We start from the raw sequence: 225622 nt of genomic DNA, 5'->3' as shown, positions 1-225622 counted from the left end.
CCGTCGCTGCCGCAGGCGGCGAGCACGGCGGGGCCGATGCCCAGCAGCGCGGCACCGCCGAGCCCGGTCCGGAGGAACCTCCGTCGGCCCCAGTCGTTCGGATCGGTGATGTCGGTCATGCGGTGGTCCTCCCCGTGGCGTGAGCAGCGATGTCGCCTGCGACGACGCACGGTAGGGAGGCTGCGTTTCCGCGATGTGAACGGCGTGGGACGCTCCGGTTGTGTGTCCGTTTCAGGAGAGCTTCGGGCCGGGGTTCGCGCCTCCGGACCCGCTCCGAGCGGCCTCGTCGTCGGCCGTCGCCCGGACGAGCAGCCGTCGCCACGCCACCGACAGCCGGTCCGCGCGGGTGCTGATCTCGGTCCGGTTCGACACGTCGAGCGACGCGTCGTCGAAGCGCTCGAGGATGCGCAGGTCCTCTCCGAGCACGATGTCCTCGTCGGCGGCCACGCGCTCGATGCGCCCGGGCGAGTGGTGCAGGTCGTCGCGCGCGATCACCTTGTGGATCCGCGTCGTCCCGGCCCGCTCGGGGGTCACGGCGTAGAGGATCCGGAACGACCCGCCGGTGAGCTCGAACGAGAGCTCGAGCTCGCAGATCAGGTCGGCTCGACCCACCTTGCGCACCGTGTGCGGTTGCACGAGGGGGTGGGTTCCCTCCTCGACGGCGGGATCGTCGTGGTTGCGGTAGGGAGCGCGGAAGGTGGAGCTCACCGTCCAGCCGTCCTCGACGACCTCGCCGCTGTCGACGGCGGTCGCGTCCCGCACCCCGAACGAGGCGGCGTGGACGTAGGGGAAGTGGGCGCCGTCCATGAAGTTGTCGACGAGCTGGGCCGCGCCGACGTGGGTGCGCACCGAACGGCACCGGGCGACGGCGAAGGTCTCGTCGCCGAGGAGGTCGGCGCGGGGGAGCGCGCAGCGCGGCTCGTCGGGGGCCAGGAACACCAGGCCGAACCGCTCGGTCACGGCGTGGGGTCGCACCAGGCAGGCGCGCCCCGGGATGCGTGCGTCGTCGCCGAGCGCCGGGATCGCGGTGCAGGTTCCCGATGCGTCGTAGCGCCACCCGTGGTAGGCGCAGCGGAGCTCGCCGTCGACGACGCTGCCGATCGAGAGCGGCGCCGAGCGGTGCGGGCACCGGTCGACGAACGCGCGCACGGCCCCGTCGACGCGCAGGACCACCCAGGGCTCGTCGAGCAGCCACACCCGCGACGGCTCCTCGGTCACCTCCTCGCTCTCGGCGACGCAGTGCCAGGCGCGACGGAGCACGGCGCTGGTGTTGGTCAGCACGTGGCGTTCCACCCCCCGATCGAAGCACCACGCCGTTGCGTGGGTGTTTCCGGTCGTGGTCCGTCGCGTGCCGTTCGAGCGCCGACGGCGACGGGCTGCGAGCGGCCACGGAGTTCATCGGTGCGAAACCGCCCCGACACGCGGGGTTCCTACGTTCGCCCCGTGCCCACCGCCGAGCTCGTTGCCGCCGTGCCCGAGGTGGAGCCGCGCCCGACGTGACGGTCGACGAGGTCGCACGGCGGAGCTGGTGGGCGGTCGCCTTCGAGTCGGCGTTGGACGGCGGACCGCTGCACGCCCGGGTGCTCGGCGAGGATCTCGTCATCGCCCGCGTGGGCGGCGAGCTGCTCGCCGCCCCGGACCGCTGCCCGCACCGCGGAGCGTCGCTGTCGGGCGGTGACGTCGTCGACGCACCGGACGCGACGGCGTGCCTGGTGTGCCCGTACCACGCCGTCCACTTCGCGTCCGACGGCTCCGCCGTGCACCTGCCGGCCCGCCCCGGCGCGCGCCTCCCCGACCGGCTCTCGCTGCGGGCGCTCCCGGTCCGCGCCCGTCACGGGATCGTGTGGGCGAGCCTCGACCGAGACCCGGTCGGCACGATCCCGGACTGGTCCGAGTTCGACGTCGACGGACGGGCACGGTTCCAGCTCGGACCGCACCCGTGGGCGGTGCAGGCGTCGAGGATCACCGAGAACTTCAACGACCTCGCGCACTTCGCCACGGTGCACGCCGCCACCTTCGCGAGCGCCGACGACACGGTCGTGCCGCCGATCGATCTGCGCTCGGTCGACGGCCGCATCGAGCACGGCGTGCGGATGCACCAGCTCGACCGCGTCACCCTCGACTCCCCGGAGGTCAGCGCCGAGGTGGGGTACCGGTACACCCACGTGATGCCCTTCGCCTCCGAGCTGGTGATCACCTACGCCCCCGACCGAGTCGAGTGGATCCAGTTCGCGGTGACGCCGACGTCCACCCTCGACCCCACCTCGACGGACCCGCCGGCGTCGATGGTGTTCCAGCAGAACGCCCGCGACTTCGACCTCGACGGCGACGTGGGCGCGTGGAGCGACTTCCAGGCCGAGGTCAACGAGGAGGACCGCCGGGTGCTCGAGACCGTGCGCCCGGTGAGGATCGGCGTCGACGGGTCCGGGGTGGACGAGGTGGCGCTCGGGTTCGACACCTTCGCGACCGCCTACCGCCGACGGTGGAGGTCGATGCTCGGCGAGCAGCCGGGGCGCTGATCCGATCGGGTCCGCTCACCCGCCGGCGCGACGGGTCACGAGACGCTGGCGAGGTACATCTGCTCGAGGTGGTCCCCCGCGGTGATCGGGGGGTGGCGCGCGGGGTCGTCGGTGGTGGTGCAGGTCGGGAGGCACTCGATCAGGGCGTCGTGGTCGAGGTCGAAGAAGCACGCGACCGAGAAGCGCTCACGGTCGGGCACCCCGAGGACGCGGTGCATCGTCGACACGTAGCGGTCGTTCGTCCACCGCTGCATCAGGTCGCCGACGTTGATCACGAACGCACCGGGCACGGGCGGCACCTCGACCCAGCGCCCGGCCTTGTCGCGCACCTCGAGGCTGCCGACACCGTCCTGGGCGAGGACCGTCACGGCGCCCCAGTCGGTGTGCGCCCCGGCGCCGAAGTCGGACTCGCCGGCGTCGGCGGGGCGCGGCGGGTAGCGCAGCAGTCGCAGCGTGCAGGTGGGCGCGCGGTGGAACGGCGCGAAGTGGTCCTCGTCGAGGTCGAGCGAGAGCGCCATCGCCCCCATCAGCTGCTCGCACAACCCCATCGCGGCGACGTGGTAGCGCTCGACCGGCGCGCGGAACCCGTCGAGGTCGGGCCACCGGTTCTCCCCCGACATCGGCCCCGACCCGACGAGGTGCTCGGGGCTCAGGCTCCACGCCTCCTTGATGTCGGCCGAGGAGTCGGCGTCGAGCCGCTGGCGGCCCGGGGGGTCGTAGCCGCGGTTGACGTGGTCGTCGTCCATCGCCTGCGCCAGCTTGTCCTCCATCGGGAGCGCGAACGCGCGGCGCATCTGGGTGAAGACGCCGTCGACGACGTCGGTGGCGATCCCGTGACCGGTGACGCACAGGAACCCGATCGTCTCGCACGCCTCGCCGATCTCGCGCGCCACCGTGCGGCGTCGCTCGAGGTCGTCCGAGCGGAGACCGCCGACGTCGATGACGGGGACGGAGCTCACCGCGCTCACCGCCCGCCGCTCATCGCCGGGGCCGTCGCCCGGGTGGGCACGGGGTCGACGCGTCGCCGGTCGAGCGCGACCGCCGCCACCGCTGCGGCGTCGGCCGCGGGTCCGGTTCGCCTCGCCGCCTCCTCGCGCACGAGCTCGCGGACCCAGCGCCGGTACACGTTCGACACGAGATCGGTCGACACCGAGAGCTCCGTCGCGGGGTCGAGGGGGAACTCGCCGGGGACCTGGGCGCCGACCACCGGCGCGTCCTCGTCGAGCACCTGCTGCTGGAACTCGACGTGGCGCGCATCGACCTCGGCGCGGGCGCCGGGGTCGTCGTCGTGGAGCTCGTCGTCGCGCGACATCGACCAGAAGGTGCGACAGGTCGTGCGATCGATCGGGCTCGCGGTCATCCACAGGATGCGTCGGGCACCCGTCTCGAGGCGGAAGTCGATCTGCACCGTGCAGGGCATCGCGACCCGGTAGTGCGACGTCCCGTACATCGCCGCGCCGTCGGCGGCGAACTCGGGGGGTTCGTAGGTGAAGCGCAGCTCGGTGCCCACCCGTTCGATGGTCGGCAGCGGCGGCACCGGGGCGTCGCGCCGCCCGAGCGATCCGTCGTGGACGAAGGCGAAGTGGGCGAGGTCCATGAAGTTCTCGACCCGCCTGAGCGCGGAGACCGGCCACGTGTACGGCTCGCCGACGAGGGTGCGCATCGACGTCTCGTCGCTGGCCGTGCTCGGCGGGATCCCCCACCCCGTCGCCTCGTCGCCCGCTCCCGCGAGGCGGACCCAGACGAGGCCGTGGCGCTCCTCCACGTCGTGGGCGTCGACGACGGCCTTGGCCGGGATCGGGCCGTCGGGGAGCGACGGGATGTCGGTGCAGCGGCCGTCGGCGTCCCAGGCCCAGCCGTGGTACGCGCAGCGCAGGGCGCAGCCGTCGACGGACCCGGTCGACAGCTTCGTCGAGCGGTGCGGGCAGCGATCGGCGAGGGCGACCGCGGAGCCGTCCGCGAGACGGGCGACGACGAGGTCGCGCTCGAGCAGCCGCACCGCCCGGACGGCGCCGGGGGCGAGGTCGTCGGTGGCGCACACGGGGTGCCAGGCGCGGGCGAGGACGCCGAGCAGGACGTCCTGGGGGTCGGTGGGCGCGGCGGGGTCGGTCGTGCGACCCTGGGGGAGCGGGACGGCCATGGGCCGAGTCTCGGGCGCGCGCGTGACGAGCGTGTTTCGTGCGCGTGATCGGTCCGTTCGGACCCGCAGCGCCGCCCGCTCGCCTCCCACGGCGCGTACCGGGTCGGGAGCGGGGTCGCGCGTAGGGTCGGGCGGGGCGCGGTCGTCGGGTCGGCCGGTCCGAGAACGGGGGTCGACGTGAACGTGACGGTGCTGGGTGGGGGGTCGTGGGGGACGACGGTGGCGTCGATCGTGTCGGCGCGCAACGACGTGACGCTGTGGGCGCGCGACGAGGCGTGCGCCGAGCAGATCCGCACCGAGCACCGCAACGACAAGTACCTGCCCGGCTTCCAGCTGCCGCACGACCTCCACGCCACCGCCGACCTGGAGGAGGCCGTCGGTCGAGCCCAGGTGCTGATCGTCGGCGTCCCCTCCCACGCGTTCCGCAGCACCCTCGAGGCGGCGCGCTCGCACGTCCACCCGTGGATCCCGGTCGTGAGCCTCACCAAGGGCCTGGAGCAGGGCACCGCGATGCGGATGACCGAGGTCGTCAAGGACGTCCTGCCGGGCCACCCCGCCGCCGCGCTCAGCGGGCCGAACCTGGCCAAGGAGATCATGGCCGGGCAGGCGGCCGCCAGCGTGATCGCCACCGAGGACCTCGAGGTGGCGGCCGCCCTGCAGCGCGTCGTCCAGGGCGGTCTGTTCCGGGTGTACACGAACCACGACGTGATCGGCTGCGAGATGGGTGGCGCGCTCAAGAACGTGATCGCGATCGCAGCCGGGATGGCCGAGGGCCTGACGACCGGCGACAACACCCGCTCCGCCGTCATCACCCGCGGGCTCGCGGAGCTGAGCCGCCTGGGGGAGGCGATGGGAGGCGAGCCCGCGACGCTGTCGGGGCTCGCCGGGCTCGGCGACCTGGTCGCCACCTGCATGAGCCCCCAGAGCCGCAACCGCTACGTCGGCGAGCAGCTCGGGCTCGGCCGGACCCTGGGCGAGGTGCTCGACGAGATGGACATGGTCGCCGAGGGGGTGAAGACCGCCCGGACCACCCACGAGCTCGCCGAGCGACACGGCCTCGAGCTGCCGATCTGCGAATCCGTCCACGGGGTGGTCACCGAGGACACGACGGTCTTCGACGCGTACCGCGGGCTGCTCAGCCACCAGGCCGGGCACGAGGCCGAGCCCGGCTGACGGTCGCCGGTCCGCCGACGGGCCACGTCACCGACGAGCCGGCCCGGCGCGCCGAGCACCTCGCGACGTTCGCCCCGCGGCGGCGGGCGTCGGCCTCGCGGGAGCGAGACTGGCGCGATGAGGAACGACGCCGCGACCACCGCTCGACCGCTGCAGGTCGGGATCAGCACCCCGTGGGACCTGTTCGACCTCGACGCCCCCGCTCGCCGGGCCCGCCTCGGGGCGATCGCGGACGCCGGGATCGACGCGGTGTTCACCGCCGACCACGTCAGCTTTCACGGAGGGAGCGGGATCGACGGTCCGGTCCGACTGGCCGCCCTCGGCGGCATCGAGCCGCGCCTCGACCTGCACCTCGGCGTGTACCTCCTCGCGCTGCGCCACCCGATGGTCGCCGCACGCCAGATCGCCACGCTCGCCGAGGGAGCCCCGGGCCGCGTCACCATCGGGGTCGGCGTCGGTGGGGAGGACCGCCACGAGTTCGAGGTGTGCGGCGTCGACCCGTCGACCCGGGGTCGCCGCACCGACGAGTCGCTGCGCCTGGTGCGCGCCCTGCTCGCGGGCGAGACCGTGGACGGCGACGAGCACTTCGGCGAGCTGCGCGACGGGCGGATCCACCCCGTCCCCGACCCCGCGATCCCGTTCGTGGTCGGCGGTCGCTCGGACGCCGCGCTGGAGCGCGCCGGCCGACTCGGCGACGGGTGGCTCGCCACGTGGTGCTCGGCGCGTCGCTTCGCCCAGGGCTGCTCCACGGTGGGGGAGCTGGGGGCCGGCCGCACGCCGGCGGGCGGCTGGCGCCACGGGATGCAGCTGTGGGTCGGCGTCGGTCGTGACGCCGACGAGGCGCGCGCCCACGTCTCGGAGCGGATGCGGCGCTTCTACCGGCTCGACTTCGAGGTGTTCGAGCGGTACACCCCGGTCGGCGACGCCGCGGCGATCGCGGAGTTCCTCGCGCCCTACGTGGAGGCGGGGGCGTCGACGCTGGATCTGACGCCCTGCGGGCCCGACCCGGTCACCGAGTTCGAGACCATCGCCGAGGTCAGGGAGCTGCTGACCTGACCGACGACCGGGAGCCGGCGGCCGGGTCGCGGCCGCCGGCTCGCCACGTCAGCTGTCGGCCGCGTGCTTCGGGGCGTCGTCGTGGTACGCGCCCTCGCCCAGCTCGGGATCGATCGAGTCGCCCCGGCGGGACGCCTCGACGTCCTCGCCCTTCGAGCGCCGGTCGTACTCCGCCTCGGCCTCGGCGGGGTCGTCGTGCTTCTCGGCGACCTCCTCGGCCAGCTCGGTGTCGGATTCGACGCTCTGTCCGAACCACTCGGTCGTGGTGGAGTCCTCGCCCTGCTTCTCCTGGCTCATCGTGCGCTCGTTCCTCGTCTCGGGGGTGCGCCCGGCGGGTGCCGTGGCGCCCCCGAGCACTACCCAGCCCGTCGCCGTCCCATGCCGCCGATCCGCGCGCGTGCGCGCTCGGAGGTGTGACGTGCGCCGGGCGCGACCGTCCGCCTCCGGCCGCAGGCGCCGGGCGACCTACCGTGAGGCGCACCCCCTCGTGCGGCCGACGAACCGCCACGAACGGGACCGGCAGCCGACACCGTGGCCGCCGGCACCGACCTCACCACCGGAGGCACCCATGAGCCACGACCTCGTCATCCGCAACGGCACCGTCCACGACGGAACCGGAGCCGACCCCGTCACGACCGACATCGCGATCAGCGGTGGCACGATCACCGCGATCGGCGCGGTCGAGGAGACCGGAGAGCGCGAGATCGACGCCCGCGGGATGGTGGTGACGCCCGGGTTCGTCGACATCCACAGCCACCTCGACGCGCAGATCGGGTGGGACCCGCTGCTCACCCCGTCGAGCAACCACGGCGTGACCACCGCGCTGCTCGGCAACTGCGGGGTCACGTTCGCCCCGTGCAAGCCCGACGACCGCGAGATGCTCGCCCGCATGATGGAGAGCGTCGAGGACATCCCCGCCCAGGCGATCCTCGGAGGGTTGCCGTGGACGTGGGAGAGCTACGGCGAGTACCTCGACGCGCTCGACGACCTCGATCCGGCGATCAACGTCGCGGGACTCGTCGGCCACTGCGCCGTGCGCCCCTACGTGATGGGCGAGCGCGCCGTCGGCGGGGTGGCGACCCCCGACGAGCTCGCCCGCATCGCCGAGCTCGTCGCGCAGGCCGTCGACGAGGGCGCCGTCGGGTTCTCGACGTCGCGGATCCTGCTGCACCTCCTGCCCGACGGCCGCTACGTGCCCGGGACCGAGGCGCCCCACGAGGAGATGGTCGCGGTCGCGGAGGCGCTCGGCTCGGACGGGCTGACCCAGAACGTCCCGAACCTCGGCGGCGACTTCTCCGGCGAGATCGACCTGATCCGCAAGCAGGCCCAGGCCGCCGGCGGCCGCGTCCTGTTCAGCACCGGCGTCAGCGAGGACCCGGCCTCGGGTCGCAAGATGGCCGAGGTCGTCGACTCGCTCAACGACGAGGGCCTCGACGTGACCGCCCTGTGCATCCCGCGCCCGTCGGGACTGGTCATGGGCCTCGTGAACGAGTTCTACTTCCGCGGCGGGCCGTGGAAGACCCTGAGCACGATGGGCTTCGAGGAGCGCCTCGCCGCGATCCACGACCCGGCCTTCGTGGCCGAACTGGTCGACCACGCCGACAAGAAGGGCTGGAACACCCCGATGTCGCAGGTGTTCCCGCTCGGCGACGGCGTGCCGCGCTACGCGGACGGCCCCGACGAGAGCCTGCAGGCGATGGCCGACGCCGCGGGCGAGCACCCGATCGAGACGTTCCTGCGGATCGAGCGCGAGACCGACGGAACCGCTCTGTTCACGGTGCGCTACTTCAACCGCAGCCTCGAGGCGATCGAGGAGCTGATCACCTCCGATCACGTGCTGCCCGGGCTCGGCGACGCCGGCGCCCACGTGGGTCAGGTGATGGACGCGGGGTGGACGACCTTCACGCTGCGCCACTGGGCACGCGAGCGCGGGGCGATGTCGGTCGCCGAGGCGGTCCGCCGCATGACCTCGGCACCGGCGCGCATCGTCGGGCTCGACGACCGCGGCGTGCTCGCCCCCGGCAAGCGGGCCGACGTGAACGTGATCGATCTCGACCGGCTCGCCGAGTCGGTGCCGTCCTACGTCCACGACTTCCCCGACGGCGGCGGTCGGCTGGTCCAGACGGCGACCGGCTACGTCGCCACGGTGTGCAACGGCGAGGTCATCGTCGACCACGACGAGCACACCGGCGCCCGTCCGGGTGAGGTGCTGCGCTCCGGCGGGCGGTCCTGATGGGCGGGATCGTGGTCGGTGTCGACGAGAGCGCGACGGCACGCCGAGCCGCGGTGCGCGCGGTCGAGATCGCCCGGGCGCTCGACGAGCCGCTGCACCTGGTGATGTCGGTCAAGGACAGCTCGTCGCAGGTGGTGCGGCGCGGCGGCGACGAGTTCGTGATCGACCGGACCGAGCAGGCGGAGCGGACGATCGACTCGATCAAGTCCGACATCGGGGCGCCCGACGCCCGCTCGACGGTCGGCGGCACGGACCCGGCCGACTCGCTCTGCGAGGAGGCCGAGCGCGTGGGCGCGTCGATGATCGTCGTCGGCAACCGCCGGGTCCAGGGGGTGTCGCGCGTCCTCGGGGCGATCGCGTCCGACGTGCTGCGCCAGGCACCGTGCGACGTCCTGGTCGCGCACACCGTCGACGACGACTGACGCCGTGCCCCCGGGGGCCGTCGGCGCGACCGGCGCCGGTCGGGGTCGGGTGCGGCCCCGCCGTCGAGGGTCAGGTGAGCTCGACGGTCCACGTCGAGGCGTCGACGAGTCGACCGAGGTCCACGGCGAGGCGCAGCTCGGTCCCGGCCGTGACCTCGCGATCGAAGCGGACGACGCGGTTGCCCCAGCTCGTCAGCGGGGCGAGCGGCGAGGTCGACAGGGTCGTCTCGGCGTCGAAGTCGGCCTCGAACCAGATGCAGCACCCGTCGACGATCGCGTCCCGCGTCGCGACGCGCACGAGCTCGTGGCGGGTCTCGAGCTCGTCGATCGACCCGAGCGTGAGCAGATCGAGCTCGAGGATCGGCTCGGGCGTCCCGATCGTCGCGGCGACGGAGCCGGGGCGTGCCCAGAAGTGCTCGTTGCGCCCGGTCTCGAGCCGGGCGGCGTGGAGGGAACCCCGCGTGACGGCGAGGTCGATGCCCTCGGGGAGGTCGATGTTCCAGAAGCGTCGGACGCGCATCTCGGGGTGCATCGTCACCGGTTCGACGAACAGCCGGAACCGCCCCGGAAGGATCCGCCCACCCGGTCGCAGCACCCGGTCGCGCAGGTCGAGCACGTTGCGCACCAGGTTCTCGTTGAACAGCTCGTCGCCCATCTGCTCGTGGACGATGACGTCGACCGGTTCGCCCGGTGCGAGATCGCGGCTGCTGGCGCGCACGAACTCGACGTCACCGAACCCGTTGTGCTCGGCGATCTCGCGCGCCAGCTCGATCACCTCGGAGTGCTCGACGGCGATGACCCGCCGCGCACCCGCGCGGCTGGCGAGGAGCGCGAGCAGCCCGGTCCCGGTCCCGAGGTCGACCACGACGTCACCGGGGTGCACGTTGCGCCGGATCCCGCGGTGGTAGGCGTCGACGCGCACCGCGTCGGCGAGCATCTCCTCGTGCTCGGCGAGGCCGGTGAAGTTCGTCTCGTTCATCAGGTCGTCGACCACCCCCATCAGCGCCGCGCTCGACGCGATCCGCTCGGCGGCGAACCCGACCGCGGCCCGAACCGCACGACGAGCCCCGCGGCGCACCCGATCGACCATCCGGCGAGGCTACGGCGCGCCCCGGTCGCCCGGGTCCGGCTCCGGCGTCGCCGTCGGCCTACGTTGGACCGATGGATCTCGGACTGTCCGGTCGTCGGGTGCTGGTCACCGACGCCAGCAAGGGGATCGGGCGGGCGATCGCGCGCACGTTCCGCGACGAGGGCGCGGTCGTCGCGATCTGCGCTCGCGGCGCGCAGGACCTGGAGGCGGCGGCGTCCGACCTCGCCGAGCGCGGGGAGGTCCACCACCGAACCTGCGACATGGCGATCGAGGGCGAGCCGAGCGCGCTCGTCGAGTGGGCGGCCGACGCGATGGGCGGCCTCGACGTGCTGGTGTCGAACGTCTCCGCGATGGCCGGTCCCGACTGGGAGGCGTGCGCCAACGTCGACCTCGTCCGCACCGACGAGCTGATCCGGGCCGCGCTCGAGCGGATGGAGGACGACGTCGACGCGAACATCGTGTGCATCGGGTCGCGCGCCGCCAACACCGCCGCTCCGCGCATCGCCGCCTACGCGGCGGTCAAGGCCGCCACCGTGAGCATGGTCAAGTCGCTGTCGCGCGAGGTGGCCCGGCGCGGCATCCGCGCCAACGTCGTGTCGCCGGGTGACGTGATCTTCCCGGGTGGGACGTGGGACCGGGTGCGCGAGGAGGACGGGAAGCTGTGGCACGCGATCGTGCGCGACAACCCGTTCCGCCGCCTCGGGACGCCCGAGGAGATCGCCGCGACGGTTGCGTTCGTGGCGAGCCCGCGATCGAGCTTCACGACCGGAGCGAACGTGATGGTCGACGGCGGAGCCACCACCGGCCTCCAGATCTGATCGCACGGACCGCGCCTCGGGGCGGCGCCTCGACGTTCAGCCCATCGTCTCGACGATCAACCCGATGTGGCTGAAGTAGTTGATCGCTCCGAAGACCAGGAAGGTGACCCCGGTCGCCCAGAAGCACAGCCCGGCGATCCGGTACCAGGGACCGCGGCGGTGCAGGCCGACGGTCAGCGCGACCGCTCCGACGCCGACGACGAGGTAGAGCCCCGAGATGAACGTCGCCTCCACCCAGGGCCACCGTGAGAACCACCACCCCGCGATCGGCTCGACGGGGGGCGCGACGAAGAGCTGGTAGCGCATCCCGGCGGCGGCGATGCCGATCATCCCGAGGCCCATGCCGGCGACGAAGATCGAGGTGGGCCGGGCGATCCGCTCGAGCGCGCCGACCGGATCGGGGAGCGCCATCACCTCCGCCCCGCGACGCCACCCGAAGAACGACGCCCCGGCGAGCAGCACGCCGAAGCCGAGCGACGCCTCGCCGAACACGATGTTGTCGAAGGGGTAGGCCGGCGCCAGCGGCCAGGTGAGGGTCATGTGGAGGCCGGTGGTGATCAGGGTGAAGGCGAGGATCCCGAACGCGACCGAGTACCCGTCGACCGACACCTCCCGCGGGTCGGACAGCAGCTCGCGCCCGAGACGAGCCACGAGGTACAGCCCGGCGCCGGCGGCCACGGCCATGATCGTGTTGTAGGTCGGCAGGTTCTCCCAGTCGATCGTGAGCTGGGCGACGAGTGCGGTCATCGGTCCTCCTCCGGAGCCGTGCGCGGACATCCGCGCGCCGTCGCCGTTCCCGCGCGCGCGGCGCCCGAAACGCCGACGGGGCGCGGCACCTCACCGGGGGAGGGGGCCGAGGCGACGCGCGAGCAGGTCGCGGACCCGCGCCGCCGGCGACTCGGCCGGCTCGTTCGCGCGCGTGACGGCGTTCCACTCGAGCGGCAGCCCGCCCGGCCGGCACCTGATGGCGTGCAGGCGACCGGCGTCGATCAGCGGGGAGAGCGCCCACCGGCTGAGGATCCCGACGCCGGCACCCGCCGCGACCAGCTCGGCGATGGCGCTCGTCTGGGGCACCACCCGCACGACGCGCGGGTAGGTCTCGGCGGCGCGGAAGAGCCGGTCGTACTCGAAGCCGGGGGTGGGGCTCGTGTTGTAGGTGAAGTAGACCTCGTCCGCGAGGTCGTGGGCCTCGACCACCTCGAGCTCGGCGAGCGGGTGGTCGGGCGACGTGACCAGCACCAGCTCGTCGGTGAGCAGCGGACGCAGCTCGAGCGGACCCCGAGGCTCACCGGGGGCGATGACCACGTCGACGTCGCCGTCCGCGAGCGCGCCCCCCGGGGAGTCGCTGACGGGTGCGAGGTCGAGCTCGACGTCGGGGTGCAACCGGCGCGCGGTGTGGAAGAACTCGGGGTACCAGTGGAAGCAGTCGTAGCTCCCGACCCCGATCCGCACGACGGAGACGACCTCGGAGCGCTCGGAACGCAGCAGGCGCTCGGTGCGCTCGAGCTCGGCGATGGCGCGGCTGGCGGTCTGGTGCACCGCCAGACCGGCCCGCGTCGGCGTGAGGCGGCGCTTCCTGCCCCGGTCGAACAGCTGGGTGCCGAGGCGCCGCTCGCACTCGGCGAGGCGGTGGCTCAACGCCGACTGGGTGGTGTGCAGCTCGCGGGCCGCCGCGGTCATCGTGCCGAGCTCCACGATCGCCACGACGGTCTCGTAGTGCCGCAGCTCGAGTTCCAGCACGCTCTGACCGTACATGAGCGCAGCTCATGGAACACGAGCCCGATGATCCATTGGACGCAGGAAAGCCGATCTGGCTCGATGGTCACCGAGACCGACGACGAAGGAGGACGGACGAGTGCACGACCAGACAGCGATGGCGGACCCCGAGGACGGGTGCCTGGAGGGGATCGTCGACCTCGACCGGTTCCCGCTCCACCAGCGGGGATCGGCGGCGTGGATCGCCCTCGTCGACCAGATGCGCGCGCAGCTCGCCGCCGAGGGGTGCGCCACGCTGCGCGACTTCCTGCGCCCCGACGCGCTGGCCTCGACGGCGGCGGAGATCGCTGCGCTCGCGACCCACGTCCCGATCCGGGTGCAGCGGGCGAGCGTGTACCGGCGCACGTCGCTCGAGCGCGGCCTCCCCGCCGACGACCCCCGCCGGATCGAGCAGTCGTGGAACGCCGGTCACGTCACCCGCGACATGATCCCGCCCTTCGCCGCGTCCCACCGGCTCTACGTGTCGAGCGCGTTCAAGGCCTTCGTCGCGGCGTGCGTCGGCAGCGAGCGCGCCTACGAGTACGCGGATCCCCTGGCCGGGCTGGTGGCGACGATCCTGCCCCCCGGCGGGTGCTACCCGTGGCACTACGACACCAACGAGTTCGTGGTCACGATCATGACCCAGGCACCCGAGGCCGGGGGCGCGTTCGAGTACCACCAGGACCTGCGCACCCCGGGCGACGAGAACCTCGACGGGCTCGCCGCCGTCCTGGACGGGCGCCCGTCGCGGCGTGAGCGCACCGTAAGCACCTCTCCCGGCGACCTCCAGCTCTTCCTCGGTCGCTACTCGCTGCACCAGGTGACCGAGGTCGCCGGCAGCGTCGATCGCCACGTGCTCGTGCTGTCCTACGCCGAGCACCCCGGCGTGATCGGCCCGGTCGACCGCACGCGCTCGGTCTACGGTCGAGTGACCGAGGCGCACCTGGTCGCCGAGCGCAGCCGCCTCGCGTCGAGCGACGGGCTCATCCTGTGAGCACCCCCGGCTCAGCGGCGAGCGCCGCGCTGGACCGTTCCCGCCTCGAGCGGCTGCGCGCCGCGATCGGCGACGCCGGGTGCGACGCCGCCCTGCTGTACGACCCGATCAACGTGCGCTACGCGACCGGGACGTCGAACATGCAGGTGTACGCGTCGCGCAACCCGTGCCGCTACGCCCTGGTCCCCGCGGACGGCGACGTGGTGCTGTTCGAGTTCAAGGGCTGCGAGCACCTCTCGGACGGGCACCCGAACGTCGCCGAGGTCCGTCCGGCCGTCAGCTGGTACGACTTCGTGAGCGGTCACCGCACCCACGAGATGGCCCGGATCTGGGCGGTCGAGATCGTCGCCCTGCTCGGCGGCGGGACCGACCTCGCCGTCGACCGCCTCGATCCGATCGGCACGGCCGAGCTCGAGGGGCGCGGCATCCGCGTGCACGACGGCCAGGCCGTCGCCAACCGCGCCCGCAGGATCAAGACCGACGCCGAGCTCGCTGTGGTGCGGCGCGCGGTCGAGGCGTGCGAGTCCGGCATCGCGGCGATGCACGCCGCGATGCGGCCGGGGATGACCGAGCAGGAGCTGTGGGCGAACCTGCACCACGCGAACATCGCGTCCGGTGGCGAGTGGCTCGAGACGCGGCTGCTCACCTCGGGGCGGCGGACGAACCCGTGGTACCAGGAGTGCTCGTCGAAGGTGATCGGAGCCGGCGAGCTCGTCGCCTTCGACACCGACCTGATCGGGGTCGGCGGGTACTCGGTGGACGTCTCGCGCACCTGGATCTCCGATGGCGCGGCCCCCACCGACGACCAGCGCCGGCTGTGGGAGGAGGCGGCCGAGCAGCTCGTGCGCAACACCGAGCTGCTGCGCCCCGGTGCGTCGTTCCTGGAGATCTCCCGGCGCGCCCACGTCCCCCCCGAGGGCGTCCACTCGGTGACGAACGCAGCGGTGGCCCACGGCATCGGGCTGTGCAACGAGTACCCCCTGATCGTCAACCGCGACCACGTCGAGGCGGCGGGCTACGACGGGGAGATCGAGGTGGGGATGGTGCTGTGCGTCGAGGCTCTCGCCGCACCTCCCGGCGGATCCGAGGCGGTGAAGCTCGAGGAGCAGGTGCTGATCACCGCGGACGGTCCCGAGCCCCTCTCGACCTCGCCGCTCGCCCTCGTCCCCTGAGCGCGTCGCGACGGTCGGTACCGTCGCCCGTGCATGACCGTCGACGCCGCCGCCCCGCCCCGGCGCGCGCTGGAGCGGCGGGCCTGGACGGTCGTCGCGCTCGCGACGATGTGCAGCGCGCTGCCGGCGTTCCTCACCGGGGCGCTGGGCGTCCAGCTGCGCGACGAGGTCGGCCTCTCGGCGACCGACATCGGGTTGGCGATGGGCACCTCGTTCGCCGTGGCGGCCGTGCTGTCGGCACCGATGGGGCGCGTCGCGCAGCGGCTCGGCCCGCGCCGGGCGTTCCGGGGCGGCCTGGCGGTCTCGACGCTGTCGATGGCGCTCGTCGCCGCGTTCGCCCGCGACGCCTGGCAGCTCGCGGCGGCGCTCGGACTCGCCGGCGGCGCGAACGCGCTCAACCAGCCGTCCGCCAACCTGCTGCTGGCGACCCACGTCGGCGATGCCCGGATGGGGTTCGCGCTCGCCACGAAGCAGTCCGGGATGCCCGCAGCCGCGCTGCTCGGCGGTGTCGCCGTCCCGGCGATCGCGCTCACCCTCGGGTGGGAGTGGGCCTTCGTCGTCGGAGCGGTGCTCGCCGTCCTCGCCGGGGTGCTGCTCCCCGCCGACGTGGCGCCCCCGCGGCGGCGTGAGGCGCAGGCGGAGCTCGTCGGGGGAGGCCCGGAGCGCGCCGAGCCCGGTCGTGGCGCCGCCACCGCCGGGTCGACGGCCGCCGCGGGCCGAGCGGGACGATCGCGGCGCGCCGCCCGCCCCGATCTCGGGACCGGGTTGCTGGTGCTGTACGCCGTGGTCGGACTGCTCGGTTCCGCGAACGCCGGCGCGATGGTCGGGTTCATCACCAGCGCCGCCGAGGCATCGGGGCTCGGGCCGGGCGCAGCCGGGCTCGTGCTCAGCCTCGGGTCGCTGCTGGGGGTCGCCAGTCGGATGTTCCAGGGGTGGCAGGTCGACCACCACGGCATCCTCCCGATCCAGCGCCTCGTCTGGTTGTTCGGGCTCGGCGGGCTCGGGGTGCTGGTGATGGCGATCGACGCTCCGATCACCTACGTGCTCGCGCCGATCCCGGCCTTCGCGTTCGGCTGGGCGTGGCCCGGGCTGTTCAACCTCTCCGTCATCCGCAACAACCCGTCGGCGCCCGCGGCGGCCACCGGCATCAGCCAGGTCGGCGTGTTCGCCGGCGCCGCCCTGGGGCCGGCCGTCGGCGGTGTCGTGATCGACGACGGGGGCTACCGCCTGCTGTGGCTGCTCGGCGCCGCGACGCTGCTCGTCGGCTCGATGCTCGCGGTCCTCCTGCGCACGAGGATCCGTGCCAGCCGCGTCGCGACCGCCCCGGCGCTCCTCTGAGCCGACGCTCCGCCCGCCCCGACCCTCCGACGGGCGCGGCCCCGGCGCCCCGGTCCCGTCCGCCGGTCGCAGGCGCGGACGCGACGCCGGGTACCGTGGAGACGTCGAAGGAGGACCTCATGTCCGATCTGATCATCCGCAACGGCGTCGTCGTCGACGGGACCGGTGCGCCGCGCCGGACCGCCGACGTCGCGATCGAGGGGGACCGCATCGTCGCCGTCGGCGCCGTCTCCGCCCACGAACCCGCGGCGCGCGAGATCGACGCGACCGGGCTCGTCGTCACCCCCGGCTGGGTCGACATCCACACCCACTACGACGGCCAGGTCACCTGGGACCCCGACCTCGCTCCGTCGTCGGTCAACGGCGTCACCTCGATCGTGATGGGCAACTGCGGGGTGGGCTTCGCGCCGGCCCGCCCCGACCGCCACGACTGGCTGATCCGCCTGCTCGAGGGGGTCGAGGACATCCCCGGCTCCGCTCTGGCCGAGGGGATGACGTGGGGGTGGGAGAGCTTCGACGAGTACCTCGACGTCCTCGACTCCATGGAGTGGACGCTCGACGTCGGAACCCAGGTGCCCCACGCCGCGCTGCGCACCTACGTCATGGGCGAGCGGGGTGCGGATCACACCTCGACCGCCACCGACGACGAGATCGCGGCGATGCGCGACATGACCGAGTCCGCGATCCGCAACGGCGCGCTCGGGTTCACGACCTCGCGCACGTGGGCGCACCGGACCTCGTCGGGGGAGTCGATCGGCACCCTGCGGGCCACCGCCGACGAGGTGGTCGGCGTCGCCCAGGCGCTGGGCCGCGCCGGGACGGGTGTGATCCAGCTGATCTCCGACGTGTACCAGTCGGGAGACGACGAGCTCGTCGAGAACGAGCTCGACCTCCTCGGCCGGATCGTCACCGAGGTCGGTCGACCGATGAGCTTCACGGTCCAGCAGAACGACGAGACCCCGACGCGCTGGCGTGAGCTGGTCGAGCGCATCGAGGGCTGGTCGGCCGACGGGGCCGACGTGCGCGCCCAGGTCGCGGTCCGCCCGATCGGGGTGCTGCTCGGGTTGTCGGCGACCGCCAACCCGCTGCGTCGCTGCCCGACCTACGCCCGCCTCCACGACCTCCCGGTCGCCGAGCGGGTCGCCCACCTCGCGGATCCGCAGGTGCGCGCCGACATCGTCGCCGAGCACGCCGAGGCCCGGGTGAGCGACTTCCCGGCGCTCATCCACGCGGGCTTCGACCGCATGTACCCGCTCACCGACCCGCCGGACTACGAGCCGACCCCCGAGGACAGCGTCGCCGGGCTGGCGGCCGCCGAGGGCGTCGAGCCGGTGCAGAAGATGTACGACCTGATGCTCGCCGACGACGGAGCGCAGCTGCTGTACATGCCGCTGATGAACTACGCCCACGGCGACCTCGACGACGTGCGCGAGATGATCCTGTCCGACCACTCGATGTTCGGGTTGTCCGACGCGGGGGCGCACTGCAACGTGATCTCCGACGGGACGTTCCCGACCACCGCGATCACGCACTGGACCCGTGACCGCCGACGCGGCGAGCTGATCGACCTCGAGTTCGTCGTCCACCAGCAGACCCAGCGCACCGCCGCCCACGTCGGCTGGCTCGACCGCGGGGTCATCGCTCCCGGCTACCTCGCCGACCTCAACGTGATCGACCACGAGCGCCTGGCGCTGCACCCGCCCCACCTCGTCGCCGATCTGCCCGCCGGCGGGACGCGCCTCATGCAGACCGCCGACGGCTACGTCGCGACGATCAAGCGCGGACGGGTCACCGTGGAGGACGGCGAGCTCACCGGCGACCGCCCCGGTCGGCTCCAGCGCGGCACCCGCTCCGCCCCGGTGGCGGTCGAGGCCTGACCGACCCGGCTGCCACGGTGTCGACCCCGCCGCCGGCGGCCCCGGCCGCCCCGCGCAGCTCGACCTCGGCATCGGCCGGTCGCGGCGGGGCGCGGCGGCGGGCGATCCCGCTCAGGAGACGCGCGGCGCGTCGGGATCGACGAAGCGGTCGCGCAGCTCGCGCTTGAGCACCTTGCCCGTGGCGTTGCGTGGCAGCTCGTCGACGATCGCGATGTCGTTCGGGACCTTGAACTTCGCGAGCTGCCCGACGCAGTGCTGGACGACCGTCGATCGGTCGATCTCGGCGCCGGGCTTCAGCGCGAGCACGGCGAGGCCGGCCTCGCCCCACCTGTCGTTCGGGACCCCGATCACCGCGGCCTCGGCCACCTCGGGGAGCTGGTACAGCACGTTCTCGACCTCGGCCGGGTAGACGTTCTCCCCGCCCGAGATGTACATGTCCTTCCAGCGATCGACGATGTAGACGAAGCCCTCGTCGTCGACGCGCGCCGCGTCGCCGGTCTTGAGCCACCGCCCCTCGAACGCGTCGGCGGTCGCGTCGGGTCGGTTCCAGTACCCGGGGGTGATGTTCGGCCCGGCGACCCACAGCTCACCGACCTCGTCGGGCCCGCGGTCGGCGCCCTCGTCGTCCACGATGCGGAACTCGGTGTGCATCAGCGCCTTGCCGGTCGAGCCGATCTTGCGCAGCGCGTCGGCCGGATCGAGGAAGATCGACGCCGGGCTGGTCTCGGTCATCCCGAAGCCCTGCATCAGGGTGACGCCACGCTCCTGCCAGGCCTCCATGATCGTCAGCGCGCAGGGCGCCCCGCCGACCCCGGCGCTGCGCAGGCGCGACAGGTCGGTCGAGTCGAAGTCCTCGTGCTGCATCATGAACTGGTACGGGGCCGGGACCCCGAAGAGGTGGGTGATCCCCTGCGACTCGTCGCCCAGCAGGGCGAGGGCGCGGCCCGGCTCGAACTCCTTCACCAGCACGACGGTCCCGCCGGCGTGGAGCACCGGGTTGCTGTAGCAGTTGAGCCCGCCGGTGTGGAACAGCGGGAGGATGTTCAGGTGGACGGTGTCGATCCCGACCGCCGCCGGCACGCCGAGGTTGACGCAGTTCCAGAAGTTCATCCCGTGGGTGATCATCGCCCCCTTGGGCAGGCCGGTCGTGCCCGAGGTGTACATGATCGTCACGACGTCGTCGTGGGTGAGCTCCGGGGCGTCGTACCCCCCGCCCGCCGCCTCGGCGAGGGCGCGCTCGTAGGCGCTGTCGTCGGTGCCGCCGTCGATCTCGAGCAGCTCGGGGATCGCGCAGCGCCGCTGCAGCTCCTCGGCCGACCCGTCGAACGAGGCGTCGTGGATCATCAGGGTGGGGGAGCTGTCGCCGACGACGTACTCGAGCTCGGCCACCGTCAGGCGCCAGTTGAGCAGGACGCAGATCGCCCCGGTCCGCACGCACGCGAACTGCAGGTCGAAGTACTCCACGCCGTTGTGCGCGAGCATCGCCACCCGGTCGCCGCGCCCGACCCCGATCGAGGCGAGGTGGGAGGCGAGCGCGTCGACGCGTCGGTCGAGGTCGGCGTAGGTGAAGGTGCGGTCGGTGCCGAGGCAGCGGATCGCCTCCCTGCCGCCGCGGTTCCGGGCGTGGTGGGCGATCCAGTCGTAGGCGCGCACGGCGCCGTGCCCGGGCGGGCGAGGTGACGTGAGCGCCGCCGTCCGGTCGGGGTCGGTGGTGAGCTGCGCGGTGGACGTCGACACGATCCCTCCTTCGGTCGCCCGCCGACGCTAGCGAACCGGCGGCCGGTGGCTCGGCTCGGGCCCCGACGTGTCGTGTCAGCGGATCGGCGGGGCCGAGGCGGGGAGGTCGCGGTAGGTGTCCTGCAGCTCGCGCTTGAGGACCTTGCCCGACATGTTCCTCGGCAGGTCGTCGTCGCGCACGACGAGGTAGCGCGGCAGCTTGTAGTCGGCGAGGGTGCCGCGGCACGCCTCGAGGACCGCCGCCGGGGTCACCGAGTCGTCGCCGACGGCCACCACCGCCGGGGTCTCGCCCCATCGCTCGTCGGCCACCCCGATGACCGCCACCTCGCGCACCCCGGGCAGGTGCGCGAGGAGCCGCTCGATCTCGGCCGGGTACACGTTGAGGCCGCCGGAGATGAGCATGTCCTTCACCCGGTCGACGACGTGCAGGTGGCCCTCGTCGTCGAGGCGGCCGACGTCGCCGGTGTGCAGCCACCCGCCGTGCAGCGCCGCCGCGCTCTCCTCGGGGCGGTTCCAGTAGCCGATCATGTTCTGGGTGCCGGCGACGAGGATCTCGCCGACCTCGCCGGTCGCGACGGAGCGGTCGTCGGCGTCCGCGATCCGGATCCGACCGTGCATCACCGCGAGACCGGCCGATCCCAGCTTGCGCAGCGCGTCGGCCGGTGCGAGCACCGTGCCGGCGGCGGAGGCCTCGGTGAGGCTGTAGCCCTGGGCCATCGGGACGTCGCGGGCCTGCACGGCGCGGATCAGCGACTCGGGGACCGCCGCGCCCCCCGACGACGCGATCCGCCACGACGTCAGGTCGGTGTCGTCCCAGCGGGGGTGGTCGAGCATCGCCCGGTAGATCTGGGGCACGGCGAACAGCCCGGTGATGCGCTCGCCCTCGAGCAGCTCGAGGGCGCGCCCGGGGTCGAACGCCCGCTCCAGCACCACGCACCCGCCGCTCCAGTAGGTGAACAACCACACGGCGAGCCCACCGGTGAACGCCAGGGGGAACGGCAGCAGGACCCGGTCGTGGACGCCGAGCGACATCGCCTGGGCCCACCCGCGCGACCCGGCGTCCCACGAGTCGTGGGTGAGGACCGCCCCCTTCGGGTCCCCGGTCGTGCCGGACGTGTAGCAGATGAACGCCGGGGCCGGTCCGCCCGCGGTCGGATCGGGCGCGGGGATCCCGTCGGCGAGCCGCATCCCCTCGAGGTCGTCTGCGTCGACGACGCGTCGATCGCCGAGGCGGTCGAGGGCTCCGGCGAAGCTCGATTCGCTGACGACGATCCGGCAGTCGGCGTCGTCGGCGACGTAGGCGACCTCGGTGGCCGTCGAGCGGGTGTTCATCGGCACGACGATCGCGTCGAGCTTGAGCGTGGCCATCGTGACGTCGCACCACTCCGGTCGGTTGCCCATCAGGAGCCCGACGCGGTCACCGGCGCCGACGCCCGCGGCAGCGAACCCGGCGGCGAGCTCGTCGCTGCGCCGGTGGAGCTCGCGCCAGGTGGACGACCGGCCCTCGAAGCGCAGACCGACGTCGTCGGGGCGCATCCGCGCCCAGTAGCGACCGATCTCGGCCAAGTGGATCATCGTGGAGCCCCCTCACGTCGAGCGCGCCTCGGGATCGGCCGCTGCGTCGACGAGACAGTACGTTCCGGCCGATGGCGGCGTCGGCTCGGATCGGGATCACCCTCCTCTCGGGCGACGACGGGATCGCCCCGGCCGAGCTGGCCCGCGCCGTCGAGGATCGGGGCTTCGAGTCGCTGTGGCTGCCCGAGCACAGCCACATCCCGGTGAGCCGGGAGACGCCGTGGCCGGGTTCGCTCACCGGGGAGCCGCTGCCGGAGATCTACTCCCACCTGCTCGACTGCACGGTGTCGCTCGCGATGGCCGCGGCGGTGACGACGACGCTGCGACTCGGGACGAGCGTCGTGCTGCTCGGGGCGCGCGACCCGATCTGGACGGCGAAGGAGTACGCCACCCTCGACGCGCTCAGCGGTGGTCGCGTCGAGCTCGGCGTCGGGATGGGCTGGAACCGCGAGGAGCTGGGGAACCACGGGGTGTCCTTCCCCGACCGGTGGGAACGGACCCGCGAGTCGGCCGAGGCCGTCCGGGCGCTGTGGCGCGACGACGTCGCCTCCTACGCGGGGGACCACGTCCGCGTCGAGGCGTCCTGGGCGTGGCCGAAGCCCGCCCAGGCGGGGGGTCCGCGGATCCACCTCGGTGGGGGAGCGGGCCCGCGGTTGCTCGGTCACGTGGCCCGCTGGGCCGACGGGTGGATGCCGATCAGCGCCCGCCCCTCGCTCGCGTCGAGGCTGGGACGGCTCGCCGAAGCGTGCGAGCGCGAGGGTCGCGACCCCTCGGAGGTCCAGGTCAGCGTCTTCGGGGCGAACCGCGACCCCGCGGCGATCGCGAACCTGCTCGACGAGGGGGTGCACCGCGTGGTGCTCACCCTCGACTCCCACCGGCGCGACGACGCGCTGCGCCAGCTCGACGACTGGGCTCCGCTCGCGACCCCCTGACCCGCCCCGTCGCCGACCAGGGCCTTCGCCGCACGACGTCGGTGAGCGCTGCCGGCGACGAGGTCGCTCGCCGCCCGATCGTGGCGCGGGCGAGGCGCCGTGCCACCCTCGTGCGATGAGCCCCACCTCGACCGATGACCTCCCCGTCGACGGATCGGCGACGGTGCGCCTCGACGTCGCCCCGGACGTGGTGTTCGCCGCGCTCACCGACCTCGACGTCCTGCCGACCCTGAGCCCGGAGAACGAGCGTTGCGAGCTGCTGGAGGGATCGGACGCGGTCGAGGTGGGCGCGCGCTTCCGTGGGTGGAACCGCTCGGGCGACCACGAGTGGCACGCCGACTGCGTCGTCACCGAGCTGGAGCCCGGCCGCCGCTTCGCCTACGAGGTCCCGCCCGGCTTCGAGCACGCGACCACGTGGAGCTACGAGATCGAACCCGACGGTGACGGAAGCGTCGTCACCGAGTCGTTCCACGCCCCGATGCTCGCGCTCCCCGACGTCTACCCGGGCCGGATCGAGGGTCGCTGCGAGAACCTCCGGAGAGCGTGCGAGACCACCTTGGCCAACCTCAGGGCCCACCTCGAGTCCTGACCGTCGCGGCCGGGCTGAGGCCCCCGGGCGGTGGGGACTTCGTCGATCGTCGCGAATCGGCTCCGCGGCGGCGGGGTACCCACCGGGCATGGCGTCGAAGGGTGTACCCCAGTTCCGATCGACCGACCACGCCGGGACCCCGTGGTTGGACCAGGCGGTGTGTCGAGGGCGGACCGATCTGTTCTTCGGTCGCACCTCCGAGCGACCGGAGCGTCGGGCCCGTCGGGAGCGCATCGCCGCGATGCTGTGCGCCCAGTGCCCGGTGAGCGTCGAGTGCCGGGACTTCGCCCGCCGCAACCGCGAGTACGGGTTCTGGGGCGGGGAGGACGAGCAGGAGCGCCACGTCGCCGGGTACCACCTCACGGCGCCGATCGGTCTGAACCAGCCGCGCTCGGCCTGACTCCGCCCCGGCGTCCTGCGGCGTCAGCGTTGGTGGCGCGGGCAGAAGTAGGAGGTTCGGCCGCCGACCTTCACCCGCTCCATCGGGACGTCGCAGCGGGGGCACGACTCGCCCCTCTCCCGTGATCCGCTCTGGATCAGGACCCCGTGGTGGGATCCGTTGCGCTCGAGGACGCGCCGGCGCGTGCGGCGCAGACCCGTCCACAGGTCGTCGAGATCGTCGCCGACGATCTCCGATGCGGTGCGCCGGGGATCGGCCTTGCCCTGGTACAGGATCTCGTCGGCGATCAGGTTGCCGATCCCCGCGATGCGGCGCTGATCCATCAGCAGGCCCTTGATCGTGGCCCGCGACCCGGCGAGCACGTCGCGGAACGTGGACTTGTCGAGCTCGAGCACGTCGACGCCCAGGCGGCCCTCGTCGACGTCGATCTCGAGCGTCGCGAGCCGCAGCAGGTCCTCCAGCAGCAGCTCGTGCTCGTCGTCGATCTCGAGGGCGAGGCGCACGTGGTCCTCGCGCACCTCGCGGGTGCGGCGCGTCCCGTCGGCGCGGGCGATCTCGCCGTCGAGCTGCAACCAGCCCCGCAAGCCGAAGGTGAGCGCCATCGTGCGGTCGCCGGAGAGGTCGAGCAGCAGCAGCTTGCCGATCCGTCGGACGTCGCGGATCGTCGCCCCGCCGACGACGCCGTGGACGTGCGCGACCTCGGCGTCGTAGCCCTCCTCGGCGCGCCGCAGCAACCTCTCGTCGCGGACGTCGATGCCGGTGATCGTGCCGCCGATGACGGGGCGTGCGGTCCGCGCGTACGCCTCGACCTCGACGAACTCCGGCACCTCAGCCGACCCGCAGCGCGTCGATCGATGGTCGGTGGTCGTCGAGATCGTCGGGCACGCCGGGCCCGTACCCCGGCTCACGTCGGAGGAAACGCGCCCCGCCGCGGCCCGGTCACGTCAGGTGAGCTCGCGACGCACCGTCGGCACGACCTCGTCGAGGTAGGCGTCGAGGGCGTCGGCGTCGACCGGGAGGCGGAGCGCCACGTTCACGAGGTCGGCGCCCGCCTCGCGGTGTGCGGCGATCTGCTCGATCGCGGACTCGGGGGTGCCGGTCAGCGCCCCGGCCGTGACGCGCTCGGCATCGTCTCCCCACCGCTCCCGGATCCGCTCGAGCTCGGCGTCGGCCTCGGCGCGGGTGGCGCGCAGGTGGAACGCGAGGTTGACCGATCGTTGCAGGGTGGCCGGATCGCGATCGATGTCCTCGCAGGCGGCATCGAGTCGTCGGTTCAGACGCCGGTACTCGTCGGCGCCGACGTAGGGCACGTTCCACCCCGAGCAGTACCGGGCCGCGACCGCGGGGGTGCGCCGGGGCCCGCGACCGCCGGTCCACAACGGGATGGAGCCGTCGAGGGGGCCGGGCACGCAGCGCACGTCGTCGACGCGGTGGTGGGCGCCGTGGAACGTGGTGGCGTCGTCGTCGCCTCCGGGGCGCAGCATCGACGAGATGATCTCGAGACCCTCGGTGAGCTGATCGAAGCGCACCCCGATCTCGTCGAAGTCGTAGCCGTGGGCGCGGAACTCCGGTTCGTGCCACCCGGCCCCGAAGCCCGGTTCGAAGCGACCGCCCGAGATGTGGTCGATCGCGACGATCGACTTCGCGAGCAGCGCCGGGTTGCGGTACGGGACGCAGAAGACGAGGCAGCCGATCCGCGCCCGCGACGTCGTGGCGGCCAGCGCGCCGAGCGTCGCGACGGCCTCGAAGTGCGGGGTCGTCCCCCCGGCCGGCGGTGCCTCGTAGAGGTGGTCCCACACCGAGATCCAGTCGACGACCTCGTCGAGGCGCTCCCACAGCGCGACGAGCTCGGCCATCGTCGCGTTCTGCTGACCGACGTGGACGCCGAGGCCCACGGCGCGCCGCGCCGGGTGATCTCCCATCGCCGCATGCTCGCGCGACGCCGTCCTCGACCCGGTGCTCAGGTGATCGGGCGCAGGCCGTCGCCGCCGGCGTCGAGGCGCCACGTCGAGGTGGTCGACCCGGTGTCGTCGACGAAGGCGACGTCGAGGTGGTCGCGTCGCACGTCGAGCCACGCCGAGCCGCGCCCGGTGAGGTCGAGCGATTCGATGTGGGGGTTGAGGTGCCGCAGCCACCGACCGAGCGCGCCGGCGGGCACGGGGACCGGCAGCGCGTCGCCGACCGACTCGGCGAAGGGGACCGACGCGATGGAGGGGACCGTCACCTCCGGGATCGGGCGACCGCGCCCGACGTCGAGCGAGGTGACGAAGCCGGCGTGGAGGTCACCCGAGCAGATCAGGGCGCGCCCGGCCACGGGCTGGAGCAGCGATGCGAGGCGGCGCTGCTCGACCGGGTAGCCGTCCCACTGGCCCGGGTTGACGAGGGGTGTCGAGCGCAGGCGACGGCGGGGGCCGGGGAGGCGGGCGAGGTGCAGCGGCGAGGCCTGCACCGGGGTGCCGAGCACCAGCCAGGTGCCGTCGTGCGCGGCGTCCGCGACGCAGCCCTCCAACCAGTCCCACTGCTCGGGCGCGAGGATCCGCCGATCGTCGTCGGGATCGACGAGCGCCGGGCCCGCCGTGCGCACCGGTCGGCTGCGCCCGGCGTGGCGGGCGTCGACGAGGACGACGTCGACGAGCCCGCCGACGCGCAGGCGGCGGTCCATCTCCGTCGGGCCGTCTCCGGTCGGGTCCTGGGGGACCCAGTCGAAGAAGGCGCGCCGGGCGTTCTCGTGGCGCTGGGGCCAGTCGACCGGGACCTCGTCGAGGTCGGCGGGGCCGCCGTGGCGCCAGGCGTCGTCGGCCACCTCGTGGTCGTCCCACACGTTGATCCACGGCGCCGCGGCGTGGGCGGCCTGGAGCGACGGGTCGCCGCGGTACTGGCGGTACCGGGCGCGGTACTGCTCCTCGTGGAGGCAGCGCCCCGACGGGACGTGCCGGGGGTGGGGGTGCTCGTAGACGTAGTCGCCGAGGTGGACGACGAGGTCGAGGTCGCGCTCGGCGAGGTGGCGGTAGGGGGTGAACGGCGCGGTGACGAGGCGAGCGCAGCTCGCCAGCCCGATCGCGAACCTCTCCGCCTCGGCCGGCAGGGTCGCCGTCGTGCCGATGGCGGAGTGCTCGACCGTCCCGTCGCGACGGTCGACCGCGAAGCGGTAGCGCAGCCGGGTGCCCGGCTCGAGACCGTCGACGCGCACGTTCACCGTCGGGGGGACCGGGTCGGGATCGACCTCGCCCTCGCGCACGATCGTCTCGAAGCTCGCGTCGAGCGCGACCTGCCACCGCACGGCCCCGTCCGCGCCGTCGACCGCGGTCCACAGCGAGACGGCGTCGGTCGCCGGGTCGCCGCTCGCGACACCGAGGGCGAAGCGCGGGTGCTCGGGCGCGCTCACCTCGACGCCAGCTCGATGATCGCCTCGTGCTCGACGGCGGCCACGTCGACGCCGTCGGCCGAGATGCGCACGTCGAGCACGGCACGCTCACCGGCCCGGCTGTCGAAGCGGTCCGCGACGCGAGCCCGGGCCCTCAGCAGGGAGCCGACGGGGGCGGTCGCGAGGTGGACGACGTCGCTGCGCACGTGGATCCACGGCCCGCGCGCGAGTCGGTCGTGGCAGAAGCCGTTCGCGATCCGGGGCCAGGTCACCGGGTGCGCGATCGACCTCTCGGCGTAGATCGCGCAGTCGTCACCCGCACGAGCGCCGTAGTTGGACCACGAGGGGTCGACGACGAACTCGACCGGGTCGAGCTCGGGTCCGTCCGCCTCGGACGGGGCGATCGCCGACGACCGGAACGTCGCCTCGGCGCGCGCCTCGCCGTCGACGCGCGCCGCGACGTGCGCGACCTCCCCGTCGTCGCCGCCCCCGACGTCGCGATCGGGATCGGGATCGGGATCGTCGACCGTGCAGTCGACGCGCTCCCCGTCGAGGACCGGCTGGCGGAACCGCACGCCCGCACCGCCTCCGGCGAGCCACGCCTCCCCCCAGCCGACCGCCGGGAGGTGGGTGAGGTAGGCGTAGATCGTCACCCCCGCCACGAGGGCGCCCGCGAAGCCGGCGGCACGTGCGCCGGCGTCGGTGTGGATCGGGTTGTCCGCGTGCTCGGGCAGGTTGACCGCCGCGGTGGACCAGTCGTCGAGTCGCATCGGCGGAGTCTGCCAGGTCGCCCGAGTTTCACCGGCCGCGCACGCGGGAACCCGCCGCCCCATGAGCGACGCGCACCCCTCGGTCGGCGAGGCCGACTCCTCCGAGCACGACACCGTCGGGCGTGGCGAGCCGGGAGCGACCCCCGCCGTCACGTCGCGGGGCTCGATGTCGATGCCACGGCTCGGCTTCGGGACCTACGAGCTCGAGCCCGACGACGCCGAGCGGATGGTCACCGCCGCGCTCGACGTCGGCTTCCGCCACGTCGACACCGCCCAGATGTACGGCAACGAGGAGGCCGTCGGTCGCGCGATCGCGGCATCGGGGGTGAGCGCCGACGACGTCTTCGTCACGACGAAGGTCTCCAACGACCACCACGAGCCGCACGCCCTGCAGGAGTCCGTGGAGCGCAGCATCGAGCGCCTGGGCCTGGAGCACGTCGACCTGCTGCTGATCCACTGGCCCGTCGACTTCGACCGTGTGTCGGCGACGCTCGCCGCGCTGGAGAACGTCCACGCCGCCGGCCTCACGCGCCACATCGGCGTCTCGAACTTCACCGTCGAGCAGCTCGACGAGGTCGCGTCGATGGCCCCGCTCGAGGCCCTGCAGGTGGAGTGCCACCCGTTCTTCCGCCAGGACGAGCTGCGCCGCTGGTGCCGCGACCACGACTGGGCGTTCACCGCCTACTCGCCGATCGCCCGCGGCGAGGTGTTCGACGACGAGGTGATGGCCGAGATCGCCGAGCGTCACGACTGCACCCCGTCGGCGGCCGCGCTCGCGTGGCTGCTCACCCTCGACGGCGTGGCGGCGATCCCGCGCACCGGTGACGTCGATCACCTGCGCGACAACTGGAGCGCCCGTGAGATCGAGCTCGACGCCGACGCGCTCGACGCGATCGCCGGGCTCGACGAGCGACGCCTCGTCGACCCGGCGTTCTCGCCGTGGTGACCCGGCACCCGCCCCGCGGTTCGAACCGGTGCGCTGGTTGGCGACGCCGAGCAGGGGGTACCGGAACCCCATGAGCGTTGACGACACGATGACCATCGACGACCTGCGCGACCGGCTGCGGGGCGAGCGGACGGCGATGCTGACCACCGTCGACGAGCGCGGCACCCTGTCGGCGCGACCGCTGCGCATCCAGACCTACAACGACTACGGCGACGTGTTCTTCCTGGTCGCGCGCAGCGCTGACTGGGTCTCGCTCGGCACCACCGAGGCGGCCAACGCCGCGATCGTCGACGAGGGGAGCACCTGGGTCTCCATCGCCGGCCGCCTCCACTTCGTCGACGACCCGAAGCTGCTCGAGGAGATGTGGGACGAGGCCTCCGCCGCCTACTTCCCCGGCGGGTCGGCGGACGCCGTCGTCGGGCACCTGCAGTCCGACCGGTGGGAGTACTGGACGGCGCCGACCGCGGCCGTGCAGGTCGTCGAGTTCGTCAAGTCGAAGGTGTCCGACAACACCCCCGACGTGGGCCGCAGCGGGACGATCGAGACCTGACCCCCCTCGCCGGGCGGTCCCCGACGTGGGCCGTCACCACGGCTCAGTTGCGCGGGACCTCGTTCCACGGCACCGACTTGTCGACGCGCGGTTCGCCCGGGAGCCCCAGGATCTGCTCGCCGAGGATGTTGCGCATGATCTCCGACGTCCCGCCCTCGATCGAGTTGGCACGGACCCGCAGGAACGCGTAGCGCAGGCCGCGGGTGCTGCCGCTCGTGTCGAGGTCCTCGGGCCGACGGAACGTGTAGTCGTAGTCGATCAGGGCATCGGGCCCCAACAGGTCCACGCAGAACGAGTAGAGGCCCTTGTTGAGCTCGGAGTAGGCCAGCTTCGCGGTGGACATCTCCGGGCCCGGGTTGCCCGCCTTCGCGTTCTGCGCCGCACGCATGTTGGTGAGCCGACCGACCTCGGCGCGCACCCACCACCGCATCAGGCGGTCCTTGTCGGCGGGGTGGCGGCGCGCCTCGTCGAGCGAGCGCCACACGTCGACGGCGTCGTTGGCGGCCCCTCCGCGCGGCGGGGTGGAGCCCCCGCCGCCGCCGATCGCGCTCCGCTCGTTCATCAGCGTCGTGAGGCTGGCGCGCCAGCCCTCGCCGACGTCACCGATGCGGTGGGCGTCGGGGACCCGCACGTCGGTCATGTACACCTCGTTGAACTCGGCCTCACCGGTGATCTGGCGCAGCGGGCGCACCTCGACCCCGTCCGCGGCCATGTCGAGGGCGAAGTAGGTCATCCCCTTGTGCTTCGGCGCGTCGGGGTCCGTGCGGGTGACGAGCATCCCGAAGTCGGCGAGGTGGGCGAGGGTGTTCCACACCTTCTGGCCGTTGACGATCCACTCCTCGCCGTCGCGCACGGCGCGGGTGCCGAGCCCGGCGAAGTCCGAGCCGGCTCCCGGCTCGGAGAACAGCTGGCACCAGCGCTCCTCGCCGGTGAACATCGGCCGCAGGAAGCGCTCCTTCACCTCGTCGCTGCCGTGGGTCGCGATCGTCGGTCCGGCGAGGGCCATGAAGAACGTGCGCGGATCGGTGGGCTGGGCGCCGGCCTCGCGCAGGCGACGTTCGACGAGCTTGTTCAGCTCGGGTCGCACGCCGAGCCCGCCGTCGCCCTCGGCGAAGTGCACCCACGCCAGCCCGGCGTCGTAGCGAGCTCCGCGGAACGCGATGTCGTCCATCGACGTCGGATCGTGGGCGGCGAGGAAGTCGTCGAGGGCGCCTCGCACCCGCTCGGTGTCGGGATCGGTGGCGGTGGCGGTGGTCGCGGGGGCGTCGTCGAGCGCGGTCATCCTCCGAGTGTCGCGCGCCGCGCCACCGCGAGCGCACTCCGCTCGCTCGGTCGTGGCGACGGGCCGCGCCGTCCGCCGAGCGGCGTGCCACGCTGGGTGGATGTCACCGCGCTCGATCGGGCTCTCGCAGCCGCTGAACGACTACCTCACCGCTCGCACGTCACCTCCCGACGACGTGCAGCGCTCCCTGATCGAGCGGACGGCGGCGCTCGGCGACGTGGCGGGGATGCAGATCGCGCCCGAGCAGGGTGAGCTGCTCGCGTCGCTGACGGCGCTGCTCGCACCGTCGTTCGTCGTCGAGGTCGGGACCTTCACCGGGTACTCGGCGCTGGCGATCGCTCGCGAGCTCGTCGACCCGGCTCGGCTGCTGTGCTGCGACGTGAGCGCCGAGTGGACCGACATCGCCCGCGAGCACTGGCGAGCCGCCACGGTCGAGCACCGCATCGACCTGCGCCTCGCGCCGGCGATCGAGACCCTGCGGGCGCTCCCCGAGGACGGGCCGCTGATCGACCTCGCGTTCGTCGACGCCGACAAGGGCGGCTACGTCGACTACTACGAGGAGCTGATGCGGCGACTCGCCCCGGGCGGGGTGGTGCTCGTCGACAACACCCTGTGGTCCGGCGATGTCGTCGACACCGACGGCGGGGACGCGTCGGGCGTTCCGTCGGACGACACCGCCGCCATCCGGGCGTTCAACGACCACGTGGCCGCGGACCAGCGCACCCGTCAGGTGATCATCCCGATCGGTGACGGCCTGACGCTCATCCGCCGCGCCCCGGGCTGAACGGCCGGTCCGACGGATCGGAGGATCGCCGGCCGCCATCCGGCGGCCGGCGGCCCCGGCGGCCGGCGCTTCAGCGCTCGGAGAGCTCGATGCGATCGACGAACGCGGCGATGCGCTCGGCCACGTCGGAGGCGTGCGACTCCTCGTGCATCGAGTGGCCGCCCCCCTCGATCACCGCGACCGACGCGTCGGGCATCTTGCGCTGCATGTACTCGCCCGCTCCGGCGTACTCGGGGCGGTCGTCGCCGCCGGCGAGCACGAGCGTCGGGACCGCCATCTCGGCCAGCCGGTCCATGACGACGGAGTCCTCCTGCAGGTTGAGCGCGGCGACGTGCTCGGGGACCCCGAAGCGGTGGGCGTTGCGGCGGGAGCGCTCGTTCCAGCCCTCCCGCTTGTCGGGGTCGCGGTAGCCCGGGCCCGTGTTCAGCACCACGAGGCCGCGCGCCACGTCGGGACGGGTCGCGGCGTGGGCGAGCGCGAGGTAGCCGCCGAGCGAGTGCCCGACGAGGACCGGGCGCCCGTCGAGCTCCGCGATGACCGCGTCGAGGTCGGCGAGCGCGGCGTCTCGGGTGTAGGCCTGCGGATCACCGGGTCGCGGCGAGTCCCCGTGGCCGGGCAGGTCGACGGCGACGACGGTGAAGCGGTCGGCGAGGAGGTCGCCGCAGGCGTCCCACGTGGCGGCCGTCATCCCGAGGCCGTGGAGGAGGACGATGGGGGGCCCGGACCCCCGGCGGACGGTGTTGAGCTGCACGTCTCCCGACCGTACCGAGCGCGACCGGCGGCGGCGGTGTCCGATCGACCGCTCGGAGGGGGGGGTCCCGTGCCGGCGTGGGAGCTCGAGCCCGTCGGTGACGTGGGGCACCATGACGAACGACACCCCGGTCGCGCTGCTGCCGAGGCCGTCGCGCACCGATGCTGGGGTGTGAGACTCGACGCCCGCGCCCCTCGACCGGTCCCGTCCCCGGATCGGAGCCTGCGCTCCCGCCTGGCCGGTCGCGCCTGGTCGCGGGCAGGAGCGGTGGCGGCGGTCCTCGCGACCGGGCCGACACGTCGGGCCCTGTCGCTGTCGACCCGCTCGGCGCTGCTCGTCGTCGGATCGATCACGATCGCCGTCTCCGCGTCGGTCACGCTGTGGACCGGCCTCGGCGCCGGACCGCTCGACCTCTTCATCGGGTCGATCGCCCGCCGCAGCGGCCTGCCGCTCTCGCTCGCGGTGTGGGCGACCGTCGGCACCCTCATGGCCGCGGCGTGGGCGCTCGGCCGTCGTCCCGGTCCGGGGACCGTCCTCTCACCGCTGCTCGTCGGGCCCGTCCTGCAGGCGTCGCTGGCGTCGCTGGCGAGCCTCGATCTCCCGTCGTCGCTCGTCGTGCGCGTCGCGATCCACCTCGTCGCGATCGGCGGCATCGGCCTGGGCGCCGGCGCCCTCGTCGTCTCCGGTCTCGGCGCGGGGACGGGTGAGCTGTTCGCGAGCGCGACATCGGATCGCATCGGCCGTCCGGTTCTCCACGTGCGCCCGGTGATCGAGGCGACCTGGGTGGTCCTCGGCGTCGCGCTGGGCGGGCCCGCCGGGCTGGGGACCGTGCTGGTGGCGGTGCTCGTCGGACCGGCCGTCGCCCACGGTCACCGCTGCGTCGACGCGATCGCGGCGCGCTCGATCGCCCGGGTCTCGGCGACCCACGGGACGATCATCGCCCGCGAGCTCGCACGCACCGGCTGATCGGGCCGCACCTCCGCCGACGCCGGGTCAGGGCTCGACGAGCGCAGCGCTGACGTGGGTGTCGAACGACCCGAGCAGATCGGCCACCGCCGCCCGGTCGCCCGACGCGAGGGTGATCGTGCCGTCGTCGATCCGCTCGTCGAGTCGCTCCGGGTACGCGATGACCTCGACGAGCGCGTCACGGGTCAGCTCGACGACCGCGTCGGCCTCGGTGGCCCCCGGGTCGTGGTGGACGGTGTCGTTCTCGACGGTGATGCGGTGGGTGCGTGACCCGTCGACGGCGGGAGCGCCGTCCGCCGCGCCCGGGGCACCGGGGGCCGTGACCTCGACGGGATCGACGTCGGTGATCGTCCACGCCACGGACACGGTGTCGCGGTCGAGCTCGGCCGGGTCGAAGCGGGTCCCCATCATGTCGATCATCTGCTCGCCGGTCATCCCGCTCGCGAGCGCGGGCGGCCCGCCGCGCCCGAGCTGGATCGTGCCGTTCCGCAGCTCGTGGGCGCCCATCAGGTACGCGTTGCGCCACGTGCTCGACTCGGACTGGTAGCCCAGCTGCTCCATCGCGTCGGCCGACAGGGCGCGGGCCTCGCGGTGCTCGGGGTCGGTGAAGATCAGGTGCCCGAGCACCTCGACCGTCCAGCGGTAGTCGGCGCCGTCGAACGCCTCGCGCGCCCCGCGCACGACGGCGTCGGGCCCGCCCATCATCTCGACGTAGCGGCGCCCGGCCTCGACCGGGGGGTGGGGGTGGAGGTTGGCCGGGTTGCCGTCGTACCACCCGAGGTAGCGGTCGTAGACCGAACGGACGTTGTGCGACACGGTGCCGTAGTAGCCCTGCACGTGGGACTGCGACGCGAAGCAGTCGGGGAGCGACGACAGCTCCTCGGAGATCTCGTCGGGGGTGCGCCCGTGGTTGGCGAGACGCAGGGTCTGGTCGTGCATCCAGCGGTACACGTCGCGCTGCAGGCGGAGGAAGGCGTCGACGTCGTCGGTCCCGAAGCGCGGCCAGTGGTGGCTCGCGAACATCGTGTCCGTCGACGGGCCCCACATCCGCAGCGCCTCGTGGATGTACTTGCTCCACGCCAGCGCGTCACGCACCTGAGCCCCGCGGATCGGGTAGAGGTTGTGCAGCGTGTGGGTGCAGTTCTCCGCCATGCAGAGCAGCCGCTTGTCGGGGAAGAAGAAGTTCATCTCCGACGGGGCCTCCGCGTCGGGGGTGCTCTGGAACGCGATCCGCACCCCGTCCACGTCGAGCTCGGTGCCCGTCTCGTGGATGGTCTCGGTCGGTGCGACGAGCGCCGACGTCCCCAGCGGCACGGTCTTGCCGAGCCCGGCGTCGACCTGGCCGCGCGGCCCGAACGGCAGCAGCGGACCGAACTGGTACATCGACCGGCGCCCCATGATCGGCCCGGCGAGGACGTTCTCGCCGACCGCTTCGTGCATGAAGCCCTCGGGGGCGATGACGCGCACGTCGCCGCGCTCGACGGCCTCGCGCGTCGTGACGCCGAGCATCCCCCCGAAGTGGTCGAGGTGGCTGTGGGTGTAGATCACCGCGCTGACCGGTCGCTCGCCGAGGTGCTCGTTCGCGAGCGCGAGGCACGCCGCCGCGCACTCCTGCGCGGTCAGCGGGTCGATGATCAGCCACCCGCTGTCGGCGGCGATGAAGGTGATGTTGCTGAGGTCGTAGCCGCGCGCCTGCCACACCCCGTCGGCGACCTCGAACAGGCCGTGGATCGCGTTCAACCGGCCCTGTCGCCACAGCCCCGGATGGACGGTGTCGGGGGCGTCGGGCGAGTAGCGCAGGAAGTCGTGGTGGGCGATGTCCCACACCGGCCGGCCGTCGCGCTCGATGCGCCCGGTCGGGTGCTGGGCGACGAGACCGCGCTCGGCGCCGGCCAGGTCGACGTCGTCGTCGAAGTCGACCACGGCGGCCGAGTTGCGACGCCGGGTCGCCTCGGTCGCCGGGCGTGGTCCGTCGGAGGGTGCCTCGGCGTGGTCGTCGCTCATCGCGCCAGTCCAGCAGACGCGCCCGACGGGGGCCGAAGGAGGGATCGGCGACCGAGTGGCCCGCTTCGGCGTATCGTCGGCGCCGTGCTCGGACCCGCTCCCTCCCCGACGACGATCGGTTGGCGGGAGTGGATCGCCTTCCCCGACTGGGGGATCGACGCCCTGAAGGCGAAGGTCGACACCGGGGCGCGCACCTCGGCGCTCCACGCCGGGGACCTGGCGATCGTCGACGACACCGACGGCCGCGTGGCACGCTTCACCGTCCACCCGTGGCAGGTGGACGACGACGACGGCGTCGCCGTCGTCGTGCCGCTGCTCGACGAGCGCGAGGTGACCAGCTCGTCGGGGGACCGCTCCGTGCGCCCCGTCGTGCTCGCGACGATCGACCTCGGCGGCGGCCCGCACCGGATCGAGCTGACGCTCACCCGTCGCGACGACATGGGCTTCCGGATGCTGCTCGGCCGGGAGGCGATGGAGGGCCGGTACCTGGTCGATCCCGGGTCGTCGTACCTGTCGGGTCGGCCCGATCTCGTGACCCGTCGCCGCAACCGGGGGCGACGATGAGCGACGGACGGCCGGTCGACCCGGTGCGCACGACGTCGGCGAGCGACGGCGACGGGGCGAGCGGCGTCGGAGCCGGGCGCGTCGGCGACGGGGGCGCGGACCGTGCCGACGACGTCGGCGTCGTCGAGGCGACGAGCCCGGACCCGTCCGTGATCGACCCGGTGACCGCGACGCACCCCCCGGTCACGCGGCGCCGGCGGCACCGTCTGCTGCGCCGGCCGGCCTTCGCGATCGGTGACGTCGAGGTGGCGGCCGGCCGCTCCGACATCGGCCAGATCCCGATCGCCCGCCTCGTCACCGGCAACCAGATCTCGCTGCCGGTGAACGTGGTCCACGGCCGCCACGAGGGCCCGGTCGTCTGGCTCAGCGCAGCGGTGCACGGCGACGAGATCGGGGGCGTCGAGATCATCCGGCGCACCCTCGCGGACGTCGACGCGACCTCCCTGGCGGGGACGATCGTCGCCGTCCCGATCGTCAACGTCCACGGGTTCCTCAACGGCGACCGCTACCTCCCCGACCGGCGCGACCTGAACCGCTCGTTCCCCGGCTCGCCGACCGGCTCGCTCGCCGCTCGCCTCGCCCACCTGTTCATCACCGAGGTCGTGGATCGCTGCGACGTCGGGATCGACCTGCACACCGGCTCGGACCACCGCACCAACCTGCCCCAGATCCGCGCCGACCTCGACGACCCGCGCACCCGGGACCTCGCGATCGCGTTCGGTGCGCCGCTGATGATGCACGCCAAGCTGCGCGACGGCTCGATGCGCGCCGCCGCGACCTCGACCGGCTCGACGGTGCTGCTCTACGAGGGCGGCGAGGCGTGGCGCTTCGACAGGTTCGCGATCGAGGCGGGCGTCGCGGGCGTCGGGCGCGTCCTCGCCCGGCTGGGGATGACCTCGCCGACCGACACCCCTGTCGGCCTCGACGGCGCGCTCGCGACCCCGGTGCCGGCCGAGAGCCGCTCCAGCGGGTGGGTCCGGGTGCGACGCAGCGGCATCGCGCTGCTCGATGTCGAGCTCGGCCAGCACGTCGAGCGCGGCGACGTGATCGCGACGGTGCGCGACTCGGTCGGGCGGCGGCTGAGCCGGACGCGAGCGAGCCGCAGCGGGATGGTGATCGGCCACACCCAGCAGCCGCTGGTCAACCAGGGCGACGCGATCATCCACATCGCGGAGATCGTCGGCTCGCCGTCCGACGGTCCCGTCGAGTCGTCCGAGCGGCCGGTCGAACCCGAGCGCGCCGGGATCGCGACATCGGCCCGTTCCACCCGTCCGCCCGGGGCGCACCCGCCCGATCCGACAGAAACGGAGGCGCACCCGTGAAGCTCGCCATCCTCTCCCGCTCACCCGGCGCGTACAGCACCCACCGCCTGAAGACCGCCGCCCTCGAGCGCGGCCACGAGTGCAAGGTGCTCAACACGCTGCGCTTCGCGATCGACCTCTCGAGCGGCGACCCCGACCTCCAGTTCCGGGGTCGGCAGCTGTCGGACTACGACGCGGTGCTCCCGCGGATCGGGGCGTCGATCACCTACTTCGGCACCGCGGTCGTCCGCCAGTTCGAGCAGATGGACGTCTACACCCCGAACACGGCGAACGGGATCGCGAACTCGCGCGACAAGCTGCGCGCGACCCAGATCCTCAGCCGCCACGACATCGGCATGCCCGCGACCTCGTTCGTGCGCGACAAGGCCGACGTGCTCCCGGCGATCGAGCTCGTGGGAGGCGCCCCCGTGGTGATCAAGCTGCTCGAGGGCACCCAGGGGATCGGGGTGATCCTGGCCCCGGACAAGAAGGTCGCCGAAGCGATCATCGAGACGCTGCAGTCGACCAGGCAGAACGTGCTCATCCAGCAGTTCATCGCCGAGAGCAAGGGTCGCGACATCCGCGCGCTCGTCGTGGGCGACCGCGTCGTGGGGGCGATGCGACGCACGGCGCAGGGTGACGAGTTCCGCTCGAACGTCCACCGCGGCGGCTCGGTCGAGGCGGTCGAGCTGTCCGAGGAGTACGAGCGGACGGCCGTGCGCGCCGCGCAGATCATGGGCCTGCGGGTCGCCGGCGTCGACATGCTCGAGGGCAACGAGGGGCCGCTGGTGATGGAGGTCAACTCCTCGCCCGGCCTCGAGGGGATCGAGCGCGCGACCAACCTCGACATCGCCGGCGCGATCGTCGACCACATCGACAACCAGGTCGCGTTCCCCGAGCTCGACGTCCGCCAGCGGCTCTCGGTGTCGACCGGGTACGGCGTCGCCGAGCTGCTCGTGCGCGAGGGAGCCGACCTGGTGGGCACCACCATCGCGGACTCGGGTCTGCGCGAGCGCGACGTCACGGTGCTCACCCTGCACCGCGACAACGTCGTCATCCCGAACCCGAAGACGTCGCGCGAGCTCGTCGCGAACGACCGGCTGCTGTGCTTCGGCAAGCTCGACGAGATGCGCGACATGATCCCGGCGCGCCGCAAGCGTCGCGCGAAGGTGCGCCGCCTCCCCGACGACGCGCTGTCCGACTGATCTCGCCCCCGTCGCCGCTCGTGTCGGAGCGTGGGCCCGTCGCGCCCGACGGGCATCCACCAGGGCGAGCGACGGTTCTGTGAGGATCGTGGGCGCATGGGACCGACTCGTCTGCTGCGCCTCGGTGGGACGGCACCGCCGGCTCCCCCCGTGCGCGAGGCGGGCTCGTCGGGTCTCGACCGTCGCAGCTCGAGCTGGGATCCGCCCTCGATCGCCCCGTCGAGGCCGCTCGCGCCGCCGCGACCGGACCGCGGCGCAGCCCGGGGACCTCGATGGGGTCCGCCGACGCCCGAGCCCGCCCCGATCGTCGCGGCGCCCGACCCCGGCTGGGCGCCGCCCGGCGCCGCCCACCCGTGGGGTCCGCCCCTGGGGTTGCCGGTGTCGATGCGCGTGCTCTCGCCGTGGCCCGCGCCGACGGCCCGGTCGGCGGCCGCCGGGTCCGTGGAGCTCGCGGCTCCGTGGGATCCGGGACGTGCGGCGTCGATGTCGACCATCGAACCCGTGCACGAGCTGCGCGCTCCCGACCGCGCGTCGACGGAGCCGCTGTCGTGGGCGGTGCCGTCGATCGCGGCGGTCCCCGTCGCTCGACCGCCGGTGTCGCGCCCGGTGCGCGAGATCGCGACCCCCGCGTCGGCGGAGCCGCAGCTGCTGCCCCCGCCGTCGGCCGCCGACGTCGTGCTCGCGGACCGCGACCGGGTCGCACGGCTCCCGTCGCTCAGCTCGGGGAGCGGCGCGGTCGTTCGCACGGCGGTCGCGGCCGCCCTGGCGATCGCGGTGCTCGCGATCGCGCTGGTCGTCGGGCTGCGCTGATCCCCCGTCGGCCGGCCGCGCCGGGTCGGGCGTCCGCGGCCGCAGCGAGGGCGGTCAGTCGTCGAGGTGCGAGATCAGGGCGTCGAGCGCGAGGCGGTAGCTCGTGCGGCCGAACCCGACGACGACACCGAGGCACACGGCGCTGATCAACGACGTCTGCCGGAACGACTCTCGTGCGTGGACGTTCGACAGGTGGGTCTCGACGACCGCGAGGCCGGTGCCGCTGATTGCGTCGCGCAGCGCGATCGAGGTGTGCGTGTAGGCGCCGGGGTTGAGCACGACGCCGGCGGTCTCGCGCCGGGCCGCGTCGTGGAGCGCGTCGACGAGCTCGCCCTCGTGGTTGGATTGGACGGCCCGCACGTCGTAGCTGCTGTCGGCGGCGATCCGGCTCAGCTCGTCGACGATGTCGTCGAGGGTGTCGGCGCCGTAGACCTCCGGTTCGCGGGTGCCCAGCAGGTTGAGGTTCGCACCGTTGAGGACGAGGATCTCGCGCGCCATCCGCCGAGCGTACGCGGCGCCCGTGCGCCGCCCGGGGACGGCGGTGAGCCGATCGACGGCCGCCGTCAGGTCGTGACGTCGGAGTACGGAGGTGCGGGGTCGTACTGGATGTAGCGCTGGGTCGCACGGGCGTGCTCGGGCGAGTGGATCTGCCCGACCAGCCAGAGCGCCATGTCGATGCCGGCCGACACGCCCTGGCTGGTGACGACGTTCCCGTCGGCGACCCAGCGCCGGTCCCGGACGACCGTGCAGTCACCCCGGGCCTCGAGCGCGTCCTCGAAGCGCCGGTGGGTGCAGAGCTCCCGGCCGCGGCCGGGGCCCGCTTCGTGGAGCAGGAGCGAGCCGGTGCAGACGCCGGTGACCCAGTCGCACGACGAGGCGACGCCGCGCAGCCAGTCGATGAGGACCGGGTTGTCGACCTCGGTGCGGGTCCCGAAGCCGCCCGGGGCGAGCACGACGTCCAGGTCGGGGTGGTCGTCGAACGTGTGGTCGGCGAGCACCCGCAGGCCCTTGCCGCACGTCACCGGACGATCGTGCTCGGCGATGGTGACGATCGTGTCGGCGGGTCCGCCGTCGTCCACCCGCAGCATCGAGGACGCGGTGAACACCTCCCACGGCCCCACGAAGTCGAGCTCCTCGACACCGTCGAAGAGGAGCAGCCCGAATCCGGTGGGCACGCGCGGAGAGCTCAGCCGTGCCCGGCGAGGGGAGCGTCGACGCGGGTCGACACGATCGATCCCGTCGCGGTCCCGGACACGACGTCGGGGCTCGCGTCCTGGGCCAGGAGGGCGAACAAGGTGCGCCCGTCGTCGCCGCCGAGCGCGCAGGCGTAGGTGTTGTCCGGGGTCCCCATGCGGATCGTGGACAGGTCGTCGACGCGACCGGAACCGATCACGCGCACGACCTGGCGGCCGACGGCGTCGGAGAACCACACCCCGCCCTCGTCGTCGAGGGTGCACCCGTCGGGGGCGGTCCCCTCGACCTCGGCCCACACCCGCGGCTCGGTGAGCGACCCGTCCGGCGCGATGGTGAACGCCGTGAACTGACCGCCGAACGTCTCGGCGACCATCAGGGTGCTCTCGCTGGGGGTCAGCACCATCCCGTTCGGGAAGAGCAGCTCGTGGGCGTCGGCGACGACGCTCCCGTCGGGTCGCACGACCGCGAGCGTGGTCGTGGTGACGGACTCGCCGGCCTCGAAGTCGAAGCCGAAGTTGCCGACGTAGGCGACGCCCGACGAGCTGACCACCATGTCGTTGGCCGGACCGCCGGTGACCGAGCTCAGGTCGGCGTGCTCGACGACCGATCCGTCCGCCTCGACGCGCATCACCCGCCGATCGTCCATCGACACGAACAGCAGACGACCGTCCGGCAGCCACCCGAGCCCCGATGGCCGTCCGTCGTAGCGGAGCTCGACGTGGCGGGTGCCCGAGCCGTCGGGGTGGATCTCCACCGACGAGATCGTGCCCTGGAAGAAGTCGCTGAACCACAGCCGCCCGTCGTGCCAGCGAGGTGCCTCACCGAAGTCGATCCCCGCGATGACCGTCGTCCAGTCGGCGTGGTGCTGGGTCGCGTCGTCCATCGCCGTGACCGTAGCCGTCGTCGCGGCGGCCGTCGCGCTCGCCGGGCCGTGGACGTGGATGGGGCATCGCGGCGACGTGCGCCATAGCGTGCTGGACATGGACCGTCACTCGGCGCGCCCGGTCACGACGCGCTGCGGTCTACGATCGCACGTCGTGTCGAGAGGAGGTGGAGCTCGATGTCGACCGACGACCCGCTGCTGAGCCCTGATCCCGACGCGCCCCGCCGCGCCCACCACCGACCGATCCGCCTCCCCGGTGAGCCGGCCGAGGAGCCGAACTACGCGCTCCGGCGCATCGTGGCGGGTGCCGTCGCGATCGCCGTGCTCGCCGGTGCCGCCGTGCTGATCACCGGGGTGGCGTCGTCCGACGAGACCGCGACCATCGCGGGGGCCGAGCCCGGTGCGGGCGACGGGGGCGGCGCGATCCCCGGAGGCTCGGCCGCCGAGCCCAGCTCCGGGACCGTCGGCGTCGACGGGACGGTCGAGGGGGACGGCGGCGATCCGAGCGGCTCGGCGTCCGTCACCGACGTCGCGACCGGGAGCGACCCCGTCCGGGGGTCCGGTGGCTCGCTCGACGGCACCGCCGTCGGCTCCGCCACGGGCGGATCGGTCGCGGTCGGCTCGACACCGGATGCGTCGTCGCCGGACGCTTCGGCACCGGGTGCGTCGGCACCGGGTGCGTCCTCGCCGGATGCGTCCTCGCCGGAGGGGTCCGTCGAGGAGACGACCGAGCCGACGGGGCTGATCGGGCCGGCCCTCCCGGTGGTGCTCCCCGACCACCACGGCTTCCAGGACGACACGTTGTACGTGGCGCTCTACGGCACGCCCGGATCCTCGACCCTCGGCGTCCTCGGCGAGACCGAGGTCGACGGGTCGATCGATCGGGCCCGTGAGGTCGCAGCGGGGTACGAGTCCTACGCCGAGACGGTCGTCCCCTCGTTCGAGATCATCGCCTCGGTGGCCTCGTTCGAGGCCGGCGAGGACGGCGACTACTCCAACGAGTCGTCCGTCGGGCGGCTGCAGCCGTGGGTCGACGCGGCGGACGAGGCGGGGGTGGCGGTGGTGCTCGACCTCCAGGCCGGGCGCGCCCGCTTCGACCTGCAGGTCCAGGAGTTCGAGGAGCTGCTGCTCGAGCCCCACGTCGGGGTCGCCCTCGACCCCGAGTGGCGCGTCGGGCCGAACGAGATCCCCGAAGGCGGCAAGATCGGCTCGGTCACGGCGGCCGAGGTGAACGCCACGATCGACTACCTCGACGCGCTCGTCGCCGACAACGGCCTCCCGCGCAAGGTGCTGATCGTGCACCAGTTCGAGGACGGGATGATCATCGACAAGACCTCGATCGAGGGAACCGAGAACGTGCAGGTCGTGATCCACATGGACGGCTTCGGACCGCTGTTCCTGAAGAACGGCAGCTACGAGCGCGTCGTGCGCAACCTGCCCGCCGGATCGCTGCCCGGGTGGAAGAACTTCTACGACGAGGACGAGCCGACGCCGACCCCGGCCGAGACGATGGAGCGCGAACCGGCTCCCGTGTTCGTCAGCTTCCAGTAGTCGCCTCCGGCTCGCCGACGGTCAGAACGTCCGGAGCCACTCCGCGAGAGCCGTGCCGATCTCGTCGGGGCTGTCCTCCTGGACGAAGTGGATCCCCTCGACGCGCACCTCGGTCTGGTTGGGCCAGCCGCGGCAGAACTCCCGCTGCTGCCCGATCAGGATCGACCCGGGATCGGCGTCGACGAACAGCTTCGGCACCTCGCTGGCCGCCAGCCACTCGGAGTACTCGCGCACGATCTCGACCGTCTCGGCGGGCTCGCCCGCGATCGGGATCTCGCGTGGCCAGGTCAAGGTCGGGCGACGAGCCTCGCCGACCTGCGCGAACGGGGCGCGGTACACCTCGAGCTCGGCGGCGGTGAGACCGCTGATGATCGCGTTCGGCAGGATCGCCTCGACGAACAGGTTCTTCTCCAGGCACAGCTCCTCGCCGGCGTCGGAGCGGAAGCCCTGGAAGATCCCGCGGGCGTTCGGCGGCCACTCGTCCCACGACGCGATCGGCTGCACGATCGCCTCCATGTAGGCGATCCCGGCCACCCGCTCCGGGTGGTGGCGCGCCCAGTCGAAGCCGAGCGCCGAGCCCCAGTCGTGGACGACCAGCACGACCTCGTCGCCCAGGTCGAGCTCGTCGAGCAGGGCGTCGAGCCAGGCGCGGTGCTCGACGAAGCGGTAGCTGTCGGGCCCGGTGTCGTCGAGCTTGTCGGAGTCGCCCTGCCCGATCAGATCGGGCGCCACGACGCGCCCGACGTCCCACACGTGGCCGACGACGTTGCGCCACAGGTACGACGACGTGGGGTTGCCGTGGAGGAAGACGATCGTGCGGTCGCTGCCCTCGAGTCGACCCGTGTCGAAGGCGGCCATCGACTTGGTCGCCGCGCCGGCTCCGGCGTCGACGGTGAGCTCGACCCGGCGCTTCGGGAGGGGTGCGGTGGTGCCCATCGACCCAGCGTGGCAGAGCGCGGGCCGACGGACCGACACGGGACCACGGCGGCGCGCGACGCCCCCCGGCGTCGAGCTCGGCTCAGTTGTTGGCCCGCCGCACGCGGACCGACTTGTTGCGGATCTTGGCCCCGTCCATGCTGCGCAGCACGGTGCCGGCGTGTCGCTCCGGGACCTGGACGAACGCCGAGCGGTCGTTGATCTTGATCGCCCCGATGTCCTTGCCGTCGATGCTCGCCTCGTTGGCGATCGCGCCGACCAGGTCACCCGGTCGGACGCCGGCCGAGCGGCCGAGGTTGAACTGCAGGCTGACGAAGCCGGCCTCGACGTGGTGGGTGCCGTCGGGGTTGCGCAGCGGACGGTCCGGGCCGCGACGTGACGGCGTGCGGTCGTCGCGCCGCTCGCGCCCGCCCGAGGGGCGCTGCCGGTCCCGGGTGCGGTCGGGTCGCGAGCCGGTGTCGGGGATCTCCTGCTCGGCACGGGTGCGACCGGTCGCCTCGTGGACGAGGCGCACGGCCGCCACCGCCACGGCCACCGGGTCGTGGTCCTCGGCGAGGCCCTCGACCAGGGAGCGGTACCGGGCGTCGAGCTCGCTCGCGGGAGCGGCGGGGTCGAGCAGCGCCTCGACCTCGGACCGGGTCGTGGCGATCCGGCGCTCGACGAGATCGGCGACCGAGGGCACCGTCCCGATGTCGATCGCCTGGCGCGTCCGGCGTGCGATGTCCTCGATGCGCCGTCGGTCCTTGGGACCCCCGAGCGTGATCGCGATCCCCTCGCGCCCGGCACGCCCCACCCGTCCGATGCGATGGGTGTAGGCCTCCGCCGTCTGGGGGATGTCGAAGTTGATCACGTGGCTCAGGTGGTCGACGTCGATGCCGCGCGCCGCGACGTCGGTCGCGACGAGCAGAGTCGCGACCCCGCTCTTGAGCCGGCCCATCGCGCGGTCGCGCTGGTCCTGGCTCATCCCCCCGTGCAGCGCCTCGGCCCGGTAGCCACGCCCGTTCATCGTGTCGGTCAGCTCGTCGACGTCGCCACGCGTCCGGCAGAACACGATCGCCGCCTCCGGACCCTCCATGTCGAGGATCCGCCCGAGCGCCGAGGCGCGATGGGTGCGATGGGTGAGGTACGCGCTCTGGCGCACCTTCGGGGTCGTGCCCGCGGTGTCGGCGGCACGCTCGATGCTGATCCGCACCGGATCGCTGAGCTGACGGGTGGCGATCGAGTCGATCCGGTTCGGCATCGTGGCCGAGAACAGCACCGTCTGGCGCTCGGGCGGCGCGGCGTCGAGGATCGCCTCGAGATCCTCGGCGAAGCCCATGTCCAGCATCTCGTCGGCCTCGTCGAGGACGACCATCGCGCACGCACCCAGCTGCAGGGATCCGCGCGTGAGGTGGTCGAGGACGCGACCCGGGGTCCCGATCACGATGTCGACCCCGCGGGCGAGCGCGGTGAGCTGGGGTGCGATGTTGGTCCCGCCGAACAGCGCCACGATGCGCGCACCGCCCCCGGAGCCGTACTCCCGCATCGCCTCGGACACCTGGTTGCACAGCTCCCGGGTGGGAACCAGCACCAGTCCGAACGGGTCCTTCGTCCGGCTCTCCCCGGCGACCCGGTCGAGCATCGGCAGGGCGAAGGCGGCGGTCTTGCCGGTCCCCGTCGCGGCCTGGCCGAGGAGGTCGAACCCGTCGAGCAGGGGAGGGATCGACTCGGCCTGGATCGGGGTCGGGGTCGTGTAGCCGAGACCGGCGAGGGCGCCGAGCAGGCCGTCCGACAACCCGAGGTCGGCGAAGGTCGCGTCGGCGGGACCGGGCTCGATCCGGACCTCGTCGTCGGGACGGTCCTCGTCGGTGCGTCCCGCGTCGTGGCGGTCCTCGTCGAGTCGGTCGTGGTGGTTCTCTGGCATGGCGTCGGTCCCGGGGTCGTGCCCCGTCGTTCCGAAGCCCCGTCAGGCTAGGCCGCTCGGTCCGGACCCCGTCGGCCGGACCGGTGCCGGCCCGCCGCGCGCCGTCCGGCGTCGGAGCCTCAGCCGACCCCGCGGCGCGCCACGTCCAGGAACAGCTCGATGCGCCCCCGACCCATGTCGACGACGGTCCACCCGTGGCTCTCGGCGAGCGCCGCCACCGGTCGGCTGCGGTGGCTGGATCGCATCCTCAGCCTCCCGATCCCGGCGACCGTGGCGGCCTCGATCGCCCGCGTCATCATCGCCGTTCCGATGCCCTCGCCGCGCCGGTCGGCGTCGACGATCATCGCGAGGTCGCCGTCGGCGGCCATCGAGGCCATCGCGACGAGCCGACCGCCGTCGACCGTGCCGAACCTCGTCCGCGCCGGGTCGGCCACGTCGCGCACCAGCGACGGGAACGGCTTGATCGTGGCGCTGCGACCGAAGCTGCGGCGCTCCCGTCGGATCGAGTCCACGAACGGGTCGACGAGGTCGACGAGGCTGGGGTGGGCGATCGCGACGATGCGGAGCGACATCGCGCCATCTTCGGGCAGCGACGTGTCGGGGGTGTTTCGACCGTTCGACGAGCCGATGGACTCTCGGGGCTCCGCGCCCGCGACGCCGATCCCGACGGGACGGGACGGATCAGGCGTCGGCGAGCGACCCGACGAGCGGCGCGAGGTCGTCGAGCGTCGAGAGGACCTCGTCGCGCCCGCCCTGGGGGAGACCGAGCACCGCTCGCGACATCCCGTCTCCGGCCAGCTCGGCGAGGCGGCTCTCGTCGGGCTGCGCGAAGAACAGCCCGCGCTCGATCGTCTCGGGGTCGCGGCCGATGTCCTCGCACGCCCGCACGACGAGGTCCCACCTCTCGAGGGGGTGCCGACCGCCGATCGGCATCCACCCGTCGCAGAACTCGGCGATGTCGGCCGCGGTGCGCGGGCCGGCGTCGCTGCCCAGGATGACCGGCGGTCCACCCTCCTGGGTCGGCTTCGGCCACGCCCAGCTCGGCGGGAACGAGACGTGCTCGCCGTCGAAGGACGCCTCCTCCTCCGTCCACAGCTCGCGCATCGCGAGCACGTTCTCGCGCAGGATCGCCCGGCGGTCGCCGTAGGCCGTGCCGTGGTCGGCCATCTCCTCCTTGTTCCACCCGTAGCCGATGCCGAACAGGAAGCGGCCCCCCGAGATGCGGTCGAGGCTCGCGGCCTCCTTCGCGGTGTGGATCGGGTCGCGCTGCGCGACCAGGCAGATCCCGGTGGCGAGCTTGATCGTCGACGTGGCCCCGGCGCAGGCGCCGAGCGCGACGAAGGGGTCGTGCGTCCGCCAGTAGAACTCGGGGAGCGGGGGAGCCCCCTCGTTGCCTCCCCAGGGCGTGTCGCGGCTCGTCGGGATGTGGGAGTGCTCGGGGAACCACAGCGACTCGAAGCCGCGATCCTCGGCGGCGCGGGCGAGCTCGACGGGGTCGATCGTCTGGTCGGTCGGGAAGATGGCGACGCCGATGTGCATGGCCACGACCGTAGTGAGACCGCCCTCGGTGTCGCCCATCACACCAGCGTGCGCGACGGTGTCGGGTGATCCGACCGGGAGGTGCGCCGCGGCGTGGCCCCGGTGCCGCCGACCCCCCGGGAGCGCCATGCCCACCATCGTCACCGTCGTCGCCGCCCTCGTCGGCGCGTTCGCCCTCGACCGCCTCGACGTCCCCGCCGGTTCGCTGCTCGGTGCCGTCGCCGGCGTCGCCGCGGTCAACCTGCTCACGGGCATCGACGCCGTCGAGCTCCCGGCCGCCGGCCGCTTCGCCGCCTTCGCGGCCCTCGGCTGGGCGATCGGCGAGGGGGTCACCGGTGAGACCGTCCGCCAGCTCGGATCGTCGGTCGACGTCATCGCGATCACGGTCGTCGTGCTCGTCGTGGTCGGAGCGCTCACCGCGTGGGCGATGACCGCAGCGGGTCTCACCGACGCGAGCACCGCCTACCTCGCGACCTCCCCTGGGGCGCTGTCGCAGATGGCGGCGCTGTCGGCCGACACCGGGGCGGACTCCCTCCTGGTCACCACCACCCACACGGTGCGCGTGATCGTCGTCGTCCTGGTCTCTCCCCTCGTCGCCGCCTGGTTGACCGCCGGGACCGCGGGGACGGGGGCCGCGTGAGCCACGACGAGCGCCCCGACGACGTCGCGGGTCACGCGCCGACCGGCGACGCCGAGGAGATCGCCGCCGAGCTGCGCCGCGCGCTCACCACCGTGCCGCGCACCCTCCCGCCGCGCTGGCTCTACGACGACCGCGGCAGCGAGCTGTTCTCGCGCATCACCGAGCTCGACGAGTACTACCCGACCGAGGCCGAGCGTCGGATCCTCGCGGACCGCTCCGGGGAGATCGCCGAGGTCACGGGGGCCACGACCGTGGTCGAGCTGGGCTCGGGCACCAGCGACAAGACGCGCACCCTGCTCGACGCGTTCGCCGACCACGGTCGCCTCACGGCGTTCGCCCCCCTCGACGTGAGCGAGGCGACCCTGCTCGAGGCCGCCGAGATGCTCCGTGCCCGCCACCCGGAGATGACGGTGACGCCCATCGTGGGTGACTTCACCCGCCACCTCTCGCGGATCTCGGCGCTCGCGTCGAGCGGCCCGCTCCTGGTGCTGTTCCTCGGAGGGACGCTCGGGAACTTCTACGTCGGCGAGCGGGCCGCGTTCCTGCGCGACCTGCACGACGCGCTCTCCCCCGGCGACTGGGCGCTCGTCGGGATGGACCAGGTGAAGGACGCCGACCGGCTGGTCGCGGCCTACGACGACGGCGAGGGCGTGACCGAGCTCTTCATCCGCAACGCGCTGGTCAACGTCAACTCGACCTACGGCGGCGACATCGACGTGGGGCGGTTCGACTACGTCCCCCTCTGGGACCCGCGCGCGGAGCGCATCGACATGCGCCTGCGAGCGTCGGACCACGTGTCCGCGCGCATCGAGGGCCTCGGCGTCGACCTCGAGGTCGCCGCCGGGGAGGAGATCCGCGTCGAGATCTCGTCGAAGTTCCGACCGCCGCGCCTGCTCGACGAGCTCGCCGCGGCCGGGTTCGGGGCGAGCGGCCATCGGGTGTACACCGACCCCGACGACGACTTCGCGCTCCTGCTCGTCCGCCGCGACGCCCCGTCCGACGAGGCGCCCGACGTGGCGACGGACGACTCGACGGCACCTCACCAGTGACGCAGGTCGATCGGCCACCGGTCGACGACGTCGTCGCCGTCGACCAGCCACATCGCCTCGTGGCGCGCGACGGTCGGGTCGACGTGGGCGGGCCGCAGGTGGACGCGATCGCCGACGCGGTGGCGCGAGGCGTCACGGGGTGACAGCGTCGTGTGCTCGTCGGAGCAGAACATCACCTCGCCGCCGTCCCAGCCCGGGTTCCCGTGGTCCATCCCGAGCGACTTCAACCCGGCGTCGACCACGATCCAGCCCTTGGCGCTGACCGACACGACCGTGGCCGCGACCTCGAGCGCGAGGGCGAACGGCAGGTCGAGGGTGAGGTACTGGGTGTCCATCAGGGTGTAGCTCCCGGCCTGGATCTCGGTGCACCACTCGTTGACGTCGAAGGTGCCCGTCCCCCCGCCCGAGATCACGTCGCCGCCCACCTGCTCGGCCGCTCCGACGAGAGCCGCCATCGCCGCCCCCACGGCGTCGGTGCGCCGCCCGCGGTCGCGCACCATCATCAGGTGCCCCTCGTAGCCCATCACCCCGCGCACGTCGATCCCGGCGCCGCGGGCCCGCTCGGCCAGTCGAGGCGCGTCGGCCGGGTCGCACCCGCAGCGCGGGAGGCCGACCTCGACGTCGACGAGCACGGACCGCACGCCCGCGGCGATCGCCGCGTCCAGGGTGGCGTCGGAGTCGACGGCGATCGTGACCGCCACCGCGTCGTCGGCGAGCGCCACGAGACGTGCGAGGCGTTCGACGTCGAGCGTCTCGTTGGCCAGGAGGAGGTCGTCGCCGACGCCGGCGCGCACCAACCCCTCGAGCTCGCGCACGGTCGCCGCGCAGAACGCCGGGTGCCCGTCGTCCGCGAGTCGGCGCGCGAGCGCCGTCGACTTGAACGCCTTGACGTGGGGGCGCAGCTCGCGTCCCGGGCGCACCGCGTCCATCGCGCTCAGGTTCGCGTCGAGGACGGAGCGCTCGACGACGAGCGCCGGGGTGGGGATCGCGGCGGTGGAGGTGGGATCGGTCTCGGCGGAGGGCACGGCGCGGGGTTGCCGCCGTCAGTCGCGGAAGTTCTGGAACTGGAGGGGGATCCCGAGGTCCTCGGCCTTGAGCATCGCGATGACCTCCTGGAGCGTGTCGCGCTTCTTCGAGTTGACCCGGATGGAGTCTCCCTGGAGCTGGCTGGTGACCCCCTTGGGCCCCTTCTCCTTGATCGTCCGGTTGATCTCGCGCGACTTGTCCGACGAGATCCCGACCGCGATGGTCATCACCTGGCGGGCTCGGCCGCCGGATGCCTCCTGGACGTCGCCGTACTCGACGCCGCGCAGCGACACGCCGCGCTTGACGAGCTTCTCCTCGACGACGGTGCGCAGGGCGGTCATCCGCTCCTCGCTGGCCGTGTGCAGCGTGATCGCGAGGTCGTCGTGGTCGATCGACGAATCCGTCCCCTTGAAGTCGTAGCGGTTCGCGATCTCGCGACGGGCCTGGTCGATCGCGTTCTTGACCTCCTGGTGGTCGACTTCGGACACGACATCGAAACTGGCCATGGGCACGAACGTTAGCGACGGCGCCCCCGGTGGTCGCTCGTCCGGCTAGGGTCACCGGTGGTTGAGTTCACAGCCGACTCGATGGTCCCCCGACGCGTCTGGACTGAGATGGCCTACGGAAACTCACTGCTCGACCGTCTGGACGCCGACGCGTCCGCCTCCTTGTTCAGCGATCTGGAGCTCGTCGACTACGCCCTGCTCGATCGTCTCGACGACGACGGTGCGATCGAGCACGTCGTGTTCCCGGCGTCGGTGGTGGTGTCCCTCCTCACCCGCTCGGAGAACGGCGGACCGATCGAGCTGGTGACGGTCGGCAACGAGGGGTTCATCGGGGTCCCGGTGCTGCTGGGGGCCGATTCGTTCCTCCCCGGCGAGTTCGCGCAGTGCCAGGTGCCCGGCTCGGCGTGGCGGCTCGAGAGGGCGCGCTTCGAGGCGCTGCTGGAGGAGAACCGCGCGGTGTGGCAGCTCATGGCCAAGTACGTGCAGGCGTACCAGTCCCTGCTCGCGCGCCAGGTGCTGTGCAACCTGCTCCACGGCGTCGATCAGCGAGTGGCGCGCTGGCTGCTCGTGACCGGTGACCGCGCCCACTCCGCCGAGTTCCCGCTCACGCAGGACTTCCTGTCCGAGATGCTCGGGGTGCGGCGCGCCTCGGTCAACGTCGCCGAGCGGCGCCTGCAGGCCGACGGGCTGATCGAGTACGGGCGGGGCCGGATGCGCCTGCTCGACCGCCCCGGGCTCGAGCTCCTCGCGTGCCGGTGCTACTCGGTGATGAACGAGCGCTTCGACCAGCTGCTGAACTGAGCACCGACCGGGGCCACCCGGCGCGCTCGAGGTGGTGGGGAGGTCGCGACACCCGGCGTTCGACAGCGCACATCGTCCGAACGGTAGGGTCCGTCCCCGTGGTGCAGGCGGGGACGGATGCGAGGGTCGAGGCGGGACCGCCGCCCCCGACCCGGGAGTTCGATCCGGCGTCCGCCCTGCGCGCGGTGCGCGACGTGGCGAGCGCGATCGCCAAGTTCCACTCGGTGCCCGAGATCGTCGGGGCGATCGCCCAGAGCCTCCAGGGCCTCGACGGCGGGCCGTCGGTGACGGTGGGGGTGGCGGAGGCCGACGGGCCGCTGCGACTGATGGCGCTCGAGGGGTTCGACCCGTCCACCATCGACCGGTGGGGCACGATCGATCGCTCCGTCCCGGTCCCGCTCACCGACGTGCTGCGGACCGGGGAGATCATGTACTTCTCGTCGCGGACCGAGATGCTCCGGCCGTACCCCCACCTGGCTGACGAGATCGGGCGCAACGACCACCACTCCTGGGCCGCCGTGCCCCTCCTGTCGGAGACGGGCCCGTGCGGGACCGTCGGACTCGCGTGGGACGCCCCCCGCTCGTTCAGCGAGGTCGAGCGGCTGTTCATGCTGACGCTCGCGAAGTTGGGTGGCGAAGCGCTGCGGCGGGCGAGTCGAGACCTCGACCGCGAGGACCTCGTGGTGCTGCTCGCGGACGCCTCGGACAACGACCGCATCGAGATCGCCCGCGACCTGCACGACCAGTCCGTGCAGCGCCTCGCGGCGGCGTCGATCCGCCTCGGGGCGGTGCGGATGGATCACCTCGCCGGCCGGGACGGTCCCCTGGCCGATGCCCTGGAGGCGATCGAATCCGACGTGCAGGAGGTGATCCGCACCCTGCGCGACATCATCGTCGACCTGCACCCCCCCGACATGACGGGCCTCAGCCTGGCTCAGGCGATCGAGGACTTCGCCGACTGGTTGTTCGACGCCGGGGTCGACGTCGTGATCCACGACGACACGAACCTGCCGATGACCGATCCGGTCTCCGAGATGGCGTACCGGATCGCCACCGAGGCGCTGAGCAACGTGCTGCGGCACGCGAGCGCCAGCCGGGCCGTCGTCGAGTTGGCGCCGAGGGGTGACGACCTCCACCTGTCGATCAGCGACGACGGGGTCGGGATCTCCGACTCGTCGCTCACCTCGGGAACGGGCCACCTCGGGTTGCGGATGATCCGGGAGCGGATCGCCGCCGCCGGCGGGCACTTCGCGATCGACGGGAACGACGGCGTGACGATCGCGGTCGTGATCCCGATGTCGTCTTCTCTCGGCTGAGCGGTCGGCTCAGCGGTCGGGGATCAGTCCCTGCCGGCGAGCCACGTCGACCGCGGCGGCCCGGCTGTCGCTCTCGAGCTTGCGCAGGACGCTCGAGACGTGGTTCCGCGCCGTGTTCGGGCTGATCCCGAGCTCGATCCCGATCTCGTCGTTGCTCCTGCCGGCCGCCATCGACCCCAGCACGCGATCCTCCTGGTCGGTGAGATCGGAACCGGACTTCAGCAGGCGGGGGAGGATCCGCGAGAAGGCCGAGGCGGAGATCGGGTTCTCGTCGGCGAGGACCGATCGGCAGGCTCGGATCACGGCCTCGAACGACTCGTGCGTGCCGAGGAAGCCGCTCGCGCCGGCCTCGAACGCGCCGAGGATGGTCCGTGCGTCCGCGGCGACGCTCAGCACGAGCACGACGGGAGCCGGATCGAGCTCCGTCAGCCCCTCGACCAGCTCGTTCCCCTCGACGTCGGGCATCCGCATGTCGACGACGGCGAGAGCGGGGCGGTGCTCGCGCGCCACCTCGATGGCCTCGGCGGCCACGCACGACCAGCGCACGTCGTGGAAATCGGGAGCGGCGCCGAACGCCGACGAGAGGGCTTCGGCGAAGACGGCGTGGTCGTCGACCACGAGCACGCCGTCCACGTGAGCGGTCATCGTGGGCTCGTCACCGACGGCTCACGGCGCGGAGTCGACCGAGGCGCCGTCGATCACGACCGCGCCGGAGACCACCTGCTCCGCGAGATCGCGGAGCTTGACGTTGCGGTTCTGCGACTCGCGGCGCAGGACGTCGAACGCCTGGTCGGGTCCGAGCGAGAGGTTGGCCATCAAGATGCCCTTGCTCTGCCCGATCAGATCGCGCGAGGCGAGCGCCTCGTTCAGCTGGTCCACCAGGTTGAGCACCTCGTTGAAGGTGCGCGCGTTGTGCAGCGCGACGGCGGCCTGGGAGGCGAGGACGTCGCCGATCTGCTTGTCGCTGTCGGTGAACGCACCGTCGATGCTGTAGAAGTTCAGCGACCCCACGACGTTCTGCTCGACGCGCAGCGGGACCGAGTACGACGCTCGGATCCCCTCGTCGAGAGCGCTCTCGATGAACTGCGGCCAGCGCTCCTCCTGCGCGAACGACGTGACGTGGACCGTCTCGCCCGTCTCGATCGCTTGGAGGCACGGACCCTCGCCGTGGGAGTACTGGATATCGTCGATGCGGTCGGCCCGCTCGTCACTCGCGGCGCGGGTCGACACCGAGCCGTCGCGGATCAGCGACACGCCGCAGCTGTCGCACGCATCGATCAGCGACGTCGACAGGCGCGCGACCCGTCCGAGCGTGGCATCGAGCCCGTCGTCGGCGACAAGAACCTGGCTGAGCTCGATCAACTTGTCGGTGATCGCTTCGCTGGCCATGGAACCCCCCTTTGACTGGCATCCAACGTATCGGCCACCCAGTGTGGCGAGGAGATGTGGGAATCCGTACGTGATGAAGGCTTCGGCTCAACCGCCAGGGCCTGATCGCAGCCGTCGTACGGTTGCGTACAACGACGGTACTGCATGGTACACATGGATCAAGTTGACTAGTACTCAACTCATTGGTACCGTCGAGTCCGCCGGTTGAGAAGCAGCCCGCCTTCCCGCTCGATGAACACCCCTGGAGGCTTGCGATGCTGACGACCACGTTCGATTCCCCCCGACCCCTCGACACGATCCTGTCGTCCGAACGTTCGGAAGGCGCGGTCCGGATCATCGGTGAGGTCGACGCCTTCACCGCCCCGATCTTCGCGTCCCTCCTCGGCGACGTGGTCGACGATCCCCAGATCGAGGTCGTCGACCTCTCCGGGGTGACGTTCTTCGACAGCCGCGGCGCGAGCGTCCTCGAGCGCTTCGAGATGCAACGCCAGCGCACCGTCATCGGCTCTCCCGCCATCGCCAAGGTGCTGGGGATCCTGGGCAAGTCACGTCTGCTCACCGGTCTCGCCCAGGCGGCCTGACCACCGACGGACCGGTGCGCGCACCGGCCGCTCGGCCCCCGGTCGTCGTCGGCGATCCCTCGGGTCCCACCGACGGCGCTCGATCCCTCTCCGGCCCGTCCGCCCCCCGACGGGCCGGTCACGCCCGGCGTCGGGCGGCTGTTCCCCCTCGAACGCCGCTCGGCGGCCGGGCCTCGTCGCGCGCCGCATCCGGTGACGTGCGCGGACGACCGAGCGCGGCCGACACGCCCTCGCTCGGCCGCTCGACGTCGTCGTGGGCGACGGCGGTCACGAGCTCCGTCGGGCCCTCGTCACCGGCCTGCGTCGACGGCCCGGCTCGCGAGGAGCCGGGCCGTCCGGTCGAGCGTTCGGTGGGCCGGGTAGGATTTGAACCTACGAAGGCATACGCCGGCAGAGTTACAATCTGCTTCCTTTGGCCGCTCGGACACCGACCCTCACCACGCACTCGTGGTCCCCGCCCGTCGGATCCAGCGACACGAGGTCGACCGAGGATCCGTCGAACGAGGCAGCGTGATCGTAGCGCTGGTGGGCGGTCGCGCAAACCCCGTGCCGCCGACTCGGCTCGGTCGGGCGGCGTCGGCTCGCGGCCGGATCCGCTGCGTCCCATCGGTCCGCCGGGACGATACGCCGGGAGGGTACGCCGGGAGGGTCGTCACAGCAGCAGCTGCATGACGACGACGTCCAGCCACCGGCCGTGCTTGCGGCCGACCTCGCGCTCGACGCCGACCGTGCGGAACCCGCAGGCCCCGTGCAGCGCGAGCGATGCCGCCCCGGACGACTCGATCCGTGCGATCATCGAGTGGAAGCCGGAATCGCCGGCCCGCTCGATCAGGACCTCCATCAGCGCCCGCCCGATCCCGCGACCGGCGAGGTCGCGCGCGACGTACACCGAGCTCTCGACCGTCGTGCTGTAGGCCGGCCGGTCGCGGAACGGCGAGACCGACGCGAAGCCCACCACCGTGGGGCCGTCGGAGCCATCCACCTCGGCGACGATCGCCGAGAACGCACCGGTGCGCGCCGCGATCCACCGGCGCTGCTCGTCGAGGTCGCGCGGCACCATGTCCATCGTCGTGGTGAAGTTCTCCACCTCGTGGTTGTAGATCGACCGCATCGCCTCGGCGTCGTCGGATCCGGCGAGTCGGACGTGCGCCCCCGCGGATGCGCGCACCGCTGCCGTCGTCACCGTCGCCCCCGCTTCCACGGGGCCGCTCGTGCTCTCCACGGGCGCGACGCTACCGCGCCGCCCGGCGGGGTCGGGCGGCGGGCGCTCCACGACGACCCGGAGGAGGCCGGCGACCGGGTCGGTCCGCGCGACCGGCCCGATCGCGCAGGGTGGTTGTCGGAACGTGGCCGGTACACTCATCGCCCGGTCCGCACCGCTGATGCGGCCCCGAAGGGTGCCCCGGAACGTGTTCCGGGCGGCCTCGAGGACCCAGCGTCCACCCACATACTCAGCACGGTTCACGACACCTGTTCCGATCGGTGTCGTCCCGCCCTCTTAGCTCAGTCGGTAGAGCACAGCCATGGTAAGGCTGGTGTCGTGAGTTCGATTCTCACAGAGGGCTCGACCAGTGGTCGGGGCAACCCGGCGACGAGCCACAACACACAAGCCACACGGCGGCGTAGCTCAGTTGGTCAGAGCATCCGGCTCATAATCGGAAGGTCATCGGTTCAAGTCCGATCGCCGCTACCAAACCCATCCAGGAAGCACACCCCTCCAGAACGAGGTCACACGATGAGCAAGACGAAGTTCGAGCGCAACAAGCCCCATGTGAACATCGGGACGATGGGTCACATCGATCATGGGAAGACGACGTTGACGGCGGCGATCTCGAAGACCCTGTCGGATCGTGGGTTGGCGGAGTTCACCGATTTCGCGGGGATCGACAAGGCGCCGGAGGAGAAGGCGCGTGGGATCACGATCTCGATCTCGCACATCGAGTACGAGACGGAGAACCGTCACTACGCGCACATCGACATGCCGGGTCACGCGGATTACATCAAGAACATGATCACGGGTGCTGCCCAGGTCGATGGTGCGATCTTGGTGGTGGCGGCGACGGACGGTCCGATGCCCCAGACGCGTGAGCACGTGTTGTTGGCGCGTCAGGTGGGTGTGCCGTACATCGTGTGCGCGTTGAACAAGTCGGACATGGTGGACGACGAGGAGTTGTTGGAGTTGGTGGAGCTGGAGGTGCGTGAGCTGCTGACGGAGTACGAGTTCCCGGGTGATGATGCTCCGGTGGTGCACGTGTCGGCGTTGAAGGCGTTGGAGGGGGACGCTGATGCTCAGGAGAAGGTGATGGAGTTGATGGCGGCGTGCGATGAGAACATCCCGAACCCGGAGCGTGATCTGGACAAGCCGTTCTTGATGCCGATCGAGGATGTGTTCACGATCACGGGTCGTGGCACGGTGGTGACGGGCAAGGTGGAGCAGGGGATCGTGCACACCGGTGACGAGATCGAGATCGTGGGGTTGCGGGACACGCAGAAGACGACGTGCACCGGGGTGGAGATGTTCCGCAAGTTGCTCGATGAGGGTCAGGCGGGGGACAACATCGGTGCTCTGTTGCGTGGCATCGACAAGGAGCAGGTCGAGCGGGGTCAGGTGTTGTGCAAGCCGGGGAGCATCACGCCGCACACCGATTTCGAGGGTCAGGTGTACATCTTGAACAAGGATGAGGGTGGTCGTCACAAGCCGTTCTTCAACAACTACCGGCCGCAGTTCTTCTTCCGGACGACGGATGTGACGGGGACGATCCAGTTGCCGGAGGGGACGGAGATGGTGATGCCGGGTGACAACGTCGAGATGACGGTGGAGTTGGGCAAGCCGATCGCGATGGACGAGGGTCTGCGGTTCGCGATCCGCGAGGGTGGCCGCACCGTGGGCGCCGGCCGCGTCACCAAGATCAACAAGTAACCCGTCGACCAGGGGCGGGGTGCCAGCGCTCGCCGGCGCCCCGGATCCGACACGAAGAAAGCGAGGCCGTCGTGGCCAAGAGCGACAAGCGGGTCAAGGTGACCCTGGAGTGCACCGACTGCAAGCGGCGCAACTACATCACGATGAAGTCCAAGGTGAACGATCGTGAGCGCCTGGAGATGCAGAAGTACTGCAGCAACGAGCGCACGCACACCCTCCACAAGGAGACGCGCTGACGATCGGGCGCCGCGCGCCCGCCGATCGGGGACCCGCGGGTCCCCGTGAGGCGCTGGTAGCCTGGCGTCCACCCATCCGAGGGCAGTAGCTCAGTTGGCTAGAGCATCGGTCTCCAAAACCGACGGTCGTGGGTTCGAGTCCCTCCTGCCCTGCACGTTCCCTCCGGGAACGACTCCACCGGTCCCACCGGCCGCGTGGAACACCACCACCCACGATCAAGGATCGCGACCCACCACGTGTCACTGGACGATCTCAACCGAGAGCAGAAGCGACAGCTCAAGAAGATGGGCGCGCTCGACGACCAGGGCAAGGTGGCGCGCGCCCAGCGGCCGCAGCAGACGCGCCCGACAGAGCGCGTCGGGCCTCGTCAGTACCTCAAGGAGGTGCGCGACGAGATGCGCAAGGTGGCCTGGCCGAACCGGCCCGAGGTCACCCGCTACTCGATCGTGGTGATCGTGACCGTCGTCGTCTACACCGCCCTCGTCGGCGGGTTCGACTACCTGTTCGGTTCGATCGGCGAGTGGTTCTACTCATCGTGAGCGACATGACAGACGACAACACCACCACCGACCCCGCCCCGAGCGACGACGCCGCCTCGACGGAGGAGATCGACGCCGAGCGCGCCTCGGTCACCGAGGCCGCCGACGACGCGGTCGAGGCGATCGAGGACGAGGCCGAATCCGTGACCGGCGACGCGTCGGCCGACGCCGGCGACGTGGCCGCCGCGACCGATGAGCCGCTCGACGGCTACGAGACGGCCGACACCGCAGGTGCCGCCGAGGCGGTCGACCCGGGTGACGGGTCCGCGACGGCCGACTCCGACCCGACCGGCACCGACGAGTCGAGCACCGCCGAGTCGAGCACCGCCGAGTCGAGCACCGACGAGTCGAGCACCGCCGAGTCGAGCACCGCCGATGAGATCGACGCCGAGCGCGCCTCGGTCACCGAGGCCGCCGACGACGCGGTCGAGGCGATCGAGGACGAGGCCGAGTCCGTGACCGGCGACGCGTCGGCCGACGCCGGCGACGTGGCCGCCGCGACCGGTGAGCCGCTCGACGGCTACGAGACGGCCGACACCGCCGGCTCGGTCGCCTCCGGGCAGGACGCGACGATCGGACGGTCGGCCCCGACCGACGCCGGCGACGTCGACGTCGCGGGCGGCCCCGACACGGAGATCACCGACGCGGCGCCCGCCGACCTGCTCCCCACCGGCGACGCCGACCTGGTCGCCGACTCCGATGCGCAGGCGCTGCTCGCCGACGACGTCGAGATCTCCAGCGACGAGGCGTCGGACCTGCTCCCGACCGGGGACGCGCCCGCCCCGTCCTCCGACGAGGGATCCGGCCAGTCCGCCGAGGCCGCCGACGACGCGGCCGACGCGCCGGTGGTCGAGATCGAGGCCGAGGCCGCACCGGAGGCCGACGACCCGAACAAGCGGCCCGGCAAGTGGTTCGTCGTCCACACCCAGTCGGGCTACGAGAAGAAGGTGACCGCCAACCTCAACGCGCGGATCCAGTCGATGAACATGGAGGACAAGATCTACGAGATCGTCATCCCCATGGAGGAGGTCGACGAGTACAAGAACGGCAAGAAGCAGACCGTGATGAAGAAGGTCTTCCCCGGCTACCTCCTGGTGCGCTGCCAGATGGACGACGAGTCCTGGTACTGCGTGCGCAACACCCCGGGGATCACCGGCTTCGTCGGCCAGGCGGCCAAGGGGCAGAAGCCCACCCCGCTGTCGCGTCGCGAGGTCAAGACGTTCCTGTCGCCCAAGACCGAGGGCCTCGAGGCGGCGCCGCGACGCAAGGCCAAGCTGGACTACGAGGAAGGCGAGAGCGTCCGCGTCAAGGAGGGCCCGTTCGCCGACTTCACCGGGGAGATCGCCGAGATCAACGCCGATCACATGAAGCTCAAGGTCCTGGTCAACATCTTCGGCCGCGAGACGCTGGTGGAGATGGACTTCAGCCAGGTCGCGAAGCTGTGACGGCCGCCGCCTGACCACGGAACGAACGGCGTCTCGACGGTCCACCCCACACCGGGTCCGCGTCCGACGTCGTCCCCACCCCTGACGAGATCATCGAAGAGAGAAGCAGCACATGGCCAAGAAGAAGGTTCAAGCGGTCGTCAAGATCCAGATCGAGGCGGGCAAGGCGAGCCCGGCTCCCCCCGTCGGCACCGCGCTCGGTCCCCACGGCATCGCGATCATGGACTTCGTGAAGGCGTACAACGCCCAGACCGAGGACAAGGCCGGCACCGTCATCCCGACCGAGATCACGATCTTCGAGGATCGGACGTTCTCGTTCGTCCTCAAGACACCGCCGACGTCGACCCTGATCCGCGAGCGGGCGGGGCTGGAGAAGGCGGCGAACAACCCGGGCTCGGAGACCGCCGGCTCGATCACGGAGGCCCAGGTCGCCGAGATCGCCGAGATCAAGATGCCCGACCTCAACGCCAACGACGTCGACGCCGCCAAGCTCCAGGTGCGCGGGACCGCCCGCTCGATGGGGATCGACGTCGTCTGACCCGAGGCGTCCGGTCCGACGATCGACGCCGACCACGCCGCCGCGACCCACGCTGCGACGACCCGCACCACCAGTTCCGACCACCACACCGTCTCGACCGGGATCACCTCACCCGGCGGACGCACCACCCGAGGGAGACACACCATGTCCGGCAAGAAGTACACCGATGCGCTGAAGTCGTTCGACCGGGACTTCGCCTACGTCCCGCGCGAGGCCGTCACCCACGCGAAGGCCACCGCGAAGGCGTCGTTCGACGAGTCGATCGACGTCGTCATCCGCCTCGGGGTCGATCCCCGCAAGGCCGATCAGATGGTCCGTGGCACGGTCGCCCTGCCCGCCGGCACCGGCAAGGACGTGCGCGTCGCCGTGTTCGCCACGGGCGAGCAGGCCGAGGCGGCGCGCGAGGCCGGAGCCGACTTCGTCGGTGCCGACGACCTGTTCGAGCAGGTGGAGGGCGGGATGATGGACTTCGACATGGTCATCGCGTCCCCCGACATGATGCCCCTGGTCGGTCGCCTCGGGCGCTCGCTGGGCCCCCGCGGACTGATGCCCAACCCGAAGACCGGCACCGTCACCCCCGACGTCGCGAAGGCGGTGGAGGAGTTCAAGGGCGGCAAGGTCGAGTACCGCACCGATCGCTACGCGAACGTCCAGGTCCCGATCGGCAAGGCGAGCTTCAGCGAGGACGACCTGTCGCGCAACTTCTGGGCGGTCATCGAGGAGCTCAACCGGGCGAAGCCGGCCTCGGCGAAGGGCCGCTACATCCGCAAGGTCACCGCGTCGGCCACGATGGGCCCCGGGGTCCGCGTGGACATCGCCCGCCTCAAGCCCGACCCCGACTGAGCCCGGGGCGCACGCCGGCACCCGACGTCGTCGGTGTCCGGCAGCGGATCCGCGCGATCTCGCGTGATCCGGTGGGCCCCGGCGTGCGAACACCTCCCGACGGACCACGGTTCCGGTGGCGGTGACGGGCGCCACCCGGAGCGGTGGTCCGTTCGCGCCCGGGACAAGGGCAGCGCTCGGACCCCGGCTCGCGGCCCGGTCGCCGCGGCCCGCCCGAGCTGATCGACGCCGGGTGGAATCGTGGGCGTCGCGCCCTAGCGTGACGACCGAATCCACATCGGTTCTCGCCGAAGACCGTTGGTCCGCACCTGCGGAGAATGACCCCCGGGTCGCCAACCGAGGTGCACACCTCCGAGCTCCCCGCCGCCGACGTCGGTCGTGCGGCGTCGCCTCGTCGGTGCCCGCACGCGTTGCGAGCACCACGAGCGAAGCGAGAGGAGGTGAATGCACATGTCAGAGAACAACGAGAACGGATCCGCTCCCCGCCCCGACAAGGTGGCGGTGGTCGAGGAGGTGACCGCCAAGCTCGACGGGGCCGCCGCGGTCTTCGTCACCGAGTACCGCGGGCTCACCGTGAGCCAGTTCGCGGACCTGCGGGCGCCGCTGCGCGACGCCGGCGCCGAGCACAAGATCTACAAGAACACGCTCGTCCGGCTGGCGGCCACGGCCGCGGGCAAGGAGGCGCTCCACGAGCACCTCACGGGACCGACGTCGCTCACGTTCGTCACGGGCGACGTGGCCGCTGCGGCCAAGGCGCTCACCGAGCAGGCGAAGGCGACTCCCGCCCTCGTGCTCAGGGGCGGCATCATGGGTCAGACCGCGATGTCGGCCGACGAGCTGAGGACGTTGGCCGATCTGCCCCCGCGCGAGGTGCTGCTGGCGCAGTTCGCGGGTGCCCTCCAGGCACCGCTCGCGAAGACGGCCGGACTGCTCCAGGCGCTCCCGCGCGACTTCGCGTACGGCCTGAGCGCGCTGATCGACCGCGAGCAGGACGAAGCGGCCTGAGGGCGCGCCCGGTGCACGCCACCGGGCCCGACGCCTGCGATCCGACGCGCACCCGGTGCTCGTCGATGCCCCACGAACCATCGAGACCGAAAGAGAGAACACCATGTCACAGGACGAGATCCTCGACGCCATTTCCAACCTGACCGTGATCGAGCTGAAGGAGCTCCTCGACGCCTTCGAGGAGCGGTTCGACGTCACCGCGGCGGCCCCCGTGGCGGTCGCCGCCGCCGGCGCCCCCGCCGCAGGCGGCGACGCCGCCGGTGCCGCCGAGGAGCAGAGCGAGTTCGACGTCGTGCTCAACGGCGCCGGAGCCCAGAAGATCCAGGTCGTCAAGGTCGTCAAGGACCTGCTCGGCGTGGGCCTGAAGGACGCCAAGGACCTGGTCGACGGCGCCCCCAAGCCGCTGATGGAGAAGGTCAGCAAGGAAGACGCCGACGCCGCCAAGACCAAGCTCGAAGAGGTGGGTGCCGACGTCGAGGTGAAGTGACGGCGGACCGTCGTCTCGAACGGCCCCACGGGGCACGTCGAGGTGAAGTGACGGCGGACCGTCGTCTCGAACGGCCCCACGGGGCACGTCGAGGTGAGGTGACCGCGGACCCTCGTCTCGAACGGCCCCACGAGGCACGTCGAGGTGAGGTGATCCCACCCACGGGGCCCGGCGGATGCGTCCGCCGGGCCCCGTGCGCGCCCGGGCGGCGGCTCGACCCTTGACACCGGCGCCGGACTTCTCTACCTTGACCGGCAGCCACACCACCACGACGGCCGCGAGGACGGCGTGGACGACGTCCAGGAGACGTCACACCAGACTCGTTCGAGCGTGCTCCGAGTCCGGTTGACGATGCGTGCACGACGGCGATAGCATCGTTCGTTGCCGTGCGCTTCCCGTCCCCTCACCTCGTCCCCGGTGAGACTCGACGCGCCCGGTTGCTGGCCGCACCCACCCTGACGACCGCCGTTCCAGCCGCGGCGTCGTCGAACACCCCCTGGAGAGTGATCCGTGGCGACTCGTCCCGTGTCTCGTGAGCGTTATTCGTTCGGCAACCTGAAGGAGCCGCTCGAGCTCCCCGACCTGGTCGCCGTGCAGACCGAGTCGTTCCAGCACTTCCTCGACGTCGGTCTCGCGGAGACCTTCAAGAGCATCAGCCCGATCAAGGACTTCTCGGAGAACCTCCAGCTCGAGCTCGAGTTCGATCCGTTCGATCCCGACCTGCGCCCCCCGCCGAAGTTCTCGGTGGAGGAGTGCAAGGAGAAGGACATGACCTACTCCGCGCCGGTGTTCGTGCGGGCCAGGTTCATGAACCGCAACACCGGTGAGATCAAGGAGCAGGTCGTGTTCATGGGGGACTTCCCCATGCAGACCGAGAAGGGCACCTTCATCGTCAACGGCACCGAGCGCGTGGTCGTCAGCCAGCTCGTGCGGTCGCCCGGTGTGATCTTCGAGCCCGGCGAGCGGTTCCGCCTCCGCAACCTGACCAAGCACCAGCTCGTCAAGGGCACGATCCACCCGTACCGCGGGGAGTGGATGGAGTTCGACGTCGAGCACAAGCCCGGCAAGGACGTCACCGCCGGCACGCGCGTCGCCCGCAAGCGCCGCCTCGGCATCTTCACCATGCTGCGGGCGCTGGGCTACGACGAGGAGAACGCCCCCGGGTTCCTCGATCGCTTCGTCGCCCACTTCGACTTCCTCGAGGGGCAGTGGGAGAAGGAGCGCGAGACGGCGCCCACCCAGGAGGAGGCGCTGATCGAGATCTACAAGCGCGCCCGCCCGGGCGAGCCCCCGACCGCGGAGTCGGCGAAGGGCTACTTCCGCAACGCCTTCTTCGAGAGCCGTCGCTACGACCTGTCGCGGGTCGGGCGCTACAAGCTCAACCGCAAGCTGGGCGAGGAGGTCGCGCGCCTCGACGAGCTGTTCGGCCTCGCCGGGCTCACCAACGCCGAGGGCGAGCCGCTGCTCGACCTCCCCGAGGAGGACCAGAACGTCCTCAGCCGCTGCGAGGTGCTCGCGGCGATCAGCTACATGCTGCACCTCGTCAAGCAGGAGCCGGGCTACCGCCTCGACGACCAGGACCACTTCGCCAACCGACGCATCCGCTCGGTGGGCGAGCTGATCCAGAACCAGGTGCGCATCGGCCTCAGCCGCATGGAGCGCGTCGTGCGCGAGCGCATGACGACCCAGGACGTCGAGTCGATCACGCCCCAGACGCTGATCAACATCCGCCCGGTCGTCGCGGCGATCAAGGAGTTCTTCGGCACCTCCCAGCTGTCGCAGTTCATGGACCAGGTGAACCCGCTGTCGGGGCTCACCCACCGGCGTCGGCTCTCGGCGCTCGGCCCGGGTGGCCTGTCGCGTGAGCGCGCCGGGTTCGAGGTGCGCGACGTGCACTTCAGCCACTACGGCCGGATGTGCCCGATCGAGACGCCGGAGGGCCCGAACATCGGGTTGATCGGCGGTCTGTCGACGTACGCCCGGGTCAACGAGTTCGGCTTCATCGAGTCCCCGTACCGCAAGGTGGAGGACGGCAAGGTCACCGGCGAGATCGTCTACATGGCGGCCGACGAGGAGGAGAACTACGTCGTCGCGCAGGCGAACACCCCGCTGCTCGAGGACGGCTCGATCCGTGACGCGAAGGTGCTCGTGCGCCGCTCCCCGCAGGCCGCGAGCCTCGAGGACCTGCGCAAGATGCTCGAGGCCGAGAGCTTCTTCGGCGCGACCACCGACATCGGCTACGTCCCGCCGACCGAGGTCGACTTCATCGACGTCAGCCCGAAGCAGATCGTGTCGGTCGCGACCGCGCTGATCCCGTTCCTCGAGCACGACGACGCCAACCGCGCGCTGATGGGCGCGAACATGCAGCGCCAGGCCGTCCCGCTCCTCCGTGCCGAAGCGCCCTACATCGGCACCGGCATGGAGAACCGCGCCGCCCGCGACGCCGCCGACCTGATCCAGGCGATCGACGACGGCGAGGTCACCGAGGTGACCGGCGACGTGATCACGGTGCAGTACGTGAACGAGGGCAAGAAGGTCTACCGCCTGAACAAGTTCACCCGCTCGAACCAGGACACGTGCATCAACCAGAAGCCGCGGGTCAAGGAGGGCGACACGCTCACGGCCGGCGCGATCATCGCGGACGGTCCCTCGACCGACCACGGCGAGCTCGCCCTCGGCAAGAACCTGCTCGTGGCGTTCATGCCGTGGGAGGGCTACAACTTCGAGGACGCGATCATCCTCTCCGAGCGCCTGGTCAAGGACGACGTGCTCACCTCGATCCACATCAAGGAGCACGAGGTCGACGCCCGCGACACCAAGCTGGGCCCCGAGGAGATCTCCCGCGACATCCCGAACCTGAGCGACGACATCCTCGCCGACCTCGACGACCGCGGGATCATCCGCGTCGGCGCCGAGGTCGGGCCCGGTGACGTCCTGGTCGGCAAGGTCACCCCCAAGGGCGAGACCGAGCTCACCCCCGAGGAGCGGCTGCTGCGCGCGATCTTCGGCGAGAAGGCCCGAGAGGTCCGCGACACCAGCCTCAAGGTGCCCCACGGCGAGGTCGGCAAGGTCATCGACGTCAAGGTGTTCAACCGCGACGACGGCGACGAGCTGCCCCCGGGCGTGAACCAGCTCGTGCGGGTCTACGTCGCCCAGAAGCGCAAGATCTCGGTCGGCGACAAGCTCGCCGGTCGCCACGGCAACAAGGGCGTCATCTCCAAGATCCTCCCGATCGAGGACATGCCGTACAACGCCGACGGCCAGCCCGTCGACATCATCCTCAACCCGCTCGGCGTGCCGAGCCGCATGAACGTGGGCCAGGTGCTCGAGTCGCACCTCGGCTACTGCGCCCGTTGGGGGTGGACGAACCCCGACGGCTCGAAGATCGGTGACGATCCGATCCGGGGCACGGAGACCAAGACGCGCACGAACACCAAGCCCTCGACGTTCGTGGCGACCCCCGTGTTCGACGGGGCCAACTGGGACGAGAAGGAGAAGTCGCTCGACCACCCGACGATCCAGGAGATCCTCTCCGAGCTCAACGCCGAGTCGCAGAGCGGGGAGCGCCTGGTCGGCCTCGACGGCAAGATGCAGCTGTTCAACGGCCGCACCGGCGAGCCCTACGACAACCCGATCACGTGCGGGTACATGTACATCCTGAAGCTGGCGCACCTCGTCGACGACAAGATCCACGCCCGCTCGACCGGGCCGTACTCGATGATCACCCAGCAGCCCCTCGGCGGCAAGGCCCAGTTCGGCGGCCAGCGCTTCGGCGAGATGGAGGTGTGGGCGCTCGAGGCGTACGGCGCCGCGTACTGCCTCCAGGAGCTGCTGACGATCAAGTCCGACGACGTGCTCGGCCGGGTCCGGGTCTACGAGTCGATCGTCAAGGGCGACAACATCCCCGAGCCGGGGGTCCCCGAGTCGTTCAAGGTCCTGATGAAGGAGATGCAGGCGCTGTGCATCAACGTCGAGGTCCTGACCGAGGACGGCCAGGAGATCGAGATGCGCGACCTCGACGACGAGGTGTTCCGCGCCGCCGAGGAGCTCGGCATCGACATCTCCCGCCCCGAGCGCGGCACCGACGAGGACGACGCCCGCCGCGAGCGCGAGAAGGCCGAGCGGGCCGCCCGCTACTGAGCGACACCACCGCGTCGGTCCGGGAGGGACCCGGACCGAGACGCGACGAACGAACTGAAGCAACGCAAGCGCGACAACGAAGAGGGATCACCACATGCTCGACGTCAACATGTTCGACCAGCTCAAGATCGGCCTGGCCACCGCAGATCAGATCCGCACGTGGTCGCACGGTGAGGTGAAGAAGCCCGAGACCATCAACTACCGCACGCTGCGCCCCGAGAAGGAGGGGCTCTTCTGCGAGAAGATCTTCGGCCCGACCCGGGACTGGGAGTGCTACTGCGGCAAGTACAAGCGGGTCCGCTTCAAGGGCATCATCTGCGAGCGCTGCGGGGTCGAGGTCACGCGCTCGAAGGTCCGCCGCGACCGCATGGGCCACATCGAGCTCGCCGCTCCCGCGGTCCACATCTGGTACCTCCGCGGCACCCGCTCGTGGCTCGCGTACCTCCTCGCCGGCATCGAGCCGAAGGAGGAGCTGAAGGCCAAGCAGCTCGAGAAGGTGATCTACTTCGCCGCCCACCTCGTGAGCTGGGTCGACGAGGACGGCCGCCACGAGGCGCTGGAGAACCTCGAGGCGGAGTACCTCGAGGAGCGCGACGTGATCACCAAGGAGCTCGAGCTCGAGATCGACGAGCGCTTCAAGCAGCTCGAGGACGACGTCGCCGCCGCGGAGAAGGACGGGGCCAAGGCCGCCGACCTGAAGAAGCTGCAGCGCGAGTCCGACAAGGAGATCGAGGCGATCCGCGAGCGCTACGACATGGAGCTCGATCTCATCTCGCGCACGTGGGACGAGTTCAAGGGCCTGCACTCGCGCAAGATCATCGAGGACGAGCTGCTCTGGCGCGAGATGCGCGACAAGTACGGCGAGTACTTCGAGGGCGGCACGGGCGCCGAGGCGATCAAGTCGCTGATCGACCGGATCGACTTCGACGAGGAGGAGACCAAGCTGCGCGAGGCGATCGACCCGGGTGACTCGGGCCGCAAGCCGCTCAGCGCCCAGCGCAAGCAGAAGGCGATCAAGCGCCTCAAGATCGTCACCTCGTTCAACCGGCGCGACGACCACGGTCGCCGGGTCAACGACCCGAAGGCGATGATCCTCGACTCGGTCCCGGTGATCCCGCCGGAGCTGCGTCCGATGGTCCAGCTCGACGGCGGCCGCTTCGCCACCTCCGACCTGAACGACCTGTACCGCCGCGTGATCAACCGCAACAACCGGCTCGAGCGCCTGCTCAACCTCGGCGCGCCGGAGATCATCGTGAACAACGAGAAGCGCATGCTGCAGGAGGCCGTCGACGCGCTGTTCGACAACGGCCGCCGCGGCCGGCCGGTGACCGGGCCGGGCAACCGCCCGCTCAAGTCGCTGTCCGACATGCTGAAGGGCAAGCAGGGCCGGTTCCGCCAGAACCTGCTCGGCAAGCGCGTCGACTACTCGGGTCGCTCGGTCATCGTGGTCGGCCCGACGCTGCGCCTGCACCAGTGCGGCCTGCCGAAGCTGATGGCGCTCGAGCTGTTCAAGCCGTTCGTCATGAAGCGCCTCGTCGACCTCGAGCTCGCGCAGAACATCAAGACAGCGAAGCGCATGGTCGAGCGTCGCCGCCCCCAGGTGTGGGACGTCCTCGAGGACGTCATCAAGGAGCACCCGGTGATGCTCAACCGCGCGCCGACGCTGCACCGCCTCGGGATCCAGGCCTTCGAGCCCGTGCTCGTCGAGGGCAAGGCGCTCCAGATCCACCCGCTGGTGTGCACCGCCTTCAACGCCGACTTCGACGGCGACCAGATGGCGATCCACGTCCCGCTCAGCGCCGAGGCGCAGGCCGAGGCCCGCGTGCTGATGCTCAGCGCGAACAACATCCTGTCGCCCGCATCGGGCCGCCCGATCACCGTCCCCTCCCAGGACATGATCATCGGCGGCTACTACCTCACGGAGGGCATCGAGGACGCCAAGGGCTCCGGCCGCGTGTTCCGCCACCTGTGGGAGGTGCTGCGCGCCTACGACGAGGGGACCCTCGACCTGCACGCGACGATCGAGGTGCGCCCCGCACCGGGCGAGGGCTTCGCGACCACGCCGGGGCGCGCGCTGCTCGAGGAGGCGCTGCCGACCGCGTACACCGAGATGTTCGGTCACATCGACCACCTCGTCACCAAGCGCGAGATGGGGGTCATCGTCGAGCGCCTGTCGGACAACTTCGACAAGGCGACCGTCGCCACCGCCCTCGACGACATCAAGAACCTCTGCTACCGCTTCGCGACCCAGTCCGGCATCACGGTGTCGATCGACGACGTGCGGACCCCGGCCGCCAAGCGCGGCATGCTCGACGATTACGAGGCCCAGGCCGAGAAGGTCGAGAACCAGTTCAAGCGCGGCATCATCACCGACGGCGAGCGGCGCCAGCAGGAGGTCCGCATCTGGACCGACGCGACCGCGGACGTCCAGGCGGCGATGGAGCTCGAGTTCAAGCAGGTCCAGTTCAACCCGATCGACATGATGGTCGGCTCGGGCGCACGCGGGAACATGACCCAGATGCGCCAGATCGCCGGCATGCGCGGGCTGGTGGCCAACCCCCGTGGCGACATGATCCCTCGCCCGATCAAGTCGAACTTCCGCGAGGGCCTCGAGACGCTCGAGTACTTCATCGCCACCCCCGGTGCCCGCAAGGGCCTCGTCGACACCGCGCTGCGGACCGCCGACTCGGGCTACCTGACGCGCCGCCTCGTCGACGTCGCCCAGGAGCTGATCGTGCGCGAGGAGGACTGCGGCTCGACCCTCGGCGTGTGGATCGAGAACGTCTCCCCCGACACCGCGAACCGCCGGTCGTACCTCGAGACCAAGCTGTACGGCCGCGCGCTGCTCAACGACACCGAGCTCTCCACGCCGATGGAGAAGGAGGGCGAGTCGATCTCGACGCTGCCGCGCAACACGATCGTCGGCGACGAGGAGATGGACGCGCTGCGCGACGACGAGAGCATCGAGCGCCTCCGCGTGCGCTCCGTGCTCACCTGCGACGCCGAGCTCGGCGTCTGCGCGATGTGCTACGGCCGCTCGCTGGCGACCGGCAACATGATCGAGCTCGGCGAGGCGGTCGGCGTGATCGCCGCGCAGTCGATCGGCGAGCCCGGCACCCAGCTCACGATGCGGACGTTCCACACCGGTGGCGTCGCCGGCAAGGACATCGCCGGCGGTCTGCCCCGCGTGGTCGAGCTGTTCGAGGCCCGCACCCCGAAGGGCTCGGCGCGCCTCGCGAAGGCGACCGGCGTGCTGCACCTGCGCGAGGACGAGGGCAAGGGCATCCCGGTCGTCGTCACCGACGACGCCGGCGAGGAGCACGAGACGCTGCTCCCGCTCGGCGCCCGGCCGATCGTCACCGACGGCCAGGACGTGCGCGCCGGCGACCCCCTCGTCGACGGTCCCTTCGACCCGAAGGAGATCATGGACATCAAGGGGATCCGCGAGACGCAGCTGTACCTCGTCGAGGAGGTCCAGCGCGTGTACCGCGACCAGGGAGTGTCGATCCACGACAAGCACATCGAGCTGATCGTGCGCCAGATGACGCGCCGCATCGGCGTGCAGGAGCCGGGCGACTCGGGCTTCCTGCCCGGTGAGCGGGTCGACTCGAAGCGCTTCCGCGACACCAACCGTCGCATGGTCACCGAGTCGGGTCGTCCCGCCGAGGGCCGGCCGGAGCTGATGGGCATCACGAAGGCGTCGCTCGCGACGGACTCGTGGCTGTCGGCGGCGTCGTTCCAGGAGACCACCCGGGTGCTCACCGAGGCGGCGATCGACGGGCGTGCCGACGACCTGATCGGGCTGAAGGAGAACATCATCCTCGGCAAGCTGATCCCGGCCGGGACCGGCATGGCCAAGTACCGCGAGTTCGGCATCGAGGCGCCGGACTACGAGCCGATGACCTACTACAGCTCCGATGCGGGCGAGGAGGACCCCGCGGCGTTCCTGGCGGGCCTGCACGGCACGTACTCGAGCGACGCGGCCCAGGTGGCGGCGGGCGAGCCGATCGGCTGACCCGCGGCGCTCCGCTGCGGTGACGGCGCGGAGCACCATCGACACGCGAGCGACGACGACCCGGGCCGTGGTGCCCGGGTCGTCGCGTCCGGGTCCCGCGAGAGCGCGGGTGCGATCGGGGCCGGAGCGCCGTGTTGGACCGGGGTCGCCGCCGGCCTAGCATCTCAGGGTCCTCTCAGCGGGGAATCCGTACGTCGGCCGCTGTACGGCGGGAGCGCACCGTGCCTCCCAACCCACCCATGACGCTCGCTCGGTCGCCGAGCGGGGTCCGACCCCCACGAACGAGGTTCGTCCATGCCAACCATCCAGCAGCTCGTCCGCCAGGGACGCAGCTCGAAGGTCACCAAGTCCAAGACGCCGGCCCTCAAGGGGTCGCCGCAGCGTCGTGGCGTGTGCACCCGCGTGTACACGACGACGCCGAAGAAGCCGAACTCGGCGCTGCGCAAGGTGGCGCGCGTCCGGCTCAACTCGGGCATCGAGGTCACCGCCTACATCCCCGGCGAGGGCCACAACCTCCAGGAGCACTCGATCGTGCTCGTGCGCGGCGGGCGAGTCCGCGACCTGCCCGGTGTGCGCTACAAGATCATCCGTGGCACGCTCGACGCGGTCGGCGTGAAGAACCGCAAGCAGGCTCGCAGCCGCTACGGCGCGAAGAGGGAGAAGTGATCAGCGATGCCTCGTAAGGGACCCGCACCCCGCCGTGACCTCGTCTCGGACCCGATCTACAAGTCGGTCGTCGTCACCCAGCTGATCAACAAGGTGATGCTGCACGGCAAGCGCAGCATCGCCGAGAAGATCGTCTACGACGCGATGGACATCGTCCAGAGCAAGCTCGACGGCGACGACATGGCGATCGACGTCGTCAAGCGCGCGATCGACAACGTGAAGCCGCCCCTCGAGGTGCGCTCGCGCCGCGTCGGTGGCGCCACCTACCAGGTGCCCGTCGAGGTCCGCCCCCGACGTGCCACGACGCTGTCGATCCGCTGGATCGTCGACTTCGCCCGCAACCGGCGCGAGAAGTCGATGGCGCTGTGCCTCGCGAACGAGCTGCTCGACGCCTCCAACGGCCTCGGCGCCGCGATGAAGCGCCGCGACGACATGCAGAAGATGGCCGAGTCGAACAAGGCGTTCGCCCACTACCGCTGGTGATCGCCCGCCGGTGACGGCGACGACGCACGGAGCCCGGGCCCGACGGCCCGGGCTCCGTCGCGTCCCGGGGCGTCGCCCAGCGCGCGGGGCGGATCAGCCCCGCGCGTCGGGCGCGCGCTCGAGCTGCCCGTCGGGGCCGACGGGCAGCCCCCCGAGCAGCACCACCCCGGCCGACGCCGCCACGAAGCAGGCGGCGATCGTCCACCGGTAGCCGCCGGTCGCGTCGATCAACCAGCCACCGGCCGGGGCGCCGATCAGCGCCCCGATGCCGGGGGCGGTGTAGAGCAGACCGAGGATCGAGCCGAGCCCGGCGACCCCCATCCGATCGGAGATGACGATCGGGCTCAGCGCGACGAACCCCCCGTAGCCGACCCCCAGGACGAGCACGAACACGACGAGCACGGCGTAGGAGTCCCCGGCCGCGAACCACACCGCGAAGCTCGCCGCGTGGATCACGAGGCACGCCCGGTAGAGGCGGAACGAACCCAGGCGGGTGACGAGCGAGCCGAAGCCGATGCGCGAGACCACGCTCGACGCGCCGAGCACGCCGACCAGCACGGCCGCCTGGACGGCGCCGATCCCCCGGTCCTTGGCGTACTGGCCGACGAAGACGAACGGCACGAACAGAGCGAGAGCGAGCACCATCGCGGACAGCGCGATCCGCCGGAACACGGCGCTCGCGAGGGCGTCGGCGAAGCGCGGCGGCTGCGGGCCGCCGTCACCGGGCGGCGCCGCGACGAGGGGGATGCACGCGAGCAGCGCGATCGCACCCCCGACGCCGAACACCACGTAGGTGTCGCGCCACCCCCACCGGTCGATCAGCGCGGCGGCGAGCGGCGACATCACCGAGGTGCCGACACCGATCCCGGCGACCGCGAGCCCGACGGCGAGGGCCCGCCGGCGCACGAACCACCCGCCGACGACCGACACCATCGGCACGTAGCCGCACGCCGCCGCGATCCCGACGCCGGCGCCGTAGGTGACGTAGCCGACGCCGAGCGACGTGACCCGACTCGTGAGCACCAGGCCCGCGCACAACGACAGCGCGCCGAGCGCGAGCACCACCCGTGGTCCGAAGCGATCGGCGGCGCGCCCGGTGAGGATGCTGAGGGAGAAGAACAGGAACGTCGTCACCCCGAACACGACGGCGGTCGCTCCGCTCGCCGCGTCGAACTCCTCGCTCATCGACTCGAAGAACGCGCCGAAGCTGTACGCCGTCCCGAGGGTCACGCCGGACGAGACGAAGGCGGCGACGACGGTCAGCCAGGCCCTCGGGGAGTCCAGGCCGTGACGCATCGCCGCAGCGTAGGGATCGTCGTGGCACGGCCCGGCATCGGTGTCGCCGACCCCGTGGCGCCGCGTCGTCAGGTGCCCGAGGTGCGCACGCGGTTCCGGCCGGCGTGCTTGGCCGAGTACATGGCCTCGTCCGCCTCCGCGAGGAGGCGTTCCACGTCGAGCGGCGCGGTCTGGCCCGCGACGCCGAACGACGCGCTCACGGGCAAGCCCACGATCGGCCGCTCCTCGACGGCGCGTCGGATCCGCTCCGCGATCCGCTCACCCCGCACGGGGTCGATCTCGGTGACCAGCACGAGGAACTCCTCGCCACCGAGGCGGAACAGCGGCGTGCCCCGCTCGAGCGTGGCGGCGACGATCTCGGTCACGCCGACGAGCACCAGGTCGCCGACGTGGTGCCCGTGGTCGTCGTTGACGCGCTTGAAGTCGTCGAGATCGAACGTGATCGCGACCAGTCGTCCGATCCCCGGATCGCGCCGTGAGAGCAGCGCGTCGAGGTGGGTGTCGAGGGCGGCGCGGTTGAGGCACCCGGTCAGCGGATCGATCTTCGCCCGCCGGCGCTGGTCGACCTCGACGTTCGCGAACCGTGCGGCGAAGAGCGTCGTGATGCACGCCGCGAGGAGCAGCGACGCCGCGCCGAGGAGCGAGCCCGAGGCGCGCCCGACCCCGACGTCGATCAGCGTGACGGCGGCCGCCGACGTGGGGGCGATGGCCTTCGGGAGCCACTCGTGGGGGAAGGTCAGGGGGAACAGACCGAGCAGCGGGAGGAAGACGACGACGGGGCTGACGAGGCCGCCGGTGGCCGCGACCCCGATGATCGCCGAGAGCGCGTGCGAGCACATCCGAGCCCGGTGCCACCCGAGCGAGCTCACGAGGTCGGGCAGGAGCACCTGGCTCACCATCCAGTGCGCCAGCGGCATCGTCGCGGCGATCGCGAGGAGCCACCCGTGCCATGGCGCGAGCGCCCACCCCGAGGCCGAGACGACCGCCGCCGTGATCACGTGCGCGCCCGAGAACGCTCGATCCACGTCGTCCTGGCGTGCTCGGCCGGAGAGCTCGACGGGAGGGATCACCCCTGTTCATCGTCAGGTCGGGCGCCGTTCTGGAGGAGCCGGGCCGGCGCACCGCTCCACCTCGTCCGTCGACGGGACGGCGCGCGGAGCGGGTCCGCCGGACGGAGGTCGGCGTTCACGTGTGCACTACCATCGTCGAGGTCGAAGGGGAGTGACGATGAACGTGCAGACGATCCTGTCCGCGAAGGGGTCCGACGTGGCCACGATCGATCCGGCGGCGACGTTGGCCGACGCGGTGTCGACGCTTCGCGAGAGGGGGTTCGGCGCGCTCGTCGCGAGCGCGGACGGCACGTCGCTCGACGGGATCGTCTCCGAGCGCGACATCGTGCGCTCGCTCGCCGTCGACGGACCGGCAGCGCTCGACACCACGGTGAGCACGGTGATGTCGGTCGAGGTGATCACCTGTCGGTCGAGCGACCGGATCGAGTCGCTGATGTCGATGATGACCGAGCGTCGCATCCGCCACCTCCCCGTGGTCGACGACGGGGGAGCGATCTCGGGGATGATCTCGATCGGCGACGTGGTGAAGTTCCGCCTGCAGCAGCTCGAGCAGGAGAACAGCCAGCTGCACGACTACATCCAGGGCAACGTGGGGTGACCCACCGCCGCAGGGCGCGGCGATGACCGTCGGCGCTCGGCTCCGGCGGGTGGTGGACGTGCTCTCCGAGCGGGTGCCGCCCGCGTCGACCGCTCGCTCCGCCGGCCCGATCGCCGGCCGATGGATCGACGACCGCGCGCCGACGGTCGGCGTCCTCGCGTACCGCGGGGTGTCGAGCGGGGAGATCGACCTCCCGGTCGAGCGCCTCGCCGAGCGGCTGGGTGCCAACGTCGTGCTCGTGGGCGCGGTCGTCGGCCCGGTCCACGCCGTCGAGCCCTCGAGATCGGTCCTCGTCGGCCGCACCCCGGCCACGGCGCCACCCGTCGACGTGCTCGTCGTCCCGGGCGGGCTGGGGTGGAGGCAGGTGATCGATGACCCGGAGATCAGCCGGTGGTTGCGCACGGCCGCCGAGTCGGCGCGCGCCGTGCTCGCGATCTCGACCGGGTCGCTGCTGCTGGCCACGGTCGGTCACCTCGCCGGGCGCGACGCGACCGGGCACTGGCTGGCGTCGGCGGAGCTCGCGGCGCTCGGCGCTCGGGTCACCACCGCGCGCACCGCATCGGACGAGGGCGGGCGCATCGTCACGGCATCCGGGGCGCTGGCCGCGATCGTCGTGGTCGACGACCTCGCCGACCACGTCCGCTGGGCACCGTCCTGACCGGCGTGCGCCGCGGTGGCGAGGGACGCGCTCGAGCGGGTGCGCGTCAGGCGCGCTCGGCCGAGGAGCGCGCGAGGTCGCGCAGCTCGCGCTGGACGTCGCAGCGCTCGCCCGGCCCGCCGTCGCCCCCGCTCCCCCCGGACGGCTCGGAGCACGGCGTCCAGCGACCGTCGGCGCCCAACGTCCAGGCCAGCTCGGTGTCGGCGAGGCAGCGCTCGAGGACGTCGTCGAGGCGGGCGCGCAGGTCGGGGTCGTCGATCGGCGCCACCGCCTCCACGCGGTTCTCCAGGTTGCGGTCCATCAGGTCGGCCGAGCCGATGTAGTAGCGCTGGTCGTATCCGGGGGCGCCGAACCGGAGGATCCGCGAGTGCTCGAGCACGGGTCCGACGATCGAGCGGACGCGGATGCCCTCGGAGACGCCGGGGACCCCGGGCCGCAGCCGGCACGTGCTGCGCACGACGAGGTCGATCTCGCACCCCGCCTGCGACGCGGCGCACAGCGCCTCGATGACGCCGACGTGGGTCAGGTTGTTGACCTTGATGACGATGCGCCCGCCCGGGTGGGCCTGGGCCTCGATGAGCTCGAGCACGGTGCCGAGCAGGTTGACCGGCGCGACCAGCAGCCGCTGGAACGTGCCGTCGCGTGAGTGCGAGGTCAGCATGTTGAACAGCTCCGCGAGATCCGCGGTGAGGACCGGATCCGCGGTCAGCAACCCGAGGTCCTCGTAGTGGAGGGCGGTGTCGGGGTTGTAGTTGCCCGTACCGATGTGGCCGTACCGGCGGATCTCTCCGTCGGGGTCGGCGCGCACCACGAGCGCCGTCTTGGTGTGCGTCTTGATGTCGACGAAGCCGTACACGACGTGCACCCCGCGACTCTCCATCTGCTCCGCCCAGCGGATGTTGGCCTCCTCGTCGAAGCGCGCCTTGAGCTCGACCAGCACCGCGACCTGCTTGCCGAGCTCGACGGCGCGCATCAGCGACGCGGCGATCGGGCTGTCGCCCGACGTCCGGTAGAGGGTCTGCTTGATCGCCTGCACCGCGTCGTCCTCGGCGGCGTCGTGGAGGAAGCGCTGCGTCGAGGCGCCGAACGACTCGTACGGGTGCTGCACGAGCACGTCACCGGCGCGGATCACGTCGAACACCTCGGAGGATCCGCCCGCCCGCCGCAGCGTGCCGTCACCGCCGTTCGCCAGCGCACGTGGGACGGCCGGCGTCGGGACGGGGTCCTTCAGGTCGGGACGATCGAGGGCGTGCAGCTCCCACAGGTCCCCGAGCCCGATCGGGCGGTGGCGTCGGAAGCAGGCCTCGGTCGCGAGGCCGAGCTCGTCGACGAGCAGGGAGCGCATCTGGTCGGACACGTCGTGGTCGATCTCGAGGCGCACCGCGTCCTGGAAGCGGCGCACCGCGAGCTCGGACGCGATCGCGTCGAGCAGGTCCTCGACCTCGTCGTCGTCGACCTCGTAGTCGGCGTCGCGGGTGACCCGGAACGAGCCCCACTCGCGCACGCTGCGCCCCGGGAAGATCCCGTCGAGGTGGGCGCCGATCACCTCCTCGACCGGTACGACGACGATCTCGTCGTCGTCGGTCGTGACGACGCGGAACCGAGCGACGCTCGCCGGGACCTTCACCCGGCCGAAGCGCGACTCGTAGCCGTCGTCGAGGATCGCCCCGATGCTGACGCTCAGATCGGAGATGAACGGGAACGGGTGCGCGGGGCCCACCGCCAGCGGGGTGAGGATCGGCTCGATCTCGCGCACGAACTCGGCGCTCAGGTGGGCCCGATGATCGTCGTGGAGCTCGCTCCACGACCGCAGGTGGATCCCCGCCTCGGCGAGATCGGGCTCGACCTCGTCGGCGAAGATCTCGCGCTGGCGCGTCGCGAGCTCGCCGAAGCGAGCGAGCAGGGCGCGGACCCGCTCGCTCGGGGGCCTCGGGCTCGTAGCCCGCTCGCCCGGGGTCGCGGCGGCCGGCGCGCCCGCCGCCGGCTCGTCGTCGGCGGTGCGGCCGAGGGCGGCCACGCGGACCCGGAACATCTCGTCGCTCAGGGTGGTGAAGATCGCGAGGAACCGGATCCGCTCGAGCACCGGGAGCTCCCGCCGCCCGGCCCGCTCGAGGACCCGAGCCTGGTACTCGAGCTCGGATTCCTCGCGCCCGATCAGGTCCATCCCGCCACTCCACCACGTCGCGGCGCGACGCTCCAACCCACGTCCCCGGAACCGGGCAGCCGCGCGCGGTCCCCGCCGCCCGACGTCGCGAGCGGCACGGGGTCGGGTGCACGGCGTCGTCGGCACGGCGTCCGTCGGGGAGGTCAGCCCCTCCCGTCGGGCAGCCCGAACAGGTGGCGGGCGTTGTCGCCCAGGAACGCGCGCCGGTCGGGCTCGGGGAACGCCGCGACGAGCTCGTTCAGGTCGTGGACGTACTCGGGGGTGTGGTCCGCGTGCGGGAAGTCCGACGCCCACAGGAAGCGGTCGACGCCGAAGCGCTCGGCGAGCGCCGGGATGGTCCGCTCGTCGGGGTCGCAGCTGATCCAGATCCGCTCGCGGAAGTAGTCGCTCGGCTTGTGCTCGAGCGGCACGCGCTCGCCGATGAAGGTGTGGCCGTAGACGGCGTCGATGCGGTCCATCCAATACCCGATCCACCCGCCGCCCGACTCGAGCACCAGCACCTTCAGCGTCGGGAACTTGTCGAACACGCCGTAGTCGAAGAGGGTGGTGAACTGGTGCCGGACCCCGTCGGAGGCCTGGACCGACGCGAGCAGGCGGAGCTGCTTGACGTTCTGCCAGTCGCCCATCCGCGTCCCCTTCGTCCACTGCGGCTCGAAGGTCGGGTGGATCGCGAACGGCACGTCGAGGTCCTGGGCGGCCGCGAACACCGGGTCGTGGTCGGGGTGCCCGAGCGGGAGGCCCTCGTGGGTGAACGGGCAGACGTAGGCGCCCCTGGCCCCCTCGCCGACGGCGCGCTCGAGCTCGGCGGCCGCGGCGACGGGGTCGCTCAACGAGATGTGCGCGGTCGGCACGAGGCGCGGCGAGTCGGCGCAGAACTCGGTGATCCAGCGGTTGTAGGCGCGGGTGTAGGCCTGCGCGAGCGCCGGGTCGGCGACCTCGGCCTCCCACAGCAGCCCGACGGTCGTGTACAGGATGGCGATGTCGATGTTCTCGGCGTCGAGCATCTCCAGGCGCTCGCCCGCGTGCATCGTTCCGTACGGGGCGTTGGCGAGGTACGTCCGATCCGGGTCCTTCTGCATCCCGGCGAGGTCGGGATCACCCATCGCGCCGAGCGTCGAGGGCATCCCGTTGCGGGCCATCGTGGAGCGGCGCCCGTCGTACTCGAGCTCCTCGAGGCCGTTCTCGTCGCGCACGATCCGCAGCGCCCGGTCGCGGAACTCCGGATCGATGTAGTCCTCCCACAGGGTGGGGGGCTCGAGGATGTGGCCGTCGGCGTCGACCGCGCCGTCGACCTCGATGCGGTGGGTCTGGTGGAGCGGCTTGGTCGACTCGATGAACGTCGTCGTCATCGGTCCATGATCCCGTGCGGCGGGTCGCCGTCGAGAGTCGGACGGCGCGCGGCGGCGAGAGCGCGCACCGTCGGGACCGAGGCCACGATCCACGCATCGGTCGCCGACAACCCGATGCGCTGCGCGAGCCCGTCCGCGTCGACGACGAGGCTCGCGGCGAGTCCGACCGTCGAGGTGGCCGTCGCGACGATCGCCGCCGCGGCGAGCGTCCGGTGGCCGAGCCGGGCGAGGGGCCGGGCGCACCCGAGCGGGACCCCGACGAGGGTGACGTACCCGACGACGGCGGCGGCGGCGTGGAGCCGGTCCACGAGGTCGGATCGATCGAGCGGGAGCGCCGCCACGGCGATCGTCGCGCCGGCCGTCGCGAGCGCCGCCCACCACGCCCGGCCGGGGACCGCGCGCCGCAGCGCGATCGCGTACGGGCCGACCCCGGCCGAGAACGCGACGAAGCCGACGGTCATCGTGGACCGCACGTCCGAGCCGACCGCCGCGAGGCGGCTGATCGCGTCGTCGACCGACGAGTACGGCGCCGACGTCACGGCCGCCGCGACGGCCCACGCGGTGACGAAGGCGATCGGACCGACGACCCCGCCCCACGCCGCGCCTCGACGGGTGCGTCGCCGCATCGACGAGCGGTCGTGGCCCGTCGTGCTCAGGGGGTCAGCAGGACGACGGTCCACCCGGTCAGCCCGTCGGTGTCGCACGAACCCGGCGTCGTCACCAGGATCCGGTCGTCGGCCACCGACGCGTCGGCGTACGCGTCGAGCGCGTCGAAGTCGCAGGGCGCGAAGGGCTCGCCCGTCGGTCGGCCGAGCTCGGCGCGGTAGGGATGGATCGAGCGCTTCTCCGTCGCCAGGGCGAACTCGGTGTGGTCGCGAGCACCGATGCGGTCGAGCTCGGAGGGCACGCGCGCCCAGACGGGGACCATCGGGAACGAGCTGTCGACCACCACGAACACCTGCTCGGTGCGCCGGGTCACGACCGTCGTCACGGCGAGGGCGCCGAACGCGACGGCGATCACGGCGAACCAGATCGCGAACGGCTTCACCGCTCACCCACCCGCGTTGAACAGCGCCGCGATCTTGAACTCCACGTCGTCCTCGCTGGCGTCGATGCTCGCGGCCTCGACCAGCGACGACACGCGGCCGAGCTCGTCGAGGTCGGCCTCGAACCCCACGGTGTAGACGGGGATGCGGAGCCCGGCGATGACCTCGTCGACCTCGTCGAAGCCCAGGCCGTCGGTCGTCTCGCCGTCGGTCAGCACGACCAGGATCGTCTTCAGGTCGGGATCGACCGCCGACTCGGCACGCAGCATCGACAGCCCGAGGACGATCCCGTCGTACATCGCCGTCCCCCCGCCCGGGCTGAGGTCCTCCGCGATCGCGGCGTAGCGCGCCTGCTGGTTGAGGTCGAACTCGCCGATCGGGAGGCGCATCGCCGCCTGCGTGCTGAACTCGACCACACCGACGCGGGTGGCGGGCTTGACGAACTCGCGCGCCGACAGCATCGCCCGTCGCAGCGAGCTGATCCGGGTGCCCTCCATCGAGCCGCTGACGTCGACGACGAAGACCGTCGACACCGGTCGTCCGCCGTCCTTCTTGTCCTTCCAGACGGCCTGCGCGTCGATCAGCGTCGAGCCCGAGGGGACGTCGACGTCGGGGGTGTGCGCAGGCGGGTCGAACCCGTACTCGGTGGCGAGCTCGGCGTACTCCGAGCCCTCGGCGAAGGTGGCGAACGCCTCGAGCACCTCGGTCTGCTCCGCCGTCACGTCGCCGACCGCGACGAGGGGGTTGTCGTGGCGCACCCCGAACGGGATGAACTCGTAGCCCGAGCTCAGCGAGTCGGTCTGGACGTAGGTCTGGTACTCCATGACGAAGGTGTCGAGCGTCCCGGTGTCGTTCTCGACCGAGTCGCGCATCTGCAGCGTCGTCAGCGCGACGAACGGGACCTGGCGCTGGAACTGCTCGAACACGCTGGCCACGTCGGGGTCGGTGAGGCGCGACTCGTCGCCGTCGGCGATCGCGTCGAGGACCGTGACGAGGAAGTTGAGCCCCGTGCTGGATGCGAACGGGTCGGTGTAGCCCATCACGAGGTCGCCGGCGATCACCGCGTCGACGAGCGTCGCCGCGGTCAGCTCGCCCGACGCTGCGCGCAGCTCGTCGGCGGTCGCCGTCTTCATCACGATCCCCGCGACGTTGGGCACCGTCGACGGGCGGATCTCGGTGACGGGCTGGAACTCGGCCGCCATCTCGACCCAGAGCTGGTTCGACGGGCTGAAGCCGCCGGGGATCTCGGTCCCGCTCGCGATGAACTGGTACGCCGTACCGGACGCGATGCTGCGCAGGTCGATCGCGGCGGTGCTCCCGTCGGCGAGGGCCACCCCGGCGTCGTTGAACCCCTCGGCGGCCTCGACCATCCAGCCGTCGGTGCCGGTCCCCGACTTCTCGGTGGACGCGAAGACCTCGACGACCGCGTCGGCCGTCGGCGGGGCCTCGACGACGATCGGGAACTCGTCGATCGGGGGCAGGGTGTCGGCGAGGTCCGCTCCGGTCGGAGGAGGGATCGACGCGCTGCGGGTGATCGGGTCGTCGACCCACCCGATCTCGTCGACGAGCGAGTTCAGCCGGGTCGTCGCGTCCTGCGACGACAGGGGCTCGTCGCCGCCGCCGTCGGTGCCGCACGACGCGACGCCGACCCCGACGACCACGGCCGCGACGGCGACGCGCGCCCGTCGTGCGAGCGGGCCTCGGCGCGATCGGCTCACGAGGCGGCCCCGCCGCTGCTCGAGCCGTCGGTGCCGCCGGCGGTCAGCCGGTCGGTGGCGGTGCGCCCCCGCTCCAGCTGCGAGATCGACTCCTCGCTGCGCTCGGCGAGCTGGTCGAGCTCGAGGATCGAACCCGCCATCGTCGGCAGCGCCTCGCGGCGGTACCGCGAGATCTCGTCGAGCGCCGCCTCGATGTCGTCGAACGCGGAGCGCAGCGACTCCATGTCGAGCATCGTCGACGACGCCTGCCGGTGGATCTCGGTGCCCTGCGTGCGCAGCCGAGCCGCGGTGCCGGCGATCATCTCCGACGTCGTGGCGTTGATCGCCTCGATCTTGTCGAGCACGATCCGCTGGTGCGCCAGCGCGAGCGCGACGGTCACGGCGACCTGCAGGGCGCTGATCGTGACGTCGAGCGCTCGGTCCACGCCGCGGATCAGCTCGCGGTTGTTCCGGATCACCAGCTCGGTCGCGAGCACGCCCTGCTGGTTCACCGCGAGCTGCTGCTGGAGGTCGATGGTGCGCTGGCGGATCGCGAACAGGATGTCCTCCTCGACGAACGCCCGCCGGGGGTCGTCCGGGCCGATCTCCCCCGCCAGGCGCTCCGCGACGGCGGCGTCGAGCGCCTGCGCGAGGGCGACCTGCTCGGCGAGGGCGACGGTGAGCTCGCGCATCTGCTGCTGGTCGGCACCCAGGGTCACGTTGTCGCGCGCCAGGGTGTCGCGGCCCGCCTCGAGCGACGACACGATCGAGTCGATCTGGGTCTGGGAGCTCTCGTAGCGCATGAAGTAGCGCTTGAGCGGGGTGCCGACGCCCGGGATCCGCCCGACGGCCCGGGTGAACCAACCCGCATCGGTGTCGAGGCCCGACGGGTCGAGCTTCTCGACCTCGATGCGCAGGTCGGCGAGCGAGTTCGCCACCGGTCCGCCGTCCTGCGCGCTGCGCCCGAGGTCGCGCAGCGGGGCCTGGAGCATCCGGCTGCGGGTGGCGGCGCGCTGCTGCAGGTCGCGCCCCATCGAGTCGACGGCGTCGCGCGCGGCGTCGCGCGACGCCTGGTCGGCCGGGTCGACCGCCAGCAGCTGGTCGACCTGGTCGCGGGCGTGGGCACGCAGCTCGTCACCCGGGTCGGGCTCGGGGAGCTCGAGCTCGGCCTCCGTCGTGGGCACGTCGAGGGCGAGGCGGAGCGGGGGGCGCTGCGCGGTGCCCGTCGGGACGGCGTCGGTCATGGTGAGCCTTTCGTGGGGTCGTCGGCGTACATGCTCGCGCGGTCGGCGAGCTCCTCGAGCGCGTCCATCGCCGCGTCGGCGTCGGAGGGGTGCTTGCCGATCGGCACGTCGGCGAGCGCCGTCGTGGTCCGGTCGAGCGAGGTCAGCGCCGCTTCGTTCTGCGCCATGAAGCGGGCGATGCGCGCCTGCTGGGAGGTGCGCATCTCGGCGCGCCGCTCGAGGGTCGAGCGCTCGCGACCGGCGGCCTCGTGGTCGACGGACCCCGCGGAGAGCTCGGCGAGGCGGCGATCGATGTAGGTCTGGTCGATCGAGCGGACGCCCGCCGACGCGACCGCCACCTCGCGCAGGTTGTCGAGCGCGGCGTCGCAGACCTGCTGCGCCGTGGCCAGGTAGCGGGAGTAGGTCAGCTCCCCCGCGTCGAGGCGACGATCGAGAACGGCCACCAGGGCGGCGCGCTTGTGGCGCAGGGCAGCGAGCTGCTCGGCGGGCTGGGGGTCGTCGAGGGTGGCCAGCTCGGCGGCGAGCGCGTCGAGCTCGGCGGGGTCGATGTCGCGCACCCGCGGGATCGCGAACTGCAGGTCGGCCAGGGTGCCCGTCGCCGACATCGTGACCGGCCACGCCACGGCCGCCGCGACGGCGACCACGACCACGGCGGCGATCAGCGCGCCCGGAGGCCGCAGCAGCGCCACCAGCGCCCACACGGCGACCGCGAGGACGCCCGCGGCGATCCACGTCGGCGGGTACGCGAGCACCGCTCGCCACCACGGTCTCGGGCCGGGGGCGCTCATCGGCGTGGTGCGCGCTCGGGCGCCGGCGACGAGGAGCCCCGGCGGGGCGCTGCACATCCGGACACGATCACCCCACGATACCGCTCGTCGGCCCGGCGGTCGCCCGGCACCCGGCGGCCACGCCGACGCGAGCCGGAGTCGGCTCCCGCACCGCTCGCGAGCCGCGGAAACACCCGTCACCCCAGGTGGCGGCGGACCCGGCGGCGGTACACTGATCCGCCGTGTCGGCGTCCCGATCGGGAGCCCGGCACCGCCTCGCAGCGGCCGAGGTGACCGCCCCTTGAGAGTAGAAGAGCAGTTCGGAAGTAGGACCAAGCATGGCCAAGCGAGAGTTTCCCCTGGAGAGAACCCGCAACATCGGGATCATGGCGCACATCGACGCCGGCAAGACCACCACGACCGAGCGCATCCTCTACTACACGGGCAAGAGCTACAAGATCGGTGAGGTCCACGACGGCGCCGCGACCATGGACCACATGGCCCAGGAGCAGGAGCGCGGGATCACGATCACGTCGGCCGCGACGACCTGCGTGTGGACCGACCACCGCATCAACATCATCGACACCCCGGGCCACGTCGACTTCACGATCGAGGTCGAGCGCTCGCTGCGCGTCCTCGACGGCGCGGTGACCGTGTTCGACTCGGTCGCCGGCGTCGAGCCCCAGACCGAGACCGTCTGGCGACAGGCCAACAAGTACAACGTGCCGCGGATGTGCTTCGTCAACAAGATGGACCGCATCGGCGCCGACTTCTACCGCACGGTCGAGATGGTCAAGGACCGCCTCCAGGCCAACGCCCTCGTCGTCCAGCTCCCGGTGGGCGCCGGCGGCCCCGAGGCGGTCAAGGCGTACGAGGGCCTGGTCGACCTCGTCAAGATGAAGGCGCTGCTGTGGCGCGACACCGACGAGACCGACCTCGGCGCGAAGTACGAGACGGTCGACATCCCCGACGACATGATCGCCCAGGCGAACGAGTACCGCGAGGAGATGCTCGAGACCATCGCCACCCAGGACGAGGACCTGATGAACGCCTACCTCGAGGGCGAGGAGCTCTCCGAGGACGCGATCAAGGCGGCGATCCGCAAGGGCACGCTGGCCAACGACTTCGTCCCGATCCTGTGCGGTTCGGCGTTCAAGAACAAGGGCGTGCAGCCGATGCTCGACGCCGTCGTCGACTTCCTGCCGAGCCCCCTCGACGTCGAGGCCGCCCACGGCATCGAGATGCGCGGCGGCGAGGAGAACGACGTCACCCGCGGTCCGCGCGACGAGGACTTCGCGGCGCTCGCGTTCAAGATCGTCGCCGACCCGTTCGGCAAGCTCACCTACTTCCGCGTGTACTCCGGCGAGATCAGCAAGGGCGACGAGGTCTACAACTCCACCAAGGAGAACCGCGAGCGGCTCGGGCGCATCCTGCTGATGCACTCGAACCAGCGCGAGGACCTCGACGTCGCGATGGCCGGTGACATCGTCGCCGGCCTCGGCTTCAAGGAGGTCACCACCGGTGACACCCTGTGCACGCGCGACAACCCGGTGATCCTCGAGCGGATGGAGTTCCCCGAGCCGGTCATCCACGTGGCGATCGAGCCGAAGACGAAGTCGGACCAGGAGAAGCTCGGCAAGGCGCTGAAGTCGCTGTCCGACGAGGACCCGACGTTCCGCATCCGCACCGACCACGAGACCGGCCAGACGGTCATCTCGGGGATGGGCGAGCTGCACCTCGAGGTGCTCGTCGACCGCATGCAGCGCGAGTTCTCGGTCGAGGCCACCGTCGGCAAGCCGCAGGTGGCCTACCGCGAGACGGTCACCAAGGAGGTGACCAACGTCGAGTACCGCCACATCAAGCAGTCGGGCGGGTCGGGCCAGTTCGCCGTGGTGCGGATCAACATGCTCCCGAACCCCGGCGGCGGCTACGAGTTCGAGGACAAGATCACCGGCGGCAAGATCCCACGCGAGTACATCAACCCGACCAACCAGGGCCTCGAGGCCGCGATGGACAACGGGGTGCTCGCCGGCTACCCGACGGTCGACGTCAAGGTCGAGCTGGTCGACGGCCAGTACCACGACGTCGACTCCTCGGAGATGGCGTTCAAGCTCGCCGGCCAGCAGGCGTTCCGCAAGGCCGCCGAGATGGCCAAGCCCGTGCTGATGGAGCCGATCATGGCCGTCGAGGTCGTGACCCCCGAGGACTACATGGGCGACGTGATGGGCGACCTGTCCAGCCGCCGTGGCCGCGTCGGCGGCATGGAGGCCCGGGGCAACACCCAGGTCGTCAACGCCGAGGTCCCGCTGTCGGAGATGTTCGGGTACAGTACCGACCTCCGCTCGCGCACCCAGGGGCGTGCGACGTACACGATGCAGTTCGACAAGTACCAGGAGGTGCCGTCGAACATCGCGGAGGAGATCGTGAAGCGGGTCCGCGGCGAGTGAGCCGCCGAGCCGGCTCCGCACCCCGACCCTTGACAACCCACCTGCGTCCTCCATCCGGGGGCGTGAACGACGAAGAAGCAGAGAGAAGACAGCGATGAGCAAGACGAAGTTCGAGCGCAACAAGCCCCATGTGAACATCGGGACGATGGGTCACATCGATCATGGGAAGACGACGTTGACGGCGGCGATCTCGAAGACCCTGTCGGATCGTGGGTTGGCGGAGTTCACCGATTTCGCGGGGATCGACAAGGCGCCGGAGGAGAAGGCGCGTGGGATCACGATCTCGATCTCGCACATCGAGTACGAGACGGAGAACCGTCACTACGCGCACATCGACATGCCGGGTCACGCGGATTACATCAAGAACATGATCACGGGTGCTGCGCAGGTCGATGGTGCGATCTTGGTGGTGGCGGCGACGGACGGTCCGATGCCCCAGACGCGTGAGCACGTGTTGTTGGCGCGTCAGGTGGGTGTGCCGTACATCGTGTGCGCGTTGAACAAGTCGGACATGGTGGACGACGAGGAGTTGTTGGAGTTGGTGGAGCTGGAGGTGCGTGAGCTGCTGACGGAGTACGAGTTCCCGGGTGATGATGCTCCGGTGGTGCACGTGTCGGCGTTGAAGGCGTTGGAGGGGGACGCTGATGCTCAGGAGAAGGTGATGGAGTTGATGGCGGCGTGCGATGAGAACATCCCGAACCCGGAGCGTGATCTGGACAAGCCGTTCTTGATGCCGATCGAGGATGTGTTCACGATCACGGGTCGTGGCACGGTGGTGACGGGCAAGGTGGAGCAGGGGATCGTGCACACCGGTGACGAGATCGAGATCGTGGGGTTGCGGGACACGCAGAAGACGACGTGCACCGGGGTGGAGATGTTCCGCAAGTTGCTCGATGAGGGTCAGGCGGGGGACAACATCGGTGCTCTGTTGCGTGGCATCGACAAGGAGCAGGTCGAGCGGGGTCAGGTGTTGTGCAAGCCGGGGAGCATCACGCCGCACACCGATTTCGAGGGTCAGGTGTACATCTTGAACAAGGATGAGGGTGGTCGTCACAAGCCGTTCTTCAACAACTACCGGCCGCAGTTCTTCTTCCGGACGACGGATGTGACGGGGACGATCCAGTTGCCGGAGGGGACGGAGATGGTGATGCCGGGTGACAACGTCGAGATGACGGTGGAGTTGGGCAAGCCGATCGCGATGGACGAGGGTCTGCGGTTCGCGATCCGCGAGGGTGGCCGCACCGTGGGCGCCGGCCGCGTCACCAAGATCAACAAGTGACCGGGACGGACTGACGACATGGCACAGAACATCCGCATCCGCCTGAAGGCGTTCGACCACGAGATCATCGACCAGTCGACGAAGAAGATCGTCGAGACGGTGACGCGCACCGACGCGACGGTGCGCGGGCCGATCCCGCTGCCCACCGACAAGCACCGCTACACGGTCATCCGTGGCCCGCACGTCGACAAGGACAGCCGGGAGCACTTCGAGATGCGCATCCACAAGCGCCTCATCGACATCGTCAACCCGAACAACAAGACGATCGATTCCCTGCAGCGCATCGAGCTGCCCGCGGGCGTCGACATCGAGATCAAGATCCAGTCCTGAACCGAGCGGTGCGCGCTCGCCGCTCGGCGATGCGCGCACCGCCCGTCCGACGGGTGGATGTGAAGGAACGGGCAAGGATCCGACCCGCCGGGCGCGACCCCGCCCCGTGCGAGTAGACAGCACCGATGGCCGCTCTGCCGCCACCTCCACCCGGTCGACGCCCCGTCGGATCCCCCGAACCGCCCCGGCGGCGCCAGCGCACGCTCGCGCTCGTCGGCCTGGTCGGTCTCGTCGCCTGGCTCGGCGGGCTGGCCGGGGCGATCTTCGGAGGTCAGGTCGTCGATTGGATCGATCGGCCGCCGACCCGCCCGTCGGGTGAGGCGATCGACATCGCCTCACCCCGCCCGGGCTTCGAGAACCGCCTCGACGTCGCGGTCGTCGCCGCGCACGTGGGCCCGTCCACGGTCACCGTGTCCGCCGACATCGGCGGCGGGGTCTCGCTCGGCACCGGGGTCATCGTCACCGACGACGGGGAGATCCTCACCAACGCCCACGTCGTCGACGGGGCGCGCGTCGTGCGGGTGCGCCTCGCCGGCGAGTCCGAGCCCCGCGAGGCGACCGTGCTCGCGAGCGATCGCGGCAACGACCTCGCGCTGCTGCGCATCGGCGGCGACGGATACGAGGAGGCCACGTTCGCCGACCCCGGGAGCGTGCGCATCGGCGACGACGTGATGGCGATCGGCTTCGCCCTCGGCCTCGACGGCGACCCCTCGGTGACCCTCGGCATCGTGTCCGCGCTCGACCGCAGCGTCGGACAGGGCGACGTGTACCTCGACGGGCTCATCCAGACCGATGCGGCGATCTCGTCCGGGAACTCCGGCGGGCCGCTCGTCAACGCGGCCGGCGAGGTCGTCGGGATCAACACCGCGGTCGCACGCGACACGGCGGTGTTCACCGCGACCAACGTCGGCTTCGCGATCTCGGTCTCCGAGGCGCTGCCGATCGTCGACGCCCTCCGTGCCCAGTCCGACGGGGAGGTGCGCGAGGAGGCGTTCCTCGGCGTCAACCTCGAGGACCGCGTCGACGGCGGCCAGGGCGTGATCATCACCGGCGTCGAGGAGGGCACCCCGGCGGAGGCCGCCGGCGTCGAGGTCGGCGATCTCGTCGTGGGCATCGACGGCGCCGCCACCGACGGGTCGTCGTCGCTGATCGCCGCGATCCGTGACAAGCAGCCCGGCGACGAGGTCACCGTGACCATCGTGCGCGCCGACTCCGAGGTCGACCTCGACGTCACCCTCACCGCACGCCCCGAGGGCTGACGGAGCCGTCGAGTCGGCCCGGAGCGCGACCGGAGGCGTCGCGGGTCGATGTCGTACCGTCGCTCCCGATGGACGACGTGATGCTCGGAGCGACCCGACCCCTCGGATCCGGCTACTGGCCGCTGCCCGAGGACGACCCGGGCGTCGAGGTGCGGCGCGAGGCGGTGCGGATGGTGTCGCCCGACGGAGCGCTCGTGACGGGTGTGCTGTGGACCCCGCCGGTCGGCACCCCGTGGCGCACGGCCGTCATCCTGTCGCACCCGCGCGGTGACTTCAGCGTGCACTACGCCTGCCCGCTGCTCGCCGCGGCGGGCTACGCCGTGCTCGGCTTCGGCACGCGCTACATGAAGAACGACACCGACTGCCTCCACGAGAACTGCATCACCGACGTGCGCACCGCCCACGACGAGATGGTGCGCCGCGGCGCCGAGGCCGTCGTCCTGCTCGGCAACTCCGGGGGCGGCTCGCTGATGGCGATGGCCAACGCCGAGCTGGGGATCGGCGACGGGTGGGTCGGCGTGGCCGCGCACCCCGGCGAGGGGGTGTTCATGCTCCAGGTGATCGATCCGTCGGTGGCCGACGAGGAGGATCCGTCCGCCACCGTCGACGAGCTCGACATGTACCACCCCGACAACGGGTGGCGCCCGTGGCCCGAGCCCTGCACCTACGACCCCGACTGGCTCGAGCGCTACCGACGCGCCCAGCGCGACCGCGTGGCGCGCATCGACGCGATCGCCCGCCGCTCGATCGAGGACGCGGCCGACGCCGCCCCCGAGATGAGGCGCACGGACCCGACGACGGACCCGCTTCGCTGGCGCGAGCTGCGTCGACGCGCCGTGTCGACCCGGTACCTCACGATCTACCGCACCCTCGCGGACCCGGCGTACCTCGACCTGTCGATCGATCCCGACGACCGGGCGATGGGGTCGCTGTTCGCCTTCCCCGACCCGTTCGACGCGAACCACGGGCGCGGCGGCCTCGCCCGGACGATGACCGCGCGCGGGTGGCTGAGCACCTGGTCGGGTCTGTCCAGCCACGCCAAGCTCGCCGACACGATGCCGCGGGTGACGGTCCCGACCCTGCTCGTGCACCCGACCGCCGACACCGAGATCCGCCTCCACCAGGCGGCCGAGATCGTCGCCGCCGCGGGCGCCGAGGACGTGACCTACGTCGAGATGGAGGGCGCGCTGCACTACCTCGAGGGGGACCGCCCCGAGGCGATGGCGCACGTCGCCGACTGGCTCGCCTCCCGCTACCCCTGATCGCCCGGGCGCGCCTCGACCGCCCGCCCGCACCCGTAGCCTGCTGCGCGTGATCGAGCAGGACCGCGCCGACGGTCGGGGAGCGACGTCGGGCGCTGCGACGCCTCGGCCCCTCCCGGCCTGGCTCGCCATCGCCCTGGTCACGTCGACCTCGGCGGCGGTGCTGGTGCTCGAGATCCTCGCCGGACGCCTGCTCGCCCCGTACGTGGGCGTCAGCCTGGAGACCTTCACCGTGATCATCGGCACGATCCTCGCCGGCATCGCGTTCGGGGCCTGGGCCGGCGGGGTCGCGGCCGACCACGTCGACCCCCGTCGCCTGATCCCGATCCTGCTCGTGGTCGGCGGCGCGCTGGCGATCGCGACCATCCCGATCGTGCGCGTCCTCGGCTCGGGGAGCGGGACCGGTGCGGGTCCGCGCATCCTCGTGCTCACCGCGTTCGGGTTCCTGCCGTCGGCGACGGTGCTCAGCGCGGTGCCCCCCGCCGTGGTCAAGCTCCAGCTGCTCGATCTCGCGACCACCGGCTCGACCGTCGGCCGGCTCTCGGCGTGGGGGACCGCCGGGGCCCTGTTCGGGACGTTCTTCACCGGCTACGTGCTCGTCGCGGCGGCCGCGGTCACGACGCTGATCGTGACTGTCGGGATCCTCCTGGTCGCCTCCGGGCTGGTGCTGTGGGCGACGACGCGGGCGGGGGCTCGCGGGCGCGGGCGCGACGGGGTCGCCGACCCCGACGGGGGCGCGCCCGACGCGACGTCCGAGCCGCGCGAGCTGCTCGCCGCGACCGGGCTCGCCGTCGTCGCGCTGCTCGGTGCGGTCGGCATCGACTCGCCCTGCGAGGTCCAGACCGCCTACTACTGCGCCGCGGTGCTCCAGGACCCGGAGAACGAGTCGGGGCGCACCCTGCTGCTCGACGACCTCCGGCACAGCTACGTCGACCTCGACGACCCCGCTGTGCTCGAGTTCTGGTACATCCGCCGCCTGGTCGACGCGATCGACGTCGCCGTCGACGGGGCGGACACGCCCATCGACGCGCTGTACCTCGGGGGAGGGGCGTTCACGGTGCCCCGACAGGTGCGCGCCACCCGCCCGGGCAGCGACCAGACGATCCTCGAGATCGACGGCGACCTCGTCGACCTGGTCGAGGAGCGGATCGACTTCGAGCGCGGCGACGACGTCGAGATCGTGGTCGGCGACGGGCGCCTCGCGATGGACGACCGCTCCGACGACTCGGCCGACGTGGTGATCGGGGATGCGTTCGGCAGCCGGGCGGTGCCGTTCCACCTCGCCACGGAGGAGTTCCTCCGCGAGATCGACCGGGTCCTGCGCCCGGACGGGGTGTACGCCGCGAACGTGATCGACGGCTCCGCCGAGGCGTTCCTGCGTGCCGAGGCGGCGACGGCGGCGGCGGTGTTCGACCACGTGGTGGTCGTGCGCGGTCCGGGGATCGTGGCCGGGCGCAGCGGCAACTCGGTGATCGTCGCCAGCCCGTCGCCGATCGACGTGGGTGCGCTCGAGCGGCGCCTCGTCGCCGACGTCGACCCGAGCGACGACCCCGGCGAGGCCGACGGCCGCACGACGGCCGAGCGGGTCGGCGAGATCGTGGCCGGGCCCGACCTCGAGCCCTACCTCGGCGGTGCCGAGGTGATCACCGACGACCACGCTCCCGTCGACCAGCTGATCGCCCGCTCGCGCTGAGCCCACGGCCCCGAGCAGCACCGCGGCGCACGACTCCTCCGGCTCGCACCGGGCGTGACGTGGTGATCGTCAGCTGCGGTGGGCGTCGAGGGCGGCGAGGACCTCGCCGGGCTCGGCCTGGCGCCCGTGATCCGCCTTCGACCACACCAGGTCACCGTCGACGACGACGTCGAACACCCCCTTCGACCCGGTGACCAGGGTCAGCGAGGCGATGTCGTGCTGGCGGGCGGTGAGCAGCTCCTCGGTCACGCGCACGGCGTGGGCCGAGTAGTCTCAAGGGACGCAGTAGGTGATGGAGATGTCCACCACCTCACCCTACGAGGGCCTCGTGGCGGGGACGCCACGAGAATCGGCGCGACGGCAGCGTTGGAAGCACCGCCCCGCCTCCGTAGCATCGCGTACGCCGTGACCGGGAGGCATCCCGGCCACCAGAACACCCCGCAAACCGACGTCCGGCGAGGCCGTCCCGCACCGATCGGGACCGGAACCATCCGGCACAACCGAGTCTCCGGCTCCGCCTCGCGTCGTCTTGTCGTCGTGATGCGGAGCTTTTCCGTGGACGGCGCACCGCCCGTCGGACCCCGCCCACCTCGGACTACGAGAAGGACCACCGCCTCATGGCACAACAAGCGATCGTCGGCGAGAAGGTCGGGATGACGCAGACGTGGGTGGACGACCGTGTGGTCCCCGTCACCGTCGTGCGCGTCGACCCCATGCGCATCGTCCAGATCAAGACCTCCGAGCGTGACGGCTACACCGCCATCCAGGTCACCTACGGCGATAAGGACGCGAAGAAGCTGAACCAGCCCGAGGCCGGCCACTTCGCCGCCGCGGGCGTCGCCCCCGGCAAGCGCCTCGTCGAGCTCCGCCTCGACTCGGTCGACGGCCTCGAGGTCGGCCAGGAGCTGACCGTCGAGCAGATCACCGCCGGATCCCGGGTCGACGTCACCGGCACCAGCCGGGGCAAGGGGTTCGCGGGCGTCATGAAGCGCCACAACTTCCGTGGCGGTCCGGCCTCGCACGGCGCCCACAAGGTCCACCGCAAGCCGGGTGCCATCGGCCAGTGCGCCTTCCCGGCGCGCGTCTTCAAGGGGATGCGCATGGCGGGCCACATGGGCCACGAGACCGTGACCACGCAGAACCTCGAGGTGGTCTCCTCCGACCCCGAGCGCAACGTGCTGCTGATCAAGGGGGCCGTGCCCGGCCCCGCCGGCGGCGTGGTCACCGTCCGTAACGCCGTCAAGCTCGCCGGGAAGGGGGCCTGACCATGGCCGAACTCACGCTCACGACCAGGACCTCCTCCGGTGGCGACGCCGGCACCGTCGAGCTCGACGCCGACGTCTTCGGCCTGGAGCCGAACGTCTCGGTGATGCACCAGGTCGTCACCGCCCAGCTCGCGGCGCGTCGCGCCGGGACCCAGAGCACCAAGACGCGCTCCGAGGTCCGTGGCGGCGGCGCCAAGCCGTACCGCCAGAAGGGCACCGGCAACGCCCGCCAGGGTTCGATCCGCGCGCCGCAGTACGCCGGCGGCGGGGTGGCGCTCGGCCCCAAGCCGCGCGACTACGCGCAGAAGACGCCGAAGAAGATGGTCCGCCTCGCCACCCGCTCGGCGCTGTCGGACCGCGCCGCCGAGGGCCGCGTGGTCGTCGTCGACTCGTGGGGGTTCGACACCCCGAAGACCAAGTTCGCCCGTCAGGCGCTCGACGCGCTCTCGGTGGAGGGGCAGGTGCTCGTGGTCCTCGGTCGCGACGACGTCGACGCCCGGCTGAGCTTCCGCAACCTGCCGAACGTGCAGGTGATCGAGCCGAGCGAGCTCAACGCCTACGACGTCCTGTGCAGCGACTGGGTGGTCTTCACCGAGGCCTCGCTGCCCAGCGGCACCGCGGCCACCAGCGCCACGAACGACACCGCGACGAACGACACCGCGACAACGGACGCCGGCGCGCCGGCGGGCGCAGCTGCGATCGAAGGAGACGAGTCCCGATGAAGGATCCGCGCGACATCATCATCGCCCCCGTGGTCTCGGAGAAGAGCTACGGCCTGATCGAGGCGGGGGTGTACACGTTCCAGGTGCACACCTCGGCCTCGAAGCCCGAGATCCGCGACGCGGTCGAGTCGATCTGGGGCGTCGAGGTGCTCAAGGTGAACACCTTGAACCGCCCGGGCAAGAAGAAGCGCACGCGGGGCACGAACCGCGTCGGCAGCACCGCGGCGACCAAGCGCGCCATCGTCACCCTGGCGGCGGGCGAGATCCCGCTGTTCGAGAACTGAGCCAGGGAGGGAACGAACCATGGCCATCCGCACACGCAAGCCCACCAGCCCCGGACGTCGCTTCCAGACGAGCCACGACTTCGGCGACGTCACGAAGACGACGCCGGAGAGGTCGCTCCTCGCGAAGAAGACCCGCTCCGGCGGCCGCAACGCCCACGGGCGCAAGACCAGCCGCCACCGCGGCGGCGGTCACAAGCAGCAGTACCGGATCATCGACTTCCGCCGCACCAAGGACGAGGTCGTCGCCAAGGTCGCCGCGATCGAGTACGACCCGAACCGCACCTGCCGCATCGCGCTGCTCCACTACCTCGACGGCGAGAAGAGCTACATCCTCGCCCCGCGCGGCCTCAACGTCGGCGACCGGATCACCTCGGGGCAGGGCTCCGACATCAAGCCCGGTTGCGCGATGGAGCTGCGCTACATCCCGGTCGGCACCACCGTGCACAACGTCGAGCTGCGCCCCGGCGGCGGAGGCAAGATCGGTCGCTCGGCCGGGATGGCCGTGCGCCTCGTGGCCAAGGAGGGCGACTACGCGACCCTCCGCATGCCCTCCACCGAGATGCGCCGGGTGATGATCGACTGCCGTGCCACCGTCGGCGAGGTCGGCAACTCCGAGCACGAGCTGGTCAAGATCGGCAAGGCCGGCCGCAACCGCTGGAAGGGCAAGCGCCCCCAGACCCGCGGCGTCGCGATGAACCCCGTCGACCACCCCCTCGGCGGTGGCGAGGGTCGCACCTCCGGCGGTCGTCCCGCCGTGTCCCCGTGGGGCAAGCCCGAGAGCCGCACCCGCAACAAGAAGAAGAGCTCGCAGAAGCTGATCATCCGCCGTCGTCGCACCGGGAAGGGCGGCCGGCGCTGACGCGCCGGGCGAAGAAGGGAAGCACCCATGGCACGCAGTCTCAAGAAGGGCCCGTTCGTCGACGAGCACCTGCTCCGCAAGATCGACGAGCAGAACGCCGCCGGCGAGCGCAGGGTCATCAAGACCTGGTCGCGACGCAGCACGATCATCCCCGACATGGTCGGCCACACGCTCGCGGTCCACGACGGCCGCAAGCACGTCCCGGTGTACGTCACCGAGTCGATGGTCGGTCACAAGCTCGGTGAGTTCAGCCCGTCGCGCACCTTCAAGTTCCACGCCGGCATGGAGCGGAGCGTGAGGCGCTGATGACCGGTCCCAAGCTCAACGAGAGGTCGTTCGTCGCCGGCGAGCGCTCGGGCACCAAGGCCACCGCCAAGTACGTCCGCAGCTCGGCCTCCAAGGCGCGAGCGGTGCTCGACCTGGTCCGTGGCCTCGACGTGCTGTCGGCCGACGAGGTCCTGCAGTTCACCGACCGCCACATCGCCCACGACGTGCGCAAGGTGCTCGCCTCGGCGGTCGCCAACGCGATCGCCAACGACGCGCAGGACGCGGAGGAGCTGTTCGTCGTCGCGTGCTTCGCCGACGAGGGACCGACCCTGCGCCGGTTCCGGCCCCGGGCGCGCGGCCGTGCGACGCGGATCAACAAGCGGACCTGCCACATCACCGTGATCGTCGGCCGCATGAGCGACGATCGCCTGTCGGTGGTCCAGGCCCGCCGCGAGCGCCAGGGTGGCGCGGCGGCGAGCGGCCGTCCGCAGTCGGCGTCGTCGAGCCGTCGGGCGCGCGTCCAGCGCAGCCGCGAGCAGGCCGCCGCCGAGCAGCCGAGCGTCGACGAGGTCGCCGCCGCAGCGGGCGACGAGACCGCGGACGACCGACCGACCAGCGACCAGGTGACGAGCGACCGGACCGCCGGCACCGAGTCCGACGCGGCCCCCGCCGCCGGCGAGTGGCCCGGCTCGATCGAGGCGACCGACGACGGCGAGGCCCCCGCGGGCCACGAGATCAAGGGCAACTCGGGCTCGATGCTGTACCACACCCCCGACAGCCGCTACTACGACGCCACGAAGGCCGAGGTCTGGTTCGACACCGTCGAATCGGCCGAGGCGGCCGGCTTCTCGGCGCCCGGATCGAACACGGCCGACGACGCCGACGACGCAGCCGACGCGGCTGCCGACGAGACCGCCGACGAGGCGGAGGAGAACTGATGGGACAGAAGATCAACCCCTACGGGTTCCGACTCGGGATCACCACCGACTGGAAGTCCCGCTGGTTCTCCGAGCGCGACTACAAGGAGTACCTCACCGAGGACTGGAAGATCCGCGACCGGATCATGACGCTGCTGGAGTCGGCGGCGATCAGCCGGATCGAGATCGAGCGCACGCGCGACAAGCTGCGCGTCGACGTCCACACCGCCCGCCCGGGCATCGTGATCGGTCGTCGTGGCGCCCAGGCCGACGAGCTGCGCAAGATGATCACCGAGATCACCGGCAACCAGAAGATCCAGCTGAACATCGTCGAGATCAAGTCCCCCGAGCTCGACGCCGCGCTGATCGCCCAGGGCGTCGCCGACCAGCTGATCAACCGCATCGCCTTCCGGCGGGCGATGAAGCGCGCCGTGCAGAACGCCCAGCGGGCGGGAGCGCTCGGCATCAAGGTGCAGTGCTCGGGTCGCCTCGGCGGCGCCGAGATGAGCCGCACCGAGTGGTACCGCGAGGGCCGCGTCCCGCTGCACACCCTGCGCGCCGACATCGACTACGGCATGCGCGAGGCGAAGACCACCGCCGGCCGGGTCGGGGTGAAGGTGTGGCTCTACAAGGGCGACATCACCCCGTACAAGACCGTGAACGACGACAAGATCCAGCGCGAGGCGGCGATGGCCGTCGGCGAGACGTCCGGTCAGGGCGCCCCGGGCGGTCCCCGCAAGGTCGTGTCGTCGTCGAGCCGACCGGGAGCCCCCACCGAGGCTCCGGCCGCGGAGACCCAACCCCTCGTGCGCGAGGCGGATCCCGAGCTCGAGAAGCTGATCGCCGAGGAGTCGTCGATCGGCGGCGAGCAGGCGTCCGCCACCCCCACCACCACCGACGGACAGGAGGGCTGAGCGCCGTGTTGATGCCCCGCAAGGTCGCCCACCGCAAGCACCACCGAGGCCGCACCCGCGGGCTCACCAAGGGTGGTTCCGGGCTCAGCTTCGGCGAGTACGGGATCCAGGCCCTCGAGCCCGGTTGGCTCACCGCCCGCCAGATCGAGGCCGCCCGAATCGCCATGACCCGTGCGATCAAGCGCGGCGGCAAGGTGTGGATCAACGTGTTCCCGGACAAGCCGGTCACGAAGAAGCCGGCCGAGACGCGCATGGGCTCGGGCAAGGGCAACCCCGAGTTCTGGGTCGCCGTCATCAAGCCCGGCCGCACCCTGTTCGAGCTCTCGTTCCCCGACGAGGAGACGGCTCGGATCGCGCTGAACAAGGCGATCCAGAAGCTCCCGATCAAGGCACGCATCATCACGCGAGAGGAGATCGTCTGATGGCGGGCTCGAAGAGCGACCTGGCCGAGCTGTCGATGGGCGAGCTCGTCGACGAGCTGAAGGCCACCAAGCAGGAAGCGCTGAACCTGCGCTTCCGCAACGCCACCGGTCAGCTGGAGAACACCGCCGAGATCGGCAAGGTCCGCAAGCAGATCGCCCGGATCAACACCCTCATCCGCGCCAAGGAGATCGACGCGGCAGAAGCAGGACGAGCATGAGCGACACCGACACCCAGAACGCCGACACCCGCGACGCCGACGCCCCGAGCGCCGACGCCCCCGGCGGCGGCACCGAGCGCAAGGCGCGCAAGATCCGCGAGGGCACCGTGGTGTCCGACCGGATGGACAAGACCGCGGTCGTGGCCGTCGTCTCGCGCGTCCCGCACCCGAAGTACAACAAGATGGTGCTGCGCACGACGAAGCTGCACGCCCACGACGAGACCAACGACGTCAACGTCGGCGACAAGGTCCGCGTCATGGAGACCCGTCCGATCAGCAAGAACAAGCGCTGGCGCATCACCGATGTGCTCGAGCGCGCCAAGTGAGGGACGCGTCATGATCCAGCAGGAATCGCGACTGCGCGTCGCGGACAACAGCGGAGCCAAGGAAGTGCTGTGCATCAAGGTGCTCGGTGGCACGCGCCGCCGCTACGCCTCGATCGGCGACATCTTCGTGGCGACCGTCAAGGACGCCATGCCCGGCGCAGGCGTCAAGAAGGGCGAGGTCGTCAAGTGCGTCGTCGTCCGCACCAAGAAGGAGAAGCGCCGCCCCGACGGCAGCTACATCCGCTTCGACGAGAACGCGGCCGTCCTGATCAAGGACGACCTGACCCCGCGAGGCACGCGCATCTTCGGCCCGGTCGGGCGCGAGCTGCGCGACCGGCGCTTCATGCGCATCGTCTCGCTCGCACCGGAGGTGCTGTGACCATGAAGTTGCGCAAGGGCGACACCGTGGAGGTCATCACGGGCAAGGACAAGGGCCGCCAGGGCGAGATCGAGCACGTGTACCCGAAGACGGGCAAGATCGTCGTGCAGGGGATCAACACCGCCTCGAAGCACTCGAAGCCCAGCCGTGCCAACGAGCAGGGCGGCATCATCGACAAGGACATGCCGATGGACGCGAGCAACGTGATGCTCGTGCACAAGGGATCCAAGGTCCGCGTCGGCTACAAGGTCGCGGACGACGGCACGAAGGTGCGCGTCGCCCGCCCGTCCGGTGAGGAGATCTGATGGCAGACACCGCAACCCTCCCGCGCCTCAAGGCGCGCTACAACGACCAGATCGCGACGAAGCTCCGCGACGAGCTGACGATCGAGAACGTGATGCAGGTGCCGCGGCTCGAGAAGATCGTGATCAACATGGGGATGGGCCGCGCGGCGTCGCAGCCCTCGCTGATGGACGCGGCGATCGAGGACCTCACGGTCATCTCGGGTCAGAAGCCGATCGTGACCAAGGCGAACAAGTCGATCGCCAACTTCAAGCTGCGCGAGGGCCAGGCGATCGGCGCCAAGGTGACCCTGCGCGGCGACCGGATGTGGGAGTTCCTCGACCGCCTGATCTCGGTCGCGATCCCCCGGATCCGTGACTTCCGCGGCCTCCCCGCGCACTCGTGGGACGGGCAGGGCAACTACACCTTCGGTCTCAACGAGCAGACGATGTTCGCCGAGATCGACCCCGACAAGGTGGACCACCCCCGGGGGATGGACATCACCATCGTGACGACCGCGATCTCCGACGAGGGTGGCTACGCGCTCCTCGACGCGTTCGGCTTCCCCTTCAAGAAGGGCGACGACGCCGCGAACGCACCGCGCAAGAAGCGTCGCAAGCGCCCCCAGTACGGCAAGAAGAGCAAGTGACCCGGGCCCGGAACGAGCAAGTGAGCTGACATGGCGAAGAAAGCACTCATCAACAAGGCCAACAAGAAGCCGAAGTTCAAGGTGCGCGCGTACACGCGCTGCCGGCGCTGCGGCCGTCCCCGCTCCGTGTACCGCAAGTTCGGCCTGTGCCGTCTCTGCCTGCGCGAGCTCGCTCACGCCGGCGAGATCCCCGGACTGACCAAGAGCTCGTGGTGAGCGGAAAGGAATCGATCCACCATGCTGACTGATCCCATCGCCGACATGCTCACGCGCGTCCGCAACGCCAACACCGCGATGCACGACGAGGTGCGCATGCCGTCCTCCAAGCAGAAGGTCGCCCTCGCCGAGGTCCTCCAGGCCGAGGGGTACATCTCCGGCTTCGACACGGCCGACTCGACCACCGGCCCCGGCCAGGTGCTGACCATCCAGATGAAGTACTCCGACGAGCGCGACCGCACGATCAGCGGGCTGCGGCGCATCTCCACGCCGGGGCTGCGGGTGTACCGCAAGTCGAACGCGATCCCACGCGTCCTCGGCGGCCTCGGCGTCGCCGTCCTGTCCACCTCGAACGGTCTCATGACCGACCGCGAAGCGCGCAAGCGCAAGGTCGGCGGCGAGATCCTCTGCTACGTCTGGTGATCTGATGTCCCGTATCGGCAAGTCCCCCATCACCGTCCCCTCGGGCGTCGACGTGAAGGTCGACGGCCGGCGCGTGTCGGTCACCGGCCCGAAGGGCACCCTCGAGCGTGCGATCCCGGGCAACATCGGGATCTCCCAGGAGGGCGACACCCTGACGGTGACCCGTCCCGACGAGCAGAACGAGACCAAGGCGCTGCACGGGCTGACCCGGAGCCTGGTGAACAACATGGTCCTCGGCGTCACGCAGGGCTTCCGCAAGGAGCTCGAGATCCACGGCGTCGGCTACCGCGCCGAGCAGCAGGGCCCGAACAAGCTGCGGATGAACCTGGGTTTCAGCCACACCATCGACGTGCAGGCCCCCGAGGGCATCGTGTTCGAGGTGCCCCAGCAGACGTCGGTCATCGTGACCGGCATCGACAACGAGGTGGTCGGGCAGGTCGCCGCCAACATCCGCAGCCTCCGCAAGCCCGAGCCCTACAAGGGCAAGGGAGTCCGCTACGCCGGGGAGCGCATCGTGCGCAAGGCCGGCAAGGCAGGGAAGAAGTAACGATGACCAAGATCGCACGAGCACGACGCGAGGGCCGCATCCGACGCCACCGCCGCGTGCGCAAGAAGATCCACGGGACCGCGGCGCGCCCGCGCCTCGCGGTGTTCCGCTCGAACAAGCACCTCTCGGTGCAGGTGATCGACGACGACGCCGGGCAGACCCTGGCGGCCGCGTCGACCACCGAAGCCGACCTGCGCTCGTCGTCGGGCGCCAGCGTCGACGCCGCCTCGACGGTCGGACGACTCGTCGCCGAGCGGGCCAACGCCGCCGGCATCACCTCGGTCGTGTTCGACCGTGGTGGCTTCGCCTACCACGGACGCATCGCGGCCGTGGCGTCTGCTGCACGTGACGCAGGACTGGAGTTCTGATGGGTTTCGGAGGAAACAACCGTGGAGGCCGCGACGGAGGTCGCGAGCGCGCTCCCGATCCCGACGGCCTGCGCGAGTCGCGGGTCATCACGATCAACCGCGTCGCCAAGGTCGTCAAGGGCGGTCGCCGCTTCTCGTTCACGGCGCTCGTCGTGATCGGCGACGGCAACGGCCGTGTCGGCCTCGGCTACGGCAAGGCCAAGGAGGTGCCCCTGGCGATCCAGAAGGGGACCGAGGAGGCGCGCCGCAACCTGTTCACCGTGCCGATGGCCAGCGGCACCATCATCCACGAGGTGCTCGGCCGCACCGGCGGCGGGCGCGTGCTGATCAAGCCCGCGGCCTCCGGTACCGGCGTCATCGCGGGCGGAGCCGCCCGCGTCATCCTCGAGGAGGCCGGCGTCCACGACGTGCTCTGCAAGTCGCTGGGCTCGGCGAACCACATCAACGTGGCGCGTGCGACCATCCAGGGGCTCAAGCAGCTGCAGCGTCCCGACGACGTCGCGAAGCGACGCGGCCTGCACGCCGACGAGTTCGTGCCCAGGGGCCTGCTCGACGCGTACAACGAGTCCAACAAGGACCGCTCGGGCGTGACCACGTCACGCACCGCCGGCGAGTCCGACGGCGACACCTCCGACGTCCCCGAGGCCGTCGCCGGGACCGGGGTGAAGTGATGGCCGAGATCCACGTGACCCAGACGCGCTCCGCGATCGGCACCAAGCCCAAGCACCGCGGCACCCTGCGGGCGCTCGGGCTCGGGCGGATCGGGCAGACGAACACCCTGCCCGACCGCCCCGAGATCCGCGGGATGATCGCCCGCGTTCCGCACCTGATCGCGATCGGAGCGGACGGTCCCCAGGGCAGCGACAAGGCCAACGAGTCCGGTGAGGCCGTCGACGAGGCGGTCGAGGCCGTCGTCGACGAGGCCGCCACCGAGCAGGCCGACGAGGTCGTCGCCTTCGCGGGCGACGACGGCGTCGGCGACGACGAGGAGGAGTGACATGAAGGTCCACGATCTGAAGCCCGCGGAGGGCTCCACCCGATCCCGCAAGCGCGTCGGGCGCGGCATCGGCGGCAAGGGCGGCAAGACCGCCGGCCGCGGCACGAAGGGCCAGCGTGCCCGCAACACGGTGCGTCGGGGCTTCGAGGGCGGTCAGATGCCGCTCAAGCAGCGGGTGCCGAAGCTGAAGGGCTTCAACAACCCGTTCCGCGTCGAGTACCAGGCGATCAACCTGCACACCCTGGCCGATCTGGCCGAGCGCGTGGACGGGGCGATCACCCCCGAGGTGCTCGCCGAGCACGGGCTGGTCCGCAAGGGCTCGTTCGTCAAGATCCTGGCCCGTGGCGAGGTGTCGAGCGCGCTCGAGGTCAGCGCGCACGCCGCGTCGAGGTCGGCCGTGGAGGCGATCGAGGCCGCCGGCGGTTCGATCACGATGATCACCCTCCCGTTCAGGGAGGAGGGCCGCGCCGGCCGTCCTGCGGCGCAGGGCAACCAGTTCATGAACCGCTGACGTCCCGCGGGTCCGCCCGCTCGAGGTCGCCGCAGGACCCGCACGGCTCGTCCGTGCGGGTCCTGCGCGTCCGGGACGGCTCCGGGTGCCGCCCGCTCGGTGGTAGCATCTTGAACTCAGTCGTCCGGGCGCCGATGATCCCAGCATGGTCACCGAACATCCCACGGTCGCGCCGTCGACCATCGCCCGAGCCCGAGAGGGGGATCGCGACGCGCTGGCGGAGATCTGGCGGACGTACAACCCCCAGGTCCTGCGCTTCCTGCGAGGGCTGCGGTGCGGCGAGCCCGACGACGTCGCGAGCCAGGTGTGGGTGGACGTGGCTCGCTCGCTCGATCGGTTCTCGGGCGACGGCACGGGCCTGCAACGGTGGATCTTCGCGATCGCGCACCGCCGCAACATCGACGCCGGACGGGGTGCCGCACGTCGCGAGCGGGTCCGGGCCGCCGTCGAGGCACACGAGCGAGCCGACGACCAGGTCCCCCCGGACGAGCGGGCGCTGTCGTTGGACGCCGCGCTGACGATGCTCGCCGACCTCCCCACCGACATGGCCGAGGCGGTGATGCTCCGGGTGGTGTGGGACCTGTCGGTTCCCGAGGTGGCCGAGATCACGGGGAAGTCCGAGGGCAACGTGCGGGTGCTCGCGCATCGTGGCGTCGCGCGCCTGCGCGACGCGCTGGCCACGGCCGATCCGGCCCCCGGCCCCTCCTCGGGCCGTGCGTCGGAGGGTGCCCGGGGCACCACCGCGGACACGAACGGCGCCGTGTGAACCCGAGCCGGGGACGGCACCCCACCTCGGCGTGACGGGGGGCATCGACGAAGATCCGAGCGCGCTGTAACGCGGAGGGGCCCGGCGTCGTTGATGTGGTCGTGGCGGAGAGCGGGAACGAGATCGACCCGATCGTCGAGGCGCTGAGGCGTCCGGCGGTCCCGGAGGAGCTGGCGCACGAGGCGCGGGTCGTGCAGGCGATGGTCGACGGCTCGTCGGCGTCGAACGTGGTGCCGCTGCGGCGGCGGTTCGCGGGTCGGCCGGCGCGCGTGGCGACGCTCATCGCAGCCGGGGTCATCGGCTTCGGCGGCGTCGCGGCGGCCGGACCCGGTGGAGTCGACATCGCGGACCTCGTCTTCGGGTCCTCCGACGACACGGTCACGACCGACGTCCCCGGCACCGAGGTCCCCACCTCGGACGTCCCGACGAGCGATGTGACCACGAGCAGCGTCCCCGGCACCGAGGTCCCGACCTCGGACGTCGGCCCGACCGACGTGACCACCACCACCGTCTCGGAGACGACGACCAGCGGGCCCACGACGTCCACGACCGTCGACCGCGACGACGACGGCGTCGATCTCGTCGACGATCCCGACACCGCCTTCGACGAGCGTGGGTGCGCGGACGGGAACCACGGTCGGACGGTGAGCTCGGTCGCCCGGATGCCGGGGCGCACGGCGCAGGACGTGGAGGACGCGGCGAGGTCGTCGTGCGGCGCGAGCGCCGACGGCGAGCACGACGACGATGGCGCCGACGACGCCTCGGACAGCGAGGCGAAGGCCGCGGAGAAGCAGGCTCGTGACGAGGCGAAGGCCGCGGAGAAGCAGGCTCGTGACGAGGCGAAGGCCGCGGAGAAGCAGGCTCGTGACGAGGCGAAGGCCGCGGAGAAGCAGGCGAAGGCAGCGGGGAAGACGGCCGCGGCCGACGGATCTGGCGGGGCGACGAGCGGCGGCTCGTCGGACGGTGGCGGGAACCCGGGCGGCGGCAAGGGTGGCGGGAACCAGGGCGGCGGACAGGGTGGCGGGAACCCGGGCGGCGGACAGGGTGGCGGGAACCAGGGCGGCGGAAAGGGTGGCGGGAACGGCAAGGGCGGGGGGTGAGCGGGCAGCGCGCTGCTCGAGCCCCCTCCACCGGCCACGCGCCCGGTCCGCTGCGGCGGGCCGGGCGTTCGCCGTCCACGGGCTCCGTCCGGGCGGCGTCGACCCCCCGCTCGCTCCCCGGCGATCCGGGTGACCCGGTGGTAGCCTCCCCGCCTGACTCGCGCCCCCGTGCTCGCGACGACCGACCCCGCCCCGGCCACCGCCAAGGACACCGATGCTCTCCAACCTGCTGAACATCTTCAAGATCAGCGATCTGCGCAACAAGTTGCTGTTCGTGGTCGCGATGGTGGCGGTGTACCGACTCGGCGTCGCGATCCGGGTCCCCGGCGTCGACCCGATCGCGATCGAGCAGCTGCGGTCGTCGGCGAGCGAGCAGGGTGCGCTCGGGTTCCTCAACCTCTTCTCCGGCGGGGCGTTCGAGTCGTTCTCGATCTTCGCGCTCGGGATCATGCCGTACATCACGGCGAGCATCATCATGCAGGTGCTCGGTGTGGTCATCCCGAAGCTCGAGCAGCTGCAGCAGGAGGGCGCCGTCGGGCAGCGCAAGATCACCCAGTACACCCGCTACGTCACCATCGGTCTGGCGACGCTGCAGGCCACCGGCCTGGTGTTCATCTTCGGCACCGGCCAGGGCCAGGCGTTCTTCACCCAGGGCCCGCCGACCAACGTGCCCCTGCTGCGCGACGGCATCTGGCCGCGCGGCTACCTGATCATCCCGACCCTCGTCGCGGGCACCGCGGTGCTGATGTGGCTCGGCGAGATGATCTCCCAGCGCGGCATCGGCAACGGCATGTCGATGGTCATCTTCGCGTCGGTGGTGGCCTCGCTGCCGGGGGGGTTCCTCGGGATCCTCCAGCTCAAGGGGGTGTTCTGGTTCGCGGCGATGGTGATCCTGACCATCGGCATCGTGATCGCGGTGGTGTTCGTCGAACTCGGGCAGAGACGGATCCCCGTCCAGTTCGCGAAGCGCGTGGTCGGCCGGCGGATGATGGGCGGTCAGAACACCTACATCCCGCTCAAGGTCAACCAGTCCGGGGTCATCCCGATCATCTTCGCGAGCTCGATCCTGCTGCTCCCGGTGATCCTGTCGAACGTCCTCGGCGGCGCGAGCCCCGAGAGCTGGCGGGGGCAGATCCAGGACTTCGTGACGCGCTACATCGTCAACCCCCAGAACCTCGTCTACGTGACGATCTTCGCGCTGATGATCATCGCCTTCGCGTACTTCTACAACTCGATCGCGTTCGACCCCGTCCGCCAGGCGGACCAGCTCCGCAAGCAGGGCGGGTTCATCCCCGGTGTGCGCCCGGGTCCGCAGACCGAGCGCTACCTCGGCAAGGCGGTCAACCGGATCACCCTGCCCGGAGCCGTGTTCATCGCGGTGATCGCCGTCCTGCCGTACCTGCTGCTGATCGCCGCCGACGTCAACTCGTTCGGCTTCGCCGGGACGAGCGTGCTCATCTCGGTGGGCGTGGCGCTCGAGCTGATGCGTCAGATCGACAGCCAGCTGACGTTGCGGAACTACGAAGGCTTCCTGAAGTAGGTCGCGGGCATGATCCCGGGCGCTCGCCTCATCATCCTCGGCCGTCAGGGTGCCGGCAAGGGCACGCAGTGCGTGCGCCTCAGCCGGCACTTCGTCGTCCCCCACATCTCGACCGGTGACATGCTGCGCGCCGCGGTGCGCGAGGGCTCGGACCTCGGGGTGAAGGCCAAGGAGGTCATGGACGCCGGCGGCCTCGTGTCGGACGACATCATGATCGGGATCGTGCGCGACCGCCTCAAGGCCCCCGACGCCGACACCCGGGGCTACATCCTGGACGGCTTCCCGCGCACGATCGACCAGGCGAGCGCGCTCGACGACATCACCGACGAGATCGGCAAGTCGATCGACGTGGTCCTCGACCTGAACGTCCCGCGCGAGATCGTCCTCGAGCGGATCTCGTCGCGGCGCGTCTGCCGCGACTGCGGCACCAACTACACCTCGACGGGTGACGACCCGACGCCGTGGATCTGCGACGTGTGCGGTGGCGACGTGATGCAGCGCGACGACGACACCCCCGAGTCGGTGAACCGGCGCCTGGACCTCTACGAGGAGCAGACCTTCCCGCTGATCAAGCACTACGGCGACCAGGGGCGACTCGCCGTGGTCAACGGCGTGGGCCACCCCGACGCGGTGTTCGAGCGGCTGGTCAAGGCCGTCGAGCACAGCCGCCGCTGAGGCCCGTGCGGACCCGCCGACGCCGTAGGCTCGCACGCTGATGTACGGATCGCTGCCGTCGACGGTGCCCGCCACCGCGATCCTCGTCTTCGACGGCCATTGAGGCTTCTGCACGAGGTCGGCCAGGTGGCTCGACCGTCTCGATCGGCACCACCGGGTGGAGATCGTCGCCGCCCAGGTGCCCGGTGTCCACGACCGGACCGGTCTCACCGTGGAGCAGACGCAGCGCTCGGCGTGGACCGTCGGTGGTGGCGGCGGCGGCTCCACCGGACCGGGCGGCGTCGCCGCAGGAGGGCCGCGGGCGGTCGCGCTGATGCTCGCGGTGGCCTGGAACACGGGAGCGCCGCTGCTCGTGTGGCGGATCCCCGGCGCGGGGTGGCTGCTGGACCGGCTGTACGAGGTGATCGCGGCGAACCGGAGCCGCCTGCCGGGAGACACCCCGTGGTGCGCCGCTCACCCGGGCGGGTGCGAGCCGGTGGGGTGACGTGACGCATGCGCTCCGGTCCGCTGCGGGGGGCAGGTGTGCCCTCCGTCATACTTGGTCGGTGGTGAACCCGGACGCACCTGCGCCGCGTCGACGCGGTCGGCCGCCCCACACGAAGTCGTCCGAGACGCGCGAGGCGATCCTCGACGGCGCACGCCAGCTCTTCGGGGAGCGGGGCTACGCCGCCGTCACCAACAAGGACCTCGCGGCCGCCGCCGGGATCACCACCGGAGCGCTGTACCACTACGTCGAATCCAAGCTCGACCTCTACCTGCTCGTGCACTCCGACATGCAGCAGCGGATCTACCGCCGCTTCCAGGTCGCCGAGGCCTCGCAGAGCACGTTCCTCGCCAAGCTGCAGGCCGTCCTCGACGCGACCCACGAGATGAACGAGCGCGATCCCAGCCTGGCGCGCTTCGTCGGCGTCGTGCGCTCCGACCTGCGGCGGCACCCCGAGGTCCGCGAGCGCCTGGAGCGGGCGGATGCGGCCCGCGAGCAGTTCTTCGTCGACATCGTCGAGTGCGGGGTCGCGACCGGTGAGGTCGACCCCGACGACGTCGGTCTGCTCGAGGAGTTCATCCGCCTGGTGCTCGTCGGGCTGACCGAGGGGACCTCGGAGTCGGCGCAGCGCCAGCGACGTGCGATCGACAGCGTCATGGCGCTGATGCGCGGGACCCTCGTCGACCCCGATCCCTCGGGCGCGCGCCCGCCTCGCCACCACCGCGACGGAGCCGCCGACGACCCCGAGGAGCCCTCCCGCCCACGGTGACGGCCGGCGGGGCCGCCGCGCGTGGAGTCGCGGGGATCGAGCGTTAGCATTGCTCGCCGGTCTGTTCGCAGGCCGCGACGGCTGTCGTCGTCGGAACCGCCCGCCACCCGGTCGGCCGTGCACCCCGCGGACCGATCCGAACCAGTCACCACGTCCCATCGGTGAGGAGAGAGCCCTGCCAAAGCCAAAGGAAGATGCGATCGTCCTCGAGGGGAAGATCCTCGAGTCGTTGCCGAACGCGATGTTCAAGGTCGAGCTCGACAACGGTCACGAGGTGCTCGCGCACATCTCCGGGAAGATGCGCATGCACTACATCCGCATCCTGCCAGGCGACAAGGTCCAGGTGGAGCTCACCCCGTACGACCTCACCCGCGGTCGCATCACGTACCGCTACAAGTGAACGAGTAGAGACCACATGAAAGTCCGACCCAGCGTCAAGCCGATGTGCGACAACTGCAAGGTGATCCGTCGCCATCGCCGCATCATGGTCATCTGCACGAACCCCCGGCACAAGCAGCGCCAGGGCTGACGAGAGAGCCCACGAGGAGCACACGAAATGGCACGCATCGCCGGCGTCGACATCCCCCGCGAGAAGCGGTTGGAGATCTCGCTCACCTACATCTTCGGCGTCGGGCTCGCCACGTCGCAGAAGATCTGCGACGAGCTCGAGCTCGAGCGCGACACGAAGGTCTCGAACCTCACCGAGGACGAGGTCAACCGCATCCGGTCCTACGTGGACCAGAACCTGATCATCGAGGGCGACCTGCGCCGCAACGTGCAGGGCGACATCAAGCGCAAGATCGAGATCGGCTCGCTGCAGGGCGTCCGCCATCGCAAGGGCCTGCCGGTCCGCGGTCAGCGCACCCACACCAACGCCCGCACCCGCAAGGGCCCGAAGCGGACGGTGGCGAACAAGAAGAAGGCAGTCCGCAAGTGAACGAGGGAACCCGGTAATGGCCAAGCCCACAGCAGCACGTCGCCCGCGCAAGCGCGACCGCAAGAACGTCACGACCGGTGTGATCCACATCAAGTCGTCGTTCAACAACACGATCGTGTCGATCACCGATCCCCAGGGCAACGTGATCGCATGGGCGAGCTCCGGCGTCGCCGGGTACAAGGGAAGCCGCAAGAGCACGCCCTTCGCCGCCCAGCTCGCCGCCGAGAAGGCCGCGCGCGCCGCGCAGGAGCACGGCCTGCGCCGCGCCGAGGTCCAGGTCAAGGGCCCCGGCTCGGGCCGCGACGCCGCGGTGCGCAGCATCCAGAGCACCGGCATCGAGGTCGTCTCGATCAAGGACGTCACCCCCGTCCCGCACAACGGCTGCCGCCCGCCCAAGCGCCGGCGCGGATGAGAGAGGTCTGAACGATGGCTCGCTACACCGGACCCAAGCTGCGCGTCTCGCGCCGGCTCTCCACCAACATCTTCGAGAACGAGAAGGGGCGCAAGGTCCTCGAGCGCCGTCCGTTCCCGCCCGGCGCGCACGGCCGCACGCGCCGGCGCAACTCGGGCAGCGAGTACCTCGCGCAGCTGCAGGAGAAGCAGAAGGCGAAGTACATCTACGGCGTCCTCGAGCGCCAGTTCAAGAAGACCTACGACGAGGCCGTGCGCCTCGACGGCCCGTCGGGTGAGAACCTGCTGCGGCTGCTCGAGCAGCGCCTGGACAACGTCGTCTACCGCGCCGGCTGGGCCTCGACGCGCCCCCAGGCTCGCCAGCTCGTGAACCACGGCCTGATCCAGGTCAACGGCAAGCGGCTCGACATCCCGAGCTACACGTCGCGCAAGGGCGACGTCGTGTCGCTGTCGGCGAAGGCCGCCAAGATGATCGTCGTCCAGCACAACATCGACACCCTCGACCGCTCCCTCGTGGGCTGGCTCGAGCAGGGTGACGGCGGCAAGCAGGTCACGGTGCGCAGCCTCCCCGAGCGCGACCACATCGACATCCCGGTGCGCGAGTCGCTCATCGTCGAGCTGTACTCGAAGTAGGCGCTCGGACCCGGGGCGCGGCGCGCGCGCCCGACCCCGTCCCGCCGCAGAACACGACCACGAACACACGCACCACCTCGAAAGGCCCCGGAACCAATGCTCGTCATGCAGCGTCCCACCATCGAAGCCCTCGGCGAGGAGTCCGACAACCGCCAGCGGTTCGCGGTCGGACCGCTGGAGCCCGGCTTCGGCCACACCCTCGGCAACTCGCTCCGCCGCACCCTGCTGTCGTCGATCCCCGGTGCCGCGATCACGATCGTCCGCTTCGACGACTCGCTCCACGAGTTCGACACCATCGCCGGCGTCACCGAGGACGTCACCGACATCATCTTGAACCTCAAGGACGTCGTCGTGACCTCGGTCGCCGAGGAGGCGGTCACCGCTCGCCTCGACGTGCGCGGCCCCGCCGAGGTGACCGCCGCCGACATCGAGTGCCCGGCCGACGTCGAGGTGCTCGACGGAGGTCTGCACATCGCGACCCTCAACTCCAAGGCGCGCCTGGCGATCGACCTGACCATCGAGCAGGGCCGCGGCTACCTGTCGAGCAAGCGCGAGGACGACAGCCGCACGATCGGGATGATCCCGATCGACGCGATCTTCAGCCCCATCCGGCGCGTGTCGTTCGACGTGGAGCCCACCCGAGTCGAGCAGGCGACGAACTACGACCGGCTCGTGCTCGAGATCCAGACCGACGGCTCGATCAGCCCCTCCGACGCCCTCGCCTCGGCCGGCGCGACGCTGCAGGCGTTGACCGAGCTGGTCGCGACGATGTCGGACGAGCCGCAGGGCCTCGAGCTCGGCGAGGTCGTCGACGTCGCCGTCTCCTCGCCCGACCTCGACCTGCCGATCGAGGACCTCGACCTGTCCGAGCGCCCGAACAACTGCCTCAAGCGGGCCCAGGTCAACACGGTGGGCGAGCTGCTCACCAAGACCGAGGACGACCTGCTCAACATCACCAACTTCGGCCAGAAGAGCCTCGACGAAGTGAAGGCCAAGCTCGACGAGCGCGGCTTGACGCTGCGCGGCTGAGCCGTCGGATCGACGAAGAAGGAACACGATCATGCCCACTCCCCGCCGCTCCCGCCGCTTCGGTAGCTCAGCGTCGCACCAGAAGCTGATGATGGCGAACCTCGCCGCGTCGCTGTTCGCCGCCGAGGCGATCACCACGTCGGAAGCCAAGGCGAAGCACCTCCGCCCGATCGCGGAGAAGCTGATCACCAAGGCGAAGAAGGCCCAGGAGGAGGGTCCGATGCAGGTCCACCGGATCCGTCAGATCCAGGGCTTCCTCGGAGACCGCGAGATGACCTACAAGCTCGTGCACGACGTCGCCCCCCGCTACATGGAGCGCAACGGCGGCTACACCCGCATCCTCAAGCTCGGGACGCGCTCGGGAGACAACGCCGAGATGGCGCGCATCGAGCTGGTCTGAGCGGCACGACCGGCGCCGACGTCGTGGTGGGGCCCCCGGGTTCGGATCCGTCCGACCCGGGGGCCCCGTCGCGTCACGACCTCGACGCGCGTGGCGGTCCCGACGGGCGGCGCAACCTGCGGCTGCTGGTGTCGTACGACGGCACCGACTTCCACGGGCTCGCCGAGTCGGCCGGGGTGGTGACCGTGATGGGCGAGCTGCGTCGGACCCTCGAGCAGGTGGTGCGCGCCGAGCTCGACCTGACGGCCGCCGGGCGCACCGACGCCGGCGTCCACGCGTGGGGCCAGGTGGTCACCGGCCGGTTCCCGGCCGGGGTCGATCCCGAGCGCCTGGCCCGTTCGGTCAACGCCATGCGCCGACCCGCGATCGCGGTGCGCGAGGCGCGGTGGGTGGACGACGACTACGACGCGCGCTTCTCCGCGACGTCGCGCTCCTACCGGTACCACGTGTGGAGCGCCCGGCACCCGAACCCGCTCCTCGCCCGCTCGAGCTGGCACGTGCCCGATCGGCTCGACCTCGACGCGATGAACGCCGGTGCCGCCCTGCTGCTCGGCGAGCACGACTTCTCCAGCTTCTGTCGTCGGGTGAAGGTGCGCGACGAGCGCCCCGAGCCGTCGCTGGTGCGGATCCTGCGCCACGCCGAGTGGAGCCGCCAGGCCGGCGCCGGCGCGGTCGAGCCGGGCGGGCACGAGGCGGGGTCGGTGCTGCGCTTCGACGTCGCGGCCACGAGCTTCTGCCACCAGATGGTGCGCAGCATCGTCGGCACCCTCGTCGAGGTGGGCCGTGGACGCCGGTCGCCCGAGTCGGTCGCGACGGCGCTCGAGCGGCGAGACCGTGCCGCAGCCGGTCCGGTCGCGCCGCCGACGGGACTGGTCCTGTGGCACGTCGACGACCGGGGCACGCGCTGGGACGCGTGACCGCGCCGGCACGCCGAGGATCGATCGCTCAGCTCTCGACGGGGGCGGGGCGGCCCACGTCGATCCGGGGCAGCATCGCCACGAGGTCGTCCGCCGGGACGGCCGGGGAGTAGAGCCATCCCTGGAACGCCCGGCACCCGAGCGCGGCCAGGCGATCACGCTGGTAGGGCTGCTCGACGCCCTCCGCGACGCAGGCGAGCGAGAGGCTGTCGCTGAGCCCGAGGATGGCGGTGGTCAGGTTGGTGGCCGCCGGGTCGACGTCGATCCCGGCCACGAAGCGGCGGTCGATCTTGACCCCGTCGACCGGGAGCTCGAGCAGGTGCGAGAGGCTCGAGTACCCGGTGCCGAAGTCGTCGATCGCCACGTGGGTCCCGGCTCGACGCAGCTCGTGCATGTTGTCGAGCGAGCTCACCCCGGGGGCGAGCAGATCGGTCTCGGTCAGCTCGACGACGATCTGACCGGGGTCGGCGCCGGCACCGGCGCAGAGCCGCAGGAAGCTCGACGCGAAGTCGGGCTGGGCGATGACCTTCGGATCGACGTTCAGGTGGACCTCGACGTCGGGATGACCCTCGTCCGCGAGCCGACGGGCGAAGGCGACGGCCGCGGAGAACACGTGCTCGTCGACCTGCTCGGCGAGCCCGGCCATCTGGGCGAGAGGGAGGATCTGGTCGACTCCGAGGACCCCGCGCACCGGGTGCACCCAGCGCACGAGCGCCTCGACCGCGTCGATGCGCCCGGAAGCGGAGACGATCGGTTGGAAGAACGGACAGATCTGACCCGCGTGGAGGGCGGCCTTGAGCTCGTCGAGGTGCTGGCGGCGGCTGCGCAGCGACGGCGACGCACCCCCGGCCGTGCGCCCGGTGTTGCGCTTGACCCGCATCAGCTCGTTGCTCGCGTTGGCCAGGAGGTTGTCGAGCGCCTGGGGGAGGGGCTCGAAGGCGATGGCGGTGCGCAGGGCGATCTTGATCTCCTGCACGCCGATCGACACGGGCCGCTCGACGTCGCGTCGGATCCGCTCGACGAGCTTCTCGATCGAGCTCGGGTCCGCCGAGCGGACGGCGAGGACGAACTCGTCGCCACCGAAGCGCGCCACGATGAGATCCGGCCACCGGATCTCGTCGATGCGCTGCGCGATCGCGGAGAGCACCTCGTCGCCGCTGTCCTCGCCGTAGAGCTCGTTGATCGCCCGGAACGCGACGACGTCGACGATCATCAGGCCGAGACCGCCGCCCTGCTCGACGAGGTCGGCCGCGGCGCGCAGGAAGCCGTCGCGGTTGAGCAGGCCGGTCCGGCTGTCGTGCTCGGCGAGGAAGTCGACGCGGCGCTGCGCGTCGTGGAGAGCCGTCGCGACGTGCCCCGACACGACGAAGCCGCCGACGGTCGGTTCGGTGGTGAGGTTGGTGACGGTGAACTCGCAGGTGACGTGGTCGTCGTCGTCGGAGCGCCGGTCGTGGCGATCGTCGCGGAACCGGGCGCTCACCTCGATCGTGTCGCCGGTGGTCGTCGCCGCGACCGTCTCGCGCACCTGGGGGCGGTCGCTGTGGTGCACGAAGTCGATGAACGGCTCGCCGATGATCAGCTCGGGGTCGTAGCCGAGGACCCGGGTCACGGCCCCGTTGATCGATCGCAACCGCCCGTCCGGCTCGACGAGGGCGATCATCCCGTGCATCGTCGCCATCACGGTCCGCATGACCTCGGCGTCACCGCTCCCGACGTCGAAGCGATGGCGGCCGGCGATGTCGCGGACCACGATCACGATGCGCTCGTGGCCGCCGAGCGCGGCGAAGCGGCCGTGGACCTCGACCGTCCTCCACCGATCCTCGGACGTGCGAATCCTGACGGAGAGCAGCTCACCGACGTCCTTGCCGGCCACCGTGCCCATCGACGAGAGCACGAGCGCGAGGTCGTCGGGGTGGACCAGGTCGAGCACCGATCGACCCACCAGCTCGCTGCGCTCCCACCCGACGATCGTCGTCACCTCGGACGTCACGTCGCAGAGGATCCCGTCGGGTTGGATGACGAGCACCGGATCCGGGAGGGCGTCGAGGACGAGCTCGGGGCGCGGACCCGCCGACGGCGAGTCGAGCATCACGGCGAACCCCGGCGCATCGCTCCACCGATCGTCCCGCTGATCACTGTCAGTCATGGGAGAACCACCGATCATAGGCAAATCGGCAACGTTTCGTGGCCAGATGTGCATCGAGGGTGGCGGTTCTCGGGGCCCGCCCCTTCGGGAGCGGCTCACGGCGCGCCAGCACGCCGCCGCACGGCGGCGTTGGTGCCGCCCGACGGCGGCCGTAGCATTGCGTGGTTCCCTGGAGCGGGCCACCGGTCCCTCCACGGATGCTGGGACCGCGCGAAGCGCTCGGCCCAGTCCGGCACCACCACCGGCCGACCGGGCCGCACCGACACACGAGAGCGACGACACGACATGGCGACCTACAGTCCGAGAGCCAGCGAGATCCACCGCCAGTGGCACGTGGTGGACGCCGAGGGCATGGTCCTCGGTCGGATGTGCACCGAGGTGGCACGACTGCTGAAGGGCAAGCACAAGCCGATGTACACCCCGCACATCGACACCGGCGACCACGTCGTGGTGATCAACGCGGACAAGATCGTGATGACCTCCGGCAAGGCCGAGCGCACGATGAAGTACCGCCACTCGGGCTACCCGGGCGGCATCAAGTCCGAGTCCTACGCCAAGCTGCACGCGCGCAAGCCCGCCGAGGCGGTGCGCCAGTCGATCCGGGGGATGCTGCCGAAGGGGCCCCTCGGGCGCCAGCAGCTGACGAAGCTCAAGGTGTACGCCGGACCCGACCACCCCCACGGCTCACAGAAGCCGACGCCGCTGTCGATCGACCACGCGAAGGCCCGCTGAGCGGCGTCGACGTACGACGAGGAAGAGGACGAACATGACCGCACCGCTCACCCAGACCACCGGCCGCCGCAAGCGTGCCGTGGCCCGCGCCCAGCTCCGCCCCGGAACCGGGCAGTTCACCATCAACGGCAAGTCGCTCGAGGCGTACTTCCCGACCGACGCGTCGCAGAAGGTCGTCGCCGAGCCGCTCTCGGTGACCGAGACGCGCGAGTCGTACGACGTGACCGCCACGATCCACGGCGGCGGCTCGAGCGGGCAGGCCGGCGCGCTGCGGATGGCGATCGCCCGTTCGCTCGTCGAGATCGACCCCGAGTCGCGCAACGTGCTCAAGACCTCCGGCCTCCTCACGCGCGACCCGCGCAAGAAGGAGAGCAAGAAGTACGGCCTGAAGAAGGCCCGCAAGGCGCCCCAGTTCACCAAGCGCTGAGCCGCGCCGAGCTCGTCCGGTCGGCGGTATCGTGAGGTTCGGGACCGACGGGGTCCGCGGCGTCGCCCACACCGAGCTCACCACGGCGTTCGCCGAGCACCTCGCCCGCAGCGCCGCGACGGTCCTCGGTGGCGCCGCGTGCAGGGAGGTCGTCGTCGGTGGTGACACGCGCGAGTCCACCCCGGCGTTCGAGGACGCCGTCACCCGTGGGTTCCGTGCCGCCGGTCTCGACGTGGTGCGCCTCGGTGTCGCCCCCACCCCCCTCGTGGCCCACGAGGCGCGACGGCGCGGGGCGATGGGCGCCGTCGTGTCGGCGTCGCACAACGGGTACCGCGACAACGGGATCAAGCTGTTCGCACCCGGTGGGACCAAGCTCGCCGACGACGTGCAGGAGCTGATCGAATCCGAGCTGGCGCGATCCGCGCCGACGCCCCCCGACGCCGAGCGCGTCGGCGAGGTGTCCACGACGCACGACGTGCGGGCGTACGTCGACCACGTGCTGTCCGCGCTCGAGGGACGCAGCCTCGAGGGGATGCGCGTGGTGCTCGACGTCGCGAACGGCGCCGCCCACTCCGTCGCGCCGCAAGTGCTCCGCCGCGCCGGCGCCGAGGTGGTCGTCGTCGCCGATCGTCCCGACGGCAGGAACATCAACGACGGGTGCGGTGCCACCGTCCCGGGCTTCGCCGCCTCCCACGTCGAGCGCACCGGGGCGGACGCGGGGATCGCCCTCGACGGTGACGCCGACCGGCTGATCGCGCTCGACCACCTCGGCAGGGTCGTCGACGGGGATCACGTGCTCGCCATCTGCGCCGAGGACCTCCGCGACCGGGGTCGACTCCGCGACGACACCGTCGTGGTGACCGTCATGTCGAACCTCGGCTTCCGCCTCGCGATGGAGGACGCAGGGATCCGTGTCGTGGAGACGCGCGTCGGCGATCGCTACGTGCTCGAGGCGCTCGCGGCCGGCGGGTACTCGCTCGGCGGTGAGCAGAGCGGCCACGTCGTGTTCCCCGAGCTCGCGACGACGGGCGACGGGGTGCTGACCGCGCTCGTGCTCCTCGACGTCGTCGCCCGCTCGGGGCGTCCGCTCGCGGAGGTCGCGCGGTCCGCGATGACGTCGCTCCCGCAGGTCCTCGTCAACGTCGCCGTCGGCGAGCGGGTGCCCGACGTCGCCGAGCGCCTCGCCGCCGAGGTGGGTCGCGTCGAGTCCGAGCTCGCGGGGACCGGACGGGTGCTGCTGCGTGCGAGCGGGACCGAGCCGCTGATCCGGGTGATGGTCGAAGCCGCCGACGCCGACGGCGCACAGCGCGCCGCCGACGACCTCGCCGAGATCGTGCGCGCCCGCTTCGCCTGACCTCCCGCCTCGACACCCCGACCGACCGGCCCGCCCGTCACGGACGGGGTCGGACCACGGCGGCGATGCGCCGGCGGAGCGGAGGGGTCGTGGCGAGCGCCGTTCGGGGAGTGGGCGAGGTGAGTAGCGTGGTCGGCCATGTGCGGAATCATCGGCGTCGTCAGCCGACCCTCGCGACGCTCGACGCCCCGTTCGGAGAACCTGCTCGGAGGCCTCGACGACGCCGTCCAGGCGGTGCCCGACCTCGTGTCGGCGATCGAGGCGCTGCACCAGGTCGACGCCGCGCTGCGCGGGGTGCCCGGGGTCCTCGCGCTGCGGGGTCAACCCGATCTGGTGGGCGCGATCGTGCGGCGCCTCGACCGGTTGGACGAGGTCTCGCGCGAGCGCGAGGCCGAGCTCGACCGTGGAGCCGGCGACGTCTCGGCCGAGGCGCTCGAGGCGGCCAACGCCGAGCTGATCGCGCTGCGCGACGTGGTGTGGGCGATCCGCCACGATCGACTGCGCGCGGCGCGCGAGGTCGAGGCGCTCGCGGGGCGCGACGCGACCGTCGACGCCGTGCGCGCCTACCTCGTCGTCCAGCAGGCGTTCTCCTCGCTCGACCGCCTCGAGGTCCGCGGCCGCGACTCGGCGGGGATCCACCTGTTCGTGTGGGGCCACGACATCGACGCGGACTCGCTGGCGGCGCTCGTCGCCGAGCGGGGCCGCGACCCCCTGTTCGAGTCGCACGCGGTCGTGTCCACCCAGGACGCCGAGGGCCGCTCGGTGCTGTCGTTCGTGTACAAGCAGGCCGCCGAGATCGGCGAGCTCGGGGACAACACCGCCGCGCTGCGTGCGGCGCTCGTGTCCGACGGCCTCCTGCGGCGGGCGGTGTCGTCGCGCGGGTCGCGGGTCTCGCTCGTCGGCCACACCCGGTGGGCGAGCGTCGGCATCATCAGCGAACCGAACACCCACCCGCTCAACTCCGTCGAGGTCGAGCGCAGCGGGGCCGAGCAGCAGGGGTCCGCCAGCCCCTACGTCGTCGCGGCGCTCAACGGCGACGTCGACAACCACGGCGACCTGCGCGCCGAGCACGATCTGCGGATCCCCTCCCCGATCACCACCGACGCCAAGGTCATCCCGACGATCACCTCCCGGCGCCTCGCCGACGGCCTCGGTGCCGTCGACGCGTTCCGGCGAACGGTGTCGACGTTCGAGGGCTCCGTCGCCATCGCGGCGATGACGGCCGCGTCCCCCTCGACGCTGCTGCTCGCCCTGCGCGGGAGCGGCCAGGGCCTCTACGTCGGGCTCGCCGAGGACTGCTACGTCGTCGCGAGCGAGCCGTACGGCGTGGTCGAGGAGACGTCGCGGTACGTGCGCATGGACGGCGAGCGCGGCGGGGAGATCGTCACCGTCGACGCCGGCGACGCCGGCGAGCTGTCGGGCGTCCACCGGTGCTCCTACGACGGATCGGAGATCCCCGTCGGCGACGACGACGTGATCACCGCCGAGGTGACGACGCGCGACATCGACCGGGGCCTCGCCCCCCACTACCTGCTGAAGGAGATCGGGGAGGCTCCCGACAGCTTCGCCAAGACCCTGCGCGGCAAGATCGCGTCGATCGACGCCGCCGACCCCGCCGGCGCGCTGCGCGCCGTCGTCGGGGAGCGCGCGCTGCCCCCGTCGATCACGGACCGCCTGGCCGACGGGACGATCACCCGGATCCGCGTGATCGGCCAGGGCACGGCCGCGGTGGCGGGCCAGAGCACGGCCGCCATCCTCGCCGAGCTCCTCGGCGACGAGATCGACGTCGACGCGATCACCGCGACCGAGCTGTCGGGCTTCCACCTCCGCCTCGACATGGGCGACACCCTGGCGATCGCGGTCAGCCAGTCGGGGACGACGACCGACACGAACCGGACCGTCGACCTGCTGCGCTCGCGCGGCGGCCACGTGGTGGGGATCGTCAACCGTCGCGGGTCCGACCTGACGGACAAGGCGGACGGGGTGATGTACACCTCCGACGGTCGAGACGTGGAGATGAGCGTCGCCTCGACCAAGGCGTTCTACTCCCAGGTGGCCGCCGGCGCCCTGCTCGCGTGCGCGATCGCGGAGGCGTCGGGCCGTGGCGACGCCGGGCGCCGCACCCAGCTCCTCGCCGCGCTGCGCACGATGCCCGACGCGATGCGCGCCACCCTCGGTCGCCGCTCGTCGATCGCCGACGCGGCGCGGCGCTTCGCCCCGTCGAAGAGGTACTGGGCCGTGGTCGGCAACGGGCCGAACAAGGTGGCCGCCGAGGAGGTGCGGATCAAGCTCAGCGAGCTCTGCTACAAGTCGATGGCCTGTGACTCCACGGAGGACAAGAAGCACATCGACCTGTCGTCGGAGCCGTTGATCCTGGTGTGCGCCGCCGGCCTGGAGGGGTCGACCGCCGACGACGTCGCGAAGGAGGTGGCGATCTTCTCGGCGCACAAGGCCACGCCGATCGTGTTCGCGACGGAGGGCGAGACGCGGTACCGCGCCGACGCGGTGATCGAGGTCCCGCGCGTGGACCCGTCCCTCGGGTTCGTGCTCTCGGCGATGGTCGGCCACCTGTTCGGCTACGAGGCGGCGCTCGCGATCGACGCCTCCGCGAACCCGTTGCGCTCGGCGCGCGAGATGATCGAGGAGCTCGTCGGGCTCGGCCTGTCGGGTGACGAGGCGCTCGAGCGCCTCGGCAGCGAGCTCGTCGCGATCGCGGAGAGCTTCCACGACGGCCTGCGCGCAGGGCTCTACGACGGCCACCTCGAGGCGTCGACCGCGGTCGGGCTGTCGCGGCTGCTCGGGCACGTGCTCTCGGACGGACCCGTCCACGCGTACCAGCGCGCCACGGGCAAGGTCGCCACCCCCGCGACGCTGATCGACGACCTGGTGATCTCGCTGACCTCGGCGATCGACGAGCTGACTCGCCCGGTCGACACGATCAAGCACCAGGCGAAGACGGTGACGGTGGGCATCTCGCGCAGCGACGAGGGGATCATCGGCCGCCCCCTGGTCCAGGCGGTGCTGGCGGCCGGGGCGGGTCGCGACGTGCTCAGCTACCGCACGTTGAAGATCCTCGCCGACCTCGACCCCGCGGTGGTCGACGTGCGCGGGTTCACGCGCTACGGCATCGACATGGGCACCCAGACCATCTCGATCATCGATCGTGGCGGGGTGTCGCGCGACCTCACCAGCCGCGTCGACGACGTGAGCCGGCTGAGGGGGACCAAGCACCGGGTGGCGACCGAGCGCGACGTCCTCGTCGGCACCGGCCGGCGTGACGGGCGCACCCTCGTGTTCGTCCCCGAGGTGAAGGGCAACGAGACGACGGGGCTGACCCTGCTGCACGTGAGGTTCCACGACACGCTCCCGGCCGAGGTGATGCGCGGCGTGCTCCAGGGCTACGACCGCCGCTACGACCGCCTGGTCGACACCGTGACCGAGACCGAGGGCGACTTCGACGAGTCGCTGCTGGGCGAGATCGGGGTGGAGCGGTTGCTCGTCGGACCGATCGTCGACACCGCCGAGCTGTGGCGCGCGCCTCGGTGAGCATCGTCGGGATCGGGATCGACCTGGTCGACATCGAGCGGTTCCGCGCCTCGCTCGCGCGCACCCCGTCGATGCGCGCCCGGCTGTTCACCTCCGACGAGCTCTCCTACGTGGAGCCCAAGCTCGACCCGGTCCCCTCGCTCGCTGCCCGGTTCGCCGCCCGCGAGGCGGCGATGAAGGCGCTGGGGCTCGGTCTCGGAGCGTTCGGCTTCCACGACGTGTGGGTGTCGCGCGCCGAGTCCGGTGCGCCGTCGCTCGTCGTCGAGGGGACCGCGCGGCGCCTGGCCGACGACGCGGGGGTCACCCGGTGGCACCTGTCGCTGACCCACTCCGACTCGACGGCGGGCGCCTACGTCGTCGCGCAGTGAGCTCGAGCGAGCCGACGACCGCGCAGATTCTCCCCGTCGGGGCCGACGCTGCGAACATGGGCGGATGATCGACGAGTACACCGCCGCCTGGAACGAGCTGACCGCCCCCGGCGCTCCCTTCGAGATGGAGGAGATCGAGGTCCGCGGGGTCCCGATGCGCGTGTTCCCCACCGCTCCGCCGTCGATGCGGGCGCTGTGGGAGGCGGCCGCCGGGTACGGCGACCGCGACTACGTGGTCTACGAGGACGAGCGCCACACCTACGCCGAGGCCCACGCGATCGTCCGCTCGCTCGCCCGCGCGCTCGTCGACGACTACGGCGTCGAGCCCGGTGACCGCGTCGCGCTGGCGATGCGCAACTACCCGGAGTGGGTGTTCTCCTACTGGGCGATCGTGTCGGTCGGCGCCGCCTGCGTCGGGATGAACGCGTGGTGGACCAGCGACGAGATGGTGTACGGCCTCGCCGACTCGCGACCGAAGCTGCTGATCTGCGACGACGAGCGCCTGGAGCGGGTCGTTCCCGTCCTCGACGACCTCCGCGGCGACGACGACGCCCTGGAGCTGCCGATCGTCGTCACCCGCCACGACGGCGACCTGCCGAGCGGTGCGGCCCGGTGGGACGACGTGGTCGACGCCGCCGGCGCACCCGACTCGCTGCCGCCGGTCGACATCGACCCCGACGACGACGTGTGCATCTTCTACACCTCCGGCACCACCGGGTTCCCCAAGGGCGCCCAGCTCACCCACCGCGGCTCGGTGCACAACGTGATGCACCTCGCGTTCATGGCCGCGGTGGCCTCCCTCGCGGCGACGAAGGCGGGTCTGCCGAGCCCTCCCGGGCGGGCCACGATCGACGCCGACGGGCCCCAGATGGTCTACATGGCGCCCACGCCGCTGTTCCACGTCACGGCGAACAACTGCCTGCTGCAGCCGGCGACGCTCACCGGCGCGCGGATCGTGTTCACGTACAAGTGGGACGCCGGTCGCGCCCTCGAGCTGATCGAGCGCGAGGGCGTCACGACGTTCTCCGGCGTCCCGACGATGAGCCGCGAGATGCTGATGCACTCCGACTGGGAGCGCCGCGACACCTCGACCGTGATGGGCATGGGCGGCGGCGGTGCCCCCGTCCAGCCGGACCTCGTCGAGAAGATCGGGAAGTCGCTGAAGGGGGGAGCGCCGAGCACCGGCTACGGCCTGACCGAGACCCACGGGATCGTCACGGCGAACTCCGGCGCGCTCTACCTCGCGAAGCCGGCCTCGTGCGGGCGGGTCGTGCCGTGCCTCGACGCCCGCCTGGAGGACGAGGACGGCAACATCGTGTCCGGGCCGGGGGTCCGCGGTGAGCTGAGCGTGCGCGGGTCGGTGGTGATCAAGGGGTACCTGAACCGACCGGAGGCCACCGCCGACGCGATCCGCGACGGGTGGTTCCGCACCGGCGACATCGCCGAGATCGACGACGACGACTTCGTGTTCATCGTCGACCGGGCCAAGGACATGGTGCTGCGCGGCGGGGAGAACGTCTACTGCTCCGAGGTCGAGGCCGCCGTCTACGCGCACCCCGACGTCGCGGAGGCGGCGGCGTTCGGCGTGCCCGACGATCGCCTCGGCGAGATCGTCGGCATCGCGATCGTGAGGACGCCGGGAGGCACCCTCGACGAGGACGGACTGAGGTCGTTCCTGGACGGCACGCTCGCGAAGTTCAAGATCCCCGAGCGCGTGTGGTTCCTCGACAGCGAGCTCCCGCGCAACGCGAACGGCAAGTTCGTCAAGCGCGAGCTGCGCGACACGCTCCTCGCCTGACGCCGGTCGGTCGTCGCCCCGCCGCGGGGTCGCGGCGGGGCCGCGGCGGGGCCGCGGCGGGGGCGATGCGCCCGCCGCGGGCCCCGGGCGGCTCGCGCTCTGACAGACTCGCGCCATGATCCCCGTCGTCACCCCCGCGCAGATGCGTGCGGTCGACGCGGACGCTCCGGAGGGGGTCGCCGAGCTGATCTCGCGCGCCGGCGCAGCGGTCGCCCGCCACGCGCTCGAGGTGCTCGGCGGGGCGTACGGGCGCACGGTCCACGTGATCGCCGGGCCGGGCGACAACGGCGCCGACGGCCGCGACGCAGCCGAGCGGCTGCGTCGGCGCGGGGTGCGCGTCGTGGTGCACGACGTCGGCTCGGTCCCCGCAGAGCTGGTGGGGGCCGACCTGGTCGTCGACGCCGCCTTCGGCACCGGCTACCGGGCCGATCCCGACCGCCCGTGGATCGCTCCCGACGTCGGCGACGCACCGGTGCTCGCGGTCGACGTGCCGAGCGGGATCGACGCCCACGGCGTCGCCGCCGCCGAGCGCATCCTGCGCGCACGGCGCACGGTCACCTTCCAGGCGCTCAAGCCGGGCCTGGTGCTGGCCGACGGCGCCCGCCTCGCCGGCGAGGTGCACGTGGCCGACATCGGTCTCGACGTGTCGCGGGCCACGTGCCACCTCGTGGAGTCGTCCGACGTCGCGCGCTGGTGGCCCGAGCGCGCCCGCGACGCGCACAAGTGGGACGGGGCGCTCGCGGTGATCGCGGGCAGCGCCGACATGCCCGGAGCGGCCGAGCTGTGCACCGCGGCCGCCGCGCGCGCCGGGAGCGGCCTCGTCTCGTGCTCGTCGCCGGGGGCGCGCCCGCGGACGCGCAGCGAGATCGTGCAGACCGAGATCGGCGAGAGCGACTTCGCAGCCGCAGCGCTCGAGCGGATGGAGCGCTTCTCGGCCCTCGTGATCGGCCCGGGCCTGGGTCGGGCGGAGGGGGTGCTCGAGTCGGTGCGGCGCTGCGTGGCCGAGGCGCCGGTGCCGGTGCTCGTCGACGGTGACGCGATCACCGCGATCGCCGCTGCGGACGGCGGCGCGGCCGCGCTGATCGGTGCGCGCAGCGCACCGACGGTGCTGACCCCCCACGACGGTGAGTTCCGAACCCTCACCGGCGAGCTCCCCGGTGCGGACCGCGTCGCCGCGGCACGCGGCCTCGCGGCGGAGCTGGGCGCGACGGTCCTGCTGAAGGGCCCGACGACGATCGTGGCGTCGGGGAACGGCGACGCCCCCGTCCGGGCGCGCGACGAGGCGCGCGCCCTGCTGGTCGACCGCGGCGACGAGCGCCTCGCGACGGCGGGGTCGGGCGACGTGCTGTCGGGCATCGTCGGCGCGCTGCTCGCGAGCGGCGTCGATCCGGTCGAGGCCGCCGCGGCCGGCGCCTGGATCCACGGCGCCGCGTCCGATCTCGGTCCGGCGCGTGGTCTGCTCGCGGGTGACATCGTGGATCTGCTCCCCGCCGCCCTCGGTTCGCTGCGATGACGGCGGACCTGAGGTGGGCGTGGGCCGAGGTCGACGCCGACGCCATCGCGCACAACGTGCGCGTCCTGCGCGAGCGGGCCGCGCCCGCCGCGGTGTGGGCGGTGGTCAAGGCCGACGGCTACGGCCACGGCGCGCTCACCACGGCGAGAGCGGCGATCTCGGCCGGCGCCGAAGGCCTGTGCGTCGCCCTCGTCCAGGAGGGGATCGACCTGCGCCGAGCGGGGATCGACGCGCCGATCCTCGTCCTCAGCGAGCAGCCGCCGCAGACCGCGCCGTACGTCGTCGAGCACCGTCTCACCCCGACGGTGTACCGGCGCGAGTTCCTCGACGCCCTCGTCGACGAGCGCCCGGCCGGGCTCGGCGTCCACGTCAAGGTCGACACCGGGATGCAGCGGGTCGGCGTCCACCCCCACGCCGCGGCGTCGCTGGTGTCCGCCATCGTCGAGCGGGCGCCGGCGGTGCGCCTCGCGGGGATGTACACCCACCTCGCCGTGGCCGACGACGACTCCGCCGAGTCGATCGAGTTCACCCGGCGCCAGCTCGACGTCCTCTCGGACATCGCGGACTCGGTCCCCTCGGAGGTCAGCCTGCACGCCGCCAACTCGGCGGGGGCGCTCGCCCACCCCGCGTCGCGCCTGTCGTTCGTGCGCGCCGGCATCGCGGTGTACGGGATCTCGCCCGGACCGGGGGTCGACGAGATCGCGTCCGATCTCCGCCCGGCGCTCGAGCTGCGGGCGCGCGTGTCCTTCGTCAAGCAGGTCCGGTCGGGGAGCCGGATCTCCTACGGCCTGCGCCACCGCTTCGAGCGCGACGCCACGGTCGCCACCGTCCCGATCGGCTACGCCGACGGCGTCCCCCGGCGGCTCTGGTCGGTCGGCGGCGAGGTCCTGATCGGCGGTCGCCGGTGCCCGATCGTCGGGGTCGTCACCATGGACCAGCTGATGGTCGACTGCGGCGATGCCGACGTGCGCGTCGGCGACGACGTCACCCTGATCGGCACGCAGGCCGCCTCGGACGGCACCACCGACACGATCCTCGCGCAGGACTGGGCCCGTCGCCTGGACACGATCGGGTACGAGATCGTGTGCGGCATCTCGCCACGCGTCGCTCGCGTCCCACGCCGTAGCATCGATCACTGATGTCCGAGCACGACCTCGAGCTGCGAGCCGCGAGCCGCGCCGACACCGACGCCGTCGCCGCCGCGGTCGCACGACTCGCCCGCCCGGGCGACATCATCGTGCTGGCCGGCGAGATGGGCGCCGGCAAGACCGCGTTCGCGCAGGGGTTCGGCCGGGCGCTCGGTGTCACCGAGCCGATGACGTCGCCCACCTACACCCTGGTCCACAGCCACCCGGTCGAGACCGGCGCGCACGCCGGGCGCGTCACCCTCCACCACGCCGACCTGTACCGGCTCGAGCACACCTCGGAGGTCTCCGACCTCGCGCTGCGCGAGCTCGCCGAGTTCGCCGGCATCGTGCTCGTGGAGTGGGGTGACGTGGTCGATCTGTTCGGCGACCACCTCGTCGTCCGCCTCGCCGCCGACGGCGACGCGCCCGTCGACGACGCCGCCCTCCTCGACGGTGCCCGGCGGATCGACATCGGCGCCGTCGGTGGATCGTGGGCGGGCCGTTGGGGCCGCCTCGCCGACGCGGTGGGGAGCCACCGGTGCTGATCCTGGGCGTCGAGACCGCGACCGAGCGGGTCAGCGTGGCGATCGGCGGCCACGAAGGGGTGATCGGGTTGTTCGAGGTGACCAAGGGTCGTCGCCACGCCGAGACCCTCGTCCCCGCGATCGAGTTCACCTGCCGCCAGGCGGGCGTCGACCTCGACGAGATCAGCGTCGTCGCCGTCGACGTCGGGCCCGGGCTGTTCACCGGGATGCGCGTCGGCCTCGCATCGGCCAAGGCGATCGCCCAGGCGCTGCGGATCCCCATGATCGGCATCTCGTCGCTCGACCTGCTCGCGTTCGCCTGCCGCCACAGCGACCGGGTGGTCGTCCCCGTGGTCGACGCACGCAAGGGCGAGGTGTTCTACGCGATGTACCGCCAGGTCCCCGGTGGGATCCAGCAGATCGCCGAGCCCCAGGTGGGCCCGGTCGACGACCTCGTCGGCGATCTGATGGCACGCAACCAGGACGCCCTGTGCGTGGGCGGCGGAGCCCGCCGCTACCGCGACGAGATCCTCGACGGCTACCACTGCGAGATCGGCGGCGACAGCCACCCCTCGGCCGCGCCCCTCGTCCAGCTGGCCCACGCCCGAGCGCTGCGGGAGGAGTGGGTCAACGCCCGCGACATCGAGCCGGTGTACCTGCGCGCCCCCGACGCGCTGATCAACTGGAAGACGAGGGGATCGAGGTGAGCGTCGTCGAGCGGGTCCTCGGGCGCGCCGGCCGCGACGTGGACGCCACGTGCGGCCGCATCGACGGCGCGGTGCTCGAGATCGCGCCGATGCGCCGACGGGACCTGCGCGACGGGGTGCTCGAGACGGAGCGGCACGCGTACCCGTCGCCGTGGTCGACGTCGGTCTTCCAGAGCGAGGTCGACCAGATGCGGTCGGGCACCCGCCACTACGTGACGGCGCGCCTCGTCGCTCCGGGGCCCGACCGGGGCGGGGTGCGCGACCGACCGGCCCACCGGGGGGCGCACGGACGCATCGTGGGGCACGCCGGACTGTGGTTCACCGGCGACGAGGCCCACGTCACCAACGTCGCCGTCCACCCCGACCTCCGCCGGACCGGGGTCGGGCGCGAGCTGATGCTCGTGCTCGCCGACGAGGTCGTCCGGCGCGGCTGCGCTGCGTGGACGCTCGAGGTCCGGGCGTCGAGCCGGGGCGCGCAGCAGCTCTACCACCGCTTCGGGTTCGTCCCGGCCGGGGTGCGGGTCCGCTACTACGAGAACGTGGAGGACGCGATCGTGATGTGGTGCCACGACGTCTCGACCGAGGAGTACGCGGCGCGCCTCGACGCGCTGCGCGATCGCCCGCTCCGCCACGCCACCGGGGAGAGCCCACGATGACCGCCACCGAACCCGCCACTCGAACCGCCGCCGAGCCCACCGGCGGCGGTGGTCCGGTCCCCGTCGACGCCTCGACCCTGGTGCTCGGCATCGAGACGAGCTGCGACGAGACGGCCGCGGCGCTCGTGATGGGCGGCGACGACGTCGTGTCGAACGTCGTCTCGACCCAGATCGACCTGCACGCCGACTTCGGCGGCGTGGTGCCCGAGGTGGCCTCGCGCGCCCACCTCGACGCCCTCAACCCGGTGATCGCGCGCGCCATCGTCGAGGGGGGCGTCGAGGAGTCGCGCATCGACGCGATCGCGTGCACCGTCGGGCCGGGCCTCGTCGGCGCCCTGCTGGTGGGCGTGTCGGCCGCGAAGGCGCTGGCCCTCGCGTGGGACAAGCCCTTCGTCGGCGTGAACCACATGGAGGCCCACCTCTACGCGGCATCGCTGGAGGATCCGACGCTCGAGTTCCCGCTCGTCGTGCTGCTCGTCTCGGGAGGGCACACGATGCTCGTGGAGATGCGCGACCACGGCCGCTACCGGCTGCTCGGCCAGACGATCGACGACGCGGCCGGCGAGGCGTTCGACAAGGTGGCGCGCTTCTTGGACCTCGGCTACCCGGGTGGGCCGGCGATCGACCACGCGTCGATGCTCGGTGACCCGGAGGCGATCGCGTTCCCCCGGGCGATGATGGACTCCGGCCTCGACTTCTCCTTCTCGGGGCTCAAGACGGCGGTCGTCAACCACGTGCGTGCCCACGACGACGTCGCCGACGCGGACGTCGCGGCCTCGTTCCAGGCGGCGGTCGTCGACGTGCTGGTCACCAAGGCGCGACGCGCCGCCCGGCAGGTCGGAGCCACCGGGATCGTGCTCGGGGGCGGTGTCGCGGCGAACTCGTCGCTGCGCGAGGAGATCCTCACCGCGTGCGAGGAGGACGGGATCCAGGGCTTCCTGCCCAGCCGCGAGATGTGCACCGACAACGCGGCGATGATCGCCGCCGCGGGGTGGCACCGCCTCCGCTCCGACGGCCCGTCCCCGCTCGACATCGGCGCCACGCCCAACCTCAAGCTCCCGCTGATCGACTGACCGGGCACCCGCTCCGCGCCAGGTCACGCACCCTGGCGCGCTCGGGGTGGCGCACGCACCACTGCGCGGCGTGAGACACTGGGCCGATGTCGAACGACGACACACGACCGAACCCCCGCGAGGGTGACGACGAGGACCTCGCGTCGCTCGCGCAACCGCCGACCGAGCCCGTTCCCACCGTCGAGGGGACCGGCACGCCGCGCTCGGACGCCGGCGGAGGGTGGTCCCGACCGGACGGCCCCGACGCCGATCCGACCGGTGCGCCCGTTGCGGCGTCCGACCCCGAGGTGCCCGAGTCCGAACCGACCCGGGTGATGCCGGCGGTCCCGGGCCCGGCCGCCGGCTCGGATCCGACGACCGCCGTCGGCTCGAGCGACGTCACCCCCTCGGGCGGAACCCCCGTGACGGGCTCGCCCGCCGCGGCCGCGGGCGCGACCGCGGCGGCGACGCCCCCGATCGTGCCGCCGGGGCACACGACGGTCACCCCGCTCCCCGACGAGCCCCGCCCGTGGTACCAGCAACCCGCCGGCATCGCCGCGCTCGTCGTCGCGCTCCTCGTCATCGGCGCCGTGATCCTCGCGGTGATCCTGTCGCGCGGCGACGACGACACCGACGGCGGAGGTCTCGACGACCTCGCGCGCCAGTCGGTCGCCGTGGCGATGATCCGCCTCGATGCCGACGGCAACCCGAAGAGCACCGGTCTCGCCGCCACCGTGACCGGCCAGCCGTCGCCCGACGACGTCCGCTGGCTGGTCCCGGCCGACGCCACGCCCGGTTCGCCGGCGATCCGTGGCACGGACGCGAACGGTCGCGTCGAGTTCCGCTGGGGCCCCGGCGAGGGGACGGACCCGGCCGTGTGGTCGTCGACCGCCGTCCTGGCCGAGCGCTCGACGGTCACGTCGATCTCCGGCGAGTGCAGCCTCGAGCGGGGCGACTCCGTCGAGCCGCTGGTGGTGACGGTCGACATCGCCGTCGACCCGGCGGCCGAGCAGGGCGACCCGATCGCGACGTACTCGTTCCCCAACGCCCGCTTCGGGCCCGGAGACGCGGTGTCGTGCACGTTCAGCGACACGCCGGACACGACCCCGGCACCCCCGGTGACCGAGATCCTCGAGACGACCCCCGCGTCCTCGAGCACGGTCGTCGACACCACGACGACCGTCCCCGAGACCACGACGACCGTCCCCGAGACGACCACCTCGACCTCGACGACCACCACGACCACGACGACCACGACCACGACCACCACCTCCACGACGGTGCCCCCGCCCAGCGGTCCGGGGCTCGCGCAGTTCCTGTCGTCGCAGTCGAACCTGGGTGAGACGACCGATCTGCTCGAGCGCACCGGTCTGCTCGACGAGCTCGCCGCCTCCGACCAGCCGTTCACCCTCTTCGCCCCCGACGACGAGGCGATCGACGCCCTCGCCGACAGCGGGGTCGACCTGTCCGACGACGACGTCGTGCGCGAGCTGCTCCTCGCGCACGTCGCTCCCCGAGCGCTGTCGGGCGCCGACGTGCTCGCCGCGACGGAGATCGAGGTGCGCGAGGGCGCCCCGCAACCGGTCGACTCGGCGGCTCGCCCGCCCACGATCGGCGGTGCTCCGCTCGAGCAGCTCGACAACGTCGTCGACGGCGGGATCGTCCACGTCGTCGGGGGGACGATGGCCCCGCGGACGTGACGGTGGAGCCGGGACCGGACCGGGGTCGAGCACCGTCGAGCGTGCTGGCGGTGACCGACGTCGGGCGCACGATCGACGTCGACGGGAGGTCGTGGCCGACGGCGGTCGTCGACGCGCGCGACGACCCGGCCGTGTCGGACCTCGCGCGCGTGCACGCCGTCGAGGGCGTCGGCGACGTCACCACCGAGGCGGCGCTGGTGGCGACGGACCCGACCGACGACGCGACCTCGGGCGTCGATCACCTGCTCGTGGTGTCGGTGGCGGTGACGGTGCCGGTGATCTGCACGTTCGCGATCGTCTTCTCGCTCCCGCTCCACGGCGGGTTCCTCGACGACGTCGTCGCGAGCGGGGACCTCGTGATCGCGACGACCGAGCCGCGTGCGGCGGCGCACGAGCGGCCGCTGTGGCTGGCCGTCGACATCGACGGCGACCGGTTGGGGTCGGTCCTCGCCGGCCGCTGAGGGCCGCCGGGCGCGCGGGCCGGCGGCGCGCCGATCGGGAGCGCCACGTCCGGCGCCTCGTCGGGATCGTCGGCCGGGCCACGCCGGTACCGTTGCGGAGGTGTCGTTGCTGATCGGTGACCACGCGCTCGCCGCACCCGTCGTGCTCGCCCCGATGGCGGGCGTCACCAACGCGCCGTTCCGGGCCCTGTGCCGCCGGTTCGCGCCCGGTCTCGCGTACGTCAACGAGATGGTGATGGCCACCCCCGTCGTCCAGGTCAACCCCAAGACCCACCGGATGATCACCTTCGCCGACGACGAGTTCCCCCGCAGCCAGCAGCTCTACGGCAGCGACCCGGTGATCATGGGCGAGGCGGTCCGCCAGCTCTGCGACGACGGCCGCGTCGATCACGTCGACATCAACTTCGGCTGCCCGGCGGCGAAGGTGACCCGGCGCGGGGGAGGGGCCGCCGTCCCGGCGCGCCCCGAGCTGCTCCGGTCGATCGTGCGCGCGGCGGTCCGCGCCGCCGCGCCCCACGGGATCCCGGTGACGACGAAGTTCCGCATGGGCCTGTTCGACGACTGGCCGACGTTCCGGCGCACGGGCGAGGTGTGCGCCGAGGAGGGGGTGGCGTCGATCGCGATGCACGCGCGCACCGTCGAGCAGCACTACTCCGGCGACGCCCGCTGGGAGGCGATCGGCGAGCTCAAGGAGCACATGGCGTCGCTCGGCTCCGACCTGCCGGTGCTCGGCAACGGTGACATCTGGGAGGCCGCCGACGCCGTCGCGATGATCGAGCGCACCGGGTGCGACGGCGTGGTCATCGGCCGCGGCTGCCTCGGGCGGCCGTGGCTGTTCGCCGATCTCGTCGACGCCCTGTCCGGGCGGCCGGTCGCCGGCCCGCGCACCCTCGGGTTCGTCGCGTCGGTGATGGCCGACCACGCGGCGGCGCTGGCGCAGCTGATGGGGGAGGACCACGCGATGCGTGACTTCCGCAAGCACACCGGGTGGTACATGAGCGGCTACCCGGTCGGGTCGGAGATCCGTCGCCGCTTCTCCACGACCGCGACGCTCGCCGAGCTCGACGACATCCTCGCCGCGATGCTCGACCGGGCGGGGGAGGGCGCCACGGTGGTCGACGGCGGCGAGCGCATCAAGCGCGGCCACACCAACGGCCCGATCCGGGTGGCCCTCCCCGAGGGCTGGCTCGACGGCGAGGCGCGCCACGCGCTCGACTCCGACGTGACGGTCCCCGACGACGCGGACGTGCTGGCGCTGTCGGGCGGATGATCACCGTCCCCGAGGCGGTCACGGTCGTGCTCGCGTCGCGATCGCCACGCCGCCGCGACCTGCTCGCGTCGATCGGGCTCGAGTTCGAGGTCCGCCCAGCCGACGTCGACGAGACCCCCCGCCCCGTCGAGGACCCGGCCGACTACGTCCGTCGCCTGTCGCTCGACAAGTCGGGTGCCGTGCGCGCCGACGTCGTCATCGCCGCCGACACCACCGTCGACGTCGACGGCCGGATCCTCGGCAAACCCGACGACGACGACGACGTGCGGCGGATGCTGCGGACGCTGTCGGGCCGCACGCACCGGGTGCGCACCGGCGTCACCGTGGTCGGACCGTCCGCGTCCGTCACCGAGGTGGTGACCACGCAGGTCACCTTCGTCGAGCTGCGCGCCGAGGCGATCGACTGGTACGTCCGCTGCGGCGAGGGGCGCGACAAGGCGGGCGCGTACGGCATCCAGGGTGCTGCCGCGGCCTTCGTCGCCGCGGTGGACGGCAGCGTCAGCAACGTCGTCGGGCTCCCGTTGGCCGAGACGGTCGCGATGCTGCGGACCGTGCTCGGCGCTGACTGACGGCCGCTCGGCGACGACCGCGAGCGGTGCCGGCCGAGCCGGGTCATCCGACCGGCCGCCACCGGCGACCGCGACCGGGGTGCGGTCCACGGCACGGATTGGCACTCGCGCACGACGGTTGCCAACGCCGGGTCGGCGCGCCTAGTCTGGCACTCGGTTTCAGGGAGTGCCAGATCGGGTACGTCCCTGAGCTGAGGCCGACGTCAGTCGACGTCGCCGCCGCAACATCCGCAACGCACGTGCACTGCCACTGGAGGCATGAACCCATGAACCTGAAGCCACTCGATGACCGCATCGTGGTCCGGCCCGCCGAAGCCGAGACGCAGACCGCTTCCGGTCTCGTCATCCCCGACACTGCGAAGGAGAAGCCCCAGCAGGGCGAGGTCCTCGCCGTCGGCCCGGGCAAGCGCTCCGACTCGACCGGTGAGCTGATCGAGGTCGGGATCTCCGTGGGCGACACCGTCCTGTACTCGAAGTACGGCGGCACCGAGATCCAGTCCGGCGGCGAGGACCTCCTCGTGCTGAACAGCCGCGACGTCCTCGCCATTGTCGGCTGACCCCGCCGCATCCACGACCACACCACACGTACGCACGCAAGAAGCCAAGAGGAGCAACTCAGAATGGCAAAGATCCTGAAGTTCGACGACGAGGCCCGCCGGGCGCTCGAAGCCGGAGTCAACAAGCTCGCCGACGCCGTCAAGGTGACGATCGGCCCCAAGGGACGCAACGTCGTCCTCGACAAGAAGTTCGGCGCGCCGACGATCACCAACGACGGTGTGTCGATCGCCAAGGAGGTCGAGCTCGAGGACGTCTTCGAGAACATGGGCGCCCAGCTCGTCAAGGAGGTCGCGACCAAGACCGACGACATCGCGGGTGACGGCACGACCACCGCGACCGTGCTCGCCCAGGCGATGGTCTCGGCCGGCATGAAGAACGTCGCCGCCGGAGCCAACCCGATGGAGATCAAGCGCGGCATCGAGAAGGCCGTCGCCGCGGCGGTCGAGTCGATCCGCAAGCAGGCCAAGGACGTCGACGACAAGAAGGACATCGCCTCCGTCGCCACGATCTCGGCCGCCGACGCCAGCGTCGGCGAGGTCATCGCCGAGGCGATCGACAAGGTGGGCAAGGACGGCGTCGTGACCGTCGAGGAGTCGAACACCTTCGGCACCGAGCTCGACTTCACCGAGGGCATGCAGTTCGACAAGGGCTACCTGTCCCCGTACTTCGTGACCGACGCCGAGCGCCAGGAGGTCGTCCTCGACGACCCGTACATCCTGCTGCACAGCGCCAAGATCTCGACCGTCCAGACGATGCTGCCGACGCTCGAGTCGGTCATGCAGACCGGCAAGCCGCTGGTGATCATCGCCGAGGACATCGAAGGCGAGGCCCTCGCCACGCTCGTGGTGAACAAGATCCGCGGCACGTTCAACGCCGCGGCCGTCAAGGCCCCCGGCTTCGGTGACCGCCGCAAGGCGATGCTGCAGGACATGGCGACCCTCACGGGTGGCCAGGTCATCAGCGAGGAGGTCGGGCTCAAGCTCGACAACGTCACCCTCGACCTGCTCGGCACGGCCAAGCGCGTCGTGATCACCAAGGACAACACGACCATCGTCGACGGTGGCGGATCCAAGGACGACATCGACGGCCGCGTCAACCAGATCAAGGCCGAGATCGAGAACACCGACTCCGACTGGGATCGCGAGAAGCTCCAGGAGCGCCTCGCGAAGCTCGCCGGCGGTGTGGCGCTGATCAAGGTCGGCGCCGCCACCGAGGTGGAGCTGAAGGAGAAGAAGCACCGCATCGAGGACGCCGTGTCCTCTGTCCGCGCCGCGATCGAGGAGGGTGTGGTCGCCGGTGGCGGCACCGCCCTGATCCGGGCCCGCAAGGACGTCCAGAAGGTCGTCGACGAGCTCGAGGGCGACGAGAAGACCGGTGCGAAGACCGTCTGGGAGGCGCTCACCGCCCCCGGCCGCAACATCGCCAACAACGCCGGGCTCGAGGGCACCGTCGTGGTCCGCGAGGTCGAGGCCGCGAAGGGCTCGAAGGGCATGAACGCCGCGACCGGTGAGATGATGGACCTCATCGCCGCCGGCATCATCGACCCGGCCAAGGTGACCCGTGCGGGTCTCCAGAACGCCGCCTCGATCGCCGCGATGGTGCTCACCACCGAGTGCCTGATCGCGGACGAGCCCGAGGACGAGCCGTCGATGGGCGGCATGCCCGGCGGCGGCATGGGCGGCATGGGCGGCATGATGTGACGTCCCGCCGAGGCACCGCCCCCACGGGGCTCCGCCTCGGCGACGAGTGACCCGACGACGGGCGGATCGGCTCAGGCCGGTCCGCCCGTCGCGCGTCCCGGCCCGGGCCGCGCCGCTCGGCCGGTGCCCGACCCGGGGCCGGCGTCGAGGACCCGCGTCAGCCGGCCGTGAGGCGGAGCGACTCGAGGCCGCGGATGACGAAGGTCGGGTGGTACGTCGGTTCCTCGACGAGCTCGAGGTCGACGAAGCGCCGCGCCAGGTGGCGGACCGACACCTCGAGCTCGAGGCGGGCCAGCGGAGCGCCGACGCAGAAGTGCCGGCCGCCGCCGAACCCGACGTGCGAGGCGTCGCCCCGGGCCACGTCGAAGCGGTCGGGGTCGTCGAAGCGCCGGGGATCGCGCTGGGCGGAGCCGAACAGCATCGCGATCTCCTGGCCCACCGGAAGGTCGACCCCGCCGATCGAGACGCCGTCGTCGAGGATCCACCGCTCGAACAGCTGGAGCGGGGCGTCCCACCGGATGAGCTCCTCGACGGCGGTGTCCGCCGCCACCTCGCCGGAGGTGAGCCGACGCCACTGGTCGCGGTGGCGCATCAGCGCTCGGAACCCGTTGCCGAGGGTGTTCACCGTCGCCTCGTGCCCGGCTTCGAGCAGGACCATCGTCGTCGAGGTGATCTCGTCCTCCGAGAGGGTCTCGCCGCCGTCCTCGACGGCGACCAGCTCCGACAGGAGCAGGCCGTCGGGTTCGGCGCGCTTGGCCGCGATCAGGTCCCGGGTGTGCTCGATGTACTCGCCCGCCGCTCGATCGGCGGCCCGCTTCGTGTCGTCGTCGGCGTCGAGCTCGTACATCTTGACGATCGCGTGCGACCAGTCGAGGAGCTGGGCGGCGTCGTCGGCGGGGACGCCGAGCACGGCGCAGATCACCCCGATCGAGTACGGCTGCGCGTAGTCGGAGAGCAGGTCGAAGGTCTCGAGCTCGGCGCAGCGGTCGAGGAGGAGGCGCGACAGGTCCTCGATCTCGTCGCGGCGCCGCGCCACCGAGGTCGGGGTGAACACCTTCGACACCAGCCGCCGCAGCCGGGTGTGGTCGGGGGGCTCGAGGCTGAGCAGCGACCACCGCTCGTGCTCGTGGAACGACGACCACCGGGGGTCGGGTTCGGGCCGACCCATCTCGGCGTGGTCGTGGAGGTGGGTGTACGACCGCCCGAGGCGGCGGTCGCGCAGCGCCGTCGCGACGTCGTCGAAGCGGGTCACCAACCACCGACCCGACGGCTCGTGGAGGTGGATCGGTCCGGCCTCGCGCAACGCGGCGAGCGCGGGGTACGGGTCGTGCGTGAACGAGGGATCGCCGACGTCGAACGCCGCCAGCGGGTCGGTCGCTCCGACGTCGTCTGCGGGCACGGCGCGACCGTAGCCCGGCCCGCCGTGGAGGACGGGACCGCTCGCTAGCCTGCGGCGTCATGGAGTGGGAGTCCACGCGGGCGATGCGTCCGTTCTGGATGCACCAGATCGTCGAGTACATCATCGGGGCGGTGTTCATCTCGACCGGGTTCGGCAGCGCGACCCCGGCCATCCCCGCCGCGCTCGGCGCGATCGTGATGGTCAACGCCGCGATCGCGATCGGCCCGGGCGGGGCGTTCCGGCTGGTCCACCGCAAGGTGCACCGGGTCCTCGACGTCGTGGTGATCGCGCTGATCGCGATCGCCACCTTCCAGCCGGTCGTCTCGATCGACGGCAACACCCGGATCCTGATGGGCCTGCTCGGCTTCGTGCTGTGCTTCGTCTGGTGGAACACCGACTTCGCGACCAAGCCGGAGCGCACGGCGCGGCGCCGGGGCAGGGCGCGCCCCGACAGCGAGGAGGTCGGGCGCAGCGCGGGCCGCACGGCGGCGGATGGCTACCTCGCGGCCAAGCGGCTGAAGAAGGCGATGATCGACGATCGCCGTGACGACGACGGGTCGCGGCGCTCCACGTCCGACTGATGCTCGTGCGATCGGGCGCTCGCACGGTCGGGGCGCCCTCGTAGGCTGGGGCCATGACCTTCGAGCAACCGCCGCCGGACCTCGCCAAGATCATCGCCGCCTGGGACGAGTTCGAGAAGGGCGAGGAGGCCCCGGGCCGCGTGCTCGCGAACATGAAGACCGCGGGTCTGGCGATCGTCCTCGCCGACCTCGCCGAGTCGGGTTGGGTCCCGACGGGAGCCACGACCTCTTGAGCGTCCCGGGCCCGGCCGACCGTCGGCCCGGAGGACGCCAGAGCATCCCACGACCGCCGAACACGGTCACCGAGCTCGACCCCCCGTTCCACCTCGGCGCGCGGTGGAGCGTCGCGGAGCTCGTCGCCCCGATCGCGAGCGCTTCGGCCCCGGTCCTGCCCACGTTCCCCGACGCCCGCGAATCGGCGGTCCTGGTCGTCCTCGCGGACGGGCCCGACGGCGCCGAGGTGCTGCTCACCCGCCGCTCGATGCAGCTCACGAACCACAAGGGCGAGATGAGCTTCCCGGGAGGGCGCTGCGACCCGGGCGAGACGCCCGTCGAGACGGCGCTGCGCGAGGCCGACGAGGAGATCGGCCTCGACCCCGCCCGACCCGTCGTCGTCGGCGAGCTGGAGCACCTGTCGACCATCGTGTCGCGCAGCTACATCGTCCCCGTGGTCGCCACCCTCGACGAGCGCCTCGATCTGCGCCCACGGACGATCGAGTCCGATCGGGTGATGTGGACGCCGATCGCCGAACTGACCCGACCGGGCACCTACCACCGTGAGCGGTGGGGGATGCCTCCGCTCGATCGCCCGCTGCACTTCTTCCACCTCGACGACGAGACGGTGTGGGGCGCGACCGCGCGGATGCTCGTCGACCTGCTCACCCTGCCGCGCCCGGTGCGGGCGTGACGTCCGTGCCCACGTTCCGCCCGGCTCGCCCCGAGACGGCGGGGCGGTCGACCGATCAGGCTCCCCAGCCCCCCGAGAAGTCGAAGAACTGACCCGTCTGGAAGCGGCTCGACCCGTCGAGCAGCACGGAGGTGAACCGGGCGAGCTCGTCCATCGTGCCGAGCCGTCGCATCGGGGTCTGGGCCTCGATGCGGGCTCGGCGCTCGGATCGCCGTCGATGCGCGACGCCGCCCGGAACCCGGGGAAGTCCATGTAGGGCTCTACGCGGCTGAGCGTGGTGGGTGGCTTCGCAGTCGTGCGGTGGGGTGAGTGTGCCAGTCGACGCCTGCGTGGAGCAAGAGGCGGAGTCGGTAGTTGTCGAAGCTGGCGAAGCCGTGGCCGACTCGTTTGATCTTCTTGATCAGCAAGTTGATGCCCTCGGTCGGCCCGTTGGAGAGTCCGCCGGTGGTGTGGAACGCGAGGATCTCGGTCTCCCACGAACTGATTGTCTTGGCGAGGCGGACGAGTTCGCCGACCTCGGCGTCAGCCACGAACGTGTAGAAGACGTGGAGTCGTTGGCGGGCCTCAGCGAGGGTGCCGGCGGTGTAGATCTCCCGAACGAGTTCCTTGCCCAGCCAGGCTGCTCCGACCTCGCCGTAGCGGTCACCGACCAGTCCCGCCTCGACGCGTTCGAGCTGGCGTTCGGTGAGGCGTTCGTAGCCGCGTAGCAACAGTCGGCGAATGCCGTAGAGCGGATCACCGGTGCGGCCTCGGTGCCCGAGGGTGTCTTGTTGCACCCGTCTGCGCACGTCGTCAACAGCGCGGTTGGCGAGCCCGACAGCATGGAACCGGTCGACAACGACGACCACGTCGGGCAAGGTCGCGGTGAGCCCGTTGGCGTAACCGCGGTGCGGATCGAGAGCGACCTGGTCGATCCCGGCCAGCCAACCAGCGGGTTGTTGTGCGAGCCAGGAATCAACAGCAGCACCGGTCCGGTCCAACACGACGTCGAGGAGTCGCGGTCGGGCGAGGTCGACGAAACCAGTGATGTAGCTCGTGTGACCGCGATGCTTCGATGGCCGCTGGAACGCTGTCTCGTCCAGGCCGAGCTTGGTGACATGGCCGATTCGATCGGGGTCGTTGACGAGGCGTCGGCCGTGCACGTTGACGGCGTTCATCGCGCACGCCCAGCCGACACCGAAGTCGCGGCCGACCGCCGCGACCGAGTCGCCGTCCTCGCCGACCCGGCGACAGATCTCGAACCCGGCCCGCTCGGTCAGCGACGCCCGAGACGCGATCGCGTCGAGGGTCTCGGTCCACGTCACCGTCGCACACAGCGGCTCGCGGCAGCGCCAGATCCGCTTCACCCAAACGAGCACCGTCGCTCGTCCCCACGTCGCCAGATCGCGCACCCTGACACGCCGACGGCCGTGCGCTTTCGCGATCACTCCGCACGAGCGGCACCCGACCCGGTCGTTGGTTGTCTCGATCGTGATCGTCACCTCGACGCCGACCTCGACAGCGCAGATCCGCACACCAATCAGCCCGAGCAGCGCGTCCGCGTTGCTACCTTCAATCATCCCGTGGTCTCCTCGTCTCGCAGTTGTGGAAGACCGCAAGACTTGCGAGGCCACGGGACCTCAACAGTGGATGCTCAAGAAACCACCACCACGCTCAAGCGCGAAGAGCCCCATGTAGTTGGTCCCCACCGCGTTGACCTGGATGCCGTCGGCCGCGTGCTCGAGCCCGACGGCGCGCACGATGCCGTTCGCGCCGGCCCGCGTCCCGCCGTAGATCGCCGTCATCGGCCCCGGCCGCGCGCCCGTCGACGACGTGAACACGACCACCTGCCCGGACGCGGCCTCGACCATCGGCGGGAGCACGGCCCGCAGGCCGTGGAACACCATGTCGAGGTTCGTGCGCTTGATCCGCTCCCACTGCTCCTCGGTCGAGTCGAGGAACCTCCCGACGACGATCGTCCCGGTGACGAGGCACGCCGAGTCGAGCCGGCCGAAGCGGTCGAGCGCCCGCGAGACGAGCTCCGCGTTGCCCTCGGCGCTGGTGAGATCGACGCCGGTGACCGTCTCGACGGTCGCGCCGTGCCGGTCGAGCGCGCGGGCCTGGTCCTCGAACGACTCCTCGACACCGACCATCGAGCCCGACGAGTCGGCGCCGTGGAGGACGAGATCGAAGCCGCGCTCGGCCAGGGTGCGACCGAGCGCGGGGCCGACGTAGCCGGTGGCGTTGGTGATCAGGGCGACGGGGCGCGACGAGCTCATCGGTCGATGGTCGCGCATCGCACCCGTCTCGAGCGCACCCGTCTCGAGCGCACCCGTCTCGAGCGCACCCTCGGCGCTCCGCGGGACCGTCGTGCCGACGGTCGGGACTCGATGGTCGCGGCCCGGGGGTCGCGGCCGGGGGCCGTCAGGCGAGCTCGCGCAGCAGGTCCCAGAGCGCCACGACGTGGTCGCGGGTCGTGGCGCGGGCGCCGATCGACACCCGCAGCACGCTGCGGCCGTCGAGCACCGTGCGCGTCACGAACGCCCGTCCGCTCGCGTTGACGCCGTCGATCAGCTCGTCGGTGCGGCGGTTCGCGACCTCGGTGGTCTCCCCGGTGCGCGCCAGGCACACCAGGCTGAGCGGATGGGGCGCGACGATCTCGAAGCGGTCGTCGCCGTCCACCCACGACGCGAGCTCCTGGGCCAGCGCGACGTGGCCACGGATCATCGAGCGGAACTGCTCGATGCCCGTGCAGCGGATCGCGAACCACAGCTTCAGCGCCCGGAACCGGCGGCCGAGCGGGATCTGCCAGTCGCGGTAGTCGATGACGGCGCCGCTCTCGGCCGCCGCCGAGCGCAGGTACTCCGGCAGGATGCTCAACGCTCCGAGCAGGTGGGCTCGGTCCGCCGTCCAGTACGTCGTGCAGTCGAAGTTGACCCCCATCCACTTGTGCGGGTTGGTGCAGTAGGAGTCGGCGAGCTCGAGCCCGGCGTTGACCGCGCGGTGCTCGGGGGCGAGCGCGGCGATCCCGGCCATCGCTCCGTCGACGTGGAGCCACAGGTGCTCACGCCGGCAGATCTGGCCGATCTCCGGGGTCGGGTCGAACGCCATCGACGACGTCGTCCCGTGGCTCGAGGTGACGAAGAACGGCACGAGCCCGGCACCGCGATCGGCGCGGACGGCGGTGGCGAGGGCGTCGGGCCGCATCGCGAAGCGCTCGTCGTGATCGACGCGGCGGAGCCGCTCCGCGCCGATCCCGGCGATGCGCAGGCCCTTCTCGACGCTCGAGTGCGCCTGGTCCGTGGCGTAGGCGACGAGCCGGGTCGTGTCGCCGTCGGCGTTCACCGCCCCCTCGGTGGCCCGGTGCCGAGCGGAGAGGATCGCCACGAGCGTCGCCTCGCTGGCCGAGCCCTGGATCACGCCGCCGCCGTGCTCGCTCGTGGAGCGGAACCGGGTCGGCAGGTCGAGCAGCTCGAGCATCCAGTCGAGCACGAGCGTCTCGAGCTCGGTGCAGGCCGGCGACGTCACCCAGCTCATGCCCTGCACCCCGAGCCCGGCCGACAGGAGCTCGCCGAGGATCGACGGGTAGGAGTTGTTCGCCGGGAAGTACGCGAACCACCCGGGGTGCTGCCAACCGGTGATCCCCGGGACGACCACCCGCTCGACGTCGGCCATCACCGCGTCGAACGGCTCGGGCTCCGTCGGCGGGTGCTCCGCCAGCGCGGCGCGCACGTCGCCGGGTGCGAGCGCGGAGGCGACGTCGCGGTCGCCGGAGCCCTCGAGGTGGTCGGCGATCCAGTCGATCAGGGCGTGGCCGGCGGAGCGGAACTCGTCGGCCGTCATCGGCCGGCCGCCGCCGGCCGGGTCGGGGCCGGGCCCGGTGGCGTCAGCGCGTGGGCCGGTCACGCCTCGCCCCCGCCACGACCCGCCACCCGATGATCCCGATCCCGGCCACGACGATCGCGAACACCAGCGTCTGGCGCCAACCACCCCGGGCGTCGCTCCCGCACCCCGGCTTCTCGACGAGGCCGACGCAGTCGCTGAGGTTCTCCTCCTCGGGGTAGAAGTCGCTGACCGTCGGCGGGGGAGCGTCGTCGACCGTCGGTGTCGGGCCCGCGAACGCCACCACCTCGACCAGGGGAGAGGTCTCGGTCGTCGCGGCGGCGTAGGCGGCGCCCGGGTGCGAGCCGAGCGCCACCAGGACCCACACCAGGACCGCCACGGCCCACGAGCGCGAGGGACGGGTCGCCGACCGGGCCCGGCTCGCCGCTCTACGATGCATGGCTTGAGTCAACCGCACGCCTCCCCCGATGCCTCGGCGCGCCCGGATGCCGTGAGCCGCGACCGCGACACGGTCCTCGTCGTCGACTTCGGTGCCCAGTACGCGCAGCTCATCGCCCGCCGGGTGCGCGAGCTCGACGTGTTCTCCGAGATCGTGTCGAACCGGACGAGCGCCGCCGAGATGGCCGAGCGCGACCCGGCGGCGATCATCCTGTCGGGCGGCCCGGCGAGCGTGCACGTCGAGGGGGCACCCCAGCTCGACCCGGCGATCTACGACCTCGGGGTCCCGATCCTGGGGATCTGCTACGGCGCGCAGCTCATCGCCCAGCAGCTCGGCGGGGTGGTGGGGCGCGGCATGGCGGGCGAGTACGGGCGGACGCGGCTCACCCGCACCGCGGCGTCGACGATCCTCCCCGACGACGCTCCCGAGACGCACGAGTGCTGGATGAGCCACTTCGACGGGATCACCGAGCTCCCCGACGGGTTCGTGGCGACCGCCACCTCGCAGGGGGCGCCGGTGGCCGTGCTGGAGCACGACGAGCGGCGGATCTACGGCGTCCAGTTCCATCCCGAGGTCGTCCACTCCCCGTACGGGATGGCGGCGCTCGCACGCTTCGTCCACGAGCGCGCCGGGATCGGGTCGGAGTGGGAGATGTCGTCGGTGATCGACGAGCAGGTCGCCTCGATCCGCGAGCGCGTCGGCGACGCACGGGTCATCTGCGGGTTGTCGGGAGGGGTCGACTCCTCGGTCGCCGCCGCCCTCGTGCACCGCGCCATCGGCGCCCAGCTCACCTGCGTCTACGTCGACACCGGACTGATGCGCAAGGGCGAGAGCGAGCAGGTCGTCGAGACGTTCCGCCGCAACCTCGGCATCGAGCTGATCCACGCCGACGAGGCGGCGACGTTCTTCGAGGCGCTCGCCGGGCTCACCGACCCCGAGGCCAAGCGCAAGGCGATCGGGGAGCGGTTCATCCGGGTGTTCGAGAAGCACACCGGGGGGCTGACCGAGGCGCGCTTCCTCGTGCAGGGGACGCTGTACCCGGACCTGATCGAGTCCGGCGGGACCGACGGCACCGCGTCGGTGATCAAGAGCCACCACAACGTGGGCGGCCTCCCCGACGACATGGCCCTCGAGCTGATCGAGCCGCTGCGCGACCTGTTCAAGGACGAGGTGCGCGCGCTCGGCACCGAGCTCGGCCTCCCCGACGAGATGGTGTGGCGCCAGCCGTTCCCGGGGCCGGGGCTGGGGGTGCGGATCATCGGGGAGGTGACCCCCGCGCGCGTCGCCGTGCTGCAGGAGGCCGACGCGATCGTCCGCCAGGAGCTGGCGGCCGCCGGGCTCGAGCGCGCGATCTGGCAGTCGTACGCCGCGCTCCTCGCGGACGTCCGCTCGGTCGGCGTGATGGGCGACGAGCGCACCTACGGCAACCCGGTCGTCATCCGGGCCGTGACCAGCGACGACGCGATGACCGCGGACTGGGCGCGCATCCCCTACGAGACCCTCGAGGTGATGAGCCAGCGGATCATCAACGAGGTCGACGGCGTCAACCGCGTCACCTACGACATCACCAGCAAGCCCCCCGGGACCATCGAGTGGGAGTGACCCCCGCTGTGCAGGTCCCGTCGCGTTGCGGGTCAGACCCGCAACGCGACGGGTGGACCCCCGCCGTGCAGGTCCCGTCGCGTTACGGGTCTGACCCGTAACGCGACGGGTGGAGGCGTTCGCGATCTCTTCGCAACCTCTTCGTCACATTCGGTAGGCTCCTCGCCGTGTTGAGATTGCTCGGTCGGGTCGCACCCGTCGCCCTGATCGCCGCGCTGGTCGTCCCCGCCATGAACCAGCCGCAGCTCGCCCTCGCGAGCCCGGTCGACCGCCAGCGGGCCGAGGTGGCCGACATCGTCGACGAGCTCGAGCGCCTCGAGGAGCGGGCGATCGTGCTCGGGGAGCAGTACGTCGAGGCCATCGACCGCAAGGCCGAGCTCGACGACGACATCGTCGGGCTCGAGGCCGACATCGCCGAGCGCGAGACGCAGATCGACGAGCTGCGCGCCGACCTCGGCGAGATGGCCGTCCGCTCCTTCGTCGGGTCGGGGACGACCCCGCTCGGCCCGCTGTTCGAGGACACCGCCGACATCAACGACGTGCTGCACCGCGACCAGCTCGCACGCGTCGCTCTCAGCACCGGCGATGCCACCACCGACGAGCTCGACGCCCTCGTCGCGGAGCTCACCGACGATCGCGTGGAGCTGGCCGACGCCCGCTCCGAGGCCGCCGAGCTGGCGGACGACCTCGTCACGGCCCGGGCCGAGACCGACCGCCTCACCGGCGAGTACACCGCGGCGCGCCAGGCAGCCGAAGCCGAGCTCGGCGAGCTGATCGCCGAGGAGGAGGCCCGCCGGGCCGCCGAGTCGGCTGCCCGTCTCCAGGCCGAGGTCGCCGCCGCGCAGGCCGCGGCGTCCCAGCAGGCGCAGTCCCAGCCGGCGCAGTCGTCGGGCGGCGAAGCGCCCCCGGCCGCCGAGAGCGGCAGCGCCGGGTCCGCCACGTCGGCACCGGCCGCCCCCTCAGGTGGCGGGGGTGGTGGCGAGGCCCCGGCGCCCGCCCCCGAGTCGTCCTCGGCAGATCCCGCACCGGCCCCGGCTCCCGCACCGGCCCCGGCTCCCGCACCAGCCCCGGCCCCGGCGCCTGCTCCCGCTCCGCCGCCCCCGGCCCCCGAGCCGGCACCGGCGCCCGAGCCCGAACCCGCCCCGTCGCCGCCCCCGCCGTCGTCCCGCTCCAGCGTCGCGGTCAACGCCGCGATGGGTCAGCGGGGTGTCCCCTACCGCTACGCCACGTCCAGCCCCGGTGTCTCCTTCGACTGCTCCGGGTTGACGAAGTACGCGTGGGCGCAGGCCGGGGTCTACCTCCCGCACCAGTCGCGGGCGCAGTACGCCTCGATCCCCCACGTCTCGCCCGGGTCCGCGCAGCCCGGTGACCTGATCTTCTTCTACAGCCCGATCAGCCACGTCAGCGTGTACATCGGCAACGGCCAGCACGTCCACGCCCCGAACTCGGGTTCGGTGGTCAAGACCGGCTCGGTCAACTGGGGCAAGGTCACCGGCGTCGGCCGTCCGGGCTGACCGGGCGCTCCCCCGTCGGGGCGCGGCGCGCGCACCGGCCACGTTTCGCCGTCCCGCTCACGGGAAGGGTCCGACGGTGATGTGGCGATGACGAGCGTCGACGAACCCGTCGACGGTCCGCCCGAGACCGACGTCGCGCCCGGCGCGGACGACGACACCGGCGGCGGGGGCGACGAGCGGTCGCGCACGTTCTCCGAGCTGCTGCGCGACTCGGTCTTCGCGCCGTTCTTCTTCTCGAACGCCGTCTCCAACACCGGCAACTGGTTCCAGAACGTGGCCGCCGGCATCGTCGTGTACGACCTGACCGGGTCGAACACGGCGGTCGGCGCCGTGTCGATGCTCCAGTTCACCGCGACGATGCTGCTCACCCCGCTGGCGGGGCGCCTGACCGACCGCGTCGATCGCCGGTGGATGCTGTTCTGCGGTCAGTTCGTCGCCTTCCTCGGCGCGCTCGGGCTCGCGATCACCGTCGTCGTCGTCGGGATCGACGACCTCCCCGGACCCTGGCCGATCTACGCCGCGACCGCCGTGATCGGGATCGGGGCGGCGATCATCCTCCCGTCGCTGCAGGCGGTGGTGCCGGCGCTCGTCCCGCGCGCCGATCTCGACCGCGCGATCACCCTCAACTCGATGACCTTCAACATCGCGCGCGGCGTGGGACCCGTGGCGGCCGGGGCGGTCATCGCCGCGTTCGGCGCGGCGTGGGCGTTCGGCATCAACACGTTGACGTTCGTGCCGTTGCTGGTCGTGCTAGCGATCATCCGCCCCGGCGGCGCCGTCCGCCCCGACGACGAGCCGGCGCACGACGCCGAGGGCGGGACCACCGTCGTCGACGCCGTGCGATGGGTGAGGGCGCACCCCACCGTCCTCGTCCTGCTCGTCGGGACTCTCGGCGTGGGCTGGACGTCCGACCCGTTCAGCACGCTGATGCCCGCCGTGTCCGACGGCTTCGGGTACGGCGAGACGGTCGTGGGGCTGCTCGTCGGCGCGTTCGGGCTCGGAGCGGCGCTCACCGCACCGGCGACGGACCGGATCCGCGACCGGCTCGGGCGCGGTCGCGTGTCGGCCACGGGGCTCGCCGTCTCCTCGGTCGGGCTGGCCGTCATCGCGCTCGCCCCGATCGTGCACCTGGCCCTCCTCGGTGCTCTCGTCGCCGGGTCCGGGTTCCTGCTCGGCGTCACGAGCACGAACACCGAGCTCCAACGTGGCATCCCCGAGGAGCTGCGCGGCCGGGTGATGGCGCTGTGGTCGGTCGCCTTCCTGGGATGCCGCCCGATCGCCGCGCTGGTGGACGGCTCGATCGCGGACGCGACCAGCCCGAGCGTCGCGCTCGGCGTCGCCGCCGCGGTCGCGGCGACCACGTCCGCGTTCCTGTTCCGGCGCCAGCCCCGCGGAGCGGAGATCGCCGGGGCCGGGAGCTAGGTTCGTCGGGGTGAGCGTCACGGGAATCGACTCCGACCGGGTGACCGAGTGGCTCGACCGCAACGTCGAGGGCATCGAGGGGCCGTACCGCTTCGAGCTGATCACGGGCGGCCGGTCCAACCTGACCTACCGCGTCGTCGACGCGCAGGACACGACCTTCGTCCTGCGTCGACCGCCGACGGGAGACGTGCTCGCCTCCGCCCACGACATGGTCCGCGAGCACACGATCATCTCCGCCGTCGGTCGGACCCCGGTCCCCGTCCCCGCGACGATGGGGGTCTGCCACGACACCGAGGTCAACGGGGCGCCGTTCTACGTCATGAGCCACGTCGAGGGCACGGTCCTCGACAGCCCGGAGGCGGCCGTCGACATGGGCTACGACCAGCGCTACGCGGCCGGTGAGCACCTGATCGACGTCCTCGCCGATCTCCACGACGTCGACGTCGACGAGGTCGGCCTCGGTGATCTCGCCAAGCGCGACGGCTACGTCGAGCGCCAGGTCCGTCGGTGGACGACCCAGTGGGAGCGGTCGAAGACCCGCGAGCTGCCGTCGATCGACGAGGTCGGCCGACGCCTCGCCGATCGACTGCCGACGCAGGTCGGCGTGGCGATCGCCCACGGCGACTACCGGTTCGGGAACTGCCTCGTCGACACCGACGAGGGCCGGGTCACCGGCGTGCTCGACTGGGAGCTGTGCACCCTCGGCGACCCGCTCGCCGACGTCGGCTACCTCGGCGTTTACTGGTCGGAACCCGGCGAGGAGCAGTCCCGGGCCAACGACCCGACCGGCATCGCCGGGTTCCCGACCTACGCCGACCTGCTCGAGCGCTACGCGAACCGCACCGGCCGCGACCTGTCGAACATCGCCTACTACGTCGCGTTCTCGTCCTGGCGGCTCGCCGTGATCTCCGAAGGCGTCTACGCCCGCTTCCTGAACGGAGCGATGGGCGACCAGGAGATCGACCAGGAGGCGATGGACGGCTTCAAGGCGGGCACGGAGCACCTCGCCGAGGAAGCGCTCGCCGCGCTGAGCTCGTCGTGACCCCGTCGGGACCGTCCCCGCTGGAGGGCTGGGTCCGAGGTGGTTTCAGCGCCGCCGGGATCACCCACGACACCCACCGCAGGGGCACGGGGCCGTGCGTCCTGGTGATCCACGAGGTCCCCGGGATCACCCCCGAGGTGGAGCGCTTCGCGAACGAGGTGGTCGAGCGCGGCTTCACCGTCGTGATGCCCGAGCTGTTCGGGACGCCGGGACGGGCATCGTCCGCGCCGTACGCGATCGCCACGTTCGCGCGTGCGTGCGTCGCTCGCGAGTTCACCGTGCTGGCCACCGGCCGCACGTCCCCCGTCGTCGCGTGGTTGCGCGCTCTCGCCCGCTCCGTGCACCACGAGGTGGGCGGAGCGGGCGTCGGCGCCGTGGGGATGTGCTTCACCGGCGGGTTCGTCCTCGGGATGATGGTCGACGAGTCGATGCTCGCCCCGGTCGTGTCCCAGCCCTCGCTGCCCCTCCCCCTCGGGGCGGAGCGCGCGGCGTCGCTCGGGCTGTCGCCCGACGACGAGGCGGCGGTCGTCCAGCGCGCGGTCGACGGGTGCCAGGTGCTCGGGCTGCGCTACGAGGGTGACCGGTTCGTCGGGACCCGGTTCGCGACCCTGCACGAGCGCCTGGGCGACGCCTTCGTCTCGATCGACCTGCCGCAGCGATCGGCGACCGACCACTCGGTGCTCACCGAGCACCGCGACGACGCCTCCGTCGAGCGGGTGCTCGACTTCCTCGGAGAGCGCCTCAGCGGCTGACGGCTCCGTCCGCGCGGACGGTGTCCGCACGTCCGGACGCCAGGTCGCGGGCCCGGCGGTAGTCCGCCTTGCCGTTGGGCGCACGCGGGACGTGGTCGACGAAGACGACCGCCTTCGGCGCCTTGAAGCCCGCGATGTCGGCCTTGACCGACGAGATCACCCTCGCCTCGTCGACATCGGCCCCCTCCGAGCGCGACGCGACCGCCGTCACCGCCTGGCCGAACCTCTCGTCGTCGATGCCGACGACCAGGCAGTCGACGATCCCGTCGACGCGCTTGACCGCTTCCTCGACCTCCTCGGGGAACACCTTCTCGCCGCCCGAGTTGATCACCTGGCTGCCACGGCCGAGCAGGATCAGCGAGCCGTCCGGCGCGACGCGGGCGTAGTCGCCGGGGAACGAGTAGCGCACCCCGGCGATCTCGCGGAAGGTGCGCGCCGACTTCGTCTCGTCCTTGTAGTAGCCGAGGGGCACGTTGCCGCCCGCCGCGACCATCCCGATGTCCTCGGAGCCGGGGACGACCTCGGTGTCGTCGTCGCGGAACACCTTGGTCGTGGGCATCTGCTGGAACGCAGCGGTCGCGCTCTCGACCCCCTTCATCGTGATCTGGGTCCCCATCGACCCCTCCGTCGAGCCCATCGCGTCGATCAGCACGGCCTGGGGGATCCGCTCAAGCATCTGCTGCTTCACCTCGGTCGTCCACATCACCCCCGACGAGAGGAACATCGCGATCGACGACGTGTCGTACGCGGAGCCGTCCGGCCGGCCCTCGTCGATCGCTCGGACCAGGGGCTTCGCGAACGAGTCGCCGACGATCGTCACCGCCGTGGCTCGGTGGCGCTCGATCGCGTCGAGCACCTCGTGGGGGTCGAGGCTGCGGTTGGTCAGGGTCACGATCTGCGCTCCGGCGAACATCGGGATGAACCACCCGAGCCAGCACCCGGTCCCGTGCATCAGCGGGGCGCAGGGGATCGAGACCATCCTCGAGCCCGACTCCACCGCGGAGCGCACGAGCGGTGCCACCTGCGCCGCGTCGGACGGGGGTTCGAGCCCCACGATCGGGAACCCCTGCGTGACGAAGCCGTGGGTCATCGGGCCGATCGCGTACATGACGCCCTTGGGCATCCCGGTCGTCCCGCCCGTGTAGAGCATGTACAGGTCGTCCTCGCTGCGCTCGATCCGCTCCATCGGCGCCGTCTCGGCCACCAGGTCGTCGAAGCGGCGGGCGCCCTCGACGTCGTCGCCCGGACCGTCGTCGACGACGACGAGCAGGCGCAGGCCGTCGAGCCCATCGATGACGTTCGCGACCCGATCCGCCAGCGAGGAGTGGAACACGATCGCCTCGGCGTCGGAGTCCTCGAGCAGGTAGCGCAGCTCGTCGTCGAGGTAGCGGTAGTTGACGTTGATCGCGACGCCGCGCATCTTGAACGCCGCGTAGTGGGCCTCCATGTACTCGTTGGAGTTGTAGAGGTAGAGGGCGATCTTGGAGTCCGGCCCCAGCCCCGCGTCGACGAAGGCCCGCGCGAGGCGTGCGGCGCGGTCGTCGAACTCGCTCCAGGTCCGGCTGACGTCGGCGTGGGTGATCGCGACGTGGTCGCCGATCGCGTCCGCGATCGACTCCCAGACCGTGGCGTAGTGCATCTCCATGGGCTCGACGGTAGTCGCCGTGATGTGCCCACGGTCACTCGCGACCGGTGGTCTGCGGCGGTCGCCGACGACGGCGTGCCGCATGAGCATCACCCACCGACGACGGCGCTCCGCGTCAGCGTGGCCCGCCGTCGATGTCGATGTGGGCGCCGGTGGTGTACGACGACGCGTCGGAGGCGAGGTAGAGCGCAGCCCCCACGATCTCCTCGGGCCGCCCGCCGCGCTCGAGGGCGAACCCGGCGCGCGCCGAGGCCTCGAACTCGTCCATGTCCCAGGCGTCGGAGATGTCGGTGAGGAAGGGGCCCGGCACGATGCAGTTGACCCGCACCGTCGGGCCGAAGGTCCGCGCGAGCCCCGAGGTCAGGTTGTTCACCCCCGCCTTGGCCGCGCCGTAGACGAGCTCGCGCGGGGAGGGCCGCCTCGACGCGATCGAGGAGACGAAGACGATCGACCCGCCGCCGGCCTCGACCATCCGCGTCCCGATCAGCGCGGACAGCCGGAACGGCCCCTTGAGGTTGACCCCCATGACCTTGTCGTACAGCTCCTCGCTGATCGCGTCGACGCTGGGGTACAGCGGTGACATCCCCGCGTTGGCGACGAGCACGTCACATCGGCCGAACTCGGCGTAGGTGGCGTCCGCCAGGTCGCCGGCCGCGCCCCAGTCGGCGGCGTGGTAGGCGACCGCCAGGCCGCGCCGGCCGAGGCCCTCGATCTCGTCGACGACCGTCGCGCAGTTGTCGAGCTTGCGGCTGGCCACCACGACGTCGGCGCCCTGTTGCGCGAACGCGAGCGCCATCTGGCGTCCGAGCCCACGCGAGCCGCCGGTGATCACGGCGACCCGTCCGGTCATGTCGAAGCTGTCGATCGCGCTCATCGGGCGAGTCTCGCCGAGGCGACGCCCCGCCCCCGAAGCGGCGGGGTCGCGCACCCGCTCGGGGTCGGTGCCCGAGCGCGGGTTCGTCGCGCCGCAGGAGGCGCACCACGGTCGCCCTCGGCGGGCGTGCGGGGGGTGCCCGCGCCCCGGTCGGCGTCAGCGTCGCGACAGGGTGACCGGGACCCGAGCGGGCTTGGAGTGGTCCATCATCGGCGCGGGCACGACGGTGCCCGCGGCAGCCGCCATCGCGATCTCGCCGTGGCCGTCGACGCACTCGGGATCGGGCCCGTCGAGGGGGATGCCGACGAAGAACTTGGCCGCCATGCACCCGCCGCGGCAGGCGTCGTAGCTCCCGCACGAGGCGCAGGCGCCGGCGGACTGGGGTTCGCGGAGCTCGCCGAACAGCTCGCTGCGCTTCCACACGTGCTCGAACCCGCCCGGGTCGCGCACCGAGCCGGCCCGGAACCGGTCGTGGATCACGAACGGGCAGGCGTAGACGTCGCCCACCGGGTCGATGAGGCACACGACCCGCCCGGCGCCGCACAGGTTGAGCCCGGGCAGCGGTTCCTCGCCCAGGGCGTTGAGGTGGAAGAAGGAGTCGCCGGTGAGGACGTCGTCGCCGGCGTCGAGCAGCCACCGGTAGATCTCGCGCTGCTGGTCCTGGGTCGGGTGCAGGTCGTGCCACGAATCGGCTCCGCGCCCCGACGGGCGGAGCCGGGTGATGCGCAGCTGGGCGCCGTGGGAGTCGGCGAGCTGCTTGAACTCGTCGAGCTGGTCGACGTTGTGGCGGGTGACGACGACGGAGATCTTGAACTCCTCGAACCCGGCGTCGGACAGGTGCTCCATCGCTCGGGTCGCGGTGGCGTGCGATCCGGCCCCGCGGACCGCGTCGTTGGTCACGGCGTCGGTGCCGTCGAGGCTGATCTGGATGTCGAGGTAGTCCATCGCCGCGAGCCGTCGTGCCCTGTCGGCGTCGATGAACGCACCGTTGGTCGAGAACTTCACCCCGATGCCACGCCCGACGGAGTACTCGACGATCTCGAAGAAGTCGCGCCGGATCATCGGCTCGCCGCCGCCGATGTTGACGTAGAAGACCTGCAGGTCGTGCAGCTCGTCGACGACGCGCAGGGCCTCGGCCGTGGTCAGCTCGCGTGGATCGCGCCGCCCCGACGACGACAGGCAGTGGACGCACGCCAGGTTGCACGCGTACGTGAGCTCCCAGGTGAGGCAGATCGGGGCGTCGAGGCCACCCTCGAGCTGGCCGACGAGGGTGGAGCGGTCAGCGGTCATGGAGCATCTCCGATTCGTAGAGCGAGGTGATCGCGCGGTCGAACGACGGCCAGCGCGACCGATCGATGCCGCAGGCGACGAGGGTGTCGGCGAGCGAGTCGTGCGCGTCGAGCGCCTCCACGACGCGCACGACGTCGGGGTGCTTCAAGAACACGAGCCGGCGGGTGTCGTAGTGGTACGCGAGCGCACCGAACGGCTCGGGGCGCAGCGCGACCTTCGGGTGCAGACCGAGTGGGGAGTCGAGCACGTGGGCGGTCGCGTCCGGGGGGTCGGTGAGGTGTCGAGGCGGCGTCGGGCGGCTCGTCAGTAGACGCCGCACATCCCGTCGATCGAGATCTCCTCGACGAGCAGCTCGTCCTCGACGAGCTCGTCGGGCGCGGCGGTCCGCGCGGTCTCGGTGGAGGTGGCCCCGGTCGTCGTGTCGTCCATCGCCGTCACAGTACCTCGCGTCGCTCGGCACGTGCCAGGAGCGAGCCGATGCCGCGTCCGCCGATCCGCCGCGGGTCTACCATCCGGCGATGCGCGTCGCCGAGATTAGCCGGTTCCCCGTCAAGTCGATGGGCGGCGAGGTCGTCGAGTCGGCGCACGTCTCCGAGCTCGGGATCGACGGCGACCGGAGGTGGTCGGTCCACGACGTCGAGACCGGGACCACGCTGACCGCGCGCCGCACCCCCGAGCTGCTCTTCGCGTCGGCCCGCCTCGAGGGAGCCGACGTCGTCGTCGCGCTCCCCGACGGCACCGAGCTCGGCGCGGCCGACGACGCCGCGCTCTCGTCGTGGCTGGGGCGCGACGTCGAGCTGCGCTCGGCCGACGAGCACGCGATCGACGTGGGCGGTACCTACGAGGTCCCCCTCGACGCCGAGGCGGACGCCGACTGGGTGAGCTGGCAGGGCCCGGCGGGAGCGTTCCACGACTCGGGGCGGACCCGGGTGTCGCTGGTGTCGACCGACACGCTGGGTGGCTGGGACCGGCGTCGGTTCCGGAGCAACCTCGTCGTCGACGGGGGCGGCGAGGACGAGCTCGTCGGCCGGACGGTGTCGATCGGCGGGGTGCGCCTCGAGGTGACCGGGCCCGTCGCCCGCTGCGTGATGGTCGTGCGACCCCAACCCGGTCTCGGGCGCGAGCTCGCGGTGCTCCGTTCGATCAACGCCGAGCGCGCCGGGGAGCTCGCCGTCGGGTGCCTCGTCGCGAGGCCGGGTGAGATCTCGGTGGGCGACCTCGTCGAGGAGGACCCCGACGACGGGGACCGGGGCGACGGCGCGTGATCGACGTTCACGACGCCGGGACGATCGCCTCGTAGATCTCGGGTTCGTTGCCGCGCCACCGGCGCGCCGCGATCCGCGACGACACCCGCAGGATGACGACCCCGGCGACGAGCGTGACGATCGCGAGCAGCGAGACCAACGGCACCGAGCCCCGGTCGAGCGCCCACAGCAGCGCCAACCCGACGGGAAGGGTGGCCAGCGCGAGCACCACCATCACGACACCGAGGACGAGCGCCGACAGGATGCCGCTGCCCGAATCGCCCGACTCCAGCGGGTTGTCGGACTCGGGCACCGCCACCGGGACGAACGTGGACTGCATCATCGCCCCTCCCGCGCTCGCGAGCACGCCCCCGATGCCGACGAGGAGACCGGCGGGGAGGAAGCGCCAGTCTCCGGTGACGCCCGAGGCCACGAGCGCGCCGAGGATCGCCGTCGGCGACGCGACGACGATGATCGAGCGTGCCTTCGCGGCGATCATCGTCTCGGGTTCGATCCCGCACAGCAGCTCGGACGCGATCGCGGGACCGTCGGATCCGATGGAGTTGCCGGCCATGAACAGCACGGAGAGCTGGACGGCGACTCCGACGAGCACGGCGGGGGCGCCGTCCACGTCGATCGCGAGCGCGGGGACGAGGACGATCGCCATCCCGACCCCTCCGCCGATCAGCGTCTCGAGCGCCGAGCGCGGGTTGCGCAGCCGGGTGCGCACGCTGCGCCAGGCGATCGCTCCGACGACCCCGCGACCGCACGCCCACCGCGCCACCGCACCGAGCGGGCGTCGGCGAGACGAACGCCGCGGGGTCGCCCGTCCGCTCGGTGCGGACACCAGGAGGCGGCGCGTGGTGGCGGCGAACACGAGAGCGAGGACCGGGAGCCACGACGACCCGACGACGAGGTGTCCGAGCGAGGCGCCGACGGACGCGTCGGCGTCGGCCAGGGCTTGGCCGAGTTGGCCGGGAGGGGTGAACCGGGCCACGTCGGCCATCGCCCGGCGGCCGTCGTCGGCGCTGTCGACGAACGCCATCGGCGCGAACTGGAACATCCCGTAGAAGACGAGGCTCACCAGGGCGACGACGATCTGGCCGGCGCGGGGGTAGCGGTTGGTGAACAGGCCGAGCACGTTGCCCGTCGTGCGCGAGACCAGCAGCAGGGTGGCGAGCAGCGACACGGTGGCGAGCACGGCCGGCACGACGCTCGCCGGTGTCGAGATCGCGGCGACGAGCAGCCCGATCCCGACGAGGCCGGCTGCGAGCCCGGGAGGTCCGCTCGCGGTGGCGGTGAGCAGCCCGAGCGCGAGGTGCCGGTCGGAGAGCGGCTCGGCGGCCACCACCCGGGGGTCGACCGGTTGCGCGACGCCGGCGATCAGCCCGATCGCCACCACCGCGACGGTGGTGGCGAGCGGGGCGACGACGAGCATCGGTTCGGGATCGTCCGCCACGTGACCCGCCACGGCCACGGCGACCCCGGCGACGAGGCCGGCCACGAACGAGACCGCGGTGCCGAGCACGATGGTCACGGCCTGGGACCCGCCGCGACGCAGGGCGCCGCGCAGCAGCCGCCAGCGCAGCACGGCGAAGATCCTCACGACGTCGCGTCGGCGAGGGAGCCGGAGCGCCGCAGGGGGACGGCTCCGGGCAGCGACCGGCGCCAGCGGGACGCCGGTCACATCCAGTCCAACGCCGTCGGCTCGACGGTGGTCGCGCCGACGGCGGCGATGAACGCGTCCTCCAGCGATCGTCCGTCGCGCACCGCGTCGATCGTCCCCGACGACACGATCCGCCCGTCGCGGATCACCCCGACGTGGTCGCAGACCCGTTCCACGACGTCCATCACGTGGGTCGACAGGATCACCGTCCCCCCGCCGGCGCGGAAGCGATCGAGGATGGAGCGCATCGTGCGCGTCGAGACGGGATCGACGCCCTCGAACGGCTCGTCGAGCATGACCAGTCGCGGACGGTGCACGAGAGCGGCGACGAGCGCGGTCTTCTTGCGCATCCCGTGGCTGTACCCGGCGATCGGTCGGTCCGCGTCCCCGGCGATGTCGAGCGCGGTGAACATCTCCTCGGAGCGGGCGGCGACGACCTCGGGGTCGAGCCCGCGCACGGCGCCGATCGTGGTCACGAACTCCCGGGCGCTGAGGCGGTCGAACATCTGCAGCGGGTCGAGCATCGTCCCGAGCTGGCGGCGGACCCCGATGATGTCGCGGTCTGTCCGGATGCCGCACACCTCGACCGTCCCGCCGTCGGGGCGGGCGAGCCCGACCACGATGCGCATCGTCGTCGACTTCCCCGATCCGTTCGGACCGAGGAGCCCGTAGCACGCTCCCGGCGGGACGACGACCGAGAGGTGGTCGAGCGCGACGGTCGAGCCGAAGCTCTTGCACAGCCCGACGATGCGCAGCGGTGGGCGGACGCCGTCCGCGAGCGGCGGCGGGAGCGGCGCCGCCCGGTGGCCCCGCGAACCGTTCGGACCGGGCGTCGGCGGCGGCAGCTCCACCGCGCCAGTCTGCCCGCGGGCCGCACCCGGTGCTGCGCGCGCCGCGGGCGGGGCCGACCCCGATCGCCGTCCATCCTCGACGCGCCGCGCGCTCAGGCGGAGACCACGACGTGCTCCACGGCGAGGTCCGCCGTGACGTCCGCTCCGTCCGCGACGTCGGCCACGCCGGCGGAACGGACGACATCGGGGACGTGGGCTCGCAGGTCGAGCCCGGCGACCGCTCCGATCACGATCGTCGAGGGCGACTCGACGTCGAGCTCGCCGAGGTCGCCGAGCCGGCATCGGGCGACCCCGGCGACCCCGGTCGTCGCGCTGCGCGAGATCGCGACCGGGGTGTCGGCGTCGAGGCCGCCCGCCACGAGCTCGGCCGCGATCGCTGCGCGCCGCGCCACCCCCATCAGCACGACGATCGTGCCCCCGACGTGCGCGAGCGACCTCCAGTCGACGTCGGGTTCGCCGACGCGCCGGTGGCCGGTGACGACCGTGAACGAGGCCGAGACCCCCCGGTGGGTGACCGGCACCCCCGCGGCGGCGGGCGCGGCGACGGCCGAGGTGATCCCGGGCACCACCTCCACGTCGACACCGGCGTGCCGCAGGGCCAGGACCTCCTCCCCGCCACGGCCGAACACGAACGGGTCACCGCCCTTCAGGCGGACGACGCGCCGACCCTGGCGGCCGAGCTCGACCAGCAGGGCGGAGATGTTCTCCTGGGGAACCGGACGGCCGACGCGCTTGCCCACGTCGATGCGCTCCACGTGGTCGGGCACGAGGGCGAGGACCCCGTCGCCGACCAGCGCGTCGTGGACGACGACGTCGGCCTCGGCGAGGGCCCGGGCGGCCCGCAGGGTCAGCAGGTCGGGGTCGCCCGGGCCGGCTCCGACGAGGGTGACCGTCATCGCCCGCCCCCCTCGGCTCGGGCCGCCGCTCGTCGCGCTCGCCGCGACGTGTCCGGGGGGAGCAGGCCGTCCAGGGTGGCGGGATCCTGGCTCGCCGCCCAGTCGCCGAAGCTGATCGGCCGGTCGTCGCTCGTCACCCGGGCGAAGTGCTCGAGCAGCGGCCGCAGCAGCTCGGGGACGTCGTCGAGGTCGACGTCGGCGCGGACCCGGCGGGCGAGCCGGTCGCCGGCGGGCGATCCGCCGACGTACACGTCGTAGCCCCGCTTCGAACGACCGACGATCCCGAGCTCGGCGGCGTAGGGCCGGCTGCAGCCGTTCGGGCAGCCGGTCATGTTGAGCCGGATGGGCAGCCCCTCGTTGCCCGTGTCGGCGAGCACCTTCTCGATGCGCTCGACCACGTCGGGCAGGACCCGTTCGGCCTCGCCGAGCGCCTTCGAGCACGTCGGCAGCGCGACGCACGCGATCGCCAGGTTCCGGACCGGGCTGCGATCCGCGGCCAGCGCGACGCCGTTCGCCCGCAGCACGTTCTCCACGGCGGCGACCGATCGCGGATCCACCCCGAGCAGCAGGAGGTCCTGGCGTGGGGTGACCCGCAGCGCCGCGACCGTCCCGTCGGCGACCAGGCGGCCGAGCGCCCGCCGCAGGCCGCCCTCGACCCGACCCGACGGGACGGGCAGCCCGAGCGTCATCGAGCTCGTGCCGGGCGTCGGCGTCGAGCGACCCGACGGGTCCGACGACGCGGCGTCGCCGACGTGCTCGTGGCGGTGCGGGGTCGGCGCGACCTCGTGCCAGCCGTGGTGCGCCTCCACCTCCCACTCGGGCAGCCCGACGGGATCCGCGGGACGTCGCCCCGTGCGCTGCTCGATCTGGTCGCGCAGCCAGTCGACGCCCTTCGCCTCGAGCAGGTACTTCAGTCGGGCGCGCGAGCGGTCCTCGCGATCGCCGTGGTCGCGCTGGGTGGTGACGATCGCCTCCACGACGTCGCCGAGCTCGGACGGGGGGACCCACGCGATCGGCTGCGCCAGCAGGGGGTAGGTGTCGTCGGGTCGGTTGTGGCTCATCCCCATCCCGCCGCCGGCGAGGACCACGAAGCCGGTGAGCTCGCCGCTCGTGCCGTCGGTCAGGGTGGGGACGATCCCGACGTCGTTGGTGTAGACGTCGACGCAGTTGTCACCGGGCCAGGCGACGGCGATCTTGAACTTGCGCGGGAGGTAGGCGGCGCCGTACACGGGCTCGACGTCGTCGGTGGGGTCGAGGCCCGACCAGCGCTGCGAGGTCACCGCCGCCTCGCCGTCGACCCACAGCTCCCAGTAGCTCTCGGTCTGGGGGCGGAAGCGCGCGACCATCTCGGCGACGACCGGCTCGAGCACGGCGCGCCGCTCGGGGTGGGGGAGCGGGCAGGCCATGACGTTGCGCACGACGTCGCCGCACGCCCCGAGCGTCGTGAGCAGCGACGCGTTGATCCCGGCGACGAGGGGCCGGAGGTCCCCCTTGTGGACCATGTGGTACTGCACCCCCTGGCGCGACGTGAGCCGGAGCCGTCCGTCGGCGATGTTCGCGACGCGGTCCAGCGCGGACCACTGGTCGCCGTCGATCTCTCCGCCGGGGACCGAGGCGCGCACCATGCAGGAGTAGTCGAGCGGGAGCTTGCGCGCCGTGCGCGCGCGACGGACGTCGCGGTCGTCCTGCTGGTAGATGCCGTGGAACTTGAGCAGCGACTCGGACTCGTCGCCGAAGTCGTCGGTGCCGTCGACCAGCTCCTCACCGATCGTGCCGGCCAGGTAGCGGCTCTCGAGCTTGATGGTCTCAGCTGACATGCAGTCCACACTCCGTCTTGTCGGTGCCGGCCCAGCGGCCGGATCGGGGGTCGTCGCCGTCGGCGACGGGTCGTGAGCACGGCCAGCACCCGATCGAGAGGTAGCCGCGATCGGTGAGCGGGTGCTCGTCGAGGTCGTGGTCGCGGGCGTAGGCGGCGACGTCGTCATCGCTCCACGCGACCAGCGGGTTGATCTTGACCACGCCGCGCAGCAGGTCGTCGTGGACGATCGGGGTGCGTCGACGCGCCGGCGAGTCCTCGCGCCGCACGCCGGCGACCCACGCGCTCCGCCCGGCGAGGGCTCGCTCCAGCGGTTCGACCTTGCGCGCCCGGCAGCAGGCGTCGGTGTCGGTGCGCCACTCGTCGCCGTCGAGGTCGGGGTCGGGGCGGACGACGCGCAGGTTCAGGTCGAACCGTGCTCGCAGATCGTGAGCGAACCACTCGGTCTCGGCGAACAGGTAGCCGGTGTCGAGCAGGGTGATCTCGACGCCGGGCAGGGTGGTGGCGGCGAGGTGGACGAGGGTCGCGTCGCCGAAGCTCGCCGTCACGCAGATCCCGGAGCCCATGACGTCGTCGGCCCAGAGGAGCACGGCTCGGGCGTCCGCGATCGGGTCGTCGGTCTCGACCGGTCGGGGAGGGAGGGGTCGCAGCGGCGGGGTCGTCGGCATCACGGGCCACATTCAATCAAATCCCGACAAAAAGGGTCGGATTTGTCGGGATTTGTCTCCGACGATGCCGGAGTCGTGGCCGGAGGACGGCGGTTCGGGTGCCCTACCCTGGGTCGATGGATCCGACGGTGGGTGGCGACGACATCTCGGCGGCGAGGTTCTCGTACCCGATCTTCCTCGATCTCGATGACGTCGCGGTGCTCGTCGTCGGCGGAGGGCGCATCGGGGCGCGCAAGGCGGAGGGCCTCGTCGCCGCCGGGGCGCGGGTGCGCCTCGTGGCCACCGAGGTCTCCGATGCCGTGGACGTGCCGGCTCTGTGGCAGGTGCGCGAGAAGGCCTTCGACGGGGCCGACCTCGACGGCGTGCGCCTCGTGGTGACCGCGACGGGGGTCCACGACACCGACCAGGAGATCTCCTCGGCCGCCCGGGCGCGCGGCATCTGGACGAACGCCGCCGACCAACCCGTCGACTGCGAGTTCATCCTGCCGGCGATCGTGCGCGCCGGACGGGTGACGGGCGCGATCAGCACCGATGGCGCCAGCCCCGCGCTCGCGAAGTACCTGCGCGACCGCCTCGCCGAGATCGTCGACGATCGCGTCGCCGAGATCGCCGACGTGCTGGCGTCCGAGCGGGCCGCCGTGCGGTCCGCGGGCGGATCGACGGAGGACGTCGACTGGTCTCCACGGTTGCGCGAGCTGTTCGACGGGCCCGGTGAGGTGGGACCGGGGTAGCGCAGGCCTCGAACCGGCCGGCCGGACCGCTCGGCGTGGCGAGCTACCGCGCCCGCTCGAGGTCGTGGAGGGTCCCGGCTGCGGTCCGACCGTCGTGGGTGGTGGTGAGGATCTCGGCGGCGGTGTCGGTGACGAGGACGGTGTGCTCGAACTGGGCGCAGGGTCGGTCGTCGTCGGCGTGCTCCGTCCACCCGTCGCGCGCCCGGTGGAACCGGGCCCGCCCGGAGCACAGCATCGGTTCGACCGTGAAGGTCATGCCGGGCACGACGACGACGTCGTCGTGGCGGTCGACGTGGTGCGACACGTGCGGCGCGCCGTGGAAGGTCTCGCCGATGCCGTGCCCGCCGTACTCGCGCACGACGCGGTAGCCGCGCGACTCGGCGAAGGGTTCGATCGCCTCGGCGATGCGCTGGAGCGGTTCGAACGGACGGATCGCCGCGATGCCACGCAGGGTGGCCTCGCGGGTGGTGTCGACGAGGCCGGCCAGAGCGGTCACGGGGGTGCCGACGTGGAAGGTGGCGGAGGTGTCGCCGTGCATGCCGTCGACGAACGCGGTGACGTCGATGTTGACGATGTCGCCGTCCTCGAGGGGCCGGTCGTCGGGGATGCCGTGGCACACGACGCCGTTCACCGAGGTGCAGATCGACTTCGGGAACCCCCGGTAGCCCAGATCGCTCGGGTAGGCACCGAGCTCGACGTGGAGATCGTGCGCGACGCGGTCGAGCTCCTCGGTCGTCACGCCGACGTCGACCTGTCCGCCCGTGCGGAGCAGGATCTCGGCCGCCACGGCGCAGGCTCGGCGGAGCCGGATCAGCGACTCGGCGTCCTGGATCTGGGGGGTCGGCGGGGGGACGATCCCGGTCGTGACGTAGCTCGGTCTGGCGATCTCGTCGGGCACGGACCGTGGAGCCGACACGTTCCCGAGCGCGACGGCGGGTCGGGCGAGCGCCGACCGGTCGCCGTGGCATCGCTTGTGCTTGTCACGGCTCCCGCACCAGCACGGATCGTTCGCCTTGAGCTTCATCCGGCGCAGTCTACGGGCGTAGACGGCCGCCGTCTCCGGGCGGGGACGACCTCGGTACGCTGCGGTGGTGGCTCCCATGGTCAACACCGATGAGCTGATCGACTCGCGCGAGCTCGCCTCCCTGCTCGGGTTGGCGCACCCGAACAGCGTGAGCCTGTACCAGCGTCGCTACGCCGACATGCCCCGTCCGGTCGTCGATCTCGGGAGCGGACGACCGCGCCTGTGGCTGCGCCCCGCCGTGCTCGACTGGATCGAGAGCCGCTGAAGCCCGGCCCACCGCCTCGGCGGGCCGACCGGACCGAGCGCCGTCCGCGTCAGTGGCGGGCGCTGACGTCGCGGCGCGAGACCTCGACGAGCTCGCCGGCACGGATCTCGTAGCTCACCACGTTCTCCACCGCGTGCTGGCCGCTGCGGGCCTTGCCGGACACGACGTCGAGGCCGGTCCCGTCGACGACCGGGAGCAGCGCCACCGCCCGGAACCCGTCCTGCGAGCCCGGAGACGAGCGCTTGTCCTCGCGCAGCAGCAGCGACGACTCCCAGACCCACGTGTCGTCCACGCTGACGAACCGGCAGTTGTGGCTCGTGCGCGACTTCGAGACCATCCCGCCGGGGCACACGATCACGCTCCCCTCGATCCACGGGAGCACGCCGAGCCCGTCCCGGCCGAACCCCGTCTCGAAGGCGGCCGCGATGATCGCGTCCTCGTCGCCGGTGCCGATCGCACGCTCGATCTGGACCTGGCGGACGAGCTCGGCGACGTGGTGCAGCTCGTCGTCGCCCATGTCGCGGATCAGCGACGCGAGCGCATCGGTGAACAGTGCGTCGGACTCCATCTCGACAGTGTGCCACCGGGGTCTCGCGACGACGCGGCCACCGGCGGCGCCTCGCCGTGACCGCCCGCCGACGACCGAGATCGGGGCGCGCCCCGTCGGCGAGGCCGGGGCCGTCGAGAAGGCGCGTCCGCGTGGTGTGGCGCCCGGCACGTGGCGTACGGTGAGGCCCCATGCAGACCAAAGCCGCAATTCTCTGGGAGACGAACACGCCGTGGAGCGTCGAGGACATCGAGCTCGACGAGCCGAAGGCCGGGGAGGTCCAGGTCAAGCTGGCGGCGTCGGGGATGTGCCACTCCGACGAGCACCTGTACACCGGCGACCTCCCGTTCGAGCTGCCGATCATCGGCGGCCACGAGGGTGCCGGCGTCGTCACCAAGGTCGGCCCGGAGGTGAGCTGGCTCGAGGAGGGCGACCACGTGGTGTTCGGGTTCATCCCCGCCTGCGGTCGCTGCCCGAGCTGCTCGACCGGTCACCAGAACCTGTGCGACCTCGGCGCGCTGATGGGCGCGGGCAAGCAGATCACCGACGGCACCTCGCGCCACCACGCGCAGGGCAAGGACCTCTCGCTGATGTGCATCCTGGGCACCTTCGCCCACGACACCGTCGTGAACGAGGCGAGCTGCATCAAGGTCGACGAGGACGTCCCGCTCGAGCGGGCGTGCCTGCTGGGCTGCGGGGTCGTCACCGGGTGGGGCTCGTCGGTCTACGCGGCCGAGGTCAGCCCCGGTGACGTGGTCGCGGTCGTCGGCGTCGGGGGCATCGGCGCCAACGCGATCCAGGGGGCGAAGCTCGCCGGTGCGAAGCAGATCTGGGCGATCGACCCGGTCGAGTCCAAGCGCGAGAAGGCGATGGAGTTCGGTGCGACCCACACGGCGGCGTCGATGGCCGAGGCGATGGAGCCGCTCGGAGAGGCGTCGTGGGGCACGATGGCGAACAAGGTGATCATGACGATGGGCGTCGGATCGGGCGAGGTGATGATCGAGGCGCTCGCGCTCGCGGCGAAGCGGGGTCGCGTCGTGGTGACGAACATCCACCCGGCGGCGGAGATGTCGGCCAGCATGAGCCTGCTCGACCTCACGCTGATGGAGAAGCAGGTCGTGGGGTCGCTGTTCGGCTCGGGCAACCCTCGCGCCGACATCCCCAAGCTGATCAACCTCTACCGCGAGGGCCAGATCGACCTCGACGGGCTGGTGACCAAGGAGTACACGCTCGATCAGGTGAACGACGGCTACCAGGACATGCGCGACGGCAAGAACATCCGCGGGGTGATGGTCTACAGCTGACGATGCGCGGCGGGCGCCGAGGTCTCCTCTCCATCTCGCTGGCGTCGGCGCTGGCGGCCTGCGCGGCCGGATCCGACGACGACGCCGGCGGCGGCGCGCCCGCCTCCTCGTCCGATGCCGTCGACCGCTGCGTCGTGGTGCTCCACGGCAAGGGAGGCGACGGGGGCGAGACGACGACCGAGGGCGGTTCCGCGACGATCCGACCCACCGGGAACGCCGAGGGGTGGGGCGGGCGCCAGTGGCTCTACTTCCCCGAGGAGCGCTTCGCCGAGGCGACCGACGTCGTGTCCGGCGCTCTCGACGACGCGGGGTGCGACACCGCGATCGTCCACGGGTTCTCCAACGGGGCGTCGTTCGCGGCGAAGCTCGCCTGCTCGGGCGACGACCTCGGCGGTCGCGTCGTCGGGTGGGTCGTCGACGACCCCGTCGTCGACGCGTCGTCGTCGGACTGCGCGGTCGCCGACGGCACGGTCGTGCTGTACTGGACGGGGGCGCTCGACGCCGAGAGCGCCGCGGGCACCGCGTGCGCCGACCGGGACTGGACCTGCGAGGGGGGCGAGACGATCGGGCTCGGCCCGTACGCCGACGCGCTGGGGGTGCCCCCGTCGCCGAGCGAGCGCGACCAGCACGCGCCCTTCGACGACGCGCCGCCGATCGTCGGCTTCGAGCGGACCGGGACCTTCGAGGCGTGACCGCACCGGCGACGGCGGGCGCGACCGCGGGCGCGACCGCGCGTCCGAGTCGGGCGACCGGCCGGGGTGTCCCTACGGTGGTCGCGTGAGCACCGACACCTCCTCGTCCCGACCGAGCGACCCGCGCATCGAACCGGTGACCGAGGTCGGCGAGGAGCTCGCCGAGGTCCTGGCCGGCGCGCTGACGATCGACGGCCGCCCGCTGAACATCTTCGGCGTCCTCGGCCACCACCCCAAGCTGCTCAAGCGGTTCAACCTGCTGGGCGGGTTCCTGCTCAACAAGGGCCTGATCCCCGAGCGCGAGCGCGAGATCGTCATCTTGCGCATCGGGTGGAACGCGCGCGCCGAGTACGAGTTCGGCCAGCACACCGTGATCGGTCGCCGGTGCGGTCTCGACGATGCCGAGATCGACGCGCTGACGCGTCCCGTCGGGGACCACGAGTGGTCCGACGACGACGCTGCGCTGATCGCGATGGCCGACGACCTCGCCGCCGACGACTGCGTCACCGACGCCACGTGGAGCGCCCTGAGCGTCAGGTGGTCCGAGGCGGAGCTGGTCGAGCTGCTCGTGGTCGCCGGCTTCTACCGGTTGGTGTCGGGCTTCCTCAACAGCACGGGGGTCCAGCTCGACGAAGGCGTCCCCGGGTTCCCCGCCCGATGACCGCACCCGCCTCGGCTGCGTCCGAGCTCCCCGACGACATCTCCGAGGCGGAGGTGGACGCGGCCGACGATCCCGCCGCGCTGGTGCGTCGGCTCGCCTCCGACGTCGTCGGGCGCGTGCGCGAGATCGAGCTCGCGGTCGCCGCGATCTCGTCCGACCGCCACATCGTGATCGAGGGGCCGCCCGGCACGGGCAAGTCGACCCTGCTGCGCGCGATCGCGCGCGAGCTCGGCATCGGCTTCGAGTTCGTCGAGGGCAACGCCGAGCTGACGCCCGCGCGCGTCGTGGGCCACTTCGACCCGGCGCGGGTGCTCTCGGAGGGCTACGACCCCGAGGTGTTCGTCCCCGGTCCCCTCGCCGCCGCCCTGCGCGACGGGTCGCTGCTGTACATCGAGGAGCTGAACCGGGTCCCCGAGGAGACGCTCAACGTGCTGATCACCGTGATGAGCGAACGTGAGATCACCGTCCCGCGCCTCGGTCGGCTCGTCGCCGCCCCCGGGTTCCGGATGGTCGCGGCGATGAACCCGTTCGACGCGGTCGGGACCGCCCGGATCTCCGGCGCCGTGTCGGATCGGATGTGCCGGATCGCCGTCGGCTACCAGTCGAGCGACGACGAGACGTCGATCGTCCAGCGCGCTCTCGCCACCCACGACGACGGGCTGGTCGAGACCCTCGACCCCGACACCGGCGTCGACTGGTGCGATCCCGTCGTCGAGCTCGTGCGGGCGACGCGCTCGCACCCCGACCTGCGCGTCGGGTCGTCGGTGCGGGGGGCGATCGACATGGTGTTCGTCGCCCACTCGCTCGGTCGGCTGCGCGGCGCGCCGCCGACGTCGCCGAGCGTGTCGCTCGACGCCGCTCTCGTCGCGCTGTCGGGCCGGGTCCGGGTGCGCGAGGGGTCGTCGCGCACGGCCGAGGACGTGATCACCGAGCTGTGGGAGTCGATCTTCCACCGGGTGACCGGCGACGGCGGCGGCGGGTCCGAGGGAAAAGCGAGCGCCCCGAACGGGGCCACGAGATCCCCCTGAACACCCCTCCGACGACGGAGGGGGACGCGGCCGACGACGAGGTCGCCTCCGCACGGCGTCGCACGACGTCACGGCGCGAGCTCGCCCGGCACCCCGACTTCGAGGAGGTGTCGCCCGAGGTCGGCGAGATCGACGAGTCCGCCGTCGAGCGGGCGATGGAGGACGACCCCGACGAGATGCTCGCGATGCTCGCCGACCTGACCGGCGCCACCGACGTGGGACTGCGTGAGCTGGCGCGGCGACTCGCCGGTCGGCTGTTCCTCGACGTCGCTCGCCGGGGCCCGTCGCGCCCGCGCGGGGTCGGGCGCCTCACGACCGAGCGCTACCGGCCCGACGTCGGCGACATCGACCTCGACGCGAGCCTCGACGCGATCGTCACGGCGCGCTCGACCGGCTCGGCGGTCGATCCCGACGACCTGCGGGTCCGCACCTGGTCGACACCGGCGACGGCGATCTGCCTGCTCGTCGACCGCAGCGGCTCGATGGGCGGTCGACCCCTGGCCACGAACGCGGTCGCGGCCGCCGCCGTCGCGTGGCGCGCACCGGACGACTACTCGGTGCTCAGCTTCGGGCGCGACGTCGTCGCGGTGAAGTCGCAGGAACGCACGAGGACGGCCGAGGAGGTCGTCGACGCGGTCCTCGCGCTGCGCGGCTTCGGCACGACGGACGTGTCCGGGGCGCTCGTCGCGGCAGGCGACCAGCTCACCAGATCGGGGGCCCGACGCAAGATCGCGATCCTGCTGTCCGACTGCCGTGCGACCGTCGACGGCGACGTGGGCGCCGCGGCGGCGGGCCTCGACGAGCTGGTGATCGTCGCGCCGGAGCACGACAGCGACGAGGCCGAGTCGCTCGCCCGGGCGACCGGCGCTCGCATCACCACCGTCGCCGGTCCCTCCGACGCGGCGGCCGCCCTCACCCGCGTCCTCGACGACTGACTCCGCAGCGGGCGCGCACGTCGCAGCCGGGCTCCGGCCCCACCTGCGGTGTCGCCCGTACGCGGCGTCGTGCGCGGGTCAGGTGCAGGAGACGTCGCCGTCGGGGACGACGCCGTAGGTGATGTCCTCCACCTCGACGGTCGGGATCGTGGTGGTCGACTCGTCGGGTGCGGAGCCGTCGGCGGAGTCCGTCGTCGAGGTCCCGTCGGCGACGCTGGTCGTCGTCGCGTCGGGGTCGACGATCGGCACCGTCGTCGGCGGCGCCGTCGTCTCCGAGCCCCGTCCCGTCACGTCGTCGAGGCTCTGCTCGGGCCGCTCGGCGAGCGAGATCTCGCCGCGGAACAGGTCGAACACCGCCTCCATGTTCTCGCTCGGCCGATCCGGCATCACGAGCACCGAGTTGCCCTGGATCATCGCGTTGCGGGCCTCGATCTGGTACGTCGTGATGTCGGCGGGATCGGTCCGCTGGAGGATCCCGGCGAGGGAGAGGATCCGATCGATCGTCAGGTCCTGGTCGGTGACGACGTAGTCGCGGCTCACGTCGAACAACGTCCGCACGACCTCGGGGGAGAACGCGTTGGCGAGCAGCTCGTCGCCGACGCGGCGGACGAAGTCCTGCTGGCGTGAGATGCGGCCGAGGTCCGAGCTGACGTCACCGACCCACTCGCCGCCCTCGGTCTGGTACTGGAGCTTGCGCGAGCGGACGTAGGCCAGGGCGTGCTCACCGGTGAAGGTGAAGCACCCGGCCTGGGGCACGGCGAGGCCGGTCGCGCCGTCGCGCACCGGACGCTCGAACGGCACCGCCACCCCGCCCACGGAATCGACGAGCTCCTTGAACGCGCAGAAGTCGACCTGGACGAAGTGATCGGTCGTGATCCCGAAGTTCTCCTGGATCGTGTCGATCAGGCGCTGCGGATCGCCCTCGGTGTACGCCCCGTTGATGCGACCCTTGCTCGACCGGCCGGCGATCCTGATCCACAGGTCGCGCGGGAACGACAGGATCGCGACCCGTGCCGTGTCGGGGTTGACCCGCCACAGCATGATCGTGTCGCTGCGCTCGCCCATCCCGGCGCGGTCGCCGAACGCGTCGGCGAAGCGCGAGGTCGGATCGAGGCAGGCGTTGTTGTCCGCCCCGGTGATCAAGATGTTGCGCGCCCCGGTCCCGGCCGAGGGGAAGGTCTCGACCGGCTCGTTCGGGTTGGAGGTGAGCGGACCGCCGGAGAAGTCGGGCGACGGCTCGACGGCCTCGGCGACGGGTTCCTCGGCCTCGCCGGGGCGGAGCGGGTCGAGGCCGACCGGGTCGATCTCGATGATCTGGCGCTCCTCGAGCCGCTGCTGGGCGAACCAGACGAGGCCCGCTCCGAGGAAGCTCGCCACCGCGAGGATCGAGGCGACGGAGACGAGCAGGCGCTGGGGCCACGTGCGGCGCAGCGTGCTCGCCGACGGCGCCAAGCCGGCTCGGGGGTCGTCGCTCATCGTGGATCGCGACCATAGCGATCCCGGGCACCGCCTCGGGTGCGCCGGGGGAGGTGGGACCGGTGGCCTCGGTCACCGGCGTCGTGTCGCCCGATCAGCCCGTGCGCGAGCGGGTCACCCGATCGGGCCGGGCGTCAGGGGAGCACGACGACGCGCGTCCCGATGCCGGCCCAGTTCCACATCCAGATCGCGTCGCCCCGGGCCTGGCGCACGCAACCGCCCGACAGGGGTTGGCCGAGCTGGGCGATGGACTGCACCGGTCGGCCGTACTGGAACGGGATCTCGTGGAACCCGATGTTGCCCCCGTTGCACCCCTTGGTGAAGCGGACCATGAACCCCCACTTGATGGTCGGGTTCTGGATCGCGTAGGTGTGACGGGACCGCGAGAAGACCGAGTACCACCCGGGCCGGGGATCGCACCACTTCATCTTCCCCGACACCCGGTGCGTCTTGATGACCCGGTTGCTCCAATCCGTCGCCCACACGCGCTGGAGGCTCTTGGAGTAGACGACGCGCCGTCCCGTCCCCGAGTTGCCCGGCAACGCCCACGGCGGCGGCGGCGGTGGCGGCGGCGGGAGGGTGGTCGTGGTGGTCGTCGGTGGCGGGGGCACCGGTCGGGTCTGGAAGGTGGTGCCCGGTCGCGCGCCCGGGGCGAGGTCGTCGATCTCGGCGCCACGGGCGTAGGGATCGAAGGAGGTCGTCGTCGGTGCCGGCGCCTCGGTGGTGGTGGGCGCGGGCGGCTCGGTGGTGGGCGCCACGGACGACGTCGCGGCGGAGGTGCTCGGCTCGCTCGGGATCGTCGTCGGGTCGCTCGGGGCGGTCTCGTCGGCCGGATCGGGAGCCGCGTCGACCCCGATCGACCCGACCAGCATCGTGGAGAGCGCGATCGACACCCCGCAGACGGTCCTGCTCAGGAGTCCGACCGTGGCGCGCATGGGCCGCGACAGTAGCGCGATCGATGCTCGCCGTCACCTGGTGGAGCGACGCGACCTCGCCCCGTGGTTCCCGACGAGGGCGCGGGCGGCCGGGGTCGCTCAGGAGGCGGGCGCCGGGTCGAGCTCGACCTCGCAGCGGATCCCGTCGTCGTCGCCGTCGCGGATCTCGACGTCGTCGATGGTGCCCGCCGCCGCGAGGTCGGCGCGACCGTCGCGCAGCGCGTCGAGCGCCGTGGCGGGTGCGGTGATCCGCACCGAGCGCACCGAGGCGCGCTGGCTGAGCTTGGCTTCCGACTTGGCCCGTCGAACGAGCGCGAGCGCCTCGATCGTCGGGTCGACGAGCGTGGCGTCGCCGCCGAGGCCCGACCCCTCCGGCCAGGGCGCGACGTGGACGCTGTCGTCGTGCCACCAGCTCCACGCCTCCTCGGTCGCGAAGGGGAGGAACGGGGCGAGCAGCCGCTGGCAGACCGACAGCGCCTCGCGCAGCGCCCGGCGGGCCGATGCGGCCGGCTCGGCCCCCATCGCCTCGTACGCGCGGTTCTTCACCAGCTCGACGTAGTCGTCGCAGAACCACCAGAAGAAGGTCTCGGTGCGCTCCAGGCCACGGGCGTAGTCGAAGCCGTCGAAGCCGGCGGTCGCGTCGGCGACCACCGCGTCGAGCTTGGCGAGCATCGAGCGGTCGACGGAGTCGGTCACCGCGTCGGCGAGCGCCGGGTCCATGTCGACATCGCCGAACGAGAGCACGAACTTCGACACGTTGAGCAGCTTCGTGGCGAGCTTGCGGCCGACCTTCATCTGGTCCTCGGAGTAGGCGGTGTCGACGCCCGGTCGAGCCGAGGTCGCCCAGTAGCGGACCGCGTCGGTGCCGTACTGGTCGAACAGGTCCATCGGGGTGACGACGTTGCCCTTCGACTTCGACATCTTCTTGCGGTCGGGATCGAGGATCCACCCCGACAGCGCGGCGTGGGCCCACGGAGCGGCGTCGAACTCGTGGTGGCTGCGCGTCATCGTGGAGAAGAGCCAGGTGCGGATGATGTCGTGACCCTGGGGGCGAACGTCCATCGGGAACACCCGCTCGAAGAGACCGTCGCCCTCCTCCCAGTGGCCGGCGATCTCGGGGGTGAGCGACGAGGTCGCCCAGGTGTCGAGGATGTCGGGGTCGCCGGTGAAGCCGCCCGGCCGGTCGCGCTGGTCCGCCTCGAAGCCGGCGGGGGCGTCGGTCGACGGGTCGATCGGGAGGTCGGCCTCATCGGGGACGAGGGGCTCGTCGTGGATCGGCTCGCCCGCGTCGTCGAGGCGGTACCAGATCGGGATCGGCACGCCGAAGAAGCGCTGCCGGCTGACCAGCCAGTCGCCGTTCAGCCCCTCGACCCAGTTCTCGTAGCGGTGGCGCATGTGCTCGGGGTGCCAGGACACCTCGTGGCCACGCTCCACCAGCGCCGAGCGGAGGTCGGCGTCGCGCCCGCCGTTGCGGATGTACCACTGGCGCGAGGTGACGATCTCGAGGGGGCGCTCGCCACGCTCGTAGAACTTGACCGGGTGCTGCAGCGGTCGGGGGTCGCCGACCAGGATCCCCTGCTCGACGAGCTGCTCGACGACGATGCGCTGGGCCTGGTTCGGGTACTTCCCGGAGATCGTCGCGTAGGCCTCGGGGTCGACGCCGGCCGGGGCGTCGGGGAGCAGGCGCCCGTCGCGCCCGATGATCGGTCGCAGCTCGAGCTGCAGCTCGCGCCACCACGTGACGTCGGTCGTGTCACCGAAGGTGCAGATCATCGCGATCCCGGTGCCCTTGTCGGGCTCGGCGAGCTCGTGGGCGCGCACCTCGACGCGCTGCCCGTAGAGCGGGACGACGACCTCGGTGCCGAAGTGCGGCTGGTAGCGCTCGTCATCGGGGTGAGCGACGAGCGAGACGCAGGCGGCGAGCAGCTCGGGGCGGGTCGTGTCGATCTCGATCGTGCCGTCGCCGCCGACGCGCTCGAACGGGATCTTGTGGTACGCGCCCGGACGCTCGCGGTCCTCCATCTCGGCCTGCGCGACGGCGGTGCGGAAGTCGATGTCCCACAACGTCGGCGCCTCGGTGCTGTACGCCTCGCCGCGCGCCACGTTGCGCAGGAACGCCCGCTGGCTGGCGCGGCGCGACCGCTCGTCGATCGTCGCGTAGTGGTGGTCCCAGTCGACGCTCAACCCGAGGCGGCGGAACAGCTCCTCGAACACCTCCTCGTCGGTCTCGACGAGCTCGTCGCACAGCTCGAGGAAGTTGGGGCGCGAGATCGGCACGGCCTGGTGCTTCTTGGGCGGATCACCACGGAACGGCGGCTCGAAGCCGTCCTGGTAGGGCTGGCTCGGGTCGCAGCGCACCCCGTAGAAGTTCTGCACGCGCCGCTCGGTGGGCAGGCCGTTGTCGTCCCACCCCATCGGGTAGAAGACCGACTTGCCACGCATGCGCTGGTAGCGGGCGACGGCGTCGGTGTGGGTGTAGCTGAACACGTGGCCCATGTGCAGCGAGCCGCTGACGGTCGGCGGCGGGGTGTCGATCGAGAAGACGTCCGGGCGCTGCGCGCTCGAGTCGAAGCGGTAGGTGCCGTCGGCCTCCCAGCGCTCGGCCCAGCGCGCCTCGATGCCGTCGAGGGTCGGTCGATCGGGGACGTTCGTCATGGCGATCGAGAGGCTAACGGCGCGTCGCCGTCCACGTCCCGGCGTCTCGATCGCCCCGACGCGCCGTCGCGGCCGGGCCTCCTCGCCCACGGAACCGTCGATCGGCGGGAACGACCCGGTCCCTACACTGGTGCTCCGTGCTGCACCTCCACGACACCGCGACCCGTTCCACGCGCGAGCTGGAGCTGCGCGAGCCGGGTGTGGTGACGATGTACCTGTGCGGGCCGACGGTGTACGGCCCGGCCCACCTCGGCCACGGGCGCGCCACGCTCACCTACGACATCCTGCGCCGCTACCTCGAGTGGACGGGCCTCGAGGTGAGGCTGGTCTCGAACGTGACCGACATCGACGACAAGATCATCGCCCGCGCCGAGCGCGAGGACCGCCCGTGGCGCGACATCACGACCAAGTGCGAGCAGATGTGGTTCCGGGCGATGGACGGGATCGGGGTGCAGCGCCCGACCGACACCCCTCACGCCACCGACTACGTGGACGAGATGGTCGCCATGATCGGCGAGCTGGTCGAGCGCGACCTCGCCTACACCACCGACGACGGCGTGTACATGGACGTCGAGTCCGTCGACGACTACGGCCTGCTCGCGTTCCAGACGCTCGACGACATGCGCGCCGGCGGCGGCGAGCGCGAGGTGCACGGCGCCGCCTCGAAGCGCCACCCGGCCGACTTCGCCCTGTGGAAGCGGGCGAAGCCGGGTGAGCCCGCGTGGCCGTCCCCGTGGGGCGACGGGCGTCCGGGGTGGCACTCGGAGTGCGTGGTGATGAGCCTCGACCTGCTCGGCGAGGGCTTCGACCTGCACTGCGGCGGCCAGGACCTGCGCTTCCCGCACCACGAGAACGAGCGGGCCCAGGCGGTCGCGCTCGGCAAGCGGTTCGCGAACCACTGGATGCACAACGCGTTCGTCGTCGACGCCGAGGGCGAGAAGATGTCGAAGTCGATCGGCAACGTGTCGAACCTGCTCGACCTGATCGAGCACTACGACCCGCGCGCGTACCGGTTGGTGCTGCTCCAGTCGCACTACCGCAGCCCGGTGAAGCTCGGCCAGGCGGCGATCGACCAGGCGGTGACCTCGCTGGCCGGCCTGGACTCGTTCGCGGCGCGCACCGCGGCGGTCGAGAGCACCGAGCCGGACGCCGCGACCCTCGACGCGTTCCGCGCCGCGATGGACGACGACCTCGACACGCCACGTGCGATGTCGGTGGTGTTCAGCGCGGTGCGGGCGGCGAACACGGCGATCGACGCGGGCGGCGACGCGTCGGGCCTGGTGGCGGCGGTCGGGGAGATCTGCGGAGCGCTCGGCCTCGAGCTGTCCGCCGGCGGCGACGACGTCTCCGACGACGTGACCGAGCGGGCCGCCGCCCTCGACCGGGCGCGCGCCGAGAAGGACTTCGACACCGCCGACGCGATCCGTGCCGAGCTGCAGGCGGACGGGTGGACGGTCGAGACGAGCAAGGACGGCACCACCGTCCGTCGCTGAGCGGCCCCGGGTCCGATGCCCGATCGGACGCGCTCTCAAGTTACCGGTGGGTAGACATCCTGGTTACCGAGTGGTAACTTGTTCGCCATGACCGAGTTCTCGATGGCCCTCAACGAAGACCAGCAGACCCTGCAGAAGTGGGTCCACGGCTTCGCCGAAGACGTGGTGCGGCCCGCTGCCGAGGAGTGGGACGAGCGCGAGGAGTTCCCCTACCCGATCGTCGAGCAGGCCAAGGAGATCGGCCTCTACGGCTGGGAGTTCATGGCCGAGGCGATGTTCAACGACCCGACCGGCCTGTCGCTGCCGCTGGCCATCGAGGAGCTCTTCTGGGGTGACGCCGGCATCGGCATGGCGATCATGGGCTCCGGTCTCGCGGCGGCGGGCATCGCCTCCTCGGGGACCTCCGAGCAGATGATGGAGTGGGTCCCGCAGTGCTACTCGAACGAGAAGGGCGAGCTCGCGCTCGGCGCCTTCGCCGCGTCGGAGCCCGATGCCGGATCCGACGTCGGCGGGTACCGCACGTCGGCCGTCCACGACGCCAAGTCCGACGAGTGGGTGCTCAACGGCACCAAGGCGTGGATCACCAACGGCGGCATCGCCGACATCCACGTGGTGGTCGCGGTGGTCGACGCCGAGCTCGGCTCGAAGGGCCACGCGAGCTTCATCGTCCCGGCCGGGACGAAGGGGCTCAGCCAGGGCCAGAAGTACAAGAAGCACGGCATCCGGGCCAGCCACACCGCGGAGGTCGTGCTCGACGACGTGCGCGTCCCGGGCCGCATGCTGCTCGGCGGCAAGGAGAAGCTCGACGAGCGCCTCGCCCGGGTGCGTCGCGGCGAGAAGGGCAACGCGCAGGCGGCGATGCAGACCTTCGAGGCGACCCGGCCGGCCGTCGGCGCCCAGGCGCTCGGCGTGGCCCGCGCCGCCTACGAGTACTCGCTGGGGTACGCGCAGGAGCGCGTCGCGTTCGGCCGCCCGATCATCATGAACCAGTCCATCGCGTTCATGCTCGCCGACATGGCGACCGAGATCGACGCGAGCCGCCTGCTGATCCACCGCGCCGCCTGGCTCGGGAAGAACGGCAAGTTCCAGAACGCGGAGGGGTCGATGGCCAAGCTCAAGGCCGCACGCACCGCGACGTGGGTGACCGAGCGGGCGATCCAGATCCTCGGCGGCTACGGGTACACACGCGAGTACCCGGTCGAGCGCTGGCACCGCGATGCGAAGATCCACGACATCTTCGAAGGCACCGAGCAGATCCAGCAACTGGTCATCAGCCGGGCGATATCAGGCCTGCGTATCGAGTGATTCTGAAGGTTTGGCCGATCTGCGATTTCGCTCGCTGATCGACCATCCCTAGTTTTATCCCTAGTGAATTTCGCTGGCGGGCTGTCACACCCCTGGCGTACTGTCGTCTGTATGGCGACGATTCGCGAGAAGAAGCCAGGCGTCTGGGAGGTCCGCGTCTTCACGGGCAACGACGCCCGCGGGCGCCCCACGCAGATCTCTCGAACCGTGCGTGGTGGCAAGCGCGACGCGCAGCGGATGGCTGCTTCGTTGGAGGTTGGCCCGGGTAGTTCGTCGCCCGCCGGTCGCAACGTCAAGGACGTGCTCGACGCATGGATCGATCAGAACATCGACACGTGGGCGCCGGCTTCCTCGCGTGATCAACAGAGTCGAGTGCGCTCGATTAAGCAGGACAAGATCGCTCGCATCCCGATCGCCCAACTCTCGATTGCCGATGTCGAGCGCTGGCATACGCGGTTGCGTCGAGCCGGCATGCAAGACGCCGGCATCCGCAACCAACATGGCGCGCTGAGCGCCGCGTTCGGTCAGGCGATGCGATGGGGCTGGGTGAGCCAGAATGTTGTGGCCATGGCGCAACGCAAGACGACCAAGAAGCAGCCCAGGGGAGTGATGACGCTCGACGACGTGCGGGCCGTGATCGCCGCTGCGGCGGAGTTCGATCCGGCCGCGGCGTTGGCGCTTCGGATCGCAGCAATGACCGGTGCGCGTCGTGCGGAGTTGGCTGCGCTTCGTTGGGATGATGTCGATGAGGACGGGATGCTGACGATCGACTCGGCGATCGAAGTGATCCGCCATCCCGGTGAGCCGCGCGAGTTGCGTGATGCGCCGACGAAGACAGGCAACGCACGGACGATGACGCTCGACCCTGACACGTTGAACGCGATCTGGGAGTTGCGACGCAAGCGCGAGCCGTACGGACCGTGGATGTTCGGCGTCGGGCCCGACCTCGTGCCACCGGATCACATCGGTTGGTGGTGGACGCGAGCGCGCAAGAACTCGGGCATCGACTTGAAGTGGCGCCTCCACGATCTCCGCCACTGGTCGGCAACCGTCTCGATTGGCCAAGGCCACGACGTGCGAACCGTCGCCGGTCGCCTCGGCCACTCGAACCCGGCCATGACCCTGCGTGTCTACGCCCATGCCTTCGCCGCCGCCGATCAAGCCCTGGCGGCTGGACTGGGCGATCTACTCCGGGCTGACGATTGAGTCACGGTTCAGCCCGAACGCCAGGTTTCAACCTCGACGAACTGATACGTCGGCGATTCGCCACATCAGACTCGTGGGTTGGCGGAAGGTTTCCGGTCGCGATGCAGCGGGTCCGAGCCTCGTCCGCCACACGTCGCTGTGCGCCCTTGATCCGGCGATACGGGTCATTGTCCGAGTCATGGACGGTGCTCCGACTCGGTTTGCCGGAATGCCGAGGCTGGCCATCCTCGAACTACCATCGCAGCAATCACCCGAACAGGCGTTCAGGTGTTCGCTCGGGGTTGGTGAGTCCGAGACGGGCGGCGGTCGCTAGCGCCTGCGTTTGGCGTGATGCATCGAGGCGGGTGTAGACGGTCCGCAGGCGGCGTGACATCGTGCGTCGGGAGTAGCCGACCTCCGCCGCGAGATCGCAGACCGACAGTCCCGACGCGAGCAGGCGGAGCCAGTTGAGTTCCTCGGGCGTCCATGAATCGTCTCTTCGGGCAGGTATCGAGCGGCGCTCGCCCGGATGCTTCGGCGGCCCACGGTCGCCTCGTGTCCGCCTGTCATCGACGGCGGCGCGAACCGCGCCGAGGAGCTGAGCGGGGTCGGCCGCCCGCGCCAGCACACGCCGACACCTCAGGCGTTGCGCCTCGGCGAACGCGGTCTGATCGGGTCGATCCAGCAAGACGACGAGGTTCTGGCATCGTGTCGCGTCGGCGCAACGCCGGAGGACGTTCCAGTCGTCGGGCTTCGACACCGTCAGGACGATCGCGTCATGCCTCCCAACGAGATCGGCGCAGTCCACCACACCGACGACGTCGATGTCGGGCTGGAGCTCGCGAGACAACGCGTACATAAACAGGGGAAGAGGATCACAGACGAGAACTCGTGGTGCTGGCATGTCGATCCTCCGTTCTCCGGTGGTCTGCGCTATCGCGAGGTCCGAGCCCGAACCCCAGTGGGACGATGTGTGTCTGTCACGCGAAGGTACGCAACCGTTTTGGGCGATGCCAGGAATTTCCAGCGAGCCGAGTGGTCGCCGCAGTGAGTGTCCGAGTCGACCAGCGGTCGTGGGTGGGACCGCGCCAAGCGCGTGCACCGCACCGAGCACCCGCAACGGGGCGGGGCGAGGCCGTTGCGAAGGTTGGCACAGATGCGCCAAACAAGTCCGCGCACGATGACCACCGATGGACTTCACCGACCGCACCCTCTTGCGACTGACCGATGACGACGAACGCCGCGCCGTTCTTTCGCCCGCTGTCGGGACGCGGATCCTGGGTGCGGCCTTCGAGTTCAGCAACATCGAGGTCGGCGACGTCACAGGGGTGACGGTCCGCGACATCGAGTTGTTGCCTGCTGCCCTCGCCAGCCAGCGGTTCGACGGCCTCGCACGGGAACAGAGCGGATCCACTCAGTGGGAGTTCAGCGCCAGCCTTCTCGCCACCAACCCGACATCGTCCGCCCACGCTCGACTCGAACTCGGATTGACGACCGAGACCCGCCGCGCCGACACCAGCGTGGAACGCATCGAGATCGAATCGCTCAGCGACCTGGCTGACCTCGATCAGGTCGACGCTCGCATCGTGACCGACGACGGCTCGCTCCCCACCGACCTCGACGAACTGGATCGACGGCGCCTCGACGAGTTGTCCGAGATGCTCGGAGAACGAATGACCGTGCCGGGTGATTTCAACGCCGAGCTGTTCCTCGCGGCACGTGACATCTCGACGCTGAATGGGCTGATGGTCGCACTCCAGGAGCCGCAGTACACCTCGCGCGTCGAGTTGGAGTTGGTCGTCGACGGTTCGCTTCCGTCGAGCATCCAGACTCATCGCGTCGTTGCCGCGGCGATCATCGAGCCGGATCCGTTCAATCGGCTTGCCGAACTCGTCGAGCGCGTGCAGACGGGCCGCGCCGTGATGGAACGTTCGACCGAGACCGCTTCTCCTCCAGGCGGCATGCGCTCCCGAGTGGGTCTGCCCTACGTCGTGATCATCCCCATGGCTGCCCTTGACGACAGCGACCTGCCGTTCGTCGCAGGTGCGAGCCCGACCACGGCGGATGCCGAGCGGGCTTCACGACTCGACGAGTTGCAGCGCCGACTGACGCCCTTCGGTGTTGCGCTGGCGACGGTCCCGTGAGCGGTCGTGACCCGACCCGGCTGCATGCGTCACGCCAGCCCATCACCTGTCCCCAACCAGAACACCACCGAGAGCATCGATCCAGCCAGGAGTGCACAACATGACAGTCACCGCCGAATTCCCGTTCATCAACGTCACCATCGATACCCGAGGGCTCCAGCCGCTCGCCAAACGTTCGACCGGAAACGTCGCGATCGTCGGCGACGCCGCCGGCCACGGCACCGGCCAGGAGAACGTCCCTGTGATGGTCGGCAGTGAGGCCGAGGCCCGCAACCTCTTTGCCACCACCAACGCCGCAGGTGCAGTGACCGATGCCGGTCGGCTGTACGAGTCGATCGTCACCGTCCTTCAACAGGACCCTGCTCCCGGACGGATCTTCGCGGTTGCCACCGAAGACACGGACTACGTGAGCGGACTTGCCAGTATTGCCGCCGCTCCCGTTCAGTTCGTCTGCTTGGCCAATGAAACCGATCCAGCGGCGATCGAGCAACTCCACGATCACATCGAAGCCGTCAGCGCCGATGGGAATCGACGCATCGGAGTCGGAATGGTCGATCCGGCCCTACCGGTTGCGGCCGGCGAGACGTTTGCGGGCAACGCTGACGCCGCCTACACCGCGGCGAAGAGCGACACGGGGCGAATGATCTTGGCCGCTGCAAAAGTCCCCGTTGTCGGCGGATTTCCCGAGACCGACGTCGCCGCAGCTGTGATGGGAACCGTCGCCGGATACGACGTGCACATCTCGACGCTCATGAAACAGATTCGAGGCGTCGGGATCCCCATCGAGCGACAGTTCGGCCCCTCCGAGATCAAACAATGTGCCGAAGCATTCATCGCCCCACTGATCGACCCGGAACTGATCCCAGGTGAAGGTCTGTTCATCGGCAGCGGCCGGGCGTACACCACCGACACCAGTCGCCTCTACCCGGACATTGTGCGGACGCTCGATCACATCGAGTTCCTTCTCAAGGCGGGGCTGATCGGCTCGATCGGCAACGTACGCATCGACCGGCTCGGCATGCAGGCACTCGCATCGAAGTTCGACGGCATCCTGCAGCCGCTGATGACGAAACGGATCATCGCCGACTACCGCGTCGACATCCCACTGCTCGGCATCCTCGCCGCGGAAGAGGCAGCCCGCACGCCAGGCCAGTCGGCAACCCTGACCGATGCTCGCACCAGCCGAGTCGTCGAAGTGATCCTCTCGGTCACCTACGCGGGTGCCGTCCACTTCCTCGACATCAACCTCGCGCTGACCGCATGAGCACCTTGCCCGCCACGCCATTTCCCAACCCGATTTTCCGGAACAAGCCGCAACAAGGAGCCCGCTGATGCCCACCTTCATGAACACCCGACTCGCCGTGATCGTCGACAACGACACCGCCAACCCGATCTCACCGATCGAGTCATTCACTCCGACGTTCAGTCTCAACACCGAGGTCGTCCATTCGATCGAAGCCACCCACATCGGGTACATCGGCAACCCCGAGAGCTTCACCTTCGCAATGTCGGTCAAGGCGATCGACGACTCGGCTGCTCGCCTAACGCGCCTCGCGATGGAGGGGGCCGAATTCGAGATCGGTGTTTTCGAGGTCGACGGTGGAACGGGCGAATGGGACTTCAACTCGATCGTGATGCGCCAGTGCCTCATCACGTCGGCGAACCCGTCGAATGCCACGATCAACGGTGCGCCGATGGCCAGCTTCTCTGGTGTTGCTCGCAGTGTCGAGACCAACGACGGTGAAGCCCAGACGCTGCCGACGTTCACGGGCTGAACCAATGCAGTTCGGTCGATCAGATCCGACGCGGTCACGCACCGGGAGTGGAAGTCGATTCGGCGCGACGTCGGATCGGCCGCTGTCGGGAGGCCGCGTCGAGAATTCTGGCCTGGCATTCGTGCACGAGGGCGAGATCGTCCTGCCCGCACCAGACGCGGAGGCCGAAATCGACCTGCTCCGCTCCGACCTGGGTGCCGATATCCACATCACGTTGCCGGTCATCGTCGAGATCGGGTCGACCGAACCCGACGACGAACGGACGAACGTCATCGTCGACGAGATCTTGCGTCGGCTCCGCGCCGCGATCGAAGCCCAATCGACCGCCTGAAGAACCATGTCCGTCCGCCTCGACATACCCATCACCGTGCGCCTTGCCAGCTCGCCGCGACCTGTTGACCTTGCAGGGATCAAGCATCATGTCGGCAACGCCGTGAAGCGCGCTGGCGACATCGCTCACAGCGAAGTGGTCGGCCCGCGCGGGCGTCGTCGTCGCGTCGTCGTGGAACCGTCCAGCGTCATCATCCAGACCGCAGACGGAGCGCCCAACCCTCAGGCCAGCCGCGTCGAAGCGGCCGTACTCGCTGGGGTGGACTACGGCATCGAATCGAGCGGGCTGCTCGAACGCCGAGGTACCGGAATCGGAGTACGTGGCCGTGCAAGCGAACCCGGCGACCCGCAGAGAACCACCGCTCGGGGCTACAAGGTCCCGGTCTTCGACGACGGGACCGATGGCGAGGTTCCCGTCGCCCAGCCGCAACGATTGACCGTCGGTGCGGTGCAAGACGCACTCTGGGCAGCTCACGTGGAGCGCTTCGGACCCGTGTGGGATCCGGCGCGATTCGGGTACCCCGGCTTCTACGGCACGTTCCTGCTCGATGGCCGCGTGGTCAAGAACACCCTCTACTTCTTGTTCGAAGTCGGGGCGATCGACGAGGACGGTTTGCCGTACTCCTGGAACTGGGCGGCTCACGACCTCATTCTCTTCGACTACGACGAGGAGAACGATCGAATCATCACCACGACGGTGCAACCGCCGATGGGTCACTACGTGTTGACCCGCACCGAGGAAGCCGCGACGACCCAAAATTTGCTGCGCCTCTACAACGCTGAGGCTCAGACACGCGAGAGCGCACCCGAACCAGAAATTCGGGCACGGATGGCAGCAGCGGCGAACCGCCCGGACGCACTCATCCACACCCTCGAGGACGGTGAACGGATTCGATTCATCTCGATGGGCGGGGGCGAACTGGAAGGTGTCGATTCGGCGATCCCGATCCGCTTCATCGCCCAGATGCAACTCGGCACGGGCGAGTCGGTGGAAGGCTCGGGCGGCGAACGTCGCGGAGGCGGCCGCCAATCGAACGGACAACCCGGCGGTCGGCGCACCGGCGGCAGTGGTGAAGGCGAAGGCGGGACTCGTCGGGGCCCGCGCGGCGGGCCGCTGGGTCGCGCCGGCGCCGAGGGCGAGGGGCGGGTTTGGCCTGTGATCGGCGGCGGCACCGAGCAGCTCAAGTGTGAAGCGTTCCTCGGTGAACCGCCCATTGCCGACCTCACCATCGGGGGCGCCGCCCTCGAACGAACGATCCGACACATCGCGATCCAGCTCGAACTCGACTACTGCGGGTATGCGGCGAAGTTCTGTGTCAACGCGGCCTTGCTCATCGGGGCGAGAGCGCACGCAATCGGGGTCACCTCGGTCAACCGCAAGACGACGACGCGAGTGTCGGTGCAACCCAATGGTGGCGGCAACCAAGGTTTCATCCAGATCGAACCTGGCGACACACCCGAGTTCGAATATCTCCAGACGTTGGGTGAACTCGCGGTCCAGGTCGACAACCTCCGCGACCTGATCGGTGAGGTCTACCTGCGTCCAGAGAACGCTCACCAGATCTTCTGGCAGGCGGACCGAGACAACGACCCCAACGCTGCTGCCTTCCTCTTGCGTTTCTTCTCCAAGATGCGCGAGCTCGACACCTCGTGCATGTGGCTGTACGCCGAGACGTGCCGCGTCATCCTGCTGCAGCAGTTGCGCAGCTCCAGCGAGGGCATCACCGGCCGAATTGCAGCCTTCGAGGAGACGCTGGCCAGCTTCACCCAGAAGCTCGACATCCTCGGTTCGAGTGTCGTGAAAATGTCGGTGCTGAGGACGGCGATCCGCTATGCGGACCGAATGAATGTCTCGGGAAGTGTTCGCTCCGTGCTCGCAACACCTCCACCCATGATTCGAATGCGCGGCGACGCATACCGGCCTCCGCCCCCGATCGACCGCGTCGCCGACCCGATCCTCGCTGCGTTGGAAGCTGCCACGATCACCGATTCAGGAAGCGGGCGCCGCGCGAACTTCCTGGGTCGGGCTTGGACGATCGAAGAACTCGATCAAGCGGTTGCCATGCGTCGCGGTGTGCTGAACATGTCTGATCCGATGTTTCTCCAGATCGCCGACCTTGACGCGCTGTACACACGTTTTGCTCGCAACCCGGACACGGCGCGTACTTACCTGTGGGACCTACTCGACGAGATGCGGCGGGCGAACACGAAAATGATCTCGGAGACCTCGGATCGCGAGGACGGCCCCTTCTTCGCACTCGAGGCGTCGCAGTACGTCAAAGCACAAGGTGGCTACAACAATCGCGGCCTGAAGTACGACCTCACCGGCATTCACGAAATGGCCGACAACATCTTGCGCGGTCACACGCAGGGGACTGACTCGTACCGCATCGGGATCAACAGGGCGATCGGGGTGAAGGCCGGGTGGGACAACTTCATCATGCTCTTCTCCACCGCTGGGATCATCGGCCTGGCGCTGCTGTGTGCTCCACTCGGGGCGCTCGCCGTCGGCGTCGCCACAGGCGCGGCCGGTCTCGCCCTGACGGCCTACGACATCAGCGAAGCCGACCGCCTCGAAGACCTGTACCGCGCGCTGAAAGACCCTGAAGCCATCCTGCATTGGCAAGACGTCGAACTTGCTCGGATGATGGCGAACCTGTCGAAGGCCTTCTCGATCTTCGACGTCGTCGGGGTCGGCAAGGGAGCAGCGGCGCTGGTTCGAACTGCGCGGACCGGCCTTCGCGAGGTCGCAGAGCAAGGTTTACGAGGGACCGCCCGATCAGCACTTGCCGCGTCTCGGCGACAGATTCTCGACCGGATGGCGGCGGGCGTGATGGAGAACGCGCTGAAACAGGCTGTGATGGCGAGTGCGCTCGCGGGAGCCACGACGCTCCTCTTGCCGGTTGTGATCACACCTGTGCTCGTGCCGTGGATGCGCCGAACTGCAGCCGAACACGGAACGCTGCCCGAGATCGACGCGGCCCTCGGCGCGCTGGCGGCCGGCCAGCCAGCAATCGAGGTCACGGCGGCAGCTGTGGTCGACACCGAGCTCACCCAGACCGCCGCCGGGCCCACGGCCAGCGATCCGGCCGCAACGTCCGAGGAGCCGAACCAGTGACACTTCCCAACCGTGCCGCGCTGGCCCGCCAAATGCGCGCGTTCGTCTCACAAAGCTCGGAGATTTCCTCGCTCCAACGAGCGATGGACCTGTTGCATCCGTCCGGTCCCAGGCCGAAAATGCTCGACATCGTCAGTGGCGTTCTGTACTCGGCACTTCGTGGGCATGAAGCCCACACGGCCGGTGTCTTGGTCCGCCTCAATGATGCGCTTGGACGCACGATGGCCGATCTCACCGCCCTTCGGCGTGGTGAGGGACTCGGCGGACGAACGTCCGCGATGCGCGCCAACGACCTCAGCCAGATCGCTCAAGCGATGGACGACCTCGCTTCCCTGGAATCACGGCTCCGAATGATCATCGACACCGACGGCAACGGCGTGTGGGCTCAAGCCCTTCGCGCCGAAGTGGAACACGCGCTGGTGCGGCCGACGGTGGCAGTTGCGCCCGCCGCGGTGACACCGTCAGGCACTGCGCTTGCACGTGCTGGAGGCGCTGCGGTCCCGACCAGTCTCGCGGGCGGAATCGTTCAACTCCGCACGGCGATCCACGCCATTGCGGCAGTCGGTGACGGCATCTGGCGCACGCGTCAGCTCCCAGAATCGATCGCAGTGGCCGCACGGCAACTCGTCGATGTGGCTGGGGGGAACGTCGCCGAAGCTGTACGCAGCGCCTTGCGATCGGGAGGTCAGGCCGCCGACGACTTGGTGATTGCGATCCTCTGGGCGACGGGCGAGATCGAACCGAAGGCGAACTTCGGCACCAAGCCCCATGACCTCCACCAACAACAGGTCACCAACCTGCCGTTCGAATGGAAGGGCGCCTACAGCCCGAACCAAGGGCATGGGCTCGGCTTGGACGGGATCCTCGGCGGGTATGTCGTCGATGCGAAACACCTCGGTGGGCCCTTGGAGACCAGTCCATTCGTCACGGGACGTCAACCACGGCGGGACTACACGCCGAACAGTCTCGACGGCGAACTCGCCCGCGCAGCTCGCGACCCGGCGCCCACCGCTCAACGTGCGACGGACCTCGCGCTTGCTGACAAGAAACGAGGGGAGACCTTGCGCCAGATGAAGGATCAATTGCAGTGGGCCCGAGAACACGGCTTGCGGGGTGTGAAGTGGATCTGCAACAACGATGAGTTGGCGGACTACTTCCGCTTGCTTGCCCGTGAGCATCTCGAACCGCCGTACCGCAACATGGACTTACAGTTCGTCGTCGGCGGTATGACCGGAGCCAGCCGATGAGCCCCCGTTCGACCGTCGACGAATTCCAACGACTCCCGTCGGCAATCCTCACCGACGGCCTGCTCCCGGTGCCGCTGTTCGTGGTGACGCGGATGTCCCTCTCGGAGACCTATTCGTTGCCGCCCGTCGGTTCGTCGGGTTTCCGCGCCGCTGTCGACAACTCCGACGACAGCGTGCAGATGAGTGCGCTGCTGATCGGCCCACAGCGCTTCGCCTGGAAACAGAGTCTCGAACTGCTCGCGGACTTCAGCCGCCGAGGGGGAGCACTCGCCCGCTGGACCGGCGGCGGTGTCGGCGGCCTGATCCCGGTGACCTCGATGACCGTTCGGCTCGACATGCACGTCACCGAACTCTCATTCGCAGCGTCGGCAACGCGCCGCGACACGCTCGAAGTGAACATCGGGCTCCGCCACGTGCCGCAACCCGGACCACTCAACGTGCTGATCGACCTCGGAGCCGCCGCAGCGATGAGCCTCACGGACGCACTGACATGAGCGAAACAATGGTCCCGATTCCGATCGTCGCCGCCCGCGGCGTCCCACAAACCGTGCCCGTCGACGCGGCTGGCCGCCGATTCTCGGTGACCCTCTCTGCGAGTGTCGCTGACGTCCCAGCGTTGCGGTCGATTGCGGCGACCGACGTCCTCGTCGATGCTGTGGCCGAACAGCAGCACACAAGGAACTCGGTGCCCGGCGACGCCCGCTCTTGGATGGTCGGCGCTGCACCCTCCACCGTGTCCGCCGACCTCGTTCGCCCACATCTCGCGGTCCGCGAGGACGGCGTACTCCTTGGCTCCCGGCCGGTGATCGTTGGCCGAGAGTTGGTGTACGGACACAACGAGGGGTCGCCGCTGGTCATCAAGGTCACCGTCCAGGAATGCACGCTCACGGCGGCGTCCCTGATTCGACCGGGCGAAACCGGCGGGCGCTTTGCCGCCGAGTTGAGGATCTGCACGAGTGGTGTTTCGCGCAACGAGGCGACCGCAACGATCGACGAGGAAGACCCCTATGGCCAGCTTGCTTGAATCGATGGCAGACCCGGCCGTCGTCGGATTCGACGCGGGGTGGCAGATCGAGTTCCGCTGCGCGGGCCCGGATGGCAACCCGATCGACCAAGGCGCGATAACGATCAGTCGAGACGACTACTTCGCGACCATCAGCGTCGAACGTACGACATCGTTTCGGGCACCGACCTTTGATGTAGTGATCGAAGGTCTGTCCGATGCCGACCATGCGTCAATAGTCGGTGGGCCGTACGTCTTCGCCAAGATCGCACTTGGCTGGCGCGACCTCGGCAGCGGGGGCCTGGCTCCGTTCAAGGACGTTGGAGCGCTCCTTTCGGGCGGCGGGTCGGGCGACTACCACGAGGTGATCCACGGTCGTATCCATACCTACGAACGCCTCCACGGCGACTTCCGATATCGAACGCATATCTCAGGGATCGACCTGAATTTTCATCGCCTCCGCAACACGGCAGCCACTGCACCTCCCGTGCAGCCCGGGAGCCCGGCGATCTACTACGCAAGGCACTACGCGGGCAATGCCGGTGTGCCGGTCAAGCCTCACCCGCCGCAGCCGCCCTACGACGGGATCGACGAGGTCATCGAGACGCCACCCGACGCGAAGGTGCACAACGCTCTGAGGAACCTCGCAACCCAAGCGCACGGAGGTGGGGTCGGTCGACAGATTCCGATGTTCGTCGCAACCGACGGGCTCCATTTCGGGCCGTGGGCCGCACCCTCGACGGGCAGCCAGTTGGAAGCCAAGCAGATCGAAGCGAAGACGGGACTCGTCGAGACCACCCCGGTCCTCCAAGATGATTCGGGCGACCCCGAGAACCCGATCGCCGCACCCAGCGTGTTGCGCTACGACGTCTTGATGCGTGGACGAGCTGACATCGACATCGGCCACAAGGTCGAGCTCGAAGCCGAGGAGCCAGACCCAGGCTCGCTCACGTCGACCACCGCCAGTTCGGTGCTTGGTGGCATCGGCGATGTTGCGGTTGGAATCGCTCAGTCCTTTGGTGCATCTGTCGAACCCGACTTCTCGACGTTCCGAGTCGTCTCTGTCAAACACAGCCTCGATCGGGCGAAGGGACTCGTCACGAAACTGCGGGTCGAGCGCCAGACCGACGGCGAACCCGTGGAGTCGACCGAATCGGCGACCACGGCTGAGGCTCGAGCGCTTGACGAGGCGGCTCGAACCGCAATCGCACTCGCTGCACAATCGCGTTCTGAACGCGCCGAGGTCATCCATCTCGACGTCGGCAAGGTCGCTGCTCAATCGGTCGAGTTCTCCACGGAAGGGGACCGAGCCTTCGACGGTCAACGCCTCGATGTGCACGAGGGGCTCGATCGGACGGCTCAACGCAACGCGTCGGTGCGGGCAGAACTCGCTGAGGCGCCGACCGTCCTGTTCAACAAGCCGTACCTCACCCCGTACGCATTCGGCAGCACGGGGCTCGTCATCCCCCACTATCCCGGGACGCGGGTCGTCGACCTCCACTACCGGGAACAGATCGGCAACACGATCGTGGCCGGTTGCTTGTGGAACGAGTCGGCGGAGCCAAGGTCCGAACTCGGCGACTACTGGCTGTCGCTCCCGGTCGACTTCTCGCCTGCGGAACGAGACGACAACCCCCGCGCTGCCAGCACCCCGTCCGGACCAGCGGTGCACGACCTCATCGACGGTCATGGAGGTCGTGCGATCCACGCGCGTGGGCTGACCATCAAGGTAGGGGAAGGGTTGCTCGTCGACGTGGGCAACCGGCCGGAATCCGCTGCCGAGGACGAGGTGCTGATCGAGCACAAGAGTGGCGCTTCGATCCACATCGACAGCGAAGGAAACATCTCGATCTCGACATCGAAGGACATCACCTTCGATGCGAACAAGATCACGATGAACGTCGCCGATTCAGTGGAGGTTGTGAAATGACCGAACAAGCCGAGATCGAACGCCGCTACTTCGGCACCGGACCGCTCGTCGAGAACGCGTCGCCCGACAGCATCGGGATCGACATCGTATTCGAGGACGGCCCGGCGGGTCGTGAGCTCGCAACCCAAAGTGGTGCGGCCAACCTCGCTCAGGACCTCAAGGTGGCGCTGCTCACCCCGACCGGGAACGACATGTTCAACGTCGGATTCGGGTTCGACGGTCTCCGCGTCTTGAGCGCCGACATGACACCGACGATGACCACCGAGATGCTGCGACTCGCCGTCCTCAAGACGATCGCACTCGACAACCGAATCAAACGCGTGCTCGACGTCCGAATCGAAGAAACCGAACCCGGCTCACGCCGATGGATGACCGAGATCGAGGTGCAGACCGTCATCGGAGACGTCCAGCGCCTCGTGCTCGGCGCTGTGGAAGGAACACCATCATGAACGACATCGACCTCGACGCGCTCGTCTCGACGACGGCCGCCAACGGATTCGGGATCACCGACGCCGGCTTCGTTCCCAAGTCGGTCGGCCGACTTCTCGACGAGAAACTCAGTGCCGCCCAGGTGCTTTTCGGAAGTGATCTCGACCTGACCTCAGGCAGCGTCACCAGAAAGTGGTTGGAGATGCTCGCGCTGGAAGAAGCGCGGCTGTGGGAACACCTCGGCAGCTACTACGCAGATTCCTTCATCTCTACAGCGACCGGCGACGCGCTGTCGATGCTCGGGTCCGAGCTGGGTATCGAGCGACCCCACCATCGCTCGGTCGGCAGCGTCACGATCTCACTCGACGGTGACCTTCCATCAGGGATTCCGACGGTGCGACTCGAGCGCGGCACCCGGCTGCTCACTACTGGCGGCCACGACTTCTTCTTGTCCGACGCGGTCGAACTGACCGCCGACGTCACCTCTGCCGCGGCGGCCGTGATGGCCTTCGAACCAGGGCCAGAGTTCAACCTCGACCCGTCCGACGTGGACCAGATCCTCGTCTCGTTCAACGAGCTCGACCATCGGTCCGACGTGGTCCGTCAGATCGTGACGGCCCTCGCAGCAGACGTCGTCGTCATCGAACACGACCAACCAATGACTGGTGGCGAAGACTATTGGAGCGACTCGGCGTATCGAGATCTGCTCCTCACGATGCCCCGCAACCTTTGGACCCCCGAGGCGATCAAGGTCGCGGTGTCCCTGGTGGCCGGGGTTCGCCAGACGGTGGTGAAGGACCTGTTCGGCGGTCTCGACATCAACCAATCGATCTATGGAAACTTCAACTTCGTCGAGCGACTGTTCTCCGAGGAACGCAGCCTCGGTGAGCCGTACTACTTCACGGTCTTGGTGGCTCCCGGCGACGGCGCGATCTGGGACGGTCCCGGCCAACTCCTTGCTCGGATCCGAGACGCGGTCGACGAAGTCCGCCCGATCGGGATCCTCCCGAAGATCGAGATGGCAACGCTCGTCGGTGCAGGATTCAGCTGTGACCTGACGGTCGACGGCATCCCGATTCCGGGCGGCACAGCGAGCGCCATCAACAGTTCGCCAGAGGCGCGGGCTGTGAAGTTCAGAATCCTTCAACGGGTCCGCAGGTATGTCGCTCTTCTGCTGTATCCGTGGGTCAGGTTCGGCCTGGGAGGGCGGGTGGGTGGCTGCCAAGCGCGAGCAGGGCGAGGGCGATGAGGGGTTCGGGTCCGTGGAAGCCGAACGCGATGCGGGTGAGGAGCCGAATCTTGGTGTTGGTCGACTCGATCAGGGCGTTGGAGAGCCCGGAGTCGAGGGCGTGATCGATCGCCACTCGGTGCTTCACGATCTTGCGGGCGAGTTCGACGAAGGCCGGCATTCGCGACCGGCGCGCCCACGACAACCACCTGTCGAGCGCGTGCTTGCCGGCGTCACCCTTGACGGCAAACACGAACCGCAGTCCTTCCTTGAGCAGGTAAGCGCGATGGAGCCGAGGGTCGATCTTGGCGATCCAGTCGAGCTGGGCGCGTTGGTTCTCGGTGAGATCGCCGGGGTTCTTCCAGAGCGCGTAGCGGGCGCGTGCGATGCCGAGCGAGGTGCCTCGTGCGCGTCCTCGCTGGGACATGACGGTCGTGATCGCGTTTCGTCCCGATGCCTGGTTCCAGGCTCGGCGACGCTCGACGTCGAGCGCTTCGATGGCCCACGCGACGACGTGAAACGCATCGGCGCAGCGCACGGCGTTCGGGGCTCGCTTGGCGACGACGCGGGCGATCCAGCCCGCCATGTCCGCAGAGATGTGGGTCAACTCCGCAGCGCGTTCGTTGCCGAGTTCGTCGAAGAACACCTCCAAGTCGGCGTCGGTGCGGCCAGGGCCGACCCACACCAGATGGCCGGTGTCGTGATCGACCACGACGATCAGGTAGCGGTGTCCGCGCTTGTAGGAGATCTCATCGATCCCGATCCGTCGCAACCCGTCGAGACGATCAACACGCGCCTCGACATCTGCATTGACCCGCGTGACGATCGCACCGATGGTGCGCCACGCCACCCGCAACAACTCACACGTCGCGGACTTCGAGGTGCGCACCGCCAGCCACGCCGCCAAGTCGTCTAAGTCGCGGGTGTGGCCGACCCCATGACGAGCCCACGGCACTGCCACCACCGTCGGTCCGTGCGTGCGGCAACGCACCCGGGGTGCGTCGGCTTCGATGAACACCTTCGTCGTGCCGGCGTCCAACGCCCGCCACCGCCGACGACCATCACCACGGTCGTAGCGAGGCGAACGTCGATGGCAGTGTCCGCAGCGGCCACGAGCCCTCGCATCAGGTCGTGCCGACACCACGATCGATCCATCGGTGTCGTCGACACGGACCCCTTCCACGACCGTGCGCGTCAACCCGCACGCCTTCTCCCATACCTTGGTGTTCAGCACCCCGTCTGCCGTCCTTTCAGTTTCGAGCCTTCGACAGCGCGAAACCTAGGAATCAGGCGGGGTGCACCCGCGGATAGGCCCTCAACTCACCCACGGACAGAGCAGAAGAGCGAGGTATGTGCAAGCGCTGAGGATCGGCGAACCAATGCGCTACTCCGAGGTGCTCTGGTCGATCATGGAGGAGCCGGGCGTCGTCGATGTCAAACAGTTGCGCCTGCTTCGTTACCCGCCCACGATTGGGGGAGCCGACACAGGAACAACGCGCAGTGCAACACCGATCGAGAGCTTCGCCTGTGAGCAGGACCTCACGGTGTCACCGACCGAAGTTGCCGAACTCGTCGACGACGCCGACGCGATGAGGATCCGATGATGGGTCGGGTACTCACGCCACGCCCTGCTGGAGGATCGGGCCTCGACCTGTTTCGTTCAGCGCTGACGCCTCCGTTCGCCGCGGGGATGTCACTCGACCCCGTGCCGCTCGTCGACGGTTCGTTCGACGTCCACGCGGGGCGCGAGGTGGTTGTGCTCGTGCGGCTGCGTCGTCCACTCGCTGACGAAGCGTTGGTCGTCCGCGGAAGTGTCGACGGTTCCACTCAGCCCGACGTGGTCTTCTCACCGTTCACCCAAGAGGGGACCATGCTCCCGGTTTTCCGACCCGAACATGCCGCAGGGTCAGATGGTTCAGGCCCGTTCGTCGTCGACGCCGTAGTACATCGGTTGACCGACAGGCGGCGCCACCACGCACACCCGAGCCCAGGGCCGGCTATGGCCCGAGCCGACGCCGCTGAACTGGTCGACGCGGTGGTCTTGCAGGGGCGATTCGCTCGGATGTTGTTGCTGGCCACCCTCGAGAAACAACGCTGCCTCCGGACGATCCGAGAGACCGCAGCTGCTCGGCATCTGGAACTCGCATCGTCTGGTGCGCTCGACGAGCGTGGCCGTTCGCTGCTTGTGCCCCGCCGCCTCGACCCCCGCGAACCCGACGACGCGTACCGCGCTCGGCTCGGTATCTATTCGTCGTGGATCCTTCCGACTCCGGGGGGTTTCGAGCGTGCGCTCAACGGCTCAGGGGATGCGGCTGATGCGAACAGCGGCCTTCCAGGACGGGCCGGAATCGATCATCGCTTCCGTGTCGTCGAGGAGACCAACGAGCTGTCGATCGCCATGAAGATCGTCGGAGTCGGTCCCGATGCCGCAGCTGACTTCGACAGCTTTCAAACCGTCCTGGAGACCATTCACCTGGTCGATCTGGACCGGCCGACGCCGACCCGGATGCCCGCAGAGGGCCGCGCTCGACGAGAGGCCATTCGGGCGACGATCGCTGCAGAGGTCACTCGGGTTGGTGACCCGCTCCTCACCCGCCGCTTCACCCCATTGGTTGCGTCGTCGTTCGACCGTGCCGTCCGCCTGATGCGGGCGCTTGGACACACAGCGCAGATTCGACTCCTGCGGGGGCACGAGCGTGATGGCGGGTCGCGCTACGAACTCGGGCTCGGGATCGACATCGCCCCACCGACCGCGGCACAGTTGACGTCGATGGCGGCAGGCGTCGGTGCGGTGGCTGGTCGCGGCGATGACATCGCAGCGCTGGCGTCGGGGCTCGAGCCGCGGAGTCCAGCCGAGGACCCGTCCGGGTCGTGGATCTTCGAGCCGTGTGGATTCCGCACGGTTCATCCAGTTGGTCCAGGGGTGCTGCACCTGTCGCCACTCCCGACGTTCGGGATGTGGGTCGACGGACCGGATCAGCTCTCGCTCGGAGAAACCGCGACGTTCGAGGCGCGGGCGCATCCGCCAGGCGAGGCCGTCGGTGTGCACCGGCTGGTCGCCGAATCCTTGGCGAACGTCGACGACACGATGAGCGCCGCAGGGTTACCGCCACTTCCATCACCGATTCCGCCGAACGACGTGATCGACCGCATCGGCGACATGACCTCGTCGAACGGAACGCCCCCATCAAATCTGGATGCCGCATTCGCTGCCGGTGTCGTCATCTCCAGCTCGACTGGATTCGCAGAGAATCTGCTTCGCGTGTTCAACTTCGACCAGCTGGCAGCGTTCTCGATCCCCAGCAGTGCGGTGGCCGCCTTCGGGAGCCCGGAGGATGTGCGTGATGGGTTCATTGCCTGGTCGGATGCGCTCATCACCGCCGGATTCCACAGCGTGCGTCCTGTGTGGGACGACGCGTTCGGCGAAGTGGTGATCGTTGCGTCGATCTCTCAGTTGCCTGCTTCGACCGCGATCGGTGTCGGTCCGCCTGGGGCGTCGTTCTATTGGTACGAGACGAGGCTTCCCAAGGCGCAGCCTGGCAGCGACGACCCGCTCAAGATTCTTCAAGCACGTGGCGGCAAGGCGGTCGTCACGACCGGCCGAACCGGACTCGCACTCCTGGTGGCGATCTCCTACTCGCGCCGTGGGCTCGCCGACCCTTTCGAGGTGCGGATCGAACTCGACGACCCGACGGCGGTTCTTGAGCGCGACGAATACGGGTTCATGATGAATTTGCTCGACCACCTTCACCCCATCGGCATCGAGGTCAACACCTTCGATATGCGCCGACATCACGTCGACGCCGACGGTGACGGGACTGCGGAGTTCCTCAGCAGTTCGGCGTCACGTACGTATCACCAAGATCGGCGACGCCGCGACGTCGGTCGGCTTGATAACCGCAACACCAGGCGCGTTTTCTAACCCGCCTCAACATTCGACGATCACAAAGGAGACCAACATGACCACGATCGACATCACCGAAGGTGGCTTCACGATCAACGGCACATCGAGCACGGTCGTGGCGGAGTCGCTTTCCGTCGCTGGACTGTCCAACACCACGATCGCCGAGATCGTGGGCGGGTGGTTCGTCGGTGTGACCGGTTCGACCACGCCGACGCCGTTCCGTTTCGACACCGACGTCGAGGCGAACGACCCGTCATGTGTCGTCGACTACTCCCGCGGATTCGCTCATGTCGACTGGATCGACGGCGAGAGCAGAGTCCAAGCGGGGATGACACCCGAGGAACTCGGCGTCAACGCTCGATTCCATTCTCTCGAGAACGAGTTCGACGCAATTGGCGACCAGTTCGCTCGACTGGGGAACTGTGTGGCAGCGCTCCGCTCGGACCTCTTCGGCGTCGCCGCGGAACTGGAGGCGAAGATCACCACATTGCAGAACCAGGTGCACACGCTCGAACAGGAAGGGCGAGAGGAGGAGACGGGTCCCGTCATCCTCGGAACCGCCACATTCGACGGGCGTGACTCCTTTGTCACCAAGTTCGGCAACGACTTCAAGTTTGTCGACTTTGCGAGCACACCGATCAAAACCACTCGGCCGACGTTTGGTGGCCTGGAGGTGTTTGATCCTGGGGTCATCGACCCGGGTGAGCTCGGGGGCCTCGTGCTCGACATCGATGAAGCGTTCACCCACCCTGCGATCGACGCGCTTTTCGGCGACGGTCCCGTCACCGTGACCGACGTGCGGCGTCACGGAGCCGATGTGACGTTGCCGAGTGGCGTGGCGCTCGGAACGGTGATCGCTGCGTTGCCGGGCGATGCGACTTTTGCGACCCGGGCCGACGCAGTGGCTGGAGCGATCGAGTCGATCGTTGCCGAACTGCCCGACGGACGCATCGCAGCGGTTCGCTCCGAAGTGCTCGCAGGCGACTCGGTCGATCGAACTGGCGGTGCGCTCCTGAACTCGGGAGTCACCGGGGTCACGACTGACCCCCGGGTCGCAGAGGCGCTCGGTGCCGCAGGATTCGGCACGATCGGACGCTTGGCGAGTGCCGACCGAACCGACGTGTTGAGTGCTGTTGGAGGCCTCGGAGTCGCCGTCGATGCCGGTTCGATCGATGCGGCGATCGCAGGAGCGATGATCGGTAGCGCCATACGAAACCGGACGTGACATGATCAGCGCGAACTTGGGAAGATCAGCGGGCGTGGAGCGATGAGCAAGAATGTCGCGGTCGTGGGGGATGTCACTGCGACGCCCGGCACAGTGCTGCACACGAAGACAGCGATCGGGGACGGCTCGAAGACCGCGGCCGGCTCATGGACGGCCGATCCGGTCAGCTTCGAGACCTATCCAGGGTTGGTCCTCAACGGCAAACCGGCGATCTGGAAGGCGGGGTGCGTGTTCCGCTTCACGGGCACGAACACGTCGGGCAGCGCAGTGTCGGAGACCGAAACGGTCACGTTGGAGGCGGGGACCACCGCTCTCAACCCGGGTCAGCACAGCGTGCTGGTCGACGGCGACTCGACGCAATCGACGGTCTACCAGAACACACTCGACACCTCAGCGAGCGGCCCGGCCGCCAACTGACGGGCGAGTTGATCGTCACACCGGAGATGAAGTTCGCGTCGTATCCCATGTGCCCCTCCTGTCGATTCCGGAGTAGAAGGTCCGGACGGCCGTGGCGACGGTGTAGGTCCGCAGCGCGTGGAACCGACCCATCAACCCGTCAAACGGTGACGATCTCCAGGAGGTCGTCGGGGCCGACGAGGTCTGACGCGTTTGGCGTGTAGAGGCGAGCGTCGTGTGCGTGTGCTGTGGCGGCGATCGAGAGGTCGAACGACCGGGATTGGCGGCCGACTCCCACGACTGTTGCGGCGAGACGCCCATGGCTGGCGGCGACGTCGTCATCGATGGGGATCGCGTCGAAGGTGCGTTGCAACATCGTCAATCGTCTGAGCTGTGCGGCCTGCGTTGGGTCCGCGAAGATCTTTAGGGAATCCTGAATTGGATGCCTTTTCACCTGGCCCGCGACGTGCTAGCCGTGGCCGTAGCGAGGTGCGTTTCCGACGGCTGTTTTGGGAACGGTCAGCCATGAGGTTCTAAGACGATGAGTTTGTACACGAGTTCTGCACGCGCCGTGGCGACGGTTGAGGGCCTCGATCGGCAGGTGTTCGAAAACCGTCCGCCATCAACGCAGCATTCCGCAATCGAAAGTCTTGCCGAATCAGCGAGGGCCGATGATCGTATTGACGGCGTGACTATCGACTGCTGCAGTCGAGTTTCGAACTCGGCCAGATCTGACTGCAATGACTATGTGTGGCCCAGTGTGCGGCAGTCGCGGCGCCGAAGCCGCCGATCGATGCTGAGGCGTAGCGAGCCGGATCTCCCGGGCGACGCCGGGCCTGTTCGTCAGCGGCCGGACGGTGTGGTGCATGTAAATCACGTTGAAGCCGTGGCGGATGGCGAGTAGTCGGCAACCGGCCCGACGATGCTGCCGACAAGGTTTGGCGAGAGGGGTGAGCGATGCTGAGTGTCGACCTACTCGGCCCGATTCTGAAAACCATCACCGACGTGTACGGCATCCAACGAGAGACCGATACCGCACTTCTCACCACGAAGTGGACGGTCGAGGATCGCGAGGAGGAGCGAAGGCACGACTCGACCAAGCGCGACATCGCTCTGTTACGACAGCGACCGAACCAGCGAGGACCGCGGCACGAGCCGTCCTCGTGACAGCCTGGGGCGGCCGCCCGCTGCGGCTGAGCGGCATCGGTATGACGACGTACGCCCGCAAGGGCGTGACCGTGATCCCGAACGCGATCGGGACGAGCTCAGCTCGGAAACCGACGGCCAGCGCCCACCGCGACCCGACCGCGAGTCAACACCCGAAGTTCATCGAGGCGACGAGCGTGACTAACTAACCCGGGTCGAGCCAAGCGGCCGACTTTGTGGATCGGGGTGCTGGAGCCCGACGCCGATCGTCCGAACCTCATCGTTCGAATAGTCGATGGCGATGTGTGGCCGTTCGCGGAACACGTCAACGTCGCCCCGTGGCCGGTTGTTGCAGTTGATCTCCTTGATGCTGACGACGAACGATCTCGACGTGCCAGCCTCGAACTGATCGAGCGACACCAGTGACGTTTCCAATAATCGATGGAGAACCGGCGCGGTTGCCGACATTGCTGCTGTGGCACCTTCTGAGCAATCCCCCAGTCGCCTCGGTGGCTGGGGTGCGAGGTCTGCTTCGGCGGGCCTTGGCGCTTTACCGAGCCTTCTGCTTCACCCAGTCTGATCGCTGTCGAGGATCTGCTGGAGTTGGCTTCGAATGGCTGGGATGTCGCGTTGAACGACGTTGCCGATGATGTCTTGATCGATGTGGAAGTAGGCGTGCGCAAGAATTACTCGAGTGCCGATGATCTCGCGCCACGGGATCTCGGGGTGGGCGGATCGGAGCTGATCCGAGAGATGTGAAGCGGCTTCGCCGAGCACTTCGATCCATCGCTGTGCGGCGGCCTGGACAACCGGGTCCGTGGTCAACGCGCCGGGATCGGAGGCGTGTGCGATCAGAAGGTCGCACATCTCCAACATGTCGAGGAGGCGGTCTCGGTCGTTCCTCACAGCTCGACGGCGTCGTGCAGCACGCGTGTCGAGACGCGTGCTCGGAGGCCGGCATCGGTGACGACGTCAACGTTGTGCCCGAGGAGTTCTTGCAGGTCCATGAGGAGCCCGCCGAGATCGAAGAGACCACGGTCCTCGTCAAGGTCGACGAGGAAGTCGATATCGCTCGCTTCCGTTGCGTCTCCGCGTGCGACCGATCCGAAGATCCGTACTCGTGTCGCTCCACGAGCGCGCGCGGTTTCGATGATCTCTTCGCGGCGATTCCGCAAGTCCGTCAACATCGGCACGCTCACCCCATGAAGGATAGACCCTGTCGTCGGTCGCGAGGTGGCCCCGGTGATCGTGCGACGAGACTCACGACTCGATCTGTCGTCAACGACCGCGTCCTCACATTCGGGACGGCGAGCAGTCTGTGATCCTGATCACAGCTGAATTGTCCGTTCGTGTTCGCTGATGTCCGTCAGTGTCCGGTGGTGTGTGTTGGTGCCAGATCGTCCGGATCCCCAGTAAACACGGAGCTTGCAGGGCGAATCACATGGGTGTACTTCTGATGGTCCATGTCGTTGCTGGAGGAGTTCGCTGAGTCGGAGGAGCACCCGCTTCTCACGATGCGCGAGGCCTGCAAGATCCTGCGGATCGGCCGCACGCTCGGCTACCAACTCGCTCACGAGTACCTGAATTCGGGCGGCACGTCCGGACTGCCGGTGATCCGGTTCAGCAAGGAGTGCTACCGGGTTCCGCGCTGGGCGCTGATGGAACTCGTGACGACCGGACGAGTCGTGCGGCTGTGCGATGCGGAGGCACCCGTCGAGGGAGCCTCCGTTGCACGCTGACCCGACCCGCCGGACGATCGTCCTCGGCCCGCGAGCGCACGAGCTGCGCGCCTACGTCGGCTCGACGGCATGGTCGGTGCTCGAAGAGATAATGCAGCGCTCGACAAGCGACGGCGAGCACGTCGTCGCCCACGTCTACATCCGCTCGCTTGCCGCGTCGCTCGGACTCGCAAAGGACACCGTCGCTCGCGCCGTTCGTCGGCTCCGCGACCTCGGCGTGCTCCACGCCGAGCAACGCCGCTCCGACAGCGGTGTCTTCCAGACGGGCGCATATCGGCTCGACGTCCTGCGGTGACCCCCTGGGAGTGGTCCAGTAGTTGTGCGGTCTGATCGTCTCGGCCATGGTGGTCGGGGCAGAAAGGACCGACGATGTCTCGACGACGACACACGCCGGAACAGATCATCCGCAAGCTCGCCGAGGGCCACAAGCTCCTTGCTGGCGGTCAGACGGTCGAGGAGGTGTGCCGACACTTCGGCATCGCCGAATCGACCTGGGCGCGCTGGCTGAACCAATACGGCGGCATGAAAGCCGACGACGCGAAACGACTTCGTGAGCTCGAGTCCGAGAACGCCCGGTTGAAGAAGCTGCTGGCCGAGGCGGAGCTGGACAAGGAGATGTTGAAGCATCTCGCCGAGGGAAAATGGTGACCCCGAACCGCCGCCGTGACGCCGTGCGCGAGCTGGAGGATCGGTTCGGGGTCTCGCAGCGTCGGGCGTGCCGGATCGTGGGTCAGCACCGCTCAACTCAGCGCCTCGACCCGCCACCGGTCCCCGATGACGAGGCCGAGCTACGCGAGTTCCTCCGGGCGTTCGCGAAGCGGCGACCCCGGTGGGGGTGGCGACGCGCCGCGAAGGAACTCCGCCGGGGCGGCTGGAAGGTCAACAACAAGCGGGTTCGGCGCCTGTGGCGTGACGAGGGCCTGCAGGTGCCGACCAAGTCCCGCAAGAAGCGCCTCACCGGAGTCGGCGCGCACGTTGGGCCCATGTCGCTGATCGCGCCGAACGCCTTGTGGGCGCTCGACTTCCAGTTCGATCACCTCATCGACCACCGCCAAGTCAAAATCCTCAACGTCATCGACGAATACACCCGAGAAGCACTCGCGATCGATGTCGCGCACTCGATCACCGCCGACGACGTCGTTGCCTGCCTCGACCGCCTCGCCATCGAACGCGGGCGGCCGCCAGCGTTCGTGCGCTTCGATAACGGCCCCGAGTTCGTCGCTGTCGTGGTCGCCGAGTGGTGCGCAGCGAACGGCACCGAGTGCGTGTTCATCGATCCCGGCTCACCGTGGCAGAACGCCTGGATCGAGAGCTTCAACAGCCGCCTACGCGACGAACTGTTGAACCTCTGGCAATTCGACAGCCTCCTCGAGGCCCGAGTGATCATCGAGGACTGGCGCATCGACTACAACATCAACCGACCCCACACGGCCCACGGCGACCTCACCCCGAGCGAGGCCGCCAAGGCCTGGATCAGCCGACACCAACCCCAACCCGCACAACACCTGGACCACTCATCGGGACCCGCTCAGTCCCGACCGTCTGCCTCACCGTCGGCGCATCGACGACGACGAACCATCGACGACCTCATTCGACAACACATCGTCGAACCACCAGTACCACGAGCACCACCGACACGGTCAACACGACCGACACCGGCCAACTCTCCCTCACCTTCAACTCCTGAAGGAACACCCCCATGACCGAACCAACCACCCACAACCACAAATCTCTAACCCGTAGAGAGGTGCCCGCCAGCTGTCGGGACCGATCATGATCCGGGTGACGACGCTGTTCGCTCGCACCGCCGAAGCAACGGCGGCCTACTACGGCGACTACCTCACCAAGAACAAGCATGAGCTCCCCGGCCAGTGGACCGGCAAGCAGGCACCCGACCTCGGCCTCATCGGTGAGGTCACACCCGACCGTCTCGAAGCAGTCCTGCTGGGTCGTCACCCCTTCACGGGGGAGTCGCTCGGTCGGGAACTGCTCGACCGCATCGACCAGAAGGGGAATGTGATCAAGGCGGTCGCCGGCTACGACGCCACGTTCTCGGCACCGAAGTCGGTCTCGGTGCTGTGGGGACTTACCGGCGACGAGGGCTTCGCCGAATGCCACGACCGAGCTGTCGGCGCAGCGATCGAGTTGATCGAGAAGTACGGCTCGACCACCCGCATCCGATCGAATGGGACACGGCTGTATCCCGAAACCCACGGGCTGACGATCGGTGTGTTCCGCCAGTCGACGAGCCGAGCCGACGATCCGCAGCTCCACACCCACGTCGTCATCTCCGCGAAGGTCCAAACCGTCGACGGCCGCTGGTACGCGCTCGACGGGCGAGTGTTGAAGCGGCAGCAGCAGGCGTTCGGCTACTTCTACCAATCGGTCCTGCGCGCTGAGCTGACCGCCCGGTACGGCGTCGCGTTCGATCCCATCGTCAACGGACAGGCCGAGATTGCCGGCGTCCCGACAGAGTTGCTGCACCAGTTCTCCAAGCGCGCCCACGACATCGCCGTCGAGATGGACCACCGCGTCGCTGAGTTCATCGAAGCCAACGGCCGCGAACCGAGCCACCGCGAGTTCTCCGCCATGGAACGCGAAGCCTCCGGCGACACCCGAGCCCGCAAGACCGGACTCGGTGCCACCGACCTTCGAGCCCGGTGGACACGAGAAGCCACCACCCTCGGCCACGACCCAATCTCACTCGTCGACGCCGTGAGTGCGGAGGCGCAGCGGCGGCCGCTCGAAGCATCGCCGATCGCAGTTGCCGACGTTCTCGAACTGCTCGCCGAACGCAGCTCGACGTGGAACCGCCTCGACGTACTGCGCGCGATCTCCGACCTCGCCACACCGCAACCCGGCCACGACGCCGCGACCTGGGCGGCAGCGCTCGACCAAGCCGTCGACACCATCCTCGACGCCTGCATCGACCTCGACCCCGCCGCACCGAACGCACCTCGCCGATCATCCGATGGGCGGTCGCTGCACGTCGAGCCCGTCGCACGCCAGGCGACGAGCGAGCACGTACTGGCTCAAGAAGAGCGGATCATCACATGGGCGCTGGACGCTCAAGCGGGCACGCCGCACCCGTCGACGACGGTCACCGACCACGCGCTCGACGACAAACAACACTTTGCCGCGAGTGCGGTCGCGGGACACGACCGGCTCGTGCTCGTCGTCGGCCCGGCCGGTGCCGGTAAGACCCGCATGCTCCAAGCTGCCGTCACCGATCTTCACGCGCAGACGCGAACGGTGATCGGGTTCGCACCGACGGCCAAGGCGGCCCGTGTCCTGGAAACCGAGACCGGCATGCAGACCGACACCGTCGCCAAGCTGCTCTACGAACTCGACCACCCCGACCCGAACCGATCGTGGTTCGACTGCGGACCGGGAACGACCGTGATCGTCGACGAGGCCGGCATGTTGAACACCGCCGACCTCCACCGACTCGTTGAGCATGCCGAACAACACGAGTGGCGACTCGCCCTCGTCGGCGACCCATATCAACTTCAATCCGTCGGCCGCGGCGGCATTTTCCAAGAACTCTGCACCACCGGCCGCGCGAGCGAACTCGAGAACTTTCACCGCTTCACCAACGACTGGGAAGCCACCAACTCACTCCGCCTGCGCCAAGGCGACCCCGAAGCACTCCACTTCTACAACACCTTCGGCCGCATCGGAGCCGGCACGTTCGACGATCATCTCGACACGATCACCGACGCCTGGACCCGAAGCCGTGACGGCGGTGAGACGATTTCGATCACGACAACCCGCAACGAACACGTCCGCGCCATCAACCACCACATCCAGCAACGGCGCATCGAAGCCGGCGAACTCGACCAGAACACCATGGTCCAGATAGATGACGATTGCGCGATGGTCGGCGACATCGTCGCTACCCGTCGCAACGACCGGCGACTCCGCTCCACCACCGGCGAATCGATCCGCAACCGAGAACGCTGGACCATCACCGACAGCACCGAGAACGGTGAGATCACCGTGACCCGACTCGACGGACACGGCACCATCACCCTCCCCGCCAACTACGTCCGCCAACACGTGCAGCTCGCCTACGCCACCACCGATCACGGCGCCCAAGGCGACACCGCCGACCGCAGCATCACCCTCGCAACCACCGCCACGACAGGGCGCGGGCTGTACGTCGGCATGACCCGAGGTCGCGACGAGAACCTGGCTCTCGTCGTCACCGGCACCCCTGACATCGCCGAAGCGATCAGCATCCTCGAAGCAGCCATCGCAGTCGACCGAGCCGACATCCCCGCAACGACCCACCGTCGCCTGCTCGCCGAAGCTATGCCGAGGTCGGGGCCACGGCCTCGCGTTCAGATCCCCGAATGGTTCGACGAGTTGCGGGCGACGGCCGAGGAGGAACGTCGAGCCGCCCAACACGCGCTCGACAAACGAAACGCCGAGCGGGCTGCGGACGAAAGGCGAGTGGCCGAGGCAAGTCGTGATCTGCCTGCTGCCGAGGCGGCGCACGCCCCGTTCAAAGAGATGGTCGTCGCTGCGAAGCACGTCGTGAGCGAGTCGCAGTCAGCGCTGTGGAAGGCCGAGTCCGAGTTGCGCAAGTCCGGCCGACTTCACCGTCGCTCAGCGCGCCGAGACGTCGAGGCCGCGACAGACGTCCTCGCCGCCGCCAACCACCGTCTGGCCCGAGCCGAGGAACTCGCCGCGCCGACCCGTGCGCCACTCGACGACCTCCGCAAGATCTTCGACGACAACCGCAATTTCGACTCGCCCCGCCGAATCCTCGACGACTGGGAAGACCTCGAGGGTGTTGCCGTAGGAGCCAACGAATTCTGCCGAGCCCTTGACCAATGGAGGAACTGGGCCTACGGCCGCAAAGCAAGCCCAGCGGACTTGGCCGAGGTCGTTTCGATCTTTGAGGACCACCAGGAACTTTCTAGCCTCGGTCAGCTTGGCGAAACACTCACTCGATGGGTCGATTTGCGGGGAGTCGAACTCCCACGGGCGGAGCTGCCGCCACCGTCGCTCGTGCACGGTCTCGAAGTCTGAGGGATGCTCTGGGGAATCCGGCCCGGACACCGCTATGCGCGCGAAGATGAATGCTCATGGTCAACGCAACGCCAGCCGCAGCACGAGCAGGATTCGACATCTTCCAACGATTCGGTGGCGACATCACCATCGATGACCTAAATCAGATGCTGTTCGACGCGGGTTACGGCCCAATTCGGGAGCGGACGTACGGGCACTATCGCAAGCTGCTTCGGGCCGGACTCGATCGCTACATCTCGATCAATCGTTTCGACCTTGCCCGAGCCTCAGGTGCCTTCGACAACGCCTCGGCGCAGAGCCGATACCGCTACACACGAGTCGCTGAAGGTGTCCAGCTGGTAATTGCCAAGGGCAACCAGCTCTTCGAGGCTGCTTGTACGACGATCGAGGTCGGTGAGACCGGGGCAGTTCTCACTCTCGTGGATCAGGAGCTCGCAGAATCGCTTCGCGGACTGAAGCCGTCGAGCGGAGACATGGTGTCGTTGCGCTTTCTCGAGAGCGGCCGAGTCCAGCCAGGGCGCATCGTCGATGTCGACGTCGACTCCGACCCGATCCTGATCGAGGTCGAGTTCACCGAACTCATCAGCCTTTCGATCGTCGAGGCCGGGGTCCCGCGTTCAACAGTGACGTCAGACGTGGTGTTGCGGGCAGCGAACGAAGACGCGACAACAACGGAGCTGGCGAGCCGCCGGGTCTACTTCTTCTTCGAGTACCTCGAAGGAATCCGCTCGATTGCCAGTCTTGTGGATTCGCGGGCGTCTTCTGCCCGCTACTCGGAGCCGGCGATTCTTCGGAGCCTCAGAATCGAATCATCACCGCAGCTCGCGCTCGACATGTCGGCACTGGTGACCGCGCTCGGGCCATGGGGCCTGGTATCCGGGGTTGTCTCCGCTGCAGCGGCACTGCCACTGCTACGCAAGCAGTGGCTGGAGGGAGCAAAGACGACGGCGGAGACGCGCAACCTGGACGCGTCGACTAAGAAGACTGAGGCGGAGACGCTTGTGCTCGCCGCAGAAGGAATCGGGCTCTTCGCGCTTGAGCGTGGTGGTGGTTTCTTGAGCATCCACTGTTGAGGTCCCGTGGCCTCGCAAGTCTTGCGGTCTTCCACAACTGCGAGACGAGGAGACCACGGGATGATTGAAGGTAGCAACGCGGACGCGCTGCTCGGGCTGATTGGTGTGCGGATCTGCGCTGTCGAGGTCGGCGTCGAGGTGACGATCACGATCGAGACAACCAACGACCGGGTCGGGTGCCGCTCGTGCGGAGTGATCGCGAAAGCGCACGGCCGTCGGCGTGTCAGGGTGCGCGATCTGGCGACGTGGGGACGAGCGACGGTGCTCGTTTGGGTGAAGCGGATCTGGCGCTGCCGCGAGCCGCTGTGTGCGACGGTGACGTGGACCGAGACCCTCGACGCGATCGCGTCTCGGGCGTCGCTGACCGAGCGGGCCGGGTTCGAGATCTGTCGCCGGGTCGGCGAGGACGGCGACTCGGTCGCGGCGGTCGGCCGCGACTTCGGTGTCGGCTGGGCGTGCGCGATGAACGCCGTCAACGTGCACGGCCGACGCCTCGTCAACGACCCCGATCGAATCGGCCATGTCACCAAGCTCGGCCTGGACGAGACAGCGTTCCAGCGGCCATCGAAGCATCGCGGTCACACGAGCTACATCACTGGTTTCGTCGACCTCGCCCGACCGCGACTCCTCGACGTCGTGTTGGACCGGACCGGTGCTGCTGTTGATTCCTGGCTCGCACAACAACCCGCTGGTTGGCTGGCCGGGATCGACCAGGTCGCTCTCGATCCGCACCGCGGTTACGCCAACGGGCTCACCGCGACCTTGCCCGACGTGGTCGTCGTTGTCGACCGGTTCCATGCTGTCGGGCTCGCCAACCGCGCTGTTGACGACGTGCGCAGACGGGTGCAACAAGACACCCTCGGGCACCGAGGCCGCACCGGTGATCCGCTCTACGGCATTCGCCGACTGTTGCTACGCGGCTACGAACGCCTCACCGAACGCCAGCTCGAACGCGTCGAGGCGGGACTGGTCGGTGACCGCTACGGCGAGGTCGGAGCAGCCTGGCTGGGCAAGGAACTCGTTCGGGAGATCTACACCGCCGGCACCCTCGCTGAGGCCCGCCAACGACTCCACGTCTTCTACACGTTCGTGGCTGACGCCGAGGTCGGCGAACTCGTCCGCCTCGCCAAGACAATCAGTTCGTGGGAGACCGAGATCCTCGCGTTCCACACCACCGGCGGACTCTCCAACGGGCCGACCGAGGGCATCAACTTGCTGATCAAGAAGATCAAACGAGTCGGCCACGGCTTCGCCAGCTTCGACAACTACCGACTCCGCCTCTTGCTCCACGCAGGCGTCGACTGGCACACTCACCCCACCGCACGACTGCGAAGCCACCCACCACGCTCAGCCGCGTAGAGCCAGGAATCGCCGCTGCACACAACGCACGTGCAGCTGCTGTGGAGGCTGACCTGTCCGAGCTGCGAGCCGAGGTCAATGCGTCTGAAGCCCGGCTTCGAACGCACATCCTTGAGCAGGTGGAGAGCCACGTGGAATCACATGAACTCGATCCGAAGCTGCTGGATCGAGTGATTGAGGCGGAAGTGATGAAGCCCCTCCGTCGACTCGGGGAGGCGCGGATTGAGTCGATCGAGGTCATCGATTCCTACGCAGATGAGTGATCGTTCTGTGCGGTACCAGCTATCGACCGGTGGACATCTCGCGTCCGATCGCCGGCTTCAATGCACCGGATTGAGATGGATTCTGTCGATTGGGGACTGTCAGATCCGCGGTGTAACTGGTCTGGCCTGAAACGCTGAGCGACTCGCTTGGCCGGAAGGACAGACAACGATGACAGACCATGATGTGGCGGTGGTGACACCGTCGGATGAGACGAGCGAGGAGCGGCCAGATCGGTCGCTTGCCGAGCAGCTCGTCGACCAGGCACGATCGGACGGGCGGAATCTCGTCGGCCCCGGCGGGCTGCTGAGCGATCTCACGAAGCAGGTCCTCGAGACGGGTCTCGAGGTCGAGATGGAAGAACATCTCGGCTATCCGAAACACGCCGTCGAGGGCCGCAACGGTGGCAACAGTCGCAACGGGACACGTTCGAAGACGGTGATCACCGAGATCGGCCCGATCGAGCTGGAGGTGCCACGCGATCGTGACGGCAGCTTCGAGCCTGAAACGGTGCGCAAGAACCAGCGCCGGCTCGACGGGGTCGACTCGATGGTCATCTCCTTGACGGCGAAGGGTTTGACGACTGGTGAGGTCGAAGCCCATCTGGCCGAGGTGTACTCGACGAACATCTCCCGCGAGACGATCTCGAAGATCACCGACCGGGTCCTGGGCGAGTTGGCCGAGTGGCAGAACCGGCCGCTCGACCGCGTCTATCCGGTCATCTTCATCGATGCGATCGTCGTGAAGATCCGCGACGGTCAAGTCGCCAACCGGCCCGTGTACGCGGCGATCGGTGTCACCGTTGACGGTCAACGCGACATCCTCGGCCTCTGGGTCGGCACCGGTGGCGAGGGCGCCAAGTACTGGTTGCAGGTGCTCACCGAGATCAAGAACCGCGGCGTCGAAGACGCCTGCATCGTCGTGTGCGACGGACTCAAAGGCCTGCCCGAGTCGATCGAGGCGACCTGGCCGTTGGCGATCGTGCAGACCTGTGTGCTGCACCTGATCCGCAACACCTTCCGCCTCGCCAGCCGCGCCGACTGGGACAAGATGGCACGCGATCTGCGACCCGTCTACACCGCCGTCAACGAAGCCGACGCCGCAGCGAGATTGGACGAGTTCCACACCATCTGGGGCAACCGCTACCCGGCGATCCAGTCGCTCTGGAAGAACGCGTGGGCCGAGTTCGTGCCGTTCCTCGACTACTCACCGGAGATCCGCCGGGTCATCTACTCGACGAACGCGATCGAGTCGTTGAACGCCCGGTTCCGGCGAGCAACGAGGGCACGCGGTCACTTCCCCAACGAGCAAGCAGCGCTCAAATGCCTCTACATGGTCGTGCGGTCGCTCGACCCGAAAGGCACCGGCCAGGAACGCTGGATGAACCGCTGGAAGCCCGCCCTCAACGCCTTCGCCATCACCTTCGAAGGCCGCCTCTTCTAAGGCCCTAAGATCCCAACAACAACCATGAGCCAGGTCAGTTACACCAACGATCTGACAGTCCCGTCGATTGAGCGTTGCCTAGACCTACAGATGAACGGAAGCTGACCAACATGAGAATCTCGCGAATTGCGATCACGAATCATCGAAGGGTTGCTGACTTCGACCTCGATCTTCGGGGCCACGCTGCACTTGTCGGGCCGAACGCTGTCGGCAAGTCCACCGTTCTACGTCTGATCGACTGCTTGCTTGGTGCTACCTGGGGGCGACTGGCCGCAACACTTGATGTTGAGCAGTTGAGCGACATTGCGGCTCGAATGACGGTCGAGGTTCGGCTGGAGGATCTGTCGGCCGACGACGTGGCGCACTTTGCTGACAAGGTGCAGGTCGGAGTCGGTGCGGACGTCGGGCGCATTTGGCTCAACGCACAGCTCCATGCGTCGGTCTCCGTAGTCGATCCTGAGAAGCTCGATATCTCAAGGTCGTTCATCAAGCCGATGGTTGACGACGCCGCGATCAGCCGTGAAGATCTCCGCCTGATCGGCTGGACGTTCCTGCCCGCAAGTCGATCTCCAGACCGTGATCTCGGCACCGGCGCGTCCGGAGCGATTCGGTCGTTGCTGCAAGCTGTGTCGCTCAATGATCCCGAGTCGACGGCTATGGAGGACGCCCTCAAGCAGTTTGATGACGCCCTGACATCGTCGCCCTCGCTTGCTGTGCTGCGCTCAGAGTTTGCCGCAGAGCTGAGCGCCTTGTTCCCCGAACCGGTCGGCAAGGACGATGTCTCGATCAGCCTCCCGAGTGCCTCTGCCGCCGAGCCCCTCAACGACGTCAGTGTCCATCTCCAGCGGGATGGAGCGAAGGTTCCGCTGTCTGATCAATCTGATGGATTGAGATCGCTCGCGCTTGTCGCCGTACAGCTCTTGGCTCGTCGGTCAGCACGGATACTTGCGATCGATGGAACCCGAGATTCACCTTCATCCGCGGGGTCAGGCAACTCTCGGAGCGCTTCTCGCCTCCGCCCCCGGACAACGCCTCGTCGCCACGTACTCTCCGGCCGTACTCGCTCAGTTCGCTCCGAAAGATGCGATCGCACTCACGTCCGAGGGTGCGAGGCAGCTCCCGGCTACTGCGTTCGCTGGTAAGCCAAAACAGGCGGAACACTGGTGGGTCGACTCAGCGTTGGAGCCCCTGACCGCGAAAAGGGTCGTGTTCGTTAAGGGCATCTCGGACCGGATCATCGTTAAATCGGTCGCACATCTGATGGCTGTCGGTCTCGATCGTTGCGGTGTCTCGATCGTCGCATTGAACGGTTCGGGCGGATTCAAGGCCGGAATTCGACTGTTCGGACCAGCTGGCCTCGGCGTCCGAATTCTAGGTCTGGTTGACGAAAAGGAGCAGTCGGATCCCGCCGTTGCTCTCGGCGTGAGTACCACAGACCTTCTCGCGAACGACATCCTCACCTGCTACGAAGACTTGGAAGATGAGTACGTCACCAGTCTGGGCGTCGCCGATACCGTTGCGGTACTTATCGGCTCGGGCCTCTTCTCGGAAGCGGGGTTGGTTGCGGCTACCGGAGCGATGGACGCACCGAGCATTGATTGTACCTCGTTGATTGATTTTGCCAGGAGAAACAAGGTCGAGGCGGCGGGAGCACTGGCTCGAGGAATGTCGAAGGACCAGGCGGTAAAGTTGACGACCGTCGTTGAGCTGATCAACCGAGCCACTTCCTGATGGACGAGATCTCAGCGGACGACTGGTGCCGGTTGAACACCTTGGGAAACGCTCTTGTAATTGCACCACCCGGCTGCGGCAAGACAGAGTTGCTGGCGAGGCGCGCTGCGGCGTGTGTCGGGTCTGGACTCATCTCGCCAGGGCGAAAAATCCTCGCCGTAACTTTCACCAACAAGGCGCGAGACAACCTCGCGTCTCGGATGCAGGATCACGTCGGCCGTGGGTTTCGACGGCACGTATCTGTGGTCAACTTCCAAGGAATCGCCCTCAACCTCTACCGACGCCATCGGTACGTTCTTCCGGACTCGGTGCAGGAGTTGCTGCCGGACGACCGAGCCCTTCGTCAACTCGAACGGCGGACATTCGATGAGTACCGGGTTCCGCGCGACGCTCAGCAAGAATTCCAGGTCTCGATCCGGACGGCAAAGGCGGGCGCATTCTCTGACGCGGAGGTAATGGAACGGCTAGAGGAGTCCGGTCTTGCCGCCGCCTGCTGGTACGAACGACAGCTCCAGTCGGAAGGTCGAATGGACCACGACGATGTGTTGAGGCTCGGACTGCGAGTACTCAAGAATGAGCAGGTCGCGGCCCTCTATGCGGAGCGCTACGCCTACGTTCTGGTCGACGAGGCGCAGGATCTGACTCGTGTGCAGTACGACCTCGTCAAACCTCTCGGTCGTGAGGGCACTGTGTTCGCTGGGGACCGAGCCCAAGGCATCTACGCGTTCGCCGGAGCCGATCCCGATTGGGTATTCGAGCGTATCGAGAGCAGAAAGCCGGTTCGAATTCGTCTGTCGCAGTCGTATCGGTCTTCGCCGGAAGTGCTGGCGGTGGTCAGCGCCATCGCCGCAGAGTTGGGTGGCGAAGAGCTGACTTCTGCGGAGCTAGAACGTTGGCGAGGACATGGCAGAGCGCTCGTTGCGTCATTCGCCGGCCAGCGCGACGAGGCCGCTTGGCTGGTGAAGCAGATCGAGAGTTGGCGAGAGCAAGCGGCCGGCGAGGTGCCTCCGCGCGGGATCACTGTGGGCGTGCTGTCGCGAATGAAGCCTGGTGGTCGCCGAGATGTCTTTCTGGCGCAGGCTCAGGCGGCCGGTATCGATGTCGAGGTGTGGGTTCACCCGTTGCACAGGCCCGAAGTCGTCCAGTTGATTCGCAAACATCTCGACGCGGTTCTTGCGACGGTGCCTGAAGGCCGGGCCCAAGTGGAGGAGCTGTACCTTCGCTGCGTGAGTGAGGTCGCGGCCGAGAATGCGTCGACGTTGATTGACCTGAAGGACGCGGCGGATGAACTAGTAGCTGAGATCGAGGTCCACGACCTCCGACCGCTCGTTGACCGAATTCGAGTCGCGAGCGACGTCTCGATGCCAGTTGGCCCTGGAGTTCATCTCCTGACAGGGCACAGCGGAAAAGGGCAAGGATTCGACAAGGTCATCGTCCTCGGCTTCAAGGAAGGCCAGACCCCTAGCTTCTTCGTGAAGGGTCTTCCCGACAATGACCCGATGGTCCGAGAGGAACTCGCACTCCTTCATGTGATCGCCGGGTTGAAGCGCCCCGGGATTCGTGGAGGCTCTGTTCCTTGAGAGGATGGAGTGATGCCAAGCAAGTATCCCGACGAGCTGCGCGAGCGTGCCGTTCGGATGGTGCTCGATCACGAGCACGAGTACGGATCCCAGTGGGAGGCGATCTGTTCGGTCGCCGAGAAGCTGGGCCCGAAGGCCGAGACGGTCCGGCTGTGGGTCCGACGAGCTGAGACCGACACCGGTCGCCGGCCCGGCGCCACCACCGACGAGCTCGCGGAGCTGAAACGCCTGAAGCGCGAGAACGCTGAGCTGAAGCGCGCCAACGACATCTTGAAGGCGGCGGCGCATTTCTTCGGGGCGGAACTCGACCGCCGATCAACGAAGTGATCCGGTTCATCGACGAACACAAGAACAACCGCAGCGGACAGTTGCGGTGGGGTATCGAGTCGATCGCCAACACGGTTGGGATCGCCCCGTCGACGTATCACGCCGCCAAGAAGCGCCCGCTGTCGGCACGTGCGGTTCGTGATGCGGAGCTGCGCCCGCAGATCCTGCGGGTGTGGGAGGAGAACCTTGCGGTCTACGGCGCCGACAAGATCTGGGACCAACTGAACAAAGACGAGGTCCGAGTCGCTCGCTGCACCGTCGAGCGCCTGATGCGCGACATGGGCTTGCAGGGCTGCCGGCGGGGACGGGTGTGGATCCGCACCACCGAAGGCGACGATGCACTCGATCGGCCGGCGGATCTGGTGGATCGCAAGTTCGTAGCGCCGGCACCGAACCGGCTCTGGGTGGCGGACTTGACCTACGTCAAAACGCACTCGGGCTGGGTCTACGTCGCGTTCATCGTCGACGTGTTCTCCCGCATGGTCGTCGGGTGGCAGGCCAGCCGATCACTCAAGTCGGATCTGGCGATCGACGCTCTCGAGATGGCCGTGTTCAACCGGAAACGCCAGGGCGCGGACCTGTCGGAGCTGATCCATCACAGCGACCGCGGAGTCCAATATTTGTCCGTTCGCTACTCCGACCGCCTCGCCGACAACACCATCGTCGCGTCGGTCGGCTCCAAGGGCGACAGCTACGACAATGCCCTCGTCGAGTCGTTCAACGGGCTCTACAAGTGGGAGCTGATCTACAAGCAGGGTCCCTGGCGCGGTCTCGACGATGTCGAGTTCGCCACCCTCACCTACGTCGACTGGTTCAACCACCGACGTCTCCACGGCGAGATCGAACCCGGCCCCGGCTTCACCACCCCGACCGCATTCGAGACCGCCCACTACAGTCAAATCGTCCCCGCCAACCCGGCCGGGACTCAATAACCCCGGCCTCTACCAAACCCGGGGCGCTTCACTTCGCGGGCCAAGGAAGAACTCGTGTTCACCATCTGCGGCACGACCAACGGGTACCGCCAGAGACCGTCGCGATGGTTGTCACTAGTCAAGAACGACGTCGAGCACATAGCTTCCTGAATCATCCCGCTCACCAAGTCAAGGAGACGCGCCGGACTTATCAGACCAAGTCCGAGATTTCCGATGCGTCGGAGATCGAGTCGGCCGAGGCCGGATCAGCGTGAGCCGGGCCCGAGTTGCGTCTGAGGCGCCACAGTCGCGCAATGGGGATACTTGGAGGTTGGCTCGCCGAGGCGTTGTGACCGCACTCAGATTCATCGGGCTGGTCTCTGCGCAAGGAACCGCCGCGTCGACCGCTAGATGTGCATGACGGGAACGTTGTCCTTGAGCGTGTCGATTGGTGTTGACCATCCGAGTGCGCCGTGTGCTCGGTGGTGATTGTAGAAGTGCACGAAGTGGTCGTACTCGACTGTGCGTTCGGTGTCGGTGTGCCAATCGCGAATGTAGGCCCATTCCTCGAGCAGGATCCGGTGGAATCGCTCGATCTTGCCGTTGGTCTGTGGCCGGAATGGCCGGGTGAACTTCGGGGTGATCCCGGCCCCGGTGAGAGTGTCGCGCCAGAGTCCGGATCGGTAGCAGGGTCCGTTGTCGGTCAGGACTCGTTCGACGGTGATGCTGTGGTCGTTGAACCAGGCGTTGGCTCGGGCCCAGAACTCGACGGCAGTGACGGCTTGTTCATTCGGATGGATCTCGGAGTAGACGAGCCGGTGCGGTCATCGAGCGCCGAGTGCAAGAACCGGTAGCCGGTTGATGACCGCTTCGACGACGGAGCTTGGCCCCGGCCGTGGATCCGCCAGCCGCCACCGTCGGGGATGCCGGCGAGCTTCTTGACGTCGACATGGACCAGCTCACCGGGCCGATCACGCTGATAGCGGACCACTGGATCTTTGGTGGCTCGATCACCTGAGTCGAGCCGACCGAGTCCCTCGGCGGTCAGGATCTTCTGCACCGTCGAACCCGCTCGGCCGACCTCGAACCCGATGTGGGCTGCACCCCATCGGCGTTGCTGACGGAGTTCGATGATCCGGCGTCGACACTCATCAGGCGTTGCGTTCGGTGACCGGTGCGGCCGCGACGAGCGGTCCAGCAACCCAGCGGGCCCCTCGGTGACGTAGCGGTCGCGCCACTTGCGGACGGTCTTGGCATCGACCTGGAACCGTTCTGCGGTGGCCTCGATCGTCCAGCCCCGGTCGATCACACAGTCGATCATCTTGCGGCGACCGAGTGGTGTCAGTGACGCGTTCGGGTGTTGGGTTCTAGCGTGTCCCATCGAGCTCTCCTTGCGAGCGGTGTGCGTTGTCGAAGACACACAGCCTCGCTCGGAGGGCTCACCTATTCAGCGGACCAACAATCCCGTCCCGCCAGGGACAACGTTCCCGGTCGTCACACCTAGGCGAGTAGGTTGGCTCCGGTGGAGGAAGCAGGCTCTACGAATTCGAGTCTTGCTCTGATACCGCCCGAAGCGGTACGTCTGTTCTTCGCAACCGCCGACGGGCAACATCGCCACTTTCTCTACTTCCGAGGCCGAGGAGATGACATCTACTGGGGAGTGCCCGGTCGGCGCAGCGTCTACGAGTCGACATCCTCCGTCGAGGGGACCAGTCTCTCGGCGACGGTGGGCGATGAACTGACGACTGCGGCAACAAAGGTTTCGTATCACGCCTCCGGCCAAGTTCACATCAAGGCTGATGAAGTGATGTCGGCTGGCGGTCCCATGAAGCAGCCGGCTCCGTCATCATTAAAGTCGCCCCTCCGAGCCGGCTTCATCATCACGAAACCACCGCTTCAGTACGAGCCCTACCGCAAACGCGTCCCTCGCGACGCCTCGTGCTTCGTGCACGTTGACGGCGACAGCGCCCACCGTCGAATGCTGATCGACTTGTTCTTTGCTCCACCCGGAAAGCATTCGTTTCCTGCCCTGGCAATGGACTACTACGACCGCCCGCCGGACTTTGCTCTCACGGTTGCCGCTCGGCTTTTCGTCATTGGCTGGGTCCAAGTTCTTGGTGCCGAGGCGTCGGAATGGCACCCTGACAAATCGTTGCTGGTGGCGGGGCGGGTGTTCTCTCCGAACGCTCTTGACGATCGGAAGATGGGAGAGGAGTCGTAGTACCACAGAGAGGTCGTAAGGTGGGCCACTACGATCTCGCACGTGGAGCGAGGGAGCCCGGCTTCGTCTGTTGAGCCAGCCTTGGCGCTTCCTACGCCGTCAAAGGTCGACACGATCCGTGATGTAATCGTGGCAGCAGCAAACCTTAAGTCGACCGGCGCGCTCGCCGCCGTTCTAGGATCTCTGAACGAGGTCATTCCAAGGGCTCTGGACCGTCGTCGGGCCGAGTTCTACGACGCGGTTGCCAACAAGCTTCTCCGGGTCGACGGCGATCTGGGCCGATTAGACGAGCGACTTGCCTTGGCATCTCTATCGACCGGAGTGCTGGCGGCTGCGCGGTCCGCGTGCGAGGAGCATCACGATCATCTCGCTTCGGCGACCGCCCACGCCATGGTGAATCCGCAGGACCTTTCTAGAGACCACTGCATACTCATTCTTCGTCTAATTGGTGACCTGACGGCAGCTCACGTGCATGTACTCGCAGTCTTTTCTGATCCACACGGAGTCGCTGCACGCCACGGAGGAGTCTCCTGGTGGTGTCGAGATGCCGAAGGGCAGTATCCCCGAGACCGGTTGCTATCCGTTGATGACGACCTTGCGCAAGACCTTTCGGTTGCGCGCCAGATCGCAAGCGACCTTGGGCGAATGGACCTCGTCGGGAGCGACTGGGCTGGTCAGTTTGAGCGCGGATTAGTCGATGCAGGGACGTTCCCCGACGACGGTGAACCTGATCCTGCAAGTCCTCCACATGGCGCCACCGATCTCGGCAAGCAGGTGCTCGGCCTTTCTAGAGCACCACTGAAGTCTCCAATGCCTCCGATCGTTCTGCGCAGCGGCTTCCGTGAAATCTGGGAAGGTCCGGCCACCCTTTTCAGCTCGCAGCCTGTCCTGGACTCTGTTCTTCGAAAGTCGAATGGTCTTTTCATCCCTAGCCGGCCCTAGAACTCACCGGACTGAGTAGCACCCGCCGGACGCACCGATCGCGAAACCCCTGGTCAGGCGAACGCACCAACCCTGAGCGTCATTCACAAGACCGGTGAAGGTGAGCCACGACAACTTCGAAGGCACCGAGCAGATCCAGCAGCTCGTGATCAGCCGGGCGATCTCCGGCCTGCGCATCGAGTGACGGCGGGGTGGCCGGTCGCTCGACGACCGGCCGCGCCCCGCAGGTGCTCACGTCGAGCAGCGCTGAGCTTCGCACGGCGGTGAACGGGTACGCCTCGCTGCCATGGCACCCCCCACATCCGAGAACGCCGACACGAACTCCCCGCTCGACGGGGTCGAGGGCGCGGACTGGCGCCTCGAGCCGGTCTTCACCGTCGCCGTCGAGCTCGGCGAGCGCGACGACGATCGCATCCGCCACGCCGTGCAGGAGCGCGACGACCTCCGCTACCGCGACTACGAGCACGTGTCGTTCGAGTCCGCGCACGGGATCCAGCGCTACCGGGGCCAGCCCGACGCCGTCACGACGCCGGTGCTCGACGAGACCGTGCGCGACGTGAACGTGTGGCGGTTCTCGATCCCGCGCGACACCGAGGTGCTCACGGGGATCCTCGACATCGTCTACGAACTGCACAGCTACGAGGAGCCCGTCGTCCACGTCGTCGAGGCCTTCGCGGCGCGCACCCGCGACGGCGTCGACCGCGACGGCCCGAACCGGGGCTGGAACCGCTCCTGAGCGATCCCGTCGGCGCCACGATCGTCGGTCGTCCGCTCCGGTGTCGGTCACGGCGACGTCGATCTCGAGCCCGCCAGGCGCACCCCGGCGACGTCGTCGACGGCGTGTCGTCATCGATCGTCGACGCCGCTGCGCCGAGGTCGCGGCGGACCCCGGGAGGATCTCGATCGATCAGGGATCGAGGCCGGGCCCGAGTCTCGGCTGGGGCGTGCACGCGTCGCCGGCGTCGCTCGAAGCGGGTTCCGCCGAGCCGCCCGGATCCGACGCGGACGCACCGAAGCGCTCCGTCCACGCCGTCGGGGTCGCCGGCTCGAGCGTGTCGACGAACTCGGCGAGCGCGTCGATGTCGGCGTCGCCGCTCGACACGGCGAACGCGGTCGCGCCGTCACGCCACAGCACCCTCGTCACCCCCGACTCGGCGGCGGTCGTGTCGAGGTGCGCCGATCTGCCGAGGAACGTCGTCGGCTCGAGCTGGCGACCACCGAAGGCCATCTGGGCGATCGCTCCACCGGGGACCTGCTCCACCCGCACGGGAACGGTCGCCCCGCCCTCGATCGGGACCCGGAACACCGCCGAGTAGAGGTCGGCGCTCGGTCCGGAATCGATGACCGACCACCCCGGCACCGACGAGATGTCGACGGTGCCGTCGACCACGCTCATCGACTCCAGCAGCTGCACCACCTCCGGGCGATCCAGGGCGCGACCGGGCCCGTCGGTCAGCAGCACCGTCCCGCACGGCGTGATCACCCGGTAGGACGGCGTGGTCGCCTCGGCGGCATCGGGCGCGACGCCGATCTCGACCTCGCCGAACCGACGGACCTCCAAGCCGCCCGGGTCGGTGGGAGCGCCGTCGACGTCGAGCATCCACACGGTCGCGCCGTCGGGACCCCGCAGCAACGCCGCAGCGCTGCCCGCCGGGGGAGAAGACACCGCGACGTCGTCGAGCGCCAGCGGGCTCGGGGGTACCACCACCGACGACACCCGATCGACACCCGTCCTCTCCGCCGGCGGGGTCGTCGTGTCGGGGAGGGTCGTCTCCACCTCCGAGGGTGATCGTGCGACCGTCACGGCGGTGCTGGCGGTCTCGGGTTCGTCCTGCGCGAGCCACGACCAGCCGAGAGCGACGAGCCCGCCCACGAGCACGAGCCCGGCGGCCGCCTTCGCCGGGGATCCACCGCGGGGCGGGCTCGGCCGCACCGGGACGCGCGTCCCCGGCGGGGCGGTCGAGACCGTCGCTCCGCTCTCCGAGCGCGAGGTGGCGGCCGAGGGCTCGACCGCGTCGACCGCGCCGAACAGCCGCTCGCGGATCTCGCGGCGGCGGTCGGCGGGCATCGGCGCGACCTGCGGTCGTGCGCTGCGGACCACGTCGAGGACGCTCATCGCCGGGCGGGGCCCGCGGGCGCGATCGGCGTCGTCGGAGTCGTCGTCATCGCGGTCGGCATCACCGGGGTCGACGACTCCCGTCGGCTCGACTCGCCACCTTCAGCTCGCGACGGATCCGCCCGAGCCGGCTGCGCACCTCGGAGACCTCCATCTGCAGCGCCTCGGCGATCTCGGTCTGGGTGCAGCCCTCCCACAGGGTGAGCAGCAGGACGTCGCGATCGTCGGGCGCGAGCTCGGCGACGGCCTTCATCACCAGCGCGACCGAGCGGTCCCCGTCGTGCTGCTCCGACCGTGGGTCGCCTGCGGGCTCGCCGCCCCGCCCGGGTCGTGGCGTCCGATCGTCGAGGTCGCGTCGGGAGATCAGCGGGTCCGCGACGTCGCCGACGTCGCGCTCCACCGGTCGGCACCCGAGCAGGTGGGCCCGCTCGAGCTCGGCGTGGCGACGCAGCGCCGCCGTCGCCGAGCCGAGGAGGAAGAGCCGCTCCGAACCTCGTTCGGGATCGAAGCGCGCCCATGACCGCACGGCGTGGTCGAACGCATCGGCGGTGACGGCGGGTGCCGCCGACGCGCCGACGCGTCGTGCGACGGACGCGTGGACGACCTCGACGTGGTCGTCGTACAGGCGCACGGCGGCGGATCCGGTCAGGGGCACGCCACATCCTGCCAACCCCCGACCGGCCCCATCCGACGGATCGGTTCAGATCGGATGACGTTCGCGTTGCGCGCCGGGAGCGGCGGGATCAAGGAGCGACGGTGTCGAACGCCTTGTGGGCCGTGGTGGAGACGACGTCGGCGGCGCCGATCGCCGCCTTCCTGCCGGTCCAGAACACCGACGGGCGGCCGCCGGTGTCGAGCGCGGCGAACAGCAGGCCACCGAGGATCGACGCGTTCTTCACGAAGCCGATCAGGTCGCGCTGCTTCTGGTCCTCGTCGTCGGCCTCCCAGAACGGATGGCCGACGATCGTCGTGGGGATGATCGATGACGCCAGGATCAGGGCGGCCGGGCGGTTGAGGAACCCGAACGCGAGGAGCGCGCCGCCGGCCACCTGCACACCCGCGTTGATCTGCACGAACTGCTCGTCGGTGGTGTCGAGCCCGACCTTCTCGCGCAGTCGATCCGCGACCGGCTCGGCGGCCGGTGCGAGCTGGGACGACTTGCGCAACCCGTTGACGCCGAGCACGACGAAGCTGGAGGCGAGCAGGGTCCGGGCGAGTGTGCGTGTTCCGATCATGGGCCCGGTCTACCCTCCTGTCACGACGGTCACACCCGGTGGGCCGGCGACCGAGCGGTCGTGCTCTTCGAGCGCCTCGCGCTCAGTAGCCGCTGGCGGGATCGACGAGACCGATCAGCGCGTCGCCGCGACCCGACCGCTCGACGTTGCGACGGACCCGGTCGGCGATGAGCGGCTCGGCCATCTCCTCGGTGTTGGCGGTGTGCGGGGTGATGATGCAGTTCTCGAGCGTCCACAGGGGGTGGCCCTGCGGGAGCGGCTCGGGATCCGTCACGTCGAGGGCGGCGCCGGCGATCACCCCGTCGCGCAGCGCGTCGACGAGGTCGTCGGTGACGACGTGGGCGCCGCGGGCCACGTTGACCAGCCAGGCGCGCTCATCCATCGCGGCCAGCGCCTCCGCGTCGATGACGCCGGTGGTCTCGTCGGTGAGCGCGAGCGCGAGCACGACGGCGTCCGCGCCGCGCAGGGCCTCGCGGGTGTCGTCGGGGGCGACCACCCGTGCGACCCCGTCCATCGGGCCGGTGCTGCGGCGGACCACCGTGATCTCGGTCTCGAACGGGGCGAGCAGGCGGATCAGCGACTCGGCGATGCCGCCCCCGCCGAGGATGGTGACCGAACCGCCGAGCAGGGAGGTGCCCCACTGCGGCCCCCACGACTCCGCCGTCACCCGGCCCGGGAGCCCGCGCATCCCGGCGAGCAGGAGGGCGAGCGCGTGCTCGGCGACCGGATCGGCGTAGACGCCCTTGCCGCACGCCCACGTGCGCCCGTCGTCGAACATGCCGCGCGCCGCGAAGCTCTCCACCCCGGCCCACAGCAGCTGCACGGTGCCGATCCCGTCGTGCTCGGCGAGCAGCGACTCGAGGGGCTCGGGATCCTTCGGGTCGGTCCACACGAGGAGCTCGGCCTCGGCCGGCTCCACGACGGTGCCGCCGCCGGCGCGGACGGCCTCGACGATGTGCTCGCGCATCCCCTCGGGGCGCACGGCGACGCGCGGTCCGTCGCCGGGGGCGTCGCCGGTCGGGCCGGTGGTGTCGCCGGTCGCGGCGTCGGTCGTGTCGTCAGCCATGGCGACCCAGTCGACCACGGGCCGCCGTCGTCGGCAACATCGACGCGCTCGGCGGCATCGGGGCCGTCCGCGGCATCGTCACCGGTGCGACCCGATCCACTCGCCGAGCCGCCCGAGCCCCTCGGAGATGTCGTCGGTCCCGATGCCGGAGTAGGCGAAGCGGACGTGCTCGGTCGTCTCGCCGGGTCGCGGTCGGCCGAAGTGGCGTCGCGTGCAGAACGACACCCCGGTCGAGCGCAGCGCCGCGGTGGCGAAGTCCGCGACGTCGTCGTGGCCGGTGATCGCCATCGCCTCGGTGACGTCGGGGAACACGTAGAACGTCGCCTCGGGGGTCGCGCACGACACCCCGGGGACCTCGGCCAGCGCGGCGACGGTCGCGTCGCGCCGGGCACGGAGCTCGTCGAGGAGGGCGGCCGCGCCGGAGGGGTCGCGCAGCGCCTCGACGCCGGCCTCCTGCACGAAGTGGGTGGTGCACGACTCGTCGTTGGTGTTGATCCTCGCCATCGCCGTCGCGATCTCGGGTGGCGCGACGGCGCACCCGAGCCGCCACCCGGTCATCGCGAAGCGCTTCGAGAAGGTGTAGAGGATGACGGTCCGCTCGGCCATCCCGTCGAGCGATGCGATCGAGCGCGATCGCCCGGAGTAGCGCATCTCGAAGTACGCCTCGTCGGACAGGACCGACAGGTCGTTCTCGATCGCGATCTCCGCGATCGCCCGGCGCTCCTCGTCGGAGCTCTCGCACGCGAGCGGGTTCTGCAGGTCGTTGTAGACGAGCGCGGTCGCCGACGGCGCGAGCTCACGCAGCTGGTCGAGGTCGATCGCGAACCCGGTGGTCGTCGGCACGTAGCGGTAGGGCAACGGGGTCGCGCCGTAGTACTCGATCTGGCTCTCGTAGATCGGGTAGCCGGGGTTGGGGAACAGCACCCCGTCGCCGGGGTCGACGAGCGCCTGGGTGAACTTGGTGATCACCGGCTTGCCGCCCGGCTGGACGACGATCCGCTCGGCGCCGATGTCCATCCCACGGGCGCGCCCGATGTCGTCGGCGAGGGCCTCGCGCAAGGCGGGGATCCCGGCGGCCGGGCAGTACCCCGTCTTCCCGTCGGTGATCGCCCGGTCCATCGCCTCGACGATGTTCGCCGGGGTGGGGAGGTCGATGTCGCCGAGGTGGAACGGGTACACCCGGTTGCCCCGGCTGCCCCACTCGGCGGCGGCCGCCGAGACCGCGAAGGCGGTCTCGGTGCCGAGCCGACCCATGCGTGCTGCGAGCGCCACGGAGCGCCTCCTCCCGTTCGACGGACCCGCCGCGCGAGCCGTCGCGCGAGCGTACTCGCGAACTCACGTCCGGTCCACGATGCAGAATCGTTCCGCATCGTGGATCCATCCGGATGCTCCTCAGGTGACGGTGCCTCCACGCCGGCGCACGACGATGGATTCGCTCCCCCCGCCCTGCGAGTGGTGGAGCACCTCGACCCCGGCACCCGCGAGCGCGGTCCGCAGCTCGCCGGCGGGAGCGTGGAAGGGTCCCGGGTCGTCGGCTCCGCTCTCGCTCAGCACGGTGATCGCGCAGATCCCGCCGACCGCGGTGCGCTCGAGGAGCGCCGGGTGGAGGTCGGGGTCGCGGAAGCGCTGGCAGACGACGAGTTCGAACGATCCGAGCGACGCCGGGAGCCCGGCGTCGAGATCCACCCGGCGGGTGTCGATCGAGCTCGCGACGCCGAGCTGGTCAGCCGCGGCGCGCACCCGTGCGAGCGCGACCTCCGACACGTCGAGCGCGACCACCGACCACCCCCGCTGCGCGAGCCACGCGGCCACGGCCCCGGCGCCGCACGCGACGTCGAGCGCTCGGCGTCGATCGGACGGACCCGCCACGTGAGCGTGCGTGACCACGTTCGCGAGCGAAGCGGCGTCACCGAGGCCGGCGGCGACCAGCGCGTCGGGGGGTGCGGGCGACGGGGGGTCGGCGCGGGCGTGGCGGCGGTCCCACCGCTCGGCGTCGTGGGCGCTCACGTCCGAGCGCGGTGGAGCGGGAGGGTGCAGCAGCGGAAGCTGCCACCGGTCTTGGGCGGCTCGGAGTACGCCAGCTCCACGACCTCGATGCCCCGCGCCCGCATCTCGTCGTTGATCCGTGCCGACTCGGGCCGCGACACCACGCAGCTCGGGGAGAGCGAGAGCACGTTCGTCGCCAGCATCCGCTGCTCCTCGCGCGTCACCTCGATCAGCTCGTAGGTCTCGCGCAGCGCCGCGGGGAGGTCGCGCAACCCGTCGCGGTAGATCAGCGCGTGGCCGTCGCCGACGGGGAGGAACGAGCAGTCGAGGTGGAGCACGTCCTCGCCCTCGGCCAGCCCGGTGAGCGCGATCGGCACGATCTCGTGATCGGGGACGAGCTGCATCAGCCACGCCGCCCCCGCGAGGTTCGTGCGCTGGCCGATCCCGACGAACACCTTCCCCCGGTCCACCACGATGTCTCCCCCCTCCAGGACCAGGTCCTCGGGCCCGAAGAGGACCTTCACGTCCTCGCCGAAGCGCTCGAAGAGGTGCGCGTACCCCCGCCACTCGTGGCGTCGGCTGCGCGCCGCCATCGTGGTGACGACGAACGTCCGGCCGATGACCACGCCGATGTCGCGGGTCATCATCTGGTCGGGCACGTAGTCGAGGGGGTGGGGTTGGTGGACCTCGATTCCCCGGGAGACGAGCTCGTCGACCAGTCCCCGGATCTGCGCGGTCACGGTCTCGGCGGTCGGGGCGTCGGGTCCGTCGTACCACCGGCGCTGCGCCTCGTTGATGATCTCCGCGTCCACCTGCAGGAAGTTGTCGGGGTAGCCGACGATCACCGAGCGCAGTGGGCCGGTCTCGGAGTCCACGAACACGTCCATCGACGTCGCAGCGTAGGTGGCGCGCCGTGGAGCGACGGGGAGATGTCGTGGTCCGACGTCGAGATGCCGTCCGGGAGGCCCCGGACGTGGGATCATCGTGCGCTGTGAGCGAGTACGACGACGGTGCCACCACGCAGACCACGACGGGGTGGCTGTCCCCCGAGGACCTCGAGCTCGTGCGCGCCAACGTCCCGATCGTCTACGTCGACGCCGTGCCGGTGCGCGTCGACTCGCTCGGCAACGTCACCGAGATCGGGATGCTGCTGCGCGTCGCGGCCGACGGGACGATCAGCCGGATGGTCGTGACCGGGCGCGTCCAGTTCGGCGAGAGGGTGCGCGAGGCGCTGATGCGGCACTGCGAGAAGGACCTCGGCCCCATGGCGTTCCCGCGGGTGCCGGCGAACCCGACCCCGTTCACGGTGGTGGAGTACTTCCCCAACCCCGATCGCTCCGGCTTCTACGACCCGCGCCACCACGCCGTGTCGCTCGCCTACGTCGTGCCCGTCGAGGGGGACTGCGAGCCCACGCAGGAGGCGCTCGACCTGACGTGGTTCTCCCCCGAGGAGGCGGTCAGCGCGGAGGTGCGCGAGTCGATGACCAGCGGACACGACCGGCTGATCCGACTCGCCCTCGCCCACGTCGGCAAGTTGCCCTGACGCGCTCCGGACGGTGTCGCGACCCCCCGTCCGGGCCGGGTCGCGAGCGCCGCCCGACCCCGCCGCGGGGCGATGTCCGTCCGGGCCGGACATCGTCGTCCGGATCCGCGCCCGGGGCCCGCGGAACGCGTAGGTTGGGGCCGCAGATGCCCGAAGGAGACACGATCCACCGAGCCGCCAGTGCGCTGCGCACGGCGCTCGGCGGCAAGGCGATGGTCCGCTTCGACGCCCCCCGCCTCGTCGGGCCGGTCCCGCAGGCGGGTCGCACCGTCGAGAGGGTCGAGAGCCACGGCAAGCACCTCGAGATCGAGTGGGACAACGCGATGGTGCTGCACACCCACATGCGGATGTCCGGATCGTGGCACGTGTACCGCCAGGGGGAGCGCTGGCGGCGGCCCTACCAGCAGATGCGGGCGTCGATCGAGAACAGCGACTGGGTGGCGGTGTGCTTCAACGCCCCCGTCGTCGAGACGTACCGGCGTCCCGACAAGCGTCGCCACCCCGGGATGGGGCGCCTCGGGCCCGACCTGTGCCGGCCCGACGCCGACCTCGCGCGCGTCGTCAACCTCCTGCTGTCGTACGCCGACGGCGACGCCCGTGTCGGCGAGGTGCTGCTCGACCAGCGGGTCATGTGCGGCGTGGGCAACGTCTACCGCTGCGAGGTCCTCTGGGCGAACGGGGTCAGCCCGTTCGCTCCGGTGCGGGCGTTGACCGAGTCCGACGCGGTGCGCCTGGTGAACACGGCAGCGTCGCAGCTGCGCGCCAACCTGCACCACTCCGGCCGGGTGACGGCGAACGACGTGCGCGGCGGGCTCGCGGTGTACGGGCGCAACGGGCAGCGCTGCCCGCGCTGCGCCGGGACGGTCGACCGGACGCGGATGGGCCAGCACAACCGGATCCTCTACTGGTGCCCTGCGTGCCAGACCCACCTCGATCCACGCACCCGCACCGAGCCCGACGACACGCCGGTGATGGACCCCCACCCGGCGGCGCAGCGGTTCCTCGCGGATCTCCCGTGGAACCGCGACGCTGTCTGAGGTCGCGTCAGCCCCGGCCGAGGATCCGGTCGACGTCGATCTCCACGACCGCTCGGTCGTCCCGGTCCTTCGGCTGCTGGTAGCGCTCGGCGTAGCCGTCGACGCCGGGTCGCACCCCCTCGGGGTCGGTGACCAGGCGGACCGGCCCCTCGAGCGCCAGCCAGCGTCCGCCGTCGACCTGGCACACGACCGCGCGCTGGCCCCGCTGCTCCATGCGCGACGCGTTGACCGCCTTCTGCGACGCATCCCAGGTGATCACCCGGGCCACCTGCGCTCCGACGTCGTAGCTGAAGCCGACGGCCACGACGTGGGGTGACCCGTCGTCGCGCAGCGTCGTGAGGGTCGCGAGGTGCCGCTCACGCAGGAAGGTCACCACGTCGTCGTCCAGATCCTCCACGTCGAGCGCCATGACCCCGGTCTACACCGAACGTCCGCCCGGCGTCAGACCCGGGTGGGCACGACGTCGGATGGCGGTCCGGGGAGGCGCGACGCGTCACTCCGTGGCGATGGCGTCGAGGACGTCCATGTCGGCGGCCTGGTAGGCGGGGTAGACCGCCGCGGCGAGGCCGGCGACGACCGCCCCGACGAGGATCGCGACGATGATCAGCGGGCTGAACGCCAAGCGGCTGATCACCGAGTCGGGCACGGCGCTCGACAGCACGACGCCGAGCAGCGTGCCGACCACGATCCCGACGATCGCCCCGAACGTCGCGACGATCACCGCCTCCCAGCGGACCGAGCGCCGGAGCTGGCGACGGTTCATCCCGACCGCCCGCAGGAGCCCGATCTCGCGCGTCCGCTCGAAGACGCCGAGCGCCAGCGTCACCGCGACGCCGAACACGGCGAGCAGGATCGCCATCGCGAGCAGGATCGTGATCACCACCAGCAGCTGGTCGATCTGAGCTTCCTGCGACTCGCGGAACTCCGCGTTCGTCTGGACGTTCGCCTGGGGGAACGGCTCCATGGCGGCGTCCACCGCGACGTCACCGTCCTGCGCGCTCACCCCCTCGGCGAGCTGCGCGAGGATGAAGAAGTCACGCACCGGGGCGTCGCTGACCCGCTCGAGGGTGTCGAGCCCGATCAACCAGTTCCCGAAGGTCGAGTCCTCGTAGATCGCGGCGACCGTGAGCGACCCCTCGCGGCCGTTCTGCCACGTCACGTCGATGGCGTCGCCGACCTCCAGGCCGAGGTCGCGCGCGGGGTCGGCCTGGACGAGCACCTCGTCCGGGCCGAGGTCGGCGATCCCCCCCTCCTCCACCCCGGGGTCGACGAGGAGCGCGAAGGCATCGCCGTCCACCGCGCCGAAGTCCTTGCGGACGCCGTCGACCTCTCCCTGCACGGCGCGCACCGGGGTGACCGCCCCGAGCTCGGGGACCTCGGCGAGCGTCTCGGCGACGATCGGTGAGAGTCCCTGGAAGCTCGGATCGTCGATCACGTAGTCCGCCTGGATCGTCGTCTCGAGGGTGGCGACGAAGCTCGCCCGCAGCGAGGCGGCGAACACCGCGGCAGCGCTCACCAGGGCGACGCCGATCATCAGCGCGGACGCGCTCGACGAGGTCCGGCGCGGAGCTCGCACGACGTTGTCGCGCGCCAGCTTGCCCGGCACCTTCAGCACCTTCTCGACCGGCCACCCGATCGCACGCGCCACCGGTCCCGCGATGACCGACGAGACGCGTGCGACGCCGAGGAAGATCACCACGGCGCCGACCCCCGCGAGGGCGCCCCAGGCGGTGGTCGACCCCGGACGCACGAACAGCCCGACGCCGAGGGCGGCGACGCCGAGCGCGAGCGCGACCAGTCCCCCGACCACGCGACCGGCGCTCAGCGACCCGTACCCGAGCTCGGGGCGCATCGCCGCGACCGGCGGGATCGACGCGGCCCGCCGCGCCGGCACGAACACCGAGGCGACCGTGATCCCGATGCCCACCACGGCGGCGACCAGCAGGGTCCGCGGCTGCACGACCGTCCCGGTCGGGGGGAACCCGGCCCCGGCGGCGTTGAACAGCGCGACGATCCCGCGCGCCACGCCGAGACCGGCGACCGAGCCGACCACCGTCGCGACCACGCCGAGGGCGAGGGCCTCGAGGACGATCATCCTGCGCACCTGGCGACCGGACGCACCGACGGCGCGCAGCAGGGCGAGCTCGCGCAGCCGCTGGCCGATCGTGATCTGGAAGATGTTGTTGATCATGAACGCGGCGACGAAGCCGGTGACGAAGGCGAAGATCAGCAGCCCCGTCCCGAACGCGCTCACGAACGTGTCCAGCCCGTCGGCGGCCTCCTCGGCCAGTCGCTCACCGGTGATCACCTCGGTGCGCGGCGGGAGCTCGGCTTCGATCCGCTCCCGGAGGCGGCCGCTGTCGGCCCCCGGTTCGAGGCCGATGTCGATCGCGTCGACGCGCCCGTCGACGGTGAACCTCGCGAGCGCGGTGTCCAGATCGGTCACGAGGACCGACGCGCCGGCGAAGCCGTCGGTGTCGCCGAGGCCGATCGTGCCCGCCACCGTGGCGGTGAAGCGCCCGTTGTCGGTCACGTAGGCGACCTCGTCGCCGACGGCCACGTCGATGGCGTCGGCCGTGGCGGCGTCGAGCGCCACCTGGTCGGGCCCGGTGGGCGCGTCGCCGTCGCGCACGGAGATCGCCTGGAGCCCGGCGTCGGGCTCCCACGACACCCCGAGGGTCGGTCCTCCCTGCGGGGCGTGGGCCTCGCCGTCGGAGTCGAGGACCTGCGCGTAGCGGGTGACGGTCGGTTCCACCCCGGCGACCCCCTCGATCGCCGCGATGCGCTGCGCGATCGCGGGGTCGATCGGATCGCGCTGGGCGCCCTGGGCTCCGGTGTCGAACGCCTCGGCGCTGCGCACCTCGAGGTCGACGTTCTCGGCGAGCTCGTCGAACAGGTTCGAGAAGGTCGCCCGGAGGCTGTCGGCGAGGACGAACGACCCGACCACGAACGAGACGCTCGCCGTGACCGCGAGCGCGATGACGATCGTGCGTCCGAGGCGCGACCGGATGCTGCGCCGAGCGATGAGCGACGTCGCCCCCACGTCAGCGGTCCATCTGCTTCATCCGCTCGAGGATCCGGTCGGACGTGGGGTCGTCCATCTCGCTCTGGAGCCGGCCGTCGGCGACGAA

At 70.5% G+C, this 225622-nt stretch carries 223 protein-coding genes, 4 tRNA genes and 5 pseudogenes (2 of these 232 only partly in view); 155 read left to right on the top strand and 77 right to left on the bottom strand.

Annotated features, from left to right (window positions below; genetic code table 11):
• Both ACOOHC_RS15795 and ACOOHC_RS15790 read right to left on the bottom strand, forming a co-directional pair.
• A protein-coding gene (locus tag ACOOHC_RS15795) for an ABC transporter substrate-binding protein (RefSeq protein ID WP_420451356.1) crosses the window boundary here: on the bottom strand, positions 1-119 show its beginning. It extends 1096 nt beyond the left edge of the window; the window shows 119 of its 1215 coding nt (coding positions 1-119); it begins with the start codon at positions 117-119; its stop codon lies beyond the left edge, outside the window.
• A gap of 112 nt (positions 120-231) precedes the next feature.
• Positions 232-1293 (bottom strand): Rieske 2Fe-2S domain-containing protein, encoded by a 1062-nt coding sequence (locus tag ACOOHC_RS15790; protein WP_420451355.1) that lies wholly within the window; start codon positions 1291-1293, stop codon positions 232-234.
• Positions 1294-1496: 203 nt separating this feature from the next.
• On the opposite strand from ACOOHC_RS15790, the gene ACOOHC_RS15785 reads away from it, so the two are divergent.
• A complete protein-coding gene (locus ACOOHC_RS15785) occupies positions 1497-2519 on the top strand; it encodes a Rieske 2Fe-2S domain-containing protein (RefSeq protein ID WP_420451354.1) in 1023 nt (340 codons plus the stop codon).
• 35 nt (positions 2520-2554) lie between these two features.
• On the opposite strand, the gene ACOOHC_RS15780 is transcribed toward ACOOHC_RS15785, so the two are convergent.
• Both ACOOHC_RS15780 and ACOOHC_RS15775 read right to left on the bottom strand, forming a co-directional pair.
• Positions 2555-3478 carry an isopenicillin N synthase family dioxygenase gene (locus ACOOHC_RS15780; RefSeq protein WP_420451353.1) on the bottom strand — a complete coding sequence of 308 codons (924 nt, stop codon included), beginning with the start codon at positions 3476-3478 and terminating at the stop codon, positions 2555-2557.
• Between the two features lie 5 nt (positions 3479-3483).
• Entirely contained in the window at positions 3484-4659 is a 1176-nt protein-coding gene (locus ACOOHC_RS15775) for a Rieske 2Fe-2S domain-containing protein (protein WP_420451352.1), read from the bottom strand.
• 177 nt (positions 4660-4836) lie between these two features.
• On the opposite strand from ACOOHC_RS15775, the gene ACOOHC_RS15770 reads away from it, so the two are divergent.
• A complete protein-coding gene (locus ACOOHC_RS15770) occupies positions 4837-5832 on the top strand; it encodes an NAD(P)H-dependent glycerol-3-phosphate dehydrogenase (protein ID WP_420451351.1) in 996 nt (331 codons plus the stop codon).
• 117 nt (positions 5833-5949) lie between these two features.
• Entirely contained in the window at positions 5950-6888 is a 939-nt protein-coding gene (locus ACOOHC_RS15765; protein WP_420451350.1) for an LLM class flavin-dependent oxidoreductase, read from the top strand.
• A gap of 48 nt (positions 6889-6936) precedes the next feature.
• On the opposite strand, the gene ACOOHC_RS15760 is transcribed toward ACOOHC_RS15765, so the two are convergent.
• Positions 6937-7185, bottom strand: a complete 249-nt coding sequence (locus ACOOHC_RS15760) for a hypothetical protein (protein ID WP_420451349.1) — start codon at positions 7183-7185, stop codon at positions 6937-6939.
• A gap of 271 nt (positions 7186-7456) precedes the next feature.
• Here ACOOHC_RS15760 and ACOOHC_RS15755 point away from each other — a divergent pair, with 271 nt between their 5' ends.
• Both ACOOHC_RS15755 and ACOOHC_RS15750 read left to right on the top strand, forming a co-directional pair.
• Positions 7457-9121 (top strand): N-acyl-D-amino-acid deacylase family protein, encoded by a 1665-nt coding sequence (locus ACOOHC_RS15755; RefSeq protein ID WP_420451348.1) that lies wholly within the window; start codon positions 7457-7459, stop codon positions 9119-9121.
• Positions 9121-9543: a universal stress protein gene (locus tag ACOOHC_RS15750; RefSeq protein WP_420451347.1), complete on the top strand. Its 423-nt coding sequence runs from the start codon at positions 9121-9123 to the stop codon at positions 9541-9543. Before ACOOHC_RS15755 ends, ACOOHC_RS15750 begins: the two co-directional genes overlap by 1 nt.
• A gap of 70 nt (positions 9544-9613) precedes the next feature.
• Here the strand turns inward: ACOOHC_RS15750 and ACOOHC_RS15745 are convergent, their stop codons facing one another.
• A complete protein-coding gene (locus tag ACOOHC_RS15745; RefSeq protein WP_420451346.1) occupies positions 9614-10633 on the bottom strand; it encodes a methyltransferase domain-containing protein in 1020 nt (339 codons plus the stop codon).
• Between the two features lie 71 nt (positions 10634-10704).
• Between ACOOHC_RS15745 and ACOOHC_RS15740 the strand changes: the two genes are divergently transcribed.
• Positions 10705-11451: an SDR family NAD(P)-dependent oxidoreductase gene (locus ACOOHC_RS15740; protein WP_420451345.1), complete on the top strand. Its 747-nt coding sequence runs from the start codon at positions 10705-10707 to the stop codon at positions 11449-11451.
• A gap of 36 nt (positions 11452-11487) precedes the next feature.
• Here ACOOHC_RS15740 and ACOOHC_RS15735 read toward each other — a convergent pair whose 3' ends face one another.
• Positions 11488-12198: a DUF981 family protein gene (locus tag ACOOHC_RS15735; RefSeq protein WP_420451344.1), complete on the bottom strand. Its 711-nt coding sequence runs from the start codon at positions 12196-12198 to the stop codon at positions 11488-11490.
• Positions 12199-12288: 90 nt separating this feature from the next.
• Positions 12289-13191, bottom strand: a complete 903-nt coding sequence (locus ACOOHC_RS15730; protein WP_420451343.1) for a LysR family transcriptional regulator — start codon at positions 13189-13191, stop codon at positions 12289-12291.
• A 133-nt stretch (positions 13192-13324) separates the two neighbouring features.
• Between ACOOHC_RS15730 and ACOOHC_RS15725 the strand changes: the two genes are divergently transcribed.
• The 4 genes from ACOOHC_RS15725 (at position 13325) to ACOOHC_RS15710 (ending at position 18587) form a co-directional block, all read left to right on the top strand.
• Positions 13325-14200 (top strand): HalD/BesD family halogenase, encoded by an 876-nt coding sequence (locus ACOOHC_RS15725; protein ID WP_420451342.1) that lies wholly within the window; start codon positions 13325-13327, stop codon positions 14198-14200.
• A complete protein-coding gene (locus tag ACOOHC_RS15720) occupies positions 14197-15372 on the top strand; it encodes a M24 family metallopeptidase (RefSeq protein WP_420451341.1) in 1176 nt (391 codons plus the stop codon). The genes ACOOHC_RS15725 and ACOOHC_RS15720 overlap by 4 nt, the downstream gene beginning before the upstream one ends.
• Positions 15373-15405: 33 nt before the next feature.
• The gene (locus ACOOHC_RS15715) at positions 15406-16710 is read left to right on the top strand and encodes an MFS transporter (RefSeq protein ID WP_420451340.1); all 1305 of its coding nucleotides are present in this window, start codon (positions 15406-15408) and stop codon (positions 16708-16710) included.
• A 119-nt stretch (positions 16711-16829) separates the two neighbouring features.
• The gene (locus ACOOHC_RS15710) at positions 16830-18587 is read left to right on the top strand and encodes an N-acyl-D-amino-acid deacylase family protein (protein WP_420451339.1); all 1758 of its coding nucleotides are present in this window, start codon (positions 16830-16832) and stop codon (positions 18585-18587) included.
• A 111-nt stretch (positions 18588-18698) separates the two neighbouring features.
• On the opposite strand, the gene ACOOHC_RS15705 is transcribed toward ACOOHC_RS15710, so the two are convergent.
• Together ACOOHC_RS15705 and ACOOHC_RS15700 are read right to left on the bottom strand one after the other, a co-directional pair.
• Entirely contained in the window at positions 18699-20240 is a 1542-nt protein-coding gene (locus tag ACOOHC_RS15705; protein WP_420453814.1) for an acyl-CoA synthetase, read from the bottom strand.
• Between the two features lie 159 nt (positions 20241-20399).
• Positions 20400-21899, bottom strand: coding sequence for a class I adenylate-forming enzyme family protein (locus ACOOHC_RS15700; RefSeq protein ID WP_420451338.1), 1500 nt, complete (start codon positions 21897-21899; stop codon positions 20400-20402).
• Between the two features lie 71 nt (positions 21900-21970).
• On the opposite strand from ACOOHC_RS15700, the gene ACOOHC_RS15695 reads away from it, so the two are divergent.
• The 3 genes from ACOOHC_RS15695 (at position 21971) to ACOOHC_RS15685 (ending at position 23820) form a co-directional block, all read left to right on the top strand.
• On the top strand, positions 21971-22831 hold the full coding sequence (locus tag ACOOHC_RS15695; RefSeq protein ID WP_420451337.1) for an LLM class F420-dependent oxidoreductase: 861 nt from the start codon (positions 21971-21973) through the stop codon (positions 22829-22831).
• A gap of 115 nt (positions 22832-22946) precedes the next feature.
• A complete protein-coding gene (locus ACOOHC_RS15690; protein WP_420451336.1) occupies positions 22947-23420 on the top strand; it encodes an SRPBCC family protein in 474 nt (157 codons plus the stop codon).
• An 88-nt stretch (positions 23421-23508) separates the two neighbouring features.
• Positions 23509-23820: a WhiB family transcriptional regulator gene (locus ACOOHC_RS15685; protein WP_420451335.1), complete on the top strand. Its 312-nt coding sequence runs from the start codon at positions 23509-23511 to the stop codon at positions 23818-23820.
• A gap of 23 nt (positions 23821-23843) precedes the next feature.
• Here the strand turns inward: ACOOHC_RS15685 and ACOOHC_RS15680 are convergent, their stop codons facing one another.
• From ACOOHC_RS15680 to ACOOHC_RS15665, 4 genes are all read right to left on the bottom strand, one after another.
• A complete protein-coding gene (locus tag ACOOHC_RS15680; protein WP_420451334.1) occupies positions 23844-24647 on the bottom strand; it encodes a DNA-formamidopyrimidine glycosylase family protein in 804 nt (267 codons plus the stop codon).
• Between the two features lie 117 nt (positions 24648-24764).
• Positions 24765-25742, bottom strand: coding sequence for an LLM class flavin-dependent oxidoreductase (locus ACOOHC_RS15675; protein WP_420451333.1), 978 nt, complete (start codon positions 25740-25742; stop codon positions 24765-24767).
• Positions 25743-25780: 38 nt separating this feature from the next.
• Positions 25781-27205: an alkaline phosphatase D family protein gene (locus ACOOHC_RS15670; protein ID WP_420451332.1), complete on the bottom strand. Its 1425-nt coding sequence runs from the start codon at positions 27203-27205 to the stop codon at positions 25781-25783.
• A complete protein-coding gene (locus tag ACOOHC_RS15665; protein WP_420451331.1) occupies positions 27202-27954 on the bottom strand; it encodes a hypothetical protein in 753 nt (250 codons plus the stop codon). Before ACOOHC_RS15665 ends, ACOOHC_RS15670 begins: the two co-directional genes overlap by 4 nt.
• A gap of 61 nt (positions 27955-28015) precedes the next feature.
• Between ACOOHC_RS15665 and ACOOHC_RS15660 the strand changes: the two genes are divergently transcribed.
• Together ACOOHC_RS15660 and ACOOHC_RS15655 are read left to right on the top strand one after the other, a co-directional pair.
• Positions 28016-28900, top strand: coding sequence for an aldo/keto reductase (locus tag ACOOHC_RS15660; protein ID WP_420451330.1), 885 nt, complete (start codon positions 28016-28018; stop codon positions 28898-28900).
• A gap of 70 nt (positions 28901-28970) precedes the next feature.
• A complete protein-coding gene (locus ACOOHC_RS15655; RefSeq protein WP_420451329.1) occupies positions 28971-29450 on the top strand; it encodes a pyridoxamine 5'-phosphate oxidase family protein in 480 nt (159 codons plus the stop codon).
• Between the two features lie 43 nt (positions 29451-29493).
• On the opposite strand, the gene ACOOHC_RS15650 is transcribed toward ACOOHC_RS15655, so the two are convergent.
• Positions 29494-30732 carry an acyl-CoA dehydrogenase family protein gene (locus ACOOHC_RS15650; RefSeq protein WP_420451328.1) on the bottom strand — a complete coding sequence of 413 codons (1239 nt, stop codon included), beginning with the start codon at positions 30730-30732 and terminating at the stop codon, positions 29494-29496.
• A gap of 100 nt (positions 30733-30832) precedes the next feature.
• Between ACOOHC_RS15650 and ACOOHC_RS15645 the strand changes: the two genes are divergently transcribed.
• On the top strand, positions 30833-31516 hold the full coding sequence (locus tag ACOOHC_RS15645) for an O-methyltransferase (protein ID WP_420451327.1): 684 nt from the start codon (positions 30833-30835) through the stop codon (positions 31514-31516).
• 70 nt (positions 31517-31586) lie between these two features.
• Here ACOOHC_RS15645 and ACOOHC_RS15640 read toward each other — a convergent pair whose 3' ends face one another.
• Positions 31587-32267, bottom strand: a complete 681-nt coding sequence (locus ACOOHC_RS15640; protein WP_420451326.1) for an alpha/beta fold hydrolase — start codon at positions 32265-32267, stop codon at positions 31587-31589.
• Positions 32268-32438: 171 nt separating this feature from the next.
• On the opposite strand from ACOOHC_RS15640, the gene ACOOHC_RS15635 reads away from it, so the two are divergent.
• Positions 32439-33233: a YczE/YyaS/YitT family protein gene (locus ACOOHC_RS15635; protein WP_420451325.1), complete on the top strand. Its 795-nt coding sequence runs from the start codon at positions 32439-32441 to the stop codon at positions 33231-33233.
• A gap of 27 nt (positions 33234-33260) precedes the next feature.
• Here ACOOHC_RS15635 and ACOOHC_RS15630 read toward each other — a convergent pair whose 3' ends face one another.
• Entirely contained in the window at positions 33261-35237 is a 1977-nt protein-coding gene (locus ACOOHC_RS15630; protein ID WP_420451324.1) for an alkyl/aryl-sulfatase, read from the bottom strand.
• Between the two features lie 84 nt (positions 35238-35321).
• On the opposite strand from ACOOHC_RS15630, the gene ACOOHC_RS15625 reads away from it, so the two are divergent.
• The 4 genes from ACOOHC_RS15625 (at position 35322) to ACOOHC_RS15610 (ending at position 39117) form a co-directional block, all read left to right on the top strand.
• Entirely contained in the window at positions 35322-35801 is a 480-nt protein-coding gene (locus ACOOHC_RS15625) for an ATP-dependent zinc protease (RefSeq protein ID WP_420451323.1), read from the top strand.
• Positions 35798-37123 (top strand): succinylglutamate desuccinylase/aspartoacylase family protein, encoded by a 1326-nt coding sequence (locus tag ACOOHC_RS15620; RefSeq protein ID WP_420451322.1) that lies wholly within the window; start codon positions 35798-35800, stop codon positions 37121-37123. The genes ACOOHC_RS15625 and ACOOHC_RS15620 overlap by 4 nt, the downstream gene beginning before the upstream one ends.
• A complete protein-coding gene (locus tag ACOOHC_RS15615; protein WP_420451321.1) occupies positions 37120-38307 on the top strand; it encodes a RimK family alpha-L-glutamate ligase in 1188 nt (395 codons plus the stop codon). The genes ACOOHC_RS15620 and ACOOHC_RS15615 overlap by 4 nt, the downstream gene beginning before the upstream one ends.
• 96 nt (positions 38308-38403) lie before the next feature.
• Entirely contained in the window at positions 38404-39117 is a 714-nt protein-coding gene (locus ACOOHC_RS15610; RefSeq protein ID WP_420451320.1) for a hypothetical protein, read from the top strand.
• 54 nt (positions 39118-39171) lie between these two features.
• On the opposite strand, the gene aroQ is transcribed toward ACOOHC_RS15610, so the two are convergent.
• The 3 genes from aroQ to ACOOHC_RS15595 form a co-directional block, all read right to left on the bottom strand.
• On the bottom strand, positions 39172-39615 hold the full coding sequence (gene aroQ, locus ACOOHC_RS15605; RefSeq protein ID WP_420451319.1) for a type II 3-dehydroquinate dehydratase: 444 nt from the start codon (positions 39613-39615) through the stop codon (positions 39172-39174).
• Between the two features lie 65 nt (positions 39616-39680).
• Positions 39681-40292, bottom strand: coding sequence for a DJ-1/PfpI family protein (locus ACOOHC_RS15600; RefSeq protein ID WP_420451318.1), 612 nt, complete (start codon positions 40290-40292; stop codon positions 39681-39683).
• An 11-nt stretch (positions 40293-40303) separates the two neighbouring features.
• Positions 40304-41194: an SMP-30/gluconolactonase/LRE family protein gene (locus ACOOHC_RS15595; RefSeq protein WP_420451317.1), complete on the bottom strand. Its 891-nt coding sequence runs from the start codon at positions 41192-41194 to the stop codon at positions 40304-40306.
• 177 nt (positions 41195-41371) lie between these two features.
• On the opposite strand from ACOOHC_RS15595, the gene ACOOHC_RS15590 reads away from it, so the two are divergent.
• Entirely contained in the window at positions 41372-42745 is a 1374-nt protein-coding gene (locus tag ACOOHC_RS15590) for a hypothetical protein (protein ID WP_420451316.1), read from the top strand.
• Between the two features lie 21 nt (positions 42746-42766).
• On the opposite strand, the gene ACOOHC_RS15585 is transcribed toward ACOOHC_RS15590, so the two are convergent.
• From ACOOHC_RS15585 to ACOOHC_RS15570, 4 genes are all read right to left on the bottom strand, one after another.
• Positions 42767-43603, bottom strand: a complete 837-nt coding sequence (locus ACOOHC_RS15585) for a haloalkane dehalogenase (RefSeq protein WP_420453813.1) — start codon at positions 43601-43603, stop codon at positions 42767-42769.
• 160 nt (positions 43604-43763) lie between these two features.
• Positions 43764-45584: a DEAD/DEAH box helicase gene (locus ACOOHC_RS15580; RefSeq protein ID WP_420451315.1), complete on the bottom strand. Its 1821-nt coding sequence runs from the start codon at positions 45582-45584 to the stop codon at positions 43764-43766.
• A gap of 119 nt (positions 45585-45703) precedes the next feature.
• Entirely contained in the window at positions 45704-46156 is a 453-nt protein-coding gene (locus tag ACOOHC_RS15575) for a GNAT family N-acetyltransferase (protein ID WP_420451314.1), read from the bottom strand.
• Positions 46157-46265: 109 nt separating this feature from the next.
• The gene (locus ACOOHC_RS15570; RefSeq protein ID WP_420451313.1) at positions 46266-47162 is read right to left on the bottom strand and encodes an LLM class F420-dependent oxidoreductase; all 897 of its coding nucleotides are present in this window, start codon (positions 47160-47162) and stop codon (positions 46266-46268) included.
• An 88-nt stretch (positions 47163-47250) separates the two neighbouring features.
• Here ACOOHC_RS15570 and ACOOHC_RS15565 point away from each other — a divergent pair, with 88 nt between their 5' ends.
• On the top strand, positions 47251-47763 hold the full coding sequence (locus ACOOHC_RS15565) for an AbrB family transcriptional regulator (RefSeq protein ID WP_420451312.1): 513 nt from the start codon (positions 47251-47253) through the stop codon (positions 47761-47763).
• Complete coding sequence (gene egtD, locus ACOOHC_RS15560; protein WP_420451311.1) at positions 47760-48812, top strand: L-histidine N(alpha)-methyltransferase; 1053 nt, start codon at positions 47760-47762, stop codon at positions 48810-48812. Before ACOOHC_RS15565 ends, egtD begins: the two co-directional genes overlap by 4 nt.
• On the opposite strand, the gene ACOOHC_RS15555 is transcribed toward egtD, so the two are convergent.
• The gene (locus ACOOHC_RS15555; protein WP_420451310.1) at positions 48803-49837 is read right to left on the bottom strand and encodes an alanine racemase; all 1035 of its coding nucleotides are present in this window, start codon (positions 49835-49837) and stop codon (positions 48803-48805) included. The genes egtD and ACOOHC_RS15555 overlap by 10 nt on opposite strands.
• A gap of 18 nt (positions 49838-49855) precedes the next feature.
• On the bottom strand, positions 49856-50344 hold the full coding sequence (locus ACOOHC_RS15550) for a YajQ family cyclic di-GMP-binding protein (protein ID WP_420451309.1): 489 nt from the start codon (positions 50342-50344) through the stop codon (positions 49856-49858).
• Between the two features lie 57 nt (positions 50345-50401).
• On the opposite strand from ACOOHC_RS15550, the gene ACOOHC_RS15545 reads away from it, so the two are divergent.
• Both ACOOHC_RS15545 and ACOOHC_RS15540 read left to right on the top strand, forming a co-directional pair.
• Positions 50402-51145, top strand: coding sequence for a Crp/Fnr family transcriptional regulator (locus ACOOHC_RS15545; RefSeq protein ID WP_420451308.1), 744 nt, complete (start codon positions 50402-50404; stop codon positions 51143-51145).
• Positions 51146-51243: 98 nt separating this feature from the next.
• A complete protein-coding gene (locus ACOOHC_RS15540; RefSeq protein WP_420451307.1) occupies positions 51244-52461 on the top strand; it encodes a GAF domain-containing sensor histidine kinase in 1218 nt (405 codons plus the stop codon).
• A gap of 9 nt (positions 52462-52470) precedes the next feature.
• Here the strand turns inward: ACOOHC_RS15540 and ACOOHC_RS15535 are convergent, their stop codons facing one another.
• On the bottom strand, positions 52471-53106 hold the full coding sequence (locus ACOOHC_RS15535) for a response regulator (protein WP_420451306.1): 636 nt from the start codon (positions 53104-53106) through the stop codon (positions 52471-52473).
• A 21-nt stretch (positions 53107-53127) separates the two neighbouring features.
• Entirely contained in the window at positions 53128-53850 is a 723-nt protein-coding gene (locus ACOOHC_RS15530) for an ANTAR domain-containing protein (RefSeq protein WP_420451305.1), read from the bottom strand.
• Between the two features lie 254 nt (positions 53851-54104).
• On the opposite strand from ACOOHC_RS15530, the gene ACOOHC_RS15525 reads away from it, so the two are divergent.
• Positions 54105-54431 carry an STAS domain-containing protein gene (locus tag ACOOHC_RS15525; protein ID WP_420451304.1) on the top strand — a complete coding sequence of 109 codons (327 nt, stop codon included), beginning with the start codon at positions 54105-54107 and terminating at the stop codon, positions 54429-54431.
• 351 nt (positions 54432-54782) lie between these two features.
• Here ACOOHC_RS15525 and ACOOHC_RS15520 read toward each other — a convergent pair.
• Together ACOOHC_RS15520 and ACOOHC_RS15515 are read right to left on the bottom strand one after the other, a co-directional pair.
• Positions 54783-54865, bottom strand: a tRNA-Tyr gene (locus tag ACOOHC_RS15520).
• A gap of 218 nt (positions 54866-55083) precedes the next feature.
• A complete protein-coding gene (locus ACOOHC_RS15515) occupies positions 55084-55896 on the bottom strand; it encodes a GNAT family N-acetyltransferase (protein WP_420451303.1) in 813 nt (270 codons plus the stop codon).
• A gap of 27 nt (positions 55897-55923) precedes the next feature.
• Between ACOOHC_RS15515 and ACOOHC_RS15510 the strand changes: the two genes are divergently transcribed.
• The 15 genes from ACOOHC_RS15510 to rpsG all read left to right on the top strand — a co-directional run bounded on the left by ACOOHC_RS15510 (position 55924) and on the right by rpsG (position 71749).
• Positions 55924-55996, top strand: a tRNA-Thr gene (locus ACOOHC_RS15510).
• A 51-nt stretch (positions 55997-56047) separates the two neighbouring features.
• Positions 56048-56124 (top strand) — tRNA-Met (locus tag ACOOHC_RS15505).
• A 42-nt stretch (positions 56125-56166) separates the two neighbouring features.
• Complete coding sequence (gene tuf, locus ACOOHC_RS15500) at positions 56167-57351, top strand: elongation factor Tu (RefSeq protein ID WP_420451280.1); 1185 nt, start codon at positions 56167-56169, stop codon at positions 57349-57351.
• Between the two features lie 71 nt (positions 57352-57422).
• Positions 57423-57587, top strand: coding sequence for a 50S ribosomal protein L33 (rpmG, locus tag ACOOHC_RS15495; RefSeq protein WP_420451302.1), 165 nt, complete (start codon positions 57423-57425; stop codon positions 57585-57587).
• A 79-nt stretch (positions 57588-57666) separates the two neighbouring features.
• Positions 57667-57740, top strand: a tRNA-Trp gene (locus ACOOHC_RS15490).
• Positions 57741-57824: 84 nt separating this feature from the next.
• Positions 57825-58127, top strand: coding sequence for a preprotein translocase subunit SecE (gene secE, locus ACOOHC_RS15485; protein ID WP_420451301.1), 303 nt, complete (start codon positions 57825-57827; stop codon positions 58125-58127).
• Positions 58128-58132: 5 nt separating this feature from the next.
• Positions 58133-59572: a transcription termination/antitermination protein NusG gene (gene nusG / locus ACOOHC_RS15480; RefSeq protein WP_420451300.1), complete on the top strand. Its 1440-nt coding sequence runs from the start codon at positions 58133-58135 to the stop codon at positions 59570-59572.
• Between the two features lie 112 nt (positions 59573-59684).
• The gene (gene rplK / locus ACOOHC_RS15475; RefSeq protein WP_420451299.1) at positions 59685-60110 is read left to right on the top strand and encodes a 50S ribosomal protein L11; all 426 of its coding nucleotides are present in this window, start codon (positions 59685-59687) and stop codon (positions 60108-60110) included.
• A 144-nt stretch (positions 60111-60254) separates the two neighbouring features.
• Positions 60255-60953, top strand: a complete 699-nt coding sequence (gene rplA, locus ACOOHC_RS15470) for a 50S ribosomal protein L1 (protein ID WP_420451298.1) — start codon at positions 60255-60257, stop codon at positions 60951-60953.
• A 450-nt stretch (positions 60954-61403) separates the two neighbouring features.
• On the top strand, positions 61404-61958 hold the full coding sequence (rplJ, locus tag ACOOHC_RS15465; RefSeq protein ID WP_420451297.1) for a 50S ribosomal protein L10: 555 nt from the start codon (positions 61404-61406) through the stop codon (positions 61956-61958).
• 103 nt (positions 61959-62061) lie between these two features.
• On the top strand, positions 62062-62445 hold the full coding sequence (gene rplL / locus ACOOHC_RS15460; protein WP_420453812.1) for a 50S ribosomal protein L7/L12: 384 nt from the start codon (positions 62062-62064) through the stop codon (positions 62443-62445).
• Positions 62446-62955: 510 nt separating this feature from the next.
• The gene (locus ACOOHC_RS15455) at positions 62956-66585 is read left to right on the top strand and encodes a DNA-directed RNA polymerase subunit beta (RefSeq protein WP_420451296.1); all 3630 of its coding nucleotides are present in this window, start codon (positions 62956-62958) and stop codon (positions 66583-66585) included.
• 94 nt (positions 66586-66679) lie between these two features.
• A complete protein-coding gene (locus ACOOHC_RS15450) occupies positions 66680-70600 on the top strand; it encodes a DNA-directed RNA polymerase subunit beta' (protein WP_420451295.1) in 3921 nt (1306 codons plus the stop codon).
• A gap of 294 nt (positions 70601-70894) precedes the next feature.
• A complete protein-coding gene (rpsL, locus tag ACOOHC_RS15445; protein WP_420451294.1) occupies positions 70895-71266 on the top strand; it encodes a 30S ribosomal protein S12 in 372 nt (123 codons plus the stop codon).
• 6 nt (positions 71267-71272) lie between these two features.
• Entirely contained in the window at positions 71273-71749 is a 477-nt protein-coding gene (gene rpsG, locus ACOOHC_RS15440; protein ID WP_420451293.1) for a 30S ribosomal protein S7, read from the top strand.
• Positions 71750-71842: 93 nt separating this feature from the next.
• Here rpsG and ACOOHC_RS15435 read toward each other — a convergent pair whose 3' ends face one another.
• A complete protein-coding gene (locus ACOOHC_RS15435; protein ID WP_420451292.1) occupies positions 71843-73045 on the bottom strand; it encodes an MFS transporter in 1203 nt (400 codons plus the stop codon).
• A gap of 68 nt (positions 73046-73113) precedes the next feature.
• On the bottom strand, positions 73114-74115 hold the full coding sequence (locus tag ACOOHC_RS15430; protein ID WP_420451291.1) for a diguanylate cyclase domain-containing protein: 1002 nt from the start codon (positions 74113-74115) through the stop codon (positions 73114-73116).
• 157 nt (positions 74116-74272) lie between these two features.
• Between ACOOHC_RS15430 and ACOOHC_RS15425 the strand changes: the two genes are divergently transcribed.
• Positions 74273-74713, top strand: coding sequence for a CBS domain-containing protein (locus ACOOHC_RS15425; RefSeq protein ID WP_420451290.1), 441 nt, complete (start codon positions 74273-74275; stop codon positions 74711-74713).
• 22 nt (positions 74714-74735) lie between these two features.
• On the top strand, positions 74736-75371 hold the full coding sequence (locus tag ACOOHC_RS15420) for a DJ-1/PfpI family protein (protein WP_420451289.1): 636 nt from the start codon (positions 74736-74738) through the stop codon (positions 75369-75371).
• A gap of 46 nt (positions 75372-75417) precedes the next feature.
• Here the strand turns inward: ACOOHC_RS15420 and ppk1 are convergent, their stop codons facing one another.
• From ppk1 to ACOOHC_RS15385, 7 genes are all read right to left on the bottom strand, one after another.
• A complete protein-coding gene (gene ppk1, locus ACOOHC_RS15415) occupies positions 75418-77535 on the bottom strand; it encodes a polyphosphate kinase 1 (protein ID WP_420451288.1) in 2118 nt (705 codons plus the stop codon).
• A 143-nt stretch (positions 77536-77678) separates the two neighbouring features.
• Positions 77679-78884, bottom strand: a complete 1206-nt coding sequence (locus ACOOHC_RS15410) for an amidohydrolase family protein (protein ID WP_420451287.1) — start codon at positions 78882-78884, stop codon at positions 77679-77681.
• Positions 78881-79510, bottom strand: coding sequence for a DUF998 domain-containing protein (locus ACOOHC_RS15405; protein WP_420451286.1), 630 nt, complete (start codon positions 79508-79510; stop codon positions 78881-78883). The genes ACOOHC_RS15410 and ACOOHC_RS15405 overlap by 4 nt, the downstream gene beginning before the upstream one ends.
• 26 nt (positions 79511-79536) lie before the next feature.
• Positions 79537-79932 carry a hypothetical protein gene (locus ACOOHC_RS15400; protein WP_420451285.1) on the bottom strand — a complete coding sequence of 132 codons (396 nt, stop codon included), beginning with the start codon at positions 79930-79932 and terminating at the stop codon, positions 79537-79539.
• A gap of 3 nt (positions 79933-79935) precedes the next feature.
• Positions 79936-81648 carry a vWA domain-containing protein gene (locus ACOOHC_RS15395; protein WP_420451284.1) on the bottom strand — a complete coding sequence of 571 codons (1713 nt, stop codon included), beginning with the start codon at positions 81646-81648 and terminating at the stop codon, positions 79936-79938.
• Entirely contained in the window at positions 81645-82871 is a 1227-nt protein-coding gene (locus tag ACOOHC_RS15390; protein ID WP_420451283.1) for a toxic anion resistance protein, read from the bottom strand. Before ACOOHC_RS15390 ends, ACOOHC_RS15395 begins: the two co-directional genes overlap by 4 nt.
• Positions 82868-83716 carry a hypothetical protein gene (locus ACOOHC_RS15385; protein WP_420451282.1) on the bottom strand — a complete coding sequence of 283 codons (849 nt, stop codon included), beginning with the start codon at positions 83714-83716 and terminating at the stop codon, positions 82868-82870. The genes ACOOHC_RS15390 and ACOOHC_RS15385 overlap by 4 nt, the downstream gene beginning before the upstream one ends.
• A gap of 260 nt (positions 83717-83976) precedes the next feature.
• Between ACOOHC_RS15385 and fusA the strand changes: the two genes are divergently transcribed.
• The 6 genes from fusA to ACOOHC_RS15355 all read left to right on the top strand — a co-directional run bounded on the left by fusA (position 83977) and on the right by ACOOHC_RS15355 (position 91908).
• The gene (fusA, locus tag ACOOHC_RS15380) at positions 83977-86085 is read left to right on the top strand and encodes an elongation factor G (RefSeq protein ID WP_420451281.1); all 2109 of its coding nucleotides are present in this window, start codon (positions 83977-83979) and stop codon (positions 86083-86085) included.
• A 94-nt stretch (positions 86086-86179) separates the two neighbouring features.
• Complete coding sequence (gene tuf, locus ACOOHC_RS15375; RefSeq protein ID WP_420451280.1) at positions 86180-87364, top strand: elongation factor Tu; 1185 nt, start codon at positions 86180-86182, stop codon at positions 87362-87364.
• A gap of 18 nt (positions 87365-87382) precedes the next feature.
• Positions 87383-87694: a 30S ribosomal protein S10 gene (rpsJ, locus tag ACOOHC_RS15370; RefSeq protein ID WP_420451279.1), complete on the top strand. Its 312-nt coding sequence runs from the start codon at positions 87383-87385 to the stop codon at positions 87692-87694.
• A gap of 125 nt (positions 87695-87819) precedes the next feature.
• Positions 87820-88953, top strand: a complete 1134-nt coding sequence (locus ACOOHC_RS15365; protein WP_420451278.1) for a S1C family serine protease — start codon at positions 87820-87822, stop codon at positions 88951-88953.
• 68 nt (positions 88954-89021) lie between these two features.
• Complete coding sequence (locus ACOOHC_RS15360; RefSeq protein WP_420451277.1) at positions 89022-90215, top strand: alpha/beta hydrolase; 1194 nt, start codon at positions 89022-89024, stop codon at positions 90213-90215.
• 49 nt (positions 90216-90264) lie between these two features.
• Positions 90265-91908 carry a fused MFS/spermidine synthase gene (locus tag ACOOHC_RS15355; RefSeq protein WP_420451276.1) on the top strand — a complete coding sequence of 548 codons (1644 nt, stop codon included), beginning with the start codon at positions 90265-90267 and terminating at the stop codon, positions 91906-91908.
• A 69-nt stretch (positions 91909-91977) separates the two neighbouring features.
• On the opposite strand, the pseudogene ACOOHC_RS15350 reads toward ACOOHC_RS15355, so the two are convergent.
• A pseudogene (locus tag ACOOHC_RS15350) lies at positions 91978-92166 on the bottom strand (Rdx family protein); the annotation flags it as partial.
• A 359-nt stretch (positions 92167-92525) separates the two neighbouring features.
• On the opposite strand from ACOOHC_RS15350, the gene rplC reads away from it, so the two are divergent.
• From rplC to truA, 34 genes and pseudogenes are all read left to right on the top strand, one after another.
• On the top strand, positions 92526-93173 hold the full coding sequence (rplC, locus tag ACOOHC_RS15345; protein ID WP_420451275.1) for a 50S ribosomal protein L3: 648 nt from the start codon (positions 92526-92528) through the stop codon (positions 93171-93173).
• A 2-nt stretch (positions 93174-93175) separates the two neighbouring features.
• Positions 93176-93895 carry a 50S ribosomal protein L4 gene (rplD, locus tag ACOOHC_RS15340; RefSeq protein ID WP_420451274.1) on the top strand — a complete coding sequence of 240 codons (720 nt, stop codon included), beginning with the start codon at positions 93176-93178 and terminating at the stop codon, positions 93893-93895.
• On the top strand, positions 93892-94179 hold the full coding sequence (rplW, locus tag ACOOHC_RS15335; protein WP_420451273.1) for a 50S ribosomal protein L23: 288 nt from the start codon (positions 93892-93894) through the stop codon (positions 94177-94179). The genes rplD and rplW overlap by 4 nt, the downstream gene beginning before the upstream one ends.
• A 19-nt stretch (positions 94180-94198) precedes the next feature.
• The gene (gene rplB / locus ACOOHC_RS15330; protein WP_420451272.1) at positions 94199-95038 is read left to right on the top strand and encodes a 50S ribosomal protein L2; all 840 of its coding nucleotides are present in this window, start codon (positions 94199-94201) and stop codon (positions 95036-95038) included.
• Between the two features lie 27 nt (positions 95039-95065).
• Positions 95066-95344: a 30S ribosomal protein S19 gene (gene rpsS / locus ACOOHC_RS15325; RefSeq protein ID WP_420451271.1), complete on the top strand. Its 279-nt coding sequence runs from the start codon at positions 95066-95068 to the stop codon at positions 95342-95344.
• On the top strand, positions 95344-96243 hold the full coding sequence (gene rplV / locus ACOOHC_RS15320; protein WP_420451270.1) for a 50S ribosomal protein L22: 900 nt from the start codon (positions 95344-95346) through the stop codon (positions 96241-96243). The genes rpsS and rplV overlap by 1 nt, the downstream gene beginning before the upstream one ends.
• Positions 96243-97136 carry a 30S ribosomal protein S3 gene (gene rpsC, locus ACOOHC_RS15315; RefSeq protein ID WP_420451269.1) on the top strand — a complete coding sequence of 298 codons (894 nt, stop codon included), beginning with the start codon at positions 96243-96245 and terminating at the stop codon, positions 97134-97136. Before rplV ends, rpsC begins: the two co-directional genes overlap by 1 nt.
• Before the next feature lie 5 nt (positions 97137-97141).
• Positions 97142-97558: a 50S ribosomal protein L16 gene (gene rplP, locus ACOOHC_RS15310; RefSeq protein WP_420451268.1), complete on the top strand. Its 417-nt coding sequence runs from the start codon at positions 97142-97144 to the stop codon at positions 97556-97558.
• Entirely contained in the window at positions 97558-97776 is a 219-nt protein-coding gene (rpmC, locus tag ACOOHC_RS15305; RefSeq protein ID WP_420451267.1) for a 50S ribosomal protein L29, read from the top strand. Before rplP ends, rpmC begins: the two co-directional genes overlap by 1 nt.
• Complete coding sequence (rpsQ, locus tag ACOOHC_RS15300; RefSeq protein WP_420451266.1) at positions 97773-98102, top strand: 30S ribosomal protein S17; 330 nt, start codon at positions 97773-97775, stop codon at positions 98100-98102. The genes rpmC and rpsQ overlap by 4 nt, the downstream gene beginning before the upstream one ends.
• Positions 98103-98112: 10 nt before the next feature.
• Positions 98113-98481, top strand: coding sequence for a 50S ribosomal protein L14 (gene rplN, locus ACOOHC_RS15295; RefSeq protein WP_420451265.1), 369 nt, complete (start codon positions 98113-98115; stop codon positions 98479-98481).
• A 2-nt stretch (positions 98482-98483) separates the two neighbouring features.
• The gene (gene rplX / locus ACOOHC_RS15290) at positions 98484-98786 is read left to right on the top strand and encodes a 50S ribosomal protein L24 (RefSeq protein WP_420451264.1); all 303 of its coding nucleotides are present in this window, start codon (positions 98484-98486) and stop codon (positions 98784-98786) included.
• On the top strand, positions 98786-99412 hold the full coding sequence (gene rplE, locus ACOOHC_RS15285; protein ID WP_420451263.1) for a 50S ribosomal protein L5: 627 nt from the start codon (positions 98786-98788) through the stop codon (positions 99410-99412). The genes rplX and rplE overlap by 1 nt, the downstream gene beginning before the upstream one ends.
• Before the next feature lie 30 nt (positions 99413-99442).
• Positions 99443-99628 carry a type Z 30S ribosomal protein S14 gene (locus tag ACOOHC_RS15280; protein WP_420451262.1) on the top strand — a complete coding sequence of 62 codons (186 nt, stop codon included), beginning with the start codon at positions 99443-99445 and terminating at the stop codon, positions 99626-99628.
• Positions 99629-99649: 21 nt separating this feature from the next.
• The gene (gene rpsH / locus ACOOHC_RS15275) at positions 99650-100051 is read left to right on the top strand and encodes a 30S ribosomal protein S8 (RefSeq protein WP_420451261.1); all 402 of its coding nucleotides are present in this window, start codon (positions 99650-99652) and stop codon (positions 100049-100051) included.
• 4 nt (positions 100052-100055) lie between these two features.
• Positions 100056-100598: a 50S ribosomal protein L6 gene (gene rplF, locus ACOOHC_RS15270; RefSeq protein ID WP_420451260.1), complete on the top strand. Its 543-nt coding sequence runs from the start codon at positions 100056-100058 to the stop codon at positions 100596-100598.
• Positions 100599-100600: 2 nt separating this feature from the next.
• Positions 100601-100966 carry a 50S ribosomal protein L18 gene (gene rplR / locus ACOOHC_RS15265; RefSeq protein ID WP_420451259.1) on the top strand — a complete coding sequence of 122 codons (366 nt, stop codon included), beginning with the start codon at positions 100601-100603 and terminating at the stop codon, positions 100964-100966.
• Positions 100966-101637 carry a 30S ribosomal protein S5 gene (gene rpsE / locus ACOOHC_RS15260; protein ID WP_420451258.1) on the top strand — a complete coding sequence of 224 codons (672 nt, stop codon included), beginning with the start codon at positions 100966-100968 and terminating at the stop codon, positions 101635-101637. Before rplR ends, rpsE begins: the two co-directional genes overlap by 1 nt.
• Entirely contained in the window at positions 101637-101963 is a 327-nt protein-coding gene (gene rpmD / locus ACOOHC_RS15255; RefSeq protein WP_420451257.1) for a 50S ribosomal protein L30, read from the top strand. The genes rpsE and rpmD overlap by 1 nt, the downstream gene beginning before the upstream one ends.
• A 1-nt stretch (position 101964) precedes the next feature.
• Entirely contained in the window at positions 101965-102474 is a 510-nt protein-coding gene (gene rplO, locus ACOOHC_RS15250; RefSeq protein ID WP_420451256.1) for a 50S ribosomal protein L15, read from the top strand.
• Between the two features lie 145 nt (positions 102475-102619).
• Positions 102620-103240: an RNA polymerase sigma factor gene (locus ACOOHC_RS15245; RefSeq protein ID WP_420451255.1), complete on the top strand. Its 621-nt coding sequence runs from the start codon at positions 102620-102622 to the stop codon at positions 103238-103240.
• A 101-nt stretch (positions 103241-103341) separates the two neighbouring features.
• Positions 103342-104340, top strand: coding sequence for a hypothetical protein (locus tag ACOOHC_RS15240; protein WP_420451254.1), 999 nt, complete (start codon positions 103342-103344; stop codon positions 104338-104340).
• Positions 104341-104554: 214 nt separating this feature from the next.
• Positions 104555-105880, top strand: coding sequence for a preprotein translocase subunit SecY (gene secY, locus ACOOHC_RS15235; RefSeq protein ID WP_420451253.1), 1326 nt, complete (start codon positions 104555-104557; stop codon positions 105878-105880).
• A 9-nt stretch (positions 105881-105889) separates the two neighbouring features.
• Positions 105890-106555 carry an adenylate kinase gene (locus ACOOHC_RS15230; RefSeq protein WP_420451252.1) on the top strand — a complete coding sequence of 222 codons (666 nt, stop codon included), beginning with the start codon at positions 105890-105892 and terminating at the stop codon, positions 106553-106555.
• Between the two features lie 118 nt (positions 106556-106673).
• Positions 106674-107039 (top strand): annotated as a pseudogene (locus ACOOHC_RS15225) (DUF393 domain-containing protein); the annotation flags it as partial.
• A gap of 61 nt (positions 107040-107100) precedes the next feature.
• Positions 107101-107808: a TetR/AcrR family transcriptional regulator gene (locus ACOOHC_RS15220; RefSeq protein ID WP_420451251.1), complete on the top strand. Its 708-nt coding sequence runs from the start codon at positions 107101-107103 to the stop codon at positions 107806-107808.
• A gap of 175 nt (positions 107809-107983) precedes the next feature.
• Positions 107984-108208: a translation initiation factor IF-1 gene (gene infA / locus ACOOHC_RS15215; RefSeq protein WP_040493585.1), complete on the top strand. Its 225-nt coding sequence runs from the start codon at positions 107984-107986 to the stop codon at positions 108206-108208.
• A 15-nt stretch (positions 108209-108223) separates the two neighbouring features.
• Positions 108224-108337, top strand: a complete 114-nt coding sequence (rpmJ, locus tag ACOOHC_RS15210; protein ID WP_015440432.1) for a 50S ribosomal protein L36 — start codon at positions 108224-108226, stop codon at positions 108335-108337.
• Between the two features lie 27 nt (positions 108338-108364).
• The gene (gene rpsM, locus ACOOHC_RS15205) at positions 108365-108745 is read left to right on the top strand and encodes a 30S ribosomal protein S13 (protein WP_420451250.1); all 381 of its coding nucleotides are present in this window, start codon (positions 108365-108367) and stop codon (positions 108743-108745) included.
• A gap of 16 nt (positions 108746-108761) precedes the next feature.
• The gene (gene rpsK, locus ACOOHC_RS15200) at positions 108762-109157 is read left to right on the top strand and encodes a 30S ribosomal protein S11 (RefSeq protein ID WP_420451249.1); all 396 of its coding nucleotides are present in this window, start codon (positions 108762-108764) and stop codon (positions 109155-109157) included.
• A gap of 14 nt (positions 109158-109171) precedes the next feature.
• The gene (gene rpsD, locus ACOOHC_RS15195; protein WP_420451248.1) at positions 109172-109789 is read left to right on the top strand and encodes a 30S ribosomal protein S4; all 618 of its coding nucleotides are present in this window, start codon (positions 109172-109174) and stop codon (positions 109787-109789) included.
• Between the two features lie 105 nt (positions 109790-109894).
• On the top strand, positions 109895-110818 hold the full coding sequence (locus ACOOHC_RS15190; RefSeq protein WP_420451247.1) for a DNA-directed RNA polymerase subunit alpha: 924 nt from the start codon (positions 109895-109897) through the stop codon (positions 110816-110818).
• Between the two features lie 31 nt (positions 110819-110849).
• A pseudogene (gene rplQ / locus ACOOHC_RS15185) lies at positions 110850-111215 on the top strand (50S ribosomal protein L17); the annotation flags it as partial.
• Positions 111216-111241: 26 nt separating this feature from the next.
• Positions 111242-112135: a tRNA pseudouridine(38-40) synthase TruA gene (truA, locus tag ACOOHC_RS15180; protein WP_420451246.1), complete on the top strand. Its 894-nt coding sequence runs from the start codon at positions 111242-111244 to the stop codon at positions 112133-112135.
• A gap of 28 nt (positions 112136-112163) precedes the next feature.
• Here truA and ACOOHC_RS15175 read toward each other — a convergent pair whose 3' ends face one another.
• Complete coding sequence (locus ACOOHC_RS15175) at positions 112164-114281, bottom strand: putative bifunctional diguanylate cyclase/phosphodiesterase (protein WP_420451245.1); 2118 nt, start codon at positions 114279-114281, stop codon at positions 112164-112166.
• A 285-nt stretch (positions 114282-114566) separates the two neighbouring features.
• Here ACOOHC_RS15175 and rplM point away from each other — a divergent pair, with 285 nt between their 5' ends.
• From rplM to groL, 18 genes are all read left to right on the top strand, one after another.
• Positions 114567-115013, top strand: coding sequence for a 50S ribosomal protein L13 (rplM, locus tag ACOOHC_RS15170; RefSeq protein ID WP_420451244.1), 447 nt, complete (start codon positions 114567-114569; stop codon positions 115011-115013).
• Positions 115014-115047: 34 nt separating this feature from the next.
• Positions 115048-115440: a 30S ribosomal protein S9 gene (gene rpsI, locus ACOOHC_RS15165; RefSeq protein WP_420451243.1), complete on the top strand. Its 393-nt coding sequence runs from the start codon at positions 115048-115050 to the stop codon at positions 115438-115440.
• Between the two features lie 31 nt (positions 115441-115471).
• Positions 115472-116794 (top strand): phosphoglucosamine mutase, encoded by a 1323-nt coding sequence (gene glmM, locus ACOOHC_RS15160; protein ID WP_420451242.1) that lies wholly within the window; start codon positions 115472-115474, stop codon positions 116792-116794.
• Positions 116795-116932: 138 nt separating this feature from the next.
• Positions 116933-120340 carry an SIS domain-containing protein gene (locus ACOOHC_RS15155; protein ID WP_420451241.1) on the top strand — a complete coding sequence of 1136 codons (3408 nt, stop codon included), beginning with the start codon at positions 116933-116935 and terminating at the stop codon, positions 120338-120340.
• On the top strand, positions 120337-120708 hold the full coding sequence (locus tag ACOOHC_RS15150; RefSeq protein ID WP_420451240.1) for a holo-ACP synthase: 372 nt from the start codon (positions 120337-120339) through the stop codon (positions 120706-120708). Before ACOOHC_RS15155 ends, ACOOHC_RS15150 begins: the two co-directional genes overlap by 4 nt.
• A 64-nt stretch (positions 120709-120772) precedes the next feature.
• Entirely contained in the window at positions 120773-122506 is a 1734-nt protein-coding gene (locus tag ACOOHC_RS15145) for a class I adenylate-forming enzyme family protein (protein ID WP_420451239.1), read from the top strand.
• Positions 122507-122621: 115 nt separating this feature from the next.
• Entirely contained in the window at positions 122622-124019 is a 1398-nt protein-coding gene (locus ACOOHC_RS15140) for an NAD(P)H-hydrate dehydratase (protein WP_420451238.1), read from the top strand.
• A complete protein-coding gene (gene alr, locus ACOOHC_RS15135; RefSeq protein WP_420451237.1) occupies positions 124016-125158 on the top strand; it encodes an alanine racemase in 1143 nt (380 codons plus the stop codon). Before ACOOHC_RS15140 ends, alr begins: the two co-directional genes overlap by 4 nt.
• Positions 125158-125691: a tRNA (adenosine(37)-N6)-threonylcarbamoyltransferase complex ATPase subunit type 1 TsaE gene (gene tsaE / locus ACOOHC_RS15130; protein WP_420451236.1), complete on the top strand. Its 534-nt coding sequence runs from the start codon at positions 125158-125160 to the stop codon at positions 125689-125691. Before alr ends, tsaE begins: the two co-directional genes overlap by 1 nt.
• A complete protein-coding gene (gene tsaB, locus ACOOHC_RS15125; RefSeq protein ID WP_420451235.1) occupies positions 125685-126377 on the top strand; it encodes a tRNA (adenosine(37)-N6)-threonylcarbamoyltransferase complex dimerization subunit type 1 TsaB in 693 nt (230 codons plus the stop codon). Before tsaE ends, tsaB begins: the two co-directional genes overlap by 7 nt.
• Positions 126374-127033 (top strand): ribosomal protein S18-alanine N-acetyltransferase, encoded by a 660-nt coding sequence (gene rimI, locus ACOOHC_RS15120; protein WP_420451234.1) that lies wholly within the window; start codon positions 126374-126376, stop codon positions 127031-127033. Before tsaB ends, rimI begins: the two co-directional genes overlap by 4 nt.
• The gene (gene tsaD, locus ACOOHC_RS15115; RefSeq protein WP_420451233.1) at positions 127030-128106 is read left to right on the top strand and encodes a tRNA (adenosine(37)-N6)-threonylcarbamoyltransferase complex transferase subunit TsaD; all 1077 of its coding nucleotides are present in this window, start codon (positions 127030-127032) and stop codon (positions 128104-128106) included. The genes rimI and tsaD overlap by 4 nt, the downstream gene beginning before the upstream one ends.
• Before the next feature lie 86 nt (positions 128107-128192).
• On the top strand, positions 128193-129785 hold the full coding sequence (locus ACOOHC_RS15110; RefSeq protein WP_420451232.1) for a fasciclin domain-containing protein: 1593 nt from the start codon (positions 128193-128195) through the stop codon (positions 129783-129785).
• Between the two features lie 50 nt (positions 129786-129835).
• Positions 129836-130246, top strand: a complete 411-nt coding sequence (locus ACOOHC_RS15105; RefSeq protein ID WP_420451231.1) for a hypothetical protein — start codon at positions 129836-129838, stop codon at positions 130244-130246.
• Positions 130247-130346: 100 nt separating this feature from the next.
• Positions 130347-131516 (top strand): tRNA dihydrouridine synthase DusB, encoded by a 1170-nt coding sequence (dusB, locus tag ACOOHC_RS15100; protein ID WP_420451230.1) that lies wholly within the window; start codon positions 130347-130349, stop codon positions 131514-131516.
• Positions 131513-132085: a Maf family protein gene (locus ACOOHC_RS15095; protein ID WP_420451229.1), complete on the top strand. Its 573-nt coding sequence runs from the start codon at positions 131513-131515 to the stop codon at positions 132083-132085. Before dusB ends, ACOOHC_RS15095 begins: the two co-directional genes overlap by 4 nt.
• A gap of 266 nt (positions 132086-132351) precedes the next feature.
• Positions 132352-132642 carry a co-chaperone GroES gene (groES, locus tag ACOOHC_RS15090; RefSeq protein ID WP_420451228.1) on the top strand — a complete coding sequence of 97 codons (291 nt, stop codon included), beginning with the start codon at positions 132352-132354 and terminating at the stop codon, positions 132640-132642.
• A gap of 63 nt (positions 132643-132705) precedes the next feature.
• A complete protein-coding gene (gene groL / locus ACOOHC_RS15085; protein WP_420451227.1) occupies positions 132706-134343 on the top strand; it encodes a chaperonin GroEL in 1638 nt (545 codons plus the stop codon).
• 157 nt (positions 134344-134500) lie between these two features.
• On the opposite strand, the gene ACOOHC_RS15080 is transcribed toward groL, so the two are convergent.
• A complete protein-coding gene (locus tag ACOOHC_RS15080; RefSeq protein ID WP_420451226.1) occupies positions 134501-135742 on the bottom strand; it encodes a cytochrome P450 in 1242 nt (413 codons plus the stop codon).
• Positions 135743-135801: 59 nt separating this feature from the next.
• Between ACOOHC_RS15080 and ACOOHC_RS15075 the strand changes: the two genes are divergently transcribed.
• From ACOOHC_RS15075 to ACOOHC_RS15065, 3 genes are read left to right on the top strand one after another with little or no spacing between them, the layout of a single operon-like run.
• Positions 135802-136323, top strand: coding sequence for a hypothetical protein (locus ACOOHC_RS15075; RefSeq protein ID WP_420451225.1), 522 nt, complete (start codon positions 135802-135804; stop codon positions 136321-136323).
• 53 nt (positions 136324-136376) lie between these two features.
• Entirely contained in the window at positions 136377-136556 is a 180-nt protein-coding gene (locus ACOOHC_RS15070; protein WP_420451224.1) for a hypothetical protein, read from the top strand.
• The gene (locus tag ACOOHC_RS15065; protein WP_420451223.1) at positions 136553-137230 is read left to right on the top strand and encodes an NUDIX hydrolase; all 678 of its coding nucleotides are present in this window, start codon (positions 136553-136555) and stop codon (positions 137228-137230) included. Before ACOOHC_RS15070 ends, ACOOHC_RS15065 begins: the two co-directional genes overlap by 4 nt.
• 260 nt (positions 137231-137490) lie before the next feature.
• On the opposite strand, the gene ACOOHC_RS15060 is transcribed toward ACOOHC_RS15065, so the two are convergent.
• The 4 genes from ACOOHC_RS15060 to ACOOHC_RS15045 all read right to left on the bottom strand — a co-directional run bounded on the left by ACOOHC_RS15060 (position 137491) and on the right by ACOOHC_RS15045 (position 141431).
• Positions 137491-138789: an ISL3 family transposase gene (locus ACOOHC_RS15060; protein WP_420450218.1), complete on the bottom strand. Its 1299-nt coding sequence runs from the start codon at positions 138787-138789 to the stop codon at positions 137491-137493.
• A 60-nt stretch (positions 138790-138849) separates the two neighbouring features.
• On the bottom strand, positions 138850-139488 hold the full coding sequence (locus ACOOHC_RS15055; RefSeq protein WP_420451222.1) for an SDR family NAD(P)-dependent oxidoreductase: 639 nt from the start codon (positions 139486-139488) through the stop codon (positions 138850-138852).
• Between the two features lie 145 nt (positions 139489-139633).
• On the bottom strand, positions 139634-141052 hold the full coding sequence (locus ACOOHC_RS15050; RefSeq protein WP_420451221.1) for a pyridoxal-dependent decarboxylase: 1419 nt from the start codon (positions 141050-141052) through the stop codon (positions 139634-139636).
• 43 nt (positions 141053-141095) lie between these two features.
• Entirely contained in the window at positions 141096-141431 is a 336-nt protein-coding gene (locus tag ACOOHC_RS15045) for a hypothetical protein (protein ID WP_420451220.1), read from the bottom strand.
• Positions 141432-141494: 63 nt separating this feature from the next.
• On the opposite strand from ACOOHC_RS15045, the gene guaA reads away from it, so the two are divergent.
• The 5 genes from guaA to ACOOHC_RS15020 all read left to right on the top strand — a co-directional run bounded on the left by guaA (position 141495) and on the right by ACOOHC_RS15020 (position 147823).
• Positions 141495-143093 (top strand): glutamine-hydrolyzing GMP synthase, encoded by a 1599-nt coding sequence (gene guaA, locus ACOOHC_RS15040; RefSeq protein WP_420451219.1) that lies wholly within the window; start codon positions 141495-141497, stop codon positions 143091-143093.
• A gap of 167 nt (positions 143094-143260) precedes the next feature.
• Positions 143261-144607, top strand: coding sequence for an NlpC/P60 family protein (locus ACOOHC_RS15035; protein ID WP_420451218.1), 1347 nt, complete (start codon positions 143261-143263; stop codon positions 144605-144607).
• 87 nt (positions 144608-144694) lie between these two features.
• On the top strand, positions 144695-146029 hold the full coding sequence (locus ACOOHC_RS15030; protein ID WP_420451217.1) for an MFS transporter: 1335 nt from the start codon (positions 144695-144697) through the stop codon (positions 146027-146029).
• A 10-nt stretch (positions 146030-146039) separates the two neighbouring features.
• Positions 146040-147071, top strand: coding sequence for a phosphotransferase family protein (locus tag ACOOHC_RS15025; protein ID WP_420451216.1), 1032 nt, complete (start codon positions 146040-146042; stop codon positions 147069-147071).
• The gene (locus ACOOHC_RS15020; RefSeq protein ID WP_420451215.1) at positions 147068-147823 is read left to right on the top strand and encodes a dienelactone hydrolase family protein; all 756 of its coding nucleotides are present in this window, start codon (positions 147068-147070) and stop codon (positions 147821-147823) included. The genes ACOOHC_RS15025 and ACOOHC_RS15020 overlap by 4 nt, the downstream gene beginning before the upstream one ends.
• Here ACOOHC_RS15020 and ACOOHC_RS15015 read toward each other — a convergent pair.
• From ACOOHC_RS15015 to mftA, 5 genes are all read right to left on the bottom strand, one after another.
• Complete coding sequence (locus ACOOHC_RS15015; protein ID WP_420451214.1) at positions 147813-149468, bottom strand: AMP-binding protein; 1656 nt, start codon at positions 149466-149468, stop codon at positions 147813-147815. The two genes, ACOOHC_RS15020 and ACOOHC_RS15015, sit on opposite strands and share 11 nt — an antisense overlap.
• Positions 149469-149583: 115 nt before the next feature.
• A complete protein-coding gene (locus ACOOHC_RS15010; RefSeq protein ID WP_420451213.1) occupies positions 149584-150342 on the bottom strand; it encodes an SDR family NAD(P)-dependent oxidoreductase in 759 nt (252 codons plus the stop codon).
• 156 nt (positions 150343-150498) lie between these two features.
• Entirely contained in the window at positions 150499-151632 is a 1134-nt protein-coding gene (gene mftC / locus ACOOHC_RS15005; RefSeq protein WP_420451212.1) for a mycofactocin radical SAM maturase, read from the bottom strand.
• On the bottom strand, positions 151622-151879 hold the full coding sequence (mftB, locus tag ACOOHC_RS15000) for a mycofactocin biosynthesis chaperone MftB (protein ID WP_420451211.1): 258 nt from the start codon (positions 151877-151879) through the stop codon (positions 151622-151624). Before mftB ends, mftC begins: the two co-directional genes overlap by 11 nt.
• 56 nt (positions 151880-151935) lie before the next feature.
• A complete protein-coding gene (gene mftA, locus ACOOHC_RS14995; RefSeq protein ID WP_420451210.1) occupies positions 151936-152061 on the bottom strand; it encodes a mycofactocin precursor MftA in 126 nt (41 codons plus the stop codon).
• A gap of 89 nt (positions 152062-152150) precedes the next feature.
• Between mftA and ACOOHC_RS14990 the strand changes: the two genes are divergently transcribed.
• Positions 152151-152897, top strand: a complete 747-nt coding sequence (locus ACOOHC_RS14990; RefSeq protein WP_420451209.1) for an MOSC domain-containing protein — start codon at positions 152151-152153, stop codon at positions 152895-152897.
• 7 nt (positions 152898-152904) lie between these two features.
• On the opposite strand, the gene ACOOHC_RS14985 is transcribed toward ACOOHC_RS14990, so the two are convergent.
• From ACOOHC_RS14985 to ACOOHC_RS14965, 5 genes are all read right to left on the bottom strand, one after another.
• On the bottom strand, positions 152905-154482 hold the full coding sequence (locus tag ACOOHC_RS14985; protein ID WP_420451208.1) for a hypothetical protein: 1578 nt from the start codon (positions 154480-154482) through the stop codon (positions 152905-152907).
• 77 nt (positions 154483-154559) lie between these two features.
• The gene (locus ACOOHC_RS14980) at positions 154560-155393 is read right to left on the bottom strand and encodes an ABC transporter ATP-binding protein (RefSeq protein WP_420451207.1); all 834 of its coding nucleotides are present in this window, start codon (positions 155391-155393) and stop codon (positions 154560-154562) included.
• 92 nt (positions 155394-155485) lie between these two features.
• Positions 155486-156289, bottom strand: a complete 804-nt coding sequence (gene cobA, locus ACOOHC_RS14975) for a uroporphyrinogen-III C-methyltransferase (RefSeq protein WP_420451206.1) — start codon at positions 156287-156289, stop codon at positions 155486-155488.
• Positions 156286-158106, bottom strand: a complete 1821-nt coding sequence (locus tag ACOOHC_RS14970; RefSeq protein WP_420451205.1) for a sulfite reductase — start codon at positions 158104-158106, stop codon at positions 156286-156288. The genes cobA and ACOOHC_RS14970 overlap by 4 nt, the downstream gene beginning before the upstream one ends.
• The gene (locus ACOOHC_RS14965) at positions 158096-158773 is read right to left on the bottom strand and encodes a phosphoadenylyl-sulfate reductase (RefSeq protein ID WP_420451204.1); all 678 of its coding nucleotides are present in this window, start codon (positions 158771-158773) and stop codon (positions 158096-158098) included. Before ACOOHC_RS14965 ends, ACOOHC_RS14970 begins: the two co-directional genes overlap by 11 nt.
• 116 nt (positions 158774-158889) lie before the next feature.
• Here ACOOHC_RS14965 and ACOOHC_RS14960 point away from each other — a divergent pair, with 116 nt between their 5' ends.
• A complete protein-coding gene (locus ACOOHC_RS14960; RefSeq protein ID WP_420451203.1) occupies positions 158890-159504 on the top strand; it encodes a precorrin-2 dehydrogenase/sirohydrochlorin ferrochelatase family protein in 615 nt (204 codons plus the stop codon).
• A gap of 43 nt (positions 159505-159547) precedes the next feature.
• Here ACOOHC_RS14960 and map read toward each other — a convergent pair whose 3' ends face one another.
• Positions 159548-160528, bottom strand: a complete 981-nt coding sequence (gene map, locus ACOOHC_RS14955; protein WP_420451202.1) for a type I methionyl aminopeptidase — start codon at positions 160526-160528, stop codon at positions 159548-159550.
• 76 nt (positions 160529-160604) lie between these two features.
• On the opposite strand from map, the gene ACOOHC_RS14950 reads away from it, so the two are divergent.
• Positions 160605-160793, top strand: a complete 189-nt coding sequence (locus tag ACOOHC_RS14950; protein WP_420453811.1) for a hypothetical protein — start codon at positions 160605-160607, stop codon at positions 160791-160793.
• 49 nt (positions 160794-160842) lie between these two features.
• On the opposite strand, the gene ACOOHC_RS14945 is transcribed toward ACOOHC_RS14950, so the two are convergent.
• A complete protein-coding gene (locus tag ACOOHC_RS14945; protein WP_420451201.1) occupies positions 160843-161361 on the bottom strand; it encodes a hypothetical protein in 519 nt (172 codons plus the stop codon).
• 170 nt (positions 161362-161531) lie between these two features.
• On the opposite strand from ACOOHC_RS14945, the gene ACOOHC_RS14940 reads away from it, so the two are divergent.
• The 5 genes from ACOOHC_RS14940 to ACOOHC_RS14920 all read left to right on the top strand — a co-directional run bounded on the left by ACOOHC_RS14940 (position 161532) and on the right by ACOOHC_RS14920 (position 165960).
• Positions 161532-162644, top strand: a complete 1113-nt coding sequence (locus tag ACOOHC_RS14940) for an NDMA-dependent alcohol dehydrogenase (protein WP_420451200.1) — start codon at positions 161532-161534, stop codon at positions 162642-162644.
• A 2-nt stretch (positions 162645-162646) separates the two neighbouring features.
• A complete protein-coding gene (locus tag ACOOHC_RS14935) occupies positions 162647-163336 on the top strand; it encodes a hypothetical protein (RefSeq protein WP_420451199.1) in 690 nt (229 codons plus the stop codon).
• Positions 163337-163421: 85 nt separating this feature from the next.
• A complete protein-coding gene (locus ACOOHC_RS14930) occupies positions 163422-163997 on the top strand; it encodes a carboxymuconolactone decarboxylase family protein (protein ID WP_420451198.1) in 576 nt (191 codons plus the stop codon).
• Positions 163994-165025, top strand: coding sequence for an AAA family ATPase (locus ACOOHC_RS14925; RefSeq protein ID WP_420451197.1), 1032 nt, complete (start codon positions 163994-163996; stop codon positions 165023-165025). The genes ACOOHC_RS14930 and ACOOHC_RS14925 overlap by 4 nt, the downstream gene beginning before the upstream one ends.
• Positions 164932-165960 carry a vWA domain-containing protein gene (locus tag ACOOHC_RS14920; RefSeq protein WP_420453869.1) on the top strand — a complete coding sequence of 343 codons (1029 nt, stop codon included), beginning with the start codon at positions 164932-164934 and terminating at the stop codon, positions 165958-165960. The genes ACOOHC_RS14925 and ACOOHC_RS14920 overlap by 94 nt, the downstream gene beginning before the upstream one ends.
• A 78-nt stretch (positions 165961-166038) precedes the next feature.
• Here ACOOHC_RS14920 and ACOOHC_RS14915 read toward each other — a convergent pair whose 3' ends face one another.
• The 3 genes from ACOOHC_RS14915 to valS form a co-directional block, all read right to left on the bottom strand.
• The gene (locus ACOOHC_RS14915) at positions 166039-167436 is read right to left on the bottom strand and encodes an LCP family protein (RefSeq protein WP_420451196.1); all 1398 of its coding nucleotides are present in this window, start codon (positions 167434-167436) and stop codon (positions 166039-166041) included.
• A gap of 134 nt (positions 167437-167570) precedes the next feature.
• Complete coding sequence (locus tag ACOOHC_RS14910; protein ID WP_420451195.1) at positions 167571-168371, bottom strand: L,D-transpeptidase; 801 nt, start codon at positions 168369-168371, stop codon at positions 167571-167573.
• A gap of 99 nt (positions 168372-168470) precedes the next feature.
• Positions 168471-171026 (bottom strand): valine--tRNA ligase, encoded by a 2556-nt coding sequence (valS, locus tag ACOOHC_RS14905; protein WP_420451194.1) that lies wholly within the window; start codon positions 171024-171026, stop codon positions 168471-168473.
• Positions 171027-171163: 137 nt separating this feature from the next.
• Here valS and cysS point away from each other — a divergent pair, with 137 nt between their 5' ends.
• The 3 genes from cysS (at position 171164) to ACOOHC_RS14890 (ending at position 175030) form a co-directional block, all read left to right on the top strand.
• A complete protein-coding gene (gene cysS / locus ACOOHC_RS14900) occupies positions 171164-172519 on the top strand; it encodes a cysteine--tRNA ligase (RefSeq protein WP_420451193.1) in 1356 nt (451 codons plus the stop codon).
• An 87-nt stretch (positions 172520-172606) separates the two neighbouring features.
• Positions 172607-173824, top strand: a complete 1218-nt coding sequence (locus ACOOHC_RS14895) for an acyl-CoA dehydrogenase family protein (RefSeq protein ID WP_420451192.1) — start codon at positions 172607-172609, stop codon at positions 173822-173824.
• A gap of 111 nt (positions 173825-173935) precedes the next feature.
• Positions 173936-175030 (top strand): tyrosine-type recombinase/integrase, encoded by a 1095-nt coding sequence (locus tag ACOOHC_RS14890; RefSeq protein WP_420451191.1) that lies wholly within the window; start codon positions 173936-173938, stop codon positions 175028-175030.
• Positions 175031-175277: 247 nt separating this feature from the next.
• On the opposite strand, the gene ACOOHC_RS14885 is transcribed toward ACOOHC_RS14890, so the two are convergent.
• Entirely contained in the window at positions 175278-175868 is a 591-nt protein-coding gene (locus ACOOHC_RS14885; protein WP_420451190.1) for a hypothetical protein, read from the bottom strand.
• A gap of 331 nt (positions 175869-176199) precedes the next feature.
• Here ACOOHC_RS14885 and ACOOHC_RS14880 point away from each other — a divergent pair, with 331 nt between their 5' ends.
• From ACOOHC_RS14880 to ACOOHC_RS14830, 11 genes are all read left to right on the top strand, one after another.
• Positions 176200-177153, top strand: a complete 954-nt coding sequence (locus ACOOHC_RS14880) for a hypothetical protein (RefSeq protein WP_420451189.1) — start codon at positions 176200-176202, stop codon at positions 177151-177153.
• Positions 177154-177253: 100 nt separating this feature from the next.
• Positions 177254-178417: a hypothetical protein gene (locus ACOOHC_RS14875; protein ID WP_420451188.1), complete on the top strand. Its 1164-nt coding sequence runs from the start codon at positions 177254-177256 to the stop codon at positions 178415-178417.
• 67 nt (positions 178418-178484) lie between these two features.
• Positions 178485-178928, top strand: coding sequence for a hypothetical protein (locus tag ACOOHC_RS14870; protein WP_420451187.1), 444 nt, complete (start codon positions 178485-178487; stop codon positions 178926-178928).
• 4 nt (positions 178929-178932) lie between these two features.
• On the top strand, positions 178933-179259 hold the full coding sequence (locus tag ACOOHC_RS14865; protein ID WP_420451186.1) for a hypothetical protein: 327 nt from the start codon (positions 178933-178935) through the stop codon (positions 179257-179259).
• Between the two features lie 6 nt (positions 179260-179265).
• On the top strand, positions 179266-182376 hold the full coding sequence (locus ACOOHC_RS14860; RefSeq protein WP_420451185.1) for a hypothetical protein: 3111 nt from the start codon (positions 179266-179268) through the stop codon (positions 182374-182376).
• The gene (locus ACOOHC_RS14855; RefSeq protein WP_420451184.1) at positions 182373-183623 is read left to right on the top strand and encodes a hypothetical protein; all 1251 of its coding nucleotides are present in this window, start codon (positions 182373-182375) and stop codon (positions 183621-183623) included. Before ACOOHC_RS14860 ends, ACOOHC_RS14855 begins: the two co-directional genes overlap by 4 nt.
• Positions 183620-184117: a hypothetical protein gene (locus ACOOHC_RS14850; protein ID WP_420451183.1), complete on the top strand. Its 498-nt coding sequence runs from the start codon at positions 183620-183622 to the stop codon at positions 184115-184117. The genes ACOOHC_RS14855 and ACOOHC_RS14850 overlap by 4 nt, the downstream gene beginning before the upstream one ends.
• Complete coding sequence (locus ACOOHC_RS14845; protein WP_420451182.1) at positions 184114-184647, top strand: hypothetical protein; 534 nt, start codon at positions 184114-184116, stop codon at positions 184645-184647. The genes ACOOHC_RS14850 and ACOOHC_RS14845 overlap by 4 nt, the downstream gene beginning before the upstream one ends.
• A complete protein-coding gene (locus ACOOHC_RS14840) occupies positions 184631-186556 on the top strand; it encodes a hypothetical protein (protein WP_420451181.1) in 1926 nt (641 codons plus the stop codon). Before ACOOHC_RS14845 ends, ACOOHC_RS14840 begins: the two co-directional genes overlap by 17 nt.
• Positions 186553-187005: a hypothetical protein gene (locus tag ACOOHC_RS14835; RefSeq protein WP_420451180.1), complete on the top strand. Its 453-nt coding sequence runs from the start codon at positions 186553-186555 to the stop codon at positions 187003-187005. The genes ACOOHC_RS14840 and ACOOHC_RS14835 overlap by 4 nt, the downstream gene beginning before the upstream one ends.
• Positions 187002-188234, top strand: coding sequence for a hypothetical protein (locus tag ACOOHC_RS14830; RefSeq protein WP_420451179.1), 1233 nt, complete (start codon positions 187002-187004; stop codon positions 188232-188234). Before ACOOHC_RS14835 ends, ACOOHC_RS14830 begins: the two co-directional genes overlap by 4 nt.
• Here the strand turns inward: ACOOHC_RS14830 and ACOOHC_RS14825 are convergent.
• Positions 188173-189447: an ISL3 family transposase gene (locus ACOOHC_RS14825; RefSeq protein ID WP_420451178.1), complete on the bottom strand. Its 1275-nt coding sequence runs from the start codon at positions 189445-189447 to the stop codon at positions 188173-188175. The two genes, ACOOHC_RS14830 and ACOOHC_RS14825, sit on opposite strands and share 62 nt — an antisense overlap.
• A 145-nt stretch (positions 189448-189592) precedes the next feature.
• Here ACOOHC_RS14825 and ACOOHC_RS14820 point away from each other — a divergent pair, with 145 nt between their 5' ends.
• The 4 genes from ACOOHC_RS14820 to ACOOHC_RS14805 are packed head-to-tail and all read left to right on the top strand — an operon-like array spanning position 189593 to position 193759.
• Positions 189593-189817, top strand: coding sequence for a hypothetical protein (locus tag ACOOHC_RS14820; RefSeq protein WP_420451177.1), 225 nt, complete (start codon positions 189593-189595; stop codon positions 189815-189817).
• Positions 189817-192135, top strand: a complete 2319-nt coding sequence (locus ACOOHC_RS14815) for a hypothetical protein (protein ID WP_420451176.1) — start codon at positions 189817-189819, stop codon at positions 192133-192135. The genes ACOOHC_RS14820 and ACOOHC_RS14815 overlap by 1 nt, the downstream gene beginning before the upstream one ends.
• Before the next feature lie 37 nt (positions 192136-192172).
• The gene (locus ACOOHC_RS14810; RefSeq protein ID WP_420451175.1) at positions 192173-193342 is read left to right on the top strand and encodes a hypothetical protein; all 1170 of its coding nucleotides are present in this window, start codon (positions 192173-192175) and stop codon (positions 193340-193342) included.
• Positions 193343-193384: 42 nt separating this feature from the next.
• A complete protein-coding gene (locus tag ACOOHC_RS14805) occupies positions 193385-193759 on the top strand; it encodes a hypothetical protein (protein ID WP_420451174.1) in 375 nt (124 codons plus the stop codon).
• Positions 193760-193898: 139 nt separating this feature from the next.
• On the opposite strand, the gene ACOOHC_RS14800 is transcribed toward ACOOHC_RS14805, so the two are convergent.
• Positions 193899-194114, bottom strand: coding sequence for a hypothetical protein (locus tag ACOOHC_RS14800; protein WP_420451173.1), 216 nt, complete (start codon positions 194112-194114; stop codon positions 193899-193901).
• A gap of 581 nt (positions 194115-194695) precedes the next feature.
• Between ACOOHC_RS14800 and ACOOHC_RS14795 the strand changes: the two genes are divergently transcribed.
• Together ACOOHC_RS14795 and ACOOHC_RS14790 are read left to right on the top strand one after the other, a co-directional pair.
• Positions 194696-194905, top strand: a complete 210-nt coding sequence (locus ACOOHC_RS14795; protein WP_420451172.1) for a hypothetical protein — start codon at positions 194696-194698, stop codon at positions 194903-194905.
• A 225-nt stretch (positions 194906-195130) separates the two neighbouring features.
• Positions 195131-195310, top strand: coding sequence for a hypothetical protein (locus ACOOHC_RS14790; RefSeq protein ID WP_420451171.1), 180 nt, complete (start codon positions 195131-195133; stop codon positions 195308-195310).
• A 141-nt stretch (positions 195311-195451) separates the two neighbouring features.
• On the opposite strand, the gene ACOOHC_RS14785 is transcribed toward ACOOHC_RS14790, so the two are convergent.
• Both ACOOHC_RS14785 and ACOOHC_RS14780 read right to left on the bottom strand, forming a co-directional pair.
• Positions 195452-195760, bottom strand: a complete 309-nt coding sequence (locus ACOOHC_RS14785; protein ID WP_420451170.1) for a DUF86 domain-containing protein — start codon at positions 195758-195760, stop codon at positions 195452-195454.
• Between the two features lie 26 nt (positions 195761-195786).
• Positions 195787-196071 (bottom strand): nucleotidyltransferase family protein, encoded by a 285-nt coding sequence (locus ACOOHC_RS14780; RefSeq protein WP_420453810.1) that lies wholly within the window; start codon positions 196069-196071, stop codon positions 195787-195789.
• Positions 196072-196347: 276 nt separating this feature from the next.
• Here ACOOHC_RS14780 and ACOOHC_RS14775 point away from each other — a divergent pair, with 276 nt between their 5' ends.
• The 12 genes and pseudogenes from ACOOHC_RS14775 (at position 196348) to ACOOHC_RS14720 (ending at position 210366) form a co-directional block, all read left to right on the top strand.
• Positions 196348-196623, top strand: a complete 276-nt coding sequence (locus tag ACOOHC_RS14775; RefSeq protein WP_420451169.1) for a hypothetical protein — start codon at positions 196348-196350, stop codon at positions 196621-196623.
• Positions 196613-196918 carry a hypothetical protein gene (locus ACOOHC_RS14770; protein ID WP_420451168.1) on the top strand — a complete coding sequence of 102 codons (306 nt, stop codon included), beginning with the start codon at positions 196613-196615 and terminating at the stop codon, positions 196916-196918. Before ACOOHC_RS14775 ends, ACOOHC_RS14770 begins: the two co-directional genes overlap by 11 nt.
• 74 nt (positions 196919-196992) lie before the next feature.
• Positions 196993-198122, top strand: a pseudogene (locus tag ACOOHC_RS14765) (IS3 family transposase); the annotation flags it as partial.
• A gap of 283 nt (positions 198123-198405) precedes the next feature.
• The gene (mobF, locus tag ACOOHC_RS14760) at positions 198406-201660 is read left to right on the top strand and encodes a MobF family relaxase (RefSeq protein ID WP_420451167.1); all 3255 of its coding nucleotides are present in this window, start codon (positions 198406-198408) and stop codon (positions 201658-201660) included.
• Positions 201661-201716: 56 nt separating this feature from the next.
• Positions 201717-202733, top strand: coding sequence for a hypothetical protein (locus tag ACOOHC_RS14755; RefSeq protein WP_420451166.1), 1017 nt, complete (start codon positions 201717-201719; stop codon positions 202731-202733).
• Between the two features lie 60 nt (positions 202734-202793).
• Positions 202794-204092, top strand: a complete 1299-nt coding sequence (locus tag ACOOHC_RS14750; RefSeq protein WP_420450218.1) for an ISL3 family transposase — start codon at positions 202794-202796, stop codon at positions 204090-204092.
• A gap of 41 nt (positions 204093-204133) precedes the next feature.
• Positions 204134-204355 carry a hypothetical protein gene (locus tag ACOOHC_RS14745; RefSeq protein WP_420451165.1) on the top strand — a complete coding sequence of 74 codons (222 nt, stop codon included), beginning with the start codon at positions 204134-204136 and terminating at the stop codon, positions 204353-204355.
• 169 nt (positions 204356-204524) lie between these two features.
• Positions 204525-205796 (top strand): IS256 family transposase, encoded by a 1272-nt coding sequence (locus tag ACOOHC_RS14740; protein WP_420451164.1) that lies wholly within the window; start codon positions 204525-204527, stop codon positions 205794-205796.
• 110 nt (positions 205797-205906) lie between these two features.
• Positions 205907-206938, top strand: coding sequence for an AAA family ATPase (locus ACOOHC_RS14735; protein ID WP_420451163.1), 1032 nt, complete (start codon positions 205907-205909; stop codon positions 206936-206938).
• A 64-nt stretch (positions 206939-207002) separates the two neighbouring features.
• Positions 207003-207527, top strand: a complete 525-nt coding sequence (locus ACOOHC_RS14730) for a hypothetical protein (RefSeq protein ID WP_420451162.1) — start codon at positions 207003-207005, stop codon at positions 207525-207527.
• Entirely contained in the window at positions 207527-209107 is a 1581-nt protein-coding gene (locus ACOOHC_RS14725) for a UvrD-helicase domain-containing protein (RefSeq protein WP_420451161.1), read from the top strand. Before ACOOHC_RS14730 ends, ACOOHC_RS14725 begins: the two co-directional genes overlap by 1 nt.
• Before the next feature lie 12 nt (positions 209108-209119).
• Positions 209120-210366 (top strand): IS3 family transposase gene (locus ACOOHC_RS14720; protein ID WP_420451160.1). Its coding sequence is split into 2 segments (ribosomal slippage): positions 209120-209393 and positions 209393-210366, totalling 1248 coding nucleotides; the frame shifts between segments, so codons are not numbered across the junction.
• 386 nt (positions 210367-210752) lie between these two features.
• On the opposite strand, the pseudogene ACOOHC_RS14715 reads toward ACOOHC_RS14720, so the two are convergent.
• A pseudogene (locus tag ACOOHC_RS14715) lies at positions 210753-211726 on the bottom strand (IS481 family transposase).
• Positions 211727-211867: 141 nt separating this feature from the next.
• Here ACOOHC_RS14715 and ACOOHC_RS14710 point away from each other — a divergent pair.
• The 3 genes from ACOOHC_RS14710 to ACOOHC_RS14700 all read left to right on the top strand — a co-directional run bounded on the left by ACOOHC_RS14710 (position 211868) and on the right by ACOOHC_RS14700 (position 214244).
• Positions 211868-212566 (top strand): hypothetical protein, encoded by a 699-nt coding sequence (locus ACOOHC_RS14710; protein WP_420451159.1) that lies wholly within the window; start codon positions 211868-211870, stop codon positions 212564-212566.
• A 42-nt stretch (positions 212567-212608) separates the two neighbouring features.
• Positions 212609-213508, top strand: a complete 900-nt coding sequence (locus tag ACOOHC_RS14705; RefSeq protein WP_420451158.1) for a hypothetical protein — start codon at positions 212609-212611, stop codon at positions 213506-213508.
• A 286-nt stretch (positions 213509-213794) separates the two neighbouring features.
• Complete coding sequence (locus ACOOHC_RS14700) at positions 213795-214244, top strand: hypothetical protein (protein ID WP_420451157.1); 450 nt, start codon at positions 213795-213797, stop codon at positions 214242-214244.
• A 171-nt stretch (positions 214245-214415) separates the two neighbouring features.
• Here the strand turns inward: ACOOHC_RS14700 and ACOOHC_RS14695 are convergent, their stop codons facing one another.
• The 7 genes from ACOOHC_RS14695 to ACOOHC_RS14665 all read right to left on the bottom strand — a co-directional run bounded on the left by ACOOHC_RS14695 (position 214416) and on the right by ACOOHC_RS14665 (position 220798).
• On the bottom strand, positions 214416-215624 hold the full coding sequence (locus tag ACOOHC_RS14695; RefSeq protein ID WP_420451156.1) for a hypothetical protein: 1209 nt from the start codon (positions 215622-215624) through the stop codon (positions 214416-214418).
• 61 nt (positions 215625-215685) lie between these two features.
• The gene (locus tag ACOOHC_RS14690; protein WP_420451155.1) at positions 215686-216279 is read right to left on the bottom strand and encodes an RNA polymerase sigma factor; all 594 of its coding nucleotides are present in this window, start codon (positions 216277-216279) and stop codon (positions 215686-215688) included.
• Between the two features lie 88 nt (positions 216280-216367).
• Entirely contained in the window at positions 216368-216859 is a 492-nt protein-coding gene (locus ACOOHC_RS14685; RefSeq protein WP_420451154.1) for a DoxX family protein, read from the bottom strand.
• 82 nt (positions 216860-216941) lie between these two features.
• Entirely contained in the window at positions 216942-217925 is a 984-nt protein-coding gene (locus ACOOHC_RS14680; protein WP_420451153.1) for a D-isomer specific 2-hydroxyacid dehydrogenase family protein, read from the bottom strand.
• Positions 217926-218003: 78 nt separating this feature from the next.
• Positions 218004-219197, bottom strand: a complete 1194-nt coding sequence (locus tag ACOOHC_RS14675) for a pyridoxal phosphate-dependent aminotransferase (protein WP_420451152.1) — start codon at positions 219195-219197, stop codon at positions 218004-218006.
• A gap of 120 nt (positions 219198-219317) precedes the next feature.
• Positions 219318-219932: a methyltransferase domain-containing protein gene (locus tag ACOOHC_RS14670; RefSeq protein WP_420451151.1), complete on the bottom strand. Its 615-nt coding sequence runs from the start codon at positions 219930-219932 to the stop codon at positions 219318-219320.
• Positions 219929-220798, bottom strand: coding sequence for a dimethylarginine dimethylaminohydrolase family protein (locus ACOOHC_RS14665; protein ID WP_420451150.1), 870 nt, complete (start codon positions 220796-220798; stop codon positions 219929-219931). Before ACOOHC_RS14665 ends, ACOOHC_RS14670 begins: the two co-directional genes overlap by 4 nt.
• 104 nt (positions 220799-220902) lie before the next feature.
• Here ACOOHC_RS14665 and ACOOHC_RS14660 point away from each other — a divergent pair, with 104 nt between their 5' ends.
• Both ACOOHC_RS14660 and ACOOHC_RS14655 read left to right on the top strand, forming a co-directional pair.
• Entirely contained in the window at positions 220903-221454 is a 552-nt protein-coding gene (locus tag ACOOHC_RS14660; protein ID WP_420451149.1) for an NUDIX hydrolase family protein, read from the top strand.
• A gap of 146 nt (positions 221455-221600) precedes the next feature.
• Positions 221601-222491 (top strand): Fpg/Nei family DNA glycosylase, encoded by an 891-nt coding sequence (locus tag ACOOHC_RS14655; protein ID WP_420451148.1) that lies wholly within the window; start codon positions 221601-221603, stop codon positions 222489-222491.
• 7 nt (positions 222492-222498) lie between these two features.
• Here ACOOHC_RS14655 and ACOOHC_RS14650 read toward each other — a convergent pair whose 3' ends face one another.
• The 3 genes from ACOOHC_RS14650 to ACOOHC_RS14640 form a co-directional block, all read right to left on the bottom strand.
• Complete coding sequence (locus tag ACOOHC_RS14650) at positions 222499-222900, bottom strand: pyridoxamine 5'-phosphate oxidase family protein (protein ID WP_420451147.1); 402 nt, start codon at positions 222898-222900, stop codon at positions 222499-222501.
• Positions 222901-222984: 84 nt separating this feature from the next.
• Positions 222985-225534, bottom strand: a complete 2550-nt coding sequence (locus tag ACOOHC_RS14645) for an ABC transporter permease (protein ID WP_420451146.1) — start codon at positions 225532-225534, stop codon at positions 222985-222987.
• Between the two features lies 1 nt (position 225535).
• On the bottom strand, positions 225536-225622 hold the 3' portion of the coding sequence (locus tag ACOOHC_RS14640) for an ABC transporter ATP-binding protein (RefSeq protein ID WP_420451145.1). It continues 708 nt past the right edge of the window; the window shows 87 of its 795 coding nt (coding positions 709-795); its start codon lies off the right edge, out of view; its stop codon occupies positions 225536-225538.

This window comes from Ilumatobacter sp., assembly GCF_965215205.1.
Classification (GTDB): Bacteria; Actinomycetota; Acidimicrobiia; order Acidimicrobiales; family Ilumatobacteraceae; genus Ilumatobacter_A.
This window is presented reverse-complemented; position numbering and strand designations above follow the sequence as displayed.

What these genes read in the sequence shown, in the direction of transcription:
- ACOOHC_RS15775 (WP_420451352.1), bottom strand. Translation starts at nt 4,659, where the DNA reads ATGGCCGTCCCGCTCCCCCAGGGTCGCACGACCGACCCCGCCGCGCCC.
- ACOOHC_RS15765 (WP_420451350.1), top strand. Translation starts at nt 5,950, where the DNA reads ATGAGGAACGACGCCGCGACCACCGCTCGACCGCTGCAGGTCGGGATC.
- ACOOHC_RS15760 (WP_420451349.1), bottom strand. Translation starts at nt 7,185, where the DNA reads ATGAGCCAGGAGAAGCAGGGCGAGGACTCCACCACGACCGAGTGGTTC.
- ACOOHC_RS15755 (WP_420451348.1), top strand. Translation starts at nt 7,457, where the DNA reads ATGAGCCACGACCTCGTCATCCGCAACGGCACCGTCCACGACGGAACC.
- ACOOHC_RS15750 (WP_420451347.1), top strand. Translation starts at nt 9,121, where the DNA reads ATGGGCGGGATCGTGGTCGGTGTCGACGAGAGCGCGACGGCACGCCGA.
- ACOOHC_RS15745 (WP_420451346.1), bottom strand. Translation starts at nt 10,633, where the DNA reads ATGGTCGATCGGGTGCGCCGCGGGGCTCGTCGTGCGGTTCGGGCCGCG.
- ACOOHC_RS15740 (WP_420451345.1), top strand. Translation starts at nt 10,705, where the DNA reads ATGGATCTCGGACTGTCCGGTCGTCGGGTGCTGGTCACCGACGCCAGC.
- ACOOHC_RS15735 (WP_420451344.1), bottom strand. Translation starts at nt 12,198, where the DNA reads ATGACCGCACTCGTCGCCCAGCTCACGATCGACTGGGAGAACCTGCCG.
- ACOOHC_RS15725 (WP_420451342.1), top strand. Translation starts at nt 13,325, where the DNA reads ATGGCGGACCCCGAGGACGGGTGCCTGGAGGGGATCGTCGACCTCGAC.
- ACOOHC_RS15715 (WP_420451340.1), top strand. Translation starts at nt 15,406, where the DNA reads ATGACCGTCGACGCCGCCGCCCCGCCCCGGCGCGCGCTGGAGCGGCGG.
- ACOOHC_RS15710 (WP_420451339.1), top strand. Translation starts at nt 16,830, where the DNA reads ATGTCCGATCTGATCATCCGCAACGGCGTCGTCGTCGACGGGACCGGT.
- ACOOHC_RS15700 (WP_420451338.1), bottom strand. Translation starts at nt 21,899, where the DNA reads ATGATCCACTTGGCCGAGATCGGTCGCTACTGGGCGCGGATGCGCCCC.
- ACOOHC_RS15695 (WP_420451337.1), top strand. Translation starts at nt 21,971, where the DNA reads ATGGCGGCGTCGGCTCGGATCGGGATCACCCTCCTCTCGGGCGACGAC.
- ACOOHC_RS15690 (WP_420451336.1), top strand. Translation starts at nt 22,947, where the DNA reads ATGAGCCCCACCTCGACCGATGACCTCCCCGTCGACGGATCGGCGACG.
- ACOOHC_RS15685 (WP_420451335.1), top strand. Translation starts at nt 23,509, where the DNA reads ATGGCGTCGAAGGGTGTACCCCAGTTCCGATCGACCGACCACGCCGGG.
- ACOOHC_RS15675 (WP_420451333.1), bottom strand. Translation starts at nt 25,742, where the DNA reads ATGGGAGATCACCCGGCGCGGCGCGCCGTGGGCCTCGGCGTCCACGTC.
- ACOOHC_RS15665 (WP_420451331.1), bottom strand. Translation starts at nt 27,954, where the DNA reads ATGCGACTCGACGACTGGTCCACCGCGGCGGTCAACCTGCCCGAGCAC.
- ACOOHC_RS15660 (WP_420451330.1), top strand. Translation starts at nt 28,016, where the DNA reads ATGAGCGACGCGCACCCCTCGGTCGGCGAGGCCGACTCCTCCGAGCAC.
- ACOOHC_RS15655 (WP_420451329.1), top strand. Translation starts at nt 28,971, where the DNA reads ATGAGCGTTGACGACACGATGACCATCGACGACCTGCGCGACCGGCTG.
- ACOOHC_RS15650 (WP_420451328.1), bottom strand. Translation starts at nt 30,732, where the DNA reads ATGACCGCGCTCGACGACGCCCCCGCGACCACCGCCACCGCCACCGAT.
- ACOOHC_RS15645 (WP_420451327.1), top strand. Translation starts at nt 30,833, where the DNA reads ATGTCACCGCGCTCGATCGGGCTCTCGCAGCCGCTGAACGACTACCTC.
- ACOOHC_RS15630 (WP_420451324.1), bottom strand. Translation starts at nt 35,237, where the DNA reads ATGAGCGACGACCACGCCGAGGCACCCTCCGACGGACCACGCCCGGCG.
- ACOOHC_RS15620 (WP_420451322.1), top strand. Translation starts at nt 35,798, where the DNA reads ATGAGCGACGGACGGCCGGTCGACCCGGTGCGCACGACGTCGGCGAGC.
- ACOOHC_RS15610 (WP_420451320.1), top strand. Translation starts at nt 38,404, where the DNA reads ATGGGACCGACTCGTCTGCTGCGCCTCGGTGGGACGGCACCGCCGGCT.
- aroQ (WP_420451319.1), bottom strand. Translation starts at nt 39,615, where the DNA reads ATGGCGCGCGAGATCCTCGTCCTCAACGGTGCGAACCTCAACCTGCTG.
- ACOOHC_RS15595 (WP_420451317.1), bottom strand. Translation starts at nt 41,194, where the DNA reads ATGGACGACGCGACCCAGCACCACGCCGACTGGACGACGGTCATCGCG.
- ACOOHC_RS15590 (WP_420451316.1), top strand. Translation starts at nt 41,372, where the DNA reads ATGTCGACCGACGACCCGCTGCTGAGCCCTGATCCCGACGCGCCCCGC.
- ACOOHC_RS15585 (WP_420453813.1), bottom strand. Translation starts at nt 43,603, where the DNA reads ATGGCCGCCTTCGACACGGGTCGACTCGAGGGCAGCGACCGCACGATC.
- ACOOHC_RS15580 (WP_420451315.1), bottom strand. Translation starts at nt 45,584, where the DNA reads ATGCCAGAGAACCACCACGACCGACTCGACGAGGACCGCCACGACGCG.
- ACOOHC_RS15575 (WP_420451314.1), bottom strand. Translation starts at nt 46,156, where the DNA reads ATGTCGCTCCGCATCGTCGCGATCGCCCACCCCAGCCTCGTCGACCTC.
- ACOOHC_RS15570 (WP_420451313.1), bottom strand. Translation starts at nt 47,162, where the DNA reads ATGGGCGACACCGAGGGCGGTCTCACTACGGTCGTGGCCATGCACATC.
- ACOOHC_RS15565 (WP_420451312.1), top strand. Translation starts at nt 47,251, where the DNA reads ATGCCCACCATCGTCACCGTCGTCGCCGCCCTCGTCGGCGCGTTCGCC.
- ACOOHC_RS15550 (WP_420451309.1), bottom strand. Translation starts at nt 50,344, where the DNA reads ATGGCCAGTTTCGATGTCGTGTCCGAAGTCGACCACCAGGAGGTCAAG.
- ACOOHC_RS15535 (WP_420451306.1), bottom strand. Translation starts at nt 53,106, where the DNA reads ATGACCGCTCACGTGGACGGCGTGCTCGTGGTCGACGACCACGCCGTC.
- ACOOHC_RS15530 (WP_420451305.1), bottom strand. Translation starts at nt 53,850, where the DNA reads ATGGCCAGCGAAGCGATCACCGACAAGTTGATCGAGCTCAGCCAGGTT.
- ACOOHC_RS15525 (WP_420451304.1), top strand. Translation starts at nt 54,105, where the DNA reads ATGCTGACGACCACGTTCGATTCCCCCCGACCCCTCGACACGATCCTG.
- tuf (WP_420451280.1), top strand. Translation starts at nt 56,167, where the DNA reads ATGAGCAAGACGAAGTTCGAGCGCAACAAGCCCCATGTGAACATCGGG.
- nusG (WP_420451300.1), top strand. Translation starts at nt 58,133, where the DNA reads ATGACAGACGACAACACCACCACCGACCCCGCCCCGAGCGACGACGCC.
- rplK (WP_420451299.1), top strand. Translation starts at nt 59,685, where the DNA reads ATGGCCAAGAAGAAGGTTCAAGCGGTCGTCAAGATCCAGATCGAGGCG.
- rplA (WP_420451298.1), top strand. Translation starts at nt 60,255, where the DNA reads ATGTCCGGCAAGAAGTACACCGATGCGCTGAAGTCGTTCGACCGGGAC.
- rplJ (WP_420451297.1), top strand. Translation starts at nt 61,404, where the DNA reads ATGTCAGAGAACAACGAGAACGGATCCGCTCCCCGCCCCGACAAGGTG.
- rplL (WP_420453812.1), top strand. Translation starts at nt 62,062, where the DNA reads ATGTCACAGGACGAGATCCTCGACGCCATTTCCAACCTGACCGTGATC.
- ACOOHC_RS15450 (WP_420451295.1), top strand. Translation starts at nt 66,680, where the DNA reads ATGCTCGACGTCAACATGTTCGACCAGCTCAAGATCGGCCTGGCCACC.
- rpsL (WP_420451294.1), top strand. Translation starts at nt 70,895, where the DNA reads ATGCCAACCATCCAGCAGCTCGTCCGCCAGGGACGCAGCTCGAAGGTC.
- rpsG (WP_420451293.1), top strand. Translation starts at nt 71,273, where the DNA reads ATGCCTCGTAAGGGACCCGCACCCCGCCGTGACCTCGTCTCGGACCCG.
- ACOOHC_RS15435 (WP_420451292.1), bottom strand. Translation starts at nt 73,045, where the DNA reads ATGCGTCACGGCCTGGACTCCCCGAGGGCCTGGCTGACCGTCGTCGCC.
- ACOOHC_RS15425 (WP_420451290.1), top strand. Translation starts at nt 74,273, where the DNA reads ATGAACGTGCAGACGATCCTGTCCGCGAAGGGGTCCGACGTGGCCACG.
- ACOOHC_RS15420 (WP_420451289.1), top strand. Translation starts at nt 74,736, where the DNA reads ATGACCGTCGGCGCTCGGCTCCGGCGGGTGGTGGACGTGCTCTCCGAG.
- ppk1 (WP_420451288.1), bottom strand. Translation starts at nt 77,535, where the DNA reads ATGGACCTGATCGGGCGCGAGGAATCCGAGCTCGAGTACCAGGCTCGG.
- ACOOHC_RS15410 (WP_420451287.1), bottom strand. Translation starts at nt 78,884, where the DNA reads ATGACGACGACGTTCATCGAGTCGACCAAGCCGCTCCACCAGACCCAC.
- ACOOHC_RS15405 (WP_420451286.1), bottom strand. Translation starts at nt 79,510, where the DNA reads ATGCGGCGACGCACCCGTCGAGGCGCGGCGTGGGGCGGGGTCGTCGGT.
- ACOOHC_RS15390 (WP_420451283.1), bottom strand. Translation starts at nt 82,871, where the DNA reads ATGACCGACGCCGTCCCGACGGGCACCGCGCAGCGCCCCCCGCTCCGC.
- ACOOHC_RS15385 (WP_420451282.1), bottom strand. Translation starts at nt 83,716, where the DNA reads ATGTGCAGCGCCCCGCCGGGGCTCCTCGTCGCCGGCGCCCGAGCGCGC.
- fusA (WP_420451281.1), top strand. Translation starts at nt 83,977, where the DNA reads ATGGCCAAGCGAGAGTTTCCCCTGGAGAGAACCCGCAACATCGGGATC.
- tuf (WP_420451280.1), top strand. Translation starts at nt 86,180, where the DNA reads ATGAGCAAGACGAAGTTCGAGCGCAACAAGCCCCATGTGAACATCGGG.
- rpsJ (WP_420451279.1), top strand. Translation starts at nt 87,383, where the DNA reads ATGGCACAGAACATCCGCATCCGCCTGAAGGCGTTCGACCACGAGATC.
- ACOOHC_RS15365 (WP_420451278.1), top strand. Translation starts at nt 87,820, where the DNA reads ATGGCCGCTCTGCCGCCACCTCCACCCGGTCGACGCCCCGTCGGATCC.
- ACOOHC_RS15360 (WP_420451277.1), top strand. Translation starts at nt 89,022, where the DNA reads ATGGACGACGTGATGCTCGGAGCGACCCGACCCCTCGGATCCGGCTAC.
- rplC (WP_420451275.1), top strand. Translation starts at nt 92,526, where the DNA reads ATGGCACAACAAGCGATCGTCGGCGAGAAGGTCGGGATGACGCAGACG.
- rplD (WP_420451274.1), top strand. Translation starts at nt 93,176, where the DNA reads ATGGCCGAACTCACGCTCACGACCAGGACCTCCTCCGGTGGCGACGCC.
- rplW (WP_420451273.1), top strand. Translation starts at nt 93,892, where the DNA reads ATGAAGGATCCGCGCGACATCATCATCGCCCCCGTGGTCTCGGAGAAG.
- rplB (WP_420451272.1), top strand. Translation starts at nt 94,199, where the DNA reads ATGGCCATCCGCACACGCAAGCCCACCAGCCCCGGACGTCGCTTCCAG.
- rpsS (WP_420451271.1), top strand. Translation starts at nt 95,066, where the DNA reads ATGGCACGCAGTCTCAAGAAGGGCCCGTTCGTCGACGAGCACCTGCTC.
- rplV (WP_420451270.1), top strand. Translation starts at nt 95,344, where the DNA reads ATGACCGGTCCCAAGCTCAACGAGAGGTCGTTCGTCGCCGGCGAGCGC.
- rpsC (WP_420451269.1), top strand. Translation starts at nt 96,243, where the DNA reads ATGGGACAGAAGATCAACCCCTACGGGTTCCGACTCGGGATCACCACC.
- rpmC (WP_420451267.1), top strand. Translation starts at nt 97,558, where the DNA reads ATGGCGGGCTCGAAGAGCGACCTGGCCGAGCTGTCGATGGGCGAGCTC.
- rpsQ (WP_420451266.1), top strand. Translation starts at nt 97,773, where the DNA reads ATGAGCGACACCGACACCCAGAACGCCGACACCCGCGACGCCGACGCC.
- rplN (WP_420451265.1), top strand. Translation starts at nt 98,113, where the DNA reads ATGATCCAGCAGGAATCGCGACTGCGCGTCGCGGACAACAGCGGAGCC.
- rplX (WP_420451264.1), top strand. Translation starts at nt 98,484, where the DNA reads ATGAAGTTGCGCAAGGGCGACACCGTGGAGGTCATCACGGGCAAGGAC.
- rplE (WP_420451263.1), top strand. Translation starts at nt 98,786, where the DNA reads ATGGCAGACACCGCAACCCTCCCGCGCCTCAAGGCGCGCTACAACGAC.
- ACOOHC_RS15280 (WP_420451262.1), top strand. Translation starts at nt 99,443, where the DNA reads ATGGCGAAGAAAGCACTCATCAACAAGGCCAACAAGAAGCCGAAGTTC.
- rpsH (WP_420451261.1), top strand. Translation starts at nt 99,650, where the DNA reads ATGCTGACTGATCCCATCGCCGACATGCTCACGCGCGTCCGCAACGCC.
- rplF (WP_420451260.1), top strand. Translation starts at nt 100,056, where the DNA reads ATGTCCCGTATCGGCAAGTCCCCCATCACCGTCCCCTCGGGCGTCGAC.
- rplR (WP_420451259.1), top strand. Translation starts at nt 100,601, where the DNA reads ATGACCAAGATCGCACGAGCACGACGCGAGGGCCGCATCCGACGCCAC.
- rpsE (WP_420451258.1), top strand. Translation starts at nt 100,966, where the DNA reads ATGGGTTTCGGAGGAAACAACCGTGGAGGCCGCGACGGAGGTCGCGAG.
- rpmD (WP_420451257.1), top strand. Translation starts at nt 101,637, where the DNA reads ATGGCCGAGATCCACGTGACCCAGACGCGCTCCGCGATCGGCACCAAG.
- rplO (WP_420451256.1), top strand. Translation starts at nt 101,965, where the DNA reads ATGAAGGTCCACGATCTGAAGCCCGCGGAGGGCTCCACCCGATCCCGC.
- ACOOHC_RS15245 (WP_420451255.1), top strand. Translation starts at nt 102,620, where the DNA reads ATGGTCACCGAACATCCCACGGTCGCGCCGTCGACCATCGCCCGAGCC.
- secY (WP_420451253.1), top strand. Translation starts at nt 104,555, where the DNA reads ATGCTCTCCAACCTGCTGAACATCTTCAAGATCAGCGATCTGCGCAAC.
- ACOOHC_RS15230 (WP_420451252.1), top strand. Translation starts at nt 105,890, where the DNA reads ATGATCCCGGGCGCTCGCCTCATCATCCTCGGCCGTCAGGGTGCCGGC.
- rpmJ (WP_015440432.1), top strand. Translation starts at nt 108,224, where the DNA reads ATGAAAGTCCGACCCAGCGTCAAGCCGATGTGCGACAACTGCAAGGTG.
- rpsM (WP_420451250.1), top strand. Translation starts at nt 108,365, where the DNA reads ATGGCACGCATCGCCGGCGTCGACATCCCCCGCGAGAAGCGGTTGGAG.
- rpsK (WP_420451249.1), top strand. Translation starts at nt 108,762, where the DNA reads ATGGCCAAGCCCACAGCAGCACGTCGCCCGCGCAAGCGCGACCGCAAG.
- rpsD (WP_420451248.1), top strand. Translation starts at nt 109,172, where the DNA reads ATGGCTCGCTACACCGGACCCAAGCTGCGCGTCTCGCGCCGGCTCTCC.
- ACOOHC_RS15190 (WP_420451247.1), top strand. Translation starts at nt 109,895, where the DNA reads ATGCAGCGTCCCACCATCGAAGCCCTCGGCGAGGAGTCCGACAACCGC.
- ACOOHC_RS15175 (WP_420451245.1), bottom strand. Translation starts at nt 114,281, where the DNA reads ATGACTGACAGTGATCAGCGGGACGATCGGTGGAGCGATGCGCCGGGG.
- rplM (WP_420451244.1), top strand. Translation starts at nt 114,567, where the DNA reads ATGGCGACCTACAGTCCGAGAGCCAGCGAGATCCACCGCCAGTGGCAC.
- rpsI (WP_420451243.1), top strand. Translation starts at nt 115,048, where the DNA reads ATGACCGCACCGCTCACCCAGACCACCGGCCGCCGCAAGCGTGCCGTG.
- ACOOHC_RS15155 (WP_420451241.1), top strand. Translation starts at nt 116,933, where the DNA reads ATGTGCGGAATCATCGGCGTCGTCAGCCGACCCTCGCGACGCTCGACG.
- ACOOHC_RS15145 (WP_420451239.1), top strand. Translation starts at nt 120,773, where the DNA reads ATGATCGACGAGTACACCGCCGCCTGGAACGAGCTGACCGCCCCCGGC.
- ACOOHC_RS15140 (WP_420451238.1), top strand. Translation starts at nt 122,622, where the DNA reads ATGATCCCCGTCGTCACCCCCGCGCAGATGCGTGCGGTCGACGCGGAC.
- alr (WP_420451237.1), top strand. Translation starts at nt 124,016, where the DNA reads ATGACGGCGGACCTGAGGTGGGCGTGGGCCGAGGTCGACGCCGACGCC.
- tsaE (WP_420451236.1), top strand. Translation starts at nt 125,158, where the DNA reads ATGTCCGAGCACGACCTCGAGCTGCGAGCCGCGAGCCGCGCCGACACC.
- tsaD (WP_420451233.1), top strand. Translation starts at nt 127,030, where the DNA reads ATGACCGCCACCGAACCCGCCACTCGAACCGCCGCCGAGCCCACCGGC.
- ACOOHC_RS15110 (WP_420451232.1), top strand. Translation starts at nt 128,193, where the DNA reads ATGTCGAACGACGACACACGACCGAACCCCCGCGAGGGTGACGACGAG.
- ACOOHC_RS15095 (WP_420451229.1), top strand. Translation starts at nt 131,513, where the DNA reads ATGATCACCGTCCCCGAGGCGGTCACGGTCGTGCTCGCGTCGCGATCG.
- groES (WP_420451228.1), top strand. Translation starts at nt 132,352, where the DNA reads ATGAACCTGAAGCCACTCGATGACCGCATCGTGGTCCGGCCCGCCGAA.
- groL (WP_420451227.1), top strand. Translation starts at nt 132,706, where the DNA reads ATGGCAAAGATCCTGAAGTTCGACGACGAGGCCCGCCGGGCGCTCGAA.
- ACOOHC_RS15075 (WP_420451225.1), top strand. Translation starts at nt 135,802, where the DNA reads ATGGAGTGGGAGTCCACGCGGGCGATGCGTCCGTTCTGGATGCACCAG.
- ACOOHC_RS15070 (WP_420451224.1), top strand. Translation starts at nt 136,377, where the DNA reads ATGACCTTCGAGCAACCGCCGCCGGACCTCGCCAAGATCATCGCCGCC.
- ACOOHC_RS15060 (WP_420450218.1), bottom strand. Translation starts at nt 138,789, where the DNA reads ATGATTGAAGGTAGCAACGCGGACGCGCTGCTCGGGCTGATTGGTGTG.
- ACOOHC_RS15055 (WP_420451222.1), bottom strand. Translation starts at nt 139,488, where the DNA reads ATGAGCTCGTCGCGCCCCGTCGCCCTGATCACCAACGCCACCGGCTAC.
- ACOOHC_RS15050 (WP_420451221.1), bottom strand. Translation starts at nt 141,052, where the DNA reads ATGACGGCCGACGAGTTCCGCTCCGCCGGCCACGCCCTGATCGACTGG.
- ACOOHC_RS15030 (WP_420451217.1), top strand. Translation starts at nt 144,695, where the DNA reads ATGACGAGCGTCGACGAACCCGTCGACGGTCCGCCCGAGACCGACGTC.
- ACOOHC_RS15015 (WP_420451214.1), bottom strand. Translation starts at nt 149,468, where the DNA reads ATGGAGATGCACTACGCCACGGTCTGGGAGTCGATCGCGGACGCGATC.
- ACOOHC_RS15010 (WP_420451213.1), bottom strand. Translation starts at nt 150,342, where the DNA reads ATGAGCGCGATCGACAGCTTCGACATGACCGGACGGGTCGCCGTGATC.
- mftC (WP_420451212.1), bottom strand. Translation starts at nt 151,632, where the DNA reads ATGACCGCTGACCGCTCCACCCTCGTCGGCCAGCTCGAGGGTGGCCTC.
- mftA (WP_420451210.1), bottom strand. Translation starts at nt 152,061, where the DNA reads ATGGACGACACGACGACCGGGGCCACCTCCACCGAGACCGCGCGGACC.
- ACOOHC_RS14990 (WP_420451209.1), top strand. Translation starts at nt 152,151, where the DNA reads ATGCGCGTCGCCGAGATTAGCCGGTTCCCCGTCAAGTCGATGGGCGGC.
- cobA (WP_420451206.1), bottom strand. Translation starts at nt 156,289, where the DNA reads ATGACGGTCACCCTCGTCGGAGCCGGCCCGGGCGACCCCGACCTGCTG.
- ACOOHC_RS14970 (WP_420451205.1), bottom strand. Translation starts at nt 158,106, where the DNA reads ATGTCAGCTGAGACCATCAAGCTCGAGAGCCGCTACCTGGCCGGCACG.
- ACOOHC_RS14965 (WP_420451204.1), bottom strand. Translation starts at nt 158,773, where the DNA reads ATGCCGACGACCCCGCCGCTGCGACCCCTCCCTCCCCGACCGGTCGAG.
- ACOOHC_RS14960 (WP_420451203.1), top strand. Translation starts at nt 158,890, where the DNA reads ATGGATCCGACGGTGGGTGGCGACGACATCTCGGCGGCGAGGTTCTCG.
- map (WP_420451202.1), bottom strand. Translation starts at nt 160,528, where the DNA reads ATGAAGCTCAAGGCGAACGATCCGTGCTGGTGCGGGAGCCGTGACAAG.
- ACOOHC_RS14950 (WP_420453811.1), top strand. Translation starts at nt 160,605, where the DNA reads ATGGTCAACACCGATGAGCTGATCGACTCGCGCGAGCTCGCCTCCCTG.
- ACOOHC_RS14945 (WP_420451201.1), bottom strand. Translation starts at nt 161,361, where the DNA reads ATGGAGTCCGACGCACTGTTCACCGATGCGCTCGCGTCGCTGATCCGC.
- ACOOHC_RS14940 (WP_420451200.1), top strand. Translation starts at nt 161,532, where the DNA reads ATGCAGACCAAAGCCGCAATTCTCTGGGAGACGAACACGCCGTGGAGC.
- ACOOHC_RS14935 (WP_420451199.1), top strand. Translation starts at nt 162,647, where the DNA reads ATGCGCGGCGGGCGCCGAGGTCTCCTCTCCATCTCGCTGGCGTCGGCG.
- ACOOHC_RS14925 (WP_420451197.1), top strand. Translation starts at nt 163,994, where the DNA reads ATGACCGCACCCGCCTCGGCTGCGTCCGAGCTCCCCGACGACATCTCC.
- ACOOHC_RS14915 (WP_420451196.1), bottom strand. Translation starts at nt 167,436, where the DNA reads ATGAGCGACGACCCCCGAGCCGGCTTGGCGCCGTCGGCGAGCACGCTG.
- ACOOHC_RS14910 (WP_420451195.1), bottom strand. Translation starts at nt 168,371, where the DNA reads ATGCGCGCCACGGTCGGACTCCTGAGCAGGACCGTCTGCGGGGTGTCG.
- valS (WP_420451194.1), bottom strand. Translation starts at nt 171,026, where the DNA reads ATGACGAACGTCCCCGATCGACCGACCCTCGACGGCATCGAGGCGCGC.
- ACOOHC_RS14895 (WP_420451192.1), top strand. Translation starts at nt 172,607, where the DNA reads ATGACCGAGTTCTCGATGGCCCTCAACGAAGACCAGCAGACCCTGCAG.
- ACOOHC_RS14890 (WP_420451191.1), top strand. Translation starts at nt 173,936, where the DNA reads ATGGCGACGATTCGCGAGAAGAAGCCAGGCGTCTGGGAGGTCCGCGTC.
- ACOOHC_RS14885 (WP_420451190.1), bottom strand. Translation starts at nt 175,868, where the DNA reads ATGTACGCGTTGTCTCGCGAGCTCCAGCCCGACATCGACGTCGTCGGT.
- ACOOHC_RS14880 (WP_420451189.1), top strand. Translation starts at nt 176,200, where the DNA reads ATGGACTTCACCGACCGCACCCTCTTGCGACTGACCGATGACGACGAA.
- ACOOHC_RS14875 (WP_420451188.1), top strand. Translation starts at nt 177,254, where the DNA reads ATGACAGTCACCGCCGAATTCCCGTTCATCAACGTCACCATCGATACC.
- ACOOHC_RS14870 (WP_420451187.1), top strand. Translation starts at nt 178,485, where the DNA reads ATGCCCACCTTCATGAACACCCGACTCGCCGTGATCGTCGACAACGAC.
- ACOOHC_RS14865 (WP_420451186.1), top strand. Translation starts at nt 178,933, where the DNA reads ATGCAGTTCGGTCGATCAGATCCGACGCGGTCACGCACCGGGAGTGGA.
- ACOOHC_RS14860 (WP_420451185.1), top strand. Translation starts at nt 179,266, where the DNA reads ATGTCCGTCCGCCTCGACATACCCATCACCGTGCGCCTTGCCAGCTCG.
- ACOOHC_RS14850 (WP_420451183.1), top strand. Translation starts at nt 183,620, where the DNA reads ATGAGCCCCCGTTCGACCGTCGACGAATTCCAACGACTCCCGTCGGCA.
- ACOOHC_RS14845 (WP_420451182.1), top strand. Translation starts at nt 184,114, where the DNA reads ATGAGCGAAACAATGGTCCCGATTCCGATCGTCGCCGCCCGCGGCGTC.
- ACOOHC_RS14840 (WP_420451181.1), top strand. Translation starts at nt 184,631, where the DNA reads ATGGCCAGCTTGCTTGAATCGATGGCAGACCCGGCCGTCGTCGGATTC.
- ACOOHC_RS14835 (WP_420451180.1), top strand. Translation starts at nt 186,553, where the DNA reads ATGACCGAACAAGCCGAGATCGAACGCCGCTACTTCGGCACCGGACCG.
- ACOOHC_RS14830 (WP_420451179.1), top strand. Translation starts at nt 187,002, where the DNA reads ATGAACGACATCGACCTCGACGCGCTCGTCTCGACGACGGCCGCCAAC.
- ACOOHC_RS14820 (WP_420451177.1), top strand. Translation starts at nt 189,593, where the DNA reads ATGCGCTACTCCGAGGTGCTCTGGTCGATCATGGAGGAGCCGGGCGTC.
- ACOOHC_RS14815 (WP_420451176.1), top strand. Translation starts at nt 189,817, where the DNA reads ATGGGTCGGGTACTCACGCCACGCCCTGCTGGAGGATCGGGCCTCGAC.
- ACOOHC_RS14810 (WP_420451175.1), top strand. Translation starts at nt 192,173, where the DNA reads ATGACCACGATCGACATCACCGAAGGTGGCTTCACGATCAACGGCACA.
- ACOOHC_RS14805 (WP_420451174.1), top strand. Translation starts at nt 193,385, where the DNA reads ATGAGCAAGAATGTCGCGGTCGTGGGGGATGTCACTGCGACGCCCGGC.
- ACOOHC_RS14800 (WP_420451173.1), bottom strand. Translation starts at nt 194,114, where the DNA reads ATGTTGCAACGCACCTTCGACGCGATCCCCATCGATGACGACGTCGCC.
- ACOOHC_RS14795 (WP_420451172.1), top strand. Translation starts at nt 194,696, where the DNA reads ATGCTGAGTGTCGACCTACTCGGCCCGATTCTGAAAACCATCACCGAC.
- ACOOHC_RS14785 (WP_420451170.1), bottom strand. Translation starts at nt 195,760, where the DNA reads ATGTTGGAGATGTGCGACCTTCTGATCGCACACGCCTCCGATCCCGGC.
- ACOOHC_RS14780 (WP_420453810.1), bottom strand. Translation starts at nt 196,071, where the DNA reads ATGTTGACGGACTTGCGGAATCGCCGCGAAGAGATCATCGAAACCGCG.
- ACOOHC_RS14775 (WP_420451169.1), top strand. Translation starts at nt 196,348, where the DNA reads ATGTCGTTGCTGGAGGAGTTCGCTGAGTCGGAGGAGCACCCGCTTCTC.
- ACOOHC_RS14755 (WP_420451166.1), top strand. Translation starts at nt 201,717, where the DNA reads ATGGTCAACGCAACGCCAGCCGCAGCACGAGCAGGATTCGACATCTTC.
- ACOOHC_RS14750 (WP_420450218.1), top strand. Translation starts at nt 202,794, where the DNA reads ATGATTGAAGGTAGCAACGCGGACGCGCTGCTCGGGCTGATTGGTGTG.
- ACOOHC_RS14740 (WP_420451164.1), top strand. Translation starts at nt 204,525, where the DNA reads ATGACAGACCATGATGTGGCGGTGGTGACACCGTCGGATGAGACGAGC.
- ACOOHC_RS14735 (WP_420451163.1), top strand. Translation starts at nt 205,907, where the DNA reads ATGAGAATCTCGCGAATTGCGATCACGAATCATCGAAGGGTTGCTGAC.
- ACOOHC_RS14725 (WP_420451161.1), top strand. Translation starts at nt 207,527, where the DNA reads ATGGACGAGATCTCAGCGGACGACTGGTGCCGGTTGAACACCTTGGGA.
- ACOOHC_RS14700 (WP_420451157.1), top strand. Translation starts at nt 213,795, where the DNA reads ATGGCACCCCCCACATCCGAGAACGCCGACACGAACTCCCCGCTCGAC.
- ACOOHC_RS14695 (WP_420451156.1), bottom strand. Translation starts at nt 215,624, where the DNA reads ATGAGCGTCCTCGACGTGGTCCGCAGCGCACGACCGCAGGTCGCGCCG.
- ACOOHC_RS14685 (WP_420451154.1), bottom strand. Translation starts at nt 216,859, where the DNA reads ATGATCGGAACACGCACACTCGCCCGGACCCTGCTCGCCTCCAGCTTC.
- ACOOHC_RS14680 (WP_420451153.1), bottom strand. Translation starts at nt 217,925, where the DNA reads ATGGCTGACGACACGACCGACGCCGCGACCGGCGACACCACCGGCCCG.
- ACOOHC_RS14665 (WP_420451150.1), bottom strand. Translation starts at nt 220,798, where the DNA reads ATGGACGTGTTCGTGGACTCCGAGACCGGCCCACTGCGCTCGGTGATC.
- ACOOHC_RS14655 (WP_420451148.1), top strand. Translation starts at nt 221,601, where the DNA reads ATGCCCGAAGGAGACACGATCCACCGAGCCGCCAGTGCGCTGCGCACG.
- ACOOHC_RS14650 (WP_420451147.1), bottom strand. Translation starts at nt 222,900, where the DNA reads ATGGCGCTCGACGTGGAGGATCTGGACGACGACGTGGTGACCTTCCTG.